Below are 225587 nucleotides of genomic sequence, written 5' to 3'. Positions count from 1 at the left end.
CGCAGTATCGCAGCCACATCGCCGAATTGAGTGGTTTTGCTCGCGCGCGTTGCCCAAGCGATGCCTACTGATGTTGGTCATCGGGTCCTGAGATGCGGGATAATGGCCGGGAAGCAATGTGTTCGATGCCGGTGTCGCGTGTCCCACGCTGGATCGCGCGTGCCCTGCCAGGGCCGTCGGCTTATGACGTGAGCTGGTTTCAGGAAGGGGAACGAGCATGGCGGCCATGAAGCCGCGGACGGGCGATGGCCCGCTCGAGGTGACCAAGGAGGGGCGGGGCATCGTCATGCGCGTTCCGCTCGAAGGCGGCGGTCGGCTCGTCGTCGAGCTGACCCCTGACGAGGCCGACGCGCTCGGCGACGCCCTCAAGAAGGTCGTCGGCTGACGCGCAAGCGACCATACCCTTTCAGTCGCCCCGGCATCCTCTTGGGTGCCGGGGCCGCTGTCGTACCGGGGGCGCCTCGCCCGTACGGCCCAGTGGTCAGCGCTTGACCGCGCACAGCAGGCCGTCCCCCACGGGAAGCAGGGACGGCACCAGCTCCTGGCTCTCGCGCACCGCCCGCAGCAGCTCCCGGATCCTTATGACCTCCGTGGGCTGCGGGCCCGAGTCGACCGTGCGGCCGTTGGCGAAGACCCCCTCGAAGACCACGAGCCCGCCCGGGCGCAGCAGACGCAACGATTCAGCGAGATAGTCGAGGAACTCCAGCCGGTCGCCGTCGCAGAAGACGAGGTCGTAGCCGGCGTCCGCGAGCCGGGGCAGCACGTCGAGCGCGCGGCCGGGGATGAACCGGGCCCGGTTGCTGGCGAAGCCGCAGGCGCGGAAGGCCTGCCGGGCGAACTGCTGGTGCTCCGGCTCGGGGTCCACGGTGGTCAGGACCCCGTCGGGGCGCATGCCGTACAGCAGATGGATCCCGGAGACGCCGGTGCCGGTACCGATCTCCGCGACCGCCTTCGCGTCCACGGTGGCGGCGAGCAGCCGCAGCGCGGCGCCGGTGCTGGGCGACACCGAGCGCAGCCCTGCCTCGCGGGCCCGGTCACGGGCCCAGCGCAGCGCGTCGTCCTCGGCGGCGTAGGCGTCGGCGAACGCCCAGCTTGCCTGCCGGTTGCCGGTAATGACCCTCTCCTGTCCCCGCTGGTTGCCTCGGCGTGACTGTATCCGTTGGTGCCGGGAACCCGCAGATGGGACCGGGCGTTTGAAGGGGTGGGAACGACGACCGGGGGACACAGTTGGATCACGACGAGGGACGAGACGTCGAGCAAGTGCTGACGCAGCCGTATGAGCCGTATCAGCACAGATCAAATTCTCGTAAAACCGCTTATCCGGAGCTAACGGGCGAGGTGGCTATGGTAGGGGCTCCACTGGACACCACCAGAGCCGACAGGGGAGGTGCGGCTGCACCTGTGGATCGGGGAGGAGTGCTGCGGCGCTTTCTCGGATCGGCGGGCAGGCCGAAATCCGTGAACGACACCGCTGACCACCGTCACGCCGGCGACTACGCCCAGACCGCGACCTTCTCCACCGACGCGGACGGGCAGGCGTGGACTCCGCCCACCTGGGAGGAGATCGTCAGCATGCACAGCGGCCGGGTCTACCGGCTCGCCTACCGTCTGACCGGCAACCAGCACGACGCCGAGGACCTCACCCAGGAGGTCTTCGTCCGCGTCTTCCGCTCCCTGTCGACCTACACGCCCGGCACCTTCGAGGGCTGGCTGCACCGCATCACCACCAACCTGTTCCTGGACATGGTCCGCCGCAAGCAGCGCATCCGCTTCGACGCGCTCGGCGAGGACGCGGCCGAGCGGCTGGCCAGCAAGGAGCCCACCCCGCAGCAGGTCTTCAACGACGCCCACTTCGACGCGGACGTCCAGCAGGCCCTCGACACCCTCGCGCCGGAGTTCCGCGCCGCGGTCGTCCTGTGCGACATCGAAGGACTGTCGTACGAGGAGATCGCCGCGACCCTCGGCGTCAAGCTGGGCACGGTCCGCTCACGGATCCACCGCGGCCGCTCGCAGCTGCGCAAGGCCCTCGCCCACCGCTCCCCGAAGGCGCGCGCCGAGCGCCGCTCCTTCGTGTCCCGGGTGCCCGCTCTGGGAGGAGGGGGCGCGACCGCGTGACTGGAACCCGACGCACCCCCGTAGAGGGGCTCCTCGCAGAACAGCATCTGGGAGACCGGCTCTCCGCCCTCGTGGACGGCGAACTCGGTCATGACACCCGTGAGCGCGTCCTGGCGCACGTGGCGACCTGCGCGAAGTGCAAGGCCGAGGTCGACGCCCAGCGCCGGCTGAAGAACGTCTTCGCGGAAGTGGCCCCGCCCGCCCCCTCCGAGAGCTTCCTGGCCCGTCTCCAGGGGCTCCCCGCAGGAGGTGACCCGGACGGCGGCGGTACGCCGCTGGGCAGGGGAGGCTTCGGTGACGGCGTCTTCGGGGTGAGCCGGGAGGAGCCGTTCTCCTTCGGCTATCTGCCCACGGGCGACCACGGCTCCGCGCTGGCGCCGGCCGACCGCGGCTTCCGGATCCACCCCGTCGGCCGGGACGGCGAGCGTTCCCGCGGTCTGCGGTTCGCCTTCGTCGCCGCCGGCGCGGTGTCGCTGGCCGCGATCGCCCTCGGCGGGATGAACACCGGTGCGCCCGTCGACACCGCGGCGGACGCGCGTGGCGGAAGCGGCGGGAGCAATGTGACACCGGCCCGCACCCCGGGCTCGGGCTCCGCCACGACCGAGAACCAGCGACGCCGGGCCACCGGACCGCTGCTCGCCCAGGGCGGCCAGCTCCTCGGCACCCCCGCGGCGCCGACCGAGGTCTCCGCCCCGCTGCTGCCCGGCGTGCCCTCCCCGGCCTCCGGCCGTGCGGAGCAGACGGTCCTGCACCGGCTCACCACCCCGGTGATGGCCGGAGCGGCGGCCATGTCCCCGCTGATACGTCCGCTCGCTACGACCCCGCCGATCGCCGTGACCTCCTGGGCCACCGCCCCCGAGATCACCGGCCCCGGCCTGCTCGCCGCACCCGTCCCCGACACCACCTCCGCCCCCGTCGCCTCCCCGCCCTCCCACTACCCCCGCTGACCGGTCCCTGCGCCGGTCCATCGTGAACCTGGTTGAATCCAGGAGGCGGGGTTCCACCCGGCCGTGACCGGGTCCGACTGTGGGGAGAGCATGGACGAGGGGACGCCGAAGGGGGCCTGCGGCGACAGGGCCGAAGGGGTGGGCGTGGGCGCCGGTGCCGACGAGGGGGACTACGAACTGGACCTGCCGTTGCCCACCGGGGGCGCGGCGGACGGCGTGGCTGCCGCGGAGCCGTCCTCCGAGGCGGCGCCTCCGGCTCCCGCTGCGGCCGCCGACGAGCCTCCCAAGCCGCTGCACGACCCGGACCCCTACAGCACCCCGCCCTACGGCCACCCGGGCCCCTGGGCCCCCGCACCGCCCGTCCAGCACCCGGCGACCACGCAGGCGCAGGCGCCCACCCCGGCCCCGGTACAGCCCGCTGCCGCACCGTCCGGCATGGAACCACCCGCGCCGGTCGCGGCCACGGACCCGGCCCTGCCCCCGGCAGCGCTCCCGGCTTCCGCAGCCGCCACGCCCGACCCGGCGTCCCCCTCGGCTCCCGGGGGCCCCGCAGTCCCCGGAGTCCCTGAAGGCCCCGGCGCCACCGACAACCCCTGGCACCGCTACGACCCCTGGGCCCCCGTGCCCGCCGGCCCGTTGCAGCAGACCGGTGTCGGTGTGCTCAGCGAGGGGGAGCGGCGGCGGCAGGTGCGGAAGCGGATCGTCGGGGGCGCGTTGGCGCTGGCGCTGGCCTCCGGGGTGCTCGGCGGGGTCGTGGGAGCTCAGCTGGAGCGCAAGGGCGGGTTCGGCGGGGTGAAGCTGCCGCAGGCGTCCGCGGAGCCCACCGGGCGCGCCGCGGACAGCGTCGCGGGCATCGCGGCCCGCGCCCTGCCCAGTGTCGTCACGCTGCACGTCAGCGGCAGCGAGGAGTCCGGCACGGGCACCGGGTTCGTGCTCGACACCAGGGGCCACATCCTCACCAACAACCACGTCGTGGAGCCCGCCGGCGGCGACGGCGAGATAACCGTCGTCTTCAGCGGCGGCCAGAGCGCGAAGGCGGACGTCGTCGGCCGGGACAGCGGCTACGACCTCGCCGTGGTCAAGGTCAGGGGGGTCAGCGGCCTGCGGCCGCTCCCGCTCGGCAACTCCGACGGCGTCCAGGTCGGCGACCCGGTCGTCGCCATCGGCGCCCCCTTCGATCTGGAGGGCACCGTCACCTCCGGCATCATCAGCGCCAAGGAACGGCCCATCACGGCCGGCGGCGACAGCGGCGACGCGAGCGACGTGTCGTACGTCGACGCGTTGCAGACCGACGCCCCCATCAACCCCGGCAACTCCGGCGGCCCGCTGCTCGACGCCCGGGGCCGGGTCATCGGCATCAACTCCGCGATCCGCTCCGCCGCCGACGGCTCCGACTCCGGCAGCGGCGAGGCCGGCTCGATCGGCCTCGGTTTCGCCATCCCCGTCAACCAGGGCAGACGCGTCGCCGAAGAGCTGATCAACACCGGTCACGCGACCCACCCGGTCATCGGTGTCACCCTCGACCTGGACTACGCCGGCGACGGCGCCCGGGTGAGCACCAAGGGCGGCGACGCGGGTGCCCCGGTCACCCCGGGCGGCCCCGGCGCGCTGGCCGGCATCCAGGCCGGGGACGTGATCACCGAGGTCGACGGCACCCGGGTCCACTCCGGCACCGAGCTGATCGTCAAGACCCGCGCCCACCGCCCCGGCGACCGCCTGGAGCTGACCGTCGAACGCGACGGCAGGGAACGTACGCTCTCCCTGGTCTTGGGATCCGCTGAGGGCGACTGAGCAGCAGGCTGTGCACAGCGATTGACAGAAACCTCACAGACCGGACCCCAAAACCCCCTCCCACAAGGCAAACAACGCGGAAAACCGGCCGTGCGCACCCGGTCGGGCAGCGCGGGACAGTACCGGTCGGACAGGTGCGACAGGTACCGTGGACCCGGCCCGGACCACGGAAGACCTGACCTGACCGCCGAGGGCCGAGGACCGCGGACATCCCAAGGAGCTTCAGGTGTTCAATGACATAGGACCGCTCGAGCTGGTGACGATCGTCGTCCTGGCCGTGCTCGTCTTCGGTCCGGACAAGCTCCCGAAGGTCATCCAGGACGTGATGCGCACCGTCCGGAAGATCCGTGAGTTCTCCGAGAGCGCCAAGCACGACATCCGCGCCGAACTGGGGCCGGAGTTCAAGGACTTCGAGTTCGAGGATCTCAACCCCAAGACCTTCATCCGCAAGCAGCTCGACAACGACGAGCTGGGGCTGAAGGAGATCCGCAACGGCTTCGACATCAAGAAGGAGATGGCCGAGGTCACCGAGGCCGTCCACAGCCGCGACACGGACTCTTCCTCTTCCTCTTCCTCTTCCTCGTCCGGCGGGCGCATCGACATGACGAAGAAGCCCGAGGAGCCGGGCAAGGACGACCGCCCGCCCTTCGACTTCGACGCCACGTGATCTTCGCCGCCTGACGGCCGCCTTCCCCGCTGTTCGTGACCGGGTGGCTATGCTGCCTGGTTGTTGTGCGGAGCGGACGAGTACGCCCGAAGGGGGGCGGGCCGGACCGTTCCGTCGAGAGCGAGGAGGCGTCCGGGCATGGAGACGACGAGTCGGGCAGTCGAACAGGTGCCGGCCGCGGAGGGTGGACAGCAGGTCCCCTCCGCTCGGCGCACCGTCGACGGCTACCTGGAGGCGCCCTTCCCGTGGTACGGCCTCGACGAGGCCTTCACGGGGCCGCGCTGGCTGATGCAGGTGGGGACGGCGGCCGACGGGGCCGTCGAACACGGTTCCATCGGACACGGTGACGAACCCTCCGTACGGCACGAGACGGCCGGGGAGGACCGGGGGAGGTTCGCGGTCGTCGTGACCGTCGCCGCGAATCCGTCCCGCAGGAGCGCCGACGGGACGGGCCTGCTGGAGGCCACCTCGGTGTCCTCGGCGGCCTGGCTGGCGGGGGTGGGGCTGCTGTCCTTCACCTGGCCCGGGCAGATGGACCACAGCCTGCGCGACGACTGGCTGGACCAGCAGACGGAGACGGCGTGGGCGCTGGCGGATGATCTCGCCGGGCCGGAGTGGTCCAGCCTCTCCCTGCCGGTGGACGGTGTGCCCACGCCGTTCCACTACCGCGAGTCGGAGTTCGGGTGGGTGCTGGCCGGGTCCACCGAGCAGGGGGTGCACCTCGGGGCGTACGGGAGGGGCATGAGCGCGTACGGGCTCGGGTTCTCGGTGGTGAAGGACATCGCGGAGTACGCGTAGGCCAGTGGGGAACTGCGGGCCGCTTGTGGCTGGTCGCGCAGTTCCCCGCGCCCCTGAGGTCGGCTGACCCCGAGGTCGGCTGACCCCGAGGTCGGTTGTTTCTAGAACTTGTTCTTCGGGGTGATCCCCAAGGACAGTCCCGACAGACCCCTCTGCCGTCCCCCGAGCTTTCCTGCGATCGCCCGCAGCGCCGCGCCCGCCGGGGAGGACGGGTCCGTCAGGACCACCGGCCTGCCCTCGTCGCCACCCTCGCGGAGGCGGACGTCGATCGGGATGGAGCCGAGCACGGGGACCGTGGCCCCCGTCGTGCGGGTCAGGCCGTCCGCGACCAGCTGACCGCCGCCCGTGCCGAAGACGTCGACCATCTCGCCGCAGTGCGGGCAGGGCAGGCCGGACATGTTCTCGACCACGCCGACGATCTTCTGGTGGGTCTGGACGGCGATCGCGCCCGCGCGCTCGGCCACCTCGGCCGCCGCCTGCTGCGGGGTCGTGACGACCAGGATCTCCGCGTTCGGGACCAGCTGGGCCACCGAGATCGCGATGTCGCCGGTGCCGGGCGGGAGGTCCAGGAGGAGGACGTCCAGGTCGCCCCAGTAGACGTCCGCGAGGAACTGCTGGAGCGCGCGGTGGAGCATCGGGCCGCGCCAGACCACCGGGGCGTTGCCCGGCGTGAACATGCCGATGGAGATGACCTTCACGCCGTGCGCCGACGGCGGCATGATCATGTTCTCGACCTGGGTCGGCCGGCCGTCCGCGCCGAGCATGCGCGGGACGCTGTGGCCGTAGATGTCCGCGTCGACCACGCCCACCTTGAGACCGTCGGCCGCCATCGCCGCCGCCAGGTTCACCGTCACCGAGGACTTGCCGACGCCGCCCTTGCCGGACGCCACCGCGTAGACCCGGGTGAGGTTGCCGGGCTTGGCGAAGGGGACCTCGCGCTCGGTCTGCCCGCCGCGCAGGGCGTTCGCCAGCTCCTTGCGCTGCTCGTCGCTCATCACGTCGAGCGTGACGTCGACGCGGGTGACGCCCTCGACCCCGGAGACCGCCTCGGTCACCCGCTGGGTGATCGTCTCGCGCATAGGGCAGCCGGAGACCGTCAGGTACACGGTGACCGCGACCGCTCCGTCCGCGCCGATCTCCACCGACTTGACCATCCCCAGCTCGGTGATGGGTCGGTTGATCTCGGGGTCGTTCACCGTCGCCAGTGCCTCGCGCACCGCGTCTTCGCTAGCCATAAGGACGATGGTACGGCGCCCCCGGGGGCCCGCGGCCAGCCCCTCAGCGGTCGTCTGCGTCACGTCCCGGCGACCGATCTGCCGGGAATACCACCTTGCCCTCGTGACCCCCGTGGCCGTCGCGCCGGCCGTCCAGCTCCTTGAGCATGTCCTGCAGCTCGTTGCGGATCCAGTCGCGGGTGGCGACCTCGCCGAGGCCCATCCGCAGCGCCGCGACCTCCCGGGTGAGGTACTCGGTGTCGGCGATCGACCGCTCGTTCTGCTTGCGGTCCTGTTCGAGGTTGACGCGGTCGCGGTCGTCCTGCCGGTTCTGCGCGAGCAGGATCAGCGGGGCCGCGTAGGACGCCTGGAGGGACAGCATCAGGGTGAGGAAGATGAAGGGATAGTTGTCGAAGCGCAGGTCGTGCGGGGCGAAGATGTTCCACAGCACCCACACGATGATGACGACCGTCATCCAGACGATGAACCGCCCGGTGCCCAGGAAGCGCGCGATGCGCTCGGAGAGCCGGCCGAAGGCCTCCGGGTCCCACTCGGGCAGCAGCCGGCGCCGGGGCGGCCGCGGCTGGTCGAGCCGGGCGCGCGGGCGGGTGGTCGCGGTCGCGCCGGTGGGAGTGCGCTCCCGCGCGTTCTCCCGCGTGCCGTCACGCTCAGGAGCCATGGGGGACCACCCCCTTGCCCGACGTGTCGCCCGTCTCGTCGTCCGACTCGTCGTTCAGGTGGAACTCCGTCTCCCGCCAGTCCTCGGGCAGCATGTGGTCGAGTACGTCGTCCACGGTGACCGCGCCGAGCAGCGCGCCCGCCTCGTCCACCACGGGCGCCGCGACCATGTCGTACGTCGCGAAGAACCCGGCGACGACCGGCAGCTGCGCCTCCGGGTCGAGCGCCTGGAGGTCGTCGTCGAGGACCGCGCTGACCAGCGTGTACGGCGGCTCGCGCAGCAGCCGCTGGAAGTGCACCGTGCCCAGGTACTTGCCGGTGGGGGTCTCGTCGGGCGGGCGGCAGACGTAGACCTGGGCGGCGAGCGCCGGGGACAGATCGGGGTTGCGGACGCGCGCGAGGGCGTCGGCGACGGTGGCGTCGGGGCGCAGGACGATCGGCTCGGTGGTCATCAGACCGCCGGCCGTGTGCTCCTCGTAGGACATCAGCCGCCGCATGTCGGCCGCGTCGTCGGGCTGCATCAGGCTCAGCAGCCGCTCCTGGTCCGCCGTCGGCAGCTCGGCGAGGAGGTCGGCCGCGTCGTCGGGGTCCATGGCCTCCAGGACGTCCGCCGCGCGCTCCTCCTTCAGCTTGCCGAGGATCTCGATCTGGTCGTCCTCGGGCAGCTCCTCCAGGACGTCGGCGAGACGGTCGTCGTCGAGGGCGGCGGCGACCTCGGCGCGCCGCTTGGCGGAGAGATGGTGCAGGACGTTGGCGAGGTCGGCGGGGCGCAGCTGCTCGAAGGTGGCGAGCAGGCTCTCGGCGCCCTGTCCGTGCTCCTCCAGGGAGAACCCGGTCACCGACAACCACCCGACCGTGAGCGTCTCGCCCTTGGCCCGCCGGAAGGCGCCGCCCTTCTTGCCCTTGCGGACGAAGACACGGGTGACCTCCCAGTCCCGGCGGGCCGGCAACTGCTGCACGGACACGTCGAGGACGGTGACCTCCTCGCCGCTCTCGACGAGGGTGACCCGCCGGTCGAGCAGCTCGCCGAAGACGAGCCGCTCGGTGGGCCGCTGCTCGAAGCGGCGGACGTTGAGCACACCGGTGGTGATGACCTGGCCGGACTCGATGCCCGTCACCCGGGTCATGGGCAGGAAGATACGGCGCCGGGTGGACAGTTCGACGACCAGGCCGAGCAGCCGTGGGGGACGGCGTCCGACGCGCAGCATGACGACCAGGTCGCGCACGCGGCCCACCTGGTCGCCGTTGGGGTCGAAGACCGGGACACCGGCGAGGTGCGAGACGAAGATCCGGGGGGCACCGGCTGCCATGGCTGTGGTTCCCTGCTTCCTTTTGCGTACTGCGGTGCTGCTGGATTCGTTTTCCGAATCGCCTTCCCAATTGCCCGCTCCTGCGGGCTTCAGGCTAGCCCGTCCCGATCGGATACGCCCTGGTGAGCGGTCCGGACGGACCCGTTCCGAGGACGGTCCGGGACCCCGGTACGCTGCCGTACGCCGCTCAGCACACCCCCGCAGAAAGGCAGCCGTCTCTGTGACTGCGATTCCCCAGAGCCGTACCCGCCGGGCCGCGTTGGTGAGCGCGATGTGCGCACTGGTCGTGGGCCTGGGAGCGGGGTGCAGCGAGGATCCGGACGCGGGCACGAACGGGGTGGGCAAGCTGCCCGCCGCGCAGATCCAGGCGAGGACGAAGAAGGCCGCCGGGGCCGTGGACGCGGTGCAGCTGTCGGGGACCGTGGTCACCAGCGGCCGTACGTACCGGCTCGACATGCGGCTGAAGGAGGACGGCGGCACCGGGTCGGTGACCTCGCAGGGGGCCACCTTCCATCTGCTGCGGGTCGGCGAGCAGCTGTTCCTGAAGGCCGACTCGGCGTTCTGGACCCATGAGGACGGCACGTCCGACGACGACGCCAAGGACACGGCCGCCGCGGACAAGCTCGACGGCAAGTATGTGAAGGTGCCGTCGGGGGACCCCTCGTACAAGAAGTTCAGCGTCTTCACGGACAAGGACCTCCTTCTCGACGGTCTGCTGACCCTGCACGGTTCGGTGAAGACGGACGGTCACCACGAGCAGTCCGGCACCCGCACCATCCGCATCACCGGGGACGGCGGCGACGGCGGCACCCTGGACGTCTCCCTGGAGGGCGAGCCGTACCCCCTGCGCCTGGTCCGGGCGGGCGGCGCAGGCACCCTGACCTTCTCCTCCTGGGGCAAGGACTTCGCCCTGGAGGAACCGGAGAAGGGCGAAACGGTGGACTACGGCAAACAGCTCCCGACATCCTGAGGGAGGCGCGCGCAGAGCCCTCCCTCAGGGGGGCGGGGAACCGCGCGACAAGCCCCCACCGCCCCGCAGCCGACGTACCGGCTCTTTCTCCTAGCTTTTTCGCCGCCGCAGCAGCAACCGGTGCAGCCCCGCAGGGACCGCCTCCCGCGTGGTGGCCGGTGACGGCACAGGCCGCGCCGCCAGATCCCCGTCGGGCAACGGCACCACACCCCCCGTCGGCTCCAGGCGAAGCACCCTGCACTCCCGCGCCCAGCGCGCCGGCATGGCCTCACCGTCGGACGCGTTCAGCCGCTTGCCCTTCAGCTCGGCGACAGCCGCCTCCCACCGCTCGGACCCGGGCTCGAGCCGGACGACCGTCGCCGTCCAGGTGACCAGCCGGCCGCCCTTGTCCTTGCTGCGGACGGTGACCTCGGCCGAGCCGCCCTCCGCGAGCCCGGGCAGCGGCTGCTCGCCGGGCCCGTCGCCGACGACGCAGGCCGCGCCCTCGTGCCACGCGTGCCACAGCGCACGCGCGGCCGGTTCGCCCGCGCCCCTGACCCAGATGAGGCCGGACTTCTTGGTGGCCTCCTCGACGAGGGCCTGGTCGAGCAGCTCGCTAGTCATGGGCCCAGCCTAGTCAGGACCGGTCCGGGGCCGGTCACAGCCAGCCGTTGCGCTTCAGGGTGCGGTGGATGCCGACACACATCCCGACCATGACCGTCATGACGACGGGGTAGCCGAACTTCCAGTGCAGTTCCGGCATGTAGTCGAAGTTCATGCCGTACACCCCGCAGACCATCGTCGGTACGGCGATGATGGCCGCCCACGACGTGATCTTGCGCATGTCCTCGTTCTGGGTGACGGAGGCCTGCGCGAGGTTGGCCTGGAGGATGGAGTTGAGCAGTTCGTCGAAGCCGATGACCTGCTCCTGGACGCGGGCGAGGTGGTCGGCGACGTCCCGGAAGTACTTCTGGATGTCGGGGTCGACCAGCCGCATCGGCCGCTCGCTGAGCAGCTGCATCGGCCGCAGCAGCGGGGAGACGGCCCGCTTGAACTCCAGCACCTCACGCTTGAGCTGGTAGATCCGGCCGGCGTCGGTGCCGCGCGGCGTGCCCTTGCGGCCCGGCGAGAACACCTCGGTCTCGACCTCGTCGATGTCGTCCTGCACGGCGTCGGCGACCGCGATGTAGCCGTCGACGACGTGGTCGGCGATGGCGTGCAGCACCGCCGAGGGGCCCTTGGCGAGCAGCTCGGGGTCGTCCTGGAGGCGGTGGCGCAGCGCGCGCAGCGAGCCCTGGCCGCCGTGCCGGACGGTGATGAAGAAGTCCTTGCCGGTGAAGCACATGACCTCACCGGTCTCCACGACCTCGCTGTTGGCGGTCAGCCGGTCGTGCTCGACGTAGTGGATGGTCTTGAAGACGGTGAACAGGGAGTCGTCGTAGCGCTCCAGCTTGGGGCGCTGGTGGGCCTGCACCGCGTCCTCCACGGCCAGCGGGTGCAGCCCGAACTCGCCCGCGATGCCGGAGAATTCGGCCTCGGTCGGCTCGTGCAGACCGATCCACACGAAGCCGCCGTCGCGCCGTACCTGGCGCATGGCCTCCTGCGGGGTCAGCGCGTGCCCGAACTCCACACGGGCGCCGTCGCGGTAGACGGCGCAGTCGACGACGGCCGACGGCATCGCGGGGTCGCGGGTGGTGTCGTAGGCGCCGGTGTCCATGCGGACACCGCCCTTGCGGACGCCGCCCTTGAGCAGGGAGGGGCGGGCCGGACGGACCACGGCACGCAGGTCGCGGATCATCGACATGGCAGGGCTCCTTCGCGTCGGGCAACGAAAGGCCGTGGTGACGGGTGGAACTACCCGGAATGGGGACGTCCTGCTTCGGATGTTTGGCACGTCCACAAAGCGGGGAGCACCGCACCGTCGCGGTGGCGAGTTTCGCTGCTGATTCAGCTACTGCTTCAGATCAGACAGATCAGGCAAAACGAAACGAAGTGCTCTTCCGCGTGAAGACGCGAGCGGGAAAGGCGGCGGTCAGCCGAAACCAGGAGCGGCTGTATCAGCGGCCGGAAGAGCGAGTGGTACTGCACGGGTGACTTCGATCCATGACAGCCCCACCTCCTCCAGCCGGTCCCTCGTAAGGGAGTCCCTTCGGCGTCAAGGCGAGATCGCGACGCTCTGCGTGCTGCCCCTGACGACCGGTCCAGAATATCAGCCGCCTGAAGTGTCAAGGCGCTGCTTTGCCCGGTACTGACGAGTTCTATGCTCGCGACATGGCTGATGTTCTTCCTCTCGTCGAGGCCCGGTTGCGTACGGCGCTGGGCGAGCCGGACGCCCGCGCGGCGGTCACCTTCCTCGGTACGGACCGTGTCGAGGTGCTCCGTTTCCACGAGGGCGACATCGTCCGCTACGCCACGCTCGGCATGTCTGCGCAGCCGATGACGGACCCCACCGCGGTGCTCGCCGACCCCGTCAAGGGCCCCCGCGCCGAACTGGTCCTCTCCGTGCGGGGCGGACTCGCCGAGACCGACAAGGTGCTCCGCCCGCTGGCCGTGCTCGCCGCGTCTCCGCAGGTCGAGGGGGTGGTCGTGGCGCCCGGCGCCTCCCTGGACGTGGGCGAACCGCTGTGGCCGGGCGCCCCCTTCACCTCGGTCCTGGTCGCCGAACCGGGCGGCCTGGTCGAGGATCTGGATCTGGACGAGCCGCTCGACCCGGTCCGCTTCCTCCCCCTGCTCCCCATGACCCCGAACGAGGCCGCCTGGAAGCGGGTGCACGGCGCCCAGGCCCTCCAGGAACGCTGGCTGACGAACGGGACGGACCTCCGGGATCCCGCCCGCAGGTCCGTCCCGCTCGACTGACGCTTCGTGAGGAAGGTCACCAACCGGTGGCCGAAAACCTTCGGTTGGCAAGGTCCGCCGGTCCGCGGGCCCGTCAGTTCGCGAAGACGCCGACCGAGTCCTCGGTGGCGTGTCGCAGCGTCAGCTCCTCGGCCTCGTGCGTGAGGGCCTTGCGCCGTACGGCGACCACGACCGCGCCGAGGACCGCGGTGACCGCCGCGACCACGAACGGGACATGGAGGTCGGTCCACTCCTCGATCTTCGGCGCGAAGTAGGGCGCGGCCGCCGCGGCGAACCACCGCACGAAGTTGTAGCCCGCGCTCGCCACCGGCCGCGGGGCGTCGGACACGCCGAGCGCCAGCTCGGTGTAGACGGTGTTGTTCACGCCGATGAACGCGCCGGACAGGATCGTGCAGACGATCGCCGTGGTGTGCGAGCCGTAGCCGAGGACCAGCACATCGGCCGCGAGCAGCACCAGCGAGCCGCCGAGCACCTTCAGTGAGCCGAACCGCTCCTGCAGCCGGGGTGCCACGACCACCGAGAAGACGGCGAGCAGCACACCCCAGGCGAAGAACACCGCCCCCGACTTGTAGGGGGTCATGTCCAGCACGAACGGGGTGAAGGCCAGCACGGTGAAGAACGTGTAGTTGTAGAAGAACGCCGAGGCCGCCGCGGAGGCGAGACCGCCGTGGCCGAGTGCCTTCACCGGGTCGAGGAGCGAGGTCTTCCGGGCGGGCTTCGGCTGTTCCTTCAGGAACGCCGTGATGCACAGGAAGCCGACGGCCATCAGGAACGCGGTGCCGAAGAAGGGGTAGCGCCAGCTCGCGTCGCCGAGCACCGCGCCGAGCAGGGGGCCGCAGGCCATGCCGAGGCCGAGGGCGGACTCGTACAGCAGGATCGCGGCGGCGCTGCCGCCGGCCGCCGCGCCGACGATGACGGCGAGGGCCGTCGACACGAAGAGGGCGTTGCCCAGGCCCCAGCCGGCGCGGAAGCCGACGAGTTCGGCGACCGAGTCCGAGGTGCCGGCCAGGCCCGCGAAGACCACGACGAACGCGAGCCCGAGCAGCAGGGTCCTGCGGCCGCCGATCCGGCTGGAGACGAAGCCCGTCACCAGCATCGCGAACGCGGTGATCAGGAAGTACGAGGTGAAGAGCAGGGAGACCTGGCTGGGGGTGGCGTCGAGACCCTGCGCGATGGACGGCAGGATCGGGTCGACCAGTCCGATGCCCATGAAGGCGACGACGGAGGCGCCGGCCGTCGCCCACACCGCCCTGGGCTGACGCAGAAGACCGGAAGTGGTTGGCATATACACACGATAAGTTAGGTCGGCTAATTAATGCAAGCTACATGCATCCGTTTCCGGTGAACCCGTTCCGGCCGGACGGGTGATCGTCCTTGACGTGGGCCTGCTCGGGTAGGACCGTGGGGCCCTATGAGGGGCGAACCCAGTTGCCCGAAGTGTGGTGGCCGGGTCAGGGCTCCCGGACTCTTCTCCGACTCCTGGCAGTGCGATGTGCACGGGACGGTGCATCCACTCCAGCCCGTGATCCCGCCCAGCGTCGAGGCCCTCAGTGTCGTGGTGCACCGCACCCAGGTGCCCGTGTGGATGCCGTGGCCGCTGCCGGTCGGGTGGTTGTTCACGGGGGTGACGTACGCCGGTGACGACCGCAGCGGCGGTCGCGCGACCGCGGTCGCCTGCTCCGGGCCCGGTCCGCTGGGCGGGGTGGCCGAGCTGATCCTCGTCGCGGAGGAGCTCGGGGTGGGGCTCGGTGCGCGGTACGCCGGGATCGACGGGCCGGATCCGGGGCCGTACATGAGCGTCGAGAAACCCGCGCAGGCGAAGGTGCTGGCCGTCGGGCGGCCCACGCCGCTCTGGCATGTCTCCGGGGTGCCGGACGACCGGGCCGTGTTCGCGGGGGAGGCCCGCGGGCTGTGGCTGTGGGCGGTGATCTGGCCCGAGCAGGCCGGGCTGCTGATGTACGACGAGCTGGTGCTGACGGATCTGCGGGATGCGGGGGCGGAGGTCGAGCTGGTGCCCTGCGGGGCGCTCTCGCCGCGCTTGCTCAAGCCGTGAGGGGTGGCGCGCCCCGCCTGTTGTAGGGGGTGAACCCCTGCTTCGGGTGTGACATCCGGTGTTCGAATCTGGGCTATGCTGAGGCGTCCCTTCCGTATGCCGCCCCGATGTCGTCCCGCTTGGAGTCCGTTCGTGCGCATCGATCTGCACTGCCACTCCACGGCGTCCGACGGCACCGACACCCCCGCCGAGCTGGTGCGGAACGCCGCCGCCGGTGGACTGGACGTCATCGCGCTGACCGATCACGACACCACCCGCGGGTACGCGGAGGCGATCGGCGCGCTGCCCGAGGGGCTCACCCTGGTCACCGGCGCCGAGCTGTCGTGCCGGATCGACGGGGTCTCCCTGCACATGCTGGCCTATCTCTTCGACCCCGAGGAGCCCGCCCTGCTCGCCGAGCGCGAGCTGGTGCGCGACGACCGGGTGCCGCGGGCGCGGGGCATGATCGCCAAGCTCCAGGGGCTGGGCGTGCCCGTCACCTGGGAGCAGGTCGCGCGGATCGCCGGTGACGGTTCCGTGGGGCGGCCGCATGTCGCGACCGCGCTGGTCGAGCTCGGTGTCGTGCCGAGCGTGAGCGACGCCTTCACCCAGGACTGGCTCGCCGACGGCGGCCGGGCCTGTGTCGAGAAGCACGAGACGGACCCCTTCGAGGCGATCCGGCTGGTCAAGGGTGCGGGCGGGGTCACCGTCTTCGCGCACCCGGGCGCCGTCAAGCGCGGCCGTACGGTCCCGGAGTCCGCGATCGCCGAGCTGGCCGCCGCCGGCCTCGACGGCATCGAGGTCGACCACATGGACCACGACGAGGACACCCGCGCCCGGCTGCGCGGGCTGGCCGAGGACCTCGGGCTCCTCGTCACCGGCTCCTCCGACTACCACGGCAGCCGCAAGACCTGTGTGCTCGGCGAGTACACGACCGACCCCGAGGTGTACGGGGAGATCACCCGGCGTGCCACCGGGGCGTTCCCCGTGCCGGGGACCGGCGGGGCCTGAGGGTCACCTCCGCCCGTCCGTCCTCCCTCTTTCCCGCAAGGTCTCTGTACTGATGTTCGATATTGCCGTCTTCGGCTCTCTGTTCCTGACCCTTTTTGTCATCATGGATCCCCCGGGGATCACCCCGATCTTCCTCGCGCTGACCGCCGGACGCCCCGGCAAGGTACAGAAGCGGATGGCGTTCCAGGCCGTCTGCGTCGCGGGCGGTGTCATCACCGTCTTCGGGCTCCTCGGGCACCAGATCCTGACCTACCTGCACGTCTCCGTGCCCGCGCTGATGATCGCGGGCGGGCTGCTGCTCCTGCTGATCGCGCTCGACCTGCTCACCGGCAAGACCGACGAGCCGAAGCAGACCAAGGACGTCAACGTGGCGCTCGTGCCGCTGGGCATGCCGCTGCTGGCCGGGCCGGGCGCGATCGTGTCGGTCATCCTGGCCGTGCAGAAGGCCGACGGTTTCGCCATGCAGGTGTCGGTGTGGGTGGCGATCCTCGCCATCCATGTCGTGCTGTGGCTGGTGATGCGCTACTCGCTGCTGATCATCCGCGTCATCAAGGACGGCGGTGTGGTCCTGGTGACCCGGCTCGCGGGCATGATGCTCTCCGCGATCGCCGTCCAGCAGATCATCAACGGGGTCACCCAGGTCGTCCGGGCGAGCTGACCCGGCGTACACGCACAGAGCCCCGTACGGCGATCGGCGCCGTACGGGGCTCTGAAGTGTGTAAGGTCCCGCGGACTACGAGGCCGCGGAGTCGGCCGGTCGGATCCAGAGCCGCTGCCCGATGGCGGCGGCGTCCTGCACGATCCTGTTGACGGAGGCGGCGTCCACGACGGTGCTGTCCACGGGCGTGCCGTCGACGTCGTCGAGTCGCATGATTTCGAAGCGCACAGGCTTCTCCCTTCGTCTGGTCATCCTCCTGGAGGATTGCTTGCTACATGAGGAGTCAACGGGCTGCGTGTTACAAACATTCCCTACGCTAAAGAAATTTTTCGAACGGCTAATTACCCGTTGGTAAGAGTGTGTGCGGAGACTGAACGGGATCGGTTGTGTTCACAGCGTGACCGCCGGGACAATGGAGGCGATGAACGACGACCTCCCGGCCCTCGCCGCCCGCATCGACCGCACGAACGAGCTGCTGACCCGCATGCTCGCCGAGGTGGCCAAGACGCCCTCGACCCATGCGATCTTCGTCGACGCGGGGTATCTCTACGCCGCCGCGGGCCGGCTCATCGCCGGGACGGAGGACCGCAGGGCCTACGAGCTCGACGCCGAGGGACTGATCGAGGCGCTCATCGACCGCGCCCGCACGATCTTCGCGGACAGCCGCCTGCTGCGCGTCTACTGGTACGACGGCGCCCGGCGCCGCATCCACACCGCCGAACAGCAGTCCATCGCCGAACTCCCCGACGTCAAGGTCCGGTTGGGCAACCTCAACGCCAACAACCAGCAGAAGGGCGTCGACTCGCTGATCCGGACCGACCTGGAGTCACTGGCCCGGCACCGCGCCATCAGCGACGCGGCCCTGCTCGGCGGCGACGAGGACCTGGTCTCGGCCGTCGAAGCCGCCCAGGGGTACGGCGCCCGCGTCCACCTGTGGGGCATCGAGGCACCCGAGGGCCGCAACCAGGCCGAGCCGCTGCTCTGGGAGGTCGACAGCCAGCGCACCCTCGACCTCGACTTCTTCAAGCCGTACGTCGTCCGGCGCACCGCCCCGGCCTACGAGGCGAGCGGCGCCAGCCGGCCCACCCGCGAGGACGTCCGCTTCGTCGGCGCCCAGATCGCGGCGAAGTGGCTCGCGGCGCGCGGCCGGGAGGCCCTGGTCGAGCTGCTGCCCGGCCACCCCTACCTGCCCGGCTCCGTCGACCAGGACCTCCTCGTGGAGGCCGAGGGCATCCTTCAGTACTCCCTGCGCGGCCAGTCCGACCTGCGGCGCGCGCTGCGGGACGGCTTCTGGGAGCACGCGCAGTCGCAGTACTAGTCCCGGCGTCGCCGGCGGTCCCAGAAGTCGGCGAGACCCCGGGCCGTCGGCAGCGGCCGGTCCAGGTTGGGGGAGTGCTCGGCCTCCGGGACGACGGTCCGGTCGGCCCGCAGCCGTACGGCCATCTCGTCCAGCAGCGGCACCGGCCAGGTGTCGTCCCGCGCGCCCGACAACACGTGGAACGGCAGCGGTACGGCGGCGAGTTCGGCGACGCGGTCCGGCTCGGCGCACAACTGACGGCCCGTGGCGAGAAGCTGGGCCGGCTTGTGGTTCAGCCAGCGCAGCCGGAGCTGCTCGGGATCCCCGAAGCCGCGCGCCGGACCGCCGACCTCCTCCGGCGGGCCCATCGCCACGATCGCCTCCCACACCTCGGGCATCGTCATCACGGCGAGCGCGTCGTGCAGCAGTTTCACCCGCAGCTTCTGCGACTCCGAGATCTCGGCCGGGCCGGAGGACATCAGCGTGAAGGACAGGAAGGGGGCGTGGTCCAGCAGGACCGCCGCACGGGCGATCTGGCCGCCCAGGGAGTGCCCGACCAGATGCACGGGGGTGCCGAGCGCGGCCGCCTGCGCGAGGACGTCCTGGGCCAACTCCTCGCGGGCGTACGGCGATTCGTCGTCGGCCGGCCCGTCGGACTCGTTCTGTCCGCGTCCGTCCACGGTGACCGTCCGGTAGCCGCGCGCCGCCAAGGGCCCGTGCAACCGGTGGAAGTCCTCCTTGCTGCCGGTGAAGCCGGGCAGCAGCAGGGCCACGCCCCGCACCTCGACACCGGCGGCCGCCGGCGAGTCGACGACGGCGAAGTCACCGCGCGCGGTCCGCAGCGCGTACGCACGGGCGCCGGGAGGCGGGGGGAAGGGGGTCGAGGAGGTGGTCGGCCTGGTCACGTGCTGAGGCTACCCGCAGGGGTCGACGCGGGGACGGGCGGCCGGGCGGGAACGCCGACGGCCCGGCTCCTCCGTGGGGAGGAGCCGGGCCGTCGGTCCGTGCAGCCGGTGCCGGTCAGCCGTCCGTGGGTTCCACGGCGGCCGTCGCCTTACGGGTGCGGCGCACCCTCGGCTTCGCCTCGGCGGCCTCGGCCGGGGCGGCGGCAGCGGTCTGCCGGGTGCGCCGGGGCTTGGCCTCCGCTTCCTCGGCCGTGGCCTGCGCCGGGATCTCGGCCGTCACCGTGGTGGCCGCGGTCTTGCGGGTGCGGCGGGGCTTGGCCTCGGTCGCCTCGACGGCCTCGGCCGGGGCGGCGGCAGCGGCCGTCTTGCGGGTGCGGCGCGGCTTGGCCTCGACCGCTTCGGCGGTGTCCACAGCGGCCTCGGCCGTCACCGTGGTGGCCGCGGTCTTGCGGGTGCGGCGCGGCTTGGCCTCGGTCGCCTCGACGGCCTCGGCCGGGGCGGCGGCAGCGGCCGTCTTGCGGGTGCGGCGGGGCTTGGCCTCGACCGCTTCGGCGGTGTCCACGGCGGCTTCCGCCGGGGCGGTGGCCGCGGTCTTGCGGGTGCGGCGCGGCTTGGCCTCCGCTTCCTCGGCCGTGGCCTGGGCCGGGATCCCGGCCGTGGCGGCCGTCTCCGGGGCCTCGGCGGCCTTGCGGGTGGTCCGGCGCCGGGGCTTGGCCTCGACGGCCTCGGCCGTGTCGACCGCGGCCTCGGCCTCGGCCGTCACCGTGGTGGCCGCGGTCTTGCGGGTGCGGCGCGGCTTGGCCTCGGTCGCCTCGACGACCTCGGCCGGGGCGGCGGCAGCGGTCTTCCGGGTGCGCCGGGGCTTGGCCTCGACCGCTTCGGCGGTGTCCACGGCGGCTTCCGCCGGGGCGGCGGCAGCGGTCCTGCGGGTGCGGCGCGGCTTGGCCTCGACGGCCTCGGCCGTGTCGACCGCGGCTTCCGCCGGAGCGGCCGTCTTGGCAGCGGCCGTCTTGCGGGTGCGGCGGGGCTTGGCCTCGACCGCTTCGGCGGTGTCCACGGCGGCTTCCGCCGGGGCGGCGGCAGCGGTCTTGCGGGTGCGGCGCGGCTTGGCCTCGACGGCCTCGGTGACCTCCGCGGCCGGGACCGTCTCGACCGTCTCGACGACGGCCTCGGCGGCCGGAGCCGCAGCGGTGGCCTTGCGGGTACGGCGGCGCGGCGCGGCGGGGGCCTCGGGGGCCGCCTCCGTGCCCTCGGCCGTGGCCACGGCCGTTTCGGCGGACGGGATCTGAGCCGACGTCAGCTCCGTCGCCTCGGCCGTCTCCGTGGCCGGGGCGGTCTCCGCGGACCGGCGGGTGCGGCGGCGGCGCGGGTTGGCCGGTGCCTCCGTGGCCTGCGGGGCCTCGGGGGCGTCCAGGGACGGTCCCTCCGCGGTCGTCAGGGCTGCCTCCGCGGCCTCAGGGGCGGCGGACGTCACGGCGGTCACGGGAGCCGTCTCGGCGGCCGCTCCGGCGCGCGTACGGCGTCGGCGACGCGGGGTGCGGGACGCTGCGGCCTCCTCGGCCACCGGCGTCTGCTCCGCCGTCGAGACCTCCGGCGCTCCGTCGAGCACGCTCCCGCCGCGCGTACGACGGCGGCGGCGCGGCGTACGGGCCGGACGCTCGTGCTCGGTGGAACGGTCGGCGGAACGGGACTCGCCCCGGCCGCCGCGCTCGCCCCGGCCGCCACGGCCACCGCGGCCGCCCGGCTCGCCCAGGTCCTCCAGCTCCTCCGCGTCCAGCCCCGCGCGGGTGCGCTCCGAGCGCGGCAGGACACCCTTGGTGCCCGCGGGGATGTTCATCTCCTCGTAGAAGTGCGGGGAGGTGGAGTACGTCTCCGGCGGATCGTTGAACGACAGCTCCAGCGCCTTGTTGATCAGCTGCCAGCGCGGGATGTCGTCCCAGTCGACGAGCGTGACCGCGATGCCCTTCGCACCCGCGCGGCCCGTACGGCCGACGCGGTGCAGGTAGGTCTTCTCGTCCTCGGGGGTCTGGTAGTTGATGACGTGGGTGACACCCTCGACGTCGATGCCGCGCGCGGCGACGTCGGTGCAGACGAGGACGTCCACCTTGCCGTTGCGGAAGGCGCGCAGCGCCTGCTCGCGCGCTCCCTGGCCGAGGTCGCCGTGGACCGCGCCGGAGGCGAAACCGCGCTGCTTGAGCTGGTCGGCGAGGTCGGCGGCGGTGCGCTTGGTGCGGCAGAAGATCATGGCGAGGCCACGGCCGTCGGCCTGGAGGATGCGCGCGACCATCTCCGGCTTGTCCATGTTGTGCGCGCGGTACACGTGCTGCGAGATGTTCGCGACGGTCACGCCCTCGTCGTCCGGCGCGGTGGCGCGGATGTGCGTGGGCTGCGACATGTAGCGGCGGGCGAGACCGATGACCGCGCCCGGCATGGTCGCCGAGAACAGCATCGTCTGGCGGCGCGCCGGCAGCAGGTTGATGATCTTCTCGACGTCGGGCAGGAAGCCCAGGTCGAGCATCTCGTCGGCCTCGTCGAGGACGAGGGACTTGATGTGCTGGAGGTTGAGCTTCTTCTGGCCCGCGAGGTCGAGGAGCCGGCCGGGGGTGCCGACGACGACGTCGACGCCCTTCCTGAGGGCCTCGACCTGGGGCTCGTAGGCCCGGCCGCCGTAGATGGCGAGGACGCGCACGTTGCGCACCTTGCCCGCGGTCAGCAGGTCGTTGGTGACCTGGGTGCACAGCTCGCGCGTGGGGACGACGACGAGTGCCTGCGGGGCCTCGGTGAGGTCCTCGGGCTTCGCGCGGCCGGCCTCGACGTCGGCGGGGACGGTCACGCGCTCGAGGAGCGGGAGTCCGAAGCCGAGCGTCTTGCCGGTGCCGGTCTTGGCCTGGCCGATGACGTCCGTGCCCGACAGGGCCACGGGGAGCGTCATCTCCTGGATGGGGAAGGGAGCGGTGATGCCGACGGCCTCCAGGGCCTCGGCGGTCTCGGGAAGGATTCCGAGCTCTCGGAACGTCGTAGTCAGGGTGCTGCCTCTTCTGTGTACGCGGTGCGAGGCGAGCGCGGGGGTCGTTGACGGACCGTGCCGGGGGACGTCGGCTGCCTTACGGGCCAACCGCTTGCGGCAAGCCGTATGGCACGGGACCTCTGCCGACGCTCGAGCGCTCGTACCGCTGGAGGGTGTCCCTCCGGTCGTCGTACGCAATGTGCCGTACGGCCGGGGAGGGCTGTCGGGTCGGAGCCGATCGGGCCACCGACCGGGCATCCTCATACGTGCGGCCCGTCGAATATTCGGCAGGCGCATTACCACCATACCCCGGAATCGCGCACACGCGATGGCCGATTCGGTCACGTTGTGGTTGTCACACCGTCGGACGCGGTCGCCCGCGTCGTCGTGGTCACACTGATTGACCAGGGACTTCCGTCGCCCGGTGAGCGGGCTATTGTGCGCTGCATGACCACCTCTGACAAGCCTGAGAACGCCTCCGAAGAGCCTGCCGAGCCTGCTGAGTCCACCGGATCCACCGGATCCACCGGATCCACCGGGTCCGCCGAGGCCGTCACGGGGATCGCCGCCCAGGACTGGGCGCGGGCCTCCGCCGATCCGCAGTACCGGGCCGCGGTCGTGGACCTGCTCGGCGCCCTCGCGTACGGCGAGCTGGCCGCGTTCGAGCGGCTCGCGGAGGACGCCAAGCTGGCGCCCACGCTGGAGGACAAGGCGGAGCTGGCGAAGATGGCCTCGGCCGAGTTCCACCACTTCGAGCGGCTGCGCGACCGGCTCACGGAGATCGGCGAGGAGCCGACCGCGGCCATGCAGCCGTTCGTCGCCGCGCTCGACGGCTTCCACCGGCAGACGGCGCCCTCGGACTGGCTGGAGGGCCTGGTCAAGGCGTACGTCGGTGACTCGATCGCCAGTGACTTCTACCGGGAGGTCGCGGTCCGCCTGGACGGTGACTCCCGCGCCCTGGTGCTCGCGGTGCTCGACGACACCGGTCACGCCGGTTTCGCCGTGGACCGGGTCCGCGCGGCGATCGACGCCGACCCGCGCGTGGGCGGACGGCTCGCCCTGTGGGCGCGCCGGCTGATGGGCGAGGCGCTGTCACAGTCCCAGCGGGTGGTCGCCGACCGGGACGCGCTGTCGACGATGCTCGTGGGCGGTGTCGCGGACGGCTTCGACCTCGCCGAGGTCGGCCGGATGTTCTCCCGGATCACCGAGGCCCACACCAAGCGGATGGCCGCGCTGGGGCTCGCGGCCTGAGAGCCGCGGGGGCCCCGGGAGGTTACGCCGGGACCGAGCGGCGGCGCAGCCGGCCGGCCGGGCGCAGCAGCAGGGAGACCGAGGCGGCGGAGACGACCGCCGCGCCGATCAGGCTCGGCAGCAGGGTGCCGGAGCCCAGCGCGCTGTGGGTGACGAAGTCACCGAACAGGGCTCCGGCGATGCCCGTCGCGAGGACGAGGGCGCGGACCGGCAGACGGTGGGACAGGCGCTGGAGCGCCGCCCACGCGAGCACGAGACCGAGCACAGCGGAGCCGAGCGCTTCCAAGATCATGTGGGTCCCTCCCGGGCGGCGGGCCGTGCACCAAGGTCACAGCCCGTCATACCCGTGACCTGCGGAAGGCAATCCTCCCGTGGGGACGACTTGTGAGGCGCCCGGGAACGTGCGAAGGGGCCCGGCGGTCGTGCTGACCGCCGGGCCCCTTCTCGCGATGCGTGTGCCTTGCTCGTGCCTTACCTTGCTCGCTCGTGCCTTACAGCGCGCCGAAGCCCACCTTGCGCGGGGCCGGCTCGCCCAGCTCGACGTAGGCCAGGCGGTCGGCCGGTACCAGGACCTTGCGGCCGTGCTGGTCCACGAGGCTGAGCAGCTGCGACTTGCCGGCCAGTGCTTCGGCCACCACGCGCTCGACTTCCTCGGGAGTCTGACCGCTCTCCAGAACGATCTCGCGGGGCGCGTGCTGCACGCCGATCTTGACCTCCACGGCTATGTCCCTCCGACGGTCATGGGGTGCGCGGGCGTCCGCGCCGTACGCTGCACACATTAGCCCGGTGAGGGGACGTACACGGCGTGGCCGTCCACGCCAGGAGCGAACAGCGGGCGGGAACAAACGGACGAGCCGCGCCGTGGCTCAGTGCTGATCGGTGCCGTGCAGCGGGAACCCGGCGATGCCCCGCCACGCCAGCGAGGCCAGGAGCTGCACCGCCTGGTCGCGCGGGACGCTGCGGTCGCTGTGCAGCCAGGAGCGGGCGACGACCTGGGCCAGACCGCCCAGACCCGAGGCCAGCAGCATCGACTCCGGGCGGGAGAGACCCGTGTCCTCGGCGATGACGTCACAGATCGCCTCGGCGCACTCGTTGGTGACCTTGTCGACGCGCTCGCGCACCGCGGGCTCGTTCGTCAGGTCCGACTCGAAGACCAGGCGGAAGGCCCCGCCGTCGTCCTCGACGTACGCGAAGTAGGCGTCCATCGTGGCGCGGACGCGCTGCTTGTTGTCGGTGGTCGACGCGAGCGCGCCCCGCACCGCCTGGATCAGCGACTCGCAGTGCTGGTCCAGCAGCGCGAGGTAGAGGTCGAGCTTGCCCGGGAAGTGCTGGTACAGCACCGGCTTGCTGACACCTGCCCGCTCGGCGATGTCGTCCATGGCGGCGGCGTGATAGCCCTGCGCCACGAAGACCTCCTGGGCGGCGCCCAGCAGCTGATTCCGTCGGGCACGGCGCGGCAGGCGCGTGCCTCGCGGGCGTGCTGCCTCTGTCTGCTCGATGGCTGTCACGCCGCCTCCCAAAGTCGTCCTCATGCGGTGTGCGCCGCGCCGCCATCGTACTTTTCGGTAACCGTGTGGCGCGCGGTGCGAGCGCAGAATTTCACGGAGCGGACGATCATAAAAGCGGTACAGAAGGTTTTGAAGTGGTGCAGTCCGGGCAGAATCCTGCCTCACTCCTGTTCGGGAGGGAGTCGAGTCGCGACGTCAGCGGTAGTCGTCCTCGTCCAGGGAGACGACGCGCGCCTGTTCGACGAGATCCGCCTCGTTCGCCCGGGCGGGGTCCACGTCCTCCAGGGGGTCGTCGCGCCCCGGAGCGCCGTCCGCGTACTCCTCGGCGGCCGCGTTCTCCGGTGCCTCGACGTCGATCTCCCCGAAGTCGTCGTCCTCTTCCGCGAACGTCTCGGGGTCGGTGGGGTCAATCGCCATGGTGGGCTCCCTTCCAACGGACGCCCCCGGAACACGTGGGGGCCACAAGCGGGTGCCCTCAGTACGAGCCTAGGAGACACCCGTTTCGGACGCTATGCGATGGACCCTCGAATCGCGCCGGTATCGGTACTCGCCCCGCCCCTCTCTTGTGACGCCGAACACACATGGCCGCACGTGATCGTCTCGTAACATTGCCCGCATGTCTTCGACCGAGCTGCCGTCCGTGCCGCCCACCAGCGTGCTGCCGAAGGTGGCCTCCGTCAGGGTCGCGGAGGGTGAGCGGCTGCGGTCCGTCGGGCTGCCGGGCGTCACCCTGACCGTGCGGTCCAGGCCCCCCGCGCGCGAGGGGCTCGAACCCGCGCTGTTCGTTCACGGCCTCGGCGGTTCCTCGCAGAACTGGTCCGCGCTGATGGCCGGGCTCGACGGGGCCGTGGCGAGCGAGGCCGTCGACCTGCCCGGCTTCGGCGACTCCCCGCCGCCGGACGACGGCAACTACTCGATCACGGCACACGCGCGTGCCGTGATCCGCTACCTCGACGCCTCCGCCCGCGGCCCCGTGCACCTCTTCGGCAACTCCCTCGGCGGCGCGGTGTCCACGCGTGTCGCGGCGGTGCGCCCCGACCTGGTCCGCACCCTGACCCTGGTCTCACCGGCCCTGCCCGAGCTGCGCGTGCAGCGCACCGCCATCCCGACCGGACTCGCCGGCCTGCCCGGGGTGACCGCGCTCTTCAGCCGGCTCACCCGGGAGTGGACGGTCGAGCAGCGCGTCAGAGGCGTTCTCGCGCTCTGCTACGGCGATCCCGGCCGCGTCTCCCCGGAGGCGTTCCGGCACGCGGTGGAGGAACTGGACCGGCGGCTGCAACTTCCGTACTTCTGGGACGCGCTGACCCGCTCCACGCGCGGGCTGCTCAGCGCCTACACCCTGGGCGGCCAGCACGGGCTGTGGCGCCAGGCCGAGCGCGTCCTCGCACCCACCCTGCTGATCTACGGCGGCCGCGACCAGCTCGTCGGCTTCCGGATGGCCCAGCGTGCCGGCCGTGCCTTCCGCGACTCCCGTCTGCTCACCCTGCCGGACGCCGGGCACGTGGCGATGATGGAGTACCCGGAGACGGTGGCCGCCGCCTTCCGCGAGCTGCTCGCCGAGACCGCCGACGCGAAACCGGGGGGCTGAGACACACGTGGGACGCCACAGCCGGCGTGGGCCTGCGCCCAGGAGCGCACCCAAGAACTCTTCCCGTGCCTCATCGGGAGCACCCGGACCGGGGGCTCCCGAGCGGCACCCCGACGGCACCCCCGTGCCGCTTCCCGACGGCACGCCGTCCCACGGGGTGCCCCGGTACCCCGACGGCACCCCCGCGCGCGGTGTCCCGCAGGTCCGCGGCGGACACCCGGAGCAGCGGGAGGCCGGTGGCGGCTGGGGCGACCTGAGAGGCCGCCAGGCGGGCGCCGCCGGGCAGCCGGTGATACCGCGTCAGCGCCCGGTCCCGCCGCAGGGCCCGCGACCGGGTCCCCGGGGTCCCCGTCAGGAGTACCTCGACGCCTTCGACCAGGGCGAGGACGGCGACGTCTTCACGCGCGCGGGACGGCCGTTAACGCCCACGCGCGCGTCCGGCCCGTTTGCGGACGACCTGTACGGGGGTGACCTGCACAGGGGCGACCTGTACGGGGGTGACCTCTACGGCAACCACCTCGCTTCCGGCGTGGACGACGGCGCGCCGCGCACGGGCGCGCCCGTGGACGGCAGGGGCACCAAGGGGCGGACCTTCACCGGTATCGCCGCCGCAGCGGTCACGACCGTGCTGGCCGTCGTGGTGGCCGGGCAGGTGACCGACGGGCGCGACGGCGACCGTGTCCAGTCCCGGTCGGCCGCAGGGAAGGCCGTCGGCGGGGCCCTGGAGTCCGCCGCGCCGAGCCCGTCCGCGTCCCCGGCCCCCGTGACGCTGACGTACGAGCAGAAGATGGACGCCACGTACACGCTGGACGCCAATCTCAAGGGGCCCGGGAAGTTCGACGCGATCCCCGGCGTCGACAAGGCGCCGGGCAAGGGGCGGAAGTTCACCTACCGGGTGGACGTGGAGGAGGGGCTCGGTCTCGACGGCGAGCTGTTCGCACAGGCCGTGCAGAAGACCCTCAACGACAACCGCAGCTGGGCGCACGACAACGCGCGCACCTTCGAGCGGATCCACTCGGGGCAGCCCGACTTCGTCATCACCCTCGCCAGCCCCGGCACCACCGCCTTCTGGTGCGCCAAGTCGAGCCTGGACACCACCGAGGACAACGTCTCCTGCGACTCGGCCGCCACCGAACGCGTCATGATCAATGCGTACAGGTGGGCCCAGGGATCACGTACCTACGGTGACGCGATCCATGCGTACCGGCAGATGTTGATCAACCATGAAGTGGGTCACCGGCTCGGCTACCACCATGTGAACTGCCAGAAGGACGGCGAGCTCGCCCCCGTCATGCAGCAGCAGACCAAGTTCCTGGACCACAACGGGATCCACTGCCTGCCCAACCCCTGGGCGTATCCCAAGAGTTGACACATGACTCATATGTCACGTCGGCATGCTCGGAAAGTTCGCTGACGCCCGCCCCCTTGCAGGCGTGAGCGTCTCGAACTCTCCTTCCCTCTCCGTGACCTGAGTCGGTCGCGGTTCTTCGACGACCCGCTCCGCGCGCGGGGGGAACGCGTCGAGCCCGTCGCCGCGCTCGACGTCACCACCCGGGCCCGGGTCGTCGCCCTGCTCGGCGAACTCCAGCGTGAACTCGGGCTCGCACTGGTCTTCATGGCCCGCGACCTCGCCGTCGTACGCCAGGTCGGCGACCGCGTCGCGGTGATGCGCCGCGGCCGGGTCGTCGAGGAGGGCCCCGCCGACGAGGTGCAGGAGGCGCCGCGCGACCCCTGCGCCCGGCAGCTCCTGGCCGCCGTACCGGCACTCGATCCGGCGCTCGCGGCCCGGCGGCGGGCGGAGCGCCGGGAGCCGGGGCCGGCCCGGTGAACGCGGCGTGACGTTTCGCATCCGAGTGAACTCTTAGCGCGACCGAACGCGACCCGCACGGGAAAGTTACGACCGTTCACCCCTTTTGGTGGCGCGATGGACAACCGTCCGTCGCGCCACCGCCTTGTCCGCATACGTTCTTCCCGCTGCGAGCCGCCGGGTCAACGGCGGCTCCCCAGACGGGAGATCGGGGGTGCGTGCGTGCGCATCGGACTGCTGACGGAGGGTGGCTATCCGTATGCGAGCGGTGACGCCGGACTCTGGTGCGACCGGCTCGTGCGCGGGCTCGGGCAGCACGAGTTCGACATCTACGCGCTCAGCGACGGACCGCACCAGGAGGAATCGGGCTGCGTCACGCTCCCGCCGCAGGTCAGGGGGGTACGGACGGCACCGCTGTGGACCGCCGAGGAGGACGGGGTCATGTACGGGCGGCGCGCACGCCGGCGCTTCACCGAGTGCTACGGCGATCTCGTGACCGCCCTCTGCGACAGCTCCCCCTCCCAGGCGGACCGTTTCGCCAGTGCGCTCTACGGCCTCGCCGAACTCGCCCGCGACCAGGGCGGGCTGGTGGGAGCGCTCCGCTCCGAGGGCGCCGTACGCGCTCTGGAGCGCGCCTGCCGTGCTCCCGGCGCGCTGCGCACGGCGCGCGAGGCGCGCGTACCCGAACTGCTGACCGTCGCCGGGCAACTCGAACGCGCCCTGCGCCCCCTCTCGCTCGACTGGTACGGGCCCGACGGCCCCGACGGGAGCACGCTCGGCTCGGTGGACCTGTGCCACGCCGCCTCCGGCGGCCCGGCCGCCCTGCCCGGGCTCCTCGCGCGCCACTTCCACGACGTACCGCTGCTCGTGACGGAGTACGGGGTGCGGCTGCGGACGCACTACCTGAACTCAGGGGCGCCCGGCGGGTCCGCCTCCGACGCGAGCCCCGCCGTCCGCGCCCTGCTCGCCGCCTTCCACGGCCTGCTCGCCGCCGAGACCTACCGGCAGGCGGCCCGCCTCGCCCCCGGCAACGCGCACGCCCGACGCTGGCAGGAACACTGCGGCGCCGACCGCGCCAAGGTGCGCACGGTCCACCCGGGGATGGACGCAGCGCCCTTCGCGGACGTGGGCGACGCACCGGACACCGCCGATCCGCACACCCTGGTCTGGGTCGGCCGGGTGGAACCGGCGAAGGACCTGGTGTCCCTGCTGCACGCCTTCGCCCAGGTCCGCACGGAACAGCCGAGGGCCCGCCTGCGGATCGTCGGCACGTCGGCCGGGCCCGAGGGGCGGGCCTACCTCGGGCACTGCCGGGTGCTGGCCGCCCAGCTCTTCCCCGACGAGGCCGAGGGCCCGCACGCCGTCGGCGACAACCCGGTGTCCTTCGAGGAACTCGGCGGCCCGGAGGCTCCCACCCTCGCCGAGACCTACGCGGCCGGCGCCGTCGTCGTCCTGTCCAGCGTGGTCGAGGGGTTCCCGCTGGGGCTCGTGGAGGCGATGTTCTGCGGCCGGGCGACCGTGTCCACGGATGTCGGCGCGGTCGTCGAGGTCGTCGGCGGCACCGGGCTCGTCGTCCCGCCACGCAATCCGCGGGCGCTCGCGCAGGCGTGCGGGGCCCTGCTGCGCGACCCCGAACGCCGTGCGCGCCTGGGCGCCGCCGCCCGCGCCCGCGCGCTGGAGCTCTTCACCGTCGAGCAGAACGTCGAGGCGTATCACGGCATCTACCTGGAGATCGTCTCCCAGTGCCCGGCCCTCGGGGGCGTCCTCGACGAGGCCGGCGACCCCCGTCCGTTCGCCGTCCCCGCCGAGGCCAGGCTGCCCGGCCGCTGGACCGGCCTGGGTGCACGGGTCACCGCCCGCCGCAGCCCGGGCTGGCCGGCGGGTCCGCCCGTACGGGGGGCCTCGGCGCGCGTCGGATCGGCGGCGGGTACGGCCGTGCGGGGCACACCGGCCCCGGACACGGCCGTGCGAGGCAGCACACCGGCCCCGGACACGGCCGTGCGGGGCAGCGCGCCGGCCCCGGGCGGCCCGGCGCCCGGCGCACCGGCGCACGGTGGCCCACTCGTGCAGGGGGCGTCGGCCGTCGCCGTGGTACCCCTCGCCGAGGGGGCGCGATGAGCGGCCTGGGCGAACTGGACCGGTCCGGCGCCCCGGAGAACCCTGCCGCCCCCCGCCGGGGCGCCGGGGACCCCGTGAAGGCACTGATGCACCGTCACCGGGAGCTGTGCGAACGCGCCGTCGACCCGCTGGAGATCGCGGCGGGCCTGGAGGCGCACGGCGTCACCGACCGCACCGCGGCCCGCTTCCGGCACCGGGACGTCTTCTCCCTGGCCGAGGAGATGTACGCCCGGGTCCCGCGCGGCGACGACACACCGCCGCGCCCCGCACCCACGGCCCTCCCGCGCCCCCGCCCGGACCGGGCCCTGCTCACCCTGCTGCCGGGCGCCCTGTGCGGCGCGGCGCTGACCGGACTGCGGCTCACCGAAGGGCGGACGCGCCTCCTCGTGGCCGTCGCGGGCGTCCTCACGGTGACCCTCGCCCTGCGCCTGGTTCTCGGCAAGGGACCGCTCGGGCCCCGCCGCGGCACCCGCCCCGGCCGACGCCGGACCGCCCTGTGGACCGGCTGGCTCCTCGCCTACGCGGCCCTCGGCGACGGTCTGCTGCGGGCCGCCGTGGCAGGAGGCCCCGACGGATGGCCCACCGGCACACCGGACGGTCCGTGGCCCTTCGCCCCCGCGCCCCTGCTCACCCTCACCCTGGCCTGCGCCCCCGCCACCTGGTGCGCCCACCTCCTCACCGCCCGCGCCCGCCGCCGACTCGACGCCAGCCGCGGCCTGGAGGAGTTCACCGCCTCCGTACAGCCGCTGCTGCTGGGCGTGTTCACCCTGTTCCTTGGCGCCCTCGGCGCACTGACCGCCCTGTGCGCCGCGGCGCTGGACGAGCCGCCCGCGTACGCCCCCGTGCTCACCCTGGGCGCCCTCCTCTTCCTCGCCCGCCTCCTCACGGTGCACGGCTTCCCCCACGTCCCCGCCGTCGTCCTCGCCGCCACGGGCACCGCCGAAGTCCTCGCCCCGGCCACGGTCCTCGCGGGCCGTCTGCCCGGCTGCGGCGCCCTCTCCGTCCCCGTCGAGACCCTCACCACCGCCGGGGGACCGGCGAGCGTCCCGGCCCTGCTCTGCGCGGCCGCCGGGCTGCCCCTGCTCGTCCACGCCGTCCGCACCCTGACCAGGGCCTCCGCCCACGCGCGAACGGCCCACCCGTGCTGACCCGCCCCCGACCACCGCGCGCAGCGCCACCCCCACCGTGCGCGGACCGCACGACGCACGCGCTCCTCCGTCCAGCCGCAGGCAACCGCAACACCCTCGAAGGAGAGAACAGATGACCACCTCCCGATCCGGAGCGACCGGAGCCACCGGGACACCCGCGGTCGCAGGAGCCCCCGCGGCGACAGGAGCAGCCGCGGCACGAGGGGCGATCGCGGCCCACGCGGCCCCGGCAGCCGCAGCGCACACCGAGGGAGCCGCACGATGAGGGTTCTGCTGACCGGAGCCAACGGCTACCTCGGCCGCTTCGTCGCCGACCGCCTGCTCGCCGACCCGGCCGTCCAGCTCACCGCGCTCGGCCGCGGCGACGACGCCGACGTCCGCTTCGACCTCGCGTCCGGCAGCCCCGGCGCGCTCACCCGCTTCCTCGACGCCGTCCACCCCCAGGTCGTCGTCAACTGCTCCGGCGCCACCCGCGGCGGTGCCCGCGAACTCACCCGCCACAACACCGTGGCCGTCGCCACCGTCTGCGAGGCGCTGCGCCGCAGCGGCTGCGGCGCCCGGCTGGTGCAGATCGGCTGCGGCGCGGAGTACGGCCCGAGCCAGCCCGGTTCCTCCACCGCCGAGGACGCCGTCCCCCGCCCCGGCGGCCCGTACGGCGTCAGCAAACTCGCCGCCACCGAACTCGTCCTCGGCTCCGGCCTGGACGCCGTCGTGCTCCGGGTGTTCTCCCCGGCCGGCCCCGGCACCCCGGCGGGATCCCCCCTCGGGCGCCTCGCGGAGGCCATGCGCCGTGCCATGCAGTCCGGCGACGGCGAACTCAAACTCGGCGGACTCGGCGCCCAGCGCGACTTCGTCGACGTCCGCGACGTCGCCCGCGCCGTGCACGCCGCGGCCCTGTCCGCCGCCCAGGGCGTCATCAACATCGGCTCCGGGCGCGCCGTCCGGCTGCGTGACGCCGCCTCGATCCTCGCGCGCGTGGCCGGATACGGCGGAGCCCTCCACGAACTCGACGGCCCGCCCGGTGCCCATCTGCGGCCGGCCATCGGACACCCCCGCGCCGACTCCGACCACGCGGCGCCGGTCGTGTACCCGTACCCCGACGGCTGCGGGAGCTGGCAGCAGGCCGATGTGCGCACCGCCCGCGACCGGCTCGGCTGGCGGCCCCGGATCAATCTGGAGGAGTCCCTCGCCGACATCTGGATGGAGGCGGCATGTCGTATCTGACCGGCACGCCGACAGGTACCGCGAGCACGGGGACCACGGACCTCCGCATGGGCTTCGGCGTGCCGGACCTGGCCCACCCCCTGCTCGCGCCGGCCGAGTGGGGCAGTCTCGCCCGCACGGGACCGGCCCTGCACTGGGCCGTCCTGAACGTCGCCGACGGCCCCGGTGTCCGCCCCGACCCGCACTGTCTCCAGGCCGTCGGCGGGCTGCGCAACGCGGGCGTCCGCGTCCTCGGCCACCTCGACCTCGTCCACGGCGTCCGCGCCTTCGCCGAGGTGCTCTCCGACGCGCGACGGCACCTCGACTGGTACCAGGTCGACGGCTTCCTCCTGGACCGCTGCCCGACCGGGCGCACCGAACTCCCCGAGGTCCGCCGCACGGTCGCCGCTCTGCGCACCCTGCGTGACGCGCCCCACATCGTCCTCCGCCACGGCACCCACCCGCACCCCGGCTACGCCGAGCACGCCGACCAACTGGTCACGTTCTCCGGCCCCTGGACGGACTACCGCTGGTCGCAGGTGGCCGAGTGGACCGCCGACCATCCGCCCGAGCGGTTCTGCCACTTGGTGCACGGGGTGCCCCGCGGCCACCTCGACGAAGCGCTGCGCATCGCCCGCTGGCAGGGCGCGGCCACGATCTGGTTCACCGACCGGGGAGACCGCGGCGGACTGGACGACCCCTGGGAGACCATGCCCGGCTACTGGGACGAAATCGTCTCGCGGATCGGAACGGGTGTCTCGGAATGAAGAAGGCCGTGGCAGTGTTACGGGGAGAACAACTGTAGTGATCGACCGATCAACGGAGTCCCCGTGTCGCTGCCACCCCTGGTCGAGCCAGCCGCTGAGCTCACCGTAGACGAGGTTCGCCGGTACTCCCGCCACCTGATCATCCCCGACGTCGGGATGGACGGGCAGAAGCGGCTGAAGAACGCCAAGGTGCTCTGTGTGGGCGCCGGCGGCCTGGGCTCGCCGGCGCTGATGTACCTGGCCGCGGCAGGTGTGGGCACGCTCGGCATCGTGGAGTTCGACGAGGTCGACGAGTCGAACCTGCAGCGCCAGATCATCCACAGCCAGGCCGACATCGGCCGCTCCAAGGCCGAGTCCGCGCGCGACTCGGTCCTCGGCATCAACCCGTACGTGAACGTGATCCTTCACGAGGAACGGCTCGAGGCCGAGAACGTGATGGACATCTTCAGCCAGTACGACCTGATCGTCGACGGCACGGACAACTTCGCGACCCGCTACCTGGTCAACGACGCGTGCGTGCTGCTGAACAAGCCGTACGTCTGGGGCTCGATCTACCGCTTCGACGGCCAGGCCTCCGTGTTCTGGTCCGAGCACGGCCCCTGCTACCGCTGCCTCTACCCGGAGCCCCCGCCGCCGGGCATGGTTCCCTCCTGCGCCGAGGGCGGCGTCCTGGGCGTGCTGTGCGCGTCCATCGGCTCCATCCAGGTCACCGAGGCGATCAAGGTCCTCACCGGCACCGGTGAGCCCCTGGTCGGCCGTCTGATGATCTACGACGCCCTGGAGATGCAGTACCGCCAGGTCAAGATCCGCAAGGACCCGAACTGTGCGGTCTGCGGCGAGAACCCGACCGTCACCGAGCTCATCGACTACGAGGCCTTCTGCGGCGTCGTCTCCGAGGAGGCCCAGCAGGCGGCCGCCGGCTCGACGATCACTCCCAAGCAGCTCAAGGAGTGGATCGACGACGGCGAGAACATCGAGATCATCGACGTCCGCGAGCCGAACGAGTACGAGATCGTCTCCATCCCGGGCGCCAAGCTGATCCCGAAGAACGAGTTCCTCCTGGGCACCGCCCTGGAGGGCCTGCCGCAGGACAAGAAGATCGTCCTGCACTGCAAGACGGGTGTCCGCAGTGCGGAAGTCCTCGCCGTCCTGAAGTCCGCGGGCTTCTCGGACGCCGTCCACGTCGGTGGCGGTGTCATCGGCTGGGTCAACCAGATCGAGCCGAGCAAGCCGGTCTACTGACCCTGTCTGCGACTCCGATGGGAGGGGGCTCCGGGCGCCACGAGTGCCCGGGGCCCCCTCCGTCGTCATGAGCAGACCTTGCCGTCCCTCGGCACCGTGCCCTTGAGCAGGTAGGCGTCCACCGTCGCGTCGACGCAGTCGCTCCCGCTGCCGTACGCACCGTGCCCCTCGCCCTTCCAGGTGAGCAGCACCCCGACACCCTTGCCGAGTTCGTCCGCCATCTTCCGGGCACCCTCGTACGGTGTCGCCGGGTCCCCGGTGTTGCCGACCAGCAGGACCGGCGCCGCACCCGGAGCGCTCACCTCCGGGGTGTCGTACTGCCCGGCCACCGGCCAGTCGTGACACCAGCCGGCCGTGTCCCAGCCCAGGAAGTCCCCGAAGACGGGCGAGATCCTCTCGAACTGCGGCAGTCGCTTCCTCGTCTCCTCGGCGCTCGGCCGCTGCTTGTCGTCCAAGCACGATATGACCCGTTGCGCATGGGTCGTCGTGCCGTAGTTCCCCGAGGAGTCCCGCTCGTTGTAGGCGTCGGCGAGCGCGAGCAGTTCGGTGCCGTCGCCCCGCTCCGCCGACTCCAGGGCGCTGGTCAGGGCCGGCCAGCTCTGCTCGCTGTACAGCGGCAGGACGATCCCGGTGACGGCGAGTGCCTGGTTCAGCCGCCGTCCGTCGGAGGTCGGCAGCGGCTTGCTGTCGAGCCGCTCGAGGAAGTCCGCGATCTTCGCGGTGCCCTGTTCGGGGTCCTGGCCCGTCGACCTCAGATAGTCGTCGAGCGCCCGCTGGAAGCCCCTCGCCTGGTTCTCGGCATGGCCCACCGCGTCGGCGGTCGGGTCGACGACCGCGTCGAGGATCAGCCGCCCCACGTTCTTGGGGAACAGGTGGGCGTAGACGCCGCCGAGTTCGGTGCCGTAGGAGATACCGAAGTAGTGCAGTTTCGTGTCGCCGAGGACCTGGCGCATCAGATCCATGTCGCGGGCCGTGTCGGTGGTCGACACATGCGCCAGCAGATCGCCCGCGGCCTTCTCGCAGCCCTTGCCGAAGGCCGCGGCGTCCTGGAGGTACGTCTCTTCCTCGGCCGTGGTGTCCGGGGTGATGTCGATGGACTCGGCGGCCTGGATGTCCTTGTTGCTGCGGCAGCGGATGCCCTCGCTGCCGCCCACCCCGCGCGGGTCCCAGCTGACCAGGTCGTAACGCTCGCGGAGTGCGGAGAACGTGGAGCCGTACGGCGGCAGGGTGGTCACGCCCGAGCCGCCGGGGCCGCCGAAGTTGAAGAGCAGCGACCCGGTCCGCTCGCCGCCGCTGCCCCGGGACTTGGCGCGGATCAGCGCCAGACCGATGGTCTCGCCGTCGGGCTTCGACCAGTCCAGCGGCACCTTCATCGTGGCGCACCGCCACTCGCCGCCCGGGGCGGCCGAGTCCGCGCCGCCCCGGCAGCGCCCCCAGTCCAGCTTCTGCCCGGTGAGCGAGGCGGGCAGGGCCGCCGTCGTCGCCGTACCCGACGAGCCCGCGGAAGGCCGCGCGTCGGCCGATCTCCCCTTCCCGTCCGCCCCGCCGCCCGAGGAGCCGCCGGCGCAGCCCGCCGCGAGGAGCGCGGCGGCGGCCCCCAGAGCCGTCCACCGTAGGAATCGCGCCATGTGCCTTTCCCCCCTTGCCGACCGTCCGCGCCGGGTGGCGGGACGGCTGTCAGGCCATGGTAGGCCGAGTACGGCCCGCCCGTCGGAGCCTGTGGATAACGTTGTGACCTGCGGTTTTCCCGGGAGTGAGTGGGGAGCGGGGGGAGGGGGAGCGTCAGGAGCAGACGGTCCCGGCGGCCGGCACCCTGCCCTCCAGCAGATAGCCGTCCACGGCCGCCCGCACACACGTGTTCTTGCTGCCGTAGGCGCCGTGCCCCTGCCCCCGGTAGGTCAGCTCCACGCCGACACCCTTGCCCAGCGCGGTCACCATCCTGCGTGCCCCCTCGTACGGGGTCGCCGGGTCGCCGGTGTTGCCCACGACGAGGATGGGCGCCGAACCGGCCGCACCGACGTCCGGACGGTCGGCGGCGCCCGGCACGGCCCAGTCGGTGCAGCTCACCATGGACCAGGCCAGGAAGTCCCCGAACAGGGGCGAGGCGGCGCGGAACTCCGGCACCTTCCCCTCGACCTGTTCGGCGGAGTAACGGGGGCTGTCGTCGGAGCAGTTGATGGCGGCGTTCGCGGCGGCGATGTTGCTGTACTCGCCGTTGGCGCTGCGGCCGTTCATCGAGTCGGACAGCAGCATCAGGATCCTGCCGTCGCCGTCGTAGGCCTGTTCCAGGCCCTCGGTCAGGTACTCCCAGAAGTCCTTCGAGTACAGCGACTGCGCGATGCCGTTGGTGGCGGCGCTCTGGGTCAGGACGCGGGGGAAGACGCCCGGGATCGGCTTGGCCTCCAGGCGCTTCAGCAGGGCGGCGATCCGGTCCTTCACGTCCTGCGGGGTGTCGCCGACGGGGCAGTCCTCGGCCTGGGACGTGCAGTCCTGCGCGAAGTTGTCGAGCGCGAGCTGGAAGCCCCTGGCCTGGCCGAGGGCTCCCTGCTCCGGTGTCTGCGTCGGGTCGACGACCGCGTCGAACACGGCCCGCCCCACGTTCTTGGGGAACAGGTGGGCGTAGACGCCGCCGAGTTCGGTGCCGTAGGAGATGCCGAAGTAGTGCAGTTTCGTGTCGCCGAGGACCTGGCGCATCAGGTCCATGTCACGGGCCGCGTCGGTGGTGCGCACATGCGGCAGCATCGTCCCGGAGCGCTTCTGGCAGGCCGCGTTGAACGCCTCGGTGTTGTCCAGCAGCGTGGTCCGCTCGGCGGCATCGTCGGGGGTCATGTCCTGCTGGAAGTACGCGTCGAGCTGCTGGTCGTTCTCGCACTTCACCCCCGCGCTGCGGCCGACCCCGCGCGGGTCGAAGCTCACCAGGTCGTAGCGGGTGCGCAGGGTCGTGTAGTCCTCGCCGAACGCCGGCAGGGCGCTGACGCCCGAGCCGCCGGGCCCGCCGAAGTTGAACACCAGCGACCCGATCCGCCGGCCCGGGTCACCGCTCGCCTCGGCCCGGATCAACGCGATCTTGATGGTGTCGCCCTTGGGGTCGGCCCAGTCCCGGGGCGCCTTCATGGTGGCGCACTGCCAGCGGTCGCCGTCCGGCAGCGGGGACGGGGCGGTGCCGCCGCCCTCCGAGGCGGACGGGGCCGGGCAGCCCTCCCAGTCGAGCTTCTGCCCCGTCAGGTCCTCGTCCCCGGCGTCCTCGCCGCAGCCGGCCAACGCGGAGGTCAGCAGCAGAGCGGTCGCGGTCAGGGCGGCGGCGCGCAGACGGGCGGGGTTCGGCATGATCCCATCGTGGGGTCGGACCCGCCCCCGCGCGCGGGGCACGGGCCGTACGAGGTACGCCGTACCGCTCTGCCGAGGGTTTCCGGACGGGCGGCGTCCGGAGGTTCCTAGAGCGCGCCCTTGCGGCTCAGCTGGTTGAAGGCCAGCCAGCCCGGCAGCACCGGGAGCCACAGGGTCAGCAGCCGGAAGAGCAGCACCGCGGGAGCGGCCACTTCCTTGGGCAGGCCGACCGCGATCAGACCGACCGTCAGCGTCGCCTCGACCGCCCCGACACCGCCCGGGGTCGGGGCGGCGGAGCCCAGCGCGTTGCCGGCGAGGAAGACGACCGCGACGCTGGCGATGCTGATCGAGGACGATTCCGTGCCGAACGCGCGGATCGACGCGTCCAGGCACATCACGAAGCAGAAGGTCAGCAGCAGCATGCCGCCGATGCCGGTGACCAGCTTCTGCGGCCGCTGCAGTACGTCCAGCATGCGCGGCACGACACCCGCGAACAGTGACCTCACGCGCGTGACGACGAACTTCCGCAGGAACGGCACCGACGTCACCACCAGCACGAGCACCGCCACCGTCAGCAGACCCGCGATGACCGTGCGGGACGGCGACAGCGACGGCGTCTTCTCGGTACCGGTCAGATAGCCGAACGACAGCAGCATCAGGATGTGGCAGCCGAGCCCGAACAACTGCGACGCGCCGACGCTCGCCACCGCGAGCCCGGGGCGCACCCCCGAACGCTGGAGGAAGCGTGTGTTGAGCGCGACCCCGCCGACCGCGGCCGGGGCCACGATCTTCACGAACGACCCCGCGACCTGCGCGGCGACGGTCCGCGGGAACGGCACCCGCTCCGGCACGAACCCCAGCAGGCTCATCGCGGCGGCGACATAGCTCAGCGCCGAGAACAGCACGGCCGCCGCGACCCAGCCCCACTCGGCGTTGGCGACGAGCGGACCGAACTCGATGTGCGTGAGCTGCGTCAGCAGGAAGTACGCGCCGATCGCGCCGGCGATGAAGCTCATCAGGGTGCGCGGCCGCACCCGCTCCAGCCGGGCCGGCTCGACCGGGGCCTGGGGCCGGATCCGCAGCACCTGATGCCGGATCTGGGTCAGCAGATCCTCCTCGCGGGCCTCCTCCAGAGCCTCGTCGATGGCCCGCTTCTCGGCACGCGCCTGTGCCCGTACGGCCTTCTTCTCGGCCTTCTCGGAGACCGGCTCCGCCTCGTGCCCCGCCTCCAGCCGGGCCTGCTTGGCCTGCCGGGACGCCTCCAGGACCGCCTCGCGCTCGCGCTGTGCCCGCTCCCGCGCCAGTCTGCGCAGCGTCGCGCGCGTGGAGCGGCTGAGCGCGATGGGCTGAAGCATCGGCAGACAGTCCGCCACCGCGTCCGGGCCGAGCACGCCCACCGCCGAGGCGACCGCCCGCTCGGCGCCCACGCGCAGCCCCAGGGTCACGAGCAGCTGGGAGATGTCCATGCGCAGCAGCAGATCACCGGCCGCGATCTCGCCGACGCGCAGATCGGTGAGGATCACCGTGCCGGAACGATCCACCAGGATCGCGTCCCCCACCAGCCGGCGGTGCGCGATACGCCGGGACTGCAGGGCGCGCACCTGGTGCCAGGTGTCCCGCAGGAGGTCGTCGGTGATCTCCTCGTCCGCCAGCGAGTCCAGGGTGCGCCCGCCGGTGTGCTCGTAGACGAGCATCACGGCGTCGGGGCCGAGCTCGGAGGTGGCGATCAGCTTGGGAGCGTTGGCACCCGCCGCGATCGCCGCGTAGGCGAGCAGGGCCTCCTGCTCCAGCGCCTGGCGCAGCGACTGGAGGCTGCTGCGGGTGGCGAAGCCGCGCAGGGTCAGATTGCGCCACGCGCGGTAGAAGAATCCCTGGGCCTGCTGCTCCCGGTCGACCACGGTGACGTCCAGCGGCGGGCCGTCCTCCAGGGTGACGAAGTAGCGCCGGCCGCGGTCGCCGGTCTCGGAGGTGTCCGGCGCCTCCTCACGGGCCGCGCTCACCGGATGGAAGCCGACGTGCCGCAGGCCCGCCATCAGCGTCCGTCCGGTGGGCCGCACGTTCGGCGAGCCGACCGCGTACAGCGTGCCGTAGGCCACGGTCCAGCCGATCAGCACCGTCAGGATGATCGAGAACGGCGTGGTGTAGCCGGTGACCAGCATCGAGAACGCGTCGAGGAGCAGCACCATCCACAGCACCGCGCGCCAGCGCGGCCGACGCGACATGCCGACGGCGGTCATGTACGCGATGACCGGGGCGAGATAGCCGTGCACCGGGTCCGTGAGGGCGTGGATGTCGCCCGGGGAGGGCTGGGTGAGCGCCTCCTGGATCGAGTCCGGGGCCGCCTTGGCGACCCACAGGTCCGTGGCGAGAGTCACACCGTGCGCGAGGACGGCGGCGAGCACGCCGTCGGCGATGCGCAGCCCGTCCCGTTTGATCAGCCGCTCGATCGCGAAGGCCACCGGGACCAGCAGGATCGCGATGCTGGACGCCAGTCCCGCGATCTTGATGAGCAGGTCGGGCGCCTGACCCGTGCCCTTGTTGATGTCCTGTTCGAGACCCGAGGTCGTTCCGTGTGCGAAGGCGGCGATGCCCAGCAGCACGATGACGGCGAGCACGCCCACCAGCAGGCGCATGAGGTCGGAGGGGCGGTGCACGCGCGCGGGGAGCAGCGGTTCGTCGCCCTCGACCTCGTCGACGTGCGCCTCGTCCCGCGACCCGTCGAGCGGCTCCTTCGGGGCGCTGCCGCCCTCCTCCGCGGTTGCGGGGTTCTCCGGGCTCTCGGGACCGTCCGGGCGCGACGCAGCGTCAGAGGTGCCCTCCGCGCCCTCGGGATGCACACCCTGCTGCTTCATCGTCTCTTCTTGATCTCGTATCACCGGTCACCGCCCGCACGATGGTGGCATGCTCCACCGACACACGGGGGCATCAGGGTGCAAACGCGGGGGCGCACAGTCTGCCCCACGCACCGCGCGGGGGCGAGGGTCACGCACGGTCACGAACCGGTCGCCCTGTCGGTGGGGTGCGGCAGGATGGGGCGGATGAGCGAGCAGAGCATCCCGGACGACGCCCGCCCGGAGGACCCCGACGCCCGCCCCGGGTACCCCGCCGCGCTGCCCGAGTACGCCGAGCGGGTCCTCGGGGTCGCGGAGCTGATCCCGCCCGGGCGGGTCATGACGTACGGGGACGTCGCCGAGTGGCTCGAAGAGGGCGGGCCCCGGCAGGTCGGCCGGGTGATGGCCCTCTACGGCGGCGCCGTGCCGTGGTGGCGTGTGGTGCGCGCGGACGGGGCGCTGCTGCCCGGTCACGAACTGCGGGCGCTCGGCCACTACCGCGACGAGGGCACGCCGCTGAGGGAGGCGAGCAGGGCCGCCGAGGGCCATCTGCCGCGCCTCGACATGCGGCGGGCGCGCTGGGACGGCGGCGAACACGCGGACGGTCACACCTGACAGCTTCCGCCATCCGGCCCGCCCGAGGGGACCCTGTGGCCCGTACGGGGGAAAACAGGAAAACCGGGCACGTCGGTGGCATGGCGTACGTTCGAGGGGCGCGGGGCGGAGAAAGCGGCCCTCGATCACCCAGCACACCCACCAGGACCGGCGAACCACGTGAGCTCCTCTTCCTCCACCAGGCGCCTGTCGCACCCCCAGGGGCGACAGGGGAACCGTGGCGCTTACCGACTGGTCCGCACCCCGCCCGCCCGGACCGCCCCCCCTCGTCTGGACGCCGCACAGCGCTCCGTGGTTGACCACGCCGCCGGGCCGTTGCTCGTCCTCGCCGGCCCGGGCACCGGCAAGACCACCACCCTCGTGGAGTCCGTGGCGGCCCGTATCGCCCGCGGCGGCGACCCCGCGCGCGTGCTGGTGCTGACCTTCAGCCGCAAGGCGGCCGTGGAGCTGCGCGACCGGATGGCGTTGCGCATGGGCGCCGCCCGCGCGCCGCAGGCGACCACCTTCCACTCGTACTGCTACGCCCTGGTCCGCGCCCACCAGGACGGCGAGCTGTTCGCGGAGCCGCTGCGGCTGCTGTCCGGTCCCGAGCAGGACGTGGCCGTCCGTGAGCTGCTCGCCGGTCAGCTCGACCTCCAGCGGCTCGGCCTCGCGCACGTCCGCTGGCCGGACGAACTGCGCGCCTGCCTCACCACGCGCGGGTTCGCCGACGAGGTCCGCGCGGTGCTCGCCCGCAGCCGGGAGCTCGGCCTCGGCCCCGACGCCCTGGACGCCTTCGCCGCCCGCATCGGCCGCCCCGACTGGCGGGCCGCCGCCGCCTTCCTCGCCGAGTACCTCGACGTCCTCGACCTGCACGGTGTCATCGACTACGCCGAACTCGTCCACCGCGCGGTCCTCCTCGCCCACCGCCCCGAGACCGCCGGGCGGCTGGCCGCGCAGTACGACGCCGTGTACGTCGACGAGTACCAGGACACCGACCCGGCCCAGGTACGGCTGCTGCACGCCCTCGCCGGCGGCGGCCGCACCCTCGTCGCCCTCGGCGACCCCGACCAGTCGATCTACACCTTCCGGGGCGCCGATGTGAACGGGATCCTGGACTTCCCGGGTGCCTTCCCCCGCCGCGACGGCCGCCCGGCTCCCGTCGAGGTCCTGCGCACCTCCCGCCGCTCCGGCGCCGCCCTGCTCGCCGCCACCCGGTTGCTGACCGCGCGCATGCCCCTGACCCGCCTCCCGGCGGAGAAGGTCCGCGCCCACCGCGAACTCGTCCCCGCGCGCGAGGGCGGCCGCGTCGAGGTCTACACGTACCCGACCCCCGGCACGGAGCTGGACAACGTCGCCGACATCCTGCGCCGTGCCCACCTGGAGGACGGCGTGCCCTGGGGCGAGATGGCCGTCCTGGTCCGCGCGGGCTCCCGCACGATCCCCACGGTCCGCCGCGCCCTCACGGCGGCCGGTGTCCCCCTCGACATCGACGGCGACGACCTCCCCCTGCGCCACGAACCCGCCGTGGCCCCCCTGCTGACGGCCCTGCGGGCGGTGGCGACCGCGGAGGTCTCCCGGGGCGAGGAGCACGCCGAGGACACAGAGGACACAGAGGACACAGGGGCCGCCGGGGGTGCCGAGGACACCGGGGGCACCCGGGAGGGAGATCACTGCTGGCTCGACACCGAGACCGCCCTCACCCTCCTCACCTCCCCGCTCGCCGGCATGGACGCCGCCGATCTGCGCCGCCTGGGACGCGCCCTGCGCGAGGAGGAGCGCGCGGCGGGCAACCCGCTGCCGCCGCCCTCCGACGACCTGCTCACGCGCGCCCTCGCCGAACCGGAACGCCTGGTCACCCATGACCCGGTGTACGCGCGTGGCGCCCAGCGCCTCGGCGCGCTGCTCGCCACGGCCCGTGAGCGCCTCGCCCGCGGCGGCACGGCCGAGGAGGCGCTGTGGGACCTGTGGGAGGGCACCCCCTGGCCCACCCGCCTGGAGCGGGCCGCCCGCCGCGGCGGCGCGGCCGGACGCAACGCCGACCGCGACCTGGACGCCGTCTGCGCGCTGTTCGCCACCGCCGCGCGCGCGGAGGAACGCACCGGCGGCCGCGGCGCCCTGAACTTCCTCGCCGAGATCGAGGCCGAGGACATAGCCGCCGACACCCTCACCCGCCGAGCGGTACGCCCCGACGCCGTCCGGCTGATGACCGCCCACCGCGCCAAGGGCCTGGAGTGGCGCCTGGTCGTCGTCGCCGGCGCCCAGGAAGGCCTGTGGCCGGACCTGCGCCGCCGCGGCTCCCTCCTGGAGGCCGACCGCATCGGCCGCGACGGACTCGCCGAGCCGCTCACCCCGGGCGCGCTGCTCGCCGAGGAACGCCGGCTGTTCTACGTGGCCGCCACGCGCGCGCGTGACCGGCTCGTCGTCACCGCCGTGAAGGCACCCGCCGACGACGGCGACCAGCCCTCCCGCTTCCTCACCGAACTGGGTGTGGAACCCAGGGACGTCACCGGCCGCCCCCGCCGTCCCCTGTCCGTCGCCGCGCTCGTCGCCGAACTGCGTGCCACGACGGTCGACCCCCGCGCCTCCGCCGCCCTCCGCGAGGCCGCCGCCCGCCGCCTCGCGCGCCTGGCCGCGCTCGCCGACGAGGACGGCCGCCCGCTGGTGCCCTCGGCGCACCCCTACCGCTGGTGGGGCATGTTCGAGCCGACCGAGAGCAGGGTGCCGCTGCGCGACCGGGACCAGCCCGTCGTGCTCTCCGGCAGCGCCCTCGACCAGCTCGCCAACACCTGCGCCCTCCAGTGGTTCCTGGGGCGCGAGGTGAAGGCCGACGCGCCCGCCACCGCCGCCCAGGGCTTCGGCAACGTCGTGCACGTCCTCGCCGACGAGGTCGCCTCCGGGCACACCCCGGCCGACCTCGACGTCCTCATGGAGCGCCTCGACTCCGTGTGGAACGCGCTCGCCTTCGACGCGCCCTGGAAGTCGGAACAGGAGAAGGGCAACGCGCGCGTGGCGCTGGAACGCTTCCTCCAGTGGCATGTGGGCGACCGCGCGGGGCGCACGCCCGTCGCCAGTGAGCACGACTTCGACGTCACCCTCGAAGCGGGCGACTACGAGGTGCGCATCCGCGGTCAGATGGACCGGGTGGAGGCGGACGGCGAGGGCCGCGCCTATGTCGTCGACTTCAAGACGGGCAAGCAGGCGCCGACCGCGCGCGAGGTGGAGCGGCACCCCCAGCTCGCCGTCTACCAGCTCGCCGTCCGCGAGGGCGCCGTCGACGAGGCCTTCGACGGCGTACGCCCCCCACCCGGCGGCGCCGAACTCGTCCAGCTGCGCCAGGGCGCCGCCAAGCGCGACGGCGGCGACGCCCTGCCCAAGGTGCAGGCCCAGGAGGCACTGGAGGGTCCGGGAGGGGAGTGGGTCGGCGAACTGCTCGCCACGGCGGCCGGCAAGGTCCTCGACGAACGGTTCACCCCGAGCGCCGGCCAGCACTGCACGCACTGCGCGTTCCGGGCGTCGTGCAGCGCACGGCCGGAGGGACGGCACGTGGTGGAGTGAGCGGGGGTGCGGGCCCGGCGGGGTGCGGCAGGTGCGTGGTCATCGATTGTCGGTGCCCGCCGTTAGCCTTTTTTCATGCCCGCCCGCATCACCGATCCCGAGCAGCTCAAGGAGCTCCTCGGGATCCCCTTCACCCCGGAGCAGACGGCCTGCATCACCGCGCCGCCCGCCCCGCAGGTGATCGTGGCCGGAGCCGGGTCGGGCAAGACGACGGTGATGGCCGCGCGCGTGGTCTGGCTGGTCGGCACCGGCCAGGTCGCCCCGGAACAGGTCCTCGGCCTGACCTTCACCAACAAGGCGGCCGGCGAGCTCGCCGAACGGGTCCGCAAGGCGCTGGTCAAGGCGGGCGTGACCGACCCCGACGTCATCGACCCCGACAACCCGCCGGGCGAGCCGGTGATCTCCACGTACCACGCCTTCGCGGGCCGGCTGCTGACCGACCACGGCCTGCGCATCGGCCTGGAGCCGACCTCCCGCCTCCTCGCCGACGCCACCCGCTACCAGCTCGCCGCGCGTGTCCTGCGCGAGGCCCCCGGCCCCTACCCGTCGCTCACCCGCTCCTTCGCCGACCTGGTCAGTGACCTCCTCGCCCTCGACTCCGAGCTGGCCGAACACCTCGTGGGCCCCGACGCGCTCCGCACCTGGGACACCGGACTGCTGGGCACCCTGGAGGGCGTCAGGCTCAGCAACGCCGACCTGCGCAAGGTGCCCGAGGCCGCCGCCGCCCGGCGCGAGCTGGCCGGCCTGGTGATCCGCTACCGCGCGGCCAAACGGCAACGCGACCTGCTGGACTTCGGCGACCAGATCGCCCTCGCGGCACAGCTCGCCCAGGTCCCCGAGGTGGGCCCGATCCTGCGGGACGAGTTCCGCGTGGTCCTCCTCGACGAGTACCAGGACACCTCCGTCGCCCAGCGCATCCTCCTGGCCGGACTGTTCGGCGGCGGCACCGGACACCCGGTGACCGCCGTCGGCGACCCCTGTCAGGCCATCTACGGCTGGCGCGGCGCCTCCGTCGCCAACCTCGACGACTTCCCCGAGCACTTCGCCCACGCCGACGGCCGGCCCGCCACCCGCCAGGCACTCAGCGAGAACCGCCGCAGCGGCGGCCGCCTCCTCGACCTCGCCAACGGCCTCGCCGCCCCCCTGCGCGCCATGCACGCGGGCGTGGAGGCCCTGCGCCCGGCCCCCGGCGCCGAACGCGACGGCCTGGTCCGCTGCGCACTCCTGGCCACCCACGCCGAGGAGATCGACTGGCTCGCCGACTCCGTCGCCCACTTGGTCCGCACCGGCACGGCACCGGGCGAGATCGCCGTCCTGTGCCGTACGGCCACCGACTTCGCGGAGATCCAGGGCGCCCTCGTCGCCCGGGACGTCCCCGTCGAGGTCGTCGGCCTCTCCGGACTGCTGCACCTGCCCGAGGTCGCCGACCTCGTCGCCGTCTGCGAGGTGCTCCAGGACCCCAGCGCCAACGCCTCCCTGGTCCGGCTGCTCACCGGCCCGCGCTGGCGCATCGGCCCGCGCGACCTCGCCCTCCTCGGCCGGCGGGCACGGCTGCTCGTCGCCCACGCGCGCGGGGACGACGGCGGCGACCCGGACCGCCGCCTCGCCGAGGCCGTCGAAGGCGTCGACCCGTCCGAGGTGATCTCCCTCGCGGACGCCCTCGACACCTTCCTGGAGACACCCCTGGAGGGCGGTGCGGACGACAGGCTGCCGTTCTCGCCGGACGCGCGCGTACGCTTCGCCCGGCTCGCCACCGAACTGCGCGACCTGCGCCGCTCCCTCGCCGACCCGCTGATGGACGTGCTGCACCGCGTCCTCGCCGTCACCGGCCTGGAGGTCGAACTGTCGGCCTCCCCGCACGCGCTGGCCGCCCGCCGCCGCGAGACCCTGTCGAACTTCCTCGACGTCGCCGCCTCCTTCGCCGCCGGCGAGAGCGAGGCGAGCCTGCTCGCCTTCCTCGGCTTCCTGCGCACCGCCGCCCAGTACGAGAAGGGCCTCGACAACGCCCTGCCCGGCGGCGAGAACACCGTCAAGGTGCTCACCGCCCACAAGTCCAAGGGCCTGGAGTGGGACGTCGTCGCCGTCCCCGGCCTGGTCACCGGCACCTTCCCCAGCGGCCAGGGCCGCGAGAAGTGGACCGCCCAGGCCAAGGTGCTCCCGCACACCCTGCGCGGCGACGCCGACACCCTGCCCGACATCGACTCCTGGGACTCCCGGGGCATGAAGGCCTTCCACGAGGCCATGAAGGACCACCAGCACACCGAGGAACTCCGCCTCGGCTACGTCACCTTCACCCGCCCCCGCTCCCTGCTCCTGGGCTCCGGCCACTGGTGGGGCCCCAGCCAGAAGAAGCCCCGCGGCCCCTCCGACTTCCTGCGGGCCCTGTACGACCACTGCGTCGCCGGCCACGGCGAGATCGAGGCCTGGGCGGACGAGCCGGAGGAGGACGCGGAGAACCCCGCCCTGCACCGCGCCACGGCCGACCAGGCCTGGCCGCTCCCCCTGGACGCCGACGCACTCGCCCGCCGCCGCGCCGCCGCCGACACCGTCCTCGCCCACCTGGACGACCTCGCCGCCCAGGACGACGTACGGCCGGCCGCCACGCACGACCCGGACACCCACGAAGACCCGGACTGGCCCCCGCCCCCCGACGAGGACGAGCCGCCCTACGACGAGACCGACCCGTTCGGGGAAGAGCCGTTCACAGGTGAGCCCGATCCGTTCGACGACGACGCCCACCACGTCCCGGTCCGCCCCGCCGTCCCCCACCAGGCCACCGCCCCCGAGCCTCCCGCGACCCACCCGCGGCGGGGTTCCCTCACGCCCGAGGAGGCCCGCGCGGTCGCCTCCTGGGACCGCGACCTCGACGCGCTCGCCGGAGAGCTGCTGCGCACCCGCCGGAGCGTCACGGACGTACCCCTCCCGACGACGCTCACCGCCACGCAGGTGCTGCGCCTGGCCGCCGACCCGGACGGTCTCGCGCAGGAACTCGCACGCCCCATGCCGCGCCCCCCGCAACCGGCCGCACGCCGTGGCACCCGGTTCCACGCATGGGTGGAAGCCCGCTTCGAGGCGTTGACACTTCCCCTCCTGGAACCCGACGAGCTGCCCGGCGCCGACGCCGAGATCGCCGACGAGCGCGACCTGGCGGACCTCAAGGAGGCCTTCGAGCGCACCGAGTACGCCCAGCGCACCCCCCACCGTGTCGAGGTCCCCTTCCAGCTCGCCCTCGCCGGCCGCGTCGTACGGGGCCGTATCGACGCCGTCTACCGGCAGGACGACGGTGAAACGACGACCTACGAGATCGTCGACTGGAAGACCCACCGCGCCCGCACCGCCGACCCCCTCCAGCTCGCCCTCTACCGACTCGCCTGGGCCGAGCAGCAGGGGGTGCCCGTGGAATCCGTCACAGCGGTGTTCCTCTATGTCCGCACCGGCGAGGTCGTACGGCCCCGTGATCTGCCCGATCGCGCCGCCCTGGAACGCCTGTTGAGGGGCGAGGAGGCCCCCGCGGAGGATCACGAGACACCCCAAGGGCGGGAAAACCGTGCGCAACCGCCCGGCGAGGATGTCGGCGCGGGCCGATAGGCTCGTGACCATGAGCCATCCCGTTGACAGTGCCGTCAGCGCCGTCCGCACGTACATCGAGCAGCACCGCGCCGCCTTCCTCGACGACCTCGCCGAGTGGCTGCGCATCCCCTCGGTGTCCGCGCAGCCCGACCACGCCCCCGACGTACGACGCAGCGCGGACTGGCTCGCCGCGAAGCTGACGGAGACCGGCTTCCCGACCGCCGAGGTCTGGCCGACGCCCGGCGCCCCCGCCGTGTACGCCGAGTGGCCCTCGGACGACCCCGGGGCCCCCACCGTCCTGGTCTACGGCCACCACGACGTGCAGCCCGCCGCCCGCGAGGACGGCTGGGACAGCGACCCCTTCGAGCCCGTCGTCCGCGGAAACCGCCTCTACGCGCGCGGGGCCGCCGACGACAAGGGCCAGGTGTTCTTCCACACCCTCGGCGTGCGCGCCCATCTCGCCGCCACCGGCCGCACCGTGCCGGCCGTCCACCTCAAGCTGCTGATCGAGGGCGAGGAGGAGTCCAGCTCCCCGAACTTCCGCGCCCTCGTCGAGGAGCACGCCGAGCGGCTCGCCGCGGACGCCGTGATCGTCTCCGACACCGGCATGTGGTCCGCGGACACCCCCACGGTCTGCACGGGCATGCGCGGCCTCGCCGAGTGCGAGATCCGCCTCTTCGGCCCCGACCAGGACATCCACTCCGGTTCCTTCGGCGGCGCCGTCCCCAACCCCGCCACCGCGGCCGCCCGCCTCGTCGCCGCCCTGCACGACGAGCACGCGCGTGTGGCCGTCCCCGGCTTCTACGACGGCATCGTCGAGCTCACCGACCGCGAACGCGAGCTCTTCGCCGAACTGCCCTTCGACGAGGAGCAGTGGCTGCGCACCGCCAGGTCGCACGCCGCCCACGGCGAGGCCGGGCACACCACTCTGGAGCGCGTCTGGGCCCGCCCGACCGCCGAGGTCAACGGCATCGGCGGCGGCTACCAGGGCCCCGGCAGCAAGACGATCGTCCCGTCCTCCGCCTTCGTGAAGCTGTCCTTCCGGCTGGTCGCGGGCCAGGACCCCGACCGGATCGAGAAGGCCGTCCGGGCCTGGGCCGACGAGCGGATCCCCGCCGGGATCCGCCACGAGATCGCGTTCAGCCCCGCCACGCGCCCGTGTCTGACCCCGCTCGACCACCCCGCCCTGCGGTCCGTGGTCCGCGCCATGGGCCGCGCCTTCGAAGGGCCCGTCCGCTTCACCCGCGAGGGCGGCTCCGGACCCGCCGCCGACCTCCAGGAGGTCCTCGGCGCCCCCGTGCTGTTCCTCGGCATCTCCGTCCCCTCGGACGGCTGGCACGCGCCGAACGAGAAGGTCGAGCTGGACCTCCTCCTCAAGGGCGTCGAGACCACCGCGTACCTCTGGGGCGACCTGGCCGAGAACTGGCGCCGTGCGCCCTGACGGCCCCGCTCGGCCCGGAGCGGGTTTGCGCGCGGCGCACACGGGAAAGGCCGCATCGCGGCGCCGCACCGGACCCGGTCGCCCCCTCCCGCACGTTCCGCTGAACCGCCCGCCGAATCAACCGTTCCACCGGGGGAGTTGGAAGCACCAGTGACCACCTGGACCGACCAGAACGCCGACAGGCCCATCTCGCTCACCGCGCCGAGCGGCATCGACCGGGCCGCCCACCACCGGCTCGACGAGGCCTGGCTCGCCGCCGCGTGGAGCCACCCCACGACGCGCTGTTTCGTCGTCTCCGGCGGCCAGGTCCTCATCGACGAGACGCCCGACGGCCGGACCGAGCTCGTCATGACGCCCTCCTTCGAGGCCCCTCTCACCGAGGCGCACCGCTACTTCCTGGGCACCGACGAGGAAGGCGTCAGCTACTTCGCCCTCCAGAAGGACGCCCTGCCCGGCCGTATCGACCAGTCCGCCCGCCCGGCCGGACTGCGCGAGGCCGGGCTGCTGCTGTCGCCCCGGGACGTGGGCCTGATGGTGCACGCCGTCGGCCTGGAGAACTGGCAGCGCACCCACCGTTTCTGCTCCCGCTGCGGCGAACGCACGGTCATCGCCGCGGCCGGACACATCCGCCGCTGCCCCGCCTGCGGCGCCGAGCACTACCCGCGCACCGATCCCGCGGTGATCATGGCCGTCACCGACGAGGACGACCGCATCCTCCTCGGCCGGCAGGTCCACTGGCCCGAGGGCCGCTTCTCGACGCTGGCCGGTTTCGTCGAACCCGGCGAGTCCATCGAGCAGGCGGTGCGCCGCGAGGTGTTCGAGGAGGCCGGGATCAGCGTCGGCCACGTCGACTACATCGCCAGCCAGCCCTGGCCGTTCCCGTCCAGCCTGATGCTGGGCTTCATGGCCCGTGCCACCTCCACGGCGATCGATGTCGACGGCGACGAGATCCACGAGGCCCGCTGGTTCTCCCGCGACGAGCTGACCGCCGCCTTCGAGGCGGGCGAGGTCCTGCCCCCGTACGGCATCTCCATCGCGGCCCGCCTGATCGAGCTCTGGTACGGCAAGCCGCTGCCGACACGCAACTTCGTGTGACACAGGGCACAAGAAGGGCGGCCTCCGACGCTACGGAGGCCGCCCTTCTGTCCGTGCTCAGGCGCTGATCTTCTGCTTCACCTGCGCCAGCGACGGGTTCGTCAGTGTCGAACCGTCGGCGAACAGCACGGTCGGCACCGTCTGGTTTCCGCCATTCGCCTTCTCCACGAACGCCGCGGACTCCGGGTCCTGCTCGATGTTGATCTCGGTGTACGCGATGCCCTCGCGCTCCAGCTGCTTCTTCAGCCGCTGGCAGTAACCGCACCACGTGGTGCTGTACATCGTCACAGTGCCCAGCATGTCTCTCGTGCTCCTTCGGCGGGTCGGGGACGGCGGTCGTAAGGGGGAACGTACTTGAAAGCGCCACCATTCCCGTCGCGAACGACCTGGGCGTGACGTCCGCCGCATTAGTACGACTGCGAGGCCCCGCCTGTGGACAACCGGCTCGCCCGTCTCCGCCGACCTGGCAGCATGGCCGTGTGACAGCAGCAACGCACTCCCCCCTCTTCCCGCGGGTCCCCGACACGGCCGACGCGGTGCTCGAAGGGCTCGACCCCGAGCAGCGCGAGGTGGCCACCTCCTTGCACGGGCCGGTGTGCGTGCTGGCCGGAGCCGGCACCGGCAAGACCCGGGCGATCACCCACCGCATCGCCTACGGCGCGCGCGCCGGCATCCTCCAGCCCTCCAGCGTGCTCGCCGTCACCTTCACCAACCGCGCCGCCGGCGAGATGCGCGGCCGACTGCGCCAGCTCGGGGCCCAGGGCGTCCAGGCCCGCACCTTCCACTCCGCCGCCCTGCGCCAGCTCCAGTACTTCTGGCCGAAAGCGATCGGTGGCTCGCTGCCCCGGCTCGTCGACCGCAAGATCCAGCTCGTCGCCGACGCGGCCGCCGCCTGCCGCCTCCGCCTCGACCGCGGCGAGCTGCGGGACGCCACCGCGGAGATCGAGTGGTCCAAGGTCACCCAGACCGTTCCCGCCGACTACGCCCTCGCCGCCGCCAGGGCCGGCCGCGAGGCCCCGCGCGACCCCGCCGAGATCGCCCAGCTCTACGCCGCCTACGAGGACCTCAAGCGCGACCGCGCAGTCATCGACTTCGAGGACGTCCTGCTGCTGACCGTCGCCGTCCTCCAGGACCGGCACGACATCGCCGAGCAGGTCCGCGCCCAGTACCAGCACTTCGTGGTCGACGAGTACCAGGACGTCAGCCCCCTCCAGCAGCGTCTGCTGGAGCTGTGGCTCGGCGACCGGGACGACCTCTGCGTCGTCGGCGACGCCAGCCAGACGATCTACTCCTTCACCGGCGCCACCCCCGACCACCTCCTCGACTTCCGCACCCGCCACCCCGGCGCCACCGTCGTCAAGCTGGTCCGCGACTACCGCTCCACCCCGCAGGTCGTCCACCTCGCCAACGGCCTGCTCTCCCAGGCCCGCGGCCGCGCCGCCGACCACCGGCTGGAACTGGTCTCCCAGCGCGACCCCGGACCCGAACCCGTCTACACCGAGTACACCGACGAGCCCGCCGAGGCCGAGGGCGCCGCCCGCCGTATCCGGGACCTCCTCGCCGCCGGCGTCCCGGCCGCCGAGATCGCCGTCCTGTTCCGCACCAACGCCCAGTCCGAGACGTACGAACAGGCCCTCGCCGACCTCGGCGTCCCCTACCAACTGCGCGGCGCCGAGCGCTTCTTCGACCGGCCCGAGGTGCGCAAGGCGGGAGTCGCCCTGCGCGGCGCGGCCCGCTTCGGGCGCAACGACACCCTTCTGGAGGACACCGTCGACCTGCCCTCGCAGGTGCGTGCCGTCCTCTCCGGCGAAGGCTGGACCCCACAGCCCCCCGCGGGCTCCGGGGCCGTCAGAGAGCGCTGGGAGTCGCTGGCCGCACTGGTCGGCCTCGCCCAGGACTTCGAGGCCGCCCGGCCCGGCGCCACCCTCGCCGACCTGGTCGCCGAACTCGACGAGCGGGCGAGCGCCCAGCACGCCCCGACCGTCCAGGGCGTCACCCTCGCCTCCCTGCACTCGGCCAAGGGCCTGGAGTGGGACGTCGTCTTCCTGGTCGGTGTCGCCGAGGGCATGATGCCGATCACCTACGCCCGGACCGACGAGCAGATCGAGGAGGAGCGCCGCCTCCTCTACGTCGGCGTCACCCGCGCCCGTCAGCGCCTCCATGTCTCCTGGGCGCTCTCCCGCTCGCCGGGCGGCCGTCCCAGCCGCCGCCCGAGCCGCTTCCTCGATGGACTGCGCCCCGGCTCCGGCACGGGAGCCACCCGTGGCGGCGGAGCCGCGGGCGGCATCGAGCGCGGCTTCGGCACGATCGGCGCGGGCGCGGCGGCGGTGCCCCGCCGGGCCCAGCGCACCCCGGCCCGGTGCCGGGTCTGCGGGCGGACCCTCACCGACGCCGGTGAGATGAAGCTGATGCGCTGCGAGGGCTGCCCCTCGGACATGGACGAGGGGGTCTACGAGCGGCTGCGGGAGTGGCGGGCGCTCCAGGCGCGGCGCAACGGGCAGCCCGCGTTCTGCGTCTTCACCGACAAGACGCTGATGGCCATCGCCGAGGCCGTTCCCGACGAGGCGGGCGAGCTCGCGCGGATCCCCGGGGTCGGCGTCCGCAAGCTCAACCGCTACGGGGCCGATGTGCTGGCCATCTGCGCAGGCCAACTGCTCGAGGACGACGAGGAAGCGGACTGGCGGGGAGATGATGCGAACTCGTCGAAAAAATAGTTTGCGCATGCCCCAGCAATCCCCATAGGTTCTTAGACACGGAAGCGGCGGCCTTCTCCGAGGCCCTGGTTCCGTGCTCTACTTACATATCCGCCGGACTGGGCTCACGCCCGGTCCCCCGAGACGCCGAGAGGAGGCGATTCCAGTGATCATCATCAACAGCAGCTCCGTCAGCACCGCCAAACTGACCGATCGCTCGGTCGTCTCCACGTGCATGCTCGGCGCCTCGACCCTGGGCACCGGTCTGTCCGGTATTCGTGCCGGCCGGCCGGCGTCCTCCTCCGTTGCTCCCGCGGGCCTTCCCGTCCGTGAGCGCAATGAGCGACCGACCGAGGCACTGGAAGCAGTAGAGGGACAGGCACATGCCTATGCCTTTGCGGCGGCCGGTGCCGGATTCCGGAAGCAGACGACGCAGCACCACCTGATGTGGGCCTTCCGTGGGCCAGAACCCTGGAGTGATCCAGCCTGATCGTCGATCAGGCCGGCGCCTTCAGGGCCGCGGAACCCCAACCGGGATCCGCGGCCCTTCTGTTTGTCCCTGTACCGGGGACAGGCGGGCGAAGGGGCCTCGGGACAACAAACGCCGACACCCGGCCCAACAGGGCCGGACCGACAGACGAGGAAGACGAAACCGTGCAACTCGAAGCGCACGCCACGTCCGTACCGCCTTCCGAAACGATCTCCCCGCCCGGCCTCACGGAGGACTCCACCTTGACCCCGCTCACCGCGCTCACCGCGCTCGACGACGCCATCGAGAACCTCGGCGTACCCGTCCCCTGCCGCTCCTACGACCCGGAGGTCTTCTTCGCCGAGTCGCCGGCCGATGTCGAGTACGCCAAGTCCCTCTGCCGCACCTGCCCGCTGATCGAGGCCTGCCTCGCCGGCGCCAAGGAGCGGCGTGAGCCCTGGGGCGTCTGGGGTGGCGAGCTGTTCGTGCAGGGCGTCGTCGTCGCCCGGAAGCGGCCGCGTGGCCGCCCGCGCAAGAACCCGGTCACGGCATGAACACCGCAGGAACGATCGACCGCCCCCTCACGCAAGACCCCCAGAAGCAGGCCCCGATGAAGCCGTTCACCAGCGAGCCCGCAGGCTCCGCGACCGAAGACGTCACCACCACCGGCGCGATCGACTCGCGTCAGAACAGGACCCGAGAGATGCAACTCATCCCAGAAGCCCTGGCACGTGCGCATATGCACGAGCGACTGCACGAGGCCGAGCGTGACCGCCAGGCCGTGCGCCTGGCGGCCGCCCGCCGGATGCAGCGCCGTGCCGAGCGCGCCTCGCTGCGTGCCCGCCGGGCGCTCGCCATCGCCGTGATGCAGTAACCCCGCACCGGAAGCGGTGGCCTCCCGACACAGGAGGCGCAAACTGTCCCCGAGGGGGCCGGTCCGTCCGAACGGACCGGCCCCCTCGGCGCGTTGCCGGTGACCGTCAGGCCTCCGCCACCGACTCCTGTGCCTCGAGCTGCTCCAGGTCGTCTTCCAGGACGAACCCCGGCAGCCACTCCTCCAGTTCGTCCCGCAGCCGTACCGTCGCGCCGAGCTGGCACAGCACACCGATCGTGCTCAGGGTCACCCGATGTATCAGCAGATACGCCGGCGGCAGGTTGAGCTGCTTGCCCAACTGGTGGGCGGGGGAGCGGGGGTCGGCGATCCGGGCCGCCTGGCTGCGCATCCAGCCGCGGGTGAAGGTGAACTCCTCCGCCTTGGCCGGCTCGATGATCGGCAGCAGATAGTCGAGGACCGCGTCGGGGTCCAGCTCGATGGACTCCTTGACGAAGCCCTCCGTGCACAGGAGTGCGTAGACCGCGTCCGCCTCGCCGTCCAGGGTCATGCGCAGGGACTCCCCGATCGGTTCCGGCAGACCGCCCGAGAGCCGGTCGACCGTGCCGAAGTCCAGGACACCGAGCCGCCAGTCCTCCTCGTCGTCCGGTCCGCCGGGCAGCAGACGGAAGTTGCCCGGGTGCGGATCGGCGTGCAGCAGGCCGGTGCGGGCCGGGCCGGAGAACAGGAAGCGGGACAACAACTGTCCGGCGCGGTCGCGCTGCTCCTGGGTCCCCCCGGTGATCACCTCGGACAACGGGATGCCGTCGATCCACTCGGTGACCAGGACCTGCTCGCACTGGTGCACCACTGCCGGGACCACGACGTCCGGATCGCCGGCGAACTCCTCGGCGTGGGCCTGCTGGGCCTGTGCCTCCAAGGCGTAGTCCAGTTCCTCGGAGACCCGGTCTCGGAGCTCGGAGATCAGCGGCTTGACGTCCATGCCGGGGATCAGGGGACCCAACAGACGGGCGAAACGGCTGAGTTGGTTCAGGTCCGAGAGCAGGGCCTCGCCCGCCCCCGGGTACTGCACCTTGACCGCGACCGCCCGCCCGTCGTGCCACACCGCGCGGTGGACCTGGCCGATGGAGGCCGCGGCGGCGGGCTTGTCGTCGAACTCGACGAACAGGTCCGGCCAGTCCTCACCGAGCCGCTCCGCGAGCACGGAGTGCACCGTGCGGGTCGGCATCGGCGGCGCCGCGTCCTGGAGCTTCGTCAGCGCCGCGCGGTAGGGGCCGGCGACCTCCTCGGGCAGGGCCGACTCGAAGACGGACAGGGCCTGCCCGAACTTCATCGCCCCGCCCTTGAGCTCACCCAGCACCTTGAAGAGCTGCTCCGCCGTCCGCTGTTGCAGCTCACGGCCGACGATCTCCGCGGACTCGCCCACGATCCGCTTGCCCAGGCCCCAGGTCGCCCGTCCGGCGAAGCCGAGCGGCAGCGCGGCGAGCTTGGCGGTCCGGGTGACCGCCTTCCGGGGAAGATCAGACATGCGCCCTCCAAGTCCCAGCCTGCCGCGCCGCAACTGTCGTACGGCGTAACTCCCTCGATTGCCGTTGCCCTGCCATTGTCGCGTGCGATCCCCCCTCCTCGGGTGTGTGTTCCCCCTTACGTTTCTCCGCGCCCTCCCCGGAGGCGCCGCACGGACACGCGGAGTGCGGCCACACCGGCCGGGAGTGCCACTGCAGGGTGGGGAGGGAGACCTCCCAGCGGGCTCCCGCGCTGGAGGGGAGGCGGCCGTCGAGGAAGGTGAGCGCGTGGGCGGCCGCCAGGCCGGCGACCGCCGTGGCCAGGGCCAGATCGCAGGCCTGGGCGGGGCGGCGCCGCCCCGACTGCCATTGCGCGACCAGCCGCGGCCAGGTCTCGTCCCGGTCGGTGCGCGCCCGCTGGAGACAGCCCGCGCAGCCCGTCTCACCGGGCAGGACGAGCGGCCCCACGACACCCGTCGCCTCCACCACCCCCGTGTACAGATGCGGGGTGCCCGAGGCGAGCAGCGGATCGGCCGCGGACGCGGGCGGCGCGTGCACGCAGACGTCGTCCCGTGCGGCGATGATCACCAGGGCGAGGCCGGGGGTTCCCGCCTCGGACGGTGACCGGCTCCTCCTGCGTGACGGGCGGTCCGGGGAGGCTGCGCGCACGGCCCGGCGGGCGGCCTCGTCCCGGCGCTCACCGACCGACTCGGCGGACAGCCCGCCCGGTGCCACGTCCCCCGGCTCCACCAGACCGCCGTCCCTCACGTCCACCTCGCCGACCCCCGCGCCCGACAGCAGCGCCGCCAGCACCGCGCCGACCCGTCCCGCGCCGCGCACCTGCACCCGCAGCCGGCGCCGGGCCGCGAGCCGGTCGAGCGCCTCGCCCGGGGCCGACGTGGTCAGCGACAACGAGGCGAGGTCCGGCCGCAGCCGGTCCAGGACCTCCTGCCTGTCCCGCAGGGCCGCCGCGTCCGGCCCGCCCCCGCGCGCGTCGTCGAGGAGCCCCGCCCGGCCCAGCCGCTCCACCAGCCGGTCCACATGGCCGTCCGGCAGATCCATGCGGCGCCCCTCCTCACGCAGCAGGTCGAGCCCCCGGGTGCCGTCCAGCAGGTCGAGGAAACTGCCCGTCGCCGTGTCCACCGGACCAAGGGTCAGCGCGTGCGCCGGTGCCATCCCGAACTGCACGGTGTTGAGGTCCCGCCAGCCGCGCCGCAGCGCGGGCTTCACCATCGGATGCATCAAAGGCCCCCGTATGCCTGTGTATGGCCGCATATGGCTGTGCACATCTGGAAACTCCGCTTACGTCGACGGAGCGGGGGCATGGGGTCTCCTCGCTCCGCCGACGAGTGCCAGCATGCCCGTCCCCGTCGAGCCGTGCCGAAAGTTGTCCACAGGCACCGGAATTCGTCGTACAAATCCGTCGTATGACTTAAAACGGGGGTGCGGGATCGGAACCCGACCGTCCCGGAGTCGGGACTTCCCCCAGGTGCAGCGGGTAACGTCGGGGCGTGCCCGCCGACCCCCTGCACCGCGCCGGAACGCCACAGCGGAAGCCGACGAGCCAGCCTGCGAGCGGATCGGGGGCGAGCGCGATCGAGGTCCGCAGAAGCGCCCGTCGACGCCGCACGGTCTCCGCCTACCGCGAGGGCGATCGCACCATCGTGCTCATCCCCGCCCGGATGTCCGAGGCCGAGGAACGGCGCTGGGTGGGCGTCATGCTGGACAAGCTCGCCGCGCAGGAGAGCAAGCGGGTGCCCGGCGACGCCGAACTGGCGGAGCGGGCCGAGCGGCTGTCGGCCCAGTGTTTCGACGGCCGGGCCCGGCCGACCTCGGTGCGCTGGGTCACCAACCAGAACACCCGCTGGGGCTCCTGCACGCCGGCCGAGGGCAGCATCCGGCTGTCGCACCGCCTCCAGGGCATGCCCGACTACGTCGTGGACTACGTCCTCGCCCATGAACTCGCCCATCTGCTGGTGCCCGGCCACGGCCCCGACTTCTGGCGGCTGCTCGAGGCCTACCCGCGCACCGAGCGGGCCCGCGGCTATCTGGAGGGCGTGGTGGCCGCGGAGCGGCTGCCGCATCTGTCCGACGCGCGCGAGGAGTGACCCCGAGGGCGCGGAGCGTGTACGCGTCCGGTATCGGGCGGCGCGGGTTGTGTACCGGGTCTGTACCGACATCGTGCGTTGTCGGAGTTTGCCGTTAGCCTGACGCGACGCACTCGCAATCGGGATGGGGGACGGTCGTTACGCATGCCCAGGGAATTCCAACGCGGCCACAAGGCCAGGATCAGTGACCTCACCGCGGGCACCGATCTGTACGTAGGCGTGCAGATCACCGCCCCCGGCCTGACCTTCGACATCAGCTGCTTCGGCCTCGACGCCGACGAACGGCTCTCCGACGACAGGTACTTCGTCTTCTTCAACCAGCCGAAGTCCCCCGAGGAGTCGATCCAGCTCCTGGGCGCCCAGGCCGGCGACACGGAGTCCTTCCGCATCACGCTGGACCGGATTCCGCCGCAGATCCAGAAGCTGTCGTTCACGGCGACCGTCGACGGCTCCGGACAGATGTCGCAGATCAACCCCGGCTACCTCCGTATCGTCGCCGGCGGCGAGGAAGTGGCCCGGTACGCGTTCAACGGCTCGGAGTTCACCAGCGAGCGGGCCGTGATGCTGGGCGACTTCTACCTGAAGGACGTCTGGCGGTTCGCAGCCGTCGGACAGGGCTTCGACGGCGGCCTGGAGGCGCTGCTGAAGAACTTCGGCGGCGAGGTCGCGGAGGAGGAGGCGCCCGCGCCCGCCGCCGCCCCCCAGCCGCAGTCCGGTGCCGCCCCCGGGTTCGCCCCGCCCGCGTTCGCCGCCCCCTCCGCACCCGCGCCGGCACCCGCACCCGCGCCGGTGCCGGCGCCCGCCCCGCAGGGCTTCACGCCGCCGCCCGCCCCGGCGCCCGCACCCCCGGTGCACGCCGCGCCGACCATCATCGCGCCCATGACCCCGCCCGGTGGCGTCCCGGTCCCGCCGCCCGGCCCGGTCCCCGCGCCCTACGGCCAGCCGCCCCAGCAGCAGCCGTACGGCCAGCCCGGCGCCCCGACCGCCCCGCCGCCCCCCGGCTACGGCCAGCCGCCTCACGCACCGCAGGCCCCCATGCCGCCCCAGGCCCCGATGCCGCCCGGCTACGGCCAGCAGCAGCCCCCGTTCGGGCAGGTCCCCGGCCAGCAGGCCTACGGCGTGCCGCAGGGCGCGCCCCAGGGCGGCGCCGGAGTGGCCGCGGCGCTCCAGCAGTTCAAGGAGACGCCCACCGGGCAGCGCTGGACGCAGCAGAACAAGAAGCTGATCCGTGTCGACCTCGGCATGGGCGGCCAGCCCGTGCTCGCCCGCCAGGGCAGCATGGTGCTCTACCAGGGCAAGGTCGACTTCAGCTACAAGGGAGCCGGATTCGCCGGCCGGATCGTGGGCAACGCGACCGGCCAGGAGATGCAGCTGATGCGCTGTACCGGCCAGGGCCAGGTGTTCCTCGCCGACAACGCCACGATGCTGCACCCCATCGAGCTCCAGGGCGACGGCATCTGCGTCTCCGCGGAGAACGTCCTCGCCTTCGACGAGAGCCTCCAGTACGAGGTCCGCCGGATCGAGGGCCACGGCATCCCCGGCGGCGCGCTGTTCACCATGCAGTTCACGGGCACCGGCACGATCGTCGTCAAGACGCACGGCACGCCCGTGGTCCTGCCGGTCACCCCGACCACGTTCGCCGACTGCAATGCCGTCGTCGCCTGGTCGTCCGCCGCCCAGGTGGTCGTCTCCAGCCAGGTGCGGATGCGCCGCAACGCCTACCCCGGCGACACCGGGGAGAGCGTCAACCTCCAGTTCCGGGGCGCGCCCGGCAACTTCATCGTCGTCCAGCCGTACGAGGTCTGAGGGAGCCCGTCATGAACCAGCCGCTCGCGGGCTACGCCCCCGCACCCGTCACCGCCCGCATGGAGAACCACGGCAGCCACATGCTGAAGGTCGCCATGCAGACCGGAAACGACCTCTTCGCGCGCGTGGGCTCGATGGTCGCCTACGAGGGCTTCGTCCAGTACGAGCCCAACCCGCCGGCCGTACGCCAGATCGCCCGCGACTGGATGACCGGCGAGGGCGCACCCCTGATGAAGTGCTCCGGCGACGGACTGCTCTACCTCGCCGACTACGGCGCCAACGTGGTCGTGATCAACCTCAACGGCGACGGTATCTCGGTCAACGCCACCAATCTGCTCGCCTTCGACGCGCACCTCACCTGGGGCGTGGAGCGGGTGAAGGGCCTGGCGAAGTTCGCCGGACAGGGCCTGTGGAACACCAAGATCTCCGGTCAGGGCTGGGTCGCGCTCACTTCCCGGGGCAAGCCGATCGTCGTCGACTGCGGCGGCGGCGAGGACGAGACCTACGTCGACCCGGACGCGCTCGTCGCCTGGTCGCCGAACCTCAAGGTCAAGGGCAAGCGCAGCTTCAAGGCGCAGTCCCTCATCGGCCGCGGCAGCGGCGAGGCCTACCAGATGGCCTTCTCCGGCCAGGGCATCGTCGTCGTCCAGCCCAGCGAGGACAGCACCGACCGCCTCCGGTTCCGGGGCTGAGGGGGAGCCAGAAAGCCATGCAGAGCTCACTTTTCGCACACAACGACTCGCAGACCCAGGAACGCTGGAGCCTCCAGAACAAGCAGATGCTCCGGGTCGTCCTGGAGGGCCACGACGACATCCTGGCCCGCAAGGGCACGATGGTCGCCTACCAGGGGCTCGTCGAGTTCGACGCCGAGTACCAGAGCAACCAGCAGGGACGCGCGCGTGCGCGCACGGGCGAGGGCCTGGACCTCATGCGCTGCCACGGGCAGGGCACCGTCTACCTCGCCAACCTCAAGCAGTACATCCACCTCGTGGACGTCGAGCAGGACGGGCTGACCGTCGACAGCAGCTACGTCCTCGCCATGGACTCCTCGCTGCACCACGAGGTCGTCGCCGTCGACAGCCTCTACGGCATCTCCGGCTCCGGGAAGTACCAGCTCAACATCACCGGGCGCGGCCGGGTCGCCCTGATGACCTCGGGCGCACCGCTGATGATGCAGGTCACGCCCGACCGGTACGTCAACTGCGACGCCGACGCCATCGTGGCCTGGTCGACCGGGCTGCGCGTGCAGATGCAGGCCCAGACGCACTCCTCAGGGGTCTGGCGCCGGCGCGGCAACACCGGAGAGGGCTGGGAGCTCAGCTTCATGGGCACCGGGTTCGCGCTGGTGCAGCCCAGCGAGCTGCTGCCGCCGCAGAACGCCCAGATCGGGTCCGGCCTCGCCGCGCAGTACGGCATGGGCCAGCACGGGGCCAGGTCGCAGAACCAGGGCAACGCCTGGAGCTGAAAAGAGGGGTGAAGACAGGGGTAAGGGGTGCCGGCAAGGACGGGCGCCCCTTACACCGTCACAGCCTGGCGAGGGTCGCCTCCAGCAGCCGTACGACCGAGTCGTCGGCCACCTCCGCCACCTCGTCGTAGGCGAACCAGCGCAGGTCCAGGGACTCGTCGCTGATCGCCTCCACGGACCCGGCCGGAGCGAGCGCCGCGTACTGGACGTCCAGATGCCAGGCACACAGTGTCTCGTGCCGGTCCAGTCGCACGGGGCCGCCGGGCAGCAGGCGCAGCCCCCCGATGCCGGACTCCTCCGCCCCCTCGCGCAGGGCCGCCGCCGCCAGCGTCGCGTCGCCCGGCTCGCAGTGGCCGCCCATCTGCAGCCACATCCGCAGCTTCTTGTGGAGGGTGAGCAGCACACGCGCGCGTGCGGGGTCGATCACCAGCGCGCTCGCCGTGACGTGCCCGTCGCCGCACGCCTTCCACAGGCCGTCCGGGTGGGCCGCCAGGTGGTCCAGATAGGTCTGGCGCAGCTCCGGCTGGTCCTCGTAGCCCTTGAGTACGAGGACCGCGTCGTCGTACAGGCTCACTCGGTGTCGTCGCCCTCGGAGTCGTCCTTCTTCAGGTTCGGCTTCTCGTCGGGGCCGGATCCGCCGCCCACCTCGCCGAGCATCTTCTCCAGCTCGGAGAAGTCCAGCTGCTCGCGGTGCACGAAGCCGTCCGGGTCGTCCAGGTCGGAGGCCGTCGGCAGCATGTCGGGGTGCGCCCACAGGGCGTCACGGCCGTCCACCCCGCGCGCGTCCGTCAGCGAGGCCCAGAGCCGGGAGGCGTCCCGCAGGCGGCGCGGGCGCAGCTCCAGGCCGATCAGCGTGGCGAAGGTCTGCTCCGCGGGACCCCCCGTGGCGCGACGGCGGCGCAGGGTCTCGCGCAGCGCGTCCGCCGACGACAGCCGGGGCTTCGCCGCCGCGTGCACCACCGCGTCCACCCAGCCCTCGACGAGCGCCAGGGCCGTCTCCAGACGGGCCAGGGCGGCCTTCTGCGCCGGGGTGTCCTCGGGCTGGAACATGCCCTGCTGCAGCGCGTCCTGAAGCTGCTCGGGATTCTGCGGGTCGAACTGGCCGACCACATCCTCCAGCTTGGCGGTGTCCACCTTGATCCCGCGCGCGTAGCCCTCGACCGCGCCGAACAGATGCGAGCGCAGCCACGGCACGTGCGCGAAGAGGCGCTGGTGGGCGGCCTCGCGCAGCGCGAGGTAGAGCCGGACCTCCTCCTGGGGAACGCCCAGGTCCTTGCCGAACGACTCGATGTTCAGCGGTAGCAGCGCGGCCCGGCCCGCCGGTCCGAGCGGCAGCCCGATGTCGGTCGAGCCGACCACCTCGCCCGCCAGGACACCGACGGCCTGCCCGATCTGCGAGCCGAACATCGCCCCGCCCATCGAGCGCATCATGCCGATCAGCGGGCCGGCCATGGCCTGCATCTCCTCCGGCAGGACATCGCCCATGGCCGCGCCGACGCGCTCGGCGACCGGGTCGACGAGCTCCTTCCACGCGGGCAGGGTCGCCTCGACCCACTCCGCGCGCGACCACGCCACGGCCGAGCCGGCGCCGGACGGCAGTGAGGTCACGTCGTCCAGCCACAGGTCGGCGAGACGGACGGCCTCCTCCACGGCGGTGCGCTCGGAGGGGCCCACGCTCGCGTCCTTCACGCCGTCCGACGTGCCCTGGGAGACCGTCTGGCGGGCGATCTGCTTGGCCATGTCCCAGTTCACCGGCCCGCCCTCGTACGAGAGCATCTGGCCGAGCTGCTGGAACGCTGCGCCCAGGTCGTTGGGGTTCAGCGAACCGAACATGGCCGCGAGCGGGTTGTCCGCGCCGGGGCCGCCAAAGCCTCCGGCGCCGGGCAGCCCGCCGAAACCGAACGGGTTGGCCTGTCCCTGACCACCACCGCTCTGCTGGTCCTTCTTCTTGCCCTCGTCGCCGTCTTCCGGCTCCTCCGGCGGAAGGCCGAATCCGAATGGGGTGTCACTCACGGGGTTCCTCGGCTGGTCGGGCCACCGGGTTCTCACCCGGCGGCGTGGCTGCCCTGCAACACCACCCAGCGTAGACACCCCGGGGCTCGATCGGGCCTCGGTGCTTCGCCGACTCCTGGCCTGCGGCAGGATGGATGCCACCTGGTACGTACGCGTCAGTCGCGCCCGTATGCCAAGACAACCGCTGGAGACACCTGGTGAGTTCCCCAGATCCGCAGGTTCGCGCAGCGCGAAACCACTCCGCCCCGGGTGGTTCGCGCGGGCCCGTCGTCGCCGTGACCGGCGCAGCCACCGGGGTCGGCGCGCTGCTCACCGAGCGGCTCGCCGCGTCGGACGAGATCAAGCAGGTCGTCGCCATCGACGAGCGACGGGGCGAGTGCGACGCGGCGCGGTGGCACATCCTCGACGTCCGTGACCCGGCGATCGCCGACAAGCTGCGCGGCGTCGACGTCGTCGTTCACCTCGCCCTCGATCTCGACCTGGGGAGTGACGCCGCCGCCCGGACGGCCTACAACGTCCGCGGTACCCAGACCGTGCTGACGGCCGCCGCGGCGGCCGGTGTGCGCCGCGTGGTGCTGTGCACCTCCTCGATGGTCTACGGGGCGCTGGAGGACAACGAGCTGCCGCTCTCGGAGGACGCGGAGCTGCGCGCGACAGCGGAGGCGACGGGCGTCGGGGACCTGCTGGAAATCGAACGGCTGGCGCGCCGGGCGCCCCGCGCGCATCCCGGGCTGAACGTCACCGTGGTCCGCCCGGCCGTACTGGTGGGAGGTACGGACACGGCACTGACCAGGTACTTCGAGTCACCCCGGCTGCTGGTCGTGGCCGGGTCCCGGCCGGCCTGGCAGTTCTGCCACGTCGAGGATCTGTGCGGCGCCCTGGAGTACGCCGTACTGGAGAAGGTCGACGGCGAGCTGGCCGTCGGCTGCGACGGGTGGCTGGAGCAGGAGGAGGTCGAGGAGCTCAGCGGGATCCGGCGGATGGAGCTGCCGTCCGCGGTCGCGCTGGGCGCGGCGGCCCGGCTGCACCGGATCGGGCTGACGCCGTCCCCGGCGGGCGACCTCGCGTACACGATGTACCCGTGGGTGGTGAGCGGGTCGCGGCTGCACGACGCGGGGTGGCGGGCGCAGTGGACCAATGAGGAGGTGCTCGCGGAGCTGCTGGAGGAGGTGGCCGGGCGGCACACGGTGGCCGGGCGGCGGCTCGGGCGCAAGGACGCCACGGCGGCGGGGGCCGCGGGTGCGACGGTCGCGCTGCTGGGTGCGGCGGCGGTGGTGCGCCGGGCGCGCAAGGCGCGCAGGGGACGCTGAGGCGCTGCCTCCGCGGCGCCGCCGGGGGGCTGCCGCCCCCTGGACCCCCGGTTCGGCCCCGACGGGCCTCGTCCTCAATCGCCGGACGGGCCGGAAATCCGGGCGGTGCCTTCGAGGCGCCGCCTCCCCTGTTCCCGCTGCTCGCGCGCGTGCGGCACGATGGAGGCATGGCATCCACCAACGACCATCCCGGTGAGCGGGCGGCCGAGGACCCCGTCAAGCTGATCGGTGTCCGGGACACCGCGCTCTCGCTCGACGAGGTCTTCCGGGCCGTCGGGGACGACGCGGCCGGGGGGACCGCGCTCTTCGTGGGGACCGTGCGCAACCACGACGGGGGTGCCGACGTCGACACGCTCGGGTACTCCTGCCATCCCACCGCCGAGGCCGAGATCCGGCGGATCGCGGAGAAGGTCGTCGCCGAGTTCCCGGTGCGGGCGCTCGCGGCCGTGCACCGGGTGGGGGACCTCGCCGTCGGGGATCTCGCGGTCGTCGTCGCCGTGTCGTGTCCGCACCGGGGCGAGGCCTTCGAGGCCTGCCGGAAGCTGATCGACGATCTCAAGCACGAGGTGCCGATCTGGAAGCACCAGAAGTTCTCCGACGGCACCGAGGAGTGGGTCGGGGCCTGCTAGGGCGTGTGTCGAAAGTCCCGGCTGGCCCGCGACGCCTGGCGCGGCGCCTCGCCGCCTTGTCGGGATCGTTCTCGTGCGCCCAGTACGCGGACGACCCTCCGCCGTGCGATGCACCGCACCAGACGCCGTGGGCCCCGCCCTCCGGGCGGACGACGCCACTTTCGACACCCGCCCCGAGGCCCCGTCGGGCCGCCCCGCCTCCGGTTGCGTAACCCCACCCCTGCCGTGAGCGTTGTCAGTGCGGATGGTTAATCTGCTGATCAGTCAGTTGCGGTAATGGGGTTGGGAGGTCGGCATGGCGGTGCTCGCCTGGTTGCTGATTCCGCTTGTGGCTGCGATCGGTGCCGGACTGTGGGGGAGCTGGGCCAACCGCACCCGCAAGGCGCGCGGCGACGGTCCGGAGCTCGACGGGTACGCGCGGTTCCGCGCCGCCATGGAGAAGTCCGCCGCCGTGCCGAGGTCCTCCTCGGGGGGCTGAGGGCGGCTGACCCGGGTGGTGACCCGGGTGGTGACCCGGGTGGTGGCCCTGACGGTGCGCTGACAGAGGCGTCCCGTACTGTCGAGGCATGCCACGCCGCACCGCGACGATGCTCGCCTCCACCCTGATGCTGATCGCGCTCCTGTGCGCGGGAGTGCTCATCCCCGTGCCGTACTCGGAGATGTCCCCGGGGCCGACGGTGAACACGCTCGGTGAGCACGACGGTGAGCCGGTGTTGCAGATCGCGGGACGCAAGACGTACACGACGAGCGGTCATCTGAACATGACCACCGTGCGGGTCACCAGCGCCGACTACCGGATGAACCTCGTCGAGGCGGTCTACGGCTGGCTGGCACACGACAACAAGGTCGTCCCGCACGACACGCTCTACCCGGACGGCAAGACCGAGGAGCAGTCCACCCAGGAGAACGCCGAGGAGTTCAGCCAGTCCCAGGAGAGCGCCAAGGTCGCCGCCCTGAAGGAGCTGGACGTCCCGGTGAAGTCCTGGGTGATCGTCTCGACGGTGGTCAAGGGGTCCCCGGCCGAGGGCCGGCTGCACGCCGGGGACGTGATCAAGGCCGTGGACGGCACCACGGTGAAGGAGCCGGCCGATGTCGCGAAGCTGGTGACCCAGCACAAGCCCGGCCAGGACGTGGTGTTCACGATCGTCCCGGCCAAGGAGCAGGCCGCCGCCGAGAAGGCGAACAGGACCGCGACCAAGACGCAGGACGTCACCATCACGACCGCCACCTCCGACGACGCGGGCGAGAAGCGGGCGATCGTCGGGATCTCGGCCGGGACCGATCACACGTTCCCGTTCACGATCGACATCAAGCTCGCCGACGTGGGCGGGCCCAGCGCCGGACTGATGTTCGCCCTCGGGATCTACGACAAGCTGACGCCCGGCAGCCTCACCGGCGGCAAGTTCGTCGCCGGCACCGGCACCATCGACGACGAGGGCAAGGTCGGGCCGATCGGCGGCATCGAGATGAAGACCGTGGGCGCGCGCAGCCAGGGGGCACAGTACTTCCTCACGCCGGCCGACAACTGCGCGGCCGCCGCCAAGGACACCCCCTCGGGACTCAGGCTCGTCAAGGTCGACACCATCGACGACGCCCTCTCCGCCCTCAAGGACATCCGCAGCGGCGACACCGCCGATCTGCCGAAGTGCACCAAGTAGGGACGCGGGCGGCTACTCCTCGAAGGTCGCCGACAGCGCCTCCGCCAGGCCGGGAACCAGGTTCCCGCCGGTGAGCACCTCCGTCGGCGCGTCCTTCTCGCGCAGCCGCAGCGCCGACTCACGGGTGCCGTCACGCAGGACCGCGACCGTCATCCGGACCTCCTGGCGGTCCGGGTGCTCGGCCACCCACTTCGCCAGCTTCCCCTCGCTCAGGCCCTGCGGGACCTGCGCCTCGGCGGACGGCGGCAGCATCAGCCGCTCCACGGTCAGGGCGCAGCCGACCACCGCGTCGGGCCAGGCGATCGTGGCCAGGAACTCGTCGAGCGCCTTGTCCGTTGGCACTTCGTCCTGCTCGATCGGGGTGAGACCCGTGGTCTCGGGCTCGTCCGTCAGGCCGAGCTGGGCGGCGAGCGAGGGTTCCTGAGCCCGCAGTCGTGCGGTGTCTACGAGGGCGAAGAGGCGGGCGGGCTGGTCCCAGCCGAGGCCGGAGGCGTACTCGTCGATCTCGAGTACGGCCCGGGTGAGCGGGGTCGCCGCCATGGGAGTGTTGGACATGGTCACAATCCTCTCTCGTTCTCGGGCGGAATCGGGAACCGAGTAAACGGTGAGTAAGTTGCATAGGTGTGGGCCCACGATCACGGGGGGCCACTGGGGGCCGGCGAACACGCGGGCCTGAGGGATCGACAGCGAACTTCGAGGTGCGCACCTTGGCTTTCCAGATGCCGGACCGCGGCGGAGGCCCGACAGGGCCGCGGATGAGAGTGGGCCGCCCGTCCCGGCGCGTCCGGACCCTGCTCATGACGCTGGGCGTCCTTGCCGTCCTCGGCATGGCGTTCACCATGTTCGCGGGATTCTGGACGGACTGGCTCTGGTACCGGTCGGTGAACTACTCGTCCGTGTTCACCACCACGCTCTGGACCAAGATCGGCCTGTTCTCCGTCTTCGGTCTGCTGATGGCGCTCGCGGTCGGTTTCAACATCTGGCTCGCCCACCGGCTGCGGCCCCCGCTGAGCGCGATGTCGGTGGAGCAGCAGAGCCTCGATCGCTACCGCATGGGCATCGCCCCCTACAAGCGGTGGCTGCTGCTCGGCATCACCGCCCTGGTCGGGCTCATCGCCGGTGCCTCGGCGGCCGGCCAGTGGCGGACCTGGCTGATGTGGGTCAACGGCGTCTCCTTCGGACAGAAGGACCCGCAGTTCCACCTCGACGTGTCGTTCTTCGCCTTCGACCTGCCCTGGTACCGGTTCCTGCTCGGCTTCGGCTTCGCCGCCACGATCCTCTCCCTGATCGCCGCCGCGCTCACCCACTATCTGTACGGCGGGCTCCGCGTCACCAGCCCCGGCGCGCGCGCCACGGCCGCCGCCACCGGGCACCTGTCGGTGCTGCTCGGGATCTTCGTCGCCCTGAAGGCGGTCGCCTACTGGCTCGACCGGTACGGCCTGGCCGTGAAGTCCAGCGACTTCAAGGCGACGGACAACTGGACCGGCCTGAGGTACGTCGACGCCAATGCCTACCTCCCGGCCAAGACGATCCTGTTCTGCATCGCCGTCATCTGCGCCCTGCTGTTCTTCGCCACCCTGTGGCGGCGCACCTGGCAGCTGCCGGTGATCGGCTTCGGGCTGATGGTGCTCTCGGCGATCCTCATCGGCGGGCTGTACCCGGCGATCGTCCAGAAGTTCCAGGTCCAGCCGAACGAGCAGGCCAAGGAAGCCCCGTACGTCGAGAAGAACCTCAAGGCGACGCGTGAGGCGTACGGCATCGACGGCGCGCAGGTCACCGAGTACTCGGGGACCAGCACCACCAAGGACAAGACACAGCTGCGCGACGACGTGGACGCCACCGCGAGCATCCGGGTCCTGGACCCGAACATCGTCTCGCCGACGTTCCAGCAGCTCCAGCAGATGCGGAAGTACTACGCCTTCCCCACCAACCTGGACGTGGACCGCTACAACGAGAGCGGCTCCGACCAGGACACGGTCATCGGTCTGCGCGAACTGAACCTCGCGGGCGTCGACAAGCAGAACTGGATCAACAACCACTTCCGCTACACCCACGGTTACGGCGTGGTGGCCGCCAAGGGCACCACCGCCGACTCCGAGGGCCGCCCGCTCTTCACCGAGTCCAACCTGCCCTCCGAGGGCGACCTCGGCACCTACGAGCAGCGCGTCTACTACGGCGAGAAGACGACGACTTACTCGATCGTCGGCGGTCCCCAGAAGGAGATCGACTACTCCGACGACAACGGCGAGAAGACCACCAGCTACAAGGGCAAGAGCGGGGTCAACCTCTCCAACCCGGTCAACCGGGCCGCGTACGCGGTGGCGTTCGGCGAGCCGCAGATCCTGTATTCCGGCGCGATCGGCGAGGGCTCCCGGATCCTGTACAACCGCACGCCCAAGGAGCGCGTCGAGGCGGTCGCCCCGTGGCTGACCATCGACGGCGACGCCTACCCGGCCGTCGTCGACGGGAAGATCCAGTGGATCGTCGACGCGTACACCACGACGAACGGCTACCCGTACGCCTCCCGTACGACCCTCGGCGACACCACCGCCGACTCGCTCACCGCGACCAACGACAACCGCGCGGTGGTGGCCCAGCAGAACCAGGTCAACTACATCCGCAACTCGGTGAAGGCGACCGTCGACGCGTACACGGGCGAGGTCAAGCTCTACCAGTGGGACACCGAGGACCCGGTCCTGAAGACCTGGATGAAGGCGTTCCCCCACACGGTCGAGCCCAAGTCCGACATCTCGACGTCGCTGATGGCCCACCTCCGGTACCCGCAGGACCTGTTCAAGGTCCAGCGCGAGCTGCTCACCCGCTACCACGTGAAGGACGCCACGACCTTCCTCAGCGGCAGTGAGGTCTGGCAGGTGCCGGACGACCCGTCCAACAAGTCGGGTGACGCGGTGCCGCCGTACTACCTGAGCATGAAGATGCCGGACCAGACGGCGCAGTCGTTCTCGCTGACGACGACGTTCACGCCCAACGGGCGGGACAACCTGAGCGCGTTCATGGCGGTGGACTCCGAGGCGGGGACGCCCGGTTACGGCAAGATCAGAATCCTGAAACTGCCGACGAGCACCACCGTCGACGGACCGAAACAGGTCCAGAGCCAGTTCAACTCCGAACAGGACATCGCCGAGTCGATCAGACTCCTCAAGGGCGGCGACTCCGACATCGAGTACGGCAACCTGCTGACGGTGCCGCTCGACGGAGGACTGCTCTATGTCGAGCCGGTCTATGTGCGCGGTGGCGGACTCAAGTACCCGCTGCTGAAGAAGGTGTTGGTGACCTACGGCGGCAACACCGCCTTCGAGGACACCCTCGACGGGGCCCTCAACAAGGTCTTCGGCGCGGAGAGCGCGACCCCGCCCGAGGACGAGGGCGGTGGCACGACCACCCCGCCGTCCTCCTCCAACCCGACGGTCCAGGAGGCGCTGAACGACGCGCAGAAGGCGTTCACCGCCGGCCAGGACGCCCTGAAGAAGGGCGACTGGGAGGCGTACGGCAAGGCGCAGAAGGACCTCGAGGCCGCCCTGAAGCGGGCCGAGGACGCCCAGGCCGAGGCGGACAAGAGCGGCAGCAAGGCCAGCAGCAGCCCGAGTCCGAGCGCGACGCCGAGCAGTGGCGGCGCAGGAGGGGCCAAGGCGAGCAGCAGTCCCAGTCCGAGCAGCAGTCCCAGCGGTTGATCAAGCCCGCCCCGTGTCGTGATACGGTTGTGGAACACGACGCGGGGTGGAGCAGCTCGGTAGCTCGCTGGGCTCATAACCCAGAGGTCGCAGGTTCAAATCCTGTCCCCGCTACTGAAGACGAAGGCCCGGATCCGGTACACGGATCCGGGCCTTCGTCATGTGCGAACGCATGTGCCGCGGTACGACATCGCCGCGCCGCTGTGGGGAGTTGGGCGGACTGTGTTTGACTTGTCTCTCTGTGGGCATGTCGACAAAACGCTGAAGTGACCTCACGGGCTGCGGTATACACAGGTGTACCCGGGGTGCAGGTGGTGCGACGATGGACGTTATGGGGGACAAGGCAACTCTGTTCGAGACAGGGCGGTTTGTGCAGCCTTCCGGTGAGGAAGCGACCCCGGACGAGAGCCGGGACGAGACGGCGGACGCCGTCGAGACGGTAGAGACGGACGAGACGGTAGAGACAGAAGAAACAGCCGAGACGGGGGTGACGGTCGAGACGGGGGAGGCCGTCGAGGAGATGCGGCTGCGGCTCGCCGCCGCGGCCGGCGACGCCGAGGCGACCAGCGTCCTCGGCGCCATGCTGCTGCGCCGTGGCGACCTGGATGGCGCCGAGCCCCATCTGCGCGCCGCCACCGCGGCCGGGGACCGGGCCGCCGCGAACAACCTGGGCGTCCTGCTGCATCAGCGCGGGTACGCCGACGAGGCCGCCGGATGGTGGCGGGTCGCCGCCGTCGCCGGCTCCGCCGCCGCCGCGCACGCGCTCGGGCGCCACTGCCGCGAGTGCGGTGACGAGCCCGCCGCCGAGTACTGGCTGCGCCAGTCCGCCGAGCAGGGCCATGCCCTCGGCGCGTACGCCCTCGCCGACCTGCTGGAACACCGCGCGGACAGCGGGGCCGAGCGGTGGATGCGGGCCGCCGCCGAGCGCGGCCACCGGGAGGCGGCGTACCGGCTGGCGCGCGCCCTGGACCGCAGGAACCCGCAGTACTTCGATGGTGACGCCGGTGACGCCCGTGACGCCCGTGACGCCCGTGACGCCGGTGAAGACGGTGATGCCGGTAAGGGAGGTGCCGCCGGTGCCGCCGGTGCCGTCGTACAGGCGGAGGCCGAGCAGTGGTACCGGCAGGCCGCCGCGCGCGGTCACCGGCGGGCCGCCCTGCACCTCGGGGCGATCCTGGAGCGCAAGGGCGAGCTGAAGGAGGCCGGGCGCTGGTACCTGACCGCCGCCAAGGAGGGCGAGGCGCGGGCCGCCTGCGCCCTCGGATTCCTGCTGCGGGACGCCGGGGACACCGAGAACGCCGCGATCTGGTGGCTGCGGGCCGCCCAGGACGGCGACGGCAACGCCGCCAACGCGCTGGGCGCCCTGCACGCCGAACGGGGGCAGACCCAGACCGCCGAGCGCTGGTACCGGGCCGCCATGGACGCGGGCGACGACAACGGCGCCTACAACCTCGCCCTGCTCTGCGCCGAGCAGGGCCGCACCGCGCAGGCCGAGCAGTGGTACCGGCGCGCGGCCTACGCCGGGCACCGGGAGGCCGCCAACGCGCTGGCCGTCCTGCTGCTCCGGGGCGGCGACACGGCCGGCTCGGAGCCCTGGTTCTCCAAGGCGGCGGAGGCGGGCAGCGTCGACGCCGCCTTCAACCTCGGGATCCTCTTCGCCGGGCGCGGCGAGGACACGGTCGCGCTGCGCTGGTACGAGCGGGCGGCCGCCGCCGGGCACACCGAGGCGGCGCTCCAGGTCGGCATCGCCCGGCTGCGCGAGGGCGACGAGCAGGAGGCCGAACGGCATCTGCGGTGCGCCGCGGGCGGGGGCAGCGCGGAGGCGGCGTACCGGCTGGCCGCCGTGCTGGACGCGCGCCGGCCGCCGCAGCCCGCGCACGAGCTCGGGGAGATCGCGCACGAGAAGACCGAGTGCGAGGAGTGGTACGAGCGGGCGGCCCAGCAGGGCCACCGGCGCGCCCAGGTGCGGGTCGGGATGCTGGCCGCGGCGCGGGGGGACGTGTGCGAGGCGGCGCGGTGGTACCGGGAGGCGGCCGAGGCCGGGTCGCGCAACGGGGCCTTCAACCTCGGGCTGCTGCTCGCGCGGGAGGGGAGCGAGCCGGAGGCGGTCGTGTGGTGGACGCGGGCCGCCGATGACGGGCACGGGCGGGCGGCGTTGCGGCTCGCCCTGGTCTACGCGCGTCGGGGCGAGCTTGCGGAAGGGCAGCGGTGGGCCGACCGGGCGGTGTCGCTCGGGCCGGGGGAGGTCGCGCGGCGGGCGGCGCGGCTGCGGGACGCGTTGCGACAGGAACTGTCGGCCTGACGGTGCCCTGCGCCGGTGTGCCGGTCCCAGGGGGTTCCGCCCCCTGAACCCCCGGCCCTCGCCCCCCACTGCACAACTGATTTGCCTCCACGCTCCTCCTTCACGTAACGTTGCATTCAACGACGCGGGGTGGAGCAGCTCGGTAGCTCGCTGGGCTCATAACCCAGAGGTCGCAGGTTCAAATCCTGTCCCCGCTACTGAAGGCCGAGGGCCGGAATCCGAAAGGGTTCCGGCCCTCAGTCGTGTCCGACGGCCTTCTCGCAGGTCAAATATGACAGACCGTCAGATTCAAGAAGGTCGCGGACGGCGCGAAGCCCCGGCATCCCATCGGGACGCCGGGGCTTCGGGGGAGGGGCTTATGCCGCCGCGCAGCTCGGGCAGATGCCGCGGTACGTCACCTCGACGTCCGAGACCGCGAAGCCGAAGCGCTCCGAGTCCGGGAGGTCGGACAGCGGGTTGCCGGTCGGGTGGACGTCGCGGATGGCACCGCAGCGCGCACAGACCAGGTGCTGGTGCGGGCGGTGGGCGTTGGGGTCGTACCGCTTGGCGCGCCGGTCGGTCGCGACCTCGAGGACCTCGCCGAGGGAGACCAGCTCACCGAGCGTGTTGTAGACGGTCGCCCGGGAGATCTCGGGCAGCTTGGCGACGGCCCTGGCGTGCACCTCGTCGGCCGTCAGGTGGACGTGTTCGCCGTCGAGGACCTCGGCCACGACGCGTCGCTGCGCGGTCATCCGCCATCCGCGTCCGCGCAGCCGTTCCAGAAGGTCACTCATGCGCACCAGCCTAACAGCAGGAGGAACAGTTTCCGATCGGGTGTGACTTTGGAGCCATACCTGACTTAGACAATGTCTGACTTGGCTAGTGTCCATGATCGGATCGGGACTGTCCACGGTGCGCCCGGTGGATCCGGGGGCCGCGCTCGGGTGGCGATCTCAGGCGGGGACGCGCCGGCGGGCCGGGGCCCAGCGGCGGATGACGTCGCGGACCGAGACGATCCCGGCCGGTTCGCCCCCGTCGAGGACGATCAGATGACGGAAGCCGCCGTGGGCCATGGCCTGGGCCGCCTCCTCCAGGGTCCAGGTCGGGGCGGCGAAGACCACGTTGTTGGTGGTGTGGGCGTGGGTGCGTTCGGCGTCCGGGTCCTGGCCCAGTCCCACGGAGTTGAGGATGTCCCGTTCGGTGAGGATGCCCATGCCGGCGTCCGGATCGAGGACGAGGGCGGCGCCGACGCGGCGGGCGGACATCAGGGCGGCGGCCTGGCGGAGGGTGTGGGCGGGGCCGATGGTGAGGACCACCGTGCTCATGGCGTCTCGGACGAGCATGGGCTGGAACACCTCCTACGATCCCTGCCGGTGCAGGGATTCACAAGTTCACAAGTGGGGGTGCTGTCAGCGTGACAGGTAAAGCGAGAGTCAACAAGGGGGCGCGTGCCGTCAATTGAGGGCGCACGCGCTCATCTGTGGGTTCTCAGTACCGCTCGCCGAGATACCCCAGCAGCTCGTCGTGGAGCAGGCCGTTGGACGCGGCCCCGTTGCCGCTGTGCGGGCCGGGGCGGCCGTCGAGGCCGGTGAAGGTGCCGCCCGCCTCCGTCACGACGATCGCGTTGGCCGCCATGTCCCACAGGGACAGCTCCGGCTCGGCGCACAGGTCGATCGAGCCCTCGGCGACCATCATGTAGGGCCAGAAGTCGCCGTACGCGCGCGTGCGCCACACCTCGCGGGACAGGTCCAGGAAGCCGTTCAGCTTCCCGCGCTCCTCCCAGCCGGTCAGCGAGGAGTACGCGAAGGACGCGTCGGACAGCTTCGAGACCTTGGAGACGTGCAGCCGGGTCGCGGCGGCGAGGCTGCGGCCGCTGAAGGCGCCGTGCCCCTTGGCGGCCCACCAGCGGCGGCCCAGCGCCGGCGCGGAGACGACACCGACCACCGGGTGGTAGCCGCCCTCTCCCGCCTCCATCAGCGAGATGAGGGTCGCCCAGACCGGCACCCCGCGCACGTAGTTCTTCGTGCCGTCGATCGGGTCGATCACCCAGCGGCGCGGGCCCGTGCCCTCCAGTCCGTACTCCTCGCCGAGGATCGCGTCCCGGGGACGGGCGCGCTGCAGCTGGCCGCGGATCAGTTCCTCGGCGGCCTTGTCGGCCTCGCTCACCGGGGTCATGTCCGGTTTGGTCTCGACCTTGAGGTCGAGGGCCTTGAAACGGTCCATGGTGGCGGCGTCGGCGGCGTCCGCGAGGACGTGCGCGAGACGGAGATCGTCGAGGTAGTCCGGCATGGCACGAACGGTATCCGGCCGGGTCGGGCGAGGCCACAGGGGACCACGCCCCGGACGTGCGGGGACGGGCCGGGACCCCGTCGGCCGGTCCCCGCCGCGTCCGCGAACCCTTGACAGTGCCCCCGGGCGCGTCAACCCTGGGCAGCATCCGCTCGCCCCGGGAGGCGATGATGCCTGCAGCGCGGGAATCCCTGCTGGACGCCGCCTACGCGGCGCTCGACCTGCGGCCCTGGTCCGCGGTGCGGATGGTGGACGTCGCGGCGACCGCGGCGGTGTCCCGGCAGACGCTGTACAACGAGTTCGGCAGCAAGGAGGGGCTGGCCAGAGCCCTGGTGCGGCGGGAGGCCGACGCCTATCTCGCCGGGATCGACCGGGCGCTGGCCGTGCACGGCGACGCCCGCGAACGGCTGGTCTCCGCCGCCGGCTGGACCTTCACCGCGGCCCGGGGCAACGCGCTCCTGCGGGCCCTGCTCACCGGCTGCTGGAGCGAGCGGCTGCCCTCGCCGACGCTCTCGGCGGTGCCGTCCTCCTCCGCCGTCCCGGCACAGCGGCGCGCGGACGGACCGCTGCCCTCGCCCGGCGACCTCGTCAGTGCCGTACGGGACCGGGCCGTCGCCGTGCTCGGCGGCCCCGGCGCGGCCCGCTCGGACGCCGCCGACCTGGCCCGCGCCTGCGAACTCGCCGTCCGGCTCGCCCTGTCCTGCGTGGCGGCCCCGCCGGCCGGGGAGAACGGGGTGACCGAGCTGGTGCGGGGGGCGCTCCAGCGGTCGTAGGCAGGCCAGCGGTCGTTCAGTGCCAGCTCAGTGCGCCGAGCCCGAGAGCTGGAGCCCGATCACCCCGGCGATCACCAGGCTGATCGAGACGATCTTCAGGGTGGACACCAGGTCGCCGAGGAAGACCATGCCGTAGATCGCGGTGCCCGCCGCGCCGATGCCCGTCCACACCGCGTACGCCGGGCCGACGTCGAGCTTCTTCAGGGAGAGCGTCAGCAGACCGAAGCTGCCGAGGGCGAAGGCGCAGAAGGCGATGGTGGGCCAGAGCCGGGTGAAGCCGTGGGACAGCTTCAGGCAGACGGCGAAACCGGTCTCGAGCAGTCCCGCGACGATGACCAGCAGCCACGCCATGTGCTGTCCTCCCGTTTGTCCGCTCGTGCGCCCGCGCGGTCCGGCTCGGTGCGATTATGCACTTACCGGACTCACGTCCTGACAAACAACGCGGAGGTCAGTCGCCCTCCGTGCGCTCCCGCGTCGCCAGCAGCCGGCGCAGCGAGTACAGCCGCGCGGGGTCCGCGTGTCCCTCGGCCACCCACGCGTCCAGCGCGCAGTCCGGCTCGTCGTGACTGCACGCGCGCGGGCAGCCCTCGGTGCCCGGCACCAGGTCGGGGAAGGCGAGGATCACCCGGGACGGGTCGACGTGGTGGAGGCCGAAGGACCGTACCCCCGGAGTGTCGATCACCCAGTCGCCGGTGCCCTCCAGGGGCAGCGCCAGCGCCGAGGTCGTGGTGTGGCGGCCACGGCCGGTCACCGCGTTGACATGCCCGGTCACCCGGCGGCGCTCCTCGGGGACCAGCGCGTTGACGAGGGTGGTCTTGCCGACGCCCGAGTGCCCGACGAACGCCGTGATCCGCCCCGCCAGCAGCTCGCGCACCCGGTCCGCGGCCCCGCCGTTCTCCAGCTCCTCACGGCTGGTGACCACGTACGGGATGTCCAGGTCGCCGTACAGCTCCAGCAGCTTGTCCGGCGGGGCCAGGTCCGACTTCGTCATCACCAGCAGCGGGGTGAGGCCGCCGTCGTAGGCCGCGACCAGACAGCGGTCGATCAGCCGGGGGCGGGGTTCGGGGTCGGCGAGGGCCGTGACGACGGCGAGCTGGTCGGCGTTGGCGACCACCACCCGCTCGAACGGGTCGTCGTCGTCCGCGGTACGGCGCAGCACCGAGGTGCGCTCCTCGATGCGGACGATCCGGGCGAGGGTGTCCTTCTGGCCGGACAGATCGCCGACCAGGGCGACCCGGTCACCCACGACGGCCGCCTTGCGGCCCAGCTCACGGGCCTTCATCGCGAGGACGATCCGGTCCTCGACCAGACAGGTCAGCCGGCCCCGGTCGACGGTGAGGACCATGCCCGCGGCGGCGTCCTCGTGCTTGGGGCGGATGTGTGTACGCGGCCGGTTGCCCTTGCGGTTCGGGCGCGAGCGGATGTCGTCCTCGTCGGTGTGCTTGCCGTAGCGGCGCATGACTGTTTCCCGCCGTCCCTATACCCCGAGCATCCCGGTCCACAGCCCGGGGAAGTCCGGCAGGGTCTTCGCCGTCGTCGCCACGTTCTCGATCTGTACTCCCGCCACGGCCAGGCCGATGATCGCACCGGCGGTCGCCATGCGGTGGTCGTCGTACGTACGGAAGGTCCCGCCGTGCAGCGGGCGCGGGCGGATGTGCAGCCCGTCGGCCGTCTCGGTGACGTCTCCGCCCAGCTCGTTGATCTCCTTGGTGAGCGCGGCCAGCCGGTCCGTCTCGTGCAGCCGCAGATGCGCCACGCCCCGCAGGGTGGACGGGGAGTCCGCGAGCGCGGCGACCGCCGCGATGCCCGGGGTCAGCTCGCCGACGTCCCCCAGATCGACGTCCACGCCGTGGATCGCGCCCGAGCCGGTGAGGACCAGACCGTAGTCCGTCAGCTCGCAGGAGCCGCCCATCTCGGTGAAGATCTCCCGCAGCCGGTCACCCGGCTGGGTGGTCCGCGCCGGCCAGTCCGGGATCAGCACCCGGCCGCCCGTCACCAGCGCCGCCGCCAGGAACGGCTGCGCGTTCGACAGGTCCGGCTCGATCGTCAGGTCCCGGCCCAGCAGCGCGCCCGGCGTGACCCGCCAGACGTTCGGCTCGCCGCCCGACTCCGGGGTGTCCACCTGGGCGCCGACCGCGCGCAGCATGTCCACGGTCATCCGGATGTGCGGCATCGAGGGGAGTGTCGAGCCGGTGTGCCGGACCTCGACGCCCTGGTTGAAGCGGGGAGCCGACAGCAGCAGCGCCGACACGAACTGCGAGGAAGAGGACGCGTCGATCTCCACCGGGCCGCCGTCCAGCGCGCCCGAGCCGTGCACCGTCAGCGGCAGCGCGCCCCGCCCGTCGTCGTCGATCCGGGCGCCGAGGACGCGCAGCGCGTCGATGACGCCGTGCAGGGGGCGCTCGTACGCACGCGGGTCGCCGTCGAAGCGGACGGCGCCGTCGGCGAGGGCGGCGACCGGGGGGAGGAAGCGCATGACCGTGCCCGCGTTGCCGACGTCCACCGTGGCCGGGCCGCGCAGGCCCGCGGGGAGCACACGCCAGGCCTCGCCGGTGCCGTCGGGACCCACGCCCTCTTCGATCTCGATGCCCATCGCGCGCAGCGCCTCGGCCATCAGCAGGGTGTCGCGGGAGCGGAGGGGGCGGCGCAGCCAGCCGGGCTCCGAGGCGAGGGCGGCGAGGACGAGGGCGCGGTTGGTGACGGACTTGGACCCGGGCACGTGGACCGTCGCGTCGACGGCTTCGCTCGCGGTGGGGGCGGGCCAGAGGGCCGGGGTTTTGGGCATGCGGCCACTTTAGTCTGCGGTGCGTTGTCGGGTGCGGCGCCGTTGGGGCTGGTCGCGCCCGCGCGGCGGAGCCGCATGTCGACACAGCCCCGCGCCCCTGTGACACGCGCCCCTTCGGGGCTGGCAGCGCTCATCACATCTCCAGCAGCCACCGTCCGCCGCCCATCAGCGCGCACAGCGACACGACGTGGAACAGGAACAGCCACAGGCCCGCCGGAACATGCGTCAGTCGCGACAGCTGGTCCGCGTCCGAGTCGCCCGCGCCGCCGCGCCTGCGCTTCACCTGCAACTCGAACGCCGGGCGCACACCCCCCAGCAGCAGGAACCACACCACCGCGTAGGCGAACGCCGCCTGGACCTGGGGGCCCGCCAACCAGGAGACCAGGAGGAAGGTGCCGCCGGTCAGGACGACCGTGAGGGCGCCGTAGGCGTTGCGGATCATCACCAGCATCGCGACCAGGAGGGCCGTCGCCAGCCAGAGGAGGAGGGTGATGCGGCCGGCGCCCAGGAGGGCCGCGCCGCCGAGGCCCAGGAGCGGGGGAGCGGTGTAGCCGGCGGCGGCGGTGAGGATCATGCCGAGGCCGTGGGGCTTGCCGCGGCTCACCGTGAGGCCGCTGGTGTCGGAGTGCAGCCGGATCCCGGTGAGCTGGCGGCCCGTCAGCAGCGCGACCAGGCCGTGGCCGCCCTCGTGGGCGATCGTGATCGCGTTGCGGGATATTCGCCACAGACTGTGGGGGACGACGACCGCGAGAGCCGCGACGGCCGTCGCGATCACCACCCACAGATCGGGGTCGGGCTGGGTGCCGACGAGACGGTCCCACAGGTCGGGCAGCGCTAGGGCGGCGGTGCTCTCCATGTTCGGCTGTGGCTCCCTCTCGTCGTGTCGGGTCTGGCAGTGTGGCATGTATGTGCGGACGGTATGCAGCGAGTCGCAGGCCCGAGGATCTCGCAGGAGTCTTTGAGATCGAGAAGTGGGAGCCCGAGGAGACCCTCGAACCCGACTACAACGTGGCGCCGACCAAGGAGGTCTACGCCGTCCTCGACCGTCCGGTGAAAGACGCCGACGACCGGCGCCCGGTTCGGCAGCTGCGCAAGCTGAAGTGGGGGCTCGTGCCCTCCTGGGCCAAGTCGCCCGAGGGCGCCGCCCGGATGATCAACGCGCGCGCCGAGACGGTGCACGAGAAGCCGTCGTACCGCCGCGCCTTCACCTCGCGCCGCTGCATCCTGCCCGCCGACGGCTACTACGAGTGGGTCACCGCCAGGGAGGAGCGCGACCTGGAGGTCGAGGGGAAGCGGAAACGACCGCGCAAGCAGCCCTACTTCGTGCTCCCGGCCGACGGTTCGGTGTTCGCGATGGCCGGGCTGTACGAGTTCTGGCGGGACCGGACCCTGCCCGACGACCATCCGCAGGCCTGGTGGGTGACCTGCTCGGTGATCACCACCGAGGCCGAGACCGGTCCGCTCGCCGTCGCCCCCGCCGAGGGCCCCCACGCGCTCGCCGAGATCCACCCCCGGATGCCCCTGATGCTCACCCCGGACCGCTGGGACTCCTGGCTGGACCCGGCCCGCACCGACCCCGAGGACCTGCGGTCCCTGCTGGAGCCCCCGCCGCCCGGACTGATGCGCGCCTACCCGGTCTCCACGGCCGTCAGCAACGTCCGCAACAACAGCCCGGAGCTGCTGAAGGAGCTGGAAGGCCCCGAGGAGGGCACACTCTTCTGACGTGAGCACAGTGAGCACAGCGACCACCGAACTCGTCCCCACCGACGCCGGCGACGCCCGCATCACCTGGCACCCGGCGCGGCGGCCCCGGCTCGTCCTCGCCGTCAGCCACGGCGCGGGCGGCGGCATCGACGCGCGCGACCTGCGGGCCCTCGCCGCGGTGCTCCCCGCGCACGGCGTCACCGTCGCCCTCGTCGAGCAGCCCTGGCGGGTGGCCGGCAAGAAGGTGGCGCCCGCGCCGAAGACCCTCGACGCCGGCTGGCGCGGGATCTGGCCCGCCGTCGCGAAACCCGGCCTCCCGGTGGTCTCCGGCGGCCGCAGCGCCGGCGCGCGCGTGGCCTGCCGTACGGCGGTCGAGCTCGGCGCCCACGCGGTCCTCGCGCTCAGCTTCCCGCTGCACCCGCCGGGCAAGCCGGAGAAGTCCCGCGCCGGGGAACTGCTGGGGTCCGGTGTCCCCACGCTCGTCGTCCAGGGCGGCAACGACACGTTCGGGCGGCCCGAGGAGTTCCCCGAGGGGGCGTACGAGATCGTCGAGGTGCCGTACGCCGACCACGGCCTCGCCGTGCCCAAGCGGGCGGAGATCGGTCAGGAGGAGGCCGTGGGGATCGTCACGGACGCGGTCGTGCAGTGGGCCGGGTCACTGGGGTAAAGGTTCGGGAATGTTGTGCGGAGGGTCGCTGTTGAGCCGGACAGAAGTGCTGAACACGCAGCACCGATGTCGTGGGAGAGGAAGTCCGCCGCATGGGTTCGACCATCTGCCCGAGCCGTTCCGGCCGCGCCGACCTGGACTGGACGGTGCTGCACGCGGCCACCACCACTCCTTTTGGAGCGGCGGCAGGCACGGGTAGTCGTCTATCCTCCGATTCGAGTGGGACCGGATTCGGTCCCGTCCTGAATCTTGAGGAGGTGGGTCCGGTCACCGGTACCGACGCAGGGACCGACAACGGCCAGGCGGAGCTGCCCGAGGGCCAGGGCGTGGGCACGAGCGACGAGTCGTCCGCGGAGCGCAGCGCGCGCTTCGAGCGGGACGCCCTCGACTACCTCGACCAGATGTACTCGGCGGCGCTGCGCATGACGCGCAACCCGGCGGACGCCGAGGACCTGGTGCAGGAGACGTACGCCAAGGCGTACGCGTCGTTCCACCAGTTCCGTGAGGGCACCAACCTCAAGGCCTGGCTGTACCGGATCCTCACCAACACCTTCATCAACTCGTACCGCAAGAAGCAGCGCGAGCCCCAGCGCAGTGCGGCCGAGGAGATCGAGGACTGGCAGCTCGCCCGCGCCGAGTCGCACATGTCGACCGGTCTGCGTTCCGCCGAGTCGCAGGCGCTGGACCACCTGCCCGACTCGGACGTGAAAGAGGCGCTTCAGGCCATTCCGGAGGAGTTCCGCATCGCCGTGTACCTCGCGGACGTCGAGGGCTTTGCGTACAAGGAGATCGCGGACATCATGGGGACACCCATCGGTACGGTGATGTCCCGGCTGCACCGGGGCCGCCGTCAACTGCGCGGCATGCTCGAGGACTACGCCCGTGAGCGTGGGCTGGTCCCGGCCGGTGCCGGGGACTCGAACGAAGCGAAAGGCTCGGGCTCATGAGCTGCGGAGAGCCGCACGAGACGGACTGCAGTGAGGTACTCGATCATCTCTACGAGTTCCTCGACAGCGAGATGCCGGACGTCGATCGCGACAAGTTCAAGCAGCACTTCACCGAGTGCTCGCCCTGCCTGGAGAAGTACGGACTCGAAGAGGCCGTGAAGAAGCTGGTCAAGCGGTGCTGCGGTCATGACGACGTACCGACCGACCTGCGCGCCAAGGTCCTGGGACGGCTGGATCTGATCCGTTCCGGGCAGGCCGTGCCCGAGCACGACGTGACGGCCGGGCCGGTCACCCCGGTCTCCCCGGTCTCTCCGCAGGAGTCCTGACAGGGTCCGTCTTCACCCGAATGTGCTAATCCGCGGGTGATACGCCCGCAGAGCCACCCCACGCCACCCTAGGCTCCGAAGCCCGGACCGCTGACGGAGCCCGGACGGGCATGGCTGGGGAGGCGTCATGGAGGGAGTGCCGGCGCGGGCGCGCGGCCATGTCGCCGGTGCCGCCCTCGCCGCCCTGCTCTGTCTGTCCCCGCTCACCACCGCCCCGGACACGCCCTGGTGGGCCGTGGCACTGCTCGCCGCGCTGTACGCGGCGGGCGAGCAGATCGCCCGGCGCCGGTTCGCCGGGACCTTCTCCCCCGTCCTGCTCGCCGGGGCGTTCCTGCTGCCGGCGCCCGCCGCCGCGCTCGTACCGCTTCCCGGGGCCCTGTGCTCGTACGTCGACAAGGGCCCCGTTCTGCTGCGCCGCGTCTGGCGGGCGGCCCAGTCGGCCCTCGCCGTGTGGGCCGCGGCCCATGTCCACGGGGCGCTGGGCGGGCCGGAGGCCGTGGCCGGCTCCGACGTGCCGTACGCGCTGCTGCCCGCGGGCGCGGCCGTCCTCGTCCACTGCGCGGTGCTCGCCGCCCTCGACGGCGGGATGTTCGCGCTCGCCGAGGGCCTGCCGGCGCTCAAGGTCTGCCGGGGCCTGTTCCTGCGCTCGCTCGCGCCGCTCGCCGTGCACGGACTCGCCGGGCTGATGATGGCCGTGCTCTGGCGCAGCCCCTACGGGCCGGTGGCCGCCCTGCTGGTGCTGTTCCCGATGGCGGTGTCCTGGTGGGTGTTCGCCCAGTACCACCGCGAGCGCGCCGCGCACCGGGCGACGATCCGCGCGCTCGTCCAGGCCGTCGACATCAAGGACGGCTACACGCGCGGCCACAGTGAACGCGTCGGACAGGCCTCCGTGATGATCGCCCGCGAGCTGGGGATGGACGAGAGCCGGGTGGAGGTCATCCGGTTCGCCGGGATCCTGCACGACGTCGGCAAGCTCGGCGTGCCCACCCGGCTGCTGCGCAAGGACGGACCGCTGACACCCGAGGAACGGCGCGTGATCGAACTGCATCCGGAGTACGGCCACGAGATCACCCGGGGGATCTCCTTCCTCGGTGAGGCCCGTTCGGCGATCCTCCACCACCACGAGCGGATCGACGGCAGCGGCTACCCCTACGGGCTGGCGGGCCGTCAGATCCCGGAACCCGCACGGGTGGTGGCCGTCGCCGACGCCTTCGACGCGATGACCTCCACCCGCAGCTACAGCCGGGCCCGGCCGGTGGAGGTCGCCCTGGCGGAGCTGGAGCGGTGCGCCGGGACGCAGTTCGACCCCCGCATGGTCACGGCCCTGGTCCGGGTGATCGGCCGCGAGGGCTGGCATCCGAGGGTGACCGCGGACGAGCCCCCGCACACGGTCCCCGCCCCCGCCACGGCCCCGGAGCGTCCGGGAGTGACCCGATGACCCCGTGCCGCCCGCTGCACACCGCGGCCGCCCTGCTCACCGTCGGCTCCCTCCTCGTCACCTTCCGCACCGGAGTCGAGGAGGGGACCGTCGTGCTGGCCTTCGGGGCGCTGGTCGCCGTGGGGGAGCTGCTGAGCGGGCCCGGACTGCGGGAGGCCGCGCCGCTCGGCGCCGCCGGGGGACTGTCGTACGCCCTGCTCGGGGAGCACGCCGGACACCCCGGCCACCACGGGGTCGCCCAGGTCGTGTCGGTGGTCGCCGCCGCCTCCCTGCTGGGCAGCGTGCCCCATCTCGCCCGCGGGCAGGGCCCCGTCCTCGACCGTCTGGTCCGCCGGGTCCTGGCCGTCGGCTTCGCGGCCGTCTGCTTCCAGCCGCTCTACAACAACGGGGCCTTCGACCGCTGGCGGGGCCCCCTCTACGCCCTCGTCCTGCTCGCCCTGCTCGTCCTGACCGTGCTCTGCGACGCCGTGATCGCCGCCGCGCTCGCGCACTCCCGCACCGGCTGGCCGTTCCCCCCGCTGCTCCGCGACGAACTGCGGGCGGTGCCCGGGATCGGCTCGGCGGTGTGCGCGACCGGCGCGGTAATGGCGCTCGCGGTCGCCGTCGTCGGCCTGTGGGCGCTGCCCGTGTTCTCGGTGCCGCTGCTGCTCACCCAGCTGTCCCTGCGCCGGTACGCCGCGGTCCGCGCCACCAACCGGCAGACCATCGTCTCCCTCGCCCGCGCCACCGAGATCGCCGGCTACACCCCGGCCGGGCACGCCCGCCGGGTCGCCGCCCTCAGCCAGGCCGTGGGCCGGGACCTGGGGCTGCCGGAGGCGGAGCTGACCGTCCTGGAGTACGCGGCCCTCATGCACGACATCGGCCAGCTCAGCCTGGTCGACCCGGTCCCGGCGGGCGCCACCTCCGGCCTCCCGGCGGCCGAGCAGCGCCGGATCGCCCTGCTCGGCGGGGCCGTCGTCCGCCAGACCGGGGCGAGCGCCCAGGTCGCGGCGGTCGTCGAGCGGCAGGCCGACCCCTATCCCGAGCAGCCGCCGGCCGCCCGCATAGTCCGGGTGGTGAACGCCTACGAGGAGAAGGTGCAGGGGACCGGCCCCGGCGGCCCGCTCACCGCGCTGGAGGAGCTGCGCCTGGGCACCGGCGGGGAGTACGCGCCGGAGGTCGTCGAAGCACTGGCCAGGGTGCTCTCCCGTGACTGTCTGACGCTGCCCAAGGGTGGGTAACCCATGGGTAATGAGCGCCCTCCCAGCCGCACGTGGTTGGATGCGAGGGAGAGAGTGTCCGGGGGCACTGGCCAGCCCACAGAACGGAACTGGCAGGCGGGAATCGTGAGGATCTTCGGCAAGGGACGGCACCGGCCCTCCGCCTCCTGGCGGCAGGCCACGGACCGCGCGTTCACGCTCATCGGCGACGGACGCTACGAGGACGCGGGCGCACTGCTGACACGTGCCGCCGATCTGGAGCCCTGGCTGTCGGAGTCCTGGTTCAACCTCGCCCTGCTCCACAAGTTCCGGCACGACTGGGAGCAGGCCCGCACCGCCGGGCTCCGCGCGGTCGCGCTGCTCGACCGGGAGAACGGCGCGCCCGACTGGTGGAACGTCGGCATCGCCGCCACCGCGCTCCAGGACTGGCCGCTGGCCCGCCGTGCCTGGCAGGCCTACGGGCTGCATGTGCCGGGCAGCGGCACCGGCTCCGGCGAGCCCGTCGGGATGGAGCTGGGCAGCGCCGCCGTACGGCTGTCTCCCGAGGGGGAGGCCGAGGTGGTGTGGGGGCGGCGGCTGGACCCCGCCCGGATGGAGGTGCTGTCGATCCCGCTGCCGTCGTCCGGACGGCGCTGGGGCGAGGTCGTGCTGCACGACGGGGTGCCGCACGGCGAGCGGACCACGGCCGCCGGGCACTCCTACCCCGTCTTCGACGAGATCGAGCTGTGGGCGCCCTCCCCCGTGCCGACCTGGGTGGTCCTGCTGGAGGCGGCGACGGAGGCCGACCGCGACGCGCTGGAGCAGCTCGCCGCCGACGCCGGGTTCGCCGCGGAGGACTGGTCGTCGTCGGTGCGGCTGCTGTGCCGGATGTGCTCGGAGTCGCGCATGCCCTCGGACGAGGGCGACGGGGAGCACCTCGATCCGCACGACCACAGTGAGCCGGGGCATCCCGGGCCGCTGGGGCATCGCACGGACGGGCAGCTGTGGGTGCCGGAGCGGGAGTGCGGGGTGGCTGCGCCGGCGGGGCTGGTGAGGGGGTTGTTGGACGGGTGGGTCGCCGACAGCCCGGACTCCAGGGACTGGCGGGATCTGGAAGAGGTGTGCTGAACGGCTCCCTCCGGTCCGCTCCGTCCGCTCCCTTTAGGCTGTACTTCGCAGATTTTCTCTTCAGGTTGCAGGAAGGCATACGTCGGTCATGGCGCAGCAGGACACCGATCAGCAGCACGCGGGCGTGCTCCCCGTGGACGACGAGGGCTTCGTCATCGACATCGAGGAGGCGGAGGAGCGGGAGCAGGCGTACCGCGAGCGCGGTACCTCGCGGCCCATCACGGTCGTCGGGAACCCGGTACTGCACAAGGAGTGCAAGGACGTCACCGTGTTCGACGACGAGCTGCAGAAGCTGGTCGACGACATGTTCGCCTCGCAGCGCACCGCCGAGGGCGTGGGTCTGGCCGCCAACCAGATCGGCGTCGACCTGAAGGTCTTCGTCTACGACTGCCCCGACGACGAGGGCGCCCGGCACGTCGGGGTCGTCTGCAACCCCAGGCTGGTCGAACTGCCCGCCGACCAGCGCCGGCTGGACGACAGCAACGAGGGCTGTCTGTCCGTGCCCACCGCGTACGCGCCGCTCGCCCGGCCCGACTACGCCGAGGTGACCGGGCAGGACGAGAAGGGCAACCCGATCAAGGTGCGCGGCACCGGGTACTTCGCTCGGTGTTTGCAGCATGAGACCGATCACCTGTACGGGTACCTGTACATCGACCGGCTGTCCAAGCGCGAACGCAAGGACGCCCTGCGGCAGATGGCCGAGAACGAACCCCGCTACCCCGTGGTCGCCAACGACTGAACCACGCCACCTCGTGCACGACGCCTGGCCGGGAACCCTCCCGGCCAGGCGTCGTTCGTATGTCCGACGCATGTTCGATCGCTTATGCACATCCGCTGATCGATAATCAGTCGCCGCGAGGTGGAATCTCCGTGTGTTGAGGTAGTGAATGGAGCAAATCCGTTCCCATAGCGGTCACTTGTGGTGCTGAATGGGAAGTGCGGGGATACGCAACGGCGCGCGCCCGGCACGGCGGGAGGGGCGTGTTGCCCACTGGCGGCTGAGAGGGGTTGTTCGTGCCAGCTTTCCCATACAGCACCACATACCGCACCACGGTGACGGTGGCCGCACCAACGGTTCCGCCCTCGCTCTCTCTTACGGTCATCGAGGCTGCCTTTCCCCGGCATCTGCATCCGTATTGGCCCCGGTTGCAGGAGAAGACCCGCTCCTGGCTGCTGGAAAAAGGCCTCATGCCGGCGGACAAGGTCGCAGAATATGCCGACGGACTGTGCTACACGGATCTGATGGCGGGCTACTACCTCGGCGCCTCCGAGGAGGTTCTCCAGGCCATAGCCGACTACAGCGCATGGTTCTTCGTCTGGGACGACCGGCACGACCGCGACGCCGTCCACGGCCGCGCCGCGCAATGGCGCCGGCTCAGGTTCCGGTTGCACGCGGCGCTGGACGCCCCGGCGGCCCACCTGCGCCATCCCGACCCGCTGGTGGCCGGGCTCGCCGACAGCGTGGGACGGCTGTTCGCCTTCCTGCCCGGCACCTGGAACGCGCGGTTCAGGCGCCACTTCCACGCCGTGATCGACGCGTACGACCGGGAATTCCGCAATCGTCTCCAAGGGCGGGTCCCCCTGGTCGACGAATACCTCGCGCTGCGCCGGCTCACCTTTGCACACTGGATCTGGACCGACCTCCTGGAACTGAGCGCCGGATGCGAACTCCCGGACGCGGTGCGGAAACACCCGTCCTTTCGGAAGGCGGCCCTGCTGAGCCAGGAATTCGCCGCCTGGTACAACGACCTGTGCTCGCTCCCGAAAGAAATAGCGGGCGATGAGGTGCACAATCTCGGAATCAGTCTCATCACCCATGAGGGACTGACTCTGGAAGAAGCGGTGGACGACGTACGACGGCGCGTCGAGGAATGCATATCCGGATTCATCGACGTCGAGAAGGACGTCTTACGGCTGGCCGACCGGCTCGCCGACGGGACGGTCCGCGGGAAAGAACTCGGCGCCGCCGTACGGGCCTGCCTCGCGAATATGCGGAACTGGTTCAGTTCCGTCTACTGGTTCCACCACGAGTCCGGCCGGTACACGGTCGACAGCTGGGACGACCGGTCCACGCCCCCGTACGTCAACAACGAAGCGGCAGGTGAGAAATGACCGTCGAATCGGTGAAACCCGAGTCCTCCGGGACGACAGCACCGCAGGAACCGCCCCTGGCCGGCGGCGGGGTCCCGCTCCTCGGCCACGGCTGGAAGCTGGCCCGCGGCCCGCTGGCCTTCCTCGAACAGCTGCGCGATCACGGTGACGTGGTCCGCCTCAGGCTCGGCCCCAAGACGGTGTACGCCGTCACCGCGCCCGAACTCACCGGGGAACTCGCCCTCAGTCCCGACTACATCATCTCCGGACCCCTGTGGGAGTCCCTGGAGAGCCTGCTCGGCAAGGAGGGCGTGGCCACCGCCAACGGCCCGCTCCACCGCCGCCAGCGACGCACCATCCAGCCCGCGTTCCGGCTCGACGCGATCCCCGCGTACGGGCCGGTCATGGAGGAGGAGGCGTACGCGCTCGTCGAGCGCTGGAGCCGCGGCGAGGTTCTCGACGCCACCGCCGAGGGCTTCCGGGTGGCCGTGCGCATCTCCGCCCGCTGTCTGATGCGCGGCACCTACATGGACGCCCGGTCCGAGCGCATCACGTCCGCGCTCGCCACGCTGTTCGCCGGTATGTACCAACGCATGGTACTTCCCCTCGGACCCCTTTATCGGGTACCGATTCCGGCCAACCGCGAATTCAACCGGGCGCTGGCCGATCTCCACCGGCTGGTCGACGAGATCATCGCCGAGCGCCGGGGATCCGGTCAAAAGCCGGACGATTTGCTGACGGCTTTGCTGGAGGCGAAGGACGAGAATGGCGATCCCATCGGGGAACAGGAGATCCACGACCAGGTCGTCGCGATACTGACCCCGGGCAGCGAAACCGCCGGTTCCGTGGTCATGTCGCTGCTCCACGTCCTCACCGAGCATCCGGATCAAGTGGACAAGATCCGCGCAGAGGTGAAAAACGTTGTCGGTGACCGGCGGGTCGCATTCGGCGACGTCCGAAAGCTCCGGCACACGGCCAATGTCGTGGTCGAGACCATGCGGCTGTATCCCGCCGTATGGATATTGACCCGGCGCGCGGTGACCGACACCGAGCTCGGCGGATACCGCATTCCGGCCGGTGCGGACATCGTCTACAGCCCGTACGCGGTCCAGCGCGATCCGCGTTCGTTCGAGCGGAACGAGGAGTTCGATCCCGACCGCTGGCTGCCCGGTCACTCCGCCCCGGTGCCGAAGTACGCCATGTCGCCGTTCGGCGTCGGCAACCGCAAGTGCCCGAGCGATCACTTCTCGATGGCCGAGCTCACCCTGATCGCCGCGGTGGTGGCGAGCGCGTTCCGCTTCGAGCCCGCGCCCGGCTCCGACCACCGCACGCACATAGGCATCACGCTCCGGCCGCGCCGACTGCGGCTGCGGGCGCTGCCGGGGTGAGAGCACACGGGGGCCGACCGGGGGCCGCGGGCGGTCAGGCGACCGCCTGCGGCCCCCGGAAGGTCCGCCGGTAGGCGTTCGGGGTCGTCCCCAGCGACCGTACGAACTGGTGGCGCAGGGCGCCCGCCGTGCCGAAGCCGGTGCGCCAGGCGATCGCGTCCATCGTCTCGTCCGTGGCCTCCAGCAGGTGCTGCGCGAGCAGCACCCGCTGGCGGAGCAGCCATCGGTAGGGCGTGGTGCCCGTCTCCTGATGGAAGCGCCGGGCGAAGGTGCGCGGCGCCATGTGCGCGCGGGCCGCGAGCTGTTCGACCGTGACCTCCTGGTCGAGGTGCGCCTCCATCCAGGCCAGCACCTCCCCGACCGTGTCGCACGGGGAGGGGGGCAGCGGCCGCTCGATGTACTGCGCCTGCCCGCCGTCCCGGTGCGGCGGTACGACCATCCGCCGGGCGATCCGGTTCGCGACCTCGGGCCCCTGCTCCTTGCGGACGAGGTGCAGACAGGCGTCGATCCCGGCGGCGGTGCCGGCGGAGGTGATCACCGGATCCTCGTCCACGTAGAGGACGTCCGGTTCGACGACGGCCCGCGGGTACTGGCGGGTCAGTGCGTCGGCGTGGTGCCAGTGCACCGCGCACCGCCGGCCGTCGAGCAGCCCCGCGGCGCCGAGCACGAAGACACCGGAGCACACACTCAGCACCCGTGTCCCGCGCACCACGGCCCGCCGCAGGGCGTCGAGCAGCTCCGGCGGGTACTCCCGCAGGTGGTAGCCGCTCCCGGCGGGCAGGGTGATCAGGTCGGCCTCCTCCAGCCGCTCCAGGCCGTACGGCGTGGAGACGCTCAGTCCGCCGACATGGGTCCCCAGCGACGGTCCCTCGGCCGAGACCACCGCGAAGTCGTACACCGGCAGCCCCTCGTCGCGGCGGTCGATGCCGAACACCTCGCAGACGACACCGAGCTCGAAGGGATGCACACCGTCGAGCAGCACGGCGACCACGTTCTTCAGCATGCCTCCAGTGTGCACCCGCGGTGGCAGTAATTTGAAGGTGTACGGCAGTCCTGCCACTCCCGGTCAGGAGTGTCCGGCGGGACAGTGGTGTCCATGAACACCAACCAGATCGAAGGCCTCGTCGGAATGCTCACCGTCCTCGTGATCCTGGCGTTCCTGGTCGCCCCCTCGGCGGCCGGCATCGTCCGCGACCGCCGCATCGACCGCGAGATCAGAAATGCGGCACGGTTGATCCGCACGCGTGTGTAGCCTCTCCTGACCGAGTGACAAGGGGAGGATCATGCGGAGAACGCCATGGGCCGCGGCCGTGGGGGCCGCGGCCCTCGTGCTGGCGGCGGCCACGGGGGCCCACGCCGAGGGCCGGGGAGACGTTCGGGTCACCAAGACGGTCGTCAACGGCGGGAAGAACGTGACCGTCGGGACGTCGAGGACCGTCACGTACCCGATCGCCGTCACCGTCAAGGACGACTCGGGCGTCAAGGGGATCACCGACCTCAGCACGTTCAACAAGACCAACGGCTACGGCTTCGCGACCTGGGACGGCGACTCGTCCTGCGTGAAGAAGAGCGCGACGGTCTCGGTGTGCACGGGCACGATGACCGTCGACCCCGGCTGGATCGCCGAGAGCGACGACACCGACTCCAACCGGGTCGCCGGCGTGTGGCAGGTCAACGCCACCGTCAAGGCGAAGGACGGCGACTACTGGATCTCCGACCACATCGCCGAGTACAAGGTCAAGCGCGCCTCGAAGCTCACCACGGTCATCACCCCGGAGCGGGTCGCCAACGGCACGCAGGTCACCGTCACCGGCAAGCTGTCCCGGGCGAACTGGGAGGACCTCAAGTACCACGGGTTCACCGGGCAGGAGGTCAGACTCCAGTACAAGAAGGCCGGCACCGCCCACTACAGCACGGTGAGGACCGTGAAGACGGGCAGTGCCGGCAAGCTCAGCACCAAGGTGACCGTCACCGCGGCGGGCAGCTGGCGCTGGTACTTCCCCGGCACGACGACGACCGCTCGGATCGTGTCGGCCGGGGACGCGGTCACCCTGAAGTGACCTGAAACGACCTGGGGGTCAGAAGTCCTCGTCCAGGTCGACGGTGCCCTCCACCGCGACCTGGTACGCCGACGGGCGGCGCTCGAAGAAGTTGGTCAGCTCCTGGACGCCCTGGAGCTCCATGAAGGAGAACGGGTTCTCCGAGCCGTACACCGGGGCGAAGCCCAGCCGGGTGAGGCGCTGGTCGGCGACGCACTCCAGGTACTGCCGCATCGAGTCGGTGTTCATGCCCGGCAGTCCGTCGCCGCACAGGTCCCGCGCGAACTGCAACTCCGCCTCGACGGCCTCCCGGAGCATGTCCGTGACCTGCTGCTGGAGCTGCTCGTCGAACAGCTCCGGCTCCTCCTTGCGGACCGTGTCGACCACGTCGAACGCGAAGCTCATGTGCATGGTCTCGTCCCGGAACACCCAGTTGGTGCCGGTGGCGAGACCGTGCAGCAGACCCCGGCTGCGGAACCAGTAGACGTACGCGAAGGCGCCGTAGAAGAACAGGCCCTCGATGCACGCGGCGAAGCAGATCAGGTTCAGCAGGAAGCGGCGGCGGTCGGCCTGGCTCTCCAGCCGGTCCAGCTTCTCCACCTCGTTGATCCACTTGAAGCAGAACTCCGCCTTCTCGCGGATCGAGGGGATGTTCTCCACGGCGTCGAACGCGGCGGCGCGGTCGTCCGGGTCGGGGAGATAGGTGTCCAGCAGGGTCAGATAGAACTGGACGTGGACGGCCTCCTCGAAGAGCTGCCTGCTCAGATACAGGCGCGCCTCGGGGGAGTTGATGTGCTTGTACAGCGTCAGCACCAGGTTGTTCGCCACGATCGAGTCGCCCGTCGCGAAGAAGGCGACCAGCCGGCCGATCAGGTGCTGCTCCATCGGGGACAGCTTGGCGAGGTCGGCGACGTCCGAGTGGAGGTCGACCTCCTCCACGGTCCAGGTGTTCTTGATCGCGTCCCGGTAGCGCTCGTAGAAGTCCGGGTAGCGCATGGGGCGCAGAGTCAGCTCGAAGCCGGGGTCGAGCAGGTTCTTGTTGCTGGGCATTACTGGCAGGCCTCGCAGGACTCGGGGTTCTCAAGGGAGCAGGCGACGGCGTCGGGGTCGGCCGTCTGCTGCACCGGGACGGTGGTCGGGGTCTGCGCCTGGGCGGCCCGGGCGATCCGGGTCGCCGGACGCGAGCGCAGGTAGTACGTCGTCTTCAGGCCCGACTTCCAGGCGTACGCGTACATCGAGGAGAGCTTGCCGATGGTCGGCGTCTCCAGGAACAGGTTCAGCGACTGGGACTGGTCCAGGTACGGGGTGCGGGCCGCGGCCATGTCGATCAGGCCGCGCTGCGGGATCTCCCACGCCGTCCGGTACAGGGCCCGTACGTCCGCCGGGATCCACGCGAAGTCCTGCACCGAGCCGTTGGACTCGCGCAGCGCCTCCCGGGTGCGCGCGTCCCACACGCCCAGCTCCTTGAGGTCCTGCACCAGATACGAGTTGACCTGGAGGAACTCACCGGACAGCGTCTCGCGCTTGAACAGGTTGGACACCTGCGGCTCGATGCACTCGTAGACGCCCGCGATGGAGGCGATGGTGGCGGTCGGCGCGATGGCGAGCAGCAGGCTGTTGCGCAGGCCCGTCGTCGCGATCCGCTCGCGCAGCGCCGCCCAGCGCTCCGGCCAGGTGAACGTGACACCGTAGTGGTCGGGGTGCAGCACGCCCCGCGCGGTACGGGTCTTCTCCCAGGCCGGCAGCGGGCCGTTGCGCTCGGCGAGGTCGGCGGAGGCCTCGTACGCGGCGAGCATGATCCGCTCGGCGATCCGCGTCGACAGCGCACGGGCCTCGGCCGAGTCGAAGGGCAGCCGCAGCTTGAAGAAGACGTCCTGGAGGCCCATCGCGCCCAGGCCCACCGGACGCCACTTGGCGTTGGACCGGCCCGCCTGCTCGGTCGGGTAGAAGTTGATGTCGACGACCCGGTCGAGGAAGGTGACGGCGGTGCGGACCGTGGCGTCCAGCCGCTCCCAGTCGAGGTCGCCCGTCGTCGGGTCGACGAACGCGCCGAGGTTCACCGAACCCAGGTTGCAGACCGCCGTCTCGCCGTCGTTCGTGACCTCCAGGATCTCCGTGCAGAGGTTGGAGGAGTGGACGACGTGGCCGGGCAGCGCCGTCTGGTTGGCGGTGCGGTTGGCCGCGTCCTTGAAGGTCATCCAGCCGTTGCCGGTCTGGGCGAGGGTCCGCATCATCCGGCCGTACAGATCACGGGCCGGGATGGTCTTCTTCGCGAGCCCGGCCTCCTCCGCCTTGCGGTACGCGGCGTCGAACTCCTCGCCCCACAGGTCCACCAGCTCGGGCACGTCGGAGGGGGAGAACAGCGACCACTGGCCGTCGGCGTTCACCCGCCGCATGAACTCGTCCGGGATCCAGTGCGCGAGGTTCAGGTTGTGCGTACGGCGGGCGTCCTCACCGGTGTTGTCGCGCAGCTCCAGGAACTCCTCGATGTCGGAGTGCCAGGTCTCCAGGTAGACCGCGGCCGCGCCCTTGCGCCGCCCGCCCTGGTTCACGGCGGCGACGGAGGCGTCCAGGGTCTTCAGGAACGGCACGATGCCGTTGGAGTGCCCGTTGGTGCCGCGGATCAGGGACCCGCGGGAGCGGATCCTGCTGTACGACAGCCCGATGCCGCCGGCGTGCTTCGACAGCCGGGCCACCTGGTGGTAGCGGTCGTAGATCGAGTCCAGCTCGTCCAGCGGGGAGTCCAGGAGGTAGCAGGACGACATCTGGGGGTGCCGGGTGCCGGAGTTGAAGAGGGTGGGGGAGGACGGGAGGTAGTCGAGCCGGCTCATGAGCCCGTGGAGCGCGGCGACTTCGTCCACGGCACGGGCCGTGTCGTCCTCGGCGAGACCGCTCGCCACCCGCAGCAGGAAGTGCTGGGGCGTCTCCACGACCTTGCGGGTGTGGGGATGCCGGAGCAGATAGCGGCTGTGGAGCGTGCGGAGCCCGAAGTAGCCGAAGCGGTCGTCGGCGGCGGTGTCGATCAGCGCGTCCAGCCGGGCCGCGTGCAGCCGGACGAACGCGGCGGTGCGGTCGGCGACGAGCCCCTCGCGGTGGCCGACGGCGATGGACTCCGTGAAGGACGTCACCCCCTGGGAGGCGGCCTCCGCGGCGATGGAGACCGTCAGCAGCCGGGCGGCCAGCTTCGAGTAGGCGGGGTCCTCGGAGATCAGGCCGGCGGCCGCCTCCGTGGCCAGCTCGCGCAGCTCCGTCTCGTCCGCCCGCGCCGACCGGCCGCGCAGCGCGGCGGCGGCGACCCGCCCGGGGTCGGCGTCGGGGAGGTCGGCGGTCAGCTCGGTCAGGGTCCGCAGCAGCGCGGCACCGGGACCGTCGATGTCCGGCTGGATGGCTGAGGCCGGATCGGCTGGCGCGATGGTCACGTGGGGCTCTCCCTCGCTCGGCAGGGGGCCTGGCGGAGGGCAGGGGGCAGCACACGAGCGCGCACGGCGTCGCGTCCACCGGCCCACTCCACGAGACCCGGACGTCAAGGCACCCGGGCCGGGACGGCCGGGTGCGCTGTCGGCAGGTCCTCGGACTGACTCCTGTGCACAGACGTGCACAAGTACACCGTTGCGGGACAGTTCCGGATTCGCACCGGATTCCCCTGCGGCGACAACGAGCATGAGCATACATCTTGTGCTCGCCTGTCACGCCACCCCCAGATGTTGTGTCGGGGTGGTTTCAGAGCGTCAGTTCATAGGTGAGGAGAGTGATGTCGTCCAGGTGCGGCACGGGATTCCAGTCCCGCTCGGGTGTACGGACGAAGCCGAGGCGTTCGTAGATCCGGTGGGCGCTGTGCATGCCGCGCTGGGTCGACAGGACGACCGCCGTGCAGCCCTCCGTGGCCCGCGCGCGGTCCAGACAGGCCCGTACGAGGGCCTCGCCGGCTCCTCTGCCCCGCGCCTCGTGGGCGACCGCGAGCGCGCGGATCTCGGCCTCGCCGGGGCGCGCGATGTCGGCGGCCGGCCCGGGCCCGGCGACGAAGGCGACTCCGCCCAGCAGCTGTTCCCCCTCCACGGCGACCAGCACCTCGGCGGCGGCCGCCCGCGCGGCCACGTCCTTCAGCACCGGCAGATACTCGTCCGCCACGCCGTAGTCGAGAAGGCCGTCCTGGAGATAGGCCTGCGCGGTGATCTCACCGAGTGCCTCGTACTCGGCGGGTACCGCTTCCCTGATCTGGATGTCCATGCGGCGAAGTGTGCCCCAGGCACACACCGGCGGGCCGCCGGATTTCCTCCGGCGGCCCGCCGTACGGTCGTTCTCAGTGGGATGCTCCCGCGGTCGCCGGTGGCAGTTCCACCTGCACCCCCGGGTCGCCCGCGTCCGCCGTGTAGTCCTCCGGCCTGGTCTCGTCGACGCCCTCGGGGGCCTTCGCGGCCTTCAGGACGAAGGTCAGGACGACGGTGACCGCGAGGTTCAGGACGAACGCCGTGAGGCCGATGTAGCCGATCTCACCGATGCCGGGGATCTCCTTGGCCGAGCCGCCGAAGTGCTTCTGGGTCGGGGAGGCGACCCCGTACGCGGCGAACGTGCCGTAGATCATGCCGACCGCCCAGCCGGCGAGCAGGGCCCAGCGGTGGAACCAGCGGGTGAACAGGCCGCCTACCAGGGCCGGGAAGGTCTGGAGGATCCAGATGCCGCCCAGCAGCTGGAAGTTGATGGCGACCGTCTTGTCCATGGTGAGGACGAAGACCAGGGCGCCCACCTTGACCAGGAGCGAGACCAGCTTGGAGACCCTGGTCTCCTGCCGGGGCGTGGCGTCCGGCTTGATGAAGTCCTTGTAGATGTTGCGGGTGAACAGGTTCGCGGCCGCGATCGACATGATGGCCGCCGGGACGAGCGCGCCGATGCCGATCGCCGCGAACGCCACGCCCGCGAACCACGACGGGAACATGTCCTCGAAGAGCTGCGGGATGGCGAGCTGGCCGTTGGTGACCTTGACGCCCGCCGCGACCGCCATGAAGCCCAGCAGGGCCAGCAGACCGAGCATCAGGGAGTACAGCGGCAGGATGGTGGTGTTGCGGCGGATCACCTCACGGCTCCTGGAGGACAGGGTCGCGGTGATCGAGTGCGGGTACATGAAGAGCGCGAGGGCGGAGCCCAGCGCCAGCGTCGCGTAGGTCCACTGACCCGGTTCCGCCGGGGCCAGCGCTCCGCGCGGCTTGCCCGTCGCCGGGTTGGTCTGGCTGAACGCCTCGCCGGCCTTGGCGAAGATGTCGTCGAAGCCGCCCAGCTTGATCGGGATGTAGATGATCGCCACCGCGATGACGATGTAGATCAGCGTGTCCTTCACGAACGCGATCAGCGCGGGGGCGCGCAGGCCCGAGGAGTAGGTGTACGCCGCGAGCACGCCGAAGGCGATCAGCAGGGGCAGGTCCTTCACGAACCAGTGGGTGTTCTCGCCGCCCCCGACGCCCATCACGTCGAGCACGGCCTGGATGCCGACGAGCTGGAGCGCGATGTACGGCATCGTCGCCAGGATGCCGGTCAGCGCCACGGCCAGCGACAGGCCCTTGGAGCCCCAGCGCCCGCGCACGAAGTCCGAGGTGGTCACGTACCCGTGCTTGTGGGAGACCGACCACAGACGGGGGAGGAAGGTGAAGATCAGCGGGTACACGAGGATCGTGTAGGGCACGGCGAAGAAGCCGGCCGCGCCGGCCGCGTAGATCGCCGCCGGTACGGCGACGAAGGTGTACGCCGTGTACAGGTCGCCGCCGAGCAGGAACCAGGTGACCCAGGTGCCGAACGACCGGCCGCCCAGGCCCCATTCGTCGAGGCTGTGCTCGTTGTCGGCCCGGCGCCAGCGGGCCGCCAGGAAGCCCATGACCGTGACGGCCAGGAAGAAGAGGATGAAGACGGCGAGGGCCACGCCGTTCACGCCGTCCTTCATCGGCCGGCACCTCCCCGGCGCGCCCGCTGGTCACGCTGCCAGAGCTTGTACGCCACCATCGTGAGCGCGGTCGAGATCAGCACCCAGAGCATCTGGTACCAGTAGAAGAAGGGGATCCCGATGAACTGGGGGTCCACCTTGGCGTAGGAACCCACCCACAGCATCGCCGCGAAGGGTGCGAGCAGACAGAGTCCGATGACGACGCGCACAGGCGTCACCACCGGCTCCTTGGACACTTCCGGGGATTCTGACATCGGCGGCTTCCGTCCCCTCACTCATCGCCTTGATCACAGATGTAATGCGCAGGCAATGTAAGTGACGGGTAAGCCCAGCGGAAGACCCTCCACAGACTCTCTACCCGGTCGGCCGCTTCAGCCGTGCCACGAACTTGTAGCGGTCCCCCCGGTACACCGACCGCACCCACTCCACCGGCTGTCCGTCCTGGTCCAGTGAGTGCCGGGAGAGCATCAGCATCGGCAGGCCGACGTCGGTGCCGAGCAGGCCGGCCTCGCGCGGGGTGGCCAGGGAGGTCTCGATGGTCTCCTCGGCCTCGGCGAGATGGACGTCGTAGACCTCGGCCAGCGCGGTGTACAGGGAGGTGTACTTGACCAGCGAACGGCGCAGGGCCGGGAAGCGCTTGGCGCTCAGATGGGTGGTCTCGATGGCCATCGGCTCGCCGTTGGCCATGCGCAGCCGCTCGACGCGCAGCACCCGGCTGCCGGCGGTGATGTCCAGCAGCCCGGCGAGGGTGTCGTCGGCGGTGATGTAGCCGACGTCCAGCAGCTGCGAGGTGGGTTCGAGGCCCTGGGCGCGCATGTCCTCGGTGTAGGAGGTGAGTTGCAGCGCCTGGGAGACCTTCGGCTTGGCGACGAAGGTGCCCTTGCCCTGGATGCGTTCCAGGCGCCCCTCGACGACCAGTTCCTGGAGGGCCTGTCGGACGGTGGTGCGCGAGGTGTCGAACTCGGCGGCCAGGGTCCGCTCCGGCGGGACCGGGGTGCCCGGCGTCTGGGTCTCCGTCATGTCGAGCAGGTGCTTCTTCAAGCGGTAGTACTTGGGCACACGCGCGGTACGGACGGTCGCCCCACCCTCGTTCTCCGCACTGCTGACGTCGGTGCTCATGGCCTGCCTTCCCGGCTCCGGGAGCCGAAGGGCCGACACACCGTCGGCCGCGGCTTCACATCGTGGCACGGCGGCGGCAGGGCTTGCCCCGCCGTTCCGTGATCCCCTCTGTATACCGTCGCACCCTTCGCTGGTCTAGTCCAGAACGGCAAGTGGTCCACCGGACTCCGGCCCTCCGGGGTCGATGTTTTCGACGGCTTCTTACTTAAAGGTTCCTGCATATCTAGAACCCATAACGGCTGGTCAAAGCCGTTTCAACCACCCTTGACAGTCGAAATGGTCTGCGCCAAGCTCACCGCACTGGTCTACACCATTGGTCCAGGTCCCGGCATGTGGGCGGGGGGTGTGGGCATCCCTGAGGAGGGTGGCGTGAAGCGCAAGCTGATAGCCGCGATCGGTATCGCGGGCATGATGGTCTCCATCGCGGCGTGCGGCGGCGACAAGGACAGCGGGGACTCCAAGGGCTCCGAGGCCAAGGAACTGACGGTCTGGCTGACGGTCGACGCCCAGAACAACTGGCCCGCGCTGGTCAAGGCGGCCGACGCGGCCGTGCTGAAGAAGCACCCGGGCCTCAAGATCAACCACGAGTACTACGGCTGGCCCGACAAGAACGCCAAGCTCGACGCGGTCCTCGCCACCGACAAGGCCCCCGACGTGGTCGAGATGGGCAACACCGAGATGCTCGGCTACATGGTCAAGGGCGCCTTCGCCCCCCTCGACGCCTCGAAGTTCGACAACTCCTCCGCCTGGCTGGACGGCCTGAAGGCCTCCGTCACCTACGACGGCAAGACCTACGGCGTCCCGTACTACGCCGGCGGCCGCGTCGCCAACTGGCGCAAGGACGTCTTCGCCAAGGTGGGCGTGAAGTCCACCCCGAAGACCTACGCCGAGCTCACCGCCGCCCTCGACAAGGTCCAGAAGAAGGAGGGCGACAAGTTCTCCGCCTGGTACCAGCCCACCCGCGACTGGTACGCGGCCATGTCCTTCGTCTACGACGCCGGCGGCTCCATCGCCGTCGAGTCCGGCGGCAAGTGGAAGGCCGACCTCTCCTCGCCCGAGTCCCTGAAGGGCCTCAACGAGTTCAAGACCGTCATCGACAAGTACATGCACGGCGACAAGACCAAGGACGAGTCCGACCGGTACATCGTCTACGGCCAGGGCAAGTCCGGCATGATCTTCGCCCCCGCCTGGGAGGGCGCGACCGCCGCGGCCAAGGAGAACGACAAGACCGGCAAGCTCGCCGGCAACGTCGAGAACTTCGTGATGCCCGGCCCGTCCGGCAAGAACCTCCCGGTCTTCCTCGGCGGCTCCGACCTCGCCGTCCCGGTCAAGTCCGACGCGCAGGCCCTCGCCGCCGAGTGGATCAACGCCTTCACCGGCCCCTCCGGGCAGAAGGGCCTGATGGCCAAGGGCAACCTGCCCAACAACAAGACCGACCTCGCCACCCTCAAGAACGACCCGGCGACGGCCGTCCCGGCCACCGCGGCCGAGTCCAACTGGTTCGTCCCGATGGCCCCCGGCTGGGGCCAGGTGGAGAAGGCCCAGGTCCTGCAGAACATGCTGCAGTCCATCGGCACCGGCAAGAAGAGCGTCGAGGACGCCGCGAAGGAAGCGGACGCCGCGATCGACAAGGTCATCAACAACTCGTGACCTGCCGGCGGCGCCCGGCCCCCGAGCCGGGCGCCGCCTCCCGTACGACCCGTACGGGGCTTCGCCTTCGTACGACCCGAGGGACCGCTGAGGAGCGCGCGGATGAGTGCCGCAGACACGACCACCCCTGCCAAGGTGCCGCCGACGCGGCCGTCACCCCCACCGCCCGCCCCACCGGGCAGACCACGGCCGAAGCGGACGTCCGCCGGCACCCCCTGGCTGCTGCTCGCGCCCTGTCTGCTCATCCTCCTGCTGGTGATGGGCTATCCGCTGGTCCGCCTGGTCACCCTCTCCTTCCAGAAGTTCGGCCAGTCCCAGCTCTGGGGCTTCCAGCCCGCCGAGAACATCGGCCTCGACAACTTCACGGGCGTCCTGGACGACGGCGAGTTCTGGCAGGTCGTCGTCCGCACGATCGTCTTCGCCGCGGGCTGCGTGATCCTCACGATGGTCCTCGGCATGCTGATCGCCCTGCTGCTCCAGCGGGTCTCCGGCTGGGTGAAGACCCTCGTCAACATCGCGCTCGTGGCCAGCTGGGGCATGCCCGTCATCGTCGCCACCACCGTCTTCAAGTGGCTGTTCGACTCCGACTACGGCATCCTCAACGCGGTCCTCAGCAAGCTGCCCGGTGTCGATCTGATCGGCCACAACTGGTTCGCCAGCGGACCGCAGGGCCTGGCCGTCATCATGCTGCTGGTGATCTGGGGCGCGGTCCCCTTCGTGGTCATCACCCTCAGCGCCGGCCTCACCCAGGTCCCCGCCGAACTGGAGGAGGCCGCCCGTCTCGACGGCGCCGGCTCCTGGGGCGTCTTCCGGTACGTCACCCTGCCCATCCTCAAGCCGATCATCGTGATGCTCACGACCCTGTCGGTCATCTGGGACATGGGCGTCTTCCCGCAGGTCTTCGTGATGCGGGGCGGGCACCCCGAGCCCGAGTTCCAGCTCCTGACGACGTACTCCTACGACCGCGCCTTCGTCGTCAACGACTACGGGCAGGGCTCGGCGATCGCCCTGATCACCGTGCTGCTCCTGCTGGGCGTGGTCGCCGTCTACATGCGCCAGATGCTGAAGATCGGAGAGGTCGAATGAGCACGCTCGCTGAGCCTCGTCGCAGGTCCCGGTTCGGCTGGAACCTCCTCGGTCTCCTCGTCTTCGCCGTCGCCGGCTTCCCCGTCTACTGGATGCTCAACACGGCGATCAAGCCGGCCAAGGACGCCATCGACCCGGACCCGAGTCTGCTGCCGACCGGCTTCACCCTCGCCAACTTCAGCCGCGCGCTGCACATCGCCGACTTCTGGGGTCCCGTCGGGCGCAGCCTGATCGTCTCCCTCGCGGTCGTCGCGATCGGCATCGTCGTCGGCATGCTGGCCGCGCTCGCCATCTCCCGGTTCGCCTTCCGCGGCCGCAAGATCGTGATCGTCGGCATCCTCGCGGTCCAGATGGTCCCGCTGGTCGCCATGATCATCCCGGTCTTCCTGCTGCTGAACGACCTGGACCAGTACGACAAGCTGTCCGGCCTGATCATCACGTATCTGACCTTCATCCTCCCGTTCACGGTGTGGACCCTGCGCGGCTTCATCGTCAACATCCCCAAGGAGCTGGAGGAGGCCGCGATGGTCGACGGCTGCTCCCGCACCGGCGCCTTCGTCCGGGTGGTCTTCCCCCTCCTCGCCCCCGGCATGGTCGCCACCTCGGTCTACGGCTTCATCCAGGCCTGGAACGAGTACCTGTACGCCCTGATGCTGCTCAGCCAGAAGAACCAGACCGCGACCGTCTGGCTCGGCAACTTCACCACCAAGCACGGCACCGAGTACGCCCCGATGATGGCCGGCGCCACCCTGATGGCCGTCCCCATCGTCGCCCTCTTCCTCCTCGTCCAGCGCAAGATGGCCGCGGGCCTGACCGCGGGCGCCGTGAAGGGATGACGCCCCGATGACCACCATCACCCGCGGCACGGACACGCTCACCCGTGACGCGCTCACCGTCCTCCAGCCGGGCTTCCCCGGCACCACCGCCCCCGACTGGCTGCTGCGCCGCCTCGGCGAGGGCCTGGCCTCGGTCGGACTGTTCGGCCGCAACATCGCCTCCCCGGATCAACTCGCCGCCCTGACCGCCCAGTTGCGCGCGGAACGCCACGACGTCCTGGTCGCCGTCGACGAGGAGGGCGGGGACGTCACCCGTCTGGAGGTGCGCACCGGCTCCTCCTTCCCCGGCAACTACGCGCTGGGCGCGGTGGACGACGTCGACCTGACCCGCAGGGTGGCCCATGAGCTGGGCCGCCGGCTCGCGGAGTGCGGGGTCAACCTCAACTGGGCCCCGTCCGCCGACGTCAACTCCAACCCGGCGAACCCGGTCATCGGGGTCCGCTCCTTCGGCGCCGACCCCGCCCTGGTCGCCCGGCACACCGACGCCTATGTCACCGGCCTCCAGTCGGCGGGCGTGGCGGCCTGCACCAAGCACTTCCCGGGCCACGGCGACACGGCCGTCGACTCCCACCACGCGCTCCCGCGCATCGACATCCCGGCCGAGGCCCTCGCCGAACGCGAACTGATCCCCTTCCTCGCGGCCATCGGCGCCGGCACAAAGGCGATCATGAGCGCCCACATCCTGGTCCCCGCCCTGGATCCCGTCCGCCCGGCAACGTTGTCCCGTCCGATCCTCACCGACCTGCTCCGCCGCGACCTCGGCTACGAGGGCCTGATCGTCACCGACGGCATGGAGATGCAGGCGGTGGCCGCGACCTACGGCATCGAACGCGGCAGCGTCCTCGCGATCGCCGCCGGCGCCGACGCGATCTGCGTGGGCGGCGGACTCCAGGACGACGCGACGGTACGGCGCCTGCGCGACGCCCTGGTCACCGCCGTACGCACCGGAGAACTCCCGGAGGAACGTCTGGCGGACGCGGCCGAGCGGGTACGGTCCCTGGCCCGCTGGGCGGCCACGGCCCCCACCGGGACCGGCGCCCCCGAGCCGGACATCGGCCTGACCGCCGCCCGCCGAGCCCTCCACCTCACCGGCGCGGACGGCTTCACCCCGCTCACCGCCCCTCCCTACGTCGCCGCCCTCACCCCGGTCGCCAACATCGCGGTGGGCAGCGAGACCCCCTGGGGGGTGGCGTCCGAACTGGTCCGGCTGCTCCCCGGCACCCGGACGGGCAGCTTCACCGGCGAGAACACGGCCCCGGCGATCCTGGCCGCGGCGGGGGAACGGCACATCGTCGCCGTGGTCCGCGACGAGCATCGGCATCCCTGGATGTCGTCGGCCCTGGACGCCCTCCTGACGGCCCGCCCCGACACGATCGTCGTGGAGATGGGCGTCCCCCAGTCCCCGCCCCGAGGCACCCCGCACATCGCGACGCACGGCGCGGCACGGGTGTGCGGCAGGGCGGCGGCGGAGGCGATAGCGGGGGCGTAGCAGAGGGACGAGGGGGGGCAGGGGCGAGGCCCTGCCCCCCCTCAGGGGTGCGGGGACTGCGCGACCAGCCCCCACGACCCACGACCCGCGCTAAATCCCCTGCCACTCCGGCTTGTTGACGAACGTGTGCCGGAAGTAGTCGGCAAGCTTCAGCTTGGAAGCAGCCCCCTCGTCGACCACGACCGTCGCATGCGGATGCAACTGGAGCGCCGAGGCGGGACACACGGCGGCAAGCGGCCCTTCCACCGTCGCCGCCACCGCATCCGCCTTGTTCTCCCCGGTCGCGAGCAGCACCAGATGCCGGGCCTCGAGGATCGTCCCGATCCCCTGGGTGATCACATGATGCGGCACCTGCGCGATGTCCCCGTCGAAGAAGCGCGCGTTGTCCACCCGGGTCTGCTCCGTCAGCGTCTTGATCCGGGTCCGCGAGGCCAGCGAGGAACACGGCTCGTTGAACCCGATGTGCCCGTCGGTCCCGATCCCCAGCAGCTGGAGGTCCACCCCGCCGGCGGCGGCGAGCGCCGCGTCGTACGCCTGGGAGGCCGCCCGTATGTCCTCGGCCGTGCCGTCGGGCCCGAGGAACGCCTCCATGCCGATGCCCAGCGGCTCCAGCACCTCGCGCCGCAGCACCGAGCGGTAGGACTCGGGGTGGTCGGCGGGCAGCCCCACGTACTCGTCGAGCTGGGCGATCCGCGCCCGGGAGATGTCCGCCTGCCCGGCCCGTACCTTGGCCGCCAGCGCCTGGTAGACGGGCAGCGGGGTGGAGCCGGTGGCCACGCCCAGCAGGGCGTCCGGCTTGCGGCGCAGCAGCTCCGCCATGGCCTCGGCGATCAGCTCGCCACCCGACCTGGCGTCCGGAACGATGACAACTTCCACGCTGACCTGCCGTTCTGAGCTGAGTGGTTTAGACCAATCCAGGGCCAATTTAGCAGAGCCCGGTGAAATTGCTCCCCGCATCTCAGTCCGTGGAGGAACCCGCACGGGCTAGGCTGCGTTGTGAACGGTGGGGCATGGACACACCTAGTGGTCTAGTCCACAATGAACCGTGCGAGACAGCATGTGAGCGAACAGCACGAGAAGACTTCCGTTCTCCCCGCACAGGAGGGCGGACCGAGGGTCCGGAGCTCTCTGCCCTGACTGCCCCGGCTCCTCACCTTCGGCCGACGGGACCGCACACCCCGCGGCCGATATTGCTCCGGGCTGCGGTGCCAGGAGGGCTGAGGGTCCCTCCAGGCGCCGCGGCCCGCGGGTGTTTTCGGGACCCGGCGTTTTTAGGCCAGGGACAGACCCGCGGGTACGCTCGCACACGTGCCCTCCATGAACGAACTCGTACGCCAGCACACCGCCCTCGACGACTCCGACCTCGAGTGGCTCCACCTGCTGGTCTCGGAGTGGCAACTGCTCTCCGACCTCTCCTTCGCCGACCTGGTGCTGTGGGTGCCCACCAGCGACGGCACCCGCTATGTCTCCGTGGCCCAGATGCGCCCCAACACCGGGCCCACCTCCTACCAGGACGACATGGTCGGTCACCTCGTCCCGCGCGGCCGGCGCCCCCTCCTGGACGCCGCCCTGGACGAGGGCCGGATCGTGCGCGAGGGCGACCCGGAGTGGCGTGAAGAGGTCCCCGTACGGGTCGAGTCCATCCCCGTACGGCGCGAGGGCCGCGTCCTCGGCGTCATCGCCCGCAACACCAACCTGCTCACCGTGCGCACCCCGAGCCGGCTGGAGCTGACCTACCTCCAGTCCGCCTCCGACCTCGCACAGATGATCGCGGCCGGCTCCTTCCCCTTCGCGGGCCAGCAGATGGACATGGACGCCGCCCCGCGCGTCGGCGACGGACTGATCCGTGTCGACGGCGACGGCATCGTCCAGTACGCCTCCCCGAACGCGCTCTCCGCCTACCACCGCATGGGCCTCGCCTCCGACCTCCTCGGCCACCACCTCGGGCAGACCACCGCCGAACTCGCCCCCACCCGGGGCCCGGTGGACGAGGCCCTGGCCAAGGTCGCCAGCGGCTGGGCACCCCGCGAGTTCGAGATCGAGGCCAACGACGGGGTCATCCAGTTCCGTACGATCCCGCTCAAGCCCAAGGGCACCCGCATCGGTTCGCTCGTGCTGCTCCGGGACGTCACCGAACTGCGTCGCCGCGAACGCGAGTTGATCACCAAGGACGCCACCATCCGGGAGATCCACCACCGGGTGAAGAACAACCTCCAGACGGTCGCCGCACTGCTCCGGCTCCAGGCCCGCCGGATCGAGTCCGAGCGCGGCCGGGAGGCGCTGGAGGAGGCCGTGCGCCGGGTCGGCTCGATCGCGATCGTGCATGAGACGCTGTCCCAGAACCTGGACGAGCGGGTGGAGTTCGACGAGATCGCCGACCGGGTGCTGGCGATGGTCGCCGAGATCTCCCCGGGCAAGGTCATGGGCCGGCGCACCGGACGCTTCGGCATCCTGGACGCGGAGGTCGCCACCCCGCTGTCCATGGTCCTCACCGAGATCCTCCAGAACGCCCTGGAGCACGGCTTCCGCGAGGGCGACACCGGCACGGTCGAGGTCTCGGCGGTGCGCGGCGGCACGGCGAAGGAGGCCCGCCTCCTGGTCACCGTCCAGGACGACGGCGTGGGCCTGCCCGAGGGCTTCGACCCGCACACCTCCGGCAATCTCGGACTGCAGATCGTACGGACACTGGTGGAGGGCGAGTTGGGCGGGACGTTCGACATGGTCCCGGCCCCGGACCGCGGCACCCAGGTGATCCTGGACCTCCCGGTGCGCGCTCAGAAGTAGGCCCGGTGCAGAAGTAAGCCCCGGGTAAGAGCGGTTGGGCACAGCACGAAGCCCCGGACCGTTCAGGGGTCCGGGGCTCGAATGCTCGTTGCCAGCGATTAGCTGCGCATCGGGGGTACTGCGCGCTGCGGCTCGGGGGCGGGAGAAGCGTACTCGCTGTACGCGCCGCCAAGCTCAGGCTTGCGGGGCGGGTGTTGTCAGGCGGTGGCCTGACGGGCCCGGTTGCGGGCGGCGCGACGCTTCATGGCACGGCGCTCGTCCTCGCTGAGACCACCCCAGACGCCGGAGTCCTGGCCGGACTCGAGCGCCCACTGCAGACACTGATCCATGACGGGGCAGCGACGGCAGACGGCCTTGGCTTCCTCGATCTGCAGCAGCGCAGGACCGGTGTTGCCGATGGGGAAGAAGAGCTCGGGGTCTTCCTCGCGGCAAACGGCGTTGTGACGCCAGTCCATGGCTGCTACCTCTCCTTGGTATTACGTGCAAGTTGCTTGTGAATGTGAACGCTTTCACGAATCCCTCAACAAGTGAAGGGCCAACCCGCCGGTATACGCCGACGTGGTCCTGTGGATTGAAGAGGGGTTCTGGTGATCAGTGGAGGCTGGTGTTGCGGGCCGTCCCGATCGCCACGTAGAGACTCGCAAACCTCAGCGGCGGATACAACCCCTTCTGGAAAGTTTTTTTTGATTCCTCGGTGTCGACTAGGTCACAGCCGTACTTCCATGGGGTGGATCCTGGCCTAAACGTTCGAGTGAAAGGACTTCAGCCCTTTCTGCTCACACAATCACACGCAGTGCACGGCGTACGCCTGTGAACGTCACGCTCGTGCGCAGCCCGAGGTGGTCGCCGTCCATCTGCAGGGGCAGGGGCACCTTCGAATGCAAGGTGAACCGGTCCAGGTCATGGAATGAGTGGGCATGCTTCCCCTGCGGGCCGCGCTCGGGGGACGAAGTGAGCAACTGGGTGCCATACCGGGCAACCGCGGCGGTGGACAGACGGCTGAGACCGAGTACGTCGAGCCCGGTATCGAACGAGGCCTTAGGTGACGCGTACACCGGGCGATTGCCCAGATAGGTCCACGGAGCCGTGTTGCAGACTATGGACAGCACCAAATCGGTCACCGGGTCGGCGCCCGGTGTCTCCAGGGTGATCGATCCGCGCCGGCGGTCCGGCTCTCCCAGGAGCTGCCGCACGGCCTGCATCAGATAGAGGGCGTGCGTCGACCTCCGGCCCCGCTCCCGCTGCTGCTCGACCCGGCCGACGACCCCCGCGTCGAAACCGAGCCCGGCGTTGAAGGTGAACCAGCGCGAGGGCACCGTCTCGTCCTCCGTGCCCGGCGTGCCCGCGGCGATCCCCAGACCGACGGTGCGCTCGCGCTCCTCGCGCAGGGCGTCCAGCAGCGCGCCGGTCGCCTCCACCGGATCGTTGGGCAGACCCAGGGCGCGGGCGAAGACATTGGTGGAACCGCCGGGGACCACCGCGAGGCCGGGCAGCCGGTCCGGGTCGGGGCCGTGGTGCAGCAGGCCGTTGACCACCTCGTTGACCGTGCCGTCGCCGCCGAGCGCCACCACCAGATCGGTGTTCCCGCTCTCCGCCGCCTGCCGGCCCAGGTCGCGCGCATGCCCGCGGTACTCGGTGGTGACCGCCTCCAGCTTCATCTCGCTGGCGAGCGCGTGGATGAGGACGTCACGCGTCCGTGCACTGGTAGTGGTTGCTGCCGGATTGACCACGAGAAGTGCACGCATGGGGTGCAGCGTACCTACTGGGTGGTACCCGGGCACAGGCCGAGGTAGGGAAGCGGTAAGAGATCGGACGTGAGCCTCGACACGGGTCCGAGGGGGAGCGGGACCGGGCCGGGCTACCCTTCAGAGGTGAGCAGTGAGCAGACTCCCCTCGCCCCCGAGACCGCCCCGGACGCCACCGGACCGCGCCCCCGCCGGCTGACGTACGCCGCCGCGCTGGCCGCCCTGGAAGGGCTGGCGCTTCTCGTCGGCGGGGTGTGGATCCTGGTCCTCGGGATCACCGGCGACCCGGACGACCGGGGGCAGGCCGTCACCGGGGGGCTGACCCTGATGGTGCTCGCGCTGCTGCCGCTGCTCGCCGCGCGCGGACTGCTGGGCCTGCGCGGCTGGAGCCGGGGTCCCGCCGTCATCACCCAGATCATGGCGCTGCCGGTGGCCTACAACCTGCTCCAGGCCGACAGCATGGCGATTCCGGCGGGCATCGCCCTCGCGGTCGTCGCCGTGGCTGCGCTGGTCCTGCTCGTCAACGCGGAGACCACCCGGGCCCTCGGGATCCGGGGGCCCGGCAACGCGGCGAAGTAGCCGCGGGGCTACTCCTCCACCAGCAGCTTCTCCCGGAGCTGCGCCAGCGTGCGCGCCAGCAGCCGCGAGACGTGCATCTGCGAGATGCCGACCTCCTGCGCGATCTGCGACTGGGTCATGTTGCCGAAGAAGCGGAGGGGAAGGATCCGCTTCTCCCGGGGCGGGAGATCCTCCAGCAGCGGCTTGAGCGACTCCCGGTACTCGACGCCCTCCAGCGCCTCGTCCTCCGCGCCGAGCGTGTCGGCGACCGCCGGGGACTCGTCGTCGGTGTCGGGGACGTCCAGCGACAGCGTGGAGTACGCGTTCGCGGACTCCAGGCCCTCCAGGACCTCCTCCTCCGAGATGGCCAGCTTCTCGGCCAGCTCATGGACCGTGGGGGAGCGGCCGTGCTGCTGCGAGAGCTCCGCCGTCGCCGTGGTGAGCGCGAGCCGCAGCTCCTGGAGCCTGCGCGGGACGCGCACCGCCCAGCCCTTGTCGCGGAAGTGCCGCTTGATCTCACCGACGACCGTCGGGGTCGCGTACGTCGAGAACTCCACGCCGCGGTCCGGATCGAAACGGTCGACCGACTTGATCAGGCCGATGGTGGCGACCTGGGTGAGGTCGTCCAGCGGCTCACCGCGGTTGCGGAAGCGCCGTGCCAGATGCTCCACGAGCGGCAGATGCATCCGGACGAGCTGGTTGCGCAGCTCCGCGTACTCCGGGCTGCCGTCCTGGAGTCCGCGCAGCTCGACGAACATCGCCCGTGCCCCGCTGCGGTCGCCCTGGTCCCTCGGCTCGTGCTGGTTCCGGGGCTCGTGCTGGGCACGGGGTTCGTGCTGCGTGCCCGGCACGCCCTGTTCGTCGTCTCGCTCGTGCTCGCTCATCGTCCCGCCCGTCGCCCTCTGTCGAGCCCTGTCCTCAGCCCGGCCGGGGGAGCCCCCGATCCGCCCCTTGCGGGGCGAGCCCTGCGTGGCATCCAGGTCCGCGCGTCCGGTGTCGTCCTCCGGATGCGGCCTGGCCTGCTCGGGAATGCCGTCGATACCGTCGACACCGTCTGCGGTCATGCGTCGGGAACCGCCCGGAGAGACTGAATCGTTCTCGGCCGGCAGCTCCCGTGTGCCGCGCTCTTCGTCCCGCACCGGCCCGTCCCCGTTCCTCACGCCGGCCCGGGTCCCGCGCCGCGCTGTTTGTAGAGGCTGATCGAAACGGTTTTGTCCTCGTCGACGGCGGAGGAGACCTTCCCCGCGAGGGCGGACAGCACGGTCCAGGCGAAGGTGTCCCGCGAGGGGGCGTGGCCGTCGGTGGTCGGTGCCGAGACGGTGACCTCGAGCGAGTCGTCGACGAGCCGGAACACACAGCTGAGCACCGAGCCCGGCACGGCCTGCTGGAGCAGGATCGCGCAGGCCTCGTCCACCGCGATGCGCAGGTCCTCGATCTCGTCCAGGGTGAAGTCCAAACGGGCCGCGAGGCCGGCCGTGGCCGTCCGCAGCACCGACAGGTAGGCACCCGCAGCCGGCAGCCGGACTTCCACGAAGTCCTGGGTCGCGGGCTCGCCTGCGATCTGGGACACCCTCACCTCCAAGGTGGTACAAGCTTTTCGGGGCCGAGGGTCGCCCCCCGGGTAACGCGTGGGTGGTGCAGCGGTGACGCTATCGCGCCCTCACGTGTCCTGTCCCGGGACCCCAACCCCCTGGCGTCACTCACAGTAAAGCTGTGAACACGCTCCGTGTCTAGGGGTCTGCGGGCCCAAAAGGGAAGAGGGCGCGCCGGGTTGACGTACCCAGGCGTCAGATGGTCGAACCGTACCCGTCGGACGCCGGGGCCGTCTCTCCGACGCTCATACGAGGACATGATCGACGAAGCACCAGCGCCAGTTCTCCCCGGGCTCGAAGGTCCGCATCACGGGATGCCCGGTCTCGTCGTGATGCCCCGAGGCGTGCCGGCTGGGCGAGGAGTCGCAGCAGCCGACATGGCCGCACGTCAGGCACAGCCGCAACTGCACCGGGTGGGTGCCGTCCCGCAGACACTCCGGACACGTCTCACCGAGCGGGACGGGTTCCGGATCGGGCAGCGCTTCGGCGTGCGTGCACTGTTTCATGATTGCCAGATTACGACGGTCGCGCGGAGGACCGCGCGGAAAAACGAGGCGGGCGAGACATGGACGTGATGCCACTGCTGTTGCTGGTGGCGGGCAGTGCGGCGATCGCGGCCGCGGCCCGGCGCACCCCGGTGCCGGCGCCGCTGCTGCTCGTCGCGGCCGGCCTGGTGGTGTCGTACGTGCCCGGGGTCCCGGACTACACCCTGGACCCGGACATCGTCCTCCCCCTGCTGCTGCCCCCGCTGCTGTACACCTCGGCCACCGACAGCTCCTACCTCGACCTGCGCGCCCAGCTCCGGCCGGTGGCCCTGCTCTCGGTCGGATACGTGCTGTTCGCCACGGTCGCCGTCGGCTGGGCCGCCTATCTGCTGGTCCCCGGGCTGCCGCTGACCGCCGCGCTGGTGCTGGGCGCGGTGGTGGCGCCGCCGGACGCCGTCGCGGCCACGGCGGTCGCCCGCCGCGTCGGCCTGCCGTCGAGGATCACCACGATCCTCCAGGGCGAGTCCCTGCTGAACGACGCCACCGCCATCACCGCCTACAAGGTGGCCCTCGCCGTCGTGGTCGGCGAGGGCGCGTCCTGGGCGGGCGGCATCGAGGAGTTCCTGGTCGCGGCGGTCGGCGGGGTCGCCGCGGGCCTGATCCTCATGGCCCCCCTGCACTGGCTGCGCACCCACCTCAAGGAGCCCCTCCTCCAGAACACGCTCTCCCTGCTCATCCCGTTCGTCGCGTACGCCTCCGCCGAACAGTTCCACGCCTCCGGCGTCCTCGCCGTGGTCGTCGTCGCCCTCTATCTCGGCCACCGCGCGTGGGAGGTCGACTTCGCCACCCGCCTCCAGGAGGAGGCCGTGTGGAAGATGGTCGCCTTCGTCCTGGAGTCGGCGGTCTTCGCGCTGATCGGCCTCCAGCTGCCGGTGGTCCTCAGGGGCCTCGGTTCGTACGAGGGCCTGGACGCCGCCTGGTACGCCTTCGCCCTCTTCCTCGTGGTCGTCGCGGCCCGCTTCCTGTGGGTCTACCCGGCGACCTTCCTGCCGCGGGCCCTCTCGGCACGCATCCGCGCGCGTGAGGACAACCCCACCTGGCGGGGGCCCTTCGTCATCGGCTGGGCCGGCATGCGGGGCGTGGTCTCGCTGGCCATCGCCTTCTCCATCCCGCTCACCGTCGAGCACGGCGAACCCTTCCCGCACCGCAACCTGATCCTCTTCCTGACGTTCACCACGGTCATCGGCACCCTGGTCGTCCAGGGCCTCAGCCTGCCCCCGCTGATCCGCATGCTGAAGTTCCCCGCCCCCGACGCCCAGGCCGCCACCCTCGCCGAGGCCAACGCCCAGGCCCAGGCCTCCCGGGTCGCCGAGGAGCGCCTCGACGCGCTGCTGGCCGACGAGCGCAACGCCCTGCCCCCACCCCTCGCCGACCGGCTCCGCGACGTCCTGGAACGCCGCCGCAACGCCGTCTGGGAGCGCCTCGGCCAGGTCAACCCGGTCACCGGCGAGACCGTCGACGACACCTACCGCCGGCTCTCCCGCGAGATGATCAGCGCCGAGCGCACGATGTTCGTCCGGCTGCGCGACGGCCGCTACATCGACGACGAGATGCTCCGCACCCTGCTGCGCCGGCTGGACCTGGAGGAGGCGGCGGCGTACCGGGAGGCGGGCTGAGGGTCAGGGGAACGGGCGTCCGGTGACGACGGCCGCCACCGCCGTCCCGCGCGGGAAGGCGCCCTCCCCCGCGAGGGCGACAAGTCCGTAGAGCAACTTGGCGACATAGAGACGCTCGACCGGGACCGCGTGCCGGCCGGCGAAGTCCTCGGCGAAGGTCTCCAGCTCCGGGGGGACGCGCGCGTATCCGCCGAAGTGGAAGCGGTCGTCCAGCCGCCAGTCGCCCCGCCGCCCCCCGAAGGCCTCCTGCTGAAGCGCCCGTATCTCCTCCTCCAGGAAACCGCCCTTGAGGACCGGGACGCCCAGGGCCCGCTGCCCGGGCCCGAGCCCGGCGGCCAGCCCCGCGAGCGTGCCGCCGGTGCCGCAGGCCACCGCGACCACGTCGGCCCGCCCGCGCAGCTCCTCGCCGAGCACCCGGCAGCCGGCGACCGCGAGCGCGTTGCTGCCGCCCTCGGGGACGACGTACGCGTCCTCGGCGCCGGCCGTCCGCAGCACGGCCGCGAGGCTCTCCGGATCGGCCTTGCGGCGATAGGTCGCGCGGTCCACGAAGTGCAGCCGCATACCGTCGGCGGCGCACCGGGCCAGGGAGGGGTTCAGCGGCCGGCCGGCCAGTTCGTCACCACGCACCACGCCCACCGTGCGCAGCCCGAGGAGCCGCCCGGCCGCGGAGGTGGCGCGCAGATGGTTGGACCAGGCGCCGCCGAAGGTGAGCACGGTCCGCCCGGCCGCCGCCGTCAGATTGGGCACGAGCTTGCGCCACTTGTTGCCGATCAGCTCCGGATGGATCAGGTCGTCCCGCTTCAGCAGCAGCCGCACCCCGTGCCGCGCGAACCGGTCGTCGGCCACCTCCTGGAGCGGGGAGGGCAGGCGGGGGCGCAGGTCGGTCATCCGCACATTGTCGAACACCGCTCGCCGAAACGTCCCTCTGCCCAGCTCCGCGATGATCCATTCCCGCTCTTTCGTGTAATAGCACGACCACACACCGTGATGGAAGGCTTGTCCGCGTACCAGTGCACCGGCGCAGTTCGGCGCCCGTGCGTGATTCGGGAGGGCATTACTCCATGTCGGTAGGCGAAGAGGTCCGCACGGACTCGGGCAAGCCGCAGCAGAGTCTCGGCACCGCGGCCGCGCGGAACCTGGCCACCACGACCAAGTCCGCGCCGCAGATGCAGGAGATCAGCTCCCGCTGGCTGCTGCGGACCCTGCCCTGGGTGGACGTACAAGGTGGTACGTACCGGGTCAACAGGCGGCTGACGTACGCGGTCGGGGACGGCCGCATCACGTTCGTCAAGACCGGCGACCGCGTCGAGGTGATCCCGGCCGAGCTGGGAGAACTCCCGGCGTTGCGCGACTACGAGGACGCCGAGGTGCTGTCGGAGCTCGCCCAGCGCTGCCGGCAGCGCGAGTTCGGCCCCGGCGAGGTCATCGCCTCCTTCGGCAACCAGACCGACGAGGTCTATCTGCTGGCGCACGGCCGCGTCGAGAAGGTCGGCACCGGCCCCTACGGCGACGACCAGGTGCTCGGCGTCCTCGCCGACGGCGCCTACTTCGGCGACCAGGCCCTGCTCGACGCCGACGCCATCTGGGAGTACACCGCCCGCGCCGACACCGCGTGCACGGTGCTGATCCTGGCCCGCCAGGACGTCGAGCAGATCGCGGAGCGCGCCGACTCCCTGCGCGCGCACCTGCACCAGCTGCGCGCCATTCCCGAGCAGCGCACCAACAAGTACGGCGAGAAGGCCGTCGACCTGGCCGCGGGCCACGCCGGCGAACCGGACATCCCGCACACGTTCGTGGACTACGACGCCCGCCCGCGCGAGTACGAACTGAGCATCGCCCAGACCGTCCTGCGCATCCACACGCGCGTGGCCGACCTCTACAACCAGCCCATGAACCAGACCGAGCAGCAGTTGCGGCTCACGGTCGAGGCGATCAAGGAGCGCCAGGAGCACGAGCTGGTCAACAACCGGCAGTTCGGTCTGCTCCACAACTGCGAGTACGACCAGCGGCTCCAGCCGCACGACGGCGTGCCGAGCCCGGACGACCTGGACGAGCTGCTCAGCAGGCGCCGCGGCACCAAGATGCTGCTCGCCCACCCGCGCGCGATCTCCGCGATCGGCCGGGAGCTCAACAAGCGGGGGCTGGTGCCCGAGACGATCGACATGGGCGGCAACCGGATCCCCACCTGGCGCGGGGTGCCGATCTACCCGTGCAACAAGATCCCGGTCACCGAGGCCCGTACCAGCTCGATCATCGCGATGCGTCTGGGCGAGCAGGACCAGGGCGTCATCGGCCTGCGCCAGTCCGGCATCCCGGACGAGATCGAGCCGAGCCTGTCCGTGCGGTTCATGGGCATCAACGAACAGTCGATCATCAACTACCTGGTGACGGCCTACTACTCGGCGGCGGTGCTGGTGCCGGACGCGCTGGGCGTCCTGGAGAACGTCGAGATCGGCCGCTGGCGGTGACCTCCGCCACCAGGCCGTACGGGACACGGGAAAGGCGGAGGTCCATCGGGAGTCAGGGGGAGAGCCGGGGCGGCGGCGAGGAGCGGACCGGCCCGGCGGCGTCCGAGGGGCAGGAGGCGACGGCGATCCTGGAGCGTGCCAGGGCGGCGGTCGACCCCGAACTGCGCGCCGCCGTCGACTCGTTACCCCGCCGGATGCGCCGGGTCGCCCGCTACCACTTCGGCTGGGAGCATGCCGACGGCACCCCGGCCGCGGAGAACGCGGGCAAGGCGATCCGGCCCGCGCTGGTCCTCGCGGCGGCCACCGCGCTCGGTGGCCCGGCGGCCCGGGCGGCGGCGGTCCGGGCGGCCGCGGCGGTCGAACTCGTCCACAACTTCACGCTGTTGCACGACGACGTGATGGACCGGGACACCACCCGCCGGCACCGCGCCACCGCCTGGACCGTGTTCGGCGACGCCGACGCGATCCTCGCCGGGGACGCACTCCAGGCGCGGGCCCTCGGCATGCTCGCCGAGGACCCGCACCCGGCGGCCGCGGCGGCCGCCGCCCGGCTCGCGGCCTGCGTGGTGGAGCTCTGCGAGGGCCAGGGGACCGACACGGCCCTCGAGAAGCGCGCCCCCGCCGAGGTCACCCTCGACGAGGTGCTCGTCATGGCCGAGGCCAAGACGGGAGCGCTGATCGGATGCGCCTGCGCGGTGGGCGCGTTGTACGCGGGGGCGGCGCCGGAGGACGTCGACGCGCTGGACGCGTTCGGCCGTGAGGCCGGGCTGGCCTTCCAGCTCATCGACGACGTCATCGGCATATGGGGCGACCCGGGGCACACCGGGAAGCCGGCGGGCGCCGACCTCGCCGCCCGCAAGAAGTCCCTGCCGGTGGCCGCCGCCCTGGCCTCCGGCACCCCGGCCGCCGGGGAACTGGCCGAGCTGTACGCGCGGCCGCACGTGCCGGAGGACCCGGACGACCTCGACCGCACGGCACTGGCGGTGGAGCGGGCCGGGGGCCGGGCCTGGGCGCAGGACCAGGCGGCCGACCGGATGTCCCGGGCGATGGACGAACTGGCCCGCGCGATCCCGGACCCGGAGTCCGCGGGCGGCCTGCTGTCGCTGGCCGAGTTCGTGACCCGGCGCAGCACCTAGAAACACCACCTGGAAACACCACCTGGATTCACCACCTGGAATCACCCCTGGACCCCGATGGGTCCCGCACCTCCCCACGGCGTGCGGGGCCCGTCGGTGTTTTCGCCGGTCAGGCCCCCGTGATCAAGACCTGCCCGATCGTCCGCGGCACGGCGTCGTCACAACGGACGTACACAAGGGAGCACTGAGGGCCCGCCCGCCCTACGCTGAGGGCATGGACAGAGAACAGCGTGTCTGTCCCGTCTGCGGGCAGCCCGTACAGTCCGTCGTCCAGCGCTACAAGACCCTGGGCGCATGGGTCCCGCGCTGGGTGCCGGGACCGTGCCACAACCCCGAGTGCGAGGCGTACGTCGAGGAGGGCGCCCCCGCGCGGGTGCACGAGGAAAAGCCGGAGACCCGTCCCGAGCCGACCGGTTAGCGTGCCCCCATGACCGAACCCCTTCCGCACATCCTCCACATCACCGAACGCGCGCTCTGGGCGGCGGCCCGCGAACAGGGCTCCTACACGTGGTCCACCCGGGGCCGCACCCTCGCGGAGGAGGGGTTCATCCACTGCTCCACCCGCGCCCAGCTCCCCAAGGTCGCCGCCTTCCTCTACGGCTCCTACGACGGCCCCGACGACCTGGTGGTCCTGGTGGTGGACCCGGCCCGGCTGGACGTCCCGCTGGTGTACGAGGCCCCGGAACCCGGCGGCGAGGAGTTCCCGCACGTGTACGGGCCCATCCCGGCGGACGCCGTGGTGGACGTGGAGCCCTGGAACCGCTGACTCAGCCGGACGGCCGAGCCGGCAGTCCGCCCGTCCGCGGGTCACGGCCCGTCAGGCAGTACAGGGCGCCCGCCGGGTCACGCATCACCGTCCAGTGGGCGGCGGGGGCCACGAGCGACGCCCCGAGCCGCTCGTGCCGGGCGCGCACCGCGTCGATGCCGGAACCGCAGGCCAGGTCCAGGTGGGCGGAGACGGGCCGCTCCTCGCCCAGCCGCTGGAGCAGGATCCGCACCGGCAGCCCCGGCGGGGGCGCGACCACATGGAACTCCGGCAGCGACCCCGGCCGGGCCGACCAGCCCGGCAGCAGCGCGCTCCAGAACGCGACTTCGGCGTCGTACGCGGACGGCGGGACATCGACGCACACCTGGTCCAGCCGGCTGTCCCCGACGACCGGCGGCCGCACGGACTCCCCCTGCCAGGGCACCGCGCAGAACAACTGCCCGGCGGGGGAGCGCAGTACGGTCCACCCGTCGTGCGCGGCGGCCGTCAGCGCCCCCAGGTCCGTCGCCGCGCGGGTGAACCCGGGCACGTCCTCCACCGCGAAGTCGAGATGCGCCCCGCCGTGCCCGTCCGTGACGGCCTGGACCTTCACACAGGCGTCGGCGCCGCCGCCCGGCAGCAGGGTGCCGAACTCCTCCCGCTCGCCGCGCAGTCCGGACAGCGTGGTGTCCGTGACGGCGGACCAGAACGCGCCCGCCGTACGGAACCGTTCGGCGGGCCGGTCGACGAAGGCGTACGTCCAGCGGACCGGGACGGGGGCGCGGGAGCTCATGGGGTGATCGTAGAGGGGCACCGCTGGACGGCGCGCGCCGCTCTTTGATGCGCTGTGCGGACCCGGCCGGAACCCCGGCCGGGCCCCACCGCCCGGAGGTGCCGCAGTGCCCGAACCATCCGCCGCCACCGAACGCGAACGGCTGACCGGCAGCGCCTACCGCACCGGCCGCGACCTGGCCGCCCGCCAGGCCGTCTACCGCTGGCAGACACCGCGCCACGACCTCCCCGGCCTCGTCGCCGAGCGGCTCACCGCGGTGCGCGGCACCGTCGTCGACGTCGGCTGCGGCAACGGCACCTTCCTGACCCGGATCCGCCGTGACCGCCCCGACCTGACGGTCCTCGGCCTGGACCTGTCGGCCGGCATCCTCGCGGAGGTCCCGGCCCCGGTGGCCGTCGCGGACGCGGCCCGGCTGCCCCTGGCGACGGGGAGCGCCGCCGCGGCCCTCGCCCTGCACATGCTGTACCACGTGCCCGACATCCCGGCGGCGGTGCGCGAGCTGTCCCGGGTCCTCGCCCCCGGCGGACTCCTGATCGCCTCCACCAACGGCGAGCACGACAAGGCCGAACTGGACGACCTGTGGGGCCGGGCCCTCACCGACGTCCTCGGCACCGCCCCCGCCGTGCCCCGCCTGGTGTTCACCACCCGTTTCAGCCTGGAGAACGCCCCCGCCCTGCTGGGCGCGGAGTTCGGCACGGTCGAGACGGTGGTGCTCCCCGGCGTCATCGAACTCCCCGACCCGGCCCCCGCGGCCGCCTATCTGGCCTCCTACCGCGCCTGGGCCGACCAGTACGGCGCCCCCTTCGAGGAGACCGTCGAACGGGCCCGCCGGATCGTCGCCGACGAGATCGCCCGCAACGGCGTCTTCCGCGTCACCAGCCGGGCGGGCCTGCTGATCTGCCGCCGCTGACCCACCCCACCTCAGCCCGGCTCCGGGCCGTCGACATTGAAGAGGGACTGCCCGGTCCCGGACCGTACGACGACGATGTCCGCGGGCTCGGCCGAGGGGTTGCTCTCCCGGTGGACCACATCCTTCGGGACGTACACGAAGTCGCCGGGCCCGGCCACCACCGCCTCGGCGCCGTCGGGGCCGAACTCCACCCTGATGGCGCCCGTGAGGACGTAGATGACCGACTCGCACCCGCCGTGATGGTGCCACCCGGAGACCATGCCGGCCTCGGTACGCACGAACCCCGACCAGGTCCCCTCGGTGGCGAACGCCTGCTGCCTGTCCATGCCGGGAGTCCGCGGCCCCGGTTCTCTGTCCTCGGGAGTCACGACCCGGACCTGATCTCGCCGCTTGTTCATGACCGACTCCACCTGTGGCTGGCCACCCCTCGATGGCAGCCTAGCGTCGCGGGACGGCGAAGGGGCGACCTCCTCGAACAGCACCGCACCCGGACCGCCGTGGACGCCGTGTTCGGCGACCTGCGGGCCGGGTGCGGGTGCGTGGAAAAAAGGTGATCGGCGATCAGGCCTTCTTGGTCTCCCAGAAGATCTTGTCGATCTCGGCGATCAGCTCGAGAGCCTTCTCGCCGGTCTTCGGGTCCGTCGACGCCTTCGCGGCCGACAGGGCCTTCAGGGTGTCGTTGACCAGCACGTGCAGCTGGGGGTACTTCTCGAAGTGCGGGGGCTTGAAGTAGTCGCTCCACAGCACGGAGACGTGGTGCTTCGCGAGCTCGGCGCGCTGCTCCTTGATGACGGTGGCGCGCGCCTGGAAGTGCGGGTCGTCGTTGGCGGCCATCTTCTCCTGCACGGCCTTCACCGACTCCGCCTCGATGCGGGCCTGGGCCGGGTCGTACACACCGCAGGGCAGGTCGCAGTGCGCGCTGACCTTGACCTTGGGGGCAAACAGGCGGGAAAGCATGGAGCGTTCCTTCCTCGTGATCGTCTTCTCAGGTGGGACATTACTCCCTGCAAGACGGGTTTTCGCGAGTGCCCCCATGGGCTTAGGACAAAAGTCCGGGGTCAGACTGAGACTGGTGGAGGAACGGACCGGGGAGGTGCCGGGATGCCGGAGCTGTCGCAGGAGACCGAGCGGGGGAGGGCCGTGGCACCCTTCGGGCTGGCCGAGGTGACCGGGCCGTCCATGGTGCCCACGCTGTACCACGGGGATCAGCTGGTGGTGCAGTACGGGGCGCGGGTGAGGGCCGGTGACGTCGTCGTGCTGCGGCATCCCTTCCAGCAGGACCTGCTGGTGGTCAAGCGGGCCGTCGAGCGGCGGGACGGGGGGTGGTGGGTGCTCGGGGACAACGCGTACGCCGGCGGGGACAGCACCGACTACGGGGTCGTGCCCGACGAGCTGATCCTGGGCAAGGTGCGGCTGCGCTACCGGCCGCTCAGGCCGGATCAGCGCTCGCCGCTGGCCGTGGTGCGCTGGGCGCTGTCGGCGGCGAGGCCGGTGCTGGCGGTGCGGTCGGCCTCCAGGCGCTTGCGGGCGCGGTAGGCGGCCACATTGGCCCGGGTCGCGCAGCGGTCGGAGCAGTAGCGGCGGGAGCGGTTGGTGGAGGTGTCGAGGTAGGCGTTGCGGCAGGGGGCGGCCTCGCACAGGCCGAGCCGGTCGACGCCGTACTCGGTGAGGTGGAAGGCCAGGCCCATGGCGGCGATGGCGGCGTAGCCCGCGGTCGCGTTCGAGGGGTGGTCGGCCAGGTGCATGTGCCACAGCGGGCGGCCGTCGTCGTCGCGGTGGTCGTGGCCGGAGATCTGCGGGCTCACCGGGAACTCCAGCAGCAGCGAGTTCAGCAGGTCGACGGCGAGGGTCTCGTCGCCGTGGTCGGCCGCCTCGAACACCGCGCGCAGCCGGGCCCGGACCGAGCGGAAGCGGGTGACGTCCGCGTCGGTGGCGCGGCGGGCGGCCGACTGGTTGCCGCCGAAGAGATCGCGGACCGCCTCGACCGAGGTCAGCGCGTCCTTGCCGCGGGCCGGTTCCTCGCTGTTGACGAGGCGTACGGCATAGTCCGAGTAATAGGCCAGTTCCACTTGTAGTCCTTACGGAGGGGCTCTATGGTCGTGAGTGCGGCCGGGTAACGGCTGATCGTGCTTTCAGGGTATTACGCGACGGGTGACGAGGGGGCTTCCATGACCACCACGGGTACCGGAACGACCGACTGGGCGGCCTGGCAGGAGAGCTGGGACCGGCAGCAGGAGTGGTACATGCCGGACCGTGAGGACCGGTTCCGGATCATGCTCGACATGGTCGAGGCGCTCGCCGGGCCCGAGCCCCGCGTCCTGGACCTCGCCTGCGGCACCGGCACCATCACCGCCCGGCTGCTGGCCCGCCTGCCCGGCGCCACCAGCACCGGCGTCGACCTCGACCCGGCGCTCCTCACCATCGCCGAGGGCACCTTCGCCGGGGACGACCGGGTCACGCTCGTGGCCGCCGACCTCAAGGACCCGCACTGGCCGTCCCGGCTGCCGTACGACTCGTACGACGCCGTCCTGACGGCCACGGCCCTGCACTGGCTGCACAGCGAACCCCTCGCGGCCCTCTACGGTCGGATCGCGGACCTCGTCCGCGACGGCGGTGTCTTCATGAACGCGGACCACATGATCGACGACACGACGCCCCGGATCAACGCGGCGGAGCGCGCACTGAGGCTCGCCCGGATGGAACAGGCCAGGAGCGGCGGCGCCCTCGACTGGGCCGAGTGGTGGCAGCTCGCCGCCCAGGACCCGGTCCTCGCCGCCCCCACGGCCCGCCGCTTCGAGATCTACGGCGAGCACGCCGACGGGGACACGCCGTCCGCGGCGTGGCACGCGCGCGTGCTGAAGGAGAAGGGCTTCGCCGAGGCCCGGCCGGTGTGGTGCTCGCCGGCGGACACCCTGTTGCTCGCGTTGAAGTGACCGCACGGCGGAAGGGGCGGTACGGAGACTCCGTACCGCCCCTTCCGCGTCGTACCGCTAGAGCACCTTGGACAGGAACGCCTGCGTCCGCTCGTGCTGCGGGTTGGTCAGGACCTCGCGCGGGTCGCCGGACTCGACGACCACGCCGCCGTCCATGAAGACCAGGCTGTCGCCGACCTCGCGGGCGAAGCCCATCTCGTGCGTGACGACGACCATCGTCATCCCGGACTCGGCCAGGTCGCGCATGACGTCCAGGACGTCACCGACCAGCTCCGGGTCCAGGGCCGAGGTCGGCTCGTCGAACAGCATCAGCTTCGGGTCCATGGCGAGGGCCCGGGCGATGGCCACGCGCTGCTGCTGACCGCCGGAGAGCTGCGAGGGGTAGCTCCCCGCCTTGTCGGCCAGACCGACGCGGTCCAGCAGCTCCCGCGCCCGCTCCCTGGCCTGGGCCTTGCTGACGCCCTTGACCTGGACCGGGGCCTCGACCACGTTGTCCAGCGCCGTCATGTGCGGGAACAGGTTGAACCGCTGGAACACCATGCCGATGTCCCGGCGCTGGAGCGCGACCTCGCTGTCCTTGAGCTCGTACAGCTTGTCGCCCTTCTGGTGGTAGCCCACCAGGTTCCCGTCGACGTACAGCCGCCCGGCGTTGATCTTCTCCAGGTGGTTGATGCACCGGAGGAAGGTGCTCTTGCCGGAGCCGGACGGGCCGATGAGGCAGAACACCTCGCCGGTGTTGACCTGGAGGTCGATGCCCTTGAGGACCTCGACCGCGCCGAAGGACTTGTGGACGCCCTCGGCCTTCACCATCGCAGTCACTTCGCCCCCCTTTCACTGCTGAGCGAGAACAGGTTCGCCCTGATCTTCTGGAAGACCGTGGGCGGGAGGCTGCGGCTCGAACCGCGCGCGTAGTACCGCTCCAGGTAGTACTGGAAGACGCTGAAGATGCTGGTCATGACCAGGTACCAGATCGACGCGACGAACAGCAGCTCCATCACGGCGAACGACGAGGAGCCGATCACCGAGGTCGAGCGCAGCAGCTCGTTGTACGTCACCACGTACACCAGCGACGAGGTCTTCAGCATGTTGATGAACTCGTTGCCGGTCGGCGGCACGATCACCCGCATCGCCTGCGGGATCACGATCCGGCGCAGCGTCTTGCCGTGGCTCATGCCCAGCGCGTGCGCCGCCTCGGTCTGGCCCTCGTCCACCGCCAGCAGACCGGCACGGCAGATTTCGGCCATGTACGCGGCCTCGTTCAGACCCAGGCCGAGCAGGGCGCACATGAACGGCGTCATGACGTCCGTCATCTCGTCCTTGTAGATCGGCCCGAGGTTCAGCATCGGGAAGATCAGCGCCAGGTTGAACCACATCAGCAGCTGGACGTAGACCGGGGTGCCGCGGAAGAACCAGATGTACAGCCAGGCGACGGTGCTGGTCACCGGGTTCTTCGACAGCCGCATCACGGCCAGCAGGATGCCGAGCACCACACCGAGCACCATCGCCAGGATGCTGATCAGCAGGGTGCGCCCGGCACCGGCGACGACCGTCGAGTCGAAGACCTTGTCGCCGACCGTCGACCACTGGATGTCACCGTTGGCGAACGCGTTGATCAGCAGCGCGAGCAGCGCGACGACGACGACACCGCTGACCCAGCGGCCCCAGTGGCGCACCGGGATGGCCTTGATGGCCTCCGGCGGCCCGGCGTACGCCGAGTCCTTGGCGACCGGAGGGGTGTCCTCCGGCGGTGCGCCCGCGGGGGTCTTGTCGAGCTTGTCAGACATGGGGACTGCCCTTCGAAGGCTTGGAGCGGTGCGGGTGGATCACTTGCCGCCGTTGATCGCGGACTGGCTGATCGCGCCGCTCTCGGCGCCCCACTTCTCCAGCACCTTCTGGTACGAGCCGTCCTTGATGATCGCGTCGACGGCCTCCTTCAGGGCGTCGCGCAGCTGGGTGTCCTTCTTGGCGACGACGATGCCGAACGGGGCGGCCTCGTACTGCTTGTCCAGGACCTCGAAGGTGTTGCCGCCACCGGCCTTGCGGGCCATGTCCACGGCGACCGGGTAGTCGTTGACGCCGGCCACGGCACCGCCGGACTTCACGCGGGTCTGGGCCTCGGTGTCGTTCTCGAAGGACTCGATCTTCAGGGCCTTCTTGCCGGCGCCCGTACAGGTCTTGGACTGCGCCTGGAGGGCCTCCTCGTAGGTGGTGCCCCGCTGCACGGCGACGGTCTGGCCGCAGAGGTCGTCCAGGGACTGGATGCCCTTGGGGTTGCCCTTCTGTACGTAGATGGCCGTACCGGCGGTGAAGTAGTCGACGAAGTCCACGCCCTCGCCGAGCTTCTTGCCGCTGTCGTCCAGACCCTCCTGGCGCTGCTTGTTGTCCGTGATGGACGACATCGCGATGTTGTAGCGGCCGGAGTTGACGGCGGTGATCAGGGTGTCGAAGCCACCGTTGGTGAACTTGAACTCGACACCGAGCTGCTTGCCGAGCGCGGCCGCGATGTCGGGGTCGACACCGACGATCTTGCCGCCGTCGACGGACTCCATGGGGGCGTACTCGGCGTTCGTGCCGACCTGGATGACGCCGCTCTTCTGGATGTCGGCGGGCAGCTTCGAGAACAGGGGGGCCGTGGAGGCGCCGCTCGAGGACTCGGAGGAGCCGCTGCCGCTGTCGTTGGTCTGGTCGCCGCAGGCGGAGAGCAGCAGAGCGCCCGCGACCGCGAGAGATCCGACCGCTGCCAGGCGGGTGCGCGCGGCGGTCGTGCGTCGGGTGGTGCTTGCGGTCATTTTGGGTTCCTCCGGCGGATGGATGGAGATGCCGATGGGTCGACACGCGTCAACTGGGTCGACAAGTGCCGATGGGTCGACAAGAACACACAGCTTCGGGTGTCGCGACCTCGTGTGATTACGGCATCTTGCCATTCGGACTACGCCAATCAGGGGGCCAGCCATGTCAAAATCGGATAACGGGCGACCCCCGAGCCGCACAGTCCGGTCCATCACGGCCGGGCGACGCCGGACCATCTGCGGGAATCCGTCCCCGCGGCCGGAGGATCTTCGGTTCATCTCACGATGTGATCGCCGACCGTGCGACGCGTCCGTTCAGTTGAGTCCGTGTCAAGCCTTCACCAGGCCTTGGCCGGTCTTCGCGCATGAGTCATGTCACTCGTGATCACCTCTGTCGAGGGTCTACAGCCCGAGGAATGTGACCTTGCACGGATTGGACTCGTCGGCTGTGGTCTCCGTCCGGTATGAAGGTTCTTTACACCCCTCATCCGGGGCTCAGGGCGCGTGTGCGGCGCGCCCGACGCGCAGGCGCCCGTACGCATCACCTCTTCAGGGGCCTGTGCGATGCCCGCCCACTCCTCACCCGGAGTGGCCACCCTCAGACCAAGAACAGCTAAGGGGTACATCGAAGTGGCAGCGGAGATCGTCAATCCTCGCAGCGAGAGCGCGGACCATACGGGCCAGGAGGGCGGTGCGGAACCCCTCGATTCCTTCGATCCGGCGTTCGCGCTGCACCGCGGCGGAAAGATGGCCGTGCAGGCCACCGTCCCGGTCCGCGACAAGGACGACCTGTCCCTCGCCTACACGCCCGGCGTCGCACGCGTGTGCACCGCGATCGCGGAACAGCCGGACCTGGTGAACGACTACACGTGGAAGTCCTCCGTCGTCGCCGTCGTGACCGACGGCACGGCCGTCCTCGGGCTCGGGGACATCGGGCCGGAGGCCTCCCTCCCGGTCATGGAGGGCAAGGCCATCCTGTTCAAGCAGTTCGGCGGGGTCGACGCGGTTCCGATCGCGCTGGCCTGCACCGGCGTGGACGAGATCGTCGAGACGGTGGTGCGCCTCGCCCCCTCGTTCGGCGGTGTGAACCTGGAGGACATCTCGGCACCCCGGTGCTTCGAGATCGAGCGCCGGCTCCAGGAGGCGCTCGACATCCCGGTCTTCCACGACGACCAGCACGGTACGGCGGTCGTGACGCTGGCGGCGCTGCGCAACGCGGCGCGGCTGAGCGGGCGGACCATCGGCGAGCTGCGGGCCGTGATCTCGGGCGCCGGCGCGGCCGGGGTCGCCATCGCGAAGATGCTGGTCGAGGCCGGTATCGGGGATGTGGCGCTGACCGACCGCAAGGGCATCGTCTCGGCGGACCGCGAGGACCTCACGGACGTCAAACGCGAGGTCGCCGGGTTCACCAACAAGGCGGGGCTGAGCGGCTCGCTGGAGGACGCGCTGGCGGGCGCGGACGTGTTCATCGGCGTCTCCGGCGGTACGGTCCCGGAGGAGGCGGTGGCCTCCATGGCGAAGGGCGCGTTCGTCTTCGCCATGGCCAACCCGAACCCCGAGGTGCACCCCGAGGTCGCCCACAAGTACGCGGCGGTCGTCGCGACCGGGCGGTCGGACTTCCCGAACCAGATCAACAACGTGCTGGCGTTCCCGGGGATCTTCGCGGGGGCGCTCCAGGTGCGGGCCTCCCGGATCACTGAGGGTATGAAGATCGCCGCGGCCGAGGCGCTGGCGGGTGTGGTCGGCGACGATCTTGCCGCTGACTACGTCATTCCCTCGCCGTTCGACGAGCGGGTCGCTCCCGCGGTGACGGCGGCGGTGGCCGCGGCCGCACGTGCCGAGGGCGTCGCGCGTCGCTGAGGTCCCTCGAATGGCCCCGTCCGTCCGGGCGGGGCCATTTCTTTGCCCACCCACCCGCCTGTTCGGGTGAGCCGAGCCGCCGGCGTCCCCCGGGGCTCCGCCCCCGGACCCCCGTACCGGCCCTGTTTTGGCAAGAGGGCGTGTCTCACAGGCGGCCCCGGTTTCGCCGACCCCCCGCGCCGCCTATCGTCAGGTGCATGTTCGCCGTCTACGCCGCCCGAATCGACCGCGACCAGCCGCTTTCCGGACTGGAGTTGGGGGAGCGACCGGCCCCCGAGGCCCGCCCCGGCTGGAGTACCGTCACCGTGCGGGCCGCCTCCCTCAACCATCACGACCTCTGGTCCCTGCGCGGCGTCGGTCTCGCGGAGGACAAGCTGCCGATGATCCTCGGCTGCGACGCCGCCGGGGTCGACGCCGACGGCAACGAGGTCGTCCTGCACTCCGTCATCGGCCAGACCGGGCACGGCGTCGGCCCCAGGGAGCCGCGCTCCATCCTCACCGAGCACTACCAGGGCACCTTCGCCGAGCAGGTGGCCGTGCCGACCTGGAACATCCTGCCCAAGCCCAGGGAACTGTCCTTCGCGGAGGCCGCCTGTCTGCCGACGGCCTGGCTGACGGCGTACCGCATGCTCTTCACCAACGCGGGCGTCCGCCCCGGTGACTCGGTCCTCGTCCAGGGGGCCGGTGGGGGTGTCGCCACCGCCGCGATCGTCCTCGGGAAGGCCGCCGGGCTGAAGGTCTTCGCGACCAGCCGTGACGAGGCCAGGCGCAAGCGGGCCCTGGAGCTCGGCGCGGTCGAGGCGGTGGAGCCGGGGGCCCGGCTGCCGCAGCGGGTGGACGCCGTCATCGAGACCGTGGGCGCGGCCACCTGGTCCCACTCGGTGAAGTCCCTGAAGCCCGGGGGCACCCTCGTGATCTCCGGTGCCACGAGCGGGGACCGGCCCTCGCACGCCGAGCTCACCCGGATCTTCTTCCTGGAGCTGAAGGTCGTCGGCTCCACCATGGGGACCAAGGAGGAGCTGGAGGACCTGCTCTCCTTCTGCGCGGTCACCGGGGTCCGCCCCGTCATCGACGAGATCCTTCCGCTGGACCGGGCCCGCGAGGGCTTCGAACGCCTGGAGTCCGGCGACCAGTTCGGCAAGATCGTGCTCACCGGCGGCTGAGCCGCCGGCCGACGGTGCCTCTTGCGTCTTTCGCACGCCCCGCCTGTCAACATAGGTTGACAGACGGGGCGTGTCAACCTATGTTGACGTCATGACCGAAGCAACGGATCTCGCCGAACGCGCCGGCGACCGTGATCCACGGGTCGGACTGCGGGCCGTCGCCGCGCTGCGCAGGCTGCTGGAGCAGTTGGAGGCGGTGCAGGTGCGCAGTGCGCGCCATCAGGGCTGGTCGTGGCAGGAGATCGCCGCGGAACTCGGAGTGAGCAGGCAGGCCGTGCACAAGAAGTACGGGAGGCAGTGATGTTCGAACGGTTCACGAAGGACGCCCGTGACGTGGTGCGCGGTGCCGTCGAGCACTGCGAGGGGGCGGGGGTGCGGACCGTCGGGGCCGAGCATCTGCTGCTCGCCCTGCTGGACCGGGAGGGCGGCCGTGCCTCCTTCGCGCTGGCCGCCCTCGGGCTCGCCGACCGCGGGGACTCGGTGCGGGAGGCGCTGGAGGAGTCGCGTCGGCGCGCGGGTCTCTCGCGCGCCGAGAGCGACGCCCTCGCCGGACTGGGTATCGACGTCACGGAGATCGTCGCCCGGGTGGAGGAGGTGCACGGGGTCGGCGCGATGGCGGCCGGCCGCCGGGCGGGGCGCCCGAGCTTCGGCCGGGACGCCAAGCGGATCCTGGAACAGTCCCTGCGCATGGCACTGGCCCACCGTGACCGGCGCATCGGCGACGAGCACATCCTCCTCGCCCTCACCACCCAACCCGGCCCCACCGCCGAGGTACTCGCCGACCACGGCGTGACCCACGCGGCCCTGACCCGGATCCTGTACGGCGACGCGGAACCCAAGGCGAGCTGACGCCCCTCCCGACCCTCAAGCCTTCGGTGTCCGCAGGATCGCCCCGATGTGGGCCGCCGCCGAGGACAAGTGGTGGCGGGTGGCTCGGAGCTGGTCGGGGGTGATGCCGTGGTCGCGCGCCGTGTCGCGGATGTCGTCGCGGAAGCGGTCCAGGAGGCGGTCCAGGTCGCGGGCCGGGTCGCCGCCGGAGTCCTCGTGGGCCCAGGACGGTTCGTACTCGGCGGGGAAGTCCTCGGGGGAGTGGGAGTAGGACGGGGCCGGGCCCGCGGAGGTGCGGCCGAAGCCCAGGTCCTTGCCGAACTCCTTGCCGAAGTCCTTGCCGAACTCGCCGAACTCCCTGGCCAGTTCGGTCAGGCCCTCGCGGACCCCCGTCGGCCAGTCGCCGCGCGCGAAGTGGTCCTGGACCTGTTCCTGGACGCGCCGGGCGATGCGCTGCATCTCCTCCTGGGCCTGGGCCCGCGCGTGGTCCTGGGCGTCCTTGGCCTGGCGGCGGGCACGCTGCGCCTCCTCGCGGGCCCTGCGGCTCTCGTCCTTGGCCCGGCGGGCCTGTTCCTTCCACTCCTGCTTGACGCGGCGCATCTCCTCCTTGGCGGCCCGCCAGGACTCCTTGTCGCCGTACTCGCCCTCGGGGACGGGGCCGGGGCGGCCGTCACGCCGGGCCTCGGTGGCCGCCGCCCGCATCTCCCGCCGCAGATCGCCCGCCGCGCCGCGTACGTCGGCCCGGATCTCCGCGGCCAGTTCCGCGACCGACTCGCGGATCTCCAGCTCCAGATCGGCCAGTTCACCGCTGCGGTCGGCGAGTTCGGCGCGGCCCGCGTCGGTGATCGCGTACACCTTGCGGCCGCCCTCGGTGGTGTGGGTGACCAGGCCCTCCGCCTGCAGCTTGGCCAGCCGGGGGTAGACGGTGCCCGCCGACGGCGCGTACAGCCCCTGGAAGCGCTCCTCCAGGAGGCGGATCACCTCGTAACCGTGGCGTGGGGCCTCGTCCAGCAGCTTCAGCAGGTAGAGACGGAGACGGCCGTGGGCGAAGACGGGAGGCATGTCAGAGCACCTTCTTGTCGGTCGTGCTGTCGGCCGGGTCGGCGCAGGGGGCACCGCCGTCCGGGCCGGAAACGGCATTGTCCCCCGCGTCGGAGCCATCGGCGGACCAGTCCCCGTCCTCCGTGGGCGGGCGCCGCAGCAGGGCGATCGAGCCGGAGACCGTGGTCGCCTTCAGCCGGCCGTTGCCCGCGCCGAGACGGCCGGTGATCCGCTTGGCGCCCCACTGGCCACTGACCCGGAGGTCCTCGAAGGCGTTGGAGACCGCACCGCTCGCCGTGTTGGCCTCCACCTCCGCGTCGGCCGGGTGCGGCAGCCGGATGGCGATCTCGCCCGAGACGTTGGTCAGGGAGATCTCCGTGGGCCTGCTCGTCGGGTCCACGTCGACGACCATCGAGCCGCTCACCGAGTCCGCCTTGACGGACGAGCCGGCCTCGACGACGGTCAGGTCCCCGGAGACGGAGTTGAACCGCAGATCGCCGGTGAGCGCCTGGGCCTCGACGCTGCCCGACACCGTGTCCGCGCGGATCGTGCCCGCGAGGCCCACCAGGGTGGCGTCACCGGTGACGCCCTTGATCTCCGTACGCCCGTCGATCCCGGACACCGTCGCGCCGGCGCTCACCACGCCCAGCTCCACCCGGGTGCCGACCGGGACCGCCAGGGAGACCACGGCGCTGCGGCGCCACCCCTTGCGATCGAGCCACTTGAGGAATCCCTTCCAGGGCAGATCCTCGTACGCCACCGTCAAGGTGCCGTCACGATGACTCACCACAAGGGGTGGCCCCTCGATCCGGGACACTTCCAGCCGGGCCGGGCCCTCGTCCGTGCCCACCACGTTCACCGTGCCGTCGACGATGCGGACGTGCAGGGTGCTGACGGGCTCGTCGAAGGTGAGCTTGCTCGGCTCTGCGACGGACCATTCGGACATGGGAGACCCCTCCTCGGCACGGTTTCCCGGTACAACGCGCCATATCGCGTCTTCTTCAATTCACGATATATCGCGGACGTCGGAAGTCAAGACACCGTGGGGGTGACCGGCGGCCTACTCTGGGGGCGTAGGCCCACAGGAGCAGGAGCGAGAGTTGTACTTCACCGACCGAGGCATCGAGGAGCTGGAGAAGCGACGCGGCGAGGAGGAGGTCACCTTCGAGTGGCTCGCCGAACAGCTGCGGACGTTCGTCGACCTGAACCCGGACTTCGAGGTGCCGGTGGAGCGCCTCGCCACCTGGCTCGCCCGGCTGGACGACGAGGACGACGAGGACTGACGTACGACGAGGACCGACGTACGACGAGGACCGACGTACGACGAGGACCGACGTACGACGGACCGACGTACGACAAAGAGCCTGTCCCCGGGGGATTCCCGGGGACAGGCTCTTTGCTCGATCGGTCACGATCGGTCAGAGGCTCACGCCTCGAACACCTCGCGCACCAGCTGCTCCTGCTCCGCCTGGTGGCGCTTGGCGGAGCCGACGGCCGGGGACGAGCCGTGCGGCCGCGAGATGCGGCGCAGTCGCTCGCCGTGCGGGACGTCGGCGCCGACGGCCAGGTCCAGGTGGTCGATCAGGTTCAGGGCGATGAACGGCCAGGCACCCTGGTTGGCCGGCTCCTCCTGGACCCACAGGTACTTCTCGGCGTTCGGGTACTTGTTGACCTCCGCCTGGACCTCGGCACCCGGCAGCGGGTAGAGGCGCTCGAGACGGATGATCGCCGTGTCCGTGACACCGCGCTTCTGACGCTCGGCCTCCAGGTCGTAGTAGACCTTGCCGGCGCAGAAGACGACCTTCTTGACCGCGTTCGCGTCGACCGAGGTGTCGCCGATGACCGGGCGGAACTGGCCCGAGGTGAACTCCTCCGCCTTCGAGGCCGCCGCCTTCAGGCGCAGCATCGACTTCGGGGTGAAGACCACCAGCGGCTTGTGGTGCGGGTTGTGCACCTGCCACCGCAGGAGGTGGAAGTAGTTCGACGGCAGGGTCGGCATGGCGACCGTCATGTTGTTCTGGGCGCAGAGCTGGAGGAAGCGCTCGACGCGGGCCGAGGAGTGGTCCGGGCCCTGTCCCTCGTAGCCGTGGGGGAGCAGGAGCGTCACGCCGCTCGTCTGACCCCACTTCTGCTCGGCCGCCGAGATGTACTCGTCGACCACCGTCTGCGCGCCGTTGACGAAGTCGCCGAACTGCGCCTCCCACATCACGAGCGCGTCGGGGCGGGCCAGCGAGTAGCCGTACTCGAAGCCCATGACCGCGTACTCGGACAGCAGGGAGTTGTAGACGTTGTAGCGCGCCTGGTCCTCGGCGAGGTACTGGAGCGGGGTGTGCTCCTCGCCCGTCTCGCGGTCGATGAGGACCGCGTGGCGCTGGCCGAAGGTGCCGCGCTGGGAGTCCTGGCCGGACAGCCGGACCGGGACGCCCTCCAGGAGGAGGGAGCCGACCGCGAGGGTCTCGCCCATGCCCCAGTCGATGGTGCCGTCCTCGACCATCGACGCCCGGCGCTGGAGCTGCGGCAGCAGACGCGGGTGGACGTGGAAGTAGTCGGGGATGTTGACCTGGGACTCGGCGATGCGCTTGACGACCTCCGTGGAGACCGCGGTCGGGACCGCGACCGGGAAGCCGTCCAGCGGCTCCTGGACGTCGCCGCCGACGGGCTGCGCGGTGGCCTCGCGGACCTCCGTGAAGACCTTCTCCAGCTGGCCCTGGTAGTCCTGGAGCGCCTGCTCGGCCTCTTCCAGGGTGATGTCGCCGCGACCGATGAGGGACTCGGTGTAGAGCTTGCGCACCGAGCGCTTCTTGTCGATCAGGTCGTACATCAGCGGCTGGGTGAAGGCCGGGTTGTCCGACTCGTTGTGACCGCGGCGGCGGTAGCAGATGAGGTCGATCACCACGTCCTTGTTGAACGCCTGACGGAACTCGAAGGCCAGCCGCGCGACACGCACGACGGCCTCGGGGTCGTCGCCGTTCACGTGGAAGATCGGGGCCTCGATCATGCGGGCCACGTCCGTCGCGTACATGGAGGAACGCGAGGACTCGGGGGCCGCGGTGAAGCCGACCTGGTTGTTGATGACGATGTGGACCGTGCCGCCGGTGCGGTAGCCGCGCAGCTGCGACATGTTCAGGGTCTCGGCCACCACGCCCTGGCCCGCGAAGGCCGCGTCGCCGTGCAGCGCCACCGGCAGGACGGTGAAGTCCGTGCCGCCCTTGTTGATGATGTCCTGCTTGGCGCGGGCGATGCCCTCGATGACCGGGTCGACCGTCTCCAGGTGGGAGGGGTTCGCGGCCAGCGAGACCTTGATCTGCTCGCCGTCGAGACCGGTGAAGGTGCCCTGGGCGCCCAGGTGGTACTTCACGTCGCCGGAGCCGTGCATCGACTTCGGGTCGAGGTTGCCCTCGAACTCGCGGAAGATCTGCGCGTACGACTTGCCGACGATGTTGGCCAGGACGTTCAGCCGGCCGCGGTGGGCCATGCCGATGACGACCTCGTCCAGCCGGGACTCCGCCGCGCTGTCGATGACCGCGTCCAGCAGCGGGATGACGGACTCGCCGCCCTCCAGGGAGAACCGCTTCTGGCCGACGTACTTCGTCTGGAGGAAGGTCTCGAAGGCCTCCGCCGCGTTCAGCCGGCGCAGGATGCGCAGCTGCTCCTCGCGCTCCGGCTTGGTGTGCGCGCGCTCGATGCGGTCCTGGATCCAGCGGCGCTGCTTCGGGTCCTGGATGTGCATGAACTCGACGCCGGTGGTGCGGCAGTACGAGTCGCGCAGCACGCCGAGGATGTCGCGCAGCTTCATCAGGGACTTGCCGGCGAAGCCGCCGACGGCGAACTCGCGCTCCAGGTCCCACAGGGTGAGGCCGTGCTCGGTGATGTCCAGGTCGGGGTGCTTGCGCTGGCGGTACTCCAGCGGGTCGGTGTCGGCCATGACGTGGCCGCGGACCCGGTAGGAGTGGATCAGCTCGAAGACCCGGGCGGCCTTGGTGACGTCGTCGTCGTGGCTGGCGTCGATGTCCTTGAGCCAGCGGACCGGCTCGTAGGGGATGCGCAGGGCCTCGAAGATCTCGTCGTAGAAGCCGCTCTCGCCGAGCAGGAGGTTCGCGACGATCCGCAGGAACTCGCCGGAGGCGGCGCCCTGGATGACCCGGTGGTCGTAGGTCGACGTGAGCGTCATGACCTTGGAGATGCCGAGCTTGTTCAGGGTGTCCTGGGAGGTGCCCTGGAACTCCGCCGGGTAGTCCATGGAGCCGACGCCCATGATGACCGACTGGCCGGGCATCAGACGCGGCACGGAGTGGACGGTGCCGAGGCCGCCGGGGTTGGTCAGGGAGACCGTGACACCGGTGAAGTCGTCCATCGTCAGCTTGCCGTCGCGGGCGCGGCGGACGATGTCCTCGTAGGCCTGCCAGAACTCGAAGAAGTTCAGCGTCTCGGCCTTCTTGATGCCGGCGACGACGAGCTGGCGGTCGCCGTTGGCCTTCACCAGGTCGATGGCCAGGCCGAAGTTGACGTGCGGCGGCTTGACGAGGGTGGGCTTCCCGTCCTTCTCCGCGTAGTGCCAGTTCATCGACGGCATGGCCTTGATGGCCTGCACCATCGCGAAGCCGATCAGGTGCGTGAAGGAGATCTTCCCGCCCCGGGCGCGCTTGAGGTGGTTGTTGATGACGATGCGGTTGTCGAACAGCAGCTTCACCGGGACCGCGCGGACCGAGGTGGCCGTCGGCAGCTCCAGCGAGGCGTTCATGTTCTTCGCGACCGCGGCGGCCGGGCCGCGCAGCGTGATCAGCTCGGGGCCCTCGGGCGCCCCGGCGGCTGCCGGGGGAGCGGCGGCGGCCGGCTTCGCGGCGGCCGGGGCGGCCTTCACCGGGGCGGGGGCCGCGGCCGGGGCCGGGGCGGCCGGCGCGGCGGCCGCGGGCTTCGGGGCGGCGGCCGGGGCCGGCACGGCGGCCGGAGCCGGGGCGGCGGGCGCCGGCGGCGTGGTGGTGGTCCCTGCGGCCCCCGCGGCCGCAGTACCCGCCGGAGCCGAGGGAGTGGCCGCCCCCGGCTTGTAGTCGGCGAAGAAGTCCCACCAGGCACGGTCTACCGAATTCGGGTCCTGGAGGTACTGCTGATAGATCTCGTCGACGAGCCACTCGTTCGGGCCGAACGCGGCAGCGGGGTTCTTGCCCGCTTGGTCTGCGTCGGTCGAGATGCTCGATGCGTTACTGGGGGACTGTGGCGACACGGCGGCAACCGCCCTCTTCCGCTTCACAAGGTGATGGACAGCGGGAATAAAGGCTACGCCTCCAAGAGCACGAAGGTCAGGTCGAGCCGGTCCATCGTCGCGTAAGTCACATCGGAAAGCGTGTTTCGGGGGTGGAAATGGCGGGAAACAAGCGCGGTTGCGGTGCGAAAAGGGTCCGTTGACGCTGGTCGCGCACACCGAGCGGGCGGACCTGTGCGAACCGGCGCCGACCTGCACCGGTCCTCTGCCTGATCACACGTGTCCGACGGCGCGGACAGCCGGGGGATCTTGAGGCTCCGGTTCGCACTTTACGTCAACTTGGAAGAGAAGGCTCTCCCGGAAGAGTGATAAGAATCCGGCAACCCCGCTCGGATTCGGCCACTCCGATCCGTCCGCCGTGCAGATCGACCGCCCACCGGGCGATCGCCAGCCCCAGCCCCGTACCGCCGTCGCTGCCCGGACCGTGCGGCCGGCGGACGGCTCCCCGGTTGAACCGCTCGAACACGCGGTGCCACTCCGAGCGCGGTATGCCCGGACCCTCGTCCAGGACTTCGAGCTCCAGCGAGTCCGGCTGCGTCCCGCGCCGCGCCTTCACCGTCACCCGGCCGTGCGGCGGGCTGTGCTTGACCGCGTTGTCGATCAGGTTCGCCACGACCTGGTGGATGCGCTCCGGGTCCGCGTGCACGGTCAGCTCCGGCGGGCAGACGTCCAGGTGCAGATGGACGTCCGTCCGCGTGTGGCTGCCGCCCGAGCCCATGGTCGCGCGCGCCGAGGAGACCATGTTGGCCTCCTTCAGCACGCCCGACAGATACGGCCACACCTCGAAACGGCGTTTGCGCAGCGGTACGACGCCGTTGTCGAGCCGGGACAGGTCGAGCAGCGTCTCCACCAGCCGCCCGAGCCGCTCCGTCTGCTTCAGCGCCGTACGCATCGTCTCGGGATCGGCCTCGGCGATGCCGTCGACCACGTTCTCCAGGACGGCGCGCAGCCCCGCGATCGGGGTGCGCAGCTCGTGCGAGACGTTCGCCACCAGCTCCTTGCGCTGGGCGTCCTGCGCCTCCAGCTCGTCCGCCATCACATTGATCGTCTGGGCCAGGTCGCCCAGCTCGTCCCGACGGTTCTCCCGGACCCGGCGGGTGTAGTCACCGTGCGAGATGGAGCGCGCGACCGCGTTCATCTCGTCCAGCGGGGCGGTGAGCGAATGCGCCACGAACTGCGTAATCAGCAGTGTGGCGATCATCGAGAAGACCGTGATGAAGCGGAGCTCCGTCTTGGTGTGCACCGCGATCATCGACAGACCCGTGGTGATCAGCACCGAGATGACGACCAGCGCGCCCAGCTTGGTCTTGATCGAGAACGGGCGCACGCCGCCCCAGGGATCCCCTGGTCCGGAGCCGGGGCTTCTCGGTCCGTCCGCGCCGCTCATGGCGTCGGGGTCTCCAGCGCGTAGCCCACGCCGTGCACCGTGCGGATCCGCTCGGCGCCGATCTTCCGGCGCAGCGCCTTGATGTGACTGTCGACCGTGCGGGTGCCGGAGGCGTCCGCCCAGTCCCAGACCTCGGCGAGGAGCTGCTCACGGGAGAGCACCGCGCGCGGGGTGTTCGCCAGGCAGACCAGCAGGTCGAACTCGGTGGGCGTGAGGTGCACGTCCTCCGAGCGCACCCGCACCCGGCGCTGCGCGTGGTCGATCTCCAGCTCGCCGAGGCGCAGGATGCCGCTGCGGGGCGTGGTGGCCGCGATCGCGGCCCGCTCCACCCTGCGCAGCAGCACATGCACGCGTGCGGCCAGCTCCCGCATCGAGAACGGCTTGGTCATGTAGTCGTCGGCGCCCACGCCGAGCCCGACCAGCATGTCGGTCTCGTCGTCGCGCGCGGTGAGCATGAGCACCGGCACCGGTCGGGCGGCCTGCACGCGACGGCAGACCTCCAGGCCGTCGAAGCCGGGCAGCATGATGTCGAGGATCAGCAGATCGGGCTGCCAGGCCTCGGCGGTGTCGACGGCCGCCGGTCCGTCGCCCGCCGTTTGCACGAGGAATCCCTCGGCGCGCAGGCGGACCGCGATGGCGTCGACGATGGTCGGGTCGTCCTCGACCACCAGAACGCGCCGCTGCGCTCCCGGGGTCGCCGTCGTCGTGCCGTTGTGCGAGGTGTGTGTCGTCTCCATCGCCCGCCCCTGAGTGTGCTTTCCGGAATCAGTGGGGTGATCCCTTGTCTGCGCATGACTGCGGTTGACGCGTAAATGATCGGCGTCAGGGATGCAACGTACCCGGAGTCACCGACGCATTGCTATCCAGGCCCGACGGCGGGGCGGACGGCGAGGTGCACGACGTCCGGCACGCCTCGGGCAACCGGGATCTCTTCGGTACGCACCTGCCGGAACCCGGCATTCCGCAAGGTTCCCTCGAATTCCGGAGAGGGGCGGGCGGACCAGACGGCCAGGACACCACCGGGTGTCAACACCCTTGCGCAGTCCGTGAGTCCGGCCGGTGAGTACAGGCTGTCGTTGCCCTCGGTGACGGTCCAGCCGGGCCCGTTGTCGATGTCCAGGCACATCGCGTCGAACGTGTCGCACGTCTCACGGAGGTGGTCCAGCAGGTCCGCTTCCACGATCGTCGTGCGCGGATCGGCGAGGGCCCGCGCGGAGAGTCGCCCGAGCGGCCCGTCGAGATGCCAGTCGACGACCGCCCGTTCCCGTTCCACCACGGTGATCGCGCCCCAGCGCGCATCGGCGGCGGCGTGCGCGAGCGAGAACCCGACGCCCAGGCCGCCGATCAGCAGCTTCGGTGCGGGACGGCCGTCCAGCGCGGCGAGCGCGGCGTCGACGAGCAGCCGTTCGGAGCGGCCGTCGGAGGTGTCCATCAGGAAGCAGCCGTTGGCGATGATCTGGAGCAGTTCGCCGTGCCGGCGTAACACGACCTCACCATGGGGTCCCGCGCGACGGTCGAGCACCTCGGGGCCGTCGGGGATGTCGTACGAACGGGGCATCGGCCCATCCTGGCACTTCCCTGACGGTCTGTTCACACGTTTTCGGGAGCGCAGGTCGGACGGGGGTGAGGGGCGGGTGTGACGTTGACGCGCCGCTGTGCGCTGGTTGTCGTGAAGCCCCTGGGAATCTCAGAGCTTCCTGTGAATCGGCCCCCGCGTGGCGCCGGTCACAGACATGTCGCGGGTCGGCCACGAAGGGTGGGGTGAAACGGAAGGAGCGCCTCACAGTGGAACCCGCGGTGGAACCCACGGTGGCCCGTACGAGCCCGCCCCTTCCCGACGTCTGCGGACTCCTGGACGGCATCCCCGGCCAGCGCGTCCCGCACCAGGTCACGCGGCCCGCCGAGGAGAGCCCGCGCGTCCGGCGCCGGCGCCCGCCCCGGATCCCCGTCCCCTTCACCCTGTCCTACGCCGCCGTCCTCGCCGTCACCTCCGCTGTCGCCGCGCACGCCGACCCGGCCCTCGTGCACACCTTGCACCAGGGCTCCAGCACGGATGTGGCCCATCTGCTGACCGACCCGGCGCAGGTGCTGATCGCCAGCGCGCTGTGGGTGGCCGGCGGTCTCCTCTCGCCCTTCACCCTCGGCTTCCTGGTCGTCCTCACCGCGCTGGAACACCGGATCGGCGGCCCCCGGACGGCCGTCGTCTTCCTGCTCGGACACGTCCTGGCCACCCTCGCGACCGAGGTCCCGGTCGGCCTCGCCGTCCTGGTCGGCCATCTCCCCGACAGCTCGCTGCACCGCCTCGACTACGGCATCAGCTTCGGCGTCGCCGCGAGCGTGGGCGCCCTGGCCGGACTGCTCCGCCCCTGGCTGCGCCTGCCCCTCCTCATCGCCCTCGGCGGCCTCCTGCTCCAGGACCTGATCGCCTTCACCGACCCCCTCACCGACTGGGGCCATCTGATCGCGCTGGCGATAGGGGTGGGGACCTGGCCCCGGGTACGGCGGTGGAGCCGGGAGAGGCGGACCGGGGGCGGTTCCTAGGCCGCCCGCGCCACCGCGAGGTCCCTGGCCAGGGCCGGGATTCCCAGTCGTCGTTCGTCGTCCGGGCTCGACAGGTGCAGCAGGTTGGTGAGCTGGTAGGGGTCGGCGCGCAGGTCGTAGTACTCGCGGAAGAGGACCTCTCCGGAGCCCTGAGGGCGGCCGTCGGTGTCCAGGCGGCCCCGGTAGTACTCGGTGTACTGCTCGTTCTTCCCCACGTACGAGGCCCAGGTGTGGATCGGGACCTTGTCCTGGCGGTTCCACCACCACTCGGCGAGGACATGGTGGCGGTCGTTGCGGGCGTCGAGGAGGGAGTGGCCGTCGTGCGGGGTGTCGGGGGTGATGCCGGCCGCGGCCAGCAAGGTGGGCGCGATGTCGACGTGGCAGGTCAGACGGTCGTCCCGGCCGCCCTTGGCGAGGCCGCCGGCCGGCCACGACATCAGGAACGGCACCTCCAGGCTCGGCCGGTACGGCACCGACTTGCGCAGCCAGCCGTGGTCGCCCCAGGCCAGGCCGTGGTCGCTGGTGAACACCACCAGGGTGTTCTCCAGCTGGCCCAGCTCGCGCAGCTTGTCGCGGAAGTCGCGCATCGCGTCGTCCACGGAGAGCAGGGTGCGCAGCTGACGGGTGCGCAGGGCCCTGCCCTCGGCGAAGGAGTGGTCGGCGGTCCGCAGAAAGGGCGGCTTGTCCAGCTTCCCCGTCTCGAACACCGACGGGCGGCCCTTCCAGGAGGGCACGCGCGTGCGGGCGTACGTCCCGTCCGGGATGTTCACCTCGTGCGCCGCGCGGGTGGCGACGTACGCGAACCAGGGGCGGGTGTCCGTGCGGGACCTCTCGACGAAGGCGAGGGCGCGGTCCTTGATGACGGTGGTGTTGTAGCCGGGGATGGTCCGGACGGTCCCGCCGTCGTTGTAGTGCCCGTCGACATAGGCGACCGGTTCCTGGAGGAGCCACTCGTCGAAGTGGGGCGGGTTGTCGGCGGGGTGCCAGTAGTTGAGGTACTTGCCGAACAGACCGGTGCGGTAGCCGGCCTCGCGCAGCTGACGCTGGACGGTGGTGTGCTGGTCCAGGTGGGTGGGGTGCCGGGTGTCGAGGACGCCGTGGTGGTGGGCGTACCGGCCGGACATGATGGACGCCCTCGACGGCGCGCACAGAGGGGTGTTGGCGTGCGCGCGCTCGAAGGTGACGCCGTCGCGTCCGAGCCAGTCGATCGTCCGGGGCAGGGCCCAGTCGGTGTCCTTGGGCTGGTCGTCGGTGAGGACGAAGAGGATGTTCGGGCGGTGGTCGGACCGCGGACGCGGGCCGGGCGCGGGCGTGCCGGGCGCGCTGCGGCGCGCCGCGGGTGCGGGGGTGGCCGCGGCCGGGGTCCGGCCCTCGTCGGCGGCGCGGTTCGCGCGCACCGCCAGGGTGGTGATGACCGCGCCGGCCGCTGTCGCGGTCGCTCCGGCGACGAGGGCGCGGCGGCTCGGCCGGTGCCCGCCGTTCGTCTCGGAAGTGTCGCTCATGTCGTCCCCCTGGCCCCGTTGTGCCCGTGTTTCGGGCGGCTTGCTCACTGTGAATCGCCTTGCAGTGTGCGTGAGTTGCCTGTGAGTTCTGTTGCGGGGATGCGGCGGAGCGCTTGCGAAGGTATGGCGGCCGTCAGTCGTCGTAGTGGACGGTGCCGTCCTCGCGCAGGGTCGGGTGGATCTTCATGGGGCCGTACTCGTCGACGTCCGACGGGCGGGGCGGCTCCGGGCCGTCCGGGCCCATCCGGATCATCCGCTCGACACGGCAGACCCGGAACACCCGGTCGTCCACGGTCGCCTCGTCGGCCCGCCCCGCCGCCCGGAACGCCTCGGCGGCGCGGGCGTAACGGGCCTTCCTGCGGTCGTCGAAGCGGTACAGCATCGCCCAGACGCGGGACATGCCGTCGTAGAGCGAGCGACGGGCGTCGTGCGGGGTGGGGTGCAGGGAGCCGCAGGGGCTCCAGCCGGAGACGCCGCGCTCGGCCACCGCGAAACCGACGGGCAGCCGCACCACGTCCGGGTGCGTGGCGGCCGCCCGCACCGAGTCGGCGAGCACGTCCTCGGGGAAGCGGGCGCCCGAGTACACGAACTCGCGCAGGCCCAGCCGCAGGGCGCCCGCCATCGGCCCCTCGTCCCGGCCGGGATCCAGCGCGAAACCCACGTCGGGGGAGGGGGCACCGGCCCGCTCCTCCCACGAGGGGCACACCGGTTCCGGGTCGGTGGGCCGGGGCGGCTCCAGGCCGTCGTCGCCGGTCCGCGCGAACTCGTCGCCGCGTACGACCCGGTAGCGCACGTCCAGCGCCTCCACCTCGTCGGCCGGGTCGCGCTCCAGCACCGAGACGGCCGCGAGGAGCGCGCGCCGGACGGCCGGGTCGTCGGTGCCGTCCTTCGCCGTGAACCACAGATGCGAGTTCAGCCCGTCCCGGGCCTGCTGGGGCATGCCGTCCACCACCGGCTTCAGCAGTCGCCAGCGCGGTTCGGCGGGGGCCGGGTCCCGGACGGCGACACCGAAGACGGGCCCGCGCAGCGCGATGTGCGGATAGCGCCGGGAGGCCTCCACGGCGTCCGCCTCCATCACCCAGGCGACGGGGTCGTCCCGGCGCACGAGATCCGCGTGGAGCGCGTCGAGCCGTCGCTTCCAGTCATCGGTCATACGCGCATTGTGGTCGCCGGGTGGGGTGGCTTCGGGGTGAATGCCGGAAGTGGGCGGATGGGGTGGGGGAAGGCGGGAGCGGGGAGGCACGGTCGGTCGCGCGCCGCCCCTGGGCGCGCCCCCGAGCGCCTCGGGGTGCCGGGCTCGCTTCGGGTGTCCGCTCTTGCGCGCGGCTACGGGGGTGTGGCCGGCGGCGTCGCGCGGTGGCCGTGGGGATGCCGGGCCGGGGGTGGGTCGCGCGGCCCGTGGTTCAGTGAGCGGCTCCTGTGAACCTCGCGCTCGTCTCCGGTGGACGAGGCTGCCGAAGCCCCGGCGGCGGTGGGCGGGGGCCGTCTCGATCAGGTCGAGGACCGCCGTCGCGCCCGTCGGGGCGATCTGGCCGCGGGCGGCCGGGGAACCGTCCGGGGTGACGATCATCGTGCGGGTCACGCCGCCGGCCGACCAGGTGCGCTGCCGGTGGCCGGCGGGGAGCGGGCCGGGTGCGGTGCCGGTCGGCGGGGTCGTCATCAGGCAGCCCGGTTCGGGGTCGATCCACCAGTTGGCGCCGAGCGGGCCGCCGGGTCCGCGAACACCTTCAGTCACACCCCCGCCCCGGTCACGGCCCCGGCCACCTTCCGTACGGTCGCCTCCTCGACGGCGTCGTCCGTCGCGCCGAGGACGTGCCGGGTCACGGGGTGCGGGCCCGTTCCCGCGTCGATCGTCCAGCCCCACCTCTCGTGATCGCCCACAGCGAACGTGGCGCCCCTCCGGGAACATTCACCGGCCGCTGTGCATTGAGTCGGCATAGCTCAACTTGACTGCCGAAGGGGAGATCATGGCTTCGACGTCCGCATCGCTCACCCTGCCCGTACTGCCTCTTGATGACGAGGTTGTGCTCCCCGGCATGGTGGTTCCGCTGGACCTCAACGACACCGACGTACGCGCCGCGGTGGAGGCCGCCCAGGCCGCCGCCCGTTCCGAGGGCGGAAAGCCACGCGTGCTGCTGGTGCCTCGCATCGACGGGACGTACGCGAGCACGGGTGTGCTCGGCACCGTCGAACAGGTCGGCCGGCTGGCCGACGGCGACCCGGGCGCGCTGATCCGCGGCCGCGGCCGCGTGCGGATCGGCGCCGGCACGACCGGCCCCGGCGCCGCCCTGTGGGTCGAGGGCATCCGGGTCGACCAGGCGGTGCCCGAGCCGCTGCCCGGTCATGTCGCCGACCTGGTCAAGGAGTACAAGGCGCTCGCCACCGCCTGGCTGCGCAAGCGCGGCGCCTGGCAGGTCGTCGACCGCGTCCAGGCCATCGACGACGTCTCCGCGCTCGCCGACAACTCCGGCTACTCGCCGTTCCTGACCACCGAACAGAAGGTGGAGCTGCTGGAGACCACCGACCCGGTGGCCCGCCTCAAGCTCGCCACCCAGCAGCTGCGCGACCACCTCGCGGAGCAGGACGTCGCCGAGACCATCGCCAAGGACGTCCAGGAGGGCGTCGACAAGCAGCAGCGGGAGTTCCTGCTGCGCCGCCAGCTCGAAGCCGTCCGCAAGGAGCTGCGCGAACTCAACGGCGACGCCGCCAAGGACGGCGAGGAGTCCGACGACTACCGCACCCGCGTGGAGGCCGCCGACCTGCCCGAGAAGGTCCGTGAGGCGGCCCTGAAGGAGGTCGACAAGCTGGAGCGGTCGAGCGACCAGTCGCCCGAGGGCTCCTGGATCCGCACCTGGCTGGACACCGTCCTCGAACTGCCGTGGAACGAACGGACCGAGGACGCCTACGACATCCAGGGCGCCAAGGCCGTCCTCGACGCCGAGCACGCGGGCCTGGAGGACGTGAAGGAACGGATCACCGAGTACTTGGCCGTGCGCAAGCGGCGCAGCGAGCGTGGCCTGGGTGTGGTCGGGGGCAGGCGCGGCGGTGCCGTGCTCGCCCTGGTTGGTCCGCCTGGTGTCGGAAAGACCAGTTTGGGAGAATCCGTCGCCCACGCCATGGGCCGCAAGTTCGTCCGTGTCGCCCTCGGCGGTGTGCGCGACGAGGCCGAGGTCCGCGGCCACCGCCGTACGTACGTCGGTGCGCTGCCCGGCCGGATCGTGCGGGCGATCAAGGAGGCCGGGTCGATGAACCCGGTGGTGCTCCTCGACGAGATCGACAAGGTGGGCTCCGACTTCCGGGGTGACCCGGCGGCGGCTCTGCTGGAGGTCCTGGACCCGGCGCAGAACCACACCTTCCGGGACCACTACCTGGAGGTCGAGCTGGACCTGTCCGACGTCGTCTTCCTCGCCACCGCCAACGTCCTGGAGGCCATCCCGGAGGCCCTGCTCGACCGTATGGAGCTGGTCCGCCTCGACGGCTACACCGAGGACGAGAAGGTCGTCATCGCCCGCGACCACCTGCTCCCGCGCCAGCTGGAGCGGGCGGGACTGAACAAGGACGAGGTCGTCCTCGACGAGAGCGCGCTGCGCAAGCTCGCCGGCGAGTACACCCGGGAGGCGGGTGTACGCACCCTGGAGCGGTCGATCGCCCGGCTGCTGCGCAAGGTCGCCGCCCAGCACGAACTGGGGGAGCGGAAGCTGCCGTTCACCGTGACCGACGCCGACCTGCGCGGTCTGATCGGGCGGCCGCACCATGTGCCCGAGTCCGCCCAGGACCCGGCCGAGCGCCGTACGGCCGTCCCGGGTGTGGCCACCGGCCTCGCGGTCACCGGCGCGGGCGGTGACGTGCTCTACGTCGAGGCGTCCCTGGCCGACCCGGAGACCGGTGCGGCGGGGCTGACCCTGACCGGTCAGCTCGGGGACGTGATGAAGGAGAGCGCGCAGATCGCCCTGTCCTTCCTCCGCTCGCACGGCGCGGAGCTGGAGCTGCCCGTCGGTGATCTGAAGGACCGGGGCGTGCACATCCACTTCCCGGCGGGCGCGGTCCCCAAGGACGGCCCGAGCGCCGGCGTCACCATGACGACCGCCCTCGCCTCCCTGCTGTCGGGCCGACTGGTCCGCACGGACGTGGCCATGACCGGCGAGGTCTCCCTCACCGGACGGGTGCTGCCGATCGGCGGCGTCAAGCAGAAGCTGCTCGCCGCCCACCGCGCAGGGGTGACGACCGTCGTCATCCCCAAGCGCAACGAACCCGACCTGGACGACGTCCCGGCGGAGGTGCTGGACAAGCTCGACGTCCACGCCGTCACGGACGTCCGCCAGGTCCTGGAACTGGCCCTCGCGCCCGCCACGAACGGCGCGAAGCCGCAGGTTCCGGCGGCGGCGTGACGGACGCTGCCGGATGAGGGCGGGGCCCGGGCTCTTCCGCGAGGGAGGACCGGGCCTTCGCCCGCACCCCGACCTGGTCTTCCGCCGGTCCGCGCCTGCGAAATACTTGAGGAGCCGCGGCCAGGGCGGGCACCGGCGGAAACAGGAGTGTGCTGACGTGCACGAGGAAGCGAACGGCGAGGCGTCGCCGCGCGGGGTGGACCAGGGCGACCGGGAGTTCCTCTCCCTGGAGCGGGAACTCACGGTGCTGTTCCGGCGCGCCCGCGCCAACCAGGGCGAGATGGCCCGCGAGGTCCACCCGGACCTGGAGTCCGCCGCGTACGGCCTGCTCGTGCGGCTGGAGGAGTGCGGCCGCCAGCGCGCCACCGAGCTGGCCGGATACATCGGCGTCGGCAAGGCCACCATGTCCCGTCAGCTGCGTGCCCTGGAGCAGCTCGGACTGATCGCCCGCGAGCCCGACCCGGCGGACGGCCGCGCCTGGCTGGTCGACCTGACCGAGGAGGGCCGCAGCCGGGTCGGCCGGGTCCGCGAGGCCCGCCGCGAGCGGTACGTCACGCACTTCTCCGACTGGGACCGGCGCGAGGTCGCGGAACTGGCCCGGCTGCTGCACCAGCTGAACCGCGGCATGGAGAAGTAACCCGGTCAAGCGGCCTGGGCAAGCGGCCCGGTCAAACGGCCTGGGCAAGCAGCCCGGTCAAGCGGCCTGGGCAAGCGGCCCGGGCAAGCGGCCCGGGCTCGGGCAAGCAGCCGGGGCCGGGCACGGCGCTACAGCTCGACGTACACCGCCGTCGCGTCGTCGTGCGTCTTCGCGTTCCCCAGGAACGCCCGCCCGGAGCGGTCCGCGCGTTCCCGCTCCCGTACGCGCTCCACCAGCGCCTCCGCCCCTCGCGCGCGGAGCAGGGCGAACAGGTCCGTCCAGTCGCCCTCGTGGAAGGTCTCCGTCCAGCGGGCCGCGCCGTCCGACAGCGCCGCCAGGGCGCCGACCCCGGCGCGCGGCACGCTTCCGGTCACCGCCCGCGCGGCCACCGCCGGATCCGCGGCGGCGGTGAAGAAGCCGCCCTCCCGGTTGCGCAGCGAGCCGTCGACGTACGCCGCGCTCCGCAGCAGCTCGCGCGGCAGCCGGGCCAGCCGGTCGTCGAGGACGGGGGTCACCGGGCCGTCCGGGGAGGCGAGCAGCAGCACCGCGTCGGACAGGACCAGATAGTCCACGGTCTCCGCCGACCAGCGCGCCACGGCCACCGTCGCCTGCGGGGTGCGCGGGTGAGAAAGGTCACAGGTTTCGGCGTGGGCCGCGGCGGTACGCGCAACGGCGAGAGAAAGGGCCTCGACCAGCGGAACATCCGGTGCCGAAACGGTCAGTTCGGTCAGGGCCCCGCCCAGCCGTGCCGTGAACCAGGGAACCGAATGCAGACAGCCCCCGCCGTCCGGCGGCGGAGTCACCCCGTCGAGCACGACGACCGAACCGCCCTGCCCGCAGGCGGGAAGGCCGACGCTCGCGAAGTCCTCGTTGGGGCGGGCCGGATCACCGGGCCGCGACACAAGTTCCGTACGCATTCGGCCAGTCTGCACGACCCCTTCACAGCCTCCGCAAAAGGCTTGCATCGCTCGCCGAACGGACGTAGGCCCGCAGGTCAGACGCCTGTTTTGGGAGGTAATGCAGGGGTCGGGAAAGCGGTGGCGGCGAATCTTGTCAAAGCCCGCCGCCCACGTCCAACCGGCCTGCCGCGCAAGGGCGCTGCACACGCCAGAGGAACTTGCCCGCCAACTCCCCTCCGATGTTCACTCCTTCGGGTGGCGGGGCAGGCGATGCGCGATCCCCGCCCACCGGCACTGGGAGGGTCGGGGACCGAACCGGGCGTACGCACCAGTTGACGGAGCGTCACATCCGGCCCATGGGCACACGAGTCAGGAATGCGAGCACCGGTGCAGAAGACGCGGCCTCGGCGCACAGGCAGGCAGACGGCCTCCGAGGGGGGCGCGGAGCGCACCCCTGTCGGCAAGGGCCGTCCCACCCATGTACGCAACCGGCTGATCGTCGCGGTGGCCGTGGTGGCCGCCGCCATCGCCGGAGCCGGCGCCCCCGCCGTCCTCACCGCCTCCGGGCAGCTGAAGGACTCCCAGGACCTGGTCACGCTCGCCGAGCAGACCCAGGACGCCCTCGTCCTCGCCCAGTCCCTCGCGGACGAGCGCGACGCGGTCACCTCCTACATCGCGGCCGGCCGCCCCAAGTCCCAGGCGCCCTCCACCGACGGCAGCGCCCGGGTGGACCGGCAGGCGAGCGAACTGGAGGGGACCGACCTCACCGCCTCGCTGCGCGCCGCCCTCGAGTCCCTCCGGTCCGTCCGTGCCGCGGCGCTCACCGGCGACGACACGGCCGTGGAGGCGCACGAGGCGTACTCCGCGATCATCACCGCGCTGCACGGCCTCGCCGACCGGCTCGCCGAGGACATGCCGCCCCGCGCGGGCTCCGGCGCGTACGCCCTCGCCGAGCTCGACGCCGCCGTCCAGCAGGCCTCCGCGGCCCGCGGACTGCTGCTCGCCGCGCTGAACGTGCCCACCAGCTCCCGGTCCGTCTACGACCCTGCCACCGGTCTGACGACCACCGAGAAGACCTCCTCGGAGGCCGACACCAAGGTCCGTGACGCGCTCACCGCCGCCGCCCAGCAGGCCCGGGTGCGCTCCGACGCGGCCCTCGCCGACTTCCGCGAGGGCGCCCCGGGCGCGACCGTGGACTCCTACGACTCCACCGTCACCGGCGGCGACGTCGACACGGCCGAGAAGTACCTCGCCCGCCTCACCGACCAGCCCGTCCTGGGCGACGACGAGCTGGACACCGGTACCAAGAAGCTGGACGCCGCGCTCTCCGCCCGCGTCGAGCTGATGCGCGGCGTCGAGTCCTCGTTCTACGACCACCGCACCAAGGACCTCGCGCGGCTCCGCGACGACGACGTCACCGCGCTGGAGATCCGGGTCGCGCTGGTCGGCGCCCTGATGCTGCTGGCGGTCGTCGTCAGCACCGGCATGGCGCGCAGCCTGACCTTCCCGCTGTCGGTGCTGCGGCGCGGCTCCGCCCGGCTCGCCGAGGCCGAGAACCCGGGCGCGGAGGAACCGGTCCGCTTCACCGGCCGCAACGACGAGTTCGCCCAGGTCGTCCGGTCCGTCAACGCCCTGCACGAGCACGCCGTCGCCCTCCACGAGCGCGTCAACACGCTGGAGTCCGACCGCAAGCACCTCGTCGGGCAGCGGCAGACGATGGCCGACGCCCGCGAGGAGCTGCGCGCCGAACTCGCCGACTCCGCCGCCCAGCTGCAGCGGCTGCGCGGCGCCATCGGCGGCACCTTCGTCAACCTCGCCCTGCGCACCCTCGGGCTCGTCGAGCGGCAGCTCGCCGTCATCGAGACCCTGGAGGAGCGCGAGCAGGACCCCGACCGGCTGTCGACCCTCTTCAAGCTCGACCACTTCGCCACCGTCATGCGCCGGCACAGCGAGAACCTCCTCGTCCTGGCCGGCACCGAGCACGTCCAGCAGCACGCGGGTCCGATCCCGCTGGTGGACGTCGTACGGGCGGCGGTCAGCGAGATCGAGCGCTACGAGCGGGTCCGCATCGCCTCCCTGCCGCCGCACGCGCACGTGGCCGGCTTCGCCGCCGACGACCTGAGTCATCTGCTCGCCGAACTGATGGAGAACGCCACCTCGTTCTCCCCGCCGGACCTCCCCGTCGAGGTCTCCGGCTGGCTCCTGGAGAGCGGCGAGGTCATGCTCTCCGTCCAGGACGAGGGCATCGGCCTCGACGCGGAGCGGCTCGTCCGCCTCAACTCCCGCCTCGCCGACTTCGACCCCGAGACCCCGTACGACCAGGAGGGCGAGGAGGGTCTCGGCCTCGGCCTGTACGTGGTGGCCCGGCTCGCCCACCGGCACGGGGTACGGGTGCAGCTGCGCGAGCAGAAGCAGGGCGGGACCGCGGCCGTGGCCGTCCTGCCGACCGCACTGCTGGCCGCCGCGCCCGCCGCCGCGGTCCCCTCGGTCACCCCCGCCGGCGCGACCGGCCATGCCTTCTCCCTCCCGGGCGCCGACGCCGAGGCCAACTCCAACGTCCTCCCCGGCCGCACCAAGCCCACCGACGACCCCTTGGTCGCCCTGGCGGAGAAGGCCGTACGCAGGGCGGAGGACGCCCCGCGGGAGCCTTCGGCGGCTCAGCCCGAGGCCGACGCCCCGGCGTCCGCCGACCCGGCTCCGGCGTCCGCCGACCCGGCTCCGGCGTCCGCGGGTCCGGTCCCGGCGGCCGGTGCCCCCGCCGCGGGGCACGCGCGGCGGGCCTCCGCCCCCGAAAGCCCGGCCGAGACGGCCGAAAACCCGGCCGAGGCGGCCGAGGACTCCGCCCCCGGCGTCGAGCGTCCCGTTCCGGAGAGCCCGGTCCCTGTCGCGGAGAGCCCCGCCCCCGAGCTCCCCGCCGAGACGACCATGGAGCTCCTGCTGCCGCACCCGCAAGGGGAAGCGGACGCCGGGCCGGACAGCACCACCGAGCACAGCAGGGTCCCGGACGCGCCCGAGGAACTCCTCGCCGACGAGGAGCCCGTCACCGACAAGGGCCTGCCCAAGCGGACTCCCAAGATCACTGTTCCCACCCAGGCCCCGCGCCGGCTGACCGGTTCGGTCGACGCCGAGGCCCTCCGCCGCCGTCTGGGCGGCTTCCGCCGGGGGGCGGAGGCCGGTTACCGCGAGGTGGAGGCGGAGATCGCGGAGAAGACGGGCCAGAACAAGGTTCCGGCACCCGCGTCACCTCAAGATGCACACGCACACGCCGAAGAAGACACGGGGGGCACAGTCGAGGAGGCAAGCAGTTGACCGCGCCCAGTACCTTCGGACTGAGCAGTGAAGCCCGTAACCTGCACTGGCTGTTGACCAACCTCGTGGAGGAGGTCCCCGGCATCCAGTCCGTCGCCGTCGTCTCCTCCGACGGCCTGCTCCTGCTCTCCTCGGACCCCGGCCTCCCCCACGCGCGAACGCGCTTGCGCGGGGGCACCCCCACCGACGAGGCACGGCAGTCCCGCAGCGGCAAACCCGCCGGCCCCCGCGGCTCCTCCGCGGACCTCGCCACCATCGTCTCGGGCATCGGCAGCCTCACCATCGGCGCCGCCAAGCTCATCGACTTCGGCGGGGTGAAGCACACCATGATCGCCATGGAGGAGGGCAGCCTGTTCGTGATGTCGATCAGCGACGGTTCCCTGCTCGGCGTCCATGGCTCCGCCGACTGCGACATGAGCGTCGTGGCGTACCACATGGCCCTCTTCGTGGGCCGGGCCGGACACGTCCTGACCCCCGAACTCCGCAGCGAGCTAAGAAAATCGCTGGAGGAGTCGGAGTCGGCGGGGAGCGCCCGATGACCGACGACCCGCGACAGACCGCGCAGCCGCAGCAGCCCAGGAAGCAGCTCCCCGTCCGCGGTGGCGACCGCAGGCCCGCCCGCGTCCGCCCCTACTCGCTCACCGGCGGCCGTACCCGCTTCGGTCACGTCCTCCTCGTGGAGACGTTCGTCGCGGCCTTCGAAGCCCCCGAGGAGCGCAAGGAACTGACGAATGGTTCCCTCCGGTCCACGGTCATGCCGGAACTTCGGGCCATCGTGGAACTGTGCCGCCGGATGCGCACGGTGGCCGAGATCGCCGCGCTGCTGAAGATGCCGCTCGGTGTGGTCCGGGTGCTGCTCAGCGACCTCGCGGACCAGGGAAAGATCCGTGTGTACGGCACCGGTACCGCCCACGGTACGGGCCGTCCCGACCGCGCTCTGCTGGAAAGGGTGCTGAGTGGACTCCGTCGTCTCTGACGCCGCCTCCTCCTTTGGCGTCACTCCGGTCGCCCCGCCGGCCGCCGCCCTCGTCGAGCCCGACGAGCCCCTTCAGCCCTGGCAGACGGACCGCACCCGGGCCCCCATAGCCACCAAGATCGTGGTGGCGGGCGGGTTCGGTGTCGGCAAGACCACCCTGGTCGGCACCGTCTCGGAGATCGAGCCCCTCCAGACGGAGGCGCTGATGACCGAGGCGAGCGCGGAGACCGACGACCTCACCGGCACGCCCGAGAAGACCACCACCACGGTGGCCATGGACTACGGCCGCATCACGCTCGACGACGACCTGGTGCTGTATCTGTTCGGCACGCCGGGCCAGCAGCGGTTCTGGTTCATGTGGGACGACCTGGTGCGCGGCGCGATCGGCGCGGTCGTCCTCGCCGACACCCGCCGGCTGAAGGACTCCTTCCCCGCGCTGGACTACTTCGAGAGCTGCGGGCTGCCGTACGTCGTCGCGGTCAACCACTTCGACGGCAGCGAGCTGTTCGAGCCCGCGGACGTGCGGGAGGCGCTCACGATCCCCGCGCACATACCTGTCATGATCATGGACGCGCGGCGCCGGATCTCGGTGATCGAGACCCTGCTGGCCCTGGTGGGCCACGCGCTCGACGAAACCCCCGAGTAGCTCTCGACCAGCCCCCTGAGCAGCACCCCGAGCAGTCCCCTGAGCAGTCCCCACCAAGGAGTCTCCCCGCATGCGGAAGATACTCGTCGTCGGAGCCGGCCAGTCCGGTCTCCAGCTCGCCCTCGGCCTCCAGTCGCACGGGTACGAGGTCACCCTGATGTCCAACCGGACGGCGGACGAGATCCGCTCCGGCCGGGTCATGTCGACGCAGTGCATGTTCCACACCGCCCTCCAGCACGAGCGCGACCTCCAGCTGAGCTTCTGGGAGTCCCAGGCCCCGAAGATCGCCGGACTCGGCGTCTCGGTCGCGGTCCCCGGCTCGCACGACCCGGGCCCGACGCAGCGCGCGATCGACTGGGTGGGCACCCTCGACGGGTTCGCGCAGTCCGTCGACCAGCGGGTGAAGATGGCCGGCTGGATGGAGATCTTCGCCCAGCGCGGCGGCCAGCTCGTCATCCACGGCGCGGCCGTCTCCGACCTCGACTACTTCTCCCGCGCCTACGACCTCGTCCTGGTCTCGGCGGGCAAGGGCGAGCTGGTGTCGATGTTCGCCCGGGACCCCGAGCGCTCCCCGTACACCGAGCCGCAGCGCGCGCTCGCCGTGTCGTACGTCCACGGCATGGGCCCCCGCCCCGAGCACCCGGACATGGAAGCGGTCCGCTGCAACCTGGTCCCCGGGGTCGGCGAACTGTTCGTCATGCCGACGTTCACCACCTCCGGCCGCGCCGACATCCTGTTCTGGGAAGGCGTACCGGGCGGCCCGCTCGATGTCTTCAACGGCGTCAAGGACCCCGCCGAGCACCTCTCCCTGACCCTGGAACTCATGGAGAAGTTCACGCCCTGGGAGTACGCGCGGGCGACGAAGGTCGAACTCACCGACGCCGGCGGCACGCTGGCCGGCCGTTACGCGCCCACCGTCCGCAACCCGATCGGCCGTCTGCCCGGCGGTGGCCTGGTGCTGGGCGTCGCCGACGTCGTCGTCGCCAACGACCCGATCACCGGCCAGGGCTCCAACTCCGCCTCCAAGTGCGCGGCCGCCTACCTCGCGTCGATCCTCGAGCACGGGGAGAAGGAGTTCGACGAGGAGTGGATGCGGGCCACCTTCGACCGCTACTGGGACACCGCCCAGCACGTCACCAAGTGGACCAACGCGATGCTGGCTCCGCCGCCGGAGCACATCGTGAACCTGCTCGGGGCGGCCGGGCAGCTGCCGGTCGTGGCTGATCGTTTCGCCAACGCCTTCAACGACCCGGCCGATTTCGAGAACTTCTTCTACGAGCCCGAGAAGACCGCCGCTTATCTGGCGGAGGTCACGGGGGCCGGCGTCTGACGAGCGGCCTGAACGCGCCGGTCCGTCCTCCGTCCCGACAAGCGGCGGCGGCGGACCGGAACTAGGCTGGAGCGGGACGGGGTGGGGTCCGGGGCCCGCACGACAGGGCCCGGTCCGGGGGTCGATCACATACTGCAAGGACCAAGGGACCTGCTGGGGCCGCGCCCTGCCTCTCGCGCGGTATCACTTCGACGCAGGCACCGACGCGCGGCCGCGTGCGGGTTCCTCTCACCGGAAGGAAGGTGGGAAGAATGGCTGCGCTCATGGTGCGTCGGGCCGCGACGGTGGCCGCCTCCTGCGCCGTTGCCGTCGGAGTCATGACGGCCCCCGGCGCCGGGGCCGCGCCGACGGCCACCGAAGGGGTCACGCAGGGGTGCTACCAGCGCGACGGCTACCCGCCCGGTGGCGGCAGGAACATCGGCGGATACCCGGCCAAGTACAAGTGGGACTTCACTCCGTACATCGGGGCGAGGTACTACTCGTGCGGCAGATACGTCAAGCTCTACTACGGCGGGTACAGCACCAACACCACGCACTACAACGTCCGCTGGGCCCCGCCGGGCGGCAGCTGGCGCCAGTCGGAGCTGCGCGCCGGCGCCGACATGGTGTGGACGTTCGACGCCGCCTACGGCGACTACAACTTCTCGGTCCAGGCGTGCAACCGCGGTGGCACCTTCGAGCGCTCGCGCTGCACCAACTGGTCGCCCCAGCTCTACCTCAACACGCGGTGACGATCCGGAGGCCCCGGATCAGGACGCACGGCTCCGAGGATCGGGTTCGACGCGATCGGTGAGATCTTGATCTTCTCGCCCGTTCTCGGGGCCTGGACCACCATTCCCTCGCCCATGTACATCGCGACGTGGGTGGCTTCGGGGAAGTAGAGGACCAGGTCGCCGGGGCGCAGTTCCTTCAGGGGGATCCTGGGGAGCCGTGCCCACTGTTCCTCGCTGGTGCGGGGGATGGGGGTGCCGGCCTGGTTCCAGGCCTGTGAGGTCAGGCCCGAGCAGTCGTACGACTTCGGGCCCTCCGCGCCCCACTCGTACGGCTTGCCGATCTGGCGGACGGCATAGCGCAGGGCCTCCTCGCCCTCGGGCGAGGCCTTGTGGTCGTCCTTGAGCGCGCCGGACGCGATCAGCTTGTGCTGGGCCTGTGCCACCCCGTCGTTCTCCAGTTCGGCGATCGCCGCCAGCTGGGCCGCGGTGAGGGAGGCGAGGAGTCTCTCGACGTCGCCCAGGCGGCGGCGGACGTCGTCGCGCTCCTTCCTGCTCCGCTCGGTGAGCGTGAGCTGGCGGTCCAGGGCCGTGCGCGCCTCGCGGGCCAGCCCGTCCGCCCTGCGCTCGCTGCCCTCCAGCCGGCCCACCGTCTCGGCCCGCTCCCGCGCCAGCCGGCCGATGACATGCCCCTGGTCCAGGGCCTGCTGCGGGTCACGGGCCAGCAGCAGCCGTACGTACGGGGAGATGTCGACGCTGTTCTGGTACTGCTGGCGGGCCAGTCGCCCGGCCGCGCCCCGGCTCTCGTGCAGGGTCAGCCGGGCCGCGGCCAGATCGGCGTCCAGGCGGTCGGTCTCGGACTGCCGCTGCTTGAGGACTTCCTCGGTGGCGTTGTAGGCCTCGGTCGCCTTCTCGGCCTCCCGGTACAGCCGCTGAAGTTCCGTCAGCAGCTCGGCCACCGTCCGCCCGCCGGGCGGCGCCGGGGTCGGGGCCGGGGTCGGGGCCGGCGCCGGCGGTTCCGGTACGGCGACGGCGACACCGCCCGCCAGAACGGCCTGCGCGGCCAGCGCCGCCATGGAGACCGCACAGGCCAGACGCGGCAGCCTTCCTGACACGACATCACCTCCACTGCGGGGGAGGCAGCCCGGCTGGCCCCTCGATCCCGCAGGGTGATAATGGGACATACAGGTCGGAAACGCTCGGCCGGCTGCTCGGTTCGGCCCAGTCGCGTCACTCTTCGGTGTCGTCCCGGTGCTTCTCCGGCGTGGCGGGTTCCGGTTTCGACCACGGCCACCTCAGGCGGCCGGAGCCCGTTTCGCCCTCGGCGGCGTACTCGTACTTCCACCCCTGCTGGAGCCCCAGCCGCTTGCCGTGCCCGCGCGGCACCCGCCGGTACACCAGGACCGTCGGCGGGCCGCCCGCCGCGTCGGGGACCGGGATGCGGTACGTCTTCGGCGGATGCCCGGTCATGCCCAGCAGGACCGGCAGCACCCGGCCGTCCATCGGGCCGCCCTCGAAGGGGGTGTCTTCGCTCTTCACCGCACCAGTGTCGGTCAGTCCGCGCTGCTCAGCGCGTCCCGGACCAGGTCGGCGGTCTGCGGATCCCGGGCCGCGGTCACCGTGAGGACCGCCACGAACTGCTCCATCAGCCAGTCCCGCAGCTCCTCGACGGGCGGCTCCTTGCCCTCGTCCAGCCAGATCAGCGAGGCCGCCTCGACCGCGGCGATCCACATCCGCACGGTCATCCGCAGCCGGGGGCCCGGATCGGCGACCCCGAGATGGCTGTAGATGTGCTCGGCCGCGGACCGGCGTACGCCGTCCACGATGGCCGTCGTACGGGAGGTCTCCACCACGCTGCCGCCCTGGAGCAGGGCGCTGAAGCCGGCGTCGTGGCGGGCGACGAAGCCGAGGTAGCGGTCGAGGGCGCGGGCGAGGCGGGGGAGGAGGGGGCCGTCCTGGGGCTCGTCGAAGCAGAGCCGGAGTTCCTCGGCGGCGGAGCGGAGCGCGGCCTCGTAGAGCTGCTGCTTCCCGCCCGGGAAGTAGCGGTAGACCAGTGGCCGGGACACCCCGGCGGCCTCCGCCACGTCGTCCAGCGACACGTCCTCGGGGAGTCGGTGGGCGAAGAGGGTGAGCGCCGCGTCGAGGAGCTGACTGCGCCGCTCCTCGACACTGAGGCGGCGGTAGGCGGGGGCGGCGGGGGTCATGTGTGCAGGGTAGTCCGGCCGCCTTTCGGGTGCGGGTGCGTTGTGGCTGGTCGCGCCCACGCGGCGGAGCCCCGTCAGGTGGGGCGGCTGCCCTGGGCCAAAAGTCCGGAGGACTTCCACAGGCGCCGCCCCACACCCCTGAGCACCCCTATGTCGTCCAGGAAGTCCGTCAGGCGTTTCGAGCCCGTCTGCATGATCTCGCGGCGGTGGGCGCTGGCCTTCACCTGGGCCATCGCCTCGCGCTTGTCCAGGCCGACGTTCGGGTAGACGTCCGGGTTCACGAAGGCGACCGAGAAGATGCGGGCGAACTCACCGGACGTCACCCGGGTGAACTCCTGGGACCACCTCGGGGCGGTCACCATCTGGCGGCGGAGTTCCTCGCGGGCGTACCGGACGTGCCGGGCCTCCTCCACCACGTGGATGCGGGTGACGCCCCGGATCAGGGGCTGCACCCGCTCGTCCGGGAAGGTCAGGCGCTGCATCCAGTCGAGGACCTCCTCGCCGAGGAGGGTGGCGGTGAAGGAGCCGGGGGTGGTGGAGACGGTCTTGAACAGGCGGCCCAGGTGCTGGTGGGCCCGGCTCACCGGGTACCAGGGCGTGCCGCCCTGGGCGATCAGCCGGGCGAACATCTTCGAGTGCCGGCACTCGTCCTCGATCTCGGTGAGCGCGTAGCGCACATGCGCGCTCGTCGCCGCCTTGTCGTAGATGTGCCGGACGAGCAGCTGCATCAGGATGATCTCGAACCAGATCCCCAGCGAGGCCAGCGCCGCCGCCTCGTGCTGCGACAGCAGGATCCGCTGCTCCTCGCCCATCCGCTTCCACAGCGGAGTGCCGTACAGCGACACCAGCTCCGGCGGCCAGAACCACTTGCCCTCCTCGAAGGGCGCGTCCCAGTCCAGCTCCTTGTCGGGGTCGAAGGAGTGCTTGGCGGAGGAGGCGAGGAGCCGCTCGGCCACCTGTTCGCGGTCCTTGAGCAGGCCGAGCGCGTCGCGCAGTCCGGCCGGCGCCTCGTCGTCGGTGAGGGTCGTCATGGCTCTTATGAGACTGCTTGTCAGCAAGGGCGTCAATCCTTTGCACGCATGGAGTACCGTGCTGACGTGTCCACGCCTCCGCCCCCGCCCCCGCCCCATCCCCACGGCCAGCAGGGGCCGTACGCCCCCGGTCCCTACGGGCCGCCGCAGGGACCGTACGGTCAGCCGGCCGGGCCGCCGGTTCCGCCGCCGTACGGCGCCCCCTACCCTCCGGCCCCCTACGTTTTCGCCCCGCCGCCGCCCAAGAGCCGGGTCGGGCTGGTGCTCGGGATCGTGGGCGGGGTCGTCGGGCTGGTCGTGGTGGGACTGGTCGCGCTCGTCCTGATCGGGGTGAAGGTCGAGAGCGACTTCCCCGACGCCGAGTACCGGCTGACCCTGCCCAGGACCCTCCTCGACGGCCGCTACGAGCTGAGCGACGACCTCTCCGCCAGCGAGGGCGACTCGATCGAGCGGGAGATGGACGGCGCCTGGGACGCCAAGGTCACGGACACCAAGGTGGGGCAGTACGGCCTCGGCGGCGACGACACCCAGGGCGCGCTGCTGGTCTCCGGCATGTACGGCCGGTTCCAGAACGCGGAGGGCAACCGCGACGCCATGCTGAAGGGCGTCGGCGAGGCCGACGGGCTCGAGGTGGTCGGCCGGCCGAAGGACTTCCGGCCGGGCGGGGCGGACACCACGGTCACCTGCGAGGTGGTCAGCCAGACGGAGGCCGGGACGACCCTGACGTACCCGGTCTGCGCCTGGGTGGACGGCAACACGGCGGCCGTCGTCGCCGAGATCACCGCGGCGAACGTCGGCCAGGACGCCTCCGCCGTCGACCTGGAAGCGGCCGCCGAGACCACGCTGAAGATCCGCTCGGAGACCCGTCAGCCGCTCTAGTCGGGAGCCGCTAGTGCCGAGGCAGGCGACGTTCGCCCCGTCGCGACGCCCGGCACGCACTCTCGCCGCACCGGCCGAAAGCCCAAGTACGTCCAGTACGAGGACTTCTGGCCGGCACGCCGAGAGCACGCACCGGACGCCGCTCCTTGACGGGCAAACGTTGCCTGCCGCGGCACTAGAGCGAGCAGCCGAGGCCCTCGGGCACCTCGAAGGTCACCGGCTGCGCGCCCTGGGGCGGGAACGGGGTGCGCAGGGTGAAGGCGTACGGCGTCGGGCCGTTGGTCCGCAGGTGCAGCAGCCGGGCCTCCGCCTCCGCGACCGTGGGGCGGTGGCCCGCCGGCACCCACCACAGGGCCACCATCGCCTCCCGCACCCGCTCGAACCACTCCCGCCTGCGCGCGAGCATCTCCCGGTGCCGCCCCTGGTACATGTACGCGGTCAGGGTGTCGGTGTCCCGCCACACCGACATGTTGACGATCAGCCACGCGTCGCCGAAGACCTCGATGCCGGTCGCGTCGCCCTCCTCCGACTGGAGCCGCCAGACGAACCCGTCCGCGGCGTCCGCGTCCGCGTTGACCGGGTCGAGCGCCTCGACGAAGTCCTTCAACTCCGGTGAGTCCAGAGGGAACTTGAGGCGGGCGATGTTGACCTGGGCGAGTTCGTGGGCGGCGGGTTCCGTGGACCTGGTCGTCGTGGCGTCAGTCATGCGCGAACGGTAGGACGGACCTGTCGCCTCCGGAACCCCCCGTCTCACGGAGCGAGCACCGCCGCCATCACCGCCCGCGCGATCGGCGCCGCCATCCCGCCCCCGGTGATCTCCCCGCGGTTCGCCGAGCCGTCCTCCACCACCACCGCCACCGCGACACTCGGCTCGATGTCCCGCCGCCCCTGCGCCCAGGAGATGCACCAGGCGTACGGCGTCCCGGCGTTGCCGATGCCGTGCTGCGCGGTGCCGGTCTTGGCGCCGACCCGGGCGCCGCGGATCGCCGCCCTCGTCCCCGTGCCCTCGCGCACCACGTCCTCCATCAGCTCCCGCAGCCGTACGGCGGTCGAGGGGGACATCGCCTGCCGCGCCGACCGGGAACCGGCCGTGCCCACCGTGGCGCCGCCCCGCCGCGTGGTCCGCTCCACGAGGTACGGCTCGCGCACCTGGCCCCCGTTGGCCACCGCCGCCGACACCATCGCCATCTGCAGGGGAGTGGCCCGGGTGTTGTACTGCCCGATCGACGACAGCGCGAGCTGCGCCTGGTCCAGCGAGGTGTCGAAGGTGCTGGTGGCCACCGGGAACGGGATCCGTGCGTCCGGGTCGTTGAAGCCGAACGCCTGTGCGGTGCGCGACATCCGCGCCAGCCCCACCCGCACGCCGAGCTTCGCGAACACGGTGTTGCACGACCACTCGAAGGCCTCCCGCACCGGGGCGTCCGCGCAGCCGTCGCCCGAGTTCGTCAGCCGGGTCGTGGTCCCCGGCAGCCGGTACGGCACGGGCGAGTCGGTCGGCGCGTCCAGATCCGTCACCACCCCCGCGTCCAGCGCCGCCGCCGCGGTCACCACCTTGAAGGTGGACCCCGGCGGATACGTCTGGCTCACCGCCCGGTTCAGCATCGGCCGGTCGGGGTCGCCGTTCAGCCGCCGCCAGGCGGCCTCGGCGCCCGGGTCGTTCCCGGACAGCAGCGCGGGGTCGTACGACGGACTGGACACCAGCGCCAGCACCCGTCCCGTCGCCGGTTCCACCGCCGCGACCGCGCCCTTGCGCCCGTCCAGCGCCGCGTAGGCCGCCTGCTGGGCGCGGCGGTCGAGGGTCGTGACGACCATTCCGCCGGGCGGGCGGCCGCGCGTCACGTCGTTCCACAGCGGGAGCGGCGCGAGCATCGGGTCCAGGCCGGAGAGCAGGTCGTCCTCGGCGTGCTCCAGGAACGTCGTCCCGTACTCCTGCGAGGCGAAGCCGGTCACCGGTGCGTACAGCGGCCCGTCGAGGTAGGTCCGTTCGTAGCGCAACTGCTCCCCGGTGTCCCGGGAGCCGGTGACCGGGGCGCCGCCGACCAGGATGTCGCCGCGCGGCTGGCCGTACCGGGCGATGGACTCACGGCGGTTGGCCGGGTTGCCGTCGTAGGCGGCGGACCGGACGACCTGCACGCGCAGGGCGTTGAGCAGCAGCGCCAGCAGGAGCAGGGCGCAGAACGCGGCGGCGTGCCGGATGTGCCGGGTCACTTCGGTGCCTTCCGGGTCAGGGGGCGGTGCTTCCGTCGTACTGCCGTCGTGCCGAGTCGCTCACCCGGATCAGCAGCGCCACGATCGCCCAGTTGGTGACGACCGACGAGCCGCCCTGGGCCAGGAAGGGCATGGCCATGCCGGTCAGCGGGATCAGACCGGTCACGCCGCCCGCGATGACGAAGACCTGGAGCGCCACGATCGAGGCGAGCCCGACGGCGAGGAGCCGGCCGAAGGGGTCGCGCAGGGCGAGGCCGGCCCGGTAGCCGCGCTCCACCAGCAGGCCGTAGAGCAGGAAGAGCGCCGACAGACCGGCGAGGCCCAGTTCCTCGCCCGCCGTCGCCAGGATGAAGTCCGACTTCGCGGCGAACCCGATGAGGACGGAGTGGCCGAGCCCCAGCCCGGTGCCGAGCACCCCGCCCGCCGAGAAGGCGAACAGGGACTGGGCGAGCTGGTTGGGCCCGAGGCCCGCGTCGATCGACGCGAACGGGTGCAGCCAGTCCTCGATCCTGCCGTGCACATGCGGTTCGAGCCGGCCGACGGCCACCGCGCCGAGCGACGCGAGCAGCAGACCGACCGCGATCCAGCCGGTGCGGCCGGTGGCGACGTACAGCATGACCACGAAGAGCCCGAAGAAGAGCAGCGAGGTGCCCAGATCCCGCTCCAGGACCAGCACCCCCACGCTCAGCAGCCAGATCGCGACGATCGGCCCGAGCACCCGGCCGGTCGGCAGCTGCACGAACCAGAACCTCCGGCCCGCGTACGCCAGCGCCGTGCGGTTCGCCGCCAGGTACGCGGCGAAGAACACCGCGAGCAGCACCTTCGCGAACTCGCCCGGCTGGATGGAGAACCCGGCGATCCGGATCCAGATCCGGGCGCCGTTCACCGCCGGGAAGAGGATCGGCAGCGTGAGCAGGGCGAGCGCGGCGACCACGCTGACGTACGCGTACCGCTGGAGCACCCGGTGGTCGCGCAGCGCCGCCACGACCAGGATGAAGAGGGTGATGCCGAGGGTGGACCACACCAGCTGGGTGGGCGCCGCCCGGTCGCCCGGTGTCTCCAGGTCCAGGCGGTAGATCAGCACCAGCCCGATGCCGTTGAGCAGCACACCGATCGGGAGGGGGAGGGGGTCGGCGTAGGGGGCGCGCAGCCGCACCGCGAGATGGGCGACCAGCGCGAGCACACCGAGCCCGGCGCCGTAGCCCGCGGCGCCGGGCGGGAGGGTGCCGTGCCGGGCGACGCCGACCGCGCAGTAGCCGTACACGGACAGCAGGACGGCCACGACGATGAGGGCGAGCTCGATGCCGCGGCGCCGGGGGAGGCTTACGGCGGGGGAGGGTGCGCCGGCCGCGGCGAACGCGGTCGCGGCTCCGGCTCCGGCACTCGTCATGTCCGGAACCTACCCAAATGATGCCCCTTGCGAGCCCTATGAGCCTGGGGCGTGAGGGTGTGTCAGCACCAGCGCGGCGCCTCGCCGATGTTCTCGATGTAGCGGGCGGAGCCCCAGGCCCAGGTGCCGTCGGTGAGGAGGTACCAGAGGGGGTTGCCGTCGACGCTCTGGCCGGGCGTCTTGCAGAAGATCGACACGATCTCGCCGCGGTGGACGGACCGGATCACCTGGCTGGCCCGGGTGGGCTTGCTGCGCAGGAGCAGGGTGTTCGCGGTGACGCGGCCGCGGAAGAGGCGCTGGGTGTCGTGGTGGCCGCTCTGGTTCCACTGGCCGTCACCGCCCTGGCCGGCGCCTTGGTTCCACTGGCCGCCGCCGTCGCCGCCGCTCTGGTTCCACTGGCCGCCGTCGCCGCCGCCTTGGTTCCACTGGCCGCCGCCGTCGCCGCCGTCGCCGCCGTTGCCGCCTTGGCCGCCGCCCTGGTTCCATTGGCCGCTTTGGCCGCTGCCCTGGTTCTGCCAGCTGTTGCTGTTGCTGTTCGTGTTCGTGTCGCTGCCGGTGTTCCAGCCACCGCCGCCACCCCCGCCCCCCTGGCCGCCCTCGTCCCAGGTGCTGGTGCCGGGGTCCCCGCCGTCGCCGTTCCAGTCGTCGTCGGCGGTGGCGGGGGTGGCGACGGCCGCGGTGACCAGTGCGCCGACGGCGGTCGCCAGGGCGAGGCGGGTGAGGGCGGAGCGGCGCAGGGACATGGCGATACCTCCATGAAGAGGGTGAAACCGGCTCAGAAGCTGACTTGACGCCAGATTAGGAGCGGCTCGCGCGTGTCGCCCGTCACGCTGCGCCATCGGGGAGACCCGGTGCCTGAGGCAGCGTCAGCGTGGCCACCGCCCCGCCCTCCGGGGCGTTGGCGAAGGCCAGTACGGCCCCCAGGACCTCCGCCTGGCCGACCGCGATGGTCAGCCCGAGTCCGTGCCCCTTCGCCCCGCCCTCCGTACGGAACCGCTGCGGCCCGTGCGCGAGGAGGTACTCCGGATAGCCGTCCCCGTGGTCCCGTACGGCGACCACCGGCCCGTCCACCGTGAGGACGACGGGCGCCCGCCCGTGCCGGTGCGCGTTGGCGACCAGGTTGCCGAGCACCCGTTCCAGGCGCCGCCGGTCGGTCTCGACCCGTGCGTCCCGTACGACCCTGATCTCCGTGTCGGCTCCCGACGCCCGCACGACGCGCCGGGCCAGCGCGCCCAGCTCCTCGGTGTCCAGCTCCAGCCGCTCCCGCCCGGTGTCGAGCCGGGAGATCTCCAGCAGGTCCTCGGTGAGCGTGCGCAGCGCGGCGACCCGGTCGCGCACCAGCTCCGTCGGCCGGCCCGGCGGCAGCAGCTCGGCCGCGGCGTGCAGCCCGGTCAGCGGGGTGCGCAGCTCATGGGCCACGTCGGCGGTGAAGCGCTGCTCGCTCAGCAGCTTGCTCTGGAGGGTGGCCGCCATGGTGTCGAGCGCGGCGGCGACCGCGCCCACCTCGTCCTGGGGCCGGCCCCGCTGCTTGGCCCGGGGGTCGTCGACCCGCGCGTCCAGATCGCCGGCGCTGATCCGCCGGGCCACCCGCGCGGTGGTGTGCAGCCGGCGGGTCACCCGGGTCACCGCGAACGCGCCCACGAGCAGCGTGGCGCCGATGGCCAGCCCCGCGGACCACAGGATCGCGGAGTCGAGCGCCTCGATGGTGCGCGCGCTCTGCGCGTAGTCGACCCGCACGGCGAGGGCCCGTCCGCCGTCGGCCGGACCGGCCGCCCACATCGTGGGGCGCCCGGCGGTGTCGGCGACCATCGTGCCGCGCTCCCCGGCCAGCGCCAGGGTCCGCAGCGAGGCGGGCAGCCCCGGCGGGTCGACGCCCGCGTCCCAGCCGAGGCTGTTCCCGGCCTCGAACGCCGCCGTCGCGTCCGCCAGCCGGGACAGCGCGAGGTCACGGGCCTGTCCGACGGTCTGGTTCGTCACCGACACATGCACGAGGACACCGAGCAGGGCGGCGAGCGCGCAGCACATCACCGTGATGAACACGGCGGCCTTCAGCGCGAGTGTGCCGACCCACCGGGGGAGCGCGAGCCTCATCGGCCGCTCGCCGGAGCGGAGGGGGAGGGGGAGGCGCTGGGGGAGGCGGAGGCGTGGGGCGTGGGGGATCTCCTGGGCTTCCCGGTGCGCATCATCTCGTCGTGGGTGAGCAGCATGGCGTGCTGCTGCGGGTCCCAGGTCCATTGCAGGCGGTACTCGTAACCGGCGACCTCCGAGGGGGCCCGGATGATCACCGCGCGGCCGGCCAGTTCGACGCCGCTCACCGCGTCCTCGTAGGCCATGATCTGGACGAGCCGGTGGCCGCGGACGGTGTACACGCGGACCGCGGTGAGGTTGCCGGGCAGTTGCCGGAAGCCGAGCGTCATGTCGTCGTGCCCGTCGCCGGTCAGGTCGCGGTAGTACGCCTCGAGGACGGGGCAGGCGCGCCCGGCCGTGCCGCTCCTGCCGCAGTCGCTCATCCGCCGGGCGGTCTCCTGGTACGCCCCCGGGCCGTAGTCGCCCGGGTGCGCGGCGATCTCCGCGCGGACGACGGCGACCGGGTCGACCTCGTGGATGTCCCCGCCGGGTACGGCGATGCCCTTCACCACCTCGGTCTCCACCTCGCCGATCTCGAAGGCGGGGCTGGAGGCGGGGGTGAGATCGGGCCAGAGCCGGTCCGGGCTGATCGCGGTCGCCGTCGCGCCCGCGCCCTGGAGCCCGCCCGCGTCACCGCAGGCCGTGGTCGCCGGGGCCAGCAGGGCGGCTGCGGCGACGGCGAGGGCGATGCGGGTGGGGCGGCTGGGGCGGTTGGACGGCACGGGACTCCTGAGGTGCATGGCGATGCGCGGCCCCGTACACCTTATTCATAGGGAAGTCCGTTTTGTGTACCAGGTGGTGCCAGGTGGTATCAGGGCCGGAGAGTGGAGAGGAAACGATTGTGCATGGTCATTCAGCCAGCTCCTCCAGCAGCCTGGCCGTCGGCAGTCCGGCCCGCAGGTACTCCACGAACAACTCGTTGTGCAGGGCCCAGGGCGAGCGCCGCGACCGTATCAGCCGGATCGCCTCGTCGGCCGGGTGGCCCTGCCTCATCAGCGTGTGGGCGACGACCAGCCCCGACCGGTTGTATCCGCTGTAGCAGCGCACCAGCACACTGCGCCCCTGCTCCAGGGCCTCGCCGGCGGCCTGGGCCAGCCGGATCACGCCCGCGAGCTGGGTGCCGTCCAGCGGCCCGTCCGGGATCGGCCACACATGGTGCACCACCCCCGGGTCGGGACCGTGCCCCGAGCGGGCCCGGGTCAGCGTCTGGACGAGATCGAACTCGTCCCGCGCCACGGCGAGGGCCGGCTGCCCGGAGGGCCCCCGGTACTCGTGGCAGCCCATCCACAGCCCCGGCACGATCTCGTCCCACGGACGGTCCGGAGCCGGTACGTCGGGTTGCTTTCTGCGGGTCCGCAACGGCGCCTCCCCACGCGCGCTCCCTGAGCCCTATGACCTGCCCAACTCCTCCCCAAGGTAACCGCCTTCTTGCCCTCGCAGCATCCCGCCTGTTCCCATGGTCATGGGGTGATGACGCATGACCGGACTACGCGTCGTACCGACCTGGCAGCACGGCCGGGAGCGGCTCTACGTCTGTCTCACCGACGGCAGGAACATCGCCTGGTACGACCGTGAGGCGGCCCGGGTCAATCTGCTCGCCGACGACCGCCGGGAGGACGTCCTGGAGGCGCTCGGCCCCTTCCTGACCGGCTCGGTCACCGTCGGCCCGCCCCCGGTGCCCACCCCCGCCGAACTGGCCCGACTCGCCCTCCACCCGGACGACGACCTCGCCCCCAACCGCCCCGGCGAGGCCCTCCTGGTCTCCCTGGACCGCGACCCCGCCCCCGCCCGTCGGCTCCGGCCCGACCCGCGCCGGCACGCCCTCACCGCGGAGCAGACCGTCGGCGAGGCCCTGGACCGCCTGGACGGCGCCGGCTGGCACACCCTGCACTCGATCCCCCTCCCCGGCGGCGACCGCCTCCACCACCTGGCGATCGGCCCGGGTGGCCTGTTCGCGATCCACTCCCTCTACGCCCGGAAGGCACGCGTCCGCGTCGCCGACCCCCACATCACCCTGGGCCGCCGCGACCCCGAGCCCCTCCTGCGCCGCCTGCGCACCGACGCCGCCCGCGCCACCCACGCCCTCACCGCCGAGGTCCACTCCGTCCTGGCCCTGGTCGCTCCCACGGAGGTCAGCTTCAGCACGGTCCCCCGCGAGGTCCGCGTCCTGACGGCCCCCGAGATCGAGAACTTCACCCGCCTCGGCGGAGTCCTGAAACCGGCGGACGTCGAGGCGCTGCACGCGATGGCCCGCGACCGCAACACGTGGACCCACCTCTGACGCGCCCCGGGGTCCCGGCCCCACCTTTGCCCACCCGACCCGCTTGCCAAAAGGGCGAGGAATCCGGAATCCGGGTCCTGGCCGCGCTGCCGGGGCGGGCCGGGGGCGGGGGGCTGTGAGCGGCCGTTCGCCTGAAGCGGGTCGCACAGGGCCGGGTTTTGCGTGCACCACGCTTCAGGCCGGCGCCGCGGGGCGGACGCCGCGTGACCCGATCGCCCGCCATCCCCGGCGGCACCCTGGTTCCCCGACAGCGCGGGGCCGGCCCAAGGCCGTCCTGCGGGACCGTACGGTCACCGGCGACGCCACGCCGTGGTCAGGGCACCGCCCCCGCGCGCCCCGCGTCGAGCACCGGTGCCAGCAGGTCGCCCCACTCCCGCACCCGCTCCATCACCTCCCCCGCCCCCAGCGTCATCCGGCCCGCCTCCCCCGACTCCGCGACCTCCCCGACCTCCTCCCACCGCAGCGGCGCCGACACCGACGGCTCCTCCCGGGCCCGCAGGGTGTACGCCGCGGCCGTCGTCTTGCGCGCCGCGTTCTGGCTCCAGTCCACGAACACCTTCCCCGCCCGCAGACTCCGCGTCATCCGGTGCAGCACCAGCGCGGGCATCGCCCGCTCCGCCTCCACCGCCAGCCTCTTCGCGTACTCCGTCACCCGCTGCGACGACGCCCCCCGCACCGCCGCCACCAGGTGCAGCCCCTTCGAGCCGGACGTCTTCGCGTACGCCTCGATCCCGTCCTCCGCCAGCCGTTCCCGCAGCCACCGCGCGACCTCGCAGCACTCCACCACCCCCGCCGGCGCCCCCGGGTCGAGGTCGAAGACCAGCCGGTCGGCGTGCCCGGGGTCCTGGATCACCCACTGGGGCGTATGGAACTCGGTCACCAGATTCGCCGCCCACACCAGGCTCGCCAGATCCTGTACGACCACCATCCGGGCCGGTCCCTCCGACCGCGGCACCTCGGCCGTGGTCACCCACTCGGGCGTCCCCGGCGGCACGTTCTTGGCGAAGAACACCTGCCCGCCCGGCCCGTCCGGATACCGCAGGAAGGACAGCGGCCGGTCCCGCAGATGGGGGAGCAGGACGTCGGCGACCGTGGCGTAGTAGTGCAGCACCTCGCCCTTGGTGAAGCCGGTCGCCGGATACAGCACCTTCTCCAGATTGCTGAGAGCGAGCCTCCGCCCCTCCACCTCTGTGATCGGCGTCATACGATGAGAATCACACAAATCGCATGAATTGCCCTCAATCACTGCAAATCACCCTGCCTCAGGAGGCCGCTGCCCGTGCGATCCATATGGAACGGCGCCATCTCCTTCGGCCTCGTCAGCATCCCGATCAAGCTGGTGAACGCCACCGAAAGCCACTCGATCTCCTTCCGTCAGATCCACACCGAGGACGGCGGCCGCATCCGCTACCGCAAGGTCTGCGAGCTGGAGGACCGCGAGGTGGACTCCGCGGAGATCGGTAAGGGCTACGAGGACGCGGACGGCACGATCATCCCGATCACCGACGAGGACCTGTCCCACCTCCCCCTCCCCACCGCGAGGACGATCGAGATCGTGGCCTTCGTGCCGGGGGACCGGATCGACCCCCTCCAGATGGACGCCGCGTACTACCTCCAGGCGGGCGGCGCCCCGGCCGCGAAGCCGTACACCCTCCTGAGGGAGGCGCTGAAGCGCAGCAACAAGGTCGCCATCGCCAAGTACGCGCTACGAGGCCGTGAGCGCCTCGGCATGCTCCGCGTGGTCGGCGACGCGATCGCCATGCACGGCCTGCTCTGGCCGGACGAGGTCCGCGCCCCCGAGGGCGTCGCCCCCGATGCCGACGTCACCGTCCGCGACAAGGAACTCGACCTCGCGGACGCCCTGATGGACACCCTCGGCGAGGTCGACCTGGACGACCTGCACGACGAGTACCGGGAGGCCGTGGAGGAGGTCATCGCGGCGAAGGCGGCCGGTGAGACGCCCCCCGAGGCCCCCTCCGCACCGTCCGGCGGCAAGGTCCTGGACCTGATGGCGGCCCTGGAGAAGAGCGTGCGCGCCGCGAAGGAGTCGCGGGGCGAGGAACCCCCGGCGGAGGCCGGACTCAGATCCCTGCCGCGCCCCAAGCAGCCGGCCGGGAAGAAGTCCACCTCCGCCACGAAGCGGGCAGAGCCCTCCGCCCACAAGTCGACGGCCCGGACCGCCAAGACCGCCAAGTCGGCACAGAGCGCGAAGAAGGCCACGTCGACGACGAAGAGTACGGCCAAGAAGGCCACCACGAAGAAGACGGCGGCCAAGAAGACGCCGGCGAAGAAGACGGCAGCGCGCAAGCGTACGGCCTGATCAGGCGGCCTTCCCTTCGGCACCCTCAGTGGACGAAGCGCCCTCGGCGGCACCCCGGGAGCCCCCTGCCCCCGTCGCCCGCCGCTCCGGAACCAGCACCAACCCCGCCCCCACCGCCAGCCCCGCCGCGGCGACGAGCGGAGAACGGCCGCCGTAGGCGAACCCGTGCCCGCGAAGGACGTCAACGCCCACGCACTCACCCCGGTCCCCACCCACATCCGCCACGCCGCAGCCCCCCCCGGAGCCGGGCGTCGGGCCGCACCCGAGCCCCCCACACCCCGAGCCCCCGCTCCACCGGCCGCAGCGCGAGGAGTACGCCCGCCAGAACGCCCCCGAGCACCACCATCCACGGCACCCGGAGCGCCCACCAGGCCGCCGACGGCCGCGGGCCCGGCCACCGCCGGGGTCGCGGCCCATCGGCGCCCCCCCCCGCAACCCCTCGCAGGACATCTTGACGGTGCCGATGTTACCGGTAACATCGAGCCTCGTCGAAGCAACACCCCCTGCCCACACCGCCGTGGGCCGTCCGCCCTGGAGTCCGCGTGACCGACCAGCCCACGCGGCAACGGCGTACCCCGCCGGTGCCGGGACCGCCGGACACCCCTGCCCGCCCTGTCTTCAGCACCGGCGCCGTCGCCGCCGCCTGCGCCGCCTTCGCCCTGATGGGCGCGCTCCAGGCCTTCTACGGTCCCGCCATCCCCGCCCTGCGGGGGGAGTTCGACCTCTCGCCCTCCACCGCCGGGCTGGCCCTGAGCGCGCACTTCGTCGGGGGAGTCGCGGGAGTCCTCCTCTTCGACCGGCTGTACGGCCGTATCGGCAACCGGCGGTTGCTCGGCTCCTCGTACCTGCTGATGGCGGCCGGCGCGGCGGGCTTCGCGCTCGCGCCGGACTGGGCCACGGCCCTCGCCGCCGCCCTGCTCGCCGGCCTCGGCGCCGGCGGGGTCGACTACGGCCTCAACCAGCTCTTCGCCGTCGGCTTCGGCAACCGTTCCACCGCGATGCTCAACATCCTCAACGCCCACTTCGGCGTCGGCGCGATCCTCGGCCCCGCCCTGATCGGCGCGGTCGGCGCCGACCGCTACCCGGCCGTCTTCCTCGCCTTCGCCCTCGTCACCCTGCCCCTGCTGCTGTGCCTGCGCGGCGTACGCGACCACGTCCCGCCGCACCCCGGCGACACCCCCGCCGCGCCCGCCCCCGCCCGCCGCGCCCTGCGCTCCGTACTGGCCGTCTTCGTCGCCCTCTACGTCCTGCACGTCGGCATCGAGGCCGGCGTCGGCGGCTGGGAGCCCACCCACCTGGAGACCGTCGGCTACGGCGCCGGCCTCGCCGCCACCGCCACCTCCGTGTACTGGCTGATGATGACCGTCGGCCGCTTCCTCGTCGCCCCGCTCGCCCTGCGCTTCTCCGCCCAGGCCATCATCACGGTCTCCTGCGCGGGGATGACGGTCTGCCTGCTGCTGGCCGCCGTACCGGATCTCGCGCCGTACGCCTACGCGGGCGTCGGCCTCTTCATCGCGCCGATCTTCCCGACCGGCCTGCCCTGGCTCCACCGGGCCGCGCCCCACGCCCGCCGCGCCGGTGCCCTGGTCATCGCCGCCTCCCTGGCGGGCGGTGTCGCCGCGGGCCCCTCGCTCGGCAAGGTCATCGAGTGGTCGGGCGTCCGCGCCGTACCGCTCCTCCTCGCCGCGGTGTCGGCCGTGTGTCTCGCCGCGACGCTGTGGCTGACCCGCGCGACCCGCACGGCCGCCCACTGACCGGCCCCCACGTCCCACCCGTACCGAAGGGAACCCGCATGCCCGCCCTGACCACGACCTCCGACGGTTTCCTGCTGCACGGCGAGCCGTTCCGCATCCTGTCCGGCGCGCTGCACTACTTCCGCGTCCACCCCGACCAGTGGACCGACCGCCTGCGCAAGGCCCGGCTCATGGGGCTGAACACGGTGGAGACGTACCTTCCCTGGAACCTCCACGAACCCACCCCCGGCACCCTCGCCCTCGACGGCCTCCTCGACCTGCCCCGCTTCCTGCGCCTGGCCCGGGCCGAGGGCCTGCACGTCCTGCTGCGCCCCGGCCCCTTCATCTGCGCCGAGTGGGACGGCGGCGGCCTCCCCCACTGGCTGACCTCCGACCCCGACATCCGCCTGCGCACCAGCGACCCCCGCTTCACCGACGCCTTCGACCGCTACCTCGACCTGCTCCTCCCCGCCCTCCTGCCGTACATGGCCGCGTCGGGCGGCCCGGTCATCGCCGTGCAGGTGGAGAACGAGTACGGCGCGTACGGCGACGACACCGCCTACCTCAAGCACGTGGAGAGCAGCCTCCGGGCGCGCGGCATCGAGGAACTCCTCTTCACCTGCGACCAGACCGACGGCGACCACCTCGCCCACGGCACCCTGCCCGGTGTCCTCGCCACCGGCACCTTCGGCAGCCGGGTGGACCAGTCCCTCGCCCGGCTCCGTGAGCACCAGCCCGAAGGCCCGCTGATGTGCTCGGAGTTCTGGATCGGCTGGTTCGACCACTGGGGCGGCCCGCACCACGGCCGGGACGCCGCGGACGCCGCCGCCGACCTGGACCGCCTCCTCGCCGCGGGAGCCTCCGTCAACATCTACATGTTCCACGGCGGCACCAACTTCGGTTACACCAACGGCGCCAACCACCACCACGCCTACGCGCCCACCATCACCTCGTACGACTACGACGCCCCCCTCACCGAGAGCGGCGACCCCGGCCCCAAGTACCACGCCTTCCGCGAGGTGATCGCCCGCCATGCCGGCGTACCGGCCGAGCCGGTGCCGTCCCCGGCCCCCAAACTGCCCCGCACCGAGGTCGAGTTGACCCACCGGCTCGCCCTCTTCCGGCAGCTCGGCCACGACGGGGTGCGCTCCGCCGATCCCGTCACCGCCGACACCCTGGGCCGACGCGCCGGATACGTCCTCTACCGGACCACCGTGTCCGCCACGGGACCCGGCCTGCTCCACTTCGAGGGCGGAGTCGGCGACCGCGCCCAGGTCTTCGTCGACGGCGCCCCCGCCGGTGTCCTCGAACGCGAACGCTACGACGAGACCCTCCCGATCCACCTCCCCCGCCCCGGCGCCCGGCTGGACGTCCTGGTGGAGAACATGGGCCGGGTCAACTACGGCCCCCGGATCGGCGTCCCCAAGGGACTGCTCGGCCCGGTCACCTTCAACGGCGAGGCCCTGCGGGGCTGGGACTGCCACGCGCTGCCCGTGGACGACGTGCCGCCCGCCCTCGCCTTCACCCCGGCGGCCACCCCCACCTCGGCCGAACCGGCCTTCCACCAGGGCACGTTCGAGGTCGCCGAACCCGCCGACACCTTCCTCTCCCTCCCCGGCTGGACCAAGGGCCAGGCCTGGGTCAACGGCTTCCACCTGGGCCGCTACTGGAACCGGGGCCCCCAGCGCACCCTCTACGTCCCGGCCCCCGTCCTGCGGCCCGGCACCAACGACCTGGTCCTCCTCGAACTCCACGGCACCACCACCCCCAGGGCCCACCTCGTGGACACCCCGGACCTGGGTCCGACGACCCCCTGACGCCGACCCCGGAGCCCACCCCATGCCGCGCCACCACCTCCAGGTCCCCGCCCCCTCCGCCCCGCCCCTGCGGGGCCACCTCCCCTTCTCCGACGCCCCGGGCGTCCCCGACCCCATCGAGGTGACCAGCCGCTGGCTGACCCGCGCCGGACGCCCCTGGTTCCCCGTCTCCGGCGAGTTCCACTACTCCCGCCACCCGGCCGACCACTGGGAGGAGGAACTCCTGAAGATGAAGGCGGGCGGTGTGACGGCGGTCGCCTCCTACCTCATCTGGATCCACCACGAGGAGACCGAGGGCGACCTCCGCTTCGACGGCGACCGCGACCTCCGCCGGTTCGCCCGGCTGTGCGCCCGCCACGGCCTCGACTTCATCCCCCGGATCGGCCCCTGGTCCCACGCCGAGGTCCGGGGCGGCGGCCTCCCCGACTGGGTCCTGGCCCGCACCACCGCACCCCGCACCGACGACCCGTCCTACCTCGCCGCCGTACGCCCCTGGTTCGCCGCGATCGGGGCCCAGCTCGGCGGACTGGGGCGCGAGTCCGGCGGCCCGGTCATCGCGATCCAGATCGAGAACGAGCTGTACGACCAGCCCGGCCACCTGCTGACCCTGAAGCGCATGGCCCGGGAAGCCGGCCTCGACGCACCCCTGTGGACCTCGACCGCCTGGGGCGGAGTCCGGCTCCCGGGCGACGAACTGCTCCCGCTCTACGGGGGTTACCCGGAGACCTTCTGGACCGAGCACGACGGCGGCTGGCCCGACACCTGCCGCAAGCACTTCTTCTTCACCCACCAGCGCGACGACGAGGGCATCGGCGCCGACCTGCGCCCCACGACCGTCCGCGGCACCGACCCGGCGGCCTACGCCGACCGTTTCCCCTGGGCCACCTGCGAGCTGGGCGGCGGCATGGCGGTCGCCTACCACCGCCGCCCGCACGTCGACGCCGCCGACATCGGCGCCCTGGCGCTCACCAAGATCGGCTGCGGCTCGGTCTGGCAGGGCTACTACATGTTCCACGGCGGCACCAACCCGCTCGGCGGCCGCACCACCCTCCAGGAGTCCCACGCCACCGCCTACCCCAACGACCTGCCCGTCCTGACGTACGACTTCCAGGCCCCGCTGGGCGAGTACGGCCAGTACCGCCCCTCGTACGACGAACTCCGCCTCCAGCACCTGCTGCTGGCGGAGTTCGGCGAGCGGATCGCCCCGCTGGAGTCGGCCCTGCCCGCCGACGGCCCCGGCGGCCAGCACGACAGCGCCACCCTGCGCTGGGCGGTCCGCACCGACGGCCGCGCCTCCGGCTTCCTGTTCGTCAACAACCACCAGCCGCACGAGCCGTTGCCCGACCACGAGCGGACCACCTTCACGGTCGCGTTCCCGGACGGCGAGCCCCTCACCCTCCCCACCACCCCGGTCACCGTCCCCTCCGGCGCCTACTTCTGCTGGCCACTGCGCCTGGACGTGGCCGGCCTGCGCCTCGACTGGGCCACGGCCCAGCCGGTCTGCACGGTCGCTGACGACGGCCGTACGGTGCTGGTGCTCGCCGCGACCGACGGCATCGCCCCCGAACTGGCCCTGGACGCGACGACGGTGGCGAAGGTCACCGGAGCGGGGACGGGGACCGTACGGCGGGAAGCCGGCCGGGTCCTGATCACCGGCCTGCGCCCCGGCACCGACGCCCTCGTGGAGACGGAGACCGCCGACGGCACCCGGGTGGCCCTGCTGGTCCTGGACGCGGCGACGGCCCGTACGGCCTACAGGGGCCGGGCCTGGGGAGCCCCGCGGCTGATCCTGTCCCCGGACGGGGTCGTCCTCGACGAGGAACGGGACGAGGTACGCCTGCACACCCGCACCGACGCACACCCCGGCGAGCGGTCGACCCTGGCGGTCCTCCCCGCCCCGCCCCACCCCCTGACGGTCACCGGCGCCACCCTGAAGGAGACCCGGGACGGCTCCCTGACCCGCTACACCCTCTTCCCGGACCCGGAGACGGAGGGCACCCTCCTCCCCGACCCGTCTTTCACCCTCCTGCGCCCGCCGGGCCCGCCGCCCACCCCCACCACCGGTGTCCTCCACCGCGCGAGCGCCCCGGCCGACGAGCACTACGACGCCGTGGCGGCCGTGTACCGGGTGGACGTCCCCGGGGACATCCCCGAGGGAACCCTGCTGCGCCTGCACTGGACGGGGGACACGGCACGGGCGTACACGCGGGCGGGGCGGCTGGTGGCGGACCAGTTCTTCTCGGGGCGCCCCTGGGAGCTGGCCACGGAGCTGGTGCCGCCGGGCGAGCCCCTCCTCCTGAAGGTGCTGCCGCCGGCCGCGGGGGCGAAGGTGTACACACCGGTGGCGGCATCCCCGGGTGTCGCGGAGGTGACGGGCGCGGAGTGGACACGCCGCCGGACGTGGACGCTGCGCCGGACCTGACCCCGGCCCCCGCACCCCGCCCGGCCTATCCTGTGGGTCAGCCGGGCGGGGCAGGCCCGGTGGATCCGCGGTCGGCGCCAGGCCCGCCCGCGGAGCAGCCCAGGCCGAAGGAAGCAGAGCACCCACCATGACCCCAGGCGCCGCCGACGGCCCGGCGACCAAGGGACGCAGCCGACGCAACTTCGCCGGCGCGCGCCCCGTGATGGACGACGTGGCGAAACTCGCCGGCGTCTCCAAACAGACGGTCTCCCGGGTGCTCAACGACCACCCGGCCGTACGCGCCGAGACCCGCGAGGCCGTCCAGGCGGCGATGCGCACCCTCGGCTACCGCCCGAGCCGCAGCGCCCGTTCCCTGGCCAGCGGCCGGACCCGGATGCTCGGCGTGATCTCCTTCGACGCCGCCCGCTACGGCCCCGCCTCCACCCTCACGGCCATCAACACGGCCGCGCAGGAGGCCGGTTACCTGGTCAGCTCGATCGCCCTGGACACCGCCGACAAGGACACCGTCGTCCGCGCGGCGGACCGGCTCTCCGCCGAGGGCGCGGACGGTGTGATCGCGATCGCCCCCCAGCTCTGGGTCGCCCGGGCCCTGGCCGAGGCCCACCTGGACACCCCGTTGGTGGTCATGGACAACGACCTCGGCGACGGCACCCCCATGGTCACCTCGGACGCCCGCACCGGCGCCCGCAAGGCCACCGAGCACCTCCTGGGCCTCGGCCATCCCACCGTCCGGCATGTGGCGGGCCCGACCGGCTGGACCTCGGCCGACCGCCGCGCCGACAGCTGGCGGGACACCCTGAAGGCGGCCGGCGCCGAGATCCACGCCCCGCTCATCGGCGACTGGAGCGCCGACTCCGGCTACGACCTGGGCCGCGAACTCGCCAAGGACCCGTCCGTCACCGCGATCTTCGTCTCGAACGACCAGATGGCCCTGGGCGTCCTGCGCGCCCTGCACGAGGCCGGCCGCGGGGTCCCCGAGGACGTCAGCGTCGTCGGCTACGACGACATCCCGGAGGCCGCGCACTTCCTGCCCCCGCTGACCACCATCCGTACGGACTTCACGGACATCGGCACCATCTCGCTGCGCATCCTGCTGGACCGCATCGACGCCTCCTCCGGCCCGCGGACACCGGTGCCGCCGCTGACCCTGATCCCCGTGGAACTGCGCGTCCGCGACAGCACGCGCGGTGCCGGCTAACCGGTGGTGAACGCCCGTACCCGGACCCCGGTGTCACAGACGCGCACCGCCTTCTCCTTCCCCTCCGAGGTGGTGAAGGCGGGGGTCAGCGGCCGTGACTCGCCGGGCGGGACGACATCGAGCGCGGTGATCGCGTCGCACTCGCCGAGGCTGGTGAAGGTGAGCGCGGCGACGGCGGAATCGCCCGGCCCGAGGGTGACCTTCGGGGCCTCGGCGGCCGACCCGGCCCAGTCCACCGGCAGTTCGGTCCGTCCGGTCCGGCCCTCGAAGAGCAGGGACGGGAAGCCGCGTACCGTGCAGGAGCCGTCGCCCTTGTTGGTGAGCACGACGGAGGCCCGGCCCTCCCCGGTGCTCCGCGCCACGGCCGTCAGGTGCTGCGTACGGCAGTGATCGGCGGCGGGACTGGGCAGGGAACCGGCGCCGTAGAGCACACCGGCGGACGGGGCGGACGTGTCCTGACCGGCACCGGCATCTTTCTCGCCACTGTCGCCGGTGCTGTCACCGGCGTCCCCGGCATCCGCGCCGGGGCTCGCGTCCGGGTCCGCACCGGATCCGGCCCTCGGGACGTACCCGGCCTCGGACGACGACGCTTCGGGGGAGGCGTCTGACGCCGCATCGGGGCCCGACGAGCAGCCCGCCGCACCCACGAGAAGCAGGACCGCGACGGCGTACCTCGTTGGTCGGCGCATGACTCCTGCTGGGTTTCGAACGGACAGATGGACGAATTACGGCCCCCGGGCCTCGTGCTGTGAGGGTATTGCATAGAATCCACGGCGATCACGTTCACCGGTGCTGCGCAGCGCACCGCCTTTGGGGGAAAGGCACACGGGTGCAGTCGAGCGACCATTCCATGCGTGCGGGCGGACCCGACGGCATACGCCGACGAAGGTTCCTGGGCGCCGGAGCCGTCACCTTGGGAGCCGCGGGGGCGGCCGCCGCCGGGCAGTTGCTGCCGGACAGCGCCTCGGCCTCGGTGAGCGGGGCGGCCGCCGCGGCCGGCCCGGGCGCGGAGGTGAGCGGCACGGTCTTCAAGCTCGGCGTCGCCTCCGGAGATCCCCTGCCCACCGCGATCGTGCTGTGGACGAGGGTGCTGCCCGCGACCCAGGGCAGCTCCGGCATCCTGCCGCCCACGGTGGCCGTGACCTGGGAACTCGCCTCGGACAGCGGCTTCACCACCATCGTCGGGAGCGGTACGGCGACGGCGAGCGCCGGCCTCGGCCACAGCGTCCACGTCGACGTCACGGGCCTGACGCCGGCCACCGACTACTGGTACCGGTTCAAGGCGCTGGACCGCACCTCCCCCACCGGCCGCACCCGGACCGCCCCCGCCGCCGGCAGCACCCCCGAGAACATGCGGATCGCGCTCGCCTCCTGCCAGAACTGGCAGCACGGCTACTTCACCGCCTACCGGGACATGCGCGAACAGCAGCCGGACCTGGTGCTGTTCGTCGGCGACTACATCTACGAGAGCTCCGCGTACTCGTACCGCGTGCGCCGTCACGAGGGCACCGGCCAGCCCGTCACGCTCGCCCAGTACCGTGCCCGCCACGAGCAGTACAACACCGACCCGGACCTCCAGGCGATGCGCGCCGCCGCCCCGTTCGTCGTCGTCTTCGACGACCACGAGGTGGAGCAGGACTGGGCGGGTGACGTGGCGAACGACCCGGTGGCCTGGCCCACCGCCAAGTTCCTGGCCCGCCGTGCCGCCGCCTTCCAGGCCTTCTACGAGCACATGCCGATCCGGACCGCGCAGAAGCCCAGCGGCCCGGACGTCCGGATGTACCGCTCCCTCGACTTCGGCACCCTGGCCCGGCTGCACGTCCTGGACACCCGGCAGTACCGCGACGACCAGGCGACCACCGACGCCGGTGCCCTGAAGGACGGCCGCGTCATCATGGGCGACACCCAGCGGGACTGGCTGGTGAACAGCATGAGCAGCTCCGGCGCCCGCTGGAACCTGGTCGCCTCCCAGGTGATGATGGCCGAGACCGACTTCCTGGCGGGGGTCGGCAAGGAGTGGTCGTACGACGCCTGGGACGGCTACCAGAAGGAACGCGCCGCCCTGCTCGCCGAGTTCCAGGGCATCCGCAACCCGGTCGTGCTGTCCGGTGACCGCCACCGCACCATCGTCAGCGACCTCAAGCTGGACTTCGACGACCCGGACTCGGCCGTGGTCGGCGCGGAGTTCGTCGGGACGTCGATCTCCAGCAGCGGCGACGAGGACCTGACCGCCTTCGCCGCCGAGTGGGCGCCCAAGCTGGCGGACAACCCGCACTGGAAGATGATCGACGCCCGGCGCGGCTATCTGCTCCTCGACATCACCGCCGACGGCATCGACGCCCGGCTGCGGGCGATCTCCACGGTGCTCACGAAGAACGGCACGACCACGACGGCCGCGACCTTCCGGGTGGAGGACGGGGTGCCGGGCGTGTACCAGGTGGGGGTGGCGAGGGAGACGGCCGCGAGCGCGGAGGAGTCACCGGCCGAGGCGGACGGGACGACGGCCGCCGCGACACCGACCGAGTCCGCGACGCCTTCCGCCCCCTCCTCCCCGGACGGGGCGACGGCCACGGTGGACGCGACCGCCGACACCAGCCCCGCGACGACCCCTGACCCGACCTCTGACACCTCCACCGCCCCCGAAGCCTCCACCACCCCCTGACCCTCCGGGAGAGCATGTGTTCACCCTCCGATCCCGGCGGCGCGAGGCAGGCACCGAACGCCGTTCCGGTCGTCGCCGCCCCCGCGCCAGGAAGGCTTCGGCGCTGGCCGGCACGGTGGCGGTGCTGGCGGCGGGCGTCTTCGTCCTGTCGCCCGGCGACGCGGACGCGACCGCTCCGGCGCGCGGCGACTTCGACGGGGACGGCACGTCCGACCTGGTCTACCGCAATGTGGCGGGCCAGTTGTACGTCAACACCGGCGCGGCCGAGACGATGGCCCTCGACACGGACGTGGCCAAGGTCAAGGACGTCCTGACCCCGGGCGACCTCGACTCGGACGGCGTCCAGGACGTGCTGACCCTGAGCCCGACCGGTGTGCTCTCCTTCCACTCGGGTGTCTACGCCCGCACCCCCGGCGGCCTGGGCTCGTACCGTACGGTCGCGTCCGGCTGGCAGATCTACAACAAGGTCCTCGCCCCGGGGGACCTGAACGGCGACGGCAAGGCCGACCTGCTGGCCCGCACCCCGGCCGGCACCCTCTACTACTACCCGGGCAAGGGCACCGGCGCCTTCGGCAGCCGGGTGACGGTCGGGACGGGCTGGCAGCAGTACGACGAACTGATCGGCGCCGGTGACCTCAACGGCGACGGCGTCGGCGACGTCCTGGCCCGCACTCCGGCCGGGGTCCTCTACCGCTACACGGGCAAGAAGGGCGGCACCTTCAACGCCCGGGTCAAGGACGCCAAGACCGACTGGGCCTCGTACAGCCAGATCATCGGCGGCGGCGACTGGGACGGCAACGGCAGGACCGACCTGCTGGCCCGGGACTTCGCCGGCCAGCTCTGGTTCTACGCCGGCACCGGCACCGGCACCTTCGGCACCAAGGCCGCCCGCAGCAAGGGCTGGGGCAAGGTGACGCAGTTCGCGGGGGCGGGCAACAACCCGCACTACGGCAAGTACGGCGCGCTGGCCCGTACGTCGGCAGGGGCGGTCTACAGCTACCAGGTGACCGGCACCGGCACCCTCACCAGCAGACTCCTGGTCGGCACCTCCTGGCCCGCCGCCACCACCCGCCTGTCCTACGCCGTCTCCCTCCGCCAGAACGGCCTGGCCGACCTGGTCGTCCATTCCGTGAGCACGGGCAAACTGACCAACCCGGCGTACTACGCGCTCTCGGACCCCACCCTCGCCACGGGCTCCACCTCCTACAACCGGATCGTGGGACCGGGCGACGTGACCGGCGACGGCAAGGGCGACCTGCTGGCCGTCACCACCTCCGGCATCCTCTACCTCTACCCGGGCGACGGCACCGGCACCTCGGTCGCCTCCCGCGTCAAGATCAGCACCGGCTGGCAGGGCTACAACACCCTGGTCGGCGCGGGCGACTTCACCGGCGACGGCCGCCCCGACCTGCTGGCCCGGGACACCTCCGGCACCCTGTGGCGTTACGCGGGCACGGGCTCCGCCGCCGCCCCCTTCTCCGCCCGGGTGAAGGTGGGCACGGGCTGGCAGACCTACAAGAAGGTGTTCTCCCCGGGCGACGCCAACGGCGACGGCAAGGCCGACCTGATGGCCACGACGTCCGCCGGCGCCCTGTACTTCTACGCCGGCACGGGGACGGGGGGCTTCACGGCACGGGTGAGCAAGGCCAGCAGCGGCTGGGGCAGTTGGACGGACCTGCTCTGACGGCGGATCCGAGGTGCCGGAATTCGGCACCGGCGATCACCGCTGATTCCTTTTCCGTCTCATCGCACGTTGCGATCGCCCTGGTCGGTGGAGGGGCGGCGGGCGTTTCCCCGCTGTGATTCGGCTATACGGGTGAGAGTATGGAGCGCGAGTGTCTCGGAGACGGCCGATGTGAGAGAAGCCATGCTGAAGATTCTGATCGCCGAGGACATGGTGATGTTACGCCGAGCGCTGGCCGAACTTCTGTCGTTGGAAAGCGATTTCGATGTGGTGGCCGAAGTCGATCGCGGCGATGAGATCGTCCCGAAGGCGCGCGCACTGCGACCGGATGTGGCCGTACTCGACATCGGTCTTCCCGGTATGGACGGCATCACCGCCGCCGCCGCGCTCTGTACCGCCGTACCCGACTGCCGGATCCTCATGCTCACGGGGCTCGGCAATCCCAGCACCCTGCGCCGGGCGCTGGCCTCCCGTGCCACCGGATTCCTGTGCAAGGACGCCAACCCCGCCCAACTCGTCGGTGCCATAAGGGCGGTGGCCGCCGGGAAGCGGGTCGTCGATCCCCAGCTGGCGGTCGCGGCGCTCGAAGAGGTGACGCAGCCGCTGGCCCCGCGTGAACTGGAGGTCCTCCGGCTCGCCGCCGCGGGCGAGGGCACCGAGGCCATCGCCGGCCGGCTGTTCCTCTCCACGGGGACGGTGCGGAACTACCTGAGCAGCGCCGTGGTCAAACTGGGCGCCCGCAACCGGATGGACGCGGTACGGATCGCCCGTGAGGGTGGCTGGATCTGACGCGCTCAGGCCACGGTCGCGGAGTCGTGCATCCCTCTGCCGGAGGGGTGCAGGGGCCGGACGAGCCAGTGCCTGGGCGCGGCTGTCTTCGCCGGGAGCGGGACGACCGCCGTCAGGGAGAACCACTTCCCGTCCGTGACCTCCGCGGTGAGCCGGCCCTCCACCGCCTCGACGCGGTCGCGGAGGTTGTTGAGGCCGCTTCCCGGCCGGGCGTCGCTGAACGCGGCGGCCGGGCAGTCGTCGAGTCCGTCGTTGGTCACCGTCAGTCTGACGGCGCCCTGTTCGCGGTGCAGCCGGACGACGCAGGTGCCGACCCTGCTGTGCCGCAGCATGTTGGTGACCCCCTCGCGCAGCACCGTCGCCAGGGTGGTCTCGATGTCGGACGGCAGCGGCCCGGCGCTGCCCCGGACCTGGGCGTGCACGCCCAGGTTCCTGAGGGTGGCGAAGAGGGTGTCGACCTCGGTGGCCAGCGACATCGCGCGGTAGGTCTGGGAGACGGCCCGGACGTCGATCAGGGCCCGCTGGGTGGTTTCCAGGATCTCCGTCAGTTCCTGGTGCAGACGGGCGTGTTTGGAGGGCGGCAGCCGCCGTGCCAGTTCGCTCTTGAAGGCGATGGTGGTCAGGCTCATGCCCAGCAGATCGTGCAGATCGCGTGAGAAGCGCAGCCGTTCGGCCTCCACGGCCATCCGGGTGAGCTCGGCGGAGGTGTGGTGGGCGTCCTGGACGAGACGGGTCAGCTCGGAGAGCCCGAACACCACCAGGCCGGTCAGCGTGGTCGCGACCGTCCCGTAGCCGAGCGAGCCACGGCCCACTCCGCTCTCCAGCACCAGCAGGCTGGACGATCCCACGATCGCCGCGAACGGCAGCCACCTCCAGCGGGGCGGCAGCACGAGCAGCGCGGAACCGGCGAGGGCGCCCGGTGTGGCGAGCCAGGCGTCGGCGAAGGTGAGGAAGGGCAGATAGGTGAGCAGGGCCTGGAGTCCGAAGGTCCAGTACCGCCGGCGGGTCAGCCGGGGAGACAGGTACCCGAAGGAATGGGTCAGTTGGAGGCCGTAGACGAGCAACAGGGTCACGATGCCCGCGGTGAACCTGACCGGTGAGAGATGGTCGTCCAGCAGATAAGCGACGGCGACCCCGAAAAAGGCCACGAGGACCGCGATCGTGATGGCGCTGGAGGTGCCGAGGGCGAGGTGTCTGCTTCTCGCGTCGTCATGTTCGGTGCGCAGACCCTTGTGCTGGGCAGAACCTCGCATCTCTCCTCTTCCCCCCGGGAGAACCGAACGAGTCAATGAGTCAGGTTGTGCCGCGCGCAATCCTCTCATGGCATCGTACGGGAGTGCGGAAAACGTAATTGTTGCAATCCCCTTGCCGGGGGAGACCGTTCTGGGTGCGGAAAGGTTTACTCGTTTGCGTAAAAGAAATAGGAAGACCTCATTCCGTTACAGGTGCAGCGGCAGCGGATTGAGATCCGCGTAGTCCGTCGGCCGGGTGAGCCGGCCGAGCGCGACGGGTACGTCGAACAGCCGGCCGGGGCCGAATCCCGCCCAGTGCGGGCGCAGACCGGGGATCAGCACCTTGGCGACGGGCAGTTCCACATCGGGGCGGGTCTGGTCGAGGACGAGGACGTCGAGGCCGTGCCGGCGCAGCAGCGCGACCAGGGCGTGGACCTGTGCCGCGGCGTCGGCGGGCGGTCGCGGAGCCGCGGGCGGCCGGGTGGACCGGCGGGCCGCGGGCAGCAGATAGGGCTGGTTGGCGGTGGTGGCGTGCCGGAACCAGGCCACGGCCTCCGGGTCGGTGCCGGTGTACGCGGAGGACCCGTCGGCCGGTACCCCGGTCAACGGCGGCAGCATCTGGTTGAGTTCGGTGAGCGCCCGGCGCAGCGCGATCCGGGGGTCGAAATGCGCGCCGAAGCCCAGCACGATGTCCTCGGCCTTCTTCCCGGTCCGGGCCGACACTGCGGCGACCACGGGAATGCCGAGATCGGAGGTGAGATCGAGGGCCCACACCGTCCGGCCCAGATCCCTGAGGACGGCCCGCATCCGGGCGATCCACGGATCCCGCGGCTCCAGGGTCACGCCGGGCTGCCGGGTGCGGTTGTACCACCACAGCGCGACCGCGTCCCGCTCCACCAGTTCCAGACAGCCGTGGACGATGGCGTCCTCCAGACTGGTGCCGGCGGCGGCCCCGTTGGAGGTGGCCCGGCAGAATCCGGTGCCCGCGTCCGGGGCGTTGTAGTAGAGCAGACTCGTCGGCGCCAGCCGCCGGCGTCGCTCGGTCAGCGACCAGACGGGCGTCCAGTCGAGGGGAGCGTCCTCGTCGAAGGGCTCGGTCACCTGGTGGAAGGGCCCGTGCGCGCGGTTCCAGGCCACCCGGTCCTCGAACTGCCGCCGGTCGAAGAGCTGGACCCCGTCCGGATGGACGGCCAGCGGCGCCAGTTCGCGGTAACTGCCGTGCCGGCGCGGCTCGTCGCCCTGGTAGTAGCCGCTGTACCGCTCCAGCGCCTCGGCCAACGCGCTCACCCTGGCGTGGAGTTCGGTCACGCCCTTGCCGGAGCCGGGGCTGCGCAGCGGGGTGTGCAGCGGGGGCGGCGGCCGCTCGGGAGCCCAGGGCGGCTGGGCACCCGCGTGGAAGCAGTTGAGGAACTCCGGTCCCCGAGGGTCCCGGCGGATCTCGCCCACGAGACCGGTGACGGGGTCCACGAGGTGCCCGTAGCGCTCCAGCATCCGGTCCGGACCGAACGTCCGGTGGCCCCCGCCCGTGGTGTCCCGCACCGGCCGGGGGGACAGCACGACCGGAGCCGAGACCCGGTCGCGCACCAGCAGCGGATCACCGCAGCGGGAGCACTGCGGGCGGCGCCGCACGGGATGGCGGCTGCTCTCCAGCGTGCGGGTGTCCAGCCGCCACAGGCTGCCCTGCTCGGTGCTCCGGTGCCCGGCGAGCCACTTTCCGGCCTCCAGCAGGGCCAGATGCAGGGCCGCCGTACGCCCCGCGGGCAGGTACGACGGCCGGTGCGCTGCGGGCCCGCTCTGCCCGAGCCGGTGCTGGACGTACGCCTCGCCGCGCCGGCGCAGCCGGAGCCGGTCCGCGAGACAGCTCCAGCAGGGGCCCTCCCCCGGGGAGAAGAAGGGCCCGATCCACAAGTGGGTGCCACTGGCCCGTACCGGAAGCCAGGTACGTCCCGCGGCACGGTGCTCCGCGTCCACGGCGCCCAGCCGCGGATCGAGGTAGTCGTGGCACAGCGCCAGGGTCAGGTCGGCCGGCTCGCCCGCGGCCGCGGTGCGCAGCCCCGCCGCCAGGACGGCCTCGTGCAGCCCGCCCCCCGCGCCCTCGGTGAGGTCGACCGCGGCCAGCAGCGCGTCCCGGCCGGCGCCGGGCCGCGCCTGCAGGCCGGTGAGGGCCCAGTAGGCACGCTCGGGTCCGTCGGATTCGTCCGGCGGATAGGCGTGCAGCAGGCCCGCGTCCAGCAGCCTGGTCACGAGCCGTTCGGTGCTGTCGGCCGACAGCGCGGGGGCCGCGTCGGCGACGATGCGGGGCAGATCACGGCTGCCGTCGAGCAGCGGGGCCAGGAGGGCGACCTGCCCTCCGGCCAGCGTGGTCACCCGGTCCTCCGTCATCAGGAAGACGGGCTCCCCCGGCACCGATTCGACCCGCAGATGCGGTGCGAATCCCAGCCGGGGGAGCCCGTGGTCCGGGACCGGACGGCTCATCGAGACGTATGACCCCCGTCCGTGGCGGACGGGACGCCGGGCGAGGAGGTCCAGCAGATACAGATACGGCCGTCGGGGAACTCCGCGGGGTCGTGACCGAACTCGGTGATCACGAGATCGTCGACGGCCCTCGCGGTGGCCGCGTCACCGTCCGGCAGGGGCGTGATCCGTGACATGTGTGCTCCTTGTCGCTGTCGACTGCCTGCTCCGTGGGGTGCGTCGGACCGGGGCCGGCCCTGCGCCGCGCCGCCATCCTTTCGGGGCCCGGCGGGGGGATACCAGTGCGTCACGCACAGGGACCATATGAGGTTTACACATCTTGCGCATACGTTTCTCCTATGCCTGTCCGGGACCACGGCACTGGTTGACGGTCGAAGCAGCCAGCGAGACTCCATGAGCAAGGAGCTCTTCGCGGTGCTCCGCCGACCACATGGCCGACCACATGGGGGAGACAGACGTGGACATATGGTTGCTGGGACCGCTGACGGCCGAGGTGCGGGGCCGCTCGATCGTGCCGACCGCCGCCAAACCCCGCCAGATCCTCGCGCTGCTCGCGATCCACGCCAACCGGGTCCTGCCCGTCGGGACCCTGATGGAGGAGATCTGGGGCACCGAGCCACCACAGAGCGCACTCGCGACCCTGCACACGTACATCCTCCAGCTGCGCCGACAGCTCACCGCGGCCTACGGCTCCGACGGCGGGGTGTCCGCCAAGGACGTCCTCGTCACCCAGTACGGCGGCTACTGCTGGCAGGCGCCCGAGGACGCCGTCGACGTACCGCGCTACGAGCAGCTGGTCGCCGCGGGACGCCTCGCCACCGCCGAGGACCGGCACGAGAAGGCATCGGCGTACTTCCGTGAGGCACTGGCGCTGTGGCGCGGGTCCGCGCTGGTCGACGTGCGGATAGGGCCCGTGCTGAGCATCGAGGTGGCCCGGCTGGAGGAGAGCAGGCTCGGCGTGCTGGAGCGGTGTCTGGAGGCGGATCTGAGGCTGGGACGCCACGCGGAACTGCTGGCCGAGCTGATCGAGCTCACCGGACGCCATCCGCTGCACGAGGGCCTGCACGCCCAGTGCATGACGGCGCTGTACCGGGCGGGCCGCTCCTGGCAGGCACTCGACGTCTACCAGAGGCTGCGCCGCCGGCTCGCGGAGGAACTGGGGCTTTCGCCGTCCCCGCGCCTGCAGCGTCTGCAACAGGCGGTGCTCGCGGCGGAGCCGTGGCTGGACGTGCCCAGGTGCGGGGAGGACGTGATGCTCGACCGGATGATCGGCTGACCGCCCCCGGGCGGCTCAGCCGTTCTTGGCGACGAACTCGACGATGGACTCCCGCATGTAGTCGGTCATCTCCTCGGTGATGCCCGGGTACACCCCGATCCAGAAGCTCTGCTCGGTGATGATGTCGGAGTTGCGCAGGTCTCCCGCCACCCGGTGCGGGGTGCCGAGATACGCCGGGTGCCGGGTGAGGTTGCCGCCGAACAGCCGCCGGGTGCCGATGCGCCGCTCCTCCAGGAAGGCGATCAGGTCGCGACGGGTGTACGTGGCGTCGGGCAGGACCGTGATGACGAAGCCGAACCAGCTCGGGTCACTGCCCGGCGTCGCGGTGGGCAGCAGCAGACCCGGGACGTCCGCGAGCCCGTCGCGCAGCCGCTGCCAGTTGCGCCGGCGGGCCGCGCCGAACTCCGGGAGCTTCTTCAACTGGCTGAGCGCCAGGGCCCCTTGCAGGTCGGTCGCCTTCAGGTTGTACCCGATGTGCGAGAAGATGTACTTGTGGTCGTAGCCCTTGGGCAGATCACCGAGCTGGTAGTCGAACCGCTTGAGGCAGGTGTTGTCCTCGCCCGGCTCGCACCAGCAGTCCCGGCCCCAGTCGCGGAACGACTCCACGATCCGGGCCAGTTCGAGGTTCCTGGTCAGTACGCACCCGCCCTCGCCCGTCGTGATGTGGTGCGCGGGGTAGAAGCTGACGGTGGCGAGGTCCCCGAAGGTGCCCGTCATACGCCCCTGGTAGGTCGAGCCCACGGCGTCGCAGTTGTCCTCGATCAGGAACAGCTCGTGATCGGTGGCCAGTTGCTGGATCTCCGCCACCTCGTAGGGGTTGCCGAGGGTGTGCGCGATCATGATGGCCCGGGTGCGGTCCGAGATCGCCGCCCGGACGCGTTCCGCCGTCGTGTTGTAGGTGCCGAGTTCGAGGTCCACGAACACGGGCGTGAGACCGTTCTGGAAGATCGGGTTCACCGTCGTGGGGAAACCGCCGGCCACCGTGATCACCTCGTCGCCCGGGCGCAGCCGCTGATCGCCGAGCCGGGGGGAGGTCAGCGCCGAGAGCGCCAGCAGGTTCGCCGAGGACCCGGAGTTCACCAGGTGCGCCTTGCGCACGCCGATGTGACGGGCGAACCTGCTCTCGAAGCGCCGGGAGTGCGCCCCGGCCGCGATCCGCAGATCCAGGGCCGCCTCCACCAGGGCGACCCGGTCCTCCTCGTCCAGGACCGCCCCCGAGGAGAGGATCGGTGTCACTCCCGGCTCGAAGTTCCCCGGCTGCTGCTGCCGGTGGTACTCGCGGACCTGCTCCAGGACCAGGGCCTTGGTGTCGGATGTCATAGCCGTCCCTCCGGTAAGGATTGCCTCGGGACCATGCTCGCGCCGCTCGGTCGAGGAGCCATGGAGTCCCCGCGGAAAGCCCCCGCTCCAGCGGGCTTCCAGGGGCTTTCGACCTGCTCCGCCTAGCTTGTGTCGGCGACGTATCCGACAGGTGAGGTGGCAGATGCCCGAGGACACTCCACGACCGGTACTCCGCATGGGGGTTCTGGGCTGCGCCGACATCGCGGTGCGCCGGATCCTGCCCGCGCTCGTGGAGCACCGGTCGGTGCGGCTGGTGGCGGTGGCGAGCCGGGACGGGGCGCGGAGCGAACGGCTCGCGGCCCGGTTCGGCTGCGCGGCGGTGTCCGGCTACCGGGCACTGCTGGACCGGGACGACATCGACGCGGTCTATGTGCCGCTGCCACCGGGCATGCACCACGAATGGGTCGCGGCGGCGCTGACCGCCGGCAAGCACGTCCTGGTGGAGAAGCCGCTCAGCACCACGTACGCGCAGAGCGCCGAACTCGTGGCGATGGCCGATCGTCTCGGTCTGGCGCTCACCGAGAACTTCATGTTCCTGCACCACTCCCAGCACGCGGCGGTACGGGACATGGCGGGCGAGGTCGGTGAGCTGAGGGTCTTCTCCAGCTCCTTCGGGGTGCCGCCGCCCCATCCGGCGTCCTTCCGGCACGACCCGCTGCTCGGCGGCGGCGCCCTGCTGGACGTGGGGGTCTATCCGCTGCGCGCGGCCCAGCTCCACCTCGCCGGGGAACTCGACGTCCTCGGCGCCTGTCTGCGCGTCGACGAGGCCACCGGTGTCGACGTCGCGGGAAGCGCGGTGCTCTCCACCGCGAGCGGGGTGACCGCACAGCTCGACTTCGGATTCCAGCACTCCTACCGGTCCGTGTACGCCCTGTGGGGCAGCCGGGGCAGGATCAGCGTGCCGCGCGCCTTCACACCGCCGCGGGAGCACCGCCCGGTGGTCCGCCTCGAACAGCAGGACCGGATCACCGAGGTGACCCTCTCCGCCGACCACCAAGTGGGCAACGCGCTCGACGCCTTCGCGGCAGCGGCCCTGTCGGACACCGGGCGGCCCGCCCTGGGAGAGGCACTGCTGCGCCAGGCCCTCCTCGTCGAACAGGTACGCAAGGCCGCGAGGGTCGTCACCTGCTGAGCCCCCACGGCACGGGGAGGGCCTTGCCGAGCGCTGGTGGCGCGGGGGCGGGTGGTGCCGAGCCTGCGTGGCGCGGGGGCGGGTGGTGCCGAGCCTGCGTGGCGCGGGGGCGGGTGGTGCCGAGCCTGCGTGGCGCGGGGGCGGGTGGTGCCGAGCCTGCGTGGCGCGGGGGCGGGTTCTGCTGAGTGCTGGTGGCGCGGGGCGGGTCCTGATGAGCCCCCCCCGCGGCACGCGGACGACCCGGGCGCCGGGTGCGCGACTGGGGCGGGCCTTCCATGCCACGCCGTGGCTTCTCGGGAGGTGTTGACGGCGGTACGGGCACGGGCGACGGCGAGGCCTACGACACCGGTGGACCCGGTCGAGGGTGGCGTGCCCCCTTCAGGCGACGCGCGCCGTTCCGCCCGGCCCACGACGGCACCCCCCGTTCCCCCCGACCACCCCGGCCCCCGACGGTGAGAGTCGGTTCCGTCGGGGGCCGGGGGATCCTGGGTGGGGACGGGTCAGGCTCGGGTGGCGGGTTCTGGGTGGGGGAGCGGGTGGGTGCGGTGCCAGTCGACGACCTCGCGCAGGCCGTCGTCCAGGGAGCGCAGCGGGCGGTAGCCGAGTTCCGTACGGATCTTCGTGTCGTTCACCGCGTAGCGAAGGTCGTGGCCCTTGCGGTCCGGTACCCGGCGGACCCTGGACCAGTCCGCGCCGCACAACTCCAGCAGCTTCGACGTCATCTGTCGGTTCGTGAGATGCGTACCGCCGCCGATGTTGTAGATCTCTCCGGCCCGGCCGCCGGTCAGCACCGCGTGCACGGCACGGCAGTGGTCGTCCACGTGCAGCCACTCCCGGACGTTGCTGCCGTCCCCGTACAGCGGCACCGTCCGGCCGGCCAGCAGCTCGGTGACGAACAGCGGGATGAGCTTCTCCGGATGCTGGCGCGGGCCGTAGTTGTTGGCGCACCGCGTGATGCGTACGTCGAGCCCGTGCGTGCGCCAGTACGACCGCGCGACGAGGTCGCTGCCCGCCTTCGACGCCGCGTAGGGCGAGTTGGGCAGCAGCGGCTCCTCCTCCGTCCAGGTGCCCTCGGCGATGGACCCGTAGACCTCGTCCGTCGAGATGTGCACGAAGGTGCCGACCCCGCAGCGCAGGCTCGCCTCCAGCAGCGCCTGGGTGCCCAGCACATTGGTGCGGACGAACTCCGCGGCCCCGGTCAGGGAGCGGTCGACGTGGGTCTCGGCCGCGAAGTGCACCACCGCGTCGTGACCGGGGAACACCTCCAGGAGCGCGTCGAGGTCGCGGATGTCGACACGCCGGAAGTCCAGCCGGGGGTCGTCCAGCGGCAGGTTGTCCGTGTTCCCCGCGTACGTGAGCAGGTCGACGACCGTCACCCGGCCGGGCCGGGGTCCGGGCAGGCCGCCGGCCAGCAGGGAGCGCACATAGTGGGAGCCGATGAAACCGGCACCGCCGGTGATCAGGACGCGCATGGTGTGGACGCACCTCCGGGACGCCGACGCCCGTGGGCGCGGTGCTGGGCGGTCAGCCGCTCCAGTACGGGCACGACCTCCGCCGGAGTCGGATCGGACTCGGCCTCGGTCCGCAGCCGGGCGGCGGCCGAGGCGAACGAGGGCTCCTCCAGGAGCCGTACGAGCCTGCTCCGCAGCCCCTCCACCGTCACCTCGTGGGAGGGGAGGTGGAGACCGGCGCCCAGTTCCTGCTGGCGGCGCGCCCGCTCGATCGCGTCCCAGATCCAGCCCATGGCGATCTGCGGCACCCCCTCGACGAGCGCCGTCGACCAGGTCCCGGCACCGCCGTGGTGCACGATGGCCGCACAGGTCGGCAGCAGCGCGTGCAGCGGAACGTGGTCCACCAGGCGCACATTGTCCGGGACATGGGACAGCAGCGCCCGCTCCTCGGCGTCGAGGGTGGCCACCACCTCGATGTCGAGCCCCTCGATCGCCTTGAGGACCAGGTCGACCGGGACCGCGTTGGGGAACTCGGAGGTCCGGGCCGTGAGCCCCAGGGTGACGCACACGCGGGGACGCTCCGGCGGAACCCGGAGCCAGTCGGGCACGACGGCGGGCACCGGCCCGTTGTACGGGATGTAGCGCATGCCCACGGTCGGCCGGTCCGACGGCGGCCGGAAGCTGCGCGGCACCTGGTCCACCGACCACTGCCCCGTCACCGCCTCCTCGTCGAAGGGCACGCCGTACCGGCCGAGTGTCCACTGGAGCCACTGGCCGACGGAGTCCTCGGGGTGCGGCGCCCGCACCCCGTCCGCGTCGGTGGGACCGGGACCGAGCTGGTCGAGGAAGGCCCGCCGCATCGACAGGAACAGGTCGGGGAAGGACAGCAGCCGCGCGTGGGCGGCGCCCGTCATCTTCGCCGCCACCGCGCCCGCGAAGGTGAACGGCTCCCAGAGGACGAGGTCCGGCTCCCAGGCGCGGGCGAACGCGACGAGCTCGTCGACCATCGGATCGTCGTTGACCAGGGTGAAGAAGGTGGCGGTCATCATCGTGTCCCAGCCCTTGAGGAAGGCGGGGGTGAGCTGACCGGGGGCTTCGGGGTCCAGCGACTGGTTGGCGTGGTGGGAGAGCACGGAGTCGCCCACGCCCTTGACCATCTCGTCGAGGCCGGGGTCGGTGCCCACGGGGACGGCGGTCAGTCCGGCCGCCGTGATGCTCCCCGTCAGCGCGGGCTGGCTCGCCACCCGTACCTCGTGCCCGGCGGCCCGCAGCGCCCAGGCGAGCGGTACGGACCCGTTGAAGTGCGCGTCCATCGCGAAGGACGTCAGCAGAACCCGCATGGTCGGTCCTTTCCCTTCCGTCACGCGGAGCCGGTCAGGGAGAACCGCAGCACCCCGCCCAGGACGGGGGACCGCATCCGCCGCTGGACGCCGTCGGCCGGCGCCAGCCGGGGGTGGCGCTCCCGCAGGGTGCGTACGGCGGTCTCCGCCTGGAGCCGGGCGAACGCCCCGAAGAGGGAGGTGTGCGGGCCGGACAGCGACAACTGCCCCTGCCCCGCGGGCCGGGTGAGGTCGAAGTGGTCCGGGGCCAGGAACACCTCGGGATCCCGGTTGGCCGCGCCGACGTGGACGACGACCTGGGCCCCGGCGGGGATGTCCTGGCCGGCGAGCGTGAGGTCCTCGGCGGCGATCCGGCTCTCCAGCCGCACCGGCGGCGCGTGGCGCAGCGTCTCCTCCACGGCCCCGGCCGAGAGGTCCGGGCTCTCGCCGAGCAGCGCCCACTGCCGGGGGTGGGCGAGCAGCGCCTCCACGGCGTTGTTGATGAGCCCGGCCGTGAGACCGACGCCCACCGCCGCGGTCAGCACACCGACCGCGAGGGCGTCCTCGGCGGGGGAGCCGGCGCGCAGCACCGTGCCGAGCAGATCGTCACCCGGATCGGCCCGCCGCGCCGCGACGAGATCGCCGACGAGGGCGCGGACGTCCTCGACCGCCTCGGTGAGCCGGCGGGTGACCACGAGCGGCTGCGGGCAGAGCGCCGCGTCGAGCGCGACCTCCAGGGCCAGGCACGCGCGGGCGAACCGGTCGTGCTGCGCCTCCGGGACACCGAGCAGCGCCGCGGCGGCCCCGGTGGCCACCGGGCGGGAGTAGTCCGCCATGAGGTCGAAGGAGGCGCCGAGTCCGTCGGCGGTCTCCTGGTGCAGGCGTTCGGCGCTCTTGCGGTGTCCGTCCGCGGCGGCCGCGCCCAGGACCGGGGCCGCCGCCCGCTCCCAGCGCGCGTGGTCGGCGCCCGACGCGTGGAGGAAGGCCCGGTCCAGCGGGATGATGTGGCACAGCAGCGGATTGCTCCAGGCGTCCGAGAAGACGTGCCGCTGGAGGCCCGGCAGGTCGGCGTGCCGCAGGCTCAGCCGCGGATCGGCCAGCACCTCGGCGGCCACCCCGTGGCGGCCGGTGACCCAGGCTCCGGCGGCGCTCTGCCACAGCGGTGTCTCCGCTTCCCTGATGCGGCGGGCCAGTGCCACCGGGTCGTCGCTCTCCGCGCGCAGGGTCAGGGCGTACGGGTCGCCGCTGGTTCCGTAGATCCAGTGGAAGCCGCGGGCGGTCAGGAGGTGACGGCCGAGTTCGCTGTCGGTCTGCTGGATCTCCTCGGCCGCCACGGGGGTCTCGGCGGTGGTCGTCTCGTCGGTCTCCGTGTGGGTCACGGCAGTCTCCTTCGGGGCGTGGTTCAGGTGAGGGACAGACCGCCGTCGACCGCGAGCACCGCTCCGGTCGCGTAGGCGGCGCGCGGGTCGGTGAGCTGGACGGCCCACCAGGCGATGTCCTCGGGGCGGCCGACCCGGCCGGCCGGGACGCGCGCGGCGATCTGCTGGAGGAAGCCCGCGTAGGCCTCCGCTGACATGCCGGACCGTTCACCGATACCGGTGTCGATCACGCCCGGCGCCAGGCCGAGGACCCGGATGCCGCGGGGCGCCAGTTCCACGGCCCAGGTCCGGGTGAGGAAGTCGAGCCCGGCCTTGGCGGCGCCGTAGACCCCGTTCTCCGGCCAGGCACGGCGGCCCAGCGCGCCGGCCGAGCCGATGTTCAGCACGGTTCCGCCGCCGTCGGCCGCGAGGGCGTCCAGGGTCTGCCGGGTGAGCAGCAGCGGGGCCAGGAGGTTGCTGTCGAGCTGGTCGCGGGCGGCCTCCCGCTTGGTCTCCGCGAGCGCGGCGAATCCGCCGGTGGCCGCGTTGTTGACCAGGACGTCGATCCGGCCGAACGCGTCCAGCGCCGCGTCGGTGACGGCCCGGGGGGTGTCCGGATCGGTGAGGTCGGCGGCGAGGACGCTGATCCGGGGGTGGCCCTCGGCGGCCGCGGCCAGGGTGGCGGGCGTACGGCCCACGACGAGTACGCGGTCGCCGCGGTCGGCGAAGGCGCGGGCCGTGGCCCGGCCGATGCCGGTGCCGCCGCCGGTGACGATCACGCCCCGGGGCGCTGTGGGGTCCTGTGCGGCGTTCATGCCCGGGACCGTAGGACGGGCCGCTCGATTCGCGGTCGACTCCCGCTACGGCCGGTCGTCACGGGTCACCACCCTTTCCCTGACCAGGAGTTCGCCGGCCTCGCGCACCAGCACGTCCCGGCAGGTGCACATCAGGTGCAGCCGGGCGGGGCCGCCCCGCGGCACGGCGATGATCGAGACCTGGCTCTCGGCGGTCAGCGCGCCGTCGTCCGCGGGGGTGACGGTGAGCATGCCGACCCAGTGCCGGTGTGTCTCGCCGGCGGCCGCCAGGCCCGCGGCGGCCTGCCGGGCGCCCTCGGTGAGGGCGGGGCGGCCGCGCACCGGCTCCGGGAGCGAGGGCGGCGCGAAGGAGCCGTCCTGCGTGAAGGTGCCGGCCCAGCTCTCGGCCTCGCCCGAGTCCAGGAGCCGCATCTGCCGTGCGTAGAAGTGCTGCACCTCGGCGTAGACGTCCGCCGGGGCCGTCGGGGCCTGTGCTGCCATGCCGTGTCCCTTCCGCCGTTCCTGTGGGCCGGGGCGGGTGCGTTCCCGGATTTCCCGTGAGGTCACGACGGTGGCAGCGGTCCCTCCAGGATCGGTCGAGCGCCGGGCGGGCGGGCGCGCGGGCCGCCGTCGAGCCAGGCTCCAACGCTTCTCAAGCCGCGCTGGTGAGCATGGGCTGGCTCGCAGGAATCCAGCGCCGGGAGGCTCGTGTGCGCATCATCGACCTGTCCTCACCCGTGGACGGGGCGGGTTTCGAACCCGATCCCGTGGTGCACGACGTCCTCGGCCCGAAGGAGGCCGCCACGCACATGAGCGAGGAGATGCGTGACCACTTCGGGATCGAGTTCGATCCGGCGGAGCTGCCGGAGGGCGAGTTCCTCTCGCTCGACCGCCTCCAGCTGACGACCCACACCGGGACGCACGTCGACGCGCCCTCGCACTACGGCACGCGCGCCTCCTACCGGGACGGTCCGCCGCGGCACATCGACGAGATGCCGCTCGACTGGTTCTTCCGGCCCGCGGTGGTGCTCGACGTGAGCGACCAGGGCACGGGCGCGGTCGGCGCCGACGTGGTGCGGCGGGAGCTGGACCGGGTCGGCCACACCCTCTCGCCCATGGACATCGTGCTGCTGAGGACCGGCGCCGACGCGTGGTCGGGGACGCAGAAGTACTTCACGGACTTCACCGGGCTCGACGGCTCGGCCGTGCATCTGCTGCTGGACCAGGGGGTCCGGGTGATCGGCACCGACGCGTTCAGCCTGGACGCCCCGTTCGGCGACATCATCACCCGCTACCGGGCGACCGGTGACCGCTCGGTGCTGTGGCCCGCCCACATGATCGGCCGGGACCGGGAGTACTGCCAGGTCGAACGGCTCGCCGGGCTCGACCGGTTGCCGGCCCCGCACGGATTCCGGGTGGCGTGCTTCCCGGTGCGGATCGCGGGCGCGGGCGCCGGCTGGACGAGGGCGGTGGCGCTGCTCGACGAGTGACCCGACGAAGGAGAAGCAGCGGCCCGGCGGACGACGCGCCCACCAGGGCGACAACGGGAGGAGACACACATGTACGGCAGGGAACTCGCGGACGTGTACGAGGCCATCTACCGCAGCCGGGGCAAGGACTGGGGGGAGGAGGCGGCGGACGTCTCCCGGCTCATCGCCGAACGCCGTCCGGGAGCCGACTCGCTGCTCGACGTCGCCTGCGGTACGGGCGCCCATCTCAGCGTGTTCGCCACGCGGTTCGAGACCGCCGAGGGGCTGGAGATCGCTGAGCCGATGCGCCGGCTCGCCGAGCAGCGGCTGCCCGGCACCACGGTGCACGCGGGCGATATGCGCGACTTCTCCCTCGGTCGCAGGTACACGGCGGTGACCTGCATGTTCTGCGCCATCGGCTATCTGGGAACGGTGGCCGACATGCGGTCCGCCATCGCGTCGATGGCCGGCCATCTGGAGCCCGGCGGCGTCCTGGTCGTCGAACCCTGGTGGTTCCCCGAGAACTTCATCGAGGGCTATGTCGCGGGTGACCTGGCCCGTGAGGAGCACCGCACCATCGCGCGGATCTCGCACACCACCCGCAAGGGCCGGGCCACCCGCATGGAGGTCCGTTTCACCGTGGGGGACGCCGCCGGTATCCAGCAGTTCACCGAGATCGACGTACTGACCCTGTTCACCAAGGAGGAGTACATCGCCGCGTTCACCGACGCGGGCTGCTCCGTGGAATTCCTGGAGGACGGCCCCACCGGGCGTGGCCTTTTCGTCGGCGTCCGCGCGTCGGGTTGACGGACGGCGGCGTCAGGACATCATTTCGCGGGCCACCGACATCACATAGCGGCCGTAGTCCGACTGGGACATCTTCTCGCCGAGCCGGTGGCAGCCATCCGCGTCGATGAATCCCATGCGCAGGGCGATCTCCTCGACGCAGGCGATCCGCACCCCCTGCCGTTCTTCGAGCGTCCGCACATACTGGGTGGCCTGGAGCAGGGATTCCGGAGTTCCGGCGTCCAGCCAGGCGAAACCGCGGCCGAGGTCGACCAGACGGGCTCGGCCGCGCGCCAGGTAATTCCGGTTGACATCGGTGATCTCCAGTTCTCCGCGCGCCGAGGGGCGGAGGTTCTTGGCGATGTCGACCACGTCGTTGTCGTACAGGTAGAGCCCGGTGATGGCGAGGTCGGAGCGGGGCCGGACCGGCTTCTCCTCCAGGGAGACGAGGCGTCCCGACGCGTCGGTCTCGCCCACCCCGTAGCGCTCCGGGTCCTCGACGGGATAACCGAACAGCACGCAGCCCTGTACGTCCCGGACATTGCTCTGGAGCAGGTCGTAGAAGTGGTAGCCGTGGAAGATGTTGTCCCCCAGGACCAGGGCCACGTCGTCGTCGCCCACGTGGTCGGCGCCGATGACGAAGGCCTCGGCCAGCCCGGCCGGCCGGTTCTGCACCGCGTAGTCGATCCGGACGCCGAGCTGGGAACCGTCGCCCAGGAGCCTGCGGAAGGACTCCAGGTCGCGCTCGGTGCAGATGAGCAGGATCTCCCTGATGTCCGCGAGCATCAGCACCGAGAGCGGATAGTAGATCATCGGTTTGTCGCCGACCGGGAGAAGTTGCTTCGAAACGGAGACGGTTATGGGATGGAGCCTTGTTCCCGAACCGCCGGCGAGAATAATCCCCTTCATGGATATATCCCTGTCCTCGATTTCTGCTCATGCTAACGGCGGGATTCTCGCGAAAGCAAGGAAGGGCAGTTCCTGGTCCAGGGATATTCGAGTGGAAATAGAGGAAAATCAAGGGTTGTGGATCGACCCGTCAATATGATGTGCTGCGAGGGGATGGTGACGCCCTGCGGCACGGCATCAGCAATGGGAGGGAAGCGAATTAATGACCACTCTCGTATGGGACTACCGGCAGGAATACGAGAACGAACGCGCCGATATTCTGGACGCGGTGGAGACGGTCTTCAGCTCGGGCCAGCTCGTCCTCGGTGACAGTGTCCGCGGCTTCGAGCAGGAGTTCGCCGGGTATCACGGCGTGGGGCACTGCGTCGGTGTCGACAACGGCACCAACGCCATCAAGCTGGCCCTCCAGGCGCTCGGCGTCGGCCCCGGGGACGAGGTCGTCACCGTGTCCAACACCGCGGCCCCCACCGTGGTCGCCATCGACGCGGTGGGCGCCACCCCGGTGTTCGTCGACATCCACCCGGACAGCTACCTCATGGACACCGGGCAGGTGGCGTCCGTCCTCACCCCGCGGACCCGGTGTCTGCTCCCCGTCCACCTCTACGGACAGTGCGTCGACCTGGCGCCGCTGGAGCGGCTCGCCGCCGAGCACGACCTGCTCCTCGTCGAGGACTGCGCCCAGGCCCACGGCGCCCGCCGCGAAGGCCGGCTCGCCGGCACCACGGGCGACGCCTCCGCCTTCTCCTTCTACCCGACGAAGGTGCTCGGCGCGTACGGCGACGGCGGCGCCGTGCTGACCTCCCGGGACGACACCCACCGCGCGCTGCGCCGGCTGCGCTACTACGGCATGGAGGAGCGCTACTACGTCGTCGGCACCCCGGGCCACAACGCCCGGCTCGACGAGGTGCAGGCCGAGATCCTGCGGCGCAAGCTGCGCCGGCTCGACACCTACGTCCAGGGGCGGCAGGCCGTCGCCCGCCGCTACGAGGAGGGGCTCGGCGACACCGACCTGGTGCTGCCGCACACCGTCCCCGGCAACGAGCACGTGTACTACGTCTACACGGTGCGCCACCCCCGGCGCGACGACATCATCAAGGCCCTCAAGGCGTACGACATCGAGCTCAACATCAGCTATCCCTGGCCGGTGCACACGATGTCCGGGTTCGCCCACCTCGGCTGCCCCACGGGCTCGCTGCCCGTCACCGAGGAACTGGCCGGCCAGATCTTCTCGCTGCCCATGTACCCGGCCCTCGCCCCGGACGTCCAGGACAAGGTGATCAGCGCGGTGCGTGACGTGCTGGACAGCCTCTGAGCCCCTGCGGCGGGCCCGGCCCGGCACACCCCGCACACACCGAAGGCCCGGCGGAGGGATCCCGCCGGGCCTTCGGTGTGTGCGTTCCGCCCCGGTGGTCAGCCGGCCGAGCGGGCCGCCTCCAGACTGCGCAGACACGCCACCAGGCTCCGGGCCTGCACATTGAGGTAGTGGCTGTGCCGGAGCAGCCGCGTCAGCTGGTCCATGGTCAGCCAGCGGTAGTCGGGGTGACCGGGGTCCTCGGGGACATCGCTGTCCACGATCAGATAGCGGTTGCGGGCATGGAAGAAACGGCCGCCCTCCTCGGAGAGCACGGCCTCGAAACGGATCCGGTCCGGCCCGGCGGCCAGCACCTCGTCGAGATGACGGGGCCGGGCGGCGGGCGGCAGCCAGCGGTAGCTCGCCGGAATGCACTGCACGGTCGGCGCCAGCTCCACGACGTCCGCGTAGCCCGGCTCGGTGCGGGCGTGCAGCAGCACGTGCGGCACCCCGTCGATCTCCCGGGTCAGGAAGGCGACGACGCCCGTGCCGCGCGGCTCGATCATCGGCTGGCGCCAGGTGCCGACCTCGCGCCCCGCGGCCGTCACGGAGACCCCGATGACGTCGAAGAAGCCCCCGCTCTCGTGCGAGTACCCCATCTCGCTGTGCCGCCACTCGTCCAGCGCGTTGAGGGCGATCCGCTCGGTGCGCACGGTGGCCAGCGAGCGGGCGCCGTTGATCCAGCTCAGCACGTCGGTCATCCGGTGCAGCGCGCCGTCCGCCCGGGAGCCGTGCGGCAGGCACGCCAGCACGGTCCTCAGGTCCATGTTGATGATGTCGTCGCGCGACAGCAGCCGGTACAACTGCCCCAGCGTGAACCAGCGGAAGCCGTCGAGGACCTCCACCTCGGCGGTCGTCTCCACCACCATGTTGCGGTTGCGCTTGCGGTAGAACCAGGCGCCCTGCTCCGACTGCCGGACGTCCGCGATCACCCGGTGCCGTGACGTGTCCCGGAAGTAGTCCAGATACGGCACGGGCCTGCCCTTGTGGACACCGGTGTAGTTGCTGCGGGTCGCCTGCACGGTGGGGGAGAGCTGGAGCCCCCCGGGATTGCCCGGTTCCGCCTTGGCCTGTATCAGGAAGTGCGGAACCCCGTCGAACTCCTTGATCAGGACGCCCAGGATGCCGACCTCGGGCTGGTCGATGATGGGCTGCACCCACGAGGGCACCGCGCCGGCCGGATCGTGCACCCGCAGACCGTGGACCGTGAAGAACTTGCCGCTGCGATGCCACAGATCACCGGTCACCGGTGTCTGGTACCACTGGTCGAGGGCGGCCAGCGGAACCCGCTCGGCCGTCGTGTAGATCCGCTTCCCGAACTCGGCGAACCAGTCGTCGAAACCGGCGGGATCGGTCGGCGGGCTCTCCGCGGCCGCCGCCGACCTGGCGATACGGGCCGTCACATCGGCCATCTGACTCCTCCTGAACTCCTCGTCATGGATGGGGGCGTACGCGGTCGTTCGGGACGGATTCAGTCGGCGGGCGTCTCCCAGGTCGCCCGCATCGCCTCGGCGAGCGCGATCCGCGGCTTCCAGCCGAGCAGTTCGCCCGCCAGCCGGATGTCGGCGAGGGTCCAGCCGCCGCCCTTGCTGGCGACCGGCCCGTCCTCGACCCGCAGCGCCTCGGGCGGCAGCCCCGAGGCGGCGACCAGCAGATCCACCAGCTCCCGCATCGCGGAGGCCTCCCCGCGGCCGATGTTGACGACCCGTGCGGTGGCCGGTGACGCCACGGCGAGGACCACGGCCTCGGCGAGGTCGCGCACATCGATGAAGTCCCGCCGCGCGTCCGCGACCCGCAGCGTCACCGGGGCACTCACGGACGCGGCCCGCAGTCTGTCGACGACCGACCCGAGGAAACTGGCCCGGGTGGTACGGGGCCCGCACACGTTCACCGCGCGCAGCACCAGCCCGTCCACCCGGCCGGCCCGGGTGCCGTCGAGCACCAGCTCGGAGCCGGCCAGCTTGGTCCGGGCGTACATCGTGGTCGGCCGGGGCTCGAGGTCCTCGCCGATGGAGCGGGGCTCGGGCACCGGACCGTACTCGTGGATGGAGCCCACATGGACCAGCCGCGGCCGCTCCGCCATCTGCGTCAGGGCGCTCAACAACCGCTCGACCAGGGTGATGTGCGCGTACTGCATCTCCTCCTCGGTCGTGCCCCAGCCGCCCGTCACATTGACCACCGCGCGCACCCGGTGCCGGGTGAGCAGCCGCGCCAGCTCGGCCGGCGGGACCGCCGCCACGTCCAGGCCGGCGAACACGTGGTCCGCCACCGAGGGACCGCCGCGCCGGGCGACGGCGAGCACCTCGTGCCCCTCGCGCGCCAGCGCGGCGCTCACACAGCGGCCGACACAGCCGCTGGCCCCGAGCACCGCGATCCGGGACCCCGCGGCCGACGGCCGGCCACCGCTCAGGGCCGCCACAGTGCGGCCTCGATCCGGCGGCACTTGTCGTACTCCGGCAGACCGCCCTCCGCCCGGACCTGCGCGAACAGCGGCGCGGCCGTGTCCCGTGCGGACAGCAGGGGCTCCACGTCCCGGGGGATCGGCAGGCCCAGCGCCGGGTCGAGCGGGGAGAGGGACATCTCGTGCTGCGCCTCGTAACTCCCGGAGAGCATGTACGACATCACCGTGTCGTCCTCCAGGGCGATGAACGCGTGCCCGACCCCGACCGGGAAGTACATGGCACCGAAGCCCTCCGGGTCCAGCACGGACGAGTCCCAGCGGCCGAAGGTGGGCGAGCCGACACGGATGTCCACCACGATGTCGATGGCACGGCCCCGGGCGCAGTACACGTACTTGGCCACGCCCGGCGGGGTGACCGTGTAGTGGATGCCCCGGACGGTGCCGCGCCGCGACTTGCTGTGGTTGGACTGCGCGACGGGGAAGAGCGGATGCCCCAGGGCCTCCACGAACGCCGGCTCCTGGTAGGGCGAGGTGAACAGGCCGCGGTCGTCCTCGAAGACGGGCGGGGTGAAGGCGTACGCGCCCTGGACGGCGAGTTCGCGGAACTTCACGGCGGAGGCCATCTACCGCTCCCCTCGGACGGCGCCGGCGCGGGAATCCCGGGGCGCGCGGTGTTCCGCGACGAGCTTCTCCAGCAGCGGAACGATGTCGTTGGGGCTCGGCGTCCCCACCATCTCCCGGCGGATCCGCGCGCAGTTCTCCGCGAACGACGGCTCCCGGAGGAGACGCAGCACGTGGTCGCGCAGGTCCTGGGCGGTGTAGTGGTCGACGTCGTGCAGGTACAGCCCCGCGCCGAACTTCTCCAGCTGCTTCGCCTTGTGGATGGTGTCCCAGACCATGTCGGGCACGATCAGCTGCGGCACCCCGTGCGCCAGCGCGGTCTGGAAGGTGCCGGAGCCGCCGTGGTGGATGATCGCGGAGCAGGTCGGCAGCAGCGCGTTCAGCGGCACGAAGTCGACGGCCCTGACGTTGTCCGGCAGCTCCATCCCGGCGAGCTGTTTGGCGTTGAGGGTGGCGACCACCTCGACGTCCAGCTCCGCCAGCGCCTCGACCAGCTCGCCGACCGAGGCACGGTCGCCGTCCAGCACCTCACGGTGGGCCACCCCCAGCGTCAGACAGACACGGGGCTTCTTCGGCGGCTCGTGCAGCCAGTCCGGGATGACGGCCTGCCCGTTGTACGGGATGTAGCGCAGCGGGACGAACGGCTGCCGCACCGGGAACCGCATCGACGGCGGCACCGGGTCGATCGTCCACTGACCGACCGCGACCTCCTCCTCGAACTCCGCGCCGTAGCGGCCGAGCGTCCAGGTCAGCCACTCGCGCAGCGGATCGTCCCGCTGCTCCGGCAGCCGCTCCGCCTGGAGGTCCAGGAAGGTCTCGCGCATCCGCCCCAGCAGATCCAGCCCGAACAGCAGCCGGGCGTGGGCGGCGCCGGTCACCCGCGCGGCCACCGGGCCCGCGAAGGACAGCGTGTCCCAGACGACCAGGTCGGGCCGCCACTCGCGGCTGAACGCGACCAGGTCGTCGATCATGCGCTCCGGGCAGGAGTTCTGGAAGGCCATCGCCGTCATCGAGGTGAACACACCGAGGACGTGGTCCCAGGTCAGCATCTCGGGACGGGTCTCGGTCATGTCCATCCCGGCTTCCGCCTGGCTCTCCATGATCTCGGCGTCGTCGCCCAGGCCCTCGTTGACCCGCTGCATCTGCTCCTCCAGGAGCAGCGGCTCCCCGACGCAGACGGCGGTCAGCCCGGTACGGGTGATGTCCTCCGCCAGATCCGGCTGGCTGGCGATCCGGACCTCGTGGCCGGCGGTCTGGAGAGCCCAGGCCAGCGGAACCTGGGCATGCATGTGGGACTTCGCGGCGAACGTGGTGAACAGGACCTTCATCGATCTCCCTTTTCGCGAGTGGTGGGGCCGGCGCTGTCCGGGGCGGCGGGCTTCACTGCCCGTCGTGGCCGACGTACCGGTGGCGCACCAGCCAGCCGTCCCCGTCGGCGACGAGGACGTCCTGGCACGACGTGCTCAGCCGGATCACGGGAGCGGAGCCCGTCGCGGTCGACACGACCAGGGCGTCGTAGCCCGTGCGCACCGAACCGTCCGGGAACCGCCAGGCCGCCGGCAGGCCCAGCCAGTGCCGGCGCACCGTGCCGGCCGGCGCCGCGGGCCGTTCCCGCACGGCCGCGGCGATCGCCGCCCGGCCGCGCACCGGCTCGCTGAACGAGCTCTGGTCGAAGGCCCCGTCCTCGGTGAAGGTGTCCGCCCAGGCATCCCCCTCGCCCGCGTCGAGGAGCCGCATCTGCCGTGCGTAGAACTGCTGCACGGAGGCGTACTCGGCGGGCGACACCGGCTCGGTACGGGCCCGGCGCTCCGCGTACTCCTTCGCGTGCCGCATGGTGATCGTGCTGTTGCCGCCGAGCACGTCCCGGATGAAGGTGCGGGCGTCCGCGGTGGTCGCGGAGGCGCCGAGGACCTTGGTGACGGCCGCGGCGTTGACGACCACGGTGTGCCGGGAGACGGCCACACAGCCCGACGGGGTCTCCCGCACCGTCCACTCCCCGGTGTGCACGGACATCAGGGCCGGTGTCTGCAACTGCTTGTACGTGATCCGCCCCTCCGGCAGGCAGATCCGCACCGAGGCCGTGGTGTGCGTCGAACCGTCGGGGGTGCGGGTGTCCATCTCCAGGTGCTGGACGTCGGGCGTGTCCTCCTTGAGCAGCACCCGGGCGACATGCGGCAGCCGCTCCTGCCAGAGCCCCGCGTCGTGCAGGAAGTCCCGCACCTCCTGGGCCGGGGCGTCGATCCGCACCGAGTCCTCGAAGGTGTACGGCGCCTCGTCGGTGCCGGTGCGCAGGGCGGCGGACTCCAGCGCGGCCAGCTCGGCCCCGCTGTTGCGGTCGATCGCCTCCAGGATCCAGCCGACGTTGCGCTCCAGGTCGCCGACGGCCCGGAAGTCGTGCAGCAGCCGGACCCGGCTGCCGCCGTCGGGCAGCGCCTCGATGATCCACTCCCCGCCCATCGCGGCGACGGGATCCTGGGAGACCTCCTGGCGGAACCGGATCCGCAGCCCCTCGCGGTCCAGGGTGCGCCGCGAGGTCCAGGACTTGACCTCGCCGTTGGCGGTGGCCCAGATGCGCAGCCGCTCCTCGTCGCCGGACCGCTCCAGGCACTCCACGTGCAGACTCGGCGGAAAGACGTGCGGCCAGTCCTCCGCCCGCTCCACCAGGCCGAAGACGGCCTCGGGTGCGGCGGCCACCGTGATCGTGTGCTCGGTCGTGTGCACCTCGTACGCCATGCTGATCCCCTCTGTCTGCCCGCGGCCGCGCACGCCCGGGCCCGCTGTCAGTAGTTGCCGAGCCCGCCGCAGACGTTCATCGCCTGAGCGGTGATCGAGGCGGCCGTGGCGGAGAGTAGATAGCCGACGAGCCCGGCGACCTCGTCCGGCGTGGAATAGCGGCCGAGGGGGATCTTCGCCTCGAACCTCTCCAGCACCTCGTCCTCGGTGATGTCCCAGGCGCCGGCGTACCCCTGGCGCACCCGCTCGGCCATCGGTGTCTCGACATAGCCCGGGCAGACGGCGTTGACGGTGATGCCCGTCTTCGCCAGCTCCAGGCCCAGGGCCTTGGTGAAGCCGACCACGCCGTGCTTCGACGCCGAGTACGGCGCTCCCAGCGCCACGCCCTGCTTGCCGCCCGTCGAGGCGATGTTGACGATCCGTCCGGCGCCGCGCTCCAGCATGCCGCCGGTCGTCAGCACCTCGCGGGTCATCCGGAAGACGCTGTTGAGGTTGGTCTCGATCACGTCGAGCCACAGCTCGTCCGGGATCTGCGCGGTGTGCCCGCCGCCGCTGCGGCCGGCGTTGTTCACCAGCGCGTCCACGGGGCCGAACCGGTCCCTGGCCTCCTGGACGAAGGCCCGCACCCGCCCGGCGTCGCGCACGTCGCAGGCGGCGCCGTCGACGTCGTGACCCGCCTCGCGCAACTCCTTGACGGTGTGCGCGACCCGGTCGCCGTCGCGGGCGCAGAGGAAGACCCGCGCACCGCCTTCGGCCAGACTGCGGGCCACGGCGAGACCGATCCCGCTGGTCGCACCGGTGACGACGGCGACGCGTTCTGCTGCTGGCGACATGAAGGCTCCTCAGCGGTCCCTGCGGTGGGCTGTCGGACGACTGCGAGGGTGTCAGCGGCCGCTCGAAATGCGCTCGACCCCCGGCCCGGTCCGGGCTCCAGCGGCCTTCCACCCGCCTGCGAGACCGGACACGCAGCGTGGAACGACACGAACGACCGCACGATGTCAAGCGAGGCCGGGTTACACGGACGAGCCAGAAACCGACCTGGCGACTCGGGGACAACACCGGGCAACGAGGAGGCCATTGATGACGCATCACGAGCCGGAAGCCAAGGAGGCCGGCGCCGTGACCTTCGTGAACACCTTCACCGTGCACGCCGAACCCGAGGTGTTCGAGAGGGAGTTCGCGCGGACGTCCGAGTTCATGGCACGGCAGCCGGGCTTCGTCCGGCACACGCTCTGCCGGCACACCGAGCGGCCCGGCCAGTACGTCAACGTCGCCGAGTGGCAGGACGCCGCCTCGTTCCGCGCGGCCGTCTCGCACCCCGACTTCAAGCCGCACGCCGGTGCGCTGCGCGCCCTGAGCGAGAGCCGGCCGGAACTGTACCGGGCCCGGCTGCGCCGCGACGGCGACTCGGCACCCGAGGGTCCGGGGCTCGACGGGACGGCCGGCGCGGGGGAGAGGATATGACGGCCCGCCGGGTGGTCGTCACCGGACTGGGAGTGGTCGCCCCGGGCGGTATCGGCACCAAGGCGTTCTGGGAACGCATCGTCTCCGGTGTCTCCGCGACCAGGACCATCACGGCCTTCGACCCGGCGCCGTTCCGCTCCCGGATGGCCGCCGAATGCGACTTCGACGGGGCCCGCTCCGGACTGTCGGCCCGTGACACCGCGCGGCTGGACCGCGCCACCCAGTTCGCCCTGGTCGCCGCACGCGAGGCGCTGGCCGACAGCGGCGTGGAGATCGACGACAGCAACGCGCACCGGACCGGCGTCAGTCTCGGCTCCGCCGTGGGGTGCACCCAGAAACTGGAGGAGGAGTACGTCGCCCGCAGCGGCGGCGGGCAGCAGTGGCTCGTCGACCACGCGGCGGGCACCCCGTACCTGTACGACTACTTCGTGCCCAGCTCGATGGCGGCGGAAGTGGCCTGGGAGGCCGGCGCGGAGGGTCCCGCCGCGCTCATCTCGGCGGGCTGCACCTCCGGCCTCGACTCCCTGGGGCACGCCGTCGAACTCATCAGGGAAGGCAGCGCCGACATCATGATCGCGGGGGGCAGCGACGCTCCCATCGCGCCGATCACCGTGGCCTGCTTCGACGCCATCAAGGCGACCTCGCCGCGCAACGACACCCCGGGCCACGCCTCGCGGCCCTTCGACCGGACCCGCAGCGGCTTCGTCCTGGGCGAGGGCGCCGCCGTCCTCGTCCTGGAGGAGCGGGAGTCCGCCCTGCGGCGCGGGGCGGACGTCTACGCCGAGATCGCCGGCTTCGCCGCACGCGCCAACGCCCACCACATGACCGGACTGCGTCCCGACGGACGGGAGATGGCCGCAGCCATCACCGGCGCGCTCGACGACGCCCGGATCGACCGCGAGTGCGTCGGCTACGTCAACGCGCACGGCACGGCCACCCGGCAGAACGACATCCACGAGACGGCCGCGATCAAGCACAGCCTGGGCGAGCACGCCCACCGGGTCCCGGTCAGCTCCATCAAGGCCGTCATCGGCCACTCGCTCGGCGCCGTCGGCTCCATCGAGGCCGCCGCCTCCGCCCTGGTGATCCGGCACGGTGTGGTGCCGCCCACGGCGGGACTGTACGAGCCGGACCCCCAACTCGACCTCGACTATGTGCCGTTGACCGCACGCGACCAGCGCACCGACACCGTGCTGACGGTGGGCAGCGGCTTCGGCGGCTTTCAGAGCGCGATGGTGCTCACCGCCACGGAAGGGAGGCGGCCATGACCGCCACGGCCGTGGTCACCGGAGTCGGCGTGCTCGCGCCCAACGGGATCGGGGCGCAGGAGTACTGGTCGGCGACCCTGCGCGGCGAGAGCGGCATCGGCCGCATCACCCACTTCGACCCCTCCCGCTATCCCTCCCGGCTGGCCGGCGAGGTCACCGGGTTCTCGGTGCGTGACCACATCCCCAGCCGTCTCGTCCCGCAGACCGACCGCACCACGCAGTTCGCCCTGGCGGGCTCCGACTGGGCGCTCGCGGACTGCGGGCTGACCGCCGACAGCCTGCCCGCGGACGCACGCGGGGTGGTCACCGCCAGCGCCTCCGGCGGGTTCGAGTTCGGCCAGCGCGAACTGGGCCACCTCTGGGGCAAGGACCCGAAGCACGTCAGCGCGTACATGTCCTTCGCCTGGTTCTACGCGGTCAACTCGGGCCAGGTCTCCATCCGGCACGATCTGCGCGGCCCCACCGGAGTCGTCGTCACCGACCAGGCGGGCGGCCTCGACGCGGTCGCCCAGGCCCGGCGCCGGATCCGCGGGGGCACCCCGCTGATGCTGACGGGCGGCATGGACGCCTCGCTGTGTCCGTACGGTCTCGCCGCGCAGATCTCCGCCGGCATCCTCAGCGACAGCGAGGACCCGACCCGCGCCTACCTGCCCTTCGACGCCGCGGCCGACGGCCATGTGCCGGGCGAGGGCGGGGCGATGCTGACCCTGGAGGACGCGCGGCGGGCCCGGGAGCGCGGGGCCCGCAGCTACGGGGAGATCAGCGGGTACGCCGCCACCTTTGACCCCCGCCCCGGCTCGGGCCGCCCCGCCAACCTGGAGCGGGCCGTCCGCGGCGCGCTGGCCGACGCCGGTCTGCGCCCCGACGACATCGCCTTCGTCCTCGCGGACGGCGCCGGTGAACCGGAGTCCGACCGCGTCGAGGCGCAGGCCCTGACCGCGGTCTTCGGACCCGAGGGCGTGCCGGTCACCGTCCCCAAGACCATGACGGGGCGCCTCTACTCGGGCGCCGCACCGCTCGACCTCGTCACCGCCCTGTTCGCCCTGCGGGACGGCGTCGTCCCGCCGACCGTCCATGTCGACCGACCGGCGACGGGCTACGCCATCGACCTGGTGACCGGCTCCCCCCGACCCGTGGACGGAGACGCCGCGCTCGTCCTGGCCCGGGGACGCGGGGGATTCAACAGCGCCATGGTCGTACGCCGCCCGTCGGTGGCCTGAGTCCCGGCCCCGGCCGTCACGCGTCCGATCCACCACGCATCCGATCCACCACGCGTCCGATCCACCACGCGTCCGATCCACCACGCGTCCGATCCACCACCCGTCAGCCCGTCAGCCCGTCAGCCCGTCAGCCCGTCCGGCCGCACCGCACGCGGCCGGCCCCACCGCGGCCCACGGGGCCGCCCCTTGGAGATGTCATGTCCGCTTTCACCATGGAAGACCTGTTCCGGATCATGCGGGAGTGCGCAGGCGAGGAGGAGGCCGTCGACCTGTCGAGCGCCGCCGCGGAGCAGGAGTTCTCCGTGCTCGGCTACGACTCGCTGGCCCTGATGGAGGCGATCAGCAGGGTGGAGCGCGGCTTCGGGGTCGAGCTGCCCGAGGACACGCTCGGCGAGGCACTGACCCCGGCGGCGTTCGTCGACGCCGTCAACGCCGCGCTCGCCGGCCGCACGCCCGCGGTGGAGGCCGCCGGATGACCGAGGCGGGCCTGGGCGCGCGGGGCGCCCCCGGCGTGGCGGCCCAGGCGCCGGACCTCCGGATCGCGGGGTGCGCGGCCTGGCTGCCGCCCCGTACACCGGTCGCGGACGCCGTCGCGGCCGGGCGGTGCGACGAGGCCCTGGCCACGACCACCGGCATGGTGTCGGTGGCCGTGGCGCAGGACGAGCCGGCGCCGGAGATGGCGGCCCGCGCCGCCCGCACCGCCCTCGGGCGCTCCGGCTCCGCCGAGGTGTCGCTGATCCTGCACGCCAGCTTCTTCTACCAGGGGCACGACCTGTGGGCGCCCGCCTCGTACGTCCAGCGCACCGCCGTCGGCAACCAGTGCCCCGCGATCGAGGTCGGTCAGGTCTCCAACGGCGGCATGGCCGCGCTCGGGCTCGCCCTCGACCATCTGCGGGCCGGCCCGGCGGCCGGCGAGGTGGACCGGCGCGTGCTGGTGACGACGGGTGACGCCTTCCGCCCGCCCGGCTTCGACCGCTGGCGCAGCGACTCGGGCACCTTCTACGGGGACGGCGGCACCGCCCTCGTCCTCTCCTCGGGCGAGGGCTTCGCCCGGATCCGGGGCCTGGCCACCGTCTCCGTACCGGAGCTGGAGGGGATGCACCGCGGCGACGACCCCTTCGGCAGTGCCCCGTTCAGCCACCGGCCGGTCGTCGACCTGGACGCCTGCAAGAAGGACTTCCTGGCCACCCGCCGGGTGACCCAGGTGATCGCGGCGAGCGGGGCCGCGCAGGACGCCGCCGTCGAACGGGCCCTCGCCCAGGCCGGGGTCGCACTCGCCGACGTCGACCGCTTCGTCCTGCCCCACCTGGGCCGCAAGCGGCTGCGGGCGGGGTACCTCGCCCGCTTCGGGATCGCGGAGGACCGCACCACCTGGGAGTGGAGCCGCGGGATCGGGCACCTCGGCGCCGGCGACCAGATCGCCGGGTTCGACCACCTGGTCGGCTCGGGGAGCCTGGGCGCCGGGGACCTGGTCGTGCTGATGGGCGTGGGCGCGGGGTTCACCTACTCCTGCGCGGTCGTCGAAATGCTGGAACGGCCCGCCTGGGCGGGCACGACACACACCGGAGACGCCGTATGACCGCCGCCGCACGGCCGCTGCCCGTCGCCCTGCTGCTGCCGGGCCAGGGCTCCCAGCACCCGCGGATGGCGGCGGGGCTCTACGGGCACGAGCCGGTGTTCACCGCGGCCATGGACGAGTTCTTCGACGCGGCGGGCCCCGAGGGCGGTCCGCTGCGCGAGGACTGGCTCGCCGAACGGCCCGCCACGGACATGGACCACGTCACCCGCTCACAGCCGCTGCTCTTCGCCGTGGACCACGCGCTGGGCCGACTGCTGCTGAGCCGGGGCGTGCGCCCGGCGGCCCTGCTGGGGCACAGCATCGGGGAGCTGGCCTCGGCCACACTGGCCGGGGTGTTCGGCCTGCGGGACGCGACCGGCCTGGTCCTCGACCGGGTGCGACGGCTGGCCGAGGCCCCGCCCGGCGGGATGCTCGCGGTCGCCGCGTCCACGGCGGAGGTGACGCCGTACCTGAGCGGGGACGTCGTGGTCGGCGCGGTCAACGCCCCGCGCCAGACCGTGCTGGCCGGCCCCGACGGCCCGCTGGACAAGGTCGACCGTACGCTGCGCGAGGCCGGCTTCACCTGCCGCCGGGTGCCGTCGCTCAGCGCCTTCCACAGCCCGGTGCTCGAACCCGCCTGCCGGGGCGCGGCCGAACGCTTCGCCGCGGTGGACCGGAGCGCCCCGTCCGTGCCGGTCCACTCCGCCTACACCGCCGCGCCGTTGACCGGGTCCGACATCGACGACCCCGCCTTCTGGGCGCGCCAGCCGGTGGCCCCGGTGCTCTTCTGGCCCGCGCTGGAAGGGCTGCTGGCGACCGGCGACCATCTGCTGGTGGAGGTGGGGCCGGGGCAGGGCCTGTCCCAGGTGGCCCGCCGGCACCCGGCCGTCCGGCGCGGGACCAGTGCGGTGGTGTCACTGCTCCCGGCCCGGCCGGGCCCACCGGAGACGGACCGGTCCGCACTGGAGGCCGCGATGGCCCGCATCGAGACAGCGGGCCACCCGCCCGACCGCCCGACCGCCCGACCGCCCGACCGCCGGACCGCCGGACCGCCGGACCGCCTGACCGCGTGACTGCGTGACTGCGTGACCGCGTGCGCGGCTTGACCGCTCGACCGCCTGACCCCGGCTCGACCGCCTGACCGTGCTCGGCCGCTCGGCCGCGTCCGACCGCTCGACCGTGCTCGACTGCGTGCCGCGGCTCGGCCGCTCGGCCGCGCTCGACAGCGCTCGGCCGCTCGGCCGCGCTCGACAGCGCTCGGCCGCTCGGCCGCGCTCGACAGCGCCCGGCCGCTCGACCGCGTCCGACCGCTCGACCGTCTGACCATGCCCGACCGCGTGCGGCGGCTCGGCCGCTCGGCCGCCTGACCGCGCTCGGCCGCTCGACCGTCTGACCGTGCTCGACTGCGTGCGGCGGCTCGGCCGCTCGACCGCCTGACCGCGCTCGGCCGCTCGGCCGCGTCCGACCGCTCGACCGTCTGACCGTGCTCGACTGCGTGCGGCGGCTCGGCCGCTCGACCGCCTGACCGCGCTCGGCCGCTCGACCGCGCTCGGCCGCTCGACCGTCTGACCGTGCTCGACTGCGTGCGGCGGCTCGGCCGCTCGACCGTCTGACCGTGCTCGACTGCGTGCGGCGGCTCGGCCGCTCGACCGCCTGACCGCGCCCGGCCGCTCGGCCGCGTCCGACCGCTCGACCGTCTGACCATGCCCGACCGCGTGCGGCGGCTCGGCCGCGTACGGCGGCCCGACCGCGCCCGACCGCTCGACCGCGCTCGACCCTGACCGCGCTCGACAGCCCCCGGCCGCTCGACCGCGTACGGCGGCCCGACCGCCCCCAACTGCCCGACCGCGCTCGACCGCCCGACCGCAGACAACTGACGCCCCGCCCCCGTGAACACAGCGGGGCGGGGCGTCGGTCGTGCGCGGTCAGGTGCGTACGGTCGCCGTGACGTAGCGCACCGGCGTGTCGATCGTGAGCGGCCCGTCCCCGTCCCGCATCGCGTCGAGCGAGGTGATCAGCCGCTCCCGCAGCTGCCGGCGCTTGTCGTCCGAGAGGTGGTTCCAGAGCAGGCGCATGCCCTGCGTGTGGGACCAGTCCACCCACGCCCGGCCCGACTCGGCCACCAGCTGGACGCTCTCGTCGACGACCGACACCTCCTGGAAGCCGGCCTTCTCCAGGGTGCGGGTGAGGTCGGCCGGGTCCGCGAGCCAGCTGTTGAAGCGCTGCTGGAGCCGCTCGGGCTGCCACTGCGGGGGCAGGTCCAGCAGCAGTTCGCGCGGGATCAGCTCGGTGAACACCGGCGGCAGGAAGGGGAAGGTGTCGTCGCTGAACACCGGGCTGGTGAAGGCGAGCCGCCCGCCGGGCGAGAGCAGCGGCGCGTAACGGGCGAGGGCCGCGGGCGCGTCGGGCAGGAAGATGACGCTGTAGCTGCCCAGGACCACGTCGAAGGAGCGCGGTGCGAAGTCCGGGTGCTCCCCGTCCATCACCCGCAGGTCCACCGTGGTGGCGCCCCGCAGCGACGCCTCCTTCGCGGCCTCCTCGATCATCGCCTCGGCGACGTCGATGCCCACCACGCGGCCGTCCGGCCCCACGCGTTCGGCCGCCGGGAAGACACAGGCACCCCGGCCGCAGCCGACGTCGAGGACCCGTTCGCCCTCCCCGGGGGCCGCGCGTTCCACCAGGCGCCGGCCCATCGGAGTGAAGAACTCCACGCCGAGCCGGTCGTAGGACGCCGCAGCGCTGTTGAAGGCGGCCGCCACTTCGGATTTGTACGTGGACGTGTCCACTGACCCTCCCGCTCTCTCGGTGGATCCCCCACCTTTCCGGCCCTGTCTCGGGCACGGATGGAGGGGTCTTGGAGCGCCACTGGACTGCGGCTGGACAAAACGCAAAGAAGTCCGTGGGAGGCCTGTCGGCCCTTGCTCCCGATGGTGTCGTCTCCTAAGAATTGATTCCGTCACGTACCGCACCGATTCGGGAGGGAAAAACGTGAGCGACCAGATAGCGAGCGTTCGGCGCCTGGTGGAGGCGTACAACACCGGGAAAACGGACGATGTGGCCGAGTACATCCATCCGGAGTACATGAATCCGGGAACTCTGGAATTCACCTCGCTGCGCGGCCCGGAGCTTTTCGCGATCAATGTCGCATGGGTCAAGAAGACCTTCTCCGAGGACGCCCGCCTGGAAGAGGTGGGCATGGAGGAGAACGGCGACTGGGTGCGCGCCCGGCTGGTGCTCTACGGGCGGCACGTCGGTGAGATGGTCGGCATGGCGCCCACCGGGCGGCTGTTCTCCGGCGAGCAGATCCACCTCCTCCACTTCGTCGACGGAAAGATCCACCACCACCGCGACTGGCCCGATTACCAGGGCACCTACCGCCAGCTCGGTGAGCCGTGGCCGGAGAAGGAGCACCGCCGCCCGTGACAGCGGGTTCCTGGACGCCGGGAAGCAGGGGGGAAGCGCGATGGAATTCGGTGTACTGGGGCCGCTGTACGTGCGGGTGAACGGGGAGTCGACCGCTCCGAGCGCCCCGAAACTGCGCAACGTACTGGCGATGCTGCTCGTCCACACGGGGCAGGTGGTGCCCGTGCCGTCACTGGTGCGGGATCTGTGGGACGACGATCCACCCGTCAGCGGTCTGACCACGCTCCAGACGTACATCCTGAATCTGCGCAAGATGTTCGCCGCGATCACCGGGCTGACCACGGACGAGGTGGCCCGCGAGGTCCTGGTGACCCGGGCCGGCGGCTATCTGCTGGCCGCCGAGGCGGGGGCACTCGACCTCCACCGCTACCGGAGCCTGGCGGCCGCCGGCCGTGAGGCCCTGGTGCGCGGCGACGACGCGGCCGGGGTGCGGGACCTGAACGAGGCGCTCCTGCTGTGGCGGGGGCCCGCGCTGGTGGACGTACCGGCCGGGCGGGTGCTGGAGAGCAGGCGCCGGCAGCTGGAGGAGTCCCGGCTCGCCGCCTTCGAGTACCTGATCGACGTGGAGCTGCGGCTCGGCATGTACCGCGAGGTGCTGGCCGAGCTGGCGGCTCTCACCGTCGAGAACCCGCTGCACGAGGGCCTGCACGGCCAGTACATGTGGGCCCTCCATCTCAGCGGGCGCAGGGCCCAGGCACTTCAGGTCTTCCACCGGCTGCGCGGTGCGCTGGTCGCTGGGCTCGGTCTGGAGCCGGGGCCGCAGGTGCAGCGGCTGCACCAGGCGGTCCTGAACGCGGACACCGACTTCGAGCCCCGCTTCGCCGCGGGCCGGGCCCCGGTCGCCGTGCCGGCCACCGCGTTCGGCGGGGGACGCCCCTACTGACTCCTCACTGACTCCTCGCCGACTCCTGACCGCCGCCTGGCGACGGAGCGGTATTCAAATTTGATTGCGTCGCCGGGCGCGGCGTCGCTAGGGTGGCTAGACAAATTTGATTAGCTCGGGAGGTCTGGTCTCATGCCGGAACAGCCGGAACAGCCGGAACAGCCGGAACAGCCGGAACAGCCGGAACAGCCGGAACAGCCGGAACAGCCGGAACAGCCGGGACAGTCGGAACAGCAGGGTGAGACGCCCATCGACAGCCCGACGGGCTGGGTCGCTGCGCACATCCGCCGCTACGACGGCAGCGGCGGCAAGGAGGGGCAGAAGTGGTACGGCCTCGACACCCTGCTCCTCACCACCCGCGGCCGGAAATCGGGAAACCTGCGCCGCACCGCGGTGATCTACGGCCGCGACGGTGAGAACGTCATCGTGGTCGGCTCGAACGGCGGAAAGCCCGAGCATCCGCTCTGGTACCTCAATCTGGTCGCCTCGCCCGAGGCCCATGTCCAGATCGGCGAGGAGCATCTCGATGTGCGCGCCCGCACCGCGAACGCCGAGGAGAAGCCGGAACTCTGGAAGCTCATGACGGGCATTTTCCCGCAGTACAAGAGCTACCAGAAGAAAACCACGAGGGAAATCCCCGTGGTGATCCTGGAGCCCGTAAAGCCGTAAAGCCGTACAGCCGTACAGCCGTAAAGCTGTAACCGCCTGTGGCGGAGAAACGTCATGGCAGGGAAATGAAAGGGTTACTGTGTTGAACGAATTCACGCGCCGCGGATTCCTCGGCACCGCGGCAGCGGTCGGCGGGGCCACCGTGGTGGGCACGGCCGGACCGGGTGCCGCGACCGCCGAGGCGGCCGTCCCGGCAGCGGCGGAAGGCGGCGCGTGCGGCGCCCCGACCGGACTCGTCCAGGTGGACCGGACGGACCGGCGCTACCGGGACCTGGTCAGCAGGGGCTTCAACGGACGGTTCCGCGGCAACCCCGACGCCGTGTACGTCGTGCACACCGCGGACCAGGTCGTCGACGCGGTGAACCGGGCCCTGGACGCGGGCCGGCGGATCGCCGTGCGCAGCGGCGGCCACTGCTTCGAGGGCTTCGTGGACGACCCCGCCGTCCGGGCCGTCATCGACATGTCCGAGATGAGACAGATCTGCTACGACCCCGCCAAGCGGGCGTTCGCCGTGGAGCCCGGCGCCACCCTCGGGGAGACGTACCGCAGCCTGTATCTCAACTGGGGCGTGACCATCCCGGCCGGCGTCTGCCCCCAGGTGGGCGTCGGCGGCCATGTCCTCGGCGGTGGCTACGGCCCGCTCTCCCGCCGCGACGGAGTGGTGGCCGACCACCTCCACGCGGTCGAGGTCGTCGTCGTGGACGCCTCGGGCCGGGCCCGCAAGGTCGTCGCCACCAGCGCCGCGAGCGACCCCAACCGTGAGCTGTGGTGGGCCCACACCGGGGGAGGGGGCGGCAACTTCGGGATCGTCACCCGGTACTGGTTCCGCACCCCCGGGGCCACCGGCAACGACCCTTCCGCCCTGCTGCCCAAGGCCCCCGAGTCCACCCTGCGACACCTCGTGACCTGGGACTGGTCCGCCCTCACCGAGAAGGCGTTCACCCGGATCATCGACAACCACGGGGCCTGGCACCAGCGCAACAGCGTCGCCGACACCCCGTACGCCAGTCTGCACAGCGTCTTCTACCTCAACAGCCGGGCGGCCGGCCAGATCCTGCTGGACGTCCAGATCGACGGCGGACTCGACGGCGCCGAGGGGCTGTTGAACGAGTTCGTGGCCGCGATCAACGAGGGCACGGGGGTGGAGCCCGCCGTCCAGCGGAGCACGGAGCCGTGGCTGCGGGCCACGCTGGCCAACAAGTTCGACACCGGTGGCTTCGACCGGACCAAGTCCAAGGGCGCCTATCTGCGCAAGCCGTGGACCGCCGCCCAGTCCGCCACCCTCTACCGCTATCTGAGCGCCGACTCCCAGGTGTGGGGCGAGGTCTCGCTCTACTCCTACGGCGCGAAGGTCAACTCCGTGCCGGAGACGGCCACCGCCACCGCCCAGCGCGACTCCATCATCAAGGTGTGGATGTCCGCGACCTGGATGGATCCCACGCAGGACGACGCCAACCTCGCCTGGATCCGGGAGATCTACCGCGACGTCTTCGCCACCACCGGCGGTGTCCCGGTGCCCGACGACCGTACCGAGGGCACCTTCATCAACTACCCCGACATCGATCTGACCGACCCGCGGTGGAACACCTCCGGAGTGCCCTGGCACACCCTCTACTACAAGGGGAACTACCCGCGCCTGCAGAAGGTCAAGGCCCGCTGGGACCCCCGGAACGTCTTCCGGCACGCGCTGTCCGTACGACTGCCCGACTGACGGCGACCCGGGGAAGGGCGGGTCCGCTCAGCGCGGCCCGCCCTCGGCCCGGCCCGCGAGGAACAGGCCGCGGCCCGACTGGATCCCCTCGACGAAGGTGACCCGCAGACCGGCGCGGGTGAAGGCCTCCTCGTACTCGGCCCGCGTGAAGAGGGTCAGGGCGTGCTTCTCCGCGAAGTGCCGTACCCCGCTGTCGGGTTCGGCCACCACGTAGTGCACGACCATGTGCGAGGTGTGCCCCTCGCGCTCCGTGTACGAGACGCGGGTCATCGTCCGCCGTCCCACGGTCACCGTGTCCCCGCTCACATGGCGTTCGAGGGATGTCTCCAGGAACCACCACGGGTCGACCGCCACGACCCCGCCCGGCGCCAGGTGCTCCGCGAACGACCGCAGCGTGGCGGTGAGTTCGGCGGTGTCCCGCAGATAGGCGATCGAGCCGAACATACAGGTGATCGCGTCGTAGGAGCGCCCCAGGGAGAGGTCGCGCATGTCGCCGCCGTGCAGGACGGCGGCGGGCACCGCGGTGCGGGCCATCGTCAGCATGGCGTCGGACAGCTCCAGCCCTTCGACCTTGTCGAAGAGGTCGGCGAAGTGCCGCAGATGCGCGCCGGTGCCGCAGGCGACGTCCAGCAACGAGGCCGCCTGCGGATTGCGCGCCCGGACGAGCCCCGCGACGGTGGCGGCCTCCGCCCGGTAGTCCTTGCCGCGCGACTCGTGGAGCAACTCGTAGATCTCGGCCATCCCGGGTCCGTACATGGCGAATCCCCCTCCTTCAGCCGGCACTGCCGGAACGATCGGCGACGAAACGGTCGGCGTGGTCCGCGGCCCAGCTCGCGAAGGTGCGCGCCTCCCGGCCCGTGACCCTCCGCACCGCATCGGTCACCGGGCCGGGGGTGACCACGGACTCGGCGAGGTAGTCGAGCAGCATCTCGACGACCGGGGGCGGCATGACCTGGCTCATCGCCTCGTGCCCGGCCGCCCGGCTCAGCTCCTCGAAGCGGATCTCCCGGCCGATCGCCTTCGCCAGGGTGCGGACCTGCTCGATCTGCGTCAGCGCCTCGGGCCCCGTCACCAGGTACTGCTCGCCCGCGTGACCGTCCTCCAGCAGCGCGGCCACGATCACCGCCGCGATGTCGGCCTCGTGGACGATCGCGCGGGCGGCCCTCCCGTACGGTGTGCGCACCACGTTCTCCGTACGGATCGACTCCCCCCACTTCCAGAGCACGTTGCCGGCGAACTCGTCGGGGCGTACGAAGGTCCAGTCCGCCCCGCTGTCCTCGACGGCCCGCTCGACCGTGCGGTGGTGCTGGTGGCTGGGATTGCTCTCGTCCTCCAGCACCGAGCTGGACGACAGGACGACGATGTGCCGGACCCCCGCCTTCCGGGCCAGCGCCGCGACCTCGTGGGCGGTCCCGGGCACCGGGAAGAGATACATCCGGTCGATCCCGTCCAGCGCGGCCGGCAGGGTCTGCGGCTGCTCCAGGTCGCCCCGGACGACCTCGACACCGGCCGGCAGCGCGGCGGCCCCGGGGGTCCGGGTGAGCGCCCGCACCCGATGCCCCCGGGCCAGCACGCCCTCCGTGACATAGCGGCCGACCTTGCCCGTGGCACCGGTCAACAGGATGTTCAAGGTCCCTCCTCGGCGAACGAAGCGGTGCTCCCCGGCACTTGGCCGAAGAGGCGATTCCAGGAGGCCAAGGCTGTCGTGCCGGGCTAGAGGACCCCGTGAGCCCCGATGGATCCGGACCCGCCCGCGCCGCTCCAGGAGGACTGGAGCGATCCTGCAGCCGTTCTCATGCGGGTCGGGGGCAGTCTGGCGGGACATCGTCCGCGAGACTGTGAGGAATCGCCATGTCATTGGCCGAGCGCAAGGCGCTGTGTCTGGAAATGGTCGCCGCCTGGAACCGATGGGACCTGAGCGGGATCATCAAGCACTGGTCGCCGGACATCGTGCACTACTCCGAGGACACCGAGGTGAGTTCCGCCGACATGATCAAGCTCATGGAGGCCGGGCTGAAGGCGTTCCCCGATCTCCAGCTCGAGGTGAAGAGCATCATGGCCGAGGAGGACCGGGTCACCCTGCGCATCACGGTGACCGCCACCCACCAGAACGAGTTCATGGGCGTGAAGCCGACCGGACAGCCCGTCAGCTGGCACCTGGTGGAGGAGCTGCGCTTCGCCGACGCCAAGGTCGTGGAGCACTGGGACGTCATCAACATGCGCCCCCTGCTCGTCCAGTTGGGCAAGCTGCCGGACGTGCCGAAGGTGGAGCTGGAAGCAAGCGCCTGACCTGCCCGGATGTTCACCCGCCGGGGTGCCGGTCCACCGGCGGAGCCCGGGGGTGCGGGTGGGTCCCGCATCCTCGGGCCGGGGTGGCCGTGTCCCGGATCGGCCCGCGTCCGGCGCCCCCGCCACGCCGCGGCCGCTCATTATGCTGACGCGCAGGCGGGCGGCAGGCGGCCGGATCGCCGCACCGGAGAGAACGGGGTGACGATGACGGCGACGAAGCTCTTGGTCCTCGGGGTGGTCCGCGGCTTCGGCAGGGCGCACGGCTACCGGGTCCGGGCCGAGCTGCTGTCCTGGGGGATCGACGACTGGGCCAACGTCAAACCCGGTTCGATCTACCATGCCCTGCGCCAGCTGGCCAAGAGCGGCCTGCTGGCGGCCACCGAGATCGCGGACTGGCCGGGGCGGGTGGACTACAGCGTGATGCCCGAGGGGGAGAAGGAGTTCTTCCGGCTGCTCGTCGAGGCCCTGGAACGGCCCGAGCACCGCGACGACATGCTCAGCGCCGGCCTCGCCCTGATGCCCGCGCTCACCCGTGACCGCGCGGTCTGCGCGCTCTCCACCCGGCTGGCCGTCCTGGAGGGGCAGGGCGCGGTGCTGCGCAAGGATCCCGAGGCGGCCGAGGCCGGGAAGCCGCCACCGCACCTGGGTGAGCTGTGGACGATGCGGACGCGGTACGTCGACCTGGGCGTGGAGTGGACCCGTGAGCTGCTGGAACGGCTGACGTCCGGGGAGTACGAGATGGCGGGAGAGCACGAGGAAGCCTTCGGGATGCCGGGAGCCTGGCGGACCCCGGTCGAGCCGTAGCCGAGCGGACGGGACTTCGAGTACCTCACTAATCAAACTTGCATAGTGGGCCTCCCGTGCCCTAGCTTGAGGCTAGTGGTCAAATTTGATTACTGAACCGGAGTGCCGTTCTTTCCCTCCCGCTCGTCCTCGGGGCCCTCCCGGTACGCCAGTCATGGCGCACAGCCCCTCGCGGCGCATCAGGACCAAGGAGTCACAGATTGAGTTCGCCATCCACTCTTGCCATCGAGACGTCGGGCCTCGTCAAGGTCTTCGGTGAGAAGCGTGCCGTCGACGGCGTCGACCTGGTCATCCCCCAGGGCGTCGTGTACGGCGTGCTGGGGCCCAACGGAGCGGGCAAGACGACGACGATCCGGATGCTGTCCACCCTGCTGACCCCGGACGGCGGAACCGCCCGGGTCCTCGGGCACGACGTGGTCAAGGAGGCCGAGGCGGTCCGCAGCCGGGTGAGCCTCACCGGCCAGTTCGCCTCGATCGACGAGGACCTCACCGCCACCGAGAACCTGACCCTGCTCGCCAGGCTGCTGGGCTTCTCCCGCGCCCAGGCGGCGGACCGGGCCGAGGAACTGCTCGCGGCCTTCGACCTCACGGAGGCCGCCGGACGGCAGTCCAAGACCTTCTCCGGGGGCATGCGCCGCCGGCTCGACATCGCCGCCAGCCTCGTCATCACCCCCGACCTGCTCTTCCTGGACGAGCCGACCACCGGACTCGACCCGCGCAGCCGCAACCAGGTGTGGGACAGCGTGCGGGCCATGGTGGCCCTGGGCACCACGATCCTGCTCACCACGCAGTACCTGGACGAGGCCGACCAGCTCGCCGACCGGATCGCCGTCATCGACCACGGCCGGGTCATCGCCGAGGGCACCACGGGCGAGCTGAAGTCGTCGGTCGGCACCGGAGCCCTGCACGTACGGCTCGTCAACGCCGAACAGCGCCCCGAGGCCTCCCAGTTGCTCACCCGGGCCCTCGCCTCGCCGGTCTTCCAGGAGTCCGACCCGTTCTCGCTGTCCGTACGGACCGACGACCACGAGAGGGTGGCCCGAGCCCTGGCCGAACTCGCCCGCTCGGAGATCGCCGTCTCGGACTTCGCCTTCGGCCGGCCCAGCCTCGACGAGGTCTTCCTCGCCCTGACCGGCCGCCCCGCGGAAGACAGCAGCACCGACCAGGAGGACGCGGCATGACCGTCACATCCGAGACCACGGCCACCGCGGGCGTCCCCGCCGACGCCCTGCGCAAGGCCCTCACCAGTCAGATCCGCCCCTCCCGCCCCAACCCGCTGACCGCCGTACGGGTCTCGGCCTGGCGGACGATGCGCAAGATGAAGCACTACGGCGTGGCCGTCCTGTTCGACGTCACCCTCATGCCCATCATCTTCCTGCTCACCTTCACCTATCTCTTCGGCGGCGCGTTCGCCGGATCGACCAAGGAGTACCTCCAGTACTTCCTGCCGGGCGTCCTGGTGCAGACCGTCGTGATGCCGACGGTCTACACCGGAACCGCGCTCAACATGGACATCACCCGGGGCATCTACGACCGCTTCCGCACCCTGCCGTTCTGGCAGCCGGCCACCATCGTGGGCAGCCTCCTGGGCGACATCGTCCGCTACGTGCTGGCGCTGTGCACCACGATGGCCGTCGGCCTGGCACTCGGCTTCCGCCCCGACGGCGGAGTGGGCGGCGTCCTGGCCGCGATGCTCCTGCTGCTGGTCTTCGCGGTGAGCGTGAGCTGGATCTTCGCCGCCCTGGGCGTGGTCGCCAAGGCACCCGAGACGGTGTCCGGCTCCAGCATGCTCGTCATGTTCCCGCTGGTCTTCACGAGCAACATCTTCGTCGAGCCCGAGACCATGCCCGGCTGGATGGAGGCGATCGTCAAGGCCAACCCGGTCAGCAACGCGGCCACCGCCGTACGCGGCCTGATCCACGGCGACGCCAACGGCTCCGACATCGGCTGGGTCCTGCTGGCCTGCGCGGTCATCACGGCCATCTTCGCCCCGCTGACGATGTACCTCTACCGGGCCAAGAGCCGCACCTGACCCCACCCCCCCCCCCGAACGAGCCACGGCAGCCGGCGCTTCGGTTGTCCCCCCCGTCGGCCGTCCCCGAGCTGCCGTGGCTCCCCCTTCCCTTTCCCGGAGCCGCCGCTTCCGCGTTCCGCGTTCCGCCCCGCCGTGTACGATGTCGATCTTCGGCCGGCGGAAGCCCTCCGGAGTCCTCGAAGGCTGGGCACCTCATGCATCCCGCCGCCCACGGCCGCCTCACCGCCGCCCTGGAGAACCTCTCCGTCACCTTCCACGGCATGACCGCACACCCGGACGAGCACAACTGCGAATGCCACTGGGGAGGTCCGGAAGAACTCTCCCTCCTGAAAACGCCGGATGTGGAACTGGAGCCGGACCTGCTGCGCCGGACCTGGCAGGCCATCGACTGGACCGATCACGCGGCCGTGCTGCGCCGCATCCTCCCGCAGTTCGCCACATCCCTGGTCACCGGCCGTACGGACCACACCTACGGACTGGAGGAGGCGGGCGACTCCTTCGCCCGGGCCCGCTGGCCACAATGGCCCGCCGAACAGGCCGACGCGGTACGGGAGTTCCTGCACGCCTGGTGGGTGCAGAGCCTCACGGATCCGGAAGCGGCCGTCCCGGCGCACCAGGTCTTCGTCCTGTGCGCCGAGGCGTCCGGAACGCTCGGCCCCTGGCTCGCCGACTGGGAAGAGCAGACCGGACACCTCAGCGACCGACGCCTCGCCGAGGCGGCAGAGAAATGGGAGTACGAGCTCCTGGGAGACAGCCTGCCGTGGAGGGTGGGCTGGCACGAGCACGACGAGGAGGAACTCCGCGCCGACCTGGTCGCCTGGCTGCTGGGCCACGCCGCGACGCGACTGCGGGCATCGGGCGCGCCGGTCGATCTCCAGCACCGCATACGGCTGCTCGGACTCACCGACGAGGACCGCTGGACGGATCCGCACTGGCCCGGCCACCGCTACTGACCTGTGGGCGGCGGCGGGCCTCAGGGGAACGGTCTGCCGTTCGTCGGCGTCGTCCCTCTCCGGGGGCAAGGTGACTGTTCCCCGGAGAGGGGAGACGGGGTGCACAGGGGCGGCGACTGCGCCAAGTGGACAAGGCGATTCGAGGAGGAGCGCGAGCGCAGGCACGCCCAGGGCGACCCGGACTGGGCGCGGAGCGCCACGCTGCATCCGGCGGTGTGGGCCGGCATCCAGCGCTTCCAGGTCGGCGAGAACGGTGACGGCGCCGGCCTGCTCGCCAAAGCGGACGAGGCCGGCGACACCGACTACGGACCGGCAGTCCGCCTCTTCGTCACCGAGGAACGGAACCACGCCCGCCTGCTGGCTCCCCTGTTGGCAGCCGGCGGCAGACCGACGCTGGCGACCCACTGGAGCGACACGGCCTTCGTCCGACTGCGGCGACTCATGGGCCTGCGCAGGGAACTGCTGGTGCTGACGGTCGCCGAAGTGGTGGCACTGCGCTACTACCGCGCCCTGCGCGAGGGCACGAACGACCCTCTCACCTCCGACGTGGCAGGCCGGATCCTGTCCGACGAACAGCGCCACGTCCCGTTCCACTGCGAACGACTGCACGCCTCCCTGACCGAGCTGCCCCGCCCGATACGCCGCCCGCTGATGGCCCTGTGGCAACTCCTCCTGCCCACGGTCTCCCTCGCCGTCGCCGCCGACCACGGTCCAGCACTACGACGCCTCGACATCGGCCGCCTGCGCTTCGTGGCCGATGCAGCGACCTCGTCCCGAGCGGTGGTCTCCGCGATACTGTCGCCCCGCCCGGACGCGTGGACGGGCGCGGCCTGACACCACAACCGCCGCCGCCGGTGATCAACCGCCGTAGCGGCCGCGCAGATCCTCGGTGATCCGCGACATCAGTCCGACCACGCCCTGGGGCGGTGTCTCCATGAGCGGACGCTCCACCTGGGGATCGTAGGCAGTCAGCCCGGTCTCCTTCTCGACGACGGCAGCAAGAGCGAGCACCTTCCCGACCACCGCCGCGGCATCGTCCCCGGCATGCCAGTAGGGCACGCTGATACTCACCTCGTCACCGAACACGGACAGATCGATGCCGGTGCCAGAGTCACTCAACTCCCTCGACTCCTGCCCGTCCGCCGTGATCTCCACTGCGCCCAGCAGGGTCCGAGCCTGCGGCACTGTGCGATCCCAGGCTTCGAGAACACGGACGGACATCGCCTCGCCGCCCTCGGCCGCCGCATCCTCCATCGCCTCCAGGACCTCGTCCCAGGACTGCCCGTCACGTCGCCTCAAGAAGTGGATGTCGTAGCTCACCGGGCGATCGTAGACACGCGAGCCTGCCGAGGGCGGGGCTTTGCCACCGAGGTTGCTCTACTCCGCCGCCGCACAGCGGTCACGGGATCAGGAAAGCCGCCCGGCCTCGTGAAGCGCGTCGAAGACCATCTCGTCGATGGCCGAGACCCGGTCCCGATCGGCATGGCGGAACCACGCCTTCTCGGCGATCTCCCGCGACGGGGTCAGCTCACCGCGGTGATCGGCGGTGTAACAGATCATCCGGAAGGGGCCGTGCTCCGGATGGCCCTCGCCGATCTCGAACGCGCCGAAGTGCACCATGGAACCGGGCTCGATCGCCGCCCGCAGTTCCTCGTCGATCTCCCGCACGAGGGTCTCGCTGTCGGACTCGCCCGGCTCACGACGACCACCGGGGAAGTAGAAGCGATCCCTGCCGTGACTACGTGTCACCAACACCAGGCCGTCCCGAACCAGGACCCACGCCACCTTCTCCGGCACGCCGTCGCCATGCGCCATGACGGGACCGTAGCGAAGGCCATCCCCCGCGTCAGCACGCTCCGCGCACCGAGCCGGACGAACAGCGGGGCAGCGGGCCCGCCGGGCTCGGCCGTTCCCCGATCCGGTCCGTGCGGTCCGGGCCTCTTCGCCGGGCTGGCCGGGCACCACCCCCGACTACACGACCGTCGTCGGCGGCGTCGAGGCCGAGAACGCCGACCTTGAGGCGGCTCTACGCCGCGAAGTGATGGAAGAGACCGGTGCCACGATCGGCCCTGCGACCGAGTCCCTGACCTTGACCGAGCCGGGCGGGAAGGTCACCGTCGTACAGCACTACTTCCGCACTGAAGTGCTGGACACCGATCCCAACCGCCGCAGCGGCCCTGAGCTCGACGATCCCGACCTGGGCAACTTCTCACCGGTACGAGTCGCATGGATGGGCTGTCCGAGAGCTGCCGCCACACGACGGATCCCGTGGAGACGCCCGCAGCGCCGCGCGGCACGCACCTACACACACGAGACCCCACCCTCGGCGTTTCCACTGATGGCGGGGTCTTTGGGCACCTCATGACGGGTGCCCCCGGCAGGATGCGGAACCTGCGCACAGGGCTTCGTAGGCCCCTTGGCAACCGGAATGCGGCGGGTCACGGACCCTGCACGTGCCGGATCAGGCGGGACGAGTCCATGGACCGCGTGAGAAGCGGCACCGCGTCCCGGGTGATGGCCGCCCCGAGGCATGGTCATCGGCACACTCCGGCTCGCCGGCCGCACCGGCATCGCCGCGGGCCTCCGCCACCACGGCGGCAAACCCTCCTACTTGCTCACCCCTCCGGGCATCACGTGAGCAAGCCGGACGCAACCGCGAGAACGACGCGGCCCTGCCCGTCGCCCGGCGGCGGGCGCGATCACGCACACCTCGGCCGTTCCAGCGGATTCAGCACGTCGAGCTGCTGGAGATTCTTATTCCGGTGACGACGTAGGCGTTGGCGAACACGGTTTGGCTGTTCGGCGAAAGGCAGATCGAGCCCCCGCTCTGGAGCCGCAGATACACCACGTCGTCATTCCGGGTGTTCAGGACCCCGTAGTGCGGCCGGGGCGTGACCGTCTGATAGGAACTGGTGACGTCCTTGTACTTCGAGATCGGCGTGCCCGCGAGCAAGGCGTCGTTGTCCACGTAGAAGCAGACATAGGGGTACGGACAGCCCTGGGTAGGGGACTCCGCGTGGGCTGCGGATGCGCCGGTCACGGACATGGCCGCGACGGCCACGCTCACCCCTGCGAAGCCGGCGACCTTCTGGATGACGGACTTCATCGAACCTCCAAGAACTCGGCAAATTGTACGAGTCTGTCCGCTAATAGTGGCGGACATGACAAGATGGCAGCATAGCCGGGGTCAGCATGTGCTGCCGTCGCGAACTCCCCATGCGCCAAAGCCACTTGCGGACGGCCCGCCCAGTCTCGGCCGGCGTGGCCGCGCTACTCGTCGCGGATGCTCCCGCTGGTCGTACGGAAGATCATCTGATCGATGTCCACGTCCACGAAGAGCTTCATCGTCCTCGGGCCGAAGGCCGGGGCGACGGCCGTCTCGGTGGTGCGGCCGAAGCCGCCGTGGCCGCAAACGCTCCGGTCCCGCACGGCGCCGTTCACGTGGTTCGTCCACAGGCATCCGGTCCGCTGCCCTCCCCAAGGACACGGCGGTGCGCGCCGGTCAGTCCTCCGAGAGGGCAGCGCTGCCCCATCGGCACTCCGACGACAAGCGGCAACGGGACGTGACGGCCGGGCCCGAGGCAGGGCGGACGCCTCGCCCACCGGTTCAGACGGCAACGAACCCTCGGGTCGTCGACCTGGGGCTTCCCCATGGAGCGGGTGACGAGAATCGAACTCGCGCTCTCGGCTTGGGAAGCTGCGGGCATTTTGTATGTGTGTGTGGGGGCGCTGACCTGTGTTGACGGCTGACCTGCACCCTCGCCGGTGCCGTCGGCTTTCACCGTGGATCCCCGCTGCTCTCCGCCATATCTGCTGCGTCTGTGGTGCGTTCGCCGACGCCTTGCGACACTCGGCGGGCCGCTACAAATCCACCCGTGTCTCGCTGTCGCCCCGTCCGAGAAAGACGTGCGCCGGCCGGAACGGCACACTGCGCAGAGTCGGTACACGACGGCTTCGCCTGTTCCGAACGTTGAGCGACCTCGGACGGCCCAGGGACGGCGCAGAGATCGGCCCGTCGCCCAGCTGTGGGCCTACGAGCTGATAGGCAACTCCCTTGCTCGTCTACGCGCTTGGGCCCGTAGCTCCTTCAAGCGACTGTGAAACGCGTTGTGGCGGTTCTGGTCGAGGTTCAGCGGAAGATCGAGTTGGGAGATGAGCTGCGACTCCAGGTCCCACGGTTCGCTCTGCTCGATCCAAGACACCCGCGCGTTGTCCGCCAT

General features: G+C 71.8%; 209 protein-coding genes, 2 tRNA genes, 2 pseudogenes and 1 riboswitch. Of the genes and pseudogenes, 115 read left to right on the top strand and 98 right to left on the bottom strand.

Annotation, left to right across the window (positions count from 1 at the left end; all coding sequences use genetic code 11):
* The first annotated feature begins 217 nt into the window (after positions 1-217).
* On the top strand, positions 218-385 hold the full coding sequence (locus AQJ64_RS45625; protein WP_003966491.1) for a DUF3117 domain-containing protein: 168 nt from the start codon (positions 218-220) through the stop codon (positions 383-385).
* A 96-nt stretch (positions 386-481) separates the two neighbouring features.
* Here AQJ64_RS45625 and AQJ64_RS13220 read toward each other — a convergent pair whose 3' ends face one another.
* Positions 482-1156, bottom strand: a complete 675-nt coding sequence (locus tag AQJ64_RS13220; RefSeq protein ID WP_079061670.1) for an O-methyltransferase — start codon at positions 1154-1156, stop codon at positions 482-484.
* A 260-nt stretch (positions 1157-1416) separates the two neighbouring features.
* Here AQJ64_RS13220 and sigE point away from each other — a divergent pair, with 260 nt between their 5' ends.
* The 5 genes from sigE (at position 1417) to AQJ64_RS13195 (ending at position 6318) form a co-directional block, all read left to right on the top strand.
* Entirely contained in the window at positions 1417-2115 is a 699-nt protein-coding gene (sigE, locus tag AQJ64_RS13215; RefSeq protein WP_055635246.1) for an RNA polymerase sigma factor SigE, read from the top strand.
* Complete coding sequence (locus AQJ64_RS13210) at positions 2112-3062, top strand: anti-sigma factor family protein (protein WP_059202644.1); 951 nt, start codon at positions 2112-2114, stop codon at positions 3060-3062. Before sigE ends, AQJ64_RS13210 begins: the two co-directional genes overlap by 4 nt.
* Positions 3063-3152: 90 nt before the next feature.
* Entirely contained in the window at positions 3153-4853 is a 1701-nt protein-coding gene (locus AQJ64_RS13205; protein WP_107120607.1) for a S1C family serine protease, read from the top strand.
* A 226-nt stretch (positions 4854-5079) separates the two neighbouring features.
* Complete coding sequence (locus AQJ64_RS13200) at positions 5080-5520, top strand: sec-independent translocase (RefSeq protein ID WP_055636145.1); 441 nt, start codon at positions 5080-5082, stop codon at positions 5518-5520.
* 138 nt (positions 5521-5658) lie between these two features.
* On the top strand, positions 5659-6318 hold the full coding sequence (locus AQJ64_RS13195) for a hypothetical protein (RefSeq protein WP_055636144.1): 660 nt from the start codon (positions 5659-5661) through the stop codon (positions 6316-6318).
* A gap of 101 nt (positions 6319-6419) precedes the next feature.
* Here the strand turns inward: AQJ64_RS13195 and AQJ64_RS13190 are convergent, their stop codons facing one another.
* Genes AQJ64_RS13190 through AQJ64_RS13180 form a run of 3 tightly spaced genes read right to left on the bottom strand, consistent with a single transcriptional unit; the run spans position 6420 to position 9520 of the window.
* Entirely contained in the window at positions 6420-7553 is a 1134-nt protein-coding gene (locus tag AQJ64_RS13190) for an Mrp/NBP35 family ATP-binding protein (RefSeq protein ID WP_055636143.1), read from the bottom strand.
* A gap of 43 nt (positions 7554-7596) precedes the next feature.
* Positions 7597-8211 carry a DUF1003 domain-containing protein gene (locus tag AQJ64_RS13185; protein WP_055636142.1) on the bottom strand — a complete coding sequence of 205 codons (615 nt, stop codon included), beginning with the start codon at positions 8209-8211 and terminating at the stop codon, positions 7597-7599.
* Entirely contained in the window at positions 8201-9520 is a 1320-nt protein-coding gene (locus AQJ64_RS13180) for a magnesium transporter MgtE N-terminal domain-containing protein (protein WP_055636141.1), read from the bottom strand. Before AQJ64_RS13180 ends, AQJ64_RS13185 begins: the two co-directional genes overlap by 11 nt.
* A 220-nt stretch (positions 9521-9740) precedes the next feature.
* On the opposite strand from AQJ64_RS13180, the gene AQJ64_RS13175 reads away from it, so the two are divergent.
* Positions 9741-10490, top strand: coding sequence for a hypothetical protein (locus AQJ64_RS13175; RefSeq protein WP_055636140.1), 750 nt, complete (start codon positions 9741-9743; stop codon positions 10488-10490).
* Positions 10491-10580: 90 nt separating this feature from the next.
* Here AQJ64_RS13175 and AQJ64_RS13170 read toward each other — a convergent pair whose 3' ends face one another.
* Positions 10581-11093: a hypothetical protein gene (locus tag AQJ64_RS13170; protein ID WP_055636139.1), complete on the bottom strand. Its 513-nt coding sequence runs from the start codon at positions 11091-11093 to the stop codon at positions 10581-10583.
* A gap of 34 nt (positions 11094-11127) precedes the next feature.
* Positions 11128-12273 (bottom strand): magnesium and cobalt transport protein CorA, encoded by a 1146-nt coding sequence (locus AQJ64_RS13165; protein WP_055636138.1) that lies wholly within the window; start codon positions 12271-12273, stop codon positions 11128-11130.
* 467 nt (positions 12274-12740) lie between these two features.
* Here AQJ64_RS13165 and AQJ64_RS13160 point away from each other — a divergent pair, with 467 nt between their 5' ends.
* The gene (locus tag AQJ64_RS13160) at positions 12741-13325 is read left to right on the top strand and encodes a suppressor of fused domain protein (RefSeq protein WP_055636137.1); all 585 of its coding nucleotides are present in this window, start codon (positions 12741-12743) and stop codon (positions 13323-13325) included.
* A gap of 73 nt (positions 13326-13398) precedes the next feature.
* On the opposite strand, the gene AQJ64_RS13155 is transcribed toward AQJ64_RS13160, so the two are convergent.
* Complete coding sequence (locus tag AQJ64_RS13155) at positions 13399-14610, bottom strand: MFS transporter (protein ID WP_055636136.1); 1212 nt, start codon at positions 14608-14610, stop codon at positions 13399-13401.
* A gap of 126 nt (positions 14611-14736) precedes the next feature.
* Here AQJ64_RS13155 and AQJ64_RS13150 point away from each other — a divergent pair, with 126 nt between their 5' ends.
* The 3 genes from AQJ64_RS13150 (at position 14737) to AQJ64_RS13140 (ending at position 17026) form a co-directional block, all read left to right on the top strand.
* Positions 14737-15378: a DUF6758 family protein gene (locus tag AQJ64_RS13150; RefSeq protein WP_055636135.1), complete on the top strand. Its 642-nt coding sequence runs from the start codon at positions 14737-14739 to the stop codon at positions 15376-15378.
* Positions 15379-15510: 132 nt separating this feature from the next.
* Complete coding sequence (locus AQJ64_RS13145) at positions 15511-16368, top strand: PHP domain-containing protein (RefSeq protein WP_055636134.1); 858 nt, start codon at positions 15511-15513, stop codon at positions 16366-16368.
* A gap of 52 nt (positions 16369-16420) precedes the next feature.
* Complete coding sequence (locus AQJ64_RS13140; RefSeq protein WP_055636133.1) at positions 16421-17026, top strand: MarC family protein; 606 nt, start codon at positions 16421-16423, stop codon at positions 17024-17026.
* Between the two features lie 75 nt (positions 17027-17101).
* Here AQJ64_RS13140 and AQJ64_RS47925 read toward each other — a convergent pair whose 3' ends face one another.
* On the bottom strand, positions 17102-17254 hold the full coding sequence (locus AQJ64_RS47925; RefSeq protein WP_099054039.1) for a hypothetical protein: 153 nt from the start codon (positions 17252-17254) through the stop codon (positions 17102-17104).
* A 184-nt stretch (positions 17255-17438) separates the two neighbouring features.
* Between AQJ64_RS47925 and AQJ64_RS13135 the strand changes: the two genes are divergently transcribed.
* Positions 17439-18344 carry an NYN domain-containing protein gene (locus tag AQJ64_RS13135; protein WP_099054038.1) on the top strand — a complete coding sequence of 302 codons (906 nt, stop codon included), beginning with the start codon at positions 17439-17441 and terminating at the stop codon, positions 18342-18344.
* Here the strand turns inward: AQJ64_RS13135 and AQJ64_RS13130 are convergent.
* Together AQJ64_RS13130 and AQJ64_RS13125 are read right to left on the bottom strand one after the other, a co-directional pair.
* Positions 18341-19228, bottom strand: coding sequence for an alpha/beta fold hydrolase (locus AQJ64_RS13130; RefSeq protein WP_055636131.1), 888 nt, complete (start codon positions 19226-19228; stop codon positions 18341-18343). The two genes, AQJ64_RS13135 and AQJ64_RS13130, sit on opposite strands and share 4 nt — an antisense overlap.
* A gap of 115 nt (positions 19229-19343) precedes the next feature.
* On the bottom strand, positions 19344-22160 hold the full coding sequence (locus tag AQJ64_RS13125) for a DEAD/DEAH box helicase (RefSeq protein ID WP_206189792.1): 2817 nt from the start codon (positions 22158-22160) through the stop codon (positions 19344-19346).
* A 522-nt stretch (positions 22161-22682) separates the two neighbouring features.
* On the opposite strand from AQJ64_RS13125, the gene AQJ64_RS13120 reads away from it, so the two are divergent.
* Complete coding sequence (locus AQJ64_RS13120) at positions 22683-23486, top strand: ferritin-like fold-containing protein (protein ID WP_055636129.1); 804 nt, start codon at positions 22683-22685, stop codon at positions 23484-23486.
* Positions 23487-23508: 22 nt separating this feature from the next.
* On the opposite strand, the gene AQJ64_RS13115 is transcribed toward AQJ64_RS13120, so the two are convergent.
* From AQJ64_RS13115 to AQJ64_RS13100, 4 genes are all read right to left on the bottom strand, one after another.
* Complete coding sequence (locus AQJ64_RS13115) at positions 23509-23778, bottom strand: hypothetical protein (protein WP_055636128.1); 270 nt, start codon at positions 23776-23778, stop codon at positions 23509-23511.
* A 199-nt stretch (positions 23779-23977) separates the two neighbouring features.
* Entirely contained in the window at positions 23978-24205 is a 228-nt protein-coding gene (locus AQJ64_RS13110; RefSeq protein WP_030784015.1) for a DUF3107 domain-containing protein, read from the bottom strand.
* 147 nt (positions 24206-24352) lie between these two features.
* On the bottom strand, positions 24353-24994 hold the full coding sequence (locus AQJ64_RS13105; RefSeq protein WP_055636127.1) for a TetR/AcrR family transcriptional regulator: 642 nt from the start codon (positions 24992-24994) through the stop codon (positions 24353-24355).
* A 195-nt stretch (positions 24995-25189) separates the two neighbouring features.
* Positions 25190-25411: a hypothetical protein gene (locus AQJ64_RS13100; protein ID WP_055636126.1), complete on the bottom strand. Its 222-nt coding sequence runs from the start codon at positions 25409-25411 to the stop codon at positions 25190-25192.
* Between the two features lie 199 nt (positions 25412-25610).
* Here AQJ64_RS13100 and AQJ64_RS13095 point away from each other — a divergent pair, with 199 nt between their 5' ends.
* The 8 genes and pseudogenes from AQJ64_RS13095 (at position 25611) to moeZ (ending at position 34867) form a co-directional block, all read left to right on the top strand.
* On the top strand, positions 25611-26582 hold the full coding sequence (locus tag AQJ64_RS13095) for an alpha/beta fold hydrolase (RefSeq protein WP_055636125.1): 972 nt from the start codon (positions 25611-25613) through the stop codon (positions 26580-26582).
* Between the two features lie 7 nt (positions 26583-26589).
* Positions 26590-27951, top strand: a complete 1362-nt coding sequence (locus tag AQJ64_RS13090) for a DUF3152 domain-containing protein (RefSeq protein WP_079061627.1) — start codon at positions 26590-26592, stop codon at positions 27949-27951.
* 153 nt (positions 27952-28104) lie between these two features.
* Positions 28105-28410 (top strand): annotated as a pseudogene (locus AQJ64_RS45620) (ABC transporter ATP-binding protein); the annotation flags it as partial.
* A 201-nt stretch (positions 28411-28611) separates the two neighbouring features.
* Complete coding sequence (locus AQJ64_RS13080) at positions 28612-30507, top strand: DUF3492 domain-containing protein (protein ID WP_079061626.1); 1896 nt, start codon at positions 28612-28614, stop codon at positions 30505-30507.
* Positions 30504-31655: a hypothetical protein gene (locus AQJ64_RS13075; protein WP_169809746.1), complete on the top strand. Its 1152-nt coding sequence runs from the start codon at positions 30504-30506 to the stop codon at positions 31653-31655. The genes AQJ64_RS13080 and AQJ64_RS13075 overlap by 4 nt, the downstream gene beginning before the upstream one ends.
* 261 nt (positions 31656-31916) lie before the next feature.
* Positions 31917-32879, top strand: a complete 963-nt coding sequence (locus AQJ64_RS13070; protein WP_059202643.1) for an NAD-dependent epimerase/dehydratase family protein — start codon at positions 31917-31919, stop codon at positions 32877-32879.
* The gene (locus AQJ64_RS13065) at positions 32867-33625 is read left to right on the top strand and encodes a spherulation-specific family 4 protein (RefSeq protein ID WP_055636581.1); all 759 of its coding nucleotides are present in this window, start codon (positions 32867-32869) and stop codon (positions 33623-33625) included. The genes AQJ64_RS13070 and AQJ64_RS13065 overlap by 13 nt, the downstream gene beginning before the upstream one ends.
* Before the next feature lie 63 nt (positions 33626-33688).
* Positions 33689-34867: an adenylyltransferase/sulfurtransferase MoeZ gene (gene moeZ, locus AQJ64_RS13060; protein WP_055636580.1), complete on the top strand. Its 1179-nt coding sequence runs from the start codon at positions 33689-33691 to the stop codon at positions 34865-34867.
* A gap of 65 nt (positions 34868-34932) precedes the next feature.
* Here the strand turns inward: moeZ and AQJ64_RS13055 are convergent, their stop codons facing one another.
* The 3 genes from AQJ64_RS13055 to AQJ64_RS13045 form a co-directional block, all read right to left on the bottom strand.
* Positions 34933-36495, bottom strand: coding sequence for an alpha/beta hydrolase (locus AQJ64_RS13055; RefSeq protein WP_055636579.1), 1563 nt, complete (start codon positions 36493-36495; stop codon positions 34933-34935).
* Between the two features lie 154 nt (positions 36496-36649).
* Positions 36650-38194, bottom strand: coding sequence for an alpha/beta hydrolase (locus AQJ64_RS13050; RefSeq protein ID WP_055636578.1), 1545 nt, complete (start codon positions 38192-38194; stop codon positions 36650-36652).
* A 107-nt stretch (positions 38195-38301) separates the two neighbouring features.
* On the bottom strand, positions 38302-41046 hold the full coding sequence (locus tag AQJ64_RS13045) for a lysylphosphatidylglycerol synthase domain-containing protein (protein WP_055636577.1): 2745 nt from the start codon (positions 41044-41046) through the stop codon (positions 38302-38304).
* A 186-nt stretch (positions 41047-41232) separates the two neighbouring features.
* On the opposite strand from AQJ64_RS13045, the gene AQJ64_RS13040 reads away from it, so the two are divergent.
* The 5 genes from AQJ64_RS13040 (at position 41233) to nudC (ending at position 51283) form a co-directional block, all read left to right on the top strand.
* Complete coding sequence (locus AQJ64_RS13040) at positions 41233-41640, top strand: MGMT family protein (protein WP_055636576.1); 408 nt, start codon at positions 41233-41235, stop codon at positions 41638-41640.
* A gap of 159 nt (positions 41641-41799) precedes the next feature.
* On the top strand, positions 41800-45177 hold the full coding sequence (locus AQJ64_RS13035; protein WP_079061624.1) for an ATP-dependent helicase: 3378 nt from the start codon (positions 41800-41802) through the stop codon (positions 45175-45177).
* Between the two features lie 75 nt (positions 45178-45252).
* Positions 45253-48765 carry an ATP-dependent helicase gene (locus AQJ64_RS13030; RefSeq protein WP_059202642.1) on the top strand — a complete coding sequence of 1171 codons (3513 nt, stop codon included), beginning with the start codon at positions 45253-45255 and terminating at the stop codon, positions 48763-48765.
* Between the two features lie 10 nt (positions 48766-48775).
* Positions 48776-50188, top strand: a complete 1413-nt coding sequence (locus AQJ64_RS13025) for a dipeptidase (protein ID WP_055638673.1) — start codon at positions 48776-48778, stop codon at positions 50186-50188.
* Positions 50189-50338: 150 nt separating this feature from the next.
* On the top strand, positions 50339-51283 hold the full coding sequence (gene nudC / locus AQJ64_RS13020) for an NAD(+) diphosphatase (RefSeq protein WP_059202641.1): 945 nt from the start codon (positions 50339-50341) through the stop codon (positions 51281-51283).
* Between the two features lie 57 nt (positions 51284-51340).
* Here nudC and AQJ64_RS13015 read toward each other — a convergent pair whose 3' ends face one another.
* On the bottom strand, positions 51341-51583 hold the full coding sequence (locus AQJ64_RS13015) for a mycoredoxin (RefSeq protein ID WP_055638267.1): 243 nt from the start codon (positions 51581-51583) through the stop codon (positions 51341-51343).
* A gap of 179 nt (positions 51584-51762) precedes the next feature.
* Between AQJ64_RS13015 and AQJ64_RS13010 the strand changes: the two genes are divergently transcribed.
* The 4 genes from AQJ64_RS13010 to AQJ64_RS12995 all read left to right on the top strand — a co-directional run bounded on the left by AQJ64_RS13010 (position 51763) and on the right by AQJ64_RS12995 (position 55319).
* Complete coding sequence (locus tag AQJ64_RS13010; protein ID WP_206189917.1) at positions 51763-53997, top strand: ATP-dependent DNA helicase UvrD2; 2235 nt, start codon at positions 51763-51765, stop codon at positions 53995-53997.
* A gap of 145 nt (positions 53998-54142) precedes the next feature.
* A complete protein-coding gene (locus AQJ64_RS45615; RefSeq protein ID WP_079061623.1) occupies positions 54143-54466 on the top strand; it encodes a hypothetical protein in 324 nt (107 codons plus the stop codon).
* A gap of 164 nt (positions 54467-54630) precedes the next feature.
* The gene (locus AQJ64_RS13000) at positions 54631-54999 is read left to right on the top strand and encodes a WhiB family transcriptional regulator (protein WP_055638270.1); all 369 of its coding nucleotides are present in this window, start codon (positions 54631-54633) and stop codon (positions 54997-54999) included.
* Positions 54996-55319 carry a hypothetical protein gene (locus AQJ64_RS12995; RefSeq protein ID WP_055638271.1) on the top strand — a complete coding sequence of 108 codons (324 nt, stop codon included), beginning with the start codon at positions 54996-54998 and terminating at the stop codon, positions 55317-55319. The genes AQJ64_RS13000 and AQJ64_RS12995 overlap by 4 nt, the downstream gene beginning before the upstream one ends.
* A gap of 106 nt (positions 55320-55425) precedes the next feature.
* Here AQJ64_RS12995 and AQJ64_RS12990 read toward each other — a convergent pair whose 3' ends face one another.
* The gene (locus tag AQJ64_RS12990) at positions 55426-56805 is read right to left on the bottom strand and encodes an ABC1 kinase family protein (RefSeq protein ID WP_055638272.1); all 1380 of its coding nucleotides are present in this window, start codon (positions 56803-56805) and stop codon (positions 55426-55428) included.
* On the bottom strand, positions 56798-58024 hold the full coding sequence (locus AQJ64_RS12985; protein ID WP_055638273.1) for a TOMM precursor leader peptide-binding protein: 1227 nt from the start codon (positions 58022-58024) through the stop codon (positions 56798-56800). The genes AQJ64_RS12990 and AQJ64_RS12985 overlap by 8 nt, the downstream gene beginning before the upstream one ends.
* Before the next feature lie 269 nt (positions 58025-58293).
* Here AQJ64_RS12985 and AQJ64_RS12980 point away from each other — a divergent pair, with 269 nt between their 5' ends.
* From AQJ64_RS12980 to AQJ64_RS12965, 4 genes are all read left to right on the top strand, one after another.
* Positions 58294-58890, top strand: coding sequence for a M48 metallopeptidase family protein (locus tag AQJ64_RS12980; protein ID WP_055638274.1), 597 nt, complete (start codon positions 58294-58296; stop codon positions 58888-58890).
* A 144-nt stretch (positions 58891-59034) separates the two neighbouring features.
* Positions 59035-60696: a TerD family protein gene (locus tag AQJ64_RS12975; protein ID WP_059202640.1), complete on the top strand. Its 1662-nt coding sequence runs from the start codon at positions 59035-59037 to the stop codon at positions 60694-60696.
* Positions 60697-60707: 11 nt separating this feature from the next.
* Positions 60708-61388 carry an AIM24 family protein gene (locus tag AQJ64_RS12970; RefSeq protein ID WP_059202639.1) on the top strand — a complete coding sequence of 227 codons (681 nt, stop codon included), beginning with the start codon at positions 60708-60710 and terminating at the stop codon, positions 61386-61388.
* 17 nt (positions 61389-61405) lie between these two features.
* Positions 61406-62161, top strand: a complete 756-nt coding sequence (locus tag AQJ64_RS12965) for an AIM24 family protein (RefSeq protein WP_059202638.1) — start codon at positions 61406-61408, stop codon at positions 62159-62161.
* A 58-nt stretch (positions 62162-62219) separates the two neighbouring features.
* Here the strand turns inward: AQJ64_RS12965 and AQJ64_RS12960 are convergent, their stop codons facing one another.
* Together AQJ64_RS12960 and AQJ64_RS12955 are read right to left on the bottom strand one after the other, a co-directional pair.
* Positions 62220-62735 carry an NUDIX hydrolase gene (locus AQJ64_RS12960; RefSeq protein WP_055632315.1) on the bottom strand — a complete coding sequence of 172 codons (516 nt, stop codon included), beginning with the start codon at positions 62733-62735 and terminating at the stop codon, positions 62220-62222.
* On the bottom strand, positions 62732-64174 hold the full coding sequence (locus tag AQJ64_RS12955; protein ID WP_059202637.1) for a zinc-dependent metalloprotease: 1443 nt from the start codon (positions 64172-64174) through the stop codon (positions 62732-62734). Before AQJ64_RS12955 ends, AQJ64_RS12960 begins: the two co-directional genes overlap by 4 nt.
* 197 nt (positions 64175-64371) lie before the next feature.
* On the opposite strand from AQJ64_RS12955, the gene AQJ64_RS12950 reads away from it, so the two are divergent.
* From AQJ64_RS12950 to AQJ64_RS12935, 4 genes are all read left to right on the top strand, one after another.
* Positions 64372-65484, top strand: a complete 1113-nt coding sequence (locus AQJ64_RS12950; RefSeq protein ID WP_055631570.1) for an SDR family oxidoreductase — start codon at positions 64372-64374, stop codon at positions 65482-65484.
* A 167-nt stretch (positions 65485-65651) separates the two neighbouring features.
* Positions 65652-66113, top strand: a complete 462-nt coding sequence (locus tag AQJ64_RS12945) for a molybdenum cofactor biosynthesis protein MoaE (protein WP_055631569.1) — start codon at positions 65652-65654, stop codon at positions 66111-66113.
* Between the two features lie 295 nt (positions 66114-66408).
* Entirely contained in the window at positions 66409-66591 is a 183-nt protein-coding gene (locus AQJ64_RS12940) for a hypothetical protein (protein ID WP_055631568.1), read from the top strand.
* Between the two features lie 88 nt (positions 66592-66679).
* The gene (locus tag AQJ64_RS12935) at positions 66680-67771 is read left to right on the top strand and encodes a YlbL family protein (protein WP_055631567.1); all 1092 of its coding nucleotides are present in this window, start codon (positions 66680-66682) and stop codon (positions 67769-67771) included.
* Positions 67772-67783: 12 nt separating this feature from the next.
* Here the strand turns inward: AQJ64_RS12935 and AQJ64_RS12930 are convergent, their stop codons facing one another.
* Complete coding sequence (locus AQJ64_RS12930; protein ID WP_055631566.1) at positions 67784-68326, bottom strand: PPA1309 family protein; 543 nt, start codon at positions 68324-68326, stop codon at positions 67784-67786.
* A 164-nt stretch (positions 68327-68490) separates the two neighbouring features.
* On the opposite strand from AQJ64_RS12930, the gene AQJ64_RS12925 reads away from it, so the two are divergent.
* The 4 genes from AQJ64_RS12925 (at position 68491) to AQJ64_RS12910 (ending at position 73962) form a co-directional block, all read left to right on the top strand.
* On the top strand, positions 68491-71463 hold the full coding sequence (locus AQJ64_RS12925) for a UPF0182 family membrane protein (protein ID WP_055631565.1): 2973 nt from the start codon (positions 68491-68493) through the stop codon (positions 71461-71463).
* Between the two features lie 40 nt (positions 71464-71503).
* Positions 71504-71577 (top strand) — tRNA-Met (locus AQJ64_RS12920).
* Positions 71578-71785: 208 nt separating this feature from the next.
* Positions 71786-73765 carry an SEL1-like repeat protein gene (locus AQJ64_RS12915; RefSeq protein WP_055631564.1) on the top strand — a complete coding sequence of 660 codons (1980 nt, stop codon included), beginning with the start codon at positions 71786-71788 and terminating at the stop codon, positions 73763-73765.
* A 123-nt stretch (positions 73766-73888) separates the two neighbouring features.
* Positions 73889-73962 (top strand) — tRNA-Met (locus AQJ64_RS12910).
* A gap of 159 nt (positions 73963-74121) precedes the next feature.
* On the opposite strand, the gene AQJ64_RS12905 is transcribed toward AQJ64_RS12910, so the two are convergent.
* The 3 genes from AQJ64_RS12905 to hisN form a co-directional block, all read right to left on the bottom strand.
* Positions 74122-74538 (bottom strand): Fur family transcriptional regulator, encoded by a 417-nt coding sequence (locus tag AQJ64_RS12905; RefSeq protein WP_055631563.1) that lies wholly within the window; start codon positions 74536-74538, stop codon positions 74122-74124.
* Between the two features lie 159 nt (positions 74539-74697).
* On the bottom strand, positions 74698-75087 hold the full coding sequence (locus AQJ64_RS12900; protein WP_055631562.1) for a CBS domain-containing protein: 390 nt from the start codon (positions 75085-75087) through the stop codon (positions 74698-74700).
* A 145-nt stretch (positions 75088-75232) separates the two neighbouring features.
* The gene (gene hisN, locus AQJ64_RS12895) at positions 75233-76033 is read right to left on the bottom strand and encodes a histidinol-phosphatase (protein WP_055631561.1); all 801 of its coding nucleotides are present in this window, start codon (positions 76031-76033) and stop codon (positions 75233-75235) included.
* A gap of 167 nt (positions 76034-76200) precedes the next feature.
* Here hisN and AQJ64_RS12890 point away from each other — a divergent pair, with 167 nt between their 5' ends.
* Positions 76201-76806 carry a TetR/AcrR family transcriptional regulator gene (locus tag AQJ64_RS12890; protein ID WP_055631560.1) on the top strand — a complete coding sequence of 202 codons (606 nt, stop codon included), beginning with the start codon at positions 76201-76203 and terminating at the stop codon, positions 76804-76806.
* A gap of 27 nt (positions 76807-76833) precedes the next feature.
* Here the strand turns inward: AQJ64_RS12890 and AQJ64_RS12885 are convergent, their stop codons facing one another.
* The 4 genes from AQJ64_RS12885 to AQJ64_RS12870 form a co-directional block, all read right to left on the bottom strand.
* The gene (locus AQJ64_RS12885; protein WP_055631559.1) at positions 76834-77157 is read right to left on the bottom strand and encodes a DMT family transporter; all 324 of its coding nucleotides are present in this window, start codon (positions 77155-77157) and stop codon (positions 76834-76836) included.
* A 97-nt stretch (positions 77158-77254) separates the two neighbouring features.
* Positions 77255-78265, bottom strand: a complete 1011-nt coding sequence (rsgA, locus tag AQJ64_RS12880; protein WP_055631558.1) for a ribosome small subunit-dependent GTPase A — start codon at positions 78263-78265, stop codon at positions 77255-77257.
* 18 nt (positions 78266-78283) lie between these two features.
* Positions 78284-79591: a 3-phosphoshikimate 1-carboxyvinyltransferase gene (aroA, locus tag AQJ64_RS12875; protein WP_055631557.1), complete on the bottom strand. Its 1308-nt coding sequence runs from the start codon at positions 79589-79591 to the stop codon at positions 78284-78286.
* Between the two features lie 133 nt (positions 79592-79724).
* Positions 79725-80447, bottom strand: coding sequence for a M50 family metallopeptidase (locus AQJ64_RS12870; protein ID WP_055631556.1), 723 nt, complete (start codon positions 80445-80447; stop codon positions 79725-79727).
* 50 nt (positions 80448-80497) lie between these two features.
* Between AQJ64_RS12870 and AQJ64_RS12865 the strand changes: the two genes are divergently transcribed.
* The 10 genes from AQJ64_RS12865 (at position 80498) to AQJ64_RS12820 (ending at position 90458) form a co-directional block, all read left to right on the top strand.
* Positions 80498-81313 carry an SOS response-associated peptidase gene (locus AQJ64_RS12865; protein WP_055631555.1) on the top strand — a complete coding sequence of 272 codons (816 nt, stop codon included), beginning with the start codon at positions 80498-80500 and terminating at the stop codon, positions 81311-81313.
* A gap of 10 nt (positions 81314-81323) precedes the next feature.
* Positions 81324-81962 (top strand): alpha/beta hydrolase family protein, encoded by a 639-nt coding sequence (locus AQJ64_RS12860; protein WP_055631572.1) that lies wholly within the window; start codon positions 81324-81326, stop codon positions 81960-81962.
* Between the two features lie 92 nt (positions 81963-82054).
* The gene (locus AQJ64_RS12855; RefSeq protein ID WP_079061621.1) at positions 82055-82909 is read left to right on the top strand and encodes a sigma-70 family RNA polymerase sigma factor; all 855 of its coding nucleotides are present in this window, start codon (positions 82055-82057) and stop codon (positions 82907-82909) included.
* Positions 82906-83235 (top strand): mycothiol system anti-sigma-R factor, encoded by a 330-nt coding sequence (rsrA, locus tag AQJ64_RS12850; RefSeq protein WP_055631553.1) that lies wholly within the window; start codon positions 82906-82908, stop codon positions 83233-83235. Before AQJ64_RS12855 ends, rsrA begins: the two co-directional genes overlap by 4 nt.
* A gap of 127 nt (positions 83236-83362) precedes the next feature.
* Positions 83363-84673: an HD-GYP domain-containing protein gene (locus tag AQJ64_RS12845; protein ID WP_059202636.1), complete on the top strand. Its 1311-nt coding sequence runs from the start codon at positions 83363-83365 to the stop codon at positions 84671-84673.
* On the top strand, positions 84670-85893 hold the full coding sequence (locus tag AQJ64_RS12840; protein ID WP_099054005.1) for an HD-GYP domain-containing protein: 1224 nt from the start codon (positions 84670-84672) through the stop codon (positions 85891-85893). Before AQJ64_RS12845 ends, AQJ64_RS12840 begins: the two co-directional genes overlap by 4 nt.
* 105 nt (positions 85894-85998) lie before the next feature.
* Positions 85999-86979 carry a tetratricopeptide repeat protein gene (locus AQJ64_RS12835; protein WP_055635190.1) on the top strand — a complete coding sequence of 327 codons (981 nt, stop codon included), beginning with the start codon at positions 85999-86001 and terminating at the stop codon, positions 86977-86979.
* Between the two features lie 88 nt (positions 86980-87067).
* Positions 87068-87718, top strand: a complete 651-nt coding sequence (def, locus tag AQJ64_RS12830; protein ID WP_055635189.1) for a peptide deformylase — start codon at positions 87068-87070, stop codon at positions 87716-87718.
* A 275-nt stretch (positions 87719-87993) separates the two neighbouring features.
* A complete protein-coding gene (gene cyc1, locus AQJ64_RS12825; RefSeq protein WP_240512701.1) occupies positions 87994-89091 on the top strand; it encodes an epi-isozizaene synthase in 1098 nt (365 codons plus the stop codon).
* Entirely contained in the window at positions 89088-90458 is a 1371-nt protein-coding gene (locus AQJ64_RS12820; RefSeq protein WP_055635187.1) for a bifunctional albaflavenone monooxygenase/terpene synthase, read from the top strand. The genes cyc1 and AQJ64_RS12820 overlap by 4 nt, the downstream gene beginning before the upstream one ends.
* 34 nt (positions 90459-90492) lie before the next feature.
* On the opposite strand, the gene AQJ64_RS12815 is transcribed toward AQJ64_RS12820, so the two are convergent.
* Positions 90493-91461, bottom strand: a complete 969-nt coding sequence (locus AQJ64_RS12815; protein ID WP_055635186.1) for a GlxA family transcriptional regulator — start codon at positions 91459-91461, stop codon at positions 90493-90495.
* A 93-nt stretch (positions 91462-91554) separates the two neighbouring features.
* Here AQJ64_RS12815 and AQJ64_RS49615 point away from each other — a divergent pair, with 93 nt between their 5' ends.
* The gene (locus AQJ64_RS49615) at positions 91555-91710 is read left to right on the top strand and encodes a hypothetical protein (protein WP_162252515.1); all 156 of its coding nucleotides are present in this window, start codon (positions 91555-91557) and stop codon (positions 91708-91710) included.
* A gap of 31 nt (positions 91711-91741) precedes the next feature.
* Positions 91742-92518, top strand: coding sequence for a hypothetical protein (locus AQJ64_RS12810; protein WP_055635185.1), 777 nt, complete (start codon positions 91742-91744; stop codon positions 92516-92518).
* 18 nt (positions 92519-92536) lie between these two features.
* Here AQJ64_RS12810 and AQJ64_RS12805 read toward each other — a convergent pair whose 3' ends face one another.
* The 6 genes from AQJ64_RS12805 to AQJ64_RS12780 form a co-directional block, all read right to left on the bottom strand.
* Positions 92537-93547 (bottom strand): ribonucleotide-diphosphate reductase subunit beta, encoded by a 1011-nt coding sequence (locus AQJ64_RS12805; RefSeq protein WP_055635184.1) that lies wholly within the window; start codon positions 93545-93547, stop codon positions 92537-92539.
* On the bottom strand, positions 93547-95916 hold the full coding sequence (locus tag AQJ64_RS12800; protein ID WP_055635183.1) for a ribonucleoside-diphosphate reductase subunit alpha: 2370 nt from the start codon (positions 95914-95916) through the stop codon (positions 93547-93549). Before AQJ64_RS12800 ends, AQJ64_RS12805 begins: the two co-directional genes overlap by 1 nt.
* A gap of 124 nt (positions 95917-96040) precedes the next feature.
* Positions 96041-96165: riboswitch (cobalamin riboswitch) on the bottom strand.
* Between the two features lie 52 nt (positions 96166-96217).
* The gene (locus tag AQJ64_RS12795; protein WP_055635182.1) at positions 96218-96724 is read right to left on the bottom strand and encodes a GNAT family N-acetyltransferase; all 507 of its coding nucleotides are present in this window, start codon (positions 96722-96724) and stop codon (positions 96218-96220) included.
* 73 nt (positions 96725-96797) lie between these two features.
* On the bottom strand, positions 96798-98426 hold the full coding sequence (gene mctP, locus AQJ64_RS12790) for a monocarboxylate uptake permease MctP (protein WP_055635181.1): 1629 nt from the start codon (positions 98424-98426) through the stop codon (positions 96798-96800).
* Complete coding sequence (locus AQJ64_RS12785) at positions 98423-98680, bottom strand: DUF3311 domain-containing protein (RefSeq protein ID WP_055635180.1); 258 nt, start codon at positions 98678-98680, stop codon at positions 98423-98425. Before AQJ64_RS12785 ends, mctP begins: the two co-directional genes overlap by 4 nt.
* A gap of 100 nt (positions 98681-98780) precedes the next feature.
* On the bottom strand, positions 98781-99545 hold the full coding sequence (locus AQJ64_RS12780; RefSeq protein ID WP_055635179.1) for a GntR family transcriptional regulator: 765 nt from the start codon (positions 99543-99545) through the stop codon (positions 98781-98783).
* Positions 99546-99914: 369 nt separating this feature from the next.
* Here AQJ64_RS12780 and AQJ64_RS12775 point away from each other — a divergent pair, with 369 nt between their 5' ends.
* From AQJ64_RS12775 to AQJ64_RS12760, 4 genes are all read left to right on the top strand, one after another.
* The gene (locus AQJ64_RS12775) at positions 99915-101195 is read left to right on the top strand and encodes an extracellular solute-binding protein (RefSeq protein WP_055635178.1); all 1281 of its coding nucleotides are present in this window, start codon (positions 99915-99917) and stop codon (positions 101193-101195) included.
* A gap of 102 nt (positions 101196-101297) precedes the next feature.
* A complete protein-coding gene (locus tag AQJ64_RS12770; RefSeq protein WP_055635177.1) occupies positions 101298-102281 on the top strand; it encodes a carbohydrate ABC transporter permease in 984 nt (327 codons plus the stop codon).
* Entirely contained in the window at positions 102278-103117 is an 840-nt protein-coding gene (locus tag AQJ64_RS12765) for a carbohydrate ABC transporter permease (protein WP_055635176.1), read from the top strand. Before AQJ64_RS12770 ends, AQJ64_RS12765 begins: the two co-directional genes overlap by 4 nt.
* Positions 103118-103124: 7 nt before the next feature.
* The gene (locus AQJ64_RS12760) at positions 103125-104606 is read left to right on the top strand and encodes a glycoside hydrolase family 3 protein (protein WP_059202634.1); all 1482 of its coding nucleotides are present in this window, start codon (positions 103125-103127) and stop codon (positions 104604-104606) included.
* 90 nt (positions 104607-104696) lie between these two features.
* Here the strand turns inward: AQJ64_RS12760 and nagB are convergent, their stop codons facing one another.
* Positions 104697-105482: a glucosamine-6-phosphate deaminase gene (nagB, locus tag AQJ64_RS12755; RefSeq protein ID WP_055634098.1), complete on the bottom strand. Its 786-nt coding sequence runs from the start codon at positions 105480-105482 to the stop codon at positions 104697-104699.
* Positions 105483-105923: 441 nt separating this feature from the next.
* Between nagB and AQJ64_RS12750 the strand changes: the two genes are divergently transcribed.
* Complete coding sequence (locus AQJ64_RS12750) at positions 105924-107390, top strand: sensor histidine kinase (protein ID WP_055634099.1); 1467 nt, start codon at positions 105924-105926, stop codon at positions 107388-107390.
* A gap of 197 nt (positions 107391-107587) precedes the next feature.
* Here the strand turns inward: AQJ64_RS12750 and AQJ64_RS12745 are convergent, their stop codons facing one another.
* The gene (locus AQJ64_RS12745; RefSeq protein WP_010353616.1) at positions 107588-107845 is read right to left on the bottom strand and encodes a WhiB family transcriptional regulator; all 258 of its coding nucleotides are present in this window, start codon (positions 107843-107845) and stop codon (positions 107588-107590) included.
* A 321-nt stretch (positions 107846-108166) separates the two neighbouring features.
* Positions 108167-109135 carry a diacylglycerol/lipid kinase family protein gene (locus AQJ64_RS12740; protein WP_055634100.1) on the bottom strand — a complete coding sequence of 323 codons (969 nt, stop codon included), beginning with the start codon at positions 109133-109135 and terminating at the stop codon, positions 108167-108169.
* Positions 109136-109261: 126 nt separating this feature from the next.
* Between AQJ64_RS12740 and AQJ64_RS12735 the strand changes: the two genes are divergently transcribed.
* On the top strand, positions 109262-109714 hold the full coding sequence (locus AQJ64_RS12735; protein ID WP_055634101.1) for a hypothetical protein: 453 nt from the start codon (positions 109262-109264) through the stop codon (positions 109712-109714).
* A gap of 8 nt (positions 109715-109722) precedes the next feature.
* Here AQJ64_RS12735 and AQJ64_RS12730 read toward each other — a convergent pair whose 3' ends face one another.
* The 3 genes from AQJ64_RS12730 to AQJ64_RS12720 form a co-directional block, all read right to left on the bottom strand.
* Complete coding sequence (locus AQJ64_RS12730) at positions 109723-110853, bottom strand: RNA polymerase sigma factor SigF (RefSeq protein ID WP_079061619.1); 1131 nt, start codon at positions 110851-110853, stop codon at positions 109723-109725.
* The gene (locus AQJ64_RS12725) at positions 110850-111263 is read right to left on the bottom strand and encodes an ATP-binding protein (RefSeq protein WP_004925829.1); all 414 of its coding nucleotides are present in this window, start codon (positions 111261-111263) and stop codon (positions 110850-110852) included. Before AQJ64_RS12725 ends, AQJ64_RS12730 begins: the two co-directional genes overlap by 4 nt.
* 267 nt (positions 111264-111530) lie before the next feature.
* Positions 111531-111791, bottom strand: coding sequence for a UBP-type zinc finger domain-containing protein (locus AQJ64_RS12720; protein WP_055634103.1), 261 nt, complete (start codon positions 111789-111791; stop codon positions 111531-111533).
* Between the two features lie 59 nt (positions 111792-111850).
* Here AQJ64_RS12720 and AQJ64_RS12715 point away from each other — a divergent pair, with 59 nt between their 5' ends.
* A complete protein-coding gene (locus AQJ64_RS12715; RefSeq protein ID WP_055634104.1) occupies positions 111851-113446 on the top strand; it encodes a Na+/H+ antiporter in 1596 nt (531 codons plus the stop codon).
* Between the two features lie 3 nt (positions 113447-113449).
* Here AQJ64_RS12715 and AQJ64_RS12710 read toward each other — a convergent pair whose 3' ends face one another.
* Positions 113450-114334, bottom strand: a complete 885-nt coding sequence (locus tag AQJ64_RS12710; RefSeq protein WP_055634114.1) for a 1-aminocyclopropane-1-carboxylate deaminase/D-cysteine desulfhydrase — start codon at positions 114332-114334, stop codon at positions 113450-113452.
* Between the two features lie 173 nt (positions 114335-114507).
* On the opposite strand from AQJ64_RS12710, the gene AQJ64_RS12705 reads away from it, so the two are divergent.
* The 4 genes from AQJ64_RS12705 (at position 114508) to AQJ64_RS12690 (ending at position 117816) form a co-directional block, all read left to right on the top strand.
* Positions 114508-115914 (top strand): family 2B encapsulin nanocompartment shell protein, encoded by a 1407-nt coding sequence (locus tag AQJ64_RS12705; protein WP_055634105.1) that lies wholly within the window; start codon positions 114508-114510, stop codon positions 115912-115914.
* On the top strand, positions 115911-117050 hold the full coding sequence (locus tag AQJ64_RS12700; RefSeq protein WP_055634106.1) for a family 2 encapsulin nanocompartment cargo protein polyprenyl transferase: 1140 nt from the start codon (positions 115911-115913) through the stop codon (positions 117048-117050). Before AQJ64_RS12705 ends, AQJ64_RS12700 begins: the two co-directional genes overlap by 4 nt.
* 214 nt (positions 117051-117264) lie before the next feature.
* Positions 117265-117468, top strand: coding sequence for a hypothetical protein (locus AQJ64_RS12695; protein ID WP_055634107.1), 204 nt, complete (start codon positions 117265-117267; stop codon positions 117466-117468).
* A gap of 9 nt (positions 117469-117477) precedes the next feature.
* Entirely contained in the window at positions 117478-117816 is a 339-nt protein-coding gene (locus AQJ64_RS12690) for a DUF952 domain-containing protein (RefSeq protein WP_055634108.1), read from the top strand.
* Position 117817: 1 nt separating this feature from the next.
* Here AQJ64_RS12690 and AQJ64_RS12685 read toward each other — a convergent pair whose 3' ends face one another.
* Positions 117818-118588: a VOC family protein gene (locus AQJ64_RS12685; RefSeq protein ID WP_055634109.1), complete on the bottom strand. Its 771-nt coding sequence runs from the start codon at positions 118586-118588 to the stop codon at positions 117818-117820.
* 106 nt (positions 118589-118694) lie between these two features.
* Between AQJ64_RS12685 and AQJ64_RS12680 the strand changes: the two genes are divergently transcribed.
* A complete protein-coding gene (locus AQJ64_RS12680; protein WP_055634110.1) occupies positions 118695-119498 on the top strand; it encodes a class I SAM-dependent methyltransferase in 804 nt (267 codons plus the stop codon).
* A gap of 11 nt (positions 119499-119509) precedes the next feature.
* Here AQJ64_RS12680 and AQJ64_RS12675 read toward each other — a convergent pair whose 3' ends face one another.
* Together AQJ64_RS12675 and sodN are read right to left on the bottom strand one after the other, a co-directional pair.
* Entirely contained in the window at positions 119510-119824 is a 315-nt protein-coding gene (locus AQJ64_RS12675; protein ID WP_206189697.1) for a cupin domain-containing protein, read from the bottom strand.
* 235 nt (positions 119825-120059) lie between these two features.
* Entirely contained in the window at positions 120060-120455 is a 396-nt protein-coding gene (gene sodN / locus AQJ64_RS12670; RefSeq protein ID WP_055634112.1) for a superoxide dismutase, Ni, read from the bottom strand.
* Positions 120456-120599: 144 nt separating this feature from the next.
* On the opposite strand from sodN, the gene sodX reads away from it, so the two are divergent.
* The gene (sodX, locus tag AQJ64_RS12665; RefSeq protein ID WP_059202632.1) at positions 120600-121034 is read left to right on the top strand and encodes a nickel-type superoxide dismutase maturation protease; all 435 of its coding nucleotides are present in this window, start codon (positions 120600-120602) and stop codon (positions 121032-121034) included.
* Here the strand turns inward: sodX and AQJ64_RS12660 are convergent.
* Positions 120938-121567, bottom strand: coding sequence for a CGNR zinc finger domain-containing protein (locus AQJ64_RS12660; protein WP_059202631.1), 630 nt, complete (start codon positions 121565-121567; stop codon positions 120938-120940). The genes sodX and AQJ64_RS12660 overlap by 97 nt on opposite strands.
* Before the next feature lie 99 nt (positions 121568-121666).
* On the opposite strand from AQJ64_RS12660, the gene AQJ64_RS12655 reads away from it, so the two are divergent.
* Positions 121667-122431, top strand: a complete 765-nt coding sequence (locus AQJ64_RS12655) for a class I SAM-dependent methyltransferase (protein WP_055637603.1) — start codon at positions 121667-121669, stop codon at positions 122429-122431.
* A 57-nt stretch (positions 122432-122488) separates the two neighbouring features.
* Here the strand turns inward: AQJ64_RS12655 and AQJ64_RS12650 are convergent, their stop codons facing one another.
* Genes AQJ64_RS12650 through AQJ64_RS12640 form a run of 3 tightly spaced genes read right to left on the bottom strand, consistent with a single transcriptional unit; the run spans position 122489 to position 125220 of the window.
* On the bottom strand, positions 122489-123250 hold the full coding sequence (locus AQJ64_RS12650) for an amino acid ABC transporter ATP-binding protein (protein ID WP_055637604.1): 762 nt from the start codon (positions 123248-123250) through the stop codon (positions 122489-122491).
* Positions 123247-124215, bottom strand: a complete 969-nt coding sequence (locus tag AQJ64_RS12645) for an amino acid ABC transporter permease (protein ID WP_055637605.1) — start codon at positions 124213-124215, stop codon at positions 123247-123249. Before AQJ64_RS12645 ends, AQJ64_RS12650 begins: the two co-directional genes overlap by 4 nt.
* Positions 124216-124254: 39 nt before the next feature.
* Positions 124255-125220: an ABC transporter substrate-binding protein gene (locus AQJ64_RS12640; protein WP_055637606.1), complete on the bottom strand. Its 966-nt coding sequence runs from the start codon at positions 125218-125220 to the stop codon at positions 124255-124257.
* Positions 125221-125850: 630 nt separating this feature from the next.
* Between AQJ64_RS12640 and AQJ64_RS12635 the strand changes: the two genes are divergently transcribed.
* From AQJ64_RS12635 to AQJ64_RS12620, 4 genes are all read left to right on the top strand, one after another.
* Positions 125851-127080 carry an NAD(P)-dependent malic enzyme gene (locus AQJ64_RS12635; RefSeq protein ID WP_055637607.1) on the top strand — a complete coding sequence of 410 codons (1230 nt, stop codon included), beginning with the start codon at positions 125851-125853 and terminating at the stop codon, positions 127078-127080.
* Positions 127081-127277: 197 nt separating this feature from the next.
* Positions 127278-128243, top strand: coding sequence for a zinc-binding dehydrogenase (locus AQJ64_RS12630; RefSeq protein ID WP_055637608.1), 966 nt, complete (start codon positions 127278-127280; stop codon positions 128241-128243).
* Between the two features lie 91 nt (positions 128244-128334).
* Positions 128335-128544, top strand: a complete 210-nt coding sequence (locus AQJ64_RS12625; protein ID WP_037674056.1) for a helix-turn-helix domain-containing protein — start codon at positions 128335-128337, stop codon at positions 128542-128544.
* Entirely contained in the window at positions 128544-129092 is a 549-nt protein-coding gene (locus tag AQJ64_RS12620; protein WP_055637609.1) for a Clp protease N-terminal domain-containing protein, read from the top strand. Before AQJ64_RS12625 ends, AQJ64_RS12620 begins: the two co-directional genes overlap by 1 nt.
* 15 nt (positions 129093-129107) lie before the next feature.
* Here AQJ64_RS12620 and AQJ64_RS12615 read toward each other — a convergent pair whose 3' ends face one another.
* Positions 129108-130133 carry a PadR family transcriptional regulator gene (locus tag AQJ64_RS12615; RefSeq protein ID WP_055637610.1) on the bottom strand — a complete coding sequence of 342 codons (1026 nt, stop codon included), beginning with the start codon at positions 130131-130133 and terminating at the stop codon, positions 129108-129110.
* A gap of 1 nt (position 130134) precedes the next feature.
* On the bottom strand, positions 130135-131058 hold the full coding sequence (locus AQJ64_RS12610; protein ID WP_055637611.1) for a DUF4097 family beta strand repeat-containing protein: 924 nt from the start codon (positions 131056-131058) through the stop codon (positions 130135-130137).
* A gap of 154 nt (positions 131059-131212) precedes the next feature.
* Here AQJ64_RS12610 and AQJ64_RS12605 point away from each other — a divergent pair, with 154 nt between their 5' ends.
* Positions 131213-131395: a DUF6104 family protein gene (locus tag AQJ64_RS12605; protein ID WP_018535226.1), complete on the top strand. Its 183-nt coding sequence runs from the start codon at positions 131213-131215 to the stop codon at positions 131393-131395.
* 143 nt (positions 131396-131538) lie between these two features.
* On the opposite strand, the gene AQJ64_RS12600 is transcribed toward AQJ64_RS12605, so the two are convergent.
* The 4 genes from AQJ64_RS12600 to AQJ64_RS12585 all read right to left on the bottom strand — a co-directional run bounded on the left by AQJ64_RS12600 (position 131539) and on the right by AQJ64_RS12585 (position 138317).
* Positions 131539-135333: a multifunctional oxoglutarate decarboxylase/oxoglutarate dehydrogenase thiamine pyrophosphate-binding subunit/dihydrolipoyllysine-residue succinyltransferase subunit gene (locus AQJ64_RS12600; protein ID WP_059202630.1), complete on the bottom strand. Its 3795-nt coding sequence runs from the start codon at positions 135331-135333 to the stop codon at positions 131539-131541.
* A gap of 313 nt (positions 135334-135646) precedes the next feature.
* The gene (locus AQJ64_RS12595; RefSeq protein WP_079061618.1) at positions 135647-136759 is read right to left on the bottom strand and encodes a sensor histidine kinase; all 1113 of its coding nucleotides are present in this window, start codon (positions 136757-136759) and stop codon (positions 135647-135649) included.
* Positions 136756-137496, bottom strand: a complete 741-nt coding sequence (locus tag AQJ64_RS12590; RefSeq protein ID WP_055635373.1) for a response regulator transcription factor — start codon at positions 137494-137496, stop codon at positions 136756-136758. The genes AQJ64_RS12595 and AQJ64_RS12590 overlap by 4 nt, the downstream gene beginning before the upstream one ends.
* Before the next feature lie 122 nt (positions 137497-137618).
* A complete protein-coding gene (locus AQJ64_RS12585; RefSeq protein WP_055635372.1) occupies positions 137619-138317 on the bottom strand; it encodes a spermidine synthase family protein in 699 nt (232 codons plus the stop codon).
* Between the two features lie 227 nt (positions 138318-138544).
* Here AQJ64_RS12585 and AQJ64_RS12580 point away from each other — a divergent pair, with 227 nt between their 5' ends.
* Positions 138545-139300 carry a rhomboid-like protein gene (locus tag AQJ64_RS12580; RefSeq protein WP_079061617.1) on the top strand — a complete coding sequence of 252 codons (756 nt, stop codon included), beginning with the start codon at positions 138545-138547 and terminating at the stop codon, positions 139298-139300.
* Here AQJ64_RS12580 and AQJ64_RS12575 read toward each other — a convergent pair.
* The 3 genes from AQJ64_RS12575 to AQJ64_RS52005 form a co-directional block, all read right to left on the bottom strand.
* Positions 139297-140802, bottom strand: a complete 1506-nt coding sequence (locus AQJ64_RS12575) for a sulfatase family protein (protein WP_055635370.1) — start codon at positions 140800-140802, stop codon at positions 139297-139299. The genes AQJ64_RS12580 and AQJ64_RS12575 overlap by 4 nt on opposite strands.
* A 133-nt stretch (positions 140803-140935) precedes the next feature.
* The gene (locus AQJ64_RS12570; protein ID WP_055635369.1) at positions 140936-141955 is read right to left on the bottom strand and encodes a DUF5954 family protein; all 1020 of its coding nucleotides are present in this window, start codon (positions 141953-141955) and stop codon (positions 140936-140938) included.
* A gap of 578 nt (positions 141956-142533) precedes the next feature.
* Positions 142534-142683: a hypothetical protein gene (locus AQJ64_RS52005; RefSeq protein ID WP_342342287.1), complete on the bottom strand. Its 150-nt coding sequence runs from the start codon at positions 142681-142683 to the stop codon at positions 142534-142536.
* 86 nt (positions 142684-142769) lie between these two features.
* Between AQJ64_RS52005 and lon the strand changes: the two genes are divergently transcribed.
* Positions 142770-145190: an endopeptidase La gene (gene lon, locus AQJ64_RS12565; RefSeq protein ID WP_055633484.1), complete on the top strand. Its 2421-nt coding sequence runs from the start codon at positions 142770-142772 to the stop codon at positions 145188-145190.
* A gap of 157 nt (positions 145191-145347) precedes the next feature.
* Entirely contained in the window at positions 145348-145827 is a 480-nt protein-coding gene (locus tag AQJ64_RS12560) for a MarR family winged helix-turn-helix transcriptional regulator (RefSeq protein WP_055633485.1), read from the top strand.
* A 128-nt stretch (positions 145828-145955) separates the two neighbouring features.
* Here the strand turns inward: AQJ64_RS12560 and AQJ64_RS12555 are convergent, their stop codons facing one another.
* Positions 145956-146744 carry a hypothetical protein gene (locus tag AQJ64_RS12555; RefSeq protein WP_055633486.1) on the bottom strand — a complete coding sequence of 263 codons (789 nt, stop codon included), beginning with the start codon at positions 146742-146744 and terminating at the stop codon, positions 145956-145958.
* A gap of 369 nt (positions 146745-147113) precedes the next feature.
* On the opposite strand from AQJ64_RS12555, the gene AQJ64_RS12550 reads away from it, so the two are divergent.
* The 6 genes from AQJ64_RS12550 to AQJ64_RS12525 all read left to right on the top strand — a co-directional run bounded on the left by AQJ64_RS12550 (position 147114) and on the right by AQJ64_RS12525 (position 153718).
* Complete coding sequence (locus AQJ64_RS12550) at positions 147114-150035, top strand: sensor histidine kinase (protein WP_240512580.1); 2922 nt, start codon at positions 147114-147116, stop codon at positions 150033-150035.
* Positions 150032-150574 carry a roadblock/LC7 domain-containing protein gene (locus tag AQJ64_RS12545; RefSeq protein ID WP_055633487.1) on the top strand — a complete coding sequence of 181 codons (543 nt, stop codon included), beginning with the start codon at positions 150032-150034 and terminating at the stop codon, positions 150572-150574. Before AQJ64_RS12550 ends, AQJ64_RS12545 begins: the two co-directional genes overlap by 4 nt.
* The gene (locus AQJ64_RS12540; protein ID WP_055633488.1) at positions 150571-151011 is read left to right on the top strand and encodes a DUF742 domain-containing protein; all 441 of its coding nucleotides are present in this window, start codon (positions 150571-150573) and stop codon (positions 151009-151011) included. Before AQJ64_RS12545 ends, AQJ64_RS12540 begins: the two co-directional genes overlap by 4 nt.
* Complete coding sequence (locus AQJ64_RS12535) at positions 150992-151657, top strand: GTP-binding protein (RefSeq protein WP_055633489.1); 666 nt, start codon at positions 150992-150994, stop codon at positions 151655-151657. Before AQJ64_RS12540 ends, AQJ64_RS12535 begins: the two co-directional genes overlap by 20 nt.
* Before the next feature lie 70 nt (positions 151658-151727).
* On the top strand, positions 151728-152987 hold the full coding sequence (locus AQJ64_RS12530; protein ID WP_055633490.1) for a styrene monooxygenase/indole monooxygenase family protein: 1260 nt from the start codon (positions 151728-151730) through the stop codon (positions 152985-152987).
* A gap of 251 nt (positions 152988-153238) precedes the next feature.
* Positions 153239-153718: a hypothetical protein gene (locus AQJ64_RS12525; protein WP_059202629.1), complete on the top strand. Its 480-nt coding sequence runs from the start codon at positions 153239-153241 to the stop codon at positions 153716-153718.
* Here the strand turns inward: AQJ64_RS12525 and AQJ64_RS12520 are convergent.
* The 4 genes from AQJ64_RS12520 to AQJ64_RS12505 form a co-directional block, all read right to left on the bottom strand.
* Positions 153700-154812, bottom strand: coding sequence for a C40 family peptidase (locus tag AQJ64_RS12520; protein ID WP_079061615.1), 1113 nt, complete (start codon positions 154810-154812; stop codon positions 153700-153702). The two genes, AQJ64_RS12525 and AQJ64_RS12520, sit on opposite strands and share 19 nt — an antisense overlap.
* 115 nt (positions 154813-154927) lie before the next feature.
* The gene (locus AQJ64_RS12515; RefSeq protein WP_055633493.1) at positions 154928-155236 is read right to left on the bottom strand and encodes a hypothetical protein; all 309 of its coding nucleotides are present in this window, start codon (positions 155234-155236) and stop codon (positions 154928-154930) included.
* 14 nt (positions 155237-155250) lie between these two features.
* Positions 155251-155901: a TetR/AcrR family transcriptional regulator gene (locus AQJ64_RS12510; RefSeq protein ID WP_055633494.1), complete on the bottom strand. Its 651-nt coding sequence runs from the start codon at positions 155899-155901 to the stop codon at positions 155251-155253.
* Positions 155902-155975: 74 nt separating this feature from the next.
* The gene (locus tag AQJ64_RS12505; RefSeq protein ID WP_055633495.1) at positions 155976-156932 is read right to left on the bottom strand and encodes an AurF N-oxygenase family protein; all 957 of its coding nucleotides are present in this window, start codon (positions 156930-156932) and stop codon (positions 155976-155978) included.
* Between the two features lie 66 nt (positions 156933-156998).
* Here AQJ64_RS12505 and AQJ64_RS12500 point away from each other — a divergent pair, with 66 nt between their 5' ends.
* On the top strand, positions 156999-157811 hold the full coding sequence (locus AQJ64_RS12500) for a hypothetical protein (protein WP_059202628.1): 813 nt from the start codon (positions 156999-157001) through the stop codon (positions 157809-157811).
* Positions 157812-157986: 175 nt separating this feature from the next.
* Here the strand turns inward: AQJ64_RS12500 and AQJ64_RS12495 are convergent, their stop codons facing one another.
* The 7 genes from AQJ64_RS12495 to AQJ64_RS12465 form a co-directional block, all read right to left on the bottom strand.
* Positions 157987-158517, bottom strand: coding sequence for a DUF3291 domain-containing protein (locus AQJ64_RS12495; RefSeq protein WP_055636497.1), 531 nt, complete (start codon positions 158515-158517; stop codon positions 157987-157989).
* A gap of 44 nt (positions 158518-158561) precedes the next feature.
* Positions 158562-160019 (bottom strand): penicillin-binding transpeptidase domain-containing protein, encoded by a 1458-nt coding sequence (locus AQJ64_RS12490; protein ID WP_055636498.1) that lies wholly within the window; start codon positions 160017-160019, stop codon positions 158562-158564.
* Positions 160020-160035: 16 nt separating this feature from the next.
* The gene (locus AQJ64_RS12485; RefSeq protein WP_055636499.1) at positions 160036-161409 is read right to left on the bottom strand and encodes an FtsW/RodA/SpoVE family cell cycle protein; all 1374 of its coding nucleotides are present in this window, start codon (positions 161407-161409) and stop codon (positions 160036-160038) included.
* A gap of 62 nt (positions 161410-161471) precedes the next feature.
* Positions 161472-162152, bottom strand: coding sequence for an SH3 domain-containing protein (locus AQJ64_RS51705; RefSeq protein WP_079061614.1), 681 nt, complete (start codon positions 162150-162152; stop codon positions 161472-161474).
* An 82-nt stretch (positions 162153-162234) separates the two neighbouring features.
* Positions 162235-163500 carry a HAMP domain-containing histidine kinase gene (locus AQJ64_RS12475; protein WP_059202627.1) on the bottom strand — a complete coding sequence of 422 codons (1266 nt, stop codon included), beginning with the start codon at positions 163498-163500 and terminating at the stop codon, positions 162235-162237.
* On the bottom strand, positions 163497-164276 hold the full coding sequence (locus AQJ64_RS12470) for a hypothetical protein (RefSeq protein ID WP_059202626.1): 780 nt from the start codon (positions 164274-164276) through the stop codon (positions 163497-163499). Before AQJ64_RS12470 ends, AQJ64_RS12475 begins: the two co-directional genes overlap by 4 nt.
* Positions 164277-164385: 109 nt before the next feature.
* Positions 164386-164895 carry a protein-tyrosine phosphatase family protein gene (locus tag AQJ64_RS12465; protein ID WP_055638850.1) on the bottom strand — a complete coding sequence of 170 codons (510 nt, stop codon included), beginning with the start codon at positions 164893-164895 and terminating at the stop codon, positions 164386-164388.
* A gap of 118 nt (positions 164896-165013) precedes the next feature.
* Between AQJ64_RS12465 and AQJ64_RS12460 the strand changes: the two genes are divergently transcribed.
* Positions 165014-165817: a nuclease-related domain-containing protein gene (locus AQJ64_RS12460; RefSeq protein ID WP_059202625.1), complete on the top strand. Its 804-nt coding sequence runs from the start codon at positions 165014-165016 to the stop codon at positions 165815-165817.
* Positions 165818-166130: 313 nt separating this feature from the next.
* On the opposite strand, the gene ligD is transcribed toward AQJ64_RS12460, so the two are convergent.
* On the bottom strand, positions 166131-167021 hold the full coding sequence (gene ligD, locus AQJ64_RS12455; protein ID WP_055639190.1) for a non-homologous end-joining DNA ligase: 891 nt from the start codon (positions 167019-167021) through the stop codon (positions 166131-166133).
* A 75-nt stretch (positions 167022-167096) separates the two neighbouring features.
* Here ligD and ku point away from each other — a divergent pair, with 75 nt between their 5' ends.
* From ku to AQJ64_RS12425, 5 genes are all read left to right on the top strand, one after another.
* Positions 167097-168137, top strand: coding sequence for a non-homologous end joining protein Ku (ku, locus tag AQJ64_RS12450; RefSeq protein WP_055639191.1), 1041 nt, complete (start codon positions 167097-167099; stop codon positions 168135-168137).
* Positions 168138-168799: 662 nt separating this feature from the next.
* Positions 168800-169891: an MFS transporter gene (locus tag AQJ64_RS12440; RefSeq protein WP_059202703.1), complete on the top strand. Its 1092-nt coding sequence runs from the start codon at positions 168800-168802 to the stop codon at positions 169889-169891.
* A gap of 38 nt (positions 169892-169929) precedes the next feature.
* Positions 169930-171687 (top strand): glycoside hydrolase family 35 protein, encoded by a 1758-nt coding sequence (locus AQJ64_RS12435; protein ID WP_059202623.1) that lies wholly within the window; start codon positions 169930-169932, stop codon positions 171685-171687.
* 22 nt (positions 171688-171709) lie between these two features.
* Positions 171710-174109: a beta-galactosidase gene (locus AQJ64_RS12430; protein WP_059202622.1), complete on the top strand. Its 2400-nt coding sequence runs from the start codon at positions 171710-171712 to the stop codon at positions 174107-174109.
* A gap of 127 nt (positions 174110-174236) precedes the next feature.
* Complete coding sequence (locus AQJ64_RS12425) at positions 174237-175307, top strand: LacI family DNA-binding transcriptional regulator (protein ID WP_055638141.1); 1071 nt, start codon at positions 174237-174239, stop codon at positions 175305-175307.
* Here the strand turns inward: AQJ64_RS12425 and AQJ64_RS12420 are convergent.
* Complete coding sequence (locus AQJ64_RS12420) at positions 175304-175996, bottom strand: DUF4232 domain-containing protein (RefSeq protein WP_055638140.1); 693 nt, start codon at positions 175994-175996, stop codon at positions 175304-175306. The genes AQJ64_RS12425 and AQJ64_RS12420 overlap by 4 nt on opposite strands.
* A gap of 161 nt (positions 175997-176157) precedes the next feature.
* Between AQJ64_RS12420 and AQJ64_RS12415 the strand changes: the two genes are divergently transcribed.
* The 3 genes from AQJ64_RS12415 (at position 176158) to AQJ64_RS12405 (ending at position 180442) form a co-directional block, all read left to right on the top strand.
* Positions 176158-177969, top strand: coding sequence for an alkaline phosphatase D family protein (locus AQJ64_RS12415; protein ID WP_211286478.1), 1812 nt, complete (start codon positions 176158-176160; stop codon positions 177967-177969).
* A 16-nt stretch (positions 177970-177985) separates the two neighbouring features.
* A complete protein-coding gene (locus tag AQJ64_RS12410) occupies positions 177986-179653 on the top strand; it encodes an FG-GAP repeat domain-containing protein (protein WP_063788735.1) in 1668 nt (555 codons plus the stop codon).
* Between the two features lie 183 nt (positions 179654-179836).
* Positions 179837-180442, top strand: a complete 606-nt coding sequence (locus AQJ64_RS12405; RefSeq protein WP_055634418.1) for a response regulator transcription factor — start codon at positions 179837-179839, stop codon at positions 180440-180442.
* Positions 180443-180447: 5 nt separating this feature from the next.
* Here AQJ64_RS12405 and AQJ64_RS12400 read toward each other — a convergent pair whose 3' ends face one another.
* The 3 genes from AQJ64_RS12400 to AQJ64_RS12390 form a co-directional block, all read right to left on the bottom strand.
* A complete protein-coding gene (locus AQJ64_RS12400) occupies positions 180448-181695 on the bottom strand; it encodes a sensor histidine kinase (RefSeq protein ID WP_055634417.1) in 1248 nt (415 codons plus the stop codon).
* Positions 181696-181881: 186 nt separating this feature from the next.
* Positions 181882-184149: a TOMM precursor leader peptide-binding protein gene (locus tag AQJ64_RS12395; RefSeq protein ID WP_055634416.1), complete on the bottom strand. Its 2268-nt coding sequence runs from the start codon at positions 184147-184149 to the stop codon at positions 181882-181884.
* Positions 184146-184325: a hypothetical protein gene (locus tag AQJ64_RS12390; protein ID WP_055634415.1), complete on the bottom strand. Its 180-nt coding sequence runs from the start codon at positions 184323-184325 to the stop codon at positions 184146-184148. Before AQJ64_RS12390 ends, AQJ64_RS12395 begins: the two co-directional genes overlap by 4 nt.
* A gap of 281 nt (positions 184326-184606) precedes the next feature.
* Here AQJ64_RS12390 and AQJ64_RS12385 point away from each other — a divergent pair, with 281 nt between their 5' ends.
* The gene (locus AQJ64_RS12385) at positions 184607-185425 is read left to right on the top strand and encodes an AfsR/SARP family transcriptional regulator (protein WP_055634421.1); all 819 of its coding nucleotides are present in this window, start codon (positions 184607-184609) and stop codon (positions 185423-185425) included.
* 15 nt (positions 185426-185440) lie between these two features.
* Here the strand turns inward: AQJ64_RS12385 and rfbH are convergent, their stop codons facing one another.
* Positions 185441-186745 (bottom strand): lipopolysaccharide biosynthesis protein RfbH, encoded by a 1305-nt coding sequence (gene rfbH / locus AQJ64_RS12380; protein WP_055634414.1) that lies wholly within the window; start codon positions 186743-186745, stop codon positions 185441-185443.
* Between the two features lie 196 nt (positions 186746-186941).
* Here rfbH and AQJ64_RS12375 point away from each other — a divergent pair, with 196 nt between their 5' ends.
* Positions 186942-187898 (top strand): Gfo/Idh/MocA family protein, encoded by a 957-nt coding sequence (locus AQJ64_RS12375; protein ID WP_059202621.1) that lies wholly within the window; start codon positions 186942-186944, stop codon positions 187896-187898.
* A 500-nt stretch (positions 187899-188398) separates the two neighbouring features.
* Here the strand turns inward: AQJ64_RS12375 and rfbB are convergent, their stop codons facing one another.
* The 5 genes from rfbB to AQJ64_RS12350 are packed head-to-tail and all read right to left on the bottom strand — an operon-like array spanning position 188399 to position 193321.
* Complete coding sequence (rfbB, locus tag AQJ64_RS12370; RefSeq protein WP_059202620.1) at positions 188399-189370, bottom strand: dTDP-glucose 4,6-dehydratase; 972 nt, start codon at positions 189368-189370, stop codon at positions 188399-188401.
* Complete coding sequence (locus tag AQJ64_RS12365; RefSeq protein WP_055637383.1) at positions 189358-190689, bottom strand: activator-dependent family glycosyltransferase; 1332 nt, start codon at positions 190687-190689, stop codon at positions 189358-189360. The genes rfbB and AQJ64_RS12365 overlap by 13 nt, the downstream gene beginning before the upstream one ends.
* A 20-nt stretch (positions 190690-190709) precedes the next feature.
* Complete coding sequence (locus AQJ64_RS12360; protein WP_055637382.1) at positions 190710-192047, bottom strand: cytochrome P450 family protein; 1338 nt, start codon at positions 192045-192047, stop codon at positions 190710-190712.
* Positions 192048-192070: 23 nt separating this feature from the next.
* Positions 192071-192841 carry an SDR family NAD(P)-dependent oxidoreductase gene (locus AQJ64_RS12355; protein WP_206189843.1) on the bottom strand — a complete coding sequence of 257 codons (771 nt, stop codon included), beginning with the start codon at positions 192839-192841 and terminating at the stop codon, positions 192071-192073.
* A gap of 45 nt (positions 192842-192886) precedes the next feature.
* Positions 192887-193321: a nuclear transport factor 2 family protein gene (locus AQJ64_RS12350; RefSeq protein ID WP_055637380.1), complete on the bottom strand. Its 435-nt coding sequence runs from the start codon at positions 193319-193321 to the stop codon at positions 192887-192889.
* A 209-nt stretch (positions 193322-193530) separates the two neighbouring features.
* Between AQJ64_RS12350 and AQJ64_RS12345 the strand changes: the two genes are divergently transcribed.
* Together AQJ64_RS12345 and AQJ64_RS12340 are read left to right on the top strand one after the other, a co-directional pair.
* A complete protein-coding gene (locus tag AQJ64_RS12345) occupies positions 193531-194310 on the top strand; it encodes a cyclase family protein (protein WP_055637379.1) in 780 nt (259 codons plus the stop codon).
* Between the two features lie 69 nt (positions 194311-194379).
* Positions 194380-195096 (top strand): class I SAM-dependent methyltransferase, encoded by a 717-nt coding sequence (locus AQJ64_RS12340; RefSeq protein WP_055637378.1) that lies wholly within the window; start codon positions 194380-194382, stop codon positions 195094-195096.
* A gap of 12 nt (positions 195097-195108) precedes the next feature.
* Here the strand turns inward: AQJ64_RS12340 and rfbA are convergent, their stop codons facing one another.
* Positions 195109-195984: a glucose-1-phosphate thymidylyltransferase RfbA gene (gene rfbA / locus AQJ64_RS12335; RefSeq protein ID WP_055637377.1), complete on the bottom strand. Its 876-nt coding sequence runs from the start codon at positions 195982-195984 to the stop codon at positions 195109-195111.
* 202 nt (positions 195985-196186) lie between these two features.
* Between rfbA and AQJ64_RS12330 the strand changes: the two genes are divergently transcribed.
* Positions 196187-197296, top strand: a complete 1110-nt coding sequence (locus AQJ64_RS12330; protein ID WP_055637376.1) for a DegT/DnrJ/EryC1/StrS family aminotransferase — start codon at positions 196187-196189, stop codon at positions 197294-197296.
* 98 nt (positions 197297-197394) lie between these two features.
* On the opposite strand, the gene AQJ64_RS12325 is transcribed toward AQJ64_RS12330, so the two are convergent.
* The 6 genes from AQJ64_RS12325 to AQJ64_RS12300 are packed head-to-tail and all read right to left on the bottom strand — an operon-like array spanning position 197395 to position 203923.
* On the bottom strand, positions 197395-198747 hold the full coding sequence (locus AQJ64_RS12325; protein WP_055637375.1) for an NDP-hexose 2,3-dehydratase family protein: 1353 nt from the start codon (positions 198745-198747) through the stop codon (positions 197395-197397).
* Positions 198748-198806: 59 nt separating this feature from the next.
* A complete protein-coding gene (locus AQJ64_RS12320; protein ID WP_240512880.1) occupies positions 198807-199754 on the bottom strand; it encodes an NAD-dependent epimerase/dehydratase family protein in 948 nt (315 codons plus the stop codon).
* The gene (locus AQJ64_RS12315; protein ID WP_055637374.1) at positions 199742-200359 is read right to left on the bottom strand and encodes a dTDP-4-dehydrorhamnose 3,5-epimerase family protein; all 618 of its coding nucleotides are present in this window, start codon (positions 200357-200359) and stop codon (positions 199742-199744) included. The genes AQJ64_RS12320 and AQJ64_RS12315 overlap by 13 nt, the downstream gene beginning before the upstream one ends.
* Complete coding sequence (locus AQJ64_RS12310) at positions 200360-201685, bottom strand: activator-dependent family glycosyltransferase (RefSeq protein ID WP_055637373.1); 1326 nt, start codon at positions 201683-201685, stop codon at positions 200360-200362.
* A gap of 52 nt (positions 201686-201737) precedes the next feature.
* Complete coding sequence (locus AQJ64_RS12305; protein ID WP_055637372.1) at positions 201738-203090, bottom strand: SRPBCC family protein; 1353 nt, start codon at positions 203088-203090, stop codon at positions 201738-201740.
* Between the two features lie 47 nt (positions 203091-203137).
* Positions 203138-203923, bottom strand: a complete 786-nt coding sequence (locus tag AQJ64_RS12300; protein WP_055637371.1) for an SDR family NAD(P)-dependent oxidoreductase — start codon at positions 203921-203923, stop codon at positions 203138-203140.
* A 247-nt stretch (positions 203924-204170) separates the two neighbouring features.
* Here AQJ64_RS12300 and AQJ64_RS12295 point away from each other — a divergent pair, with 247 nt between their 5' ends.
* From AQJ64_RS12295 to AQJ64_RS12270, 6 genes are all read left to right on the top strand, one after another.
* Entirely contained in the window at positions 204171-204554 is a 384-nt protein-coding gene (locus AQJ64_RS12295) for an antibiotic biosynthesis monooxygenase family protein (RefSeq protein WP_055637370.1), read from the top strand.
* Positions 204551-205822, top strand: a complete 1272-nt coding sequence (locus tag AQJ64_RS12290; protein ID WP_055637369.1) for a beta-ketoacyl-[acyl-carrier-protein] synthase family protein — start codon at positions 204551-204553, stop codon at positions 205820-205822. The genes AQJ64_RS12295 and AQJ64_RS12290 overlap by 4 nt, the downstream gene beginning before the upstream one ends.
* Positions 205819-207042, top strand: coding sequence for a ketosynthase chain-length factor (locus AQJ64_RS12285; protein ID WP_055637368.1), 1224 nt, complete (start codon positions 205819-205821; stop codon positions 207040-207042). The genes AQJ64_RS12290 and AQJ64_RS12285 overlap by 4 nt, the downstream gene beginning before the upstream one ends.
* A 197-nt stretch (positions 207043-207239) precedes the next feature.
* Positions 207240-207518: an acyl carrier protein gene (locus AQJ64_RS12280; protein WP_055637367.1), complete on the top strand. Its 279-nt coding sequence runs from the start codon at positions 207240-207242 to the stop codon at positions 207516-207518.
* Complete coding sequence (locus AQJ64_RS12275) at positions 207515-208621, top strand: ketoacyl-ACP synthase III family protein (protein ID WP_079061612.1); 1107 nt, start codon at positions 207515-207517, stop codon at positions 208619-208621. Before AQJ64_RS12280 ends, AQJ64_RS12275 begins: the two co-directional genes overlap by 4 nt.
* Positions 208618-209673, top strand: coding sequence for an acyltransferase domain-containing protein (locus AQJ64_RS12270; protein WP_055637366.1), 1056 nt, complete (start codon positions 208618-208620; stop codon positions 209671-209673). Before AQJ64_RS12275 ends, AQJ64_RS12270 begins: the two co-directional genes overlap by 4 nt.
* An 852-nt stretch (positions 209674-210525) precedes the next feature.
* On the opposite strand, the gene AQJ64_RS12265 is transcribed toward AQJ64_RS12270, so the two are convergent.
* Positions 210526-211386, bottom strand: a complete 861-nt coding sequence (locus AQJ64_RS12265; RefSeq protein WP_055637365.1) for a class I SAM-dependent methyltransferase — start codon at positions 211384-211386, stop codon at positions 210526-210528.
* Between the two features lie 202 nt (positions 211387-211588).
* Between AQJ64_RS12265 and AQJ64_RS12260 the strand changes: the two genes are divergently transcribed.
* The 4 genes from AQJ64_RS12260 to AQJ64_RS12245 all read left to right on the top strand — a co-directional run bounded on the left by AQJ64_RS12260 (position 211589) and on the right by AQJ64_RS12245 (position 215286).
* On the top strand, positions 211589-212023 hold the full coding sequence (locus AQJ64_RS12260; protein WP_099054091.1) for an ester cyclase: 435 nt from the start codon (positions 211589-211591) through the stop codon (positions 212021-212023).
* 40 nt (positions 212024-212063) lie between these two features.
* Complete coding sequence (locus AQJ64_RS12255; protein ID WP_055637364.1) at positions 212064-212906, top strand: AfsR/SARP family transcriptional regulator; 843 nt, start codon at positions 212064-212066, stop codon at positions 212904-212906.
* A gap of 132 nt (positions 212907-213038) precedes the next feature.
* A complete protein-coding gene (locus AQJ64_RS12250; RefSeq protein WP_079061611.1) occupies positions 213039-213575 on the top strand; it encodes a nitroreductase family deazaflavin-dependent oxidoreductase in 537 nt (178 codons plus the stop codon).
* An 82-nt stretch (positions 213576-213657) separates the two neighbouring features.
* On the top strand, positions 213658-215286 hold the full coding sequence (locus AQJ64_RS12245; RefSeq protein ID WP_099054092.1) for an FAD-binding oxidoreductase: 1629 nt from the start codon (positions 213658-213660) through the stop codon (positions 215284-215286).
* A gap of 27 nt (positions 215287-215313) precedes the next feature.
* Here AQJ64_RS12245 and AQJ64_RS12240 read toward each other — a convergent pair whose 3' ends face one another.
* Both AQJ64_RS12240 and AQJ64_RS12235 read right to left on the bottom strand, forming a co-directional pair.
* Entirely contained in the window at positions 215314-216042 is a 729-nt protein-coding gene (locus tag AQJ64_RS12240) for a class I SAM-dependent DNA methyltransferase (protein WP_055637362.1), read from the bottom strand.
* A gap of 16 nt (positions 216043-216058) precedes the next feature.
* Positions 216059-216916 carry an NAD(P)H-binding protein gene (locus AQJ64_RS12235; RefSeq protein ID WP_055637361.1) on the bottom strand — a complete coding sequence of 286 codons (858 nt, stop codon included), beginning with the start codon at positions 216914-216916 and terminating at the stop codon, positions 216059-216061.
* A 221-nt stretch (positions 216917-217137) separates the two neighbouring features.
* On the opposite strand from AQJ64_RS12235, the gene AQJ64_RS12230 reads away from it, so the two are divergent.
* The 6 genes from AQJ64_RS12230 (at position 217138) to AQJ64_RS12205 (ending at position 222201) form a co-directional block, all read left to right on the top strand.
* Positions 217138-217575 carry an ester cyclase gene (locus AQJ64_RS12230; protein WP_055637360.1) on the top strand — a complete coding sequence of 146 codons (438 nt, stop codon included), beginning with the start codon at positions 217138-217140 and terminating at the stop codon, positions 217573-217575.
* A gap of 204 nt (positions 217576-217779) precedes the next feature.
* Complete coding sequence (locus tag AQJ64_RS12225; protein ID WP_055637384.1) at positions 217780-218379, top strand: PadR family transcriptional regulator; 600 nt, start codon at positions 217780-217782, stop codon at positions 218377-218379.
* 200 nt (positions 218380-218579) lie between these two features.
* The gene (locus tag AQJ64_RS12220; protein WP_055637359.1) at positions 218580-219560 is read left to right on the top strand and encodes an ATP-binding cassette domain-containing protein; all 981 of its coding nucleotides are present in this window, start codon (positions 218580-218582) and stop codon (positions 219558-219560) included.
* Positions 219557-220411: an ABC transporter permease gene (locus tag AQJ64_RS12215; protein WP_055637358.1), complete on the top strand. Its 855-nt coding sequence runs from the start codon at positions 219557-219559 to the stop codon at positions 220409-220411. The genes AQJ64_RS12220 and AQJ64_RS12215 overlap by 4 nt, the downstream gene beginning before the upstream one ends.
* 197 nt (positions 220412-220608) lie before the next feature.
* Positions 220609-221367, top strand: coding sequence for a hypothetical protein (locus tag AQJ64_RS12210; protein WP_059202619.1), 759 nt, complete (start codon positions 220609-220611; stop codon positions 221365-221367).
* 99 nt (positions 221368-221466) lie between these two features.
* Positions 221467-222201, top strand: a complete 735-nt coding sequence (locus tag AQJ64_RS12205; protein WP_055635258.1) for a ferritin-like domain-containing protein — start codon at positions 221467-221469, stop codon at positions 222199-222201.
* Between the two features lie 24 nt (positions 222202-222225).
* Here the strand turns inward: AQJ64_RS12205 and AQJ64_RS12200 are convergent, their stop codons facing one another.
* Positions 222226-222687 carry a hypothetical protein gene (locus AQJ64_RS12200; protein ID WP_055635259.1) on the bottom strand — a complete coding sequence of 154 codons (462 nt, stop codon included), beginning with the start codon at positions 222685-222687 and terminating at the stop codon, positions 222226-222228.
* Between the two features lie 87 nt (positions 222688-222774).
* Positions 222775-223182 carry an NUDIX hydrolase gene (locus AQJ64_RS12195; protein WP_055635260.1) on the bottom strand — a complete coding sequence of 136 codons (408 nt, stop codon included), beginning with the start codon at positions 223180-223182 and terminating at the stop codon, positions 222775-222777.
* Between the two features lie 139 nt (positions 223183-223321).
* Between AQJ64_RS12195 and AQJ64_RS45600 the strand changes: the two are divergent.
* Positions 223322-223732: pseudogene (locus AQJ64_RS45600) on the top strand (NUDIX domain-containing protein); the annotation flags it as partial.
* Between the two features lie 363 nt (positions 223733-224095).
* Here the strand turns inward: AQJ64_RS45600 and AQJ64_RS12190 are convergent.
* The 3 genes from AQJ64_RS12190 to AQJ64_RS49610 form a co-directional block, all read right to left on the bottom strand.
* Positions 224096-224473, bottom strand: a complete 378-nt coding sequence (locus AQJ64_RS12190) for a hypothetical protein (protein ID WP_055635261.1) — start codon at positions 224471-224473, stop codon at positions 224096-224098.
* A 164-nt stretch (positions 224474-224637) separates the two neighbouring features.
* Entirely contained in the window at positions 224638-224808 is a 171-nt protein-coding gene (locus AQJ64_RS49010) for a hypothetical protein (RefSeq protein ID WP_157880985.1), read from the bottom strand.
* Positions 224809-225398: 590 nt separating this feature from the next.
* The coding region (locus tag AQJ64_RS49610; protein WP_338059987.1) for a GIY-YIG nuclease family protein at positions 225399-225587 on the bottom strand (189 nt) is incomplete at its 5' end.

The sequence above is a fragment of the Streptomyces griseoruber genome, assembly GCF_001514205.1.
GTDB classification, from domain to species: Bacteria; Actinomycetota; Actinomycetes; order Streptomycetales; family Streptomycetaceae; genus Streptomyces; species Streptomyces griseoruber.
The sequence above is the reverse complement of the archived record's forward strand: the minus strand, read 5'-3'. Positions and strand labels throughout refer to the sequence as shown.

Bases quoted from the DNA above. Each gene is read 5' to 3' on its own strand.
- AQJ64_RS12845 (WP_059202636.1), top strand. From the start codon at position 83,363: ATGGAGGGAGTGCCGGCGCGGGCGCGCGGCCATGTCGCCGGTGCCGCC.
- AQJ64_RS12840 (WP_099054005.1), top strand. From the start codon at position 84,670: ATGACCCCGTGCCGCCCGCTGCACACCGCGGCCGCCCTGCTCACCGTC.
- AQJ64_RS12435 (WP_059202623.1), top strand. From the start codon at position 169,930: ATGCCCGCCCTGACCACGACCTCCGACGGTTTCCTGCTGCACGGCGAG.
- mctP (WP_055635181.1), bottom strand. From the start codon at position 98,426: ATGAAGGACGGCGTGAACGGCGTGGCCCTCGCCGTCTTCATCCTCTTC.
- AQJ64_RS12915 (WP_055631564.1), top strand. From the start codon at position 71,786: ATGGACGTTATGGGGGACAAGGCAACTCTGTTCGAGACAGGGCGGTTT.
- AQJ64_RS13150 (WP_055636135.1), top strand. From the start codon at position 14,737: ATGAGGGGCGAACCCAGTTGCCCGAAGTGTGGTGGCCGGGTCAGGGCT.
- AQJ64_RS12505 (WP_055633495.1), bottom strand. From the start codon at position 156,932: ATGACGACCCTCACCGACGACGAGGCGCCGGCCGGACTGCGCGACGCG.
- AQJ64_RS12475 (WP_059202627.1), bottom strand. From the start codon at position 163,500: ATGAGGCTCGCGCTCCCCCGGTGGGTCGGCACACTCGCGCTGAAGGCC.
- AQJ64_RS12390 (WP_055634415.1), bottom strand. From the start codon at position 184,325: ATGTCACGGATCACGCCCCTGCCGGACGGTGACGCGGCCACCGCGAGG.
- AQJ64_RS12610 (WP_055637611.1), bottom strand. From the start codon at position 131,058: ATGTCCGAATGGTCCGTCGCAGAGCCGAGCAAGCTCACCTTCGACGAG.
- AQJ64_RS12770 (WP_055635177.1), top strand. From the start codon at position 101,298: ATGAGTGCCGCAGACACGACCACCCCTGCCAAGGTGCCGCCGACGCGG.
- AQJ64_RS12655 (WP_055637603.1), top strand. From the start codon at position 121,667: ATGACCACCACGGGTACCGGAACGACCGACTGGGCGGCCTGGCAGGAG.
- AQJ64_RS12510 (WP_055633494.1), bottom strand. From the start codon at position 155,901: ATGACCCCCGCCGCCCCCGCCTACCGCCGCCTCAGTGTCGAGGAGCGG.
- AQJ64_RS12570 (WP_055635369.1), bottom strand. From the start codon at position 141,955: ATGACCGATGACTGGAAGCGACGGCTCGACGCGCTCCACGCGGATCTC.
- AQJ64_RS12630 (WP_055637608.1), top strand. From the start codon at position 127,278: ATGTTCGCCGTCTACGCCGCCCGAATCGACCGCGACCAGCCGCTTTCC.
- AQJ64_RS12740 (WP_055634100.1), bottom strand. From the start codon at position 109,135: ATGCGTGCACTTCTCGTGGTCAATCCGGCAGCAACCACTACCAGTGCA.
- AQJ64_RS12715 (WP_055634104.1), top strand. From the start codon at position 111,851: ATGGACGTGATGCCACTGCTGTTGCTGGTGGCGGGCAGTGCGGCGATC.
- AQJ64_RS12975 (WP_059202640.1), top strand. From the start codon at position 59,035: ATGCCCAGGGAATTCCAACGCGGCCACAAGGCCAGGATCAGTGACCTC.
- AQJ64_RS13025 (WP_055638673.1), top strand. From the start codon at position 48,776: ATGAGCCATCCCGTTGACAGTGCCGTCAGCGCCGTCCGCACGTACATC.
- AQJ64_RS13015 (WP_055638267.1), bottom strand. From the start codon at position 51,583: ATGCTGGGCACTGTGACGATGTACAGCACCACGTGGTGCGGTTACTGC.
- AQJ64_RS12760 (WP_059202634.1), top strand. From the start codon at position 103,125: ATGACCACCATCACCCGCGGCACGGACACGCTCACCCGTGACGCGCTC.
- AQJ64_RS12295 (WP_055637370.1), top strand. From the start codon at position 204,171: ATGACGCATCACGAGCCGGAAGCCAAGGAGGCCGGCGCCGTGACCTTC.
- AQJ64_RS12285 (WP_055637368.1), top strand. From the start codon at position 205,819: ATGACCGCCACGGCCGTGGTCACCGGAGTCGGCGTGCTCGCGCCCAAC.
- AQJ64_RS13185 (WP_055636142.1), bottom strand. From the start codon at position 8,211: ATGGCTCCTGAGCGTGACGGCACGCGGGAGAACGCGCGGGAGCGCACT.
- AQJ64_RS13070 (WP_059202643.1), top strand. From the start codon at position 31,917: ATGAGGGTTCTGCTGACCGGAGCCAACGGCTACCTCGGCCGCTTCGTC.
- AQJ64_RS12985 (WP_055638273.1), bottom strand. From the start codon at position 58,024: ATGCATCCGATGGTGAAGCCCGCGCTGCGGCGCGGCTGGCGGGACCTC.
- AQJ64_RS12215 (WP_055637358.1), top strand. From the start codon at position 219,557: ATGACCGTCACATCCGAGACCACGGCCACCGCGGGCGTCCCCGCCGAC.
- AQJ64_RS13195 (WP_055636144.1), top strand. From the start codon at position 5,659: ATGGAGACGACGAGTCGGGCAGTCGAACAGGTGCCGGCCGCGGAGGGT.
- AQJ64_RS12865 (WP_055631555.1), top strand. From the start codon at position 80,498: ATGTGCGGACGGTATGCAGCGAGTCGCAGGCCCGAGGATCTCGCAGGA.
- AQJ64_RS13140 (WP_055636133.1), top strand. From the start codon at position 16,421: ATGTTCGATATTGCCGTCTTCGGCTCTCTGTTCCTGACCCTTTTTGTC.
- rsrA (WP_055631553.1), top strand. From the start codon at position 82,906: ATGAGCTGCGGAGAGCCGCACGAGACGGACTGCAGTGAGGTACTCGAT.
- AQJ64_RS12440 (WP_059202703.1), top strand. From the start codon at position 168,800: ATGGGCGCGCTCCAGGCCTTCTACGGTCCCGCCATCCCCGCCCTGCGG.
- AQJ64_RS12695 (WP_055634107.1), top strand. From the start codon at position 117,265: ATGGACAGAGAACAGCGTGTCTGTCCCGTCTGCGGGCAGCCCGTACAG.
- AQJ64_RS12255 (WP_055637364.1), top strand. From the start codon at position 212,064: ATGGAATTCGGTGTACTGGGGCCGCTGTACGTGCGGGTGAACGGGGAG.
- AQJ64_RS12820 (WP_055635187.1), top strand. From the start codon at position 89,088: ATGACCGTCGAATCGGTGAAACCCGAGTCCTCCGGGACGACAGCACCG.
- AQJ64_RS12675 (WP_206189697.1), bottom strand. From the start codon at position 119,824: ATGGACAGGCAGCAGGCGTTCGCCACCGAGGGGACCTGGTCGGGGTTC.
- AQJ64_RS12270 (WP_055637366.1), top strand. From the start codon at position 208,618: ATGACCGCCGCCGCACGGCCGCTGCCCGTCGCCCTGCTGCTGCCGGGC.
- AQJ64_RS12315 (WP_055637374.1), bottom strand. From the start codon at position 200,359: ATGGCCTCCGCCGTGAAGTTCCGCGAACTCGCCGTCCAGGGCGCGTAC.
- AQJ64_RS13170 (WP_055636139.1), bottom strand. From the start codon at position 11,093: ATGACTAGCGAGCTGCTCGACCAGGCCCTCGTCGAGGAGGCCACCAAG.
- sodX (WP_059202632.1), top strand. From the start codon at position 120,600: ATGCCGGAGCTGTCGCAGGAGACCGAGCGGGGGAGGGCCGTGGCACCC.
- AQJ64_RS12310 (WP_055637373.1), bottom strand. From the start codon at position 201,685: ATGAAGGTCCTGTTCACCACGTTCGCCGCGAAGTCCCACATGCATGCC.
- aroA (WP_055631557.1), bottom strand. From the start codon at position 79,591: ATGCCCAAAACCCCGGCCCTCTGGCCCGCCCCCACCGCGAGCGAAGCC.
- AQJ64_RS12400 (WP_055634417.1), bottom strand. From the start codon at position 181,695: ATGCGAGGTTCTGCCCAGCACAAGGGTCTGCGCACCGAACATGACGAC.
- AQJ64_RS13205 (WP_107120607.1), top strand. From the start codon at position 3,153: ATGGACGAGGGGACGCCGAAGGGGGCCTGCGGCGACAGGGCCGAAGGG.
- AQJ64_RS13075 (WP_169809746.1), top strand. From the start codon at position 30,504: ATGAGCGGCCTGGGCGAACTGGACCGGTCCGGCGCCCCGGAGAACCCT.
- AQJ64_RS13120 (WP_055636129.1), top strand. From the start codon at position 22,683: ATGACCACCTCTGACAAGCCTGAGAACGCCTCCGAAGAGCCTGCCGAG.
- AQJ64_RS13065 (WP_055636581.1), top strand. From the start codon at position 32,867: ATGTCGTATCTGACCGGCACGCCGACAGGTACCGCGAGCACGGGGACC.
- AQJ64_RS12225 (WP_055637384.1), top strand. From the start codon at position 217,780: ATGACGGCGACGAAGCTCTTGGTCCTCGGGGTGGTCCGCGGCTTCGGC.
- AQJ64_RS12355 (WP_206189843.1), bottom strand. From the start codon at position 192,841: ATGAACGCCGCACAGGACCCCACAGCGCCCCGGGGCGTGATCGTCACC.
- AQJ64_RS12615 (WP_055637610.1), bottom strand. From the start codon at position 130,133: ATGCCTCCCGTCTTCGCCCACGGCCGTCTCCGTCTCTACCTGCTGAAG.
- AQJ64_RS12720 (WP_055634103.1), bottom strand. From the start codon at position 111,791: ATGAAACAGTGCACGCACGCCGAAGCGCTGCCCGATCCGGAACCCGTC.
- hisN (WP_055631561.1), bottom strand. From the start codon at position 76,033: ATGCCGGACTACCTCGACGATCTCCGTCTCGCGCACGTCCTCGCGGAC.
- AQJ64_RS13030 (WP_059202642.1), top strand. From the start codon at position 45,253: ATGCCCGCCCGCATCACCGATCCCGAGCAGCTCAAGGAGCTCCTCGGG.
- AQJ64_RS12425 (WP_055638141.1), top strand. From the start codon at position 174,237: ATGACCCCAGGCGCCGCCGACGGCCCGGCGACCAAGGGACGCAGCCGA.
- AQJ64_RS12995 (WP_055638271.1), top strand. From the start codon at position 54,996: ATGAACACCGCAGGAACGATCGACCGCCCCCTCACGCAAGACCCCCAG.
- def (WP_055635189.1), top strand. From the start codon at position 87,068: ATGGCGCAGCAGGACACCGATCAGCAGCACGCGGGCGTGCTCCCCGTG.
- AQJ64_RS12405 (WP_055634418.1), top strand. From the start codon at position 179,837: ATGCTGAAGATTCTGATCGCCGAGGACATGGTGATGTTACGCCGAGCG.
- AQJ64_RS12990 (WP_055638272.1), bottom strand. From the start codon at position 56,805: ATGTCTGATCTTCCCCGGAAGGCGGTCACCCGGACCGCCAAGCTCGCC.
- AQJ64_RS13190 (WP_055636143.1), bottom strand. From the start codon at position 7,553: ATGGCTAGCGAAGACGCGGTGCGCGAGGCACTGGCGACGGTGAACGAC.
- AQJ64_RS12965 (WP_059202638.1), top strand. From the start codon at position 61,406: ATGCAGAGCTCACTTTTCGCACACAACGACTCGCAGACCCAGGAACGC.
- rsgA (WP_055631558.1), bottom strand. From the start codon at position 78,265: ATGCGCCGCTACGGCAAGCACACCGACGAGGACGACATCCGCTCGCGC.
- AQJ64_RS12190 (WP_055635261.1), bottom strand. From the start codon at position 224,473: ATGAAGTCCGTCATCCAGAAGGTCGCCGGCTTCGCAGGGGTGAGCGTG.
- AQJ64_RS12645 (WP_055637605.1), bottom strand. From the start codon at position 124,215: ATGTCTGACAAGCTCGACAAGACCCCCGCGGGCGCACCGCCGGAGGAC.
- AQJ64_RS12810 (WP_055635185.1), top strand. From the start codon at position 91,742: ATGCGGAGAACGCCATGGGCCGCGGCCGTGGGGGCCGCGGCCCTCGTG.
- AQJ64_RS12340 (WP_055637378.1), top strand. From the start codon at position 194,380: ATGTACGGCAGGGAACTCGCGGACGTGTACGAGGCCATCTACCGCAGC.
- lon (WP_055633484.1), top strand. From the start codon at position 142,770: ATGGCTTCGACGTCCGCATCGCTCACCCTGCCCGTACTGCCTCTTGAT.
- AQJ64_RS13135 (WP_099054038.1), top strand. From the start codon at position 17,439: ATGGAGGCGATGAACGACGACCTCCCGGCCCTCGCCGCCCGCATCGAC.
- AQJ64_RS12690 (WP_055634108.1), top strand. From the start codon at position 117,478: ATGACCGAACCCCTTCCGCACATCCTCCACATCACCGAACGCGCGCTC.
- AQJ64_RS13125 (WP_206189792.1), bottom strand. From the start codon at position 22,160: ATGACGCTCCCCGTGGCCCTGTCGGGCACGGACGTCATCGGCCAGGCC.
- AQJ64_RS12300 (WP_055637371.1), bottom strand. From the start codon at position 203,923: ATGTCGCCAGCAGCAGAACGCGTCGCCGTCGTCACCGGTGCGACCAGC.
- AQJ64_RS12420 (WP_055638140.1), bottom strand. From the start codon at position 175,996: ATGCGCCGACCAACGAGGTACGCCGTCGCGGTCCTGCTTCTCGTGGGT.
- AQJ64_RS12415 (WP_211286478.1), top strand. From the start codon at position 176,158: ATGCGTGCGGGCGGACCCGACGGCATACGCCGACGAAGGTTCCTGGGC.
- AQJ64_RS12585 (WP_055635372.1), bottom strand. From the start codon at position 138,317: ATGCCCCGTTCGTACGACATCCCCGACGGCCCCGAGGTGCTCGACCGT.
- AQJ64_RS12575 (WP_055635370.1), bottom strand. From the start codon at position 140,802: ATGAGCGACACTTCCGAGACGAACGGCGGGCACCGGCCGAGCCGCCGC.
- AQJ64_RS13160 (WP_055636137.1), top strand. From the start codon at position 12,741: ATGGCTGATGTTCTTCCTCTCGTCGAGGCCCGGTTGCGTACGGCGCTG.
- AQJ64_RS12710 (WP_055634114.1), bottom strand. From the start codon at position 114,334: ATGACCGACCTGCGCCCCCGCCTGCCCTCCCCGCTCCAGGAGGTGGCC.
- AQJ64_RS49615 (WP_162252515.1), top strand. From the start codon at position 91,555: ATGAACACCAACCAGATCGAAGGCCTCGTCGGAATGCTCACCGTCCTC.
- AQJ64_RS12485 (WP_055636499.1), bottom strand. From the start codon at position 161,409: ATGACGAGTGCCGGAGCCGGAGCCGCGACCGCGTTCGCCGCGGCCGGC.
- AQJ64_RS12210 (WP_059202619.1), top strand. From the start codon at position 220,609: ATGCATCCCGCCGCCCACGGCCGCCTCACCGCCGCCCTGGAGAACCTC.
- rfbB (WP_059202620.1), bottom strand. From the start codon at position 189,370: ATGCGCGTCCTGATCACCGGCGGTGCCGGTTTCATCGGCTCCCACTAT.
- AQJ64_RS12930 (WP_055631566.1), bottom strand. From the start codon at position 68,326: ATGTCCAACACTCCCATGGCGGCGACCCCGCTCACCCGGGCCGTACTC.
- AQJ64_RS12745 (WP_010353616.1), bottom strand. From the start codon at position 107,845: ATGGACTGGCGTCACAACGCCGTTTGCCGCGAGGAAGACCCCGAGCTC.
- AQJ64_RS12460 (WP_059202625.1), top strand. From the start codon at position 165,014: ATGACCGGACTACGCGTCGTACCGACCTGGCAGCACGGCCGGGAGCGG.
- AQJ64_RS12280 (WP_055637367.1), top strand. From the start codon at position 207,240: ATGTCCGCTTTCACCATGGAAGACCTGTTCCGGATCATGCGGGAGTGC.
- rfbA (WP_055637377.1), bottom strand. From the start codon at position 195,984: ATGAAGGGGATTATTCTCGCCGGCGGTTCGGGAACAAGGCTCCATCCC.
- AQJ64_RS13155 (WP_055636136.1), bottom strand. From the start codon at position 14,610: ATGCCAACCACTTCCGGTCTTCTGCGTCAGCCCAGGGCGGTGTGGGCG.
- AQJ64_RS12885 (WP_055631559.1), bottom strand. From the start codon at position 77,157: ATGGCGTGGCTGCTGGTCATCGTCGCGGGACTGCTCGAGACCGGTTTC.
- AQJ64_RS12240 (WP_055637362.1), bottom strand. From the start codon at position 216,042: ATGTACGGACCCGGGATGGCCGAGATCTACGAGTTGCTCCACGAGTCG.
- AQJ64_RS12350 (WP_055637380.1), bottom strand. From the start codon at position 193,321: ATGGCAGCACAGGCCCCGACGGCCCCGGCGGACGTCTACGCCGAGGTG.
- AQJ64_RS12555 (WP_055633486.1), bottom strand. From the start codon at position 146,744: ATGCGTACGGAACTTGTGTCGCGGCCCGGTGATCCGGCCCGCCCCAAC.
- AQJ64_RS12970 (WP_059202639.1), top strand. From the start codon at position 60,708: ATGAACCAGCCGCTCGCGGGCTACGCCCCCGCACCCGTCACCGCCCGC.
- AQJ64_RS13115 (WP_055636128.1), bottom strand. From the start codon at position 23,778: ATGATCTTGGAAGCGCTCGGCTCCGCTGTGCTCGGTCTCGTGCTCGCG.
- AQJ64_RS12530 (WP_055633490.1), top strand. From the start codon at position 151,728: ATGCGGAAGATACTCGTCGTCGGAGCCGGCCAGTCCGGTCTCCAGCTC.
- AQJ64_RS12290 (WP_055637369.1), top strand. From the start codon at position 204,551: ATGACGGCCCGCCGGGTGGTCGTCACCGGACTGGGAGTGGTCGCCCCG.
- AQJ64_RS12900 (WP_055631562.1), bottom strand. From the start codon at position 75,087: ATGCTCGTCCGAGACGCCATGAGCACGGTGGTCCTCACCATCGGCCCC.
- AQJ64_RS12495 (WP_055636497.1), bottom strand. From the start codon at position 158,517: ATGACTGACGCCACGACGACCAGGTCCACGGAACCCGCCGCCCACGAA.
- AQJ64_RS12940 (WP_055631568.1), top strand. From the start codon at position 66,409: ATGGCGGTGCTCGCCTGGTTGCTGATTCCGCTTGTGGCTGCGATCGGT.
- AQJ64_RS12780 (WP_055635179.1), bottom strand. From the start codon at position 99,545: ATGAGCACCGACGTCAGCAGTGCGGAGAACGAGGGTGGGGCGACCGTC.
- AQJ64_RS12905 (WP_055631563.1), bottom strand. From the start codon at position 74,538: ATGAGTGACCTTCTGGAACGGCTGCGCGGACGCGGATGGCGGATGACC.
- AQJ64_RS12625 (WP_037674056.1), top strand. From the start codon at position 128,335: ATGACCGAAGCAACGGATCTCGCCGAACGCGCCGGCGACCGTGATCCA.
- AQJ64_RS12640 (WP_055637606.1), bottom strand. From the start codon at position 125,220: ATGACCGCAAGCACCACCCGACGCACGACCGCCGCGCGCACCCGCCTG.
- AQJ64_RS12540 (WP_055633488.1), top strand. From the start codon at position 150,571: ATGACCGACGACCCGCGACAGACCGCGCAGCCGCAGCAGCCCAGGAAG.
- AQJ64_RS12795 (WP_055635182.1), bottom strand. From the start codon at position 96,724: ATGGACATCCAGATCAGGGAAGCGGTACCCGCCGAGTACGAGGCACTC.
- AQJ64_RS12945 (WP_055631569.1), top strand. From the start codon at position 65,652: ATGGCATCCACCAACGACCATCCCGGTGAGCGGGCGGCCGAGGACCCC.
- AQJ64_RS12590 (WP_055635373.1), bottom strand. From the start codon at position 137,496: ATGGAGACGACACACACCTCGCACAACGGCACGACGACGGCGACCCCG.
- AQJ64_RS12525 (WP_059202629.1), top strand. From the start codon at position 153,239: ATGGCTGCGCTCATGGTGCGTCGGGCCGCGACGGTGGCCGCCTCCTGC.
- AQJ64_RS13050 (WP_055636578.1), bottom strand. From the start codon at position 38,194: ATGCCGAACCCCGCCCGTCTGCGCGCCGCCGCCCTGACCGCGACCGCT.
- AQJ64_RS12595 (WP_079061618.1), bottom strand. From the start codon at position 136,759: ATGAGCGGCGCGGACGGACCGAGAAGCCCCGGCTCCGGACCAGGGGAT.
- AQJ64_RS51705 (WP_079061614.1), bottom strand. From the start codon at position 162,152: ATGTCCCTGCGCCGCTCCGCCCTCACCCGCCTCGCCCTGGCGACCGCC.
- AQJ64_RS13045 (WP_055636577.1), bottom strand. From the start codon at position 41,046: ATGAAGCAGCAGGGTGTGCATCCCGAGGGCGCGGAGGGCACCTCTGAC.
- AQJ64_RS12750 (WP_055634099.1), top strand. From the start codon at position 105,924: ATGAACGAACTCGTACGCCAGCACACCGCCCTCGACGACTCCGACCTC.
- AQJ64_RS12765 (WP_055635176.1), top strand. From the start codon at position 102,278: ATGAGCACGCTCGCTGAGCCTCGTCGCAGGTCCCGGTTCGGCTGGAAC.
- AQJ64_RS45625 (WP_003966491.1), top strand. From the start codon at position 218: ATGGCGGCCATGAAGCCGCGGACGGGCGATGGCCCGCTCGAGGTGACC.
- AQJ64_RS12325 (WP_055637375.1), bottom strand. From the start codon at position 198,747: ATGGCCGATGTGACGGCCCGTATCGCCAGGTCGGCGGCGGCCGCGGAG.
- AQJ64_RS12785 (WP_055635180.1), bottom strand. From the start codon at position 98,680: ATGTCAGAATCCCCGGAAGTGTCCAAGGAGCCGGTGGTGACGCCTGTG.
- sodN (WP_055634112.1), bottom strand. From the start codon at position 120,455: ATGCTTTCCCGCCTGTTTGCCCCCAAGGTCAAGGTCAGCGCGCACTGC.
- AQJ64_RS12815 (WP_055635186.1), bottom strand. From the start codon at position 91,461: ATGCTGAAGAACGTGGTCGCCGTGCTGCTCGACGGTGTGCATCCCTTC.
- AQJ64_RS12195 (WP_055635260.1), bottom strand. From the start codon at position 223,182: ATGGCGCATGGCGACGGCGTGCCGGAGAAGGTGGCGTGGGTCCTGGTT.
- ligD (WP_055639190.1), bottom strand. From the start codon at position 167,021: ATGACGCCGATCACAGAGGTGGAGGGGCGGAGGCTCGCTCTCAGCAAT.
- AQJ64_RS12395 (WP_055634416.1), bottom strand. From the start codon at position 184,149: ATGAGCCGTCCGGTCCCGGACCACGGGCTCCCCCGGCTGGGATTCGCA.
- AQJ64_RS13100 (WP_055636126.1), bottom strand. From the start codon at position 25,411: ATGGCGATTGACCCCACCGACCCCGAGACGTTCGCGGAAGAGGACGAC.
- AQJ64_RS12805 (WP_055635184.1), bottom strand. From the start codon at position 93,547: ATGCCCAGCAACAAGAACCTGCTCGACCCCGGCTTCGAGCTGACTCTG.
- AQJ64_RS12230 (WP_055637360.1), top strand. From the start codon at position 217,138: ATGTCATTGGCCGAGCGCAAGGCGCTGTGTCTGGAAATGGTCGCCGCC.
- AQJ64_RS12250 (WP_079061611.1), top strand. From the start codon at position 213,039: ATGCCGGAACAGCCGGAACAGCCGGAACAGCCGGAACAGCCGGAACAG.
- AQJ64_RS12375 (WP_059202621.1), top strand. From the start codon at position 186,942: ATGGGGGTTCTGGGCTGCGCCGACATCGCGGTGCGCCGGATCCTGCCC.
- AQJ64_RS12890 (WP_055631560.1), top strand. From the start codon at position 76,201: ATGATGCCTGCAGCGCGGGAATCCCTGCTGGACGCCGCCTACGCGGCG.
- AQJ64_RS13165 (WP_055636138.1), bottom strand. From the start codon at position 12,273: ATGTCGATGATCCGCGACCTGCGTGCCGTGGTCCGTCCGGCCCGCCCC.
- AQJ64_RS12330 (WP_055637376.1), top strand. From the start codon at position 196,187: ATGACCACTCTCGTATGGGACTACCGGCAGGAATACGAGAACGAACGC.
- AQJ64_RS12705 (WP_055634105.1), top strand. From the start codon at position 114,508: ATGTCGGTAGGCGAAGAGGTCCGCACGGACTCGGGCAAGCCGCAGCAG.
- rfbH (WP_055634414.1), bottom strand. From the start codon at position 186,745: ATGACATCCGACACCAAGGCCCTGGTCCTGGAGCAGGTCCGCGAGTAC.
- AQJ64_RS12935 (WP_055631567.1), top strand. From the start codon at position 66,680: ATGCCACGCCGCACCGCGACGATGCTCGCCTCCACCCTGATGCTGATC.
- AQJ64_RS12620 (WP_055637609.1), top strand. From the start codon at position 128,544: ATGTTCGAACGGTTCACGAAGGACGCCCGTGACGTGGTGCGCGGTGCC.
- AQJ64_RS13180 (WP_055636141.1), bottom strand. From the start codon at position 9,520: ATGGCAGCCGGTGCCCCCCGGATCTTCGTCTCGCACCTCGCCGGTGTC.
- AQJ64_RS12870 (WP_055631556.1), bottom strand. From the start codon at position 80,447: ATGGAGAGCACCGCCGCCCTAGCGCTGCCCGACCTGTGGGACCGTCTC.
- AQJ64_RS12365 (WP_055637383.1), bottom strand. From the start codon at position 190,689: ATGCGGGTTCTGCTGACGTCCTTCGCGATGGACGCGCACTTCAACGGG.
- AQJ64_RS12685 (WP_055634109.1), bottom strand. From the start codon at position 118,588: ATGAGCTCCCGCGCCCCCGTCCCGGTCCGCTGGACGTACGCCTTCGTC.
- AQJ64_RS13055 (WP_055636579.1), bottom strand. From the start codon at position 36,495: ATGGCGCGATTCCTACGGTGGACGGCTCTGGGGGCCGCCGCCGCGCTC.
- AQJ64_RS12430 (WP_059202622.1), top strand. From the start codon at position 171,710: ATGCCGCGCCACCACCTCCAGGTCCCCGCCCCCTCCGCCCCGCCCCTG.
- AQJ64_RS12470 (WP_059202626.1), bottom strand. From the start codon at position 164,276: ATGCACCTCAGGAGTCCCGTGCCGTCCAACCGCCCCAGCCGCCCCACC.
- AQJ64_RS12305 (WP_055637372.1), bottom strand. From the start codon at position 203,090: ATGGCGTACGAGGTGCACACGACCGAGCACACGATCACGGTGGCCGCC.
- AQJ64_RS12925 (WP_055631565.1), top strand. From the start codon at position 68,491: ATGCCGGACCGCGGCGGAGGCCCGACAGGGCCGCGGATGAGAGTGGGC.
- AQJ64_RS12855 (WP_079061621.1), top strand. From the start codon at position 82,055: ATGGGTTCGACCATCTGCCCGAGCCGTTCCGGCCGCGCCGACCTGGAC.
- AQJ64_RS13095 (WP_055636125.1), top strand. From the start codon at position 25,611: ATGTCTTCGACCGAGCTGCCGTCCGTGCCGCCCACCAGCGTGCTGCCG.
- AQJ64_RS13040 (WP_055636576.1), top strand. From the start codon at position 41,233: ATGAGCGAGCAGAGCATCCCGGACGACGCCCGCCCGGAGGACCCCGAC.
- AQJ64_RS12275 (WP_079061612.1), top strand. From the start codon at position 207,515: ATGACCGAGGCGGGCCTGGGCGCGCGGGGCGCCCCCGGCGTGGCGGCC.